General features: G+C 66.2%; 189 protein-coding genes, 3 tRNA genes, 5 pseudogenes and 1 riboswitch. Of the genes and pseudogenes, 57 read left to right on the top strand and 140 right to left on the bottom strand.

What is annotated here, in order from left to right; all coding sequences use genetic code 11:
* The 3 genes and pseudogenes from F572_RS14770 to F572_RS0106800 form a co-directional block, all read right to left on the bottom strand.
* Nucleotides 1-256: pseudogene (locus F572_RS14770) on the bottom strand (flagellin); the annotation flags it as partial.
* A 99-nt stretch (nucleotides 257-355) separates the two neighbouring features.
* Nucleotides 356-2296 carry a 6-hydroxymethylpterin diphosphokinase MptE-like protein gene (locus tag F572_RS0106795; protein WP_231291057.1) on the bottom strand — a complete coding sequence of 647 codons (1941 nt, stop codon included), beginning with the start codon at nucleotides 2294-2296 and terminating at the stop codon, nucleotides 356-358.
* Nucleotides 2297-2448: 152 nt separating this feature from the next.
* Nucleotides 2449-3075, bottom strand: a complete 627-nt coding sequence (locus tag F572_RS0106800) for a YIP1 family protein (RefSeq protein ID WP_026142857.1) — start codon at nucleotides 3073-3075, stop codon at nucleotides 2449-2451.
* 114 nt (nucleotides 3076-3189) lie between these two features.
* On the opposite strand from F572_RS0106800, the gene F572_RS0106805 reads away from it, so the two are divergent.
* Nucleotides 3190-3399 carry a hypothetical protein gene (locus F572_RS0106805; protein WP_017940346.1) on the top strand — a complete coding sequence of 70 codons (210 nt, stop codon included), beginning with the start codon at nucleotides 3190-3192 and terminating at the stop codon, nucleotides 3397-3399.
* A gap of 3 nt (nucleotides 3400-3402) precedes the next feature.
* Here F572_RS0106805 and cobS read toward each other — a convergent pair whose 3' ends face one another.
* From cobS to bluB, 8 genes are all read right to left on the bottom strand, one after another.
* Nucleotides 3403-4176, bottom strand: a complete 774-nt coding sequence (cobS, locus tag F572_RS0106810) for an adenosylcobinamide-GDP ribazoletransferase (RefSeq protein WP_017940347.1) — start codon at nucleotides 4174-4176, stop codon at nucleotides 3403-3405.
* 349 nt (nucleotides 4177-4525) lie between these two features.
* Nucleotides 4526-5089 (bottom strand): histidine phosphatase family protein, encoded by a 564-nt coding sequence (locus F572_RS0106815; protein WP_017941834.1) that lies wholly within the window; start codon nucleotides 5087-5089, stop codon nucleotides 4526-4528.
* The gene (gene cobT, locus F572_RS0106820) at nucleotides 5086-6147 is read right to left on the bottom strand and encodes a nicotinate-nucleotide--dimethylbenzimidazole phosphoribosyltransferase (RefSeq protein ID WP_017941833.1); all 1062 of its coding nucleotides are present in this window, start codon (nucleotides 6145-6147) and stop codon (nucleotides 5086-5088) included. Before cobT ends, F572_RS0106815 begins: the two co-directional genes overlap by 4 nt.
* A 127-nt stretch (nucleotides 6148-6274) precedes the next feature.
* The gene (gene cobU, locus F572_RS0106825) at nucleotides 6275-6796 is read right to left on the bottom strand and encodes a bifunctional adenosylcobinamide kinase/adenosylcobinamide-phosphate guanylyltransferase (RefSeq protein ID WP_017941832.1); all 522 of its coding nucleotides are present in this window, start codon (nucleotides 6794-6796) and stop codon (nucleotides 6275-6277) included.
* Nucleotides 6793-8280 carry a cobyric acid synthase gene (locus F572_RS0106830; protein ID WP_026143005.1) on the bottom strand — a complete coding sequence of 496 codons (1488 nt, stop codon included), beginning with the start codon at nucleotides 8278-8280 and terminating at the stop codon, nucleotides 6793-6795. The genes cobU and F572_RS0106830 overlap by 4 nt, the downstream gene beginning before the upstream one ends.
* Complete coding sequence (gene cobD, locus F572_RS0106835) at nucleotides 8277-9257, bottom strand: threonine-phosphate decarboxylase CobD (RefSeq protein ID WP_017941830.1); 981 nt, start codon at nucleotides 9255-9257, stop codon at nucleotides 8277-8279. Before cobD ends, F572_RS0106830 begins: the two co-directional genes overlap by 4 nt.
* 40 nt (nucleotides 9258-9297) lie before the next feature.
* On the bottom strand, nucleotides 9298-10200 hold the full coding sequence (gene cbiB / locus F572_RS0106840; protein ID WP_017941829.1) for an adenosylcobinamide-phosphate synthase CbiB: 903 nt from the start codon (nucleotides 10198-10200) through the stop codon (nucleotides 9298-9300).
* The gene (bluB, locus tag F572_RS0106845) at nucleotides 10197-10949 is read right to left on the bottom strand and encodes a 5,6-dimethylbenzimidazole synthase (protein ID WP_017941828.1); all 753 of its coding nucleotides are present in this window, start codon (nucleotides 10947-10949) and stop codon (nucleotides 10197-10199) included. Before bluB ends, cbiB begins: the two co-directional genes overlap by 4 nt.
* A 92-nt stretch (nucleotides 10950-11041) precedes the next feature.
* Nucleotides 11042-11250: riboswitch (cobalamin riboswitch) on the bottom strand.
* Between the two features lie 147 nt (nucleotides 11251-11397).
* Between bluB and F572_RS0106850 the strand changes: the two genes are divergently transcribed.
* The 5 genes from F572_RS0106850 to F572_RS0106870 all read left to right on the top strand — a co-directional run bounded on the left by F572_RS0106850 (nucleotide 11398) and on the right by F572_RS0106870 (nucleotide 15449).
* Nucleotides 11398-12300 (top strand): helical backbone metal receptor, encoded by a 903-nt coding sequence (locus F572_RS0106850; protein WP_017941827.1) that lies wholly within the window; start codon nucleotides 11398-11400, stop codon nucleotides 12298-12300.
* A gap of 6 nt (nucleotides 12301-12306) precedes the next feature.
* The gene (locus F572_RS0106855; protein WP_017941826.1) at nucleotides 12307-13278 is read left to right on the top strand and encodes an iron ABC transporter permease; all 972 of its coding nucleotides are present in this window, start codon (nucleotides 12307-12309) and stop codon (nucleotides 13276-13278) included.
* Nucleotides 13278-14144 (top strand): ABC transporter ATP-binding protein, encoded by an 867-nt coding sequence (locus F572_RS0106860; RefSeq protein ID WP_017941825.1) that lies wholly within the window; start codon nucleotides 13278-13280, stop codon nucleotides 14142-14144. The genes F572_RS0106855 and F572_RS0106860 overlap by 1 nt, the downstream gene beginning before the upstream one ends.
* A gap of 5 nt (nucleotides 14145-14149) precedes the next feature.
* Nucleotides 14150-14515 (top strand): hypothetical protein, encoded by a 366-nt coding sequence (locus tag F572_RS0106865; protein WP_017941824.1) that lies wholly within the window; start codon nucleotides 14150-14152, stop codon nucleotides 14513-14515.
* A gap of 85 nt (nucleotides 14516-14600) precedes the next feature.
* Nucleotides 14601-15449, top strand: a complete 849-nt coding sequence (locus F572_RS0106870) for a pirin family protein (protein WP_017941823.1) — start codon at nucleotides 14601-14603, stop codon at nucleotides 15447-15449.
* Nucleotides 15450-15774: 325 nt separating this feature from the next.
* On the opposite strand, the gene glpK is transcribed toward F572_RS0106870, so the two are convergent.
* From glpK to rnhB, 17 genes are all read right to left on the bottom strand, one after another.
* On the bottom strand, nucleotides 15775-17295 hold the full coding sequence (gene glpK / locus F572_RS0106875; protein ID WP_017941822.1) for a glycerol kinase GlpK: 1521 nt from the start codon (nucleotides 17293-17295) through the stop codon (nucleotides 15775-15777).
* A 22-nt stretch (nucleotides 17296-17317) separates the two neighbouring features.
* Nucleotides 17318-17713, bottom strand: a complete 396-nt coding sequence (locus F572_RS0106880) for a VOC family protein (protein WP_017941821.1) — start codon at nucleotides 17711-17713, stop codon at nucleotides 17318-17320.
* Complete coding sequence (ispF, locus tag F572_RS0106885) at nucleotides 17710-18210, bottom strand: 2-C-methyl-D-erythritol 2,4-cyclodiphosphate synthase (protein ID WP_017941820.1); 501 nt, start codon at nucleotides 18208-18210, stop codon at nucleotides 17710-17712. The genes F572_RS0106880 and ispF overlap by 4 nt, the downstream gene beginning before the upstream one ends.
* Entirely contained in the window at nucleotides 18207-18953 is a 747-nt protein-coding gene (gene ispD / locus F572_RS0106890; RefSeq protein WP_017941819.1) for a 2-C-methyl-D-erythritol 4-phosphate cytidylyltransferase, read from the bottom strand. The genes ispF and ispD overlap by 4 nt, the downstream gene beginning before the upstream one ends.
* Nucleotides 18946-19353 (bottom strand): cell division protein FtsB, encoded by a 408-nt coding sequence (gene ftsB, locus F572_RS0106895; protein WP_017941818.1) that lies wholly within the window; start codon nucleotides 19351-19353, stop codon nucleotides 18946-18948. Before ftsB ends, ispD begins: the two co-directional genes overlap by 8 nt.
* Before the next feature lie 190 nt (nucleotides 19354-19543).
* Complete coding sequence (gene eno, locus F572_RS0106900) at nucleotides 19544-20821, bottom strand: phosphopyruvate hydratase (protein ID WP_017941817.1); 1278 nt, start codon at nucleotides 20819-20821, stop codon at nucleotides 19544-19546.
* A 68-nt stretch (nucleotides 20822-20889) separates the two neighbouring features.
* Nucleotides 20890-21732, bottom strand: a complete 843-nt coding sequence (gene kdsA, locus F572_RS0106905) for a 3-deoxy-8-phosphooctulonate synthase (RefSeq protein ID WP_018158425.1) — start codon at nucleotides 21730-21732, stop codon at nucleotides 20890-20892.
* Between the two features lie 63 nt (nucleotides 21733-21795).
* A complete protein-coding gene (locus F572_RS0106910) occupies nucleotides 21796-23463 on the bottom strand; it encodes a CTP synthase (protein WP_017941815.1) in 1668 nt (555 codons plus the stop codon).
* Nucleotides 23464-23568: 105 nt separating this feature from the next.
* Complete coding sequence (locus tag F572_RS0106915) at nucleotides 23569-25245, bottom strand: PP2C family protein-serine/threonine phosphatase (RefSeq protein WP_026143003.1); 1677 nt, start codon at nucleotides 25243-25245, stop codon at nucleotides 23569-23571.
* On the bottom strand, nucleotides 25245-26051 hold the full coding sequence (locus tag F572_RS0106920; RefSeq protein WP_017941813.1) for a GGDEF domain-containing protein: 807 nt from the start codon (nucleotides 26049-26051) through the stop codon (nucleotides 25245-25247). The genes F572_RS0106915 and F572_RS0106920 overlap by 1 nt, the downstream gene beginning before the upstream one ends.
* Before the next feature lie 59 nt (nucleotides 26052-26110).
* Nucleotides 26111-26503: a DUF1987 domain-containing protein gene (locus tag F572_RS0106925; protein WP_017941812.1), complete on the bottom strand. Its 393-nt coding sequence runs from the start codon at nucleotides 26501-26503 to the stop codon at nucleotides 26111-26113.
* Nucleotides 26503-27093 (bottom strand): SiaB family protein kinase, encoded by a 591-nt coding sequence (locus F572_RS0106930; protein WP_017941811.1) that lies wholly within the window; start codon nucleotides 27091-27093, stop codon nucleotides 26503-26505. The genes F572_RS0106925 and F572_RS0106930 overlap by 1 nt, the downstream gene beginning before the upstream one ends.
* The gene (locus F572_RS0106935; RefSeq protein WP_231291109.1) at nucleotides 27086-27817 is read right to left on the bottom strand and encodes an ABC transporter substrate-binding protein; all 732 of its coding nucleotides are present in this window, start codon (nucleotides 27815-27817) and stop codon (nucleotides 27086-27088) included. Before F572_RS0106935 ends, F572_RS0106930 begins: the two co-directional genes overlap by 8 nt.
* 93 nt (nucleotides 27818-27910) lie before the next feature.
* Entirely contained in the window at nucleotides 27911-29116 is a 1206-nt protein-coding gene (tilS, locus tag F572_RS0106940; protein ID WP_026143001.1) for a tRNA lysidine(34) synthetase TilS, read from the bottom strand.
* Between the two features lie 76 nt (nucleotides 29117-29192).
* A complete protein-coding gene (locus tag F572_RS0106945) occupies nucleotides 29193-30158 on the bottom strand; it encodes an acetyl-CoA carboxylase carboxyltransferase subunit alpha (protein ID WP_017941808.1) in 966 nt (321 codons plus the stop codon).
* 94 nt (nucleotides 30159-30252) lie between these two features.
* Nucleotides 30253-33726, bottom strand: coding sequence for a DNA polymerase III subunit alpha (gene dnaE / locus F572_RS0106950; RefSeq protein WP_017941807.1), 3474 nt, complete (start codon nucleotides 33724-33726; stop codon nucleotides 30253-30255).
* Nucleotides 33723-34325 carry a ribonuclease HII gene (gene rnhB / locus F572_RS0106955; protein ID WP_017941806.1) on the bottom strand — a complete coding sequence of 201 codons (603 nt, stop codon included), beginning with the start codon at nucleotides 34323-34325 and terminating at the stop codon, nucleotides 33723-33725. The genes dnaE and rnhB overlap by 4 nt, the downstream gene beginning before the upstream one ends.
* Nucleotides 34326-34444: 119 nt before the next feature.
* On the opposite strand from rnhB, the gene F572_RS0106960 reads away from it, so the two are divergent.
* The 3 genes from F572_RS0106960 to lpxB are packed head-to-tail and all read left to right on the top strand — an operon-like array spanning nucleotide 34445 to nucleotide 37753.
* Nucleotides 34445-35446 (top strand): Gfo/Idh/MocA family protein, encoded by a 1002-nt coding sequence (locus tag F572_RS0106960; RefSeq protein ID WP_017941805.1) that lies wholly within the window; start codon nucleotides 34445-34447, stop codon nucleotides 35444-35446.
* Entirely contained in the window at nucleotides 35443-36540 is a 1098-nt protein-coding gene (locus tag F572_RS0106965) for a DegT/DnrJ/EryC1/StrS aminotransferase family protein (RefSeq protein ID WP_017941804.1), read from the top strand. The genes F572_RS0106960 and F572_RS0106965 overlap by 4 nt, the downstream gene beginning before the upstream one ends.
* 40 nt (nucleotides 36541-36580) lie before the next feature.
* Nucleotides 36581-37753: a lipid-A-disaccharide synthase gene (gene lpxB, locus F572_RS0106970; RefSeq protein WP_017941803.1), complete on the top strand. Its 1173-nt coding sequence runs from the start codon at nucleotides 36581-36583 to the stop codon at nucleotides 37751-37753.
* A gap of 456 nt (nucleotides 37754-38209) precedes the next feature.
* On the opposite strand, the gene lpxA is transcribed toward lpxB, so the two are convergent.
* From lpxA to rpsB, 13 genes are all read right to left on the bottom strand, one after another.
* Nucleotides 38210-38992 carry an acyl-ACP--UDP-N-acetylglucosamine O-acyltransferase gene (gene lpxA, locus F572_RS0106975; RefSeq protein ID WP_017941802.1) on the bottom strand — a complete coding sequence of 261 codons (783 nt, stop codon included), beginning with the start codon at nucleotides 38990-38992 and terminating at the stop codon, nucleotides 38210-38212.
* Nucleotides 38989-39483: a 3-hydroxyacyl-ACP dehydratase FabZ gene (gene fabZ / locus F572_RS0106980; protein WP_017941801.1), complete on the bottom strand. Its 495-nt coding sequence runs from the start codon at nucleotides 39481-39483 to the stop codon at nucleotides 38989-38991. Before fabZ ends, lpxA begins: the two co-directional genes overlap by 4 nt.
* A 403-nt stretch (nucleotides 39484-39886) precedes the next feature.
* The gene (gene lpxD, locus F572_RS0106985) at nucleotides 39887-40900 is read right to left on the bottom strand and encodes a UDP-3-O-(3-hydroxymyristoyl)glucosamine N-acyltransferase (protein WP_017941800.1); all 1014 of its coding nucleotides are present in this window, start codon (nucleotides 40898-40900) and stop codon (nucleotides 39887-39889) included.
* Entirely contained in the window at nucleotides 40878-41393 is a 516-nt protein-coding gene (locus F572_RS0106990) for an OmpH family outer membrane protein (RefSeq protein ID WP_026142999.1), read from the bottom strand. The genes lpxD and F572_RS0106990 overlap by 23 nt, the downstream gene beginning before the upstream one ends.
* A 41-nt stretch (nucleotides 41394-41434) precedes the next feature.
* Nucleotides 41435-43768 carry an outer membrane protein assembly factor BamA gene (gene bamA / locus F572_RS0106995; protein WP_369772146.1) on the bottom strand — a complete coding sequence of 778 codons (2334 nt, stop codon included), beginning with the start codon at nucleotides 43766-43768 and terminating at the stop codon, nucleotides 41435-41437.
* A 72-nt stretch (nucleotides 43769-43840) separates the two neighbouring features.
* Entirely contained in the window at nucleotides 43841-45202 is a 1362-nt protein-coding gene (gene rseP / locus F572_RS0107000; protein ID WP_017941797.1) for an RIP metalloprotease RseP, read from the bottom strand.
* Nucleotides 45199-46401: a 1-deoxy-D-xylulose-5-phosphate reductoisomerase gene (gene ispC, locus F572_RS0107005; protein WP_017941796.1), complete on the bottom strand. Its 1203-nt coding sequence runs from the start codon at nucleotides 46399-46401 to the stop codon at nucleotides 45199-45201. Before ispC ends, rseP begins: the two co-directional genes overlap by 4 nt.
* A 21-nt stretch (nucleotides 46402-46422) precedes the next feature.
* A complete protein-coding gene (locus F572_RS0107010; RefSeq protein WP_017941795.1) occupies nucleotides 46423-47259 on the bottom strand; it encodes a phosphatidate cytidylyltransferase in 837 nt (278 codons plus the stop codon).
* A complete protein-coding gene (gene uppS / locus F572_RS0107015) occupies nucleotides 47252-48004 on the bottom strand; it encodes a polyprenyl diphosphate synthase (protein WP_017941794.1) in 753 nt (250 codons plus the stop codon). The genes F572_RS0107010 and uppS overlap by 8 nt, the downstream gene beginning before the upstream one ends.
* A gap of 12 nt (nucleotides 48005-48016) precedes the next feature.
* Nucleotides 48017-48574, bottom strand: coding sequence for a ribosome recycling factor (gene frr, locus F572_RS0107020; RefSeq protein WP_017941793.1), 558 nt, complete (start codon nucleotides 48572-48574; stop codon nucleotides 48017-48019).
* Nucleotides 48567-49304, bottom strand: a complete 738-nt coding sequence (pyrH, locus tag F572_RS0107025) for a UMP kinase (protein ID WP_017941792.1) — start codon at nucleotides 49302-49304, stop codon at nucleotides 48567-48569. The genes frr and pyrH overlap by 8 nt, the downstream gene beginning before the upstream one ends.
* 102 nt (nucleotides 49305-49406) lie before the next feature.
* Nucleotides 49407-50276, bottom strand: coding sequence for a translation elongation factor Ts (gene tsf / locus F572_RS0107030; protein ID WP_018158426.1), 870 nt, complete (start codon nucleotides 50274-50276; stop codon nucleotides 49407-49409).
* Between the two features lie 60 nt (nucleotides 50277-50336).
* Complete coding sequence (gene rpsB / locus F572_RS0107035; RefSeq protein WP_017941790.1) at nucleotides 50337-51116, bottom strand: 30S ribosomal protein S2; 780 nt, start codon at nucleotides 51114-51116, stop codon at nucleotides 50337-50339.
* 245 nt (nucleotides 51117-51361) lie between these two features.
* Between rpsB and map the strand changes: the two genes are divergently transcribed.
* Both map and glnD read left to right on the top strand, forming a co-directional pair.
* A complete protein-coding gene (map, locus tag F572_RS0107040) occupies nucleotides 51362-52147 on the top strand; it encodes a type I methionyl aminopeptidase (RefSeq protein ID WP_017941789.1) in 786 nt (261 codons plus the stop codon).
* 59 nt (nucleotides 52148-52206) lie between these two features.
* A complete protein-coding gene (gene glnD, locus F572_RS0107045) occupies nucleotides 52207-54882 on the top strand; it encodes a [protein-PII] uridylyltransferase (RefSeq protein WP_017941788.1) in 2676 nt (891 codons plus the stop codon).
* A 44-nt stretch (nucleotides 54883-54926) separates the two neighbouring features.
* Here the strand turns inward: glnD and F572_RS0107050 are convergent, their stop codons facing one another.
* Both F572_RS0107050 and F572_RS0107055 read right to left on the bottom strand, forming a co-directional pair.
* The gene (locus F572_RS0107050) at nucleotides 54927-55682 is read right to left on the bottom strand and encodes an OmpA family protein (RefSeq protein ID WP_017941787.1); all 756 of its coding nucleotides are present in this window, start codon (nucleotides 55680-55682) and stop codon (nucleotides 54927-54929) included.
* Nucleotides 55682-56737 carry a hypothetical protein gene (locus tag F572_RS0107055; protein ID WP_017941786.1) on the bottom strand — a complete coding sequence of 352 codons (1056 nt, stop codon included), beginning with the start codon at nucleotides 56735-56737 and terminating at the stop codon, nucleotides 55682-55684. Before F572_RS0107055 ends, F572_RS0107050 begins: the two co-directional genes overlap by 1 nt.
* A 289-nt stretch (nucleotides 56738-57026) precedes the next feature.
* On the opposite strand from F572_RS0107055, the gene F572_RS0107060 reads away from it, so the two are divergent.
* The 8 genes from F572_RS0107060 to hpnC all read left to right on the top strand — a co-directional run bounded on the left by F572_RS0107060 (nucleotide 57027) and on the right by hpnC (nucleotide 66269).
* Nucleotides 57027-57950, top strand: a complete 924-nt coding sequence (locus F572_RS0107060; RefSeq protein WP_017941785.1) for a phosphate/phosphite/phosphonate ABC transporter substrate-binding protein — start codon at nucleotides 57027-57029, stop codon at nucleotides 57948-57950.
* A 198-nt stretch (nucleotides 57951-58148) separates the two neighbouring features.
* Nucleotides 58149-60941: an EAL domain-containing protein gene (locus F572_RS0107065; RefSeq protein WP_017941784.1), complete on the top strand. Its 2793-nt coding sequence runs from the start codon at nucleotides 58149-58151 to the stop codon at nucleotides 60939-60941.
* A 107-nt stretch (nucleotides 60942-61048) separates the two neighbouring features.
* Entirely contained in the window at nucleotides 61049-61669 is a 621-nt protein-coding gene (wrbA, locus tag F572_RS0107070) for an NAD(P)H:quinone oxidoreductase (protein ID WP_017941783.1), read from the top strand.
* Nucleotides 61670-61799: 130 nt separating this feature from the next.
* Nucleotides 61800-62192: a DoxX family protein gene (locus F572_RS0107075; protein ID WP_017941782.1), complete on the top strand. Its 393-nt coding sequence runs from the start codon at nucleotides 61800-61802 to the stop codon at nucleotides 62190-62192.
* An 85-nt stretch (nucleotides 62193-62277) separates the two neighbouring features.
* Nucleotides 62278-63612 (top strand): TRZ/ATZ family hydrolase, encoded by a 1335-nt coding sequence (locus tag F572_RS0107080; RefSeq protein WP_017941781.1) that lies wholly within the window; start codon nucleotides 62278-62280, stop codon nucleotides 63610-63612.
* A gap of 284 nt (nucleotides 63613-63896) precedes the next feature.
* Complete coding sequence (ubiG, locus tag F572_RS0107085) at nucleotides 63897-64661, top strand: bifunctional 2-polyprenyl-6-hydroxyphenol methylase/3-demethylubiquinol 3-O-methyltransferase UbiG (protein ID WP_017941780.1); 765 nt, start codon at nucleotides 63897-63899, stop codon at nucleotides 64659-64661.
* A complete protein-coding gene (gph, locus tag F572_RS0107090; RefSeq protein WP_017941779.1) occupies nucleotides 64658-65347 on the top strand; it encodes a phosphoglycolate phosphatase in 690 nt (229 codons plus the stop codon). The genes ubiG and gph overlap by 4 nt, the downstream gene beginning before the upstream one ends.
* Nucleotides 65348-65399: 52 nt before the next feature.
* Complete coding sequence (hpnC, locus tag F572_RS0107095) at nucleotides 65400-66269, top strand: squalene synthase HpnC (protein ID WP_026142997.1); 870 nt, start codon at nucleotides 65400-65402, stop codon at nucleotides 66267-66269.
* Here hpnC and hemN read toward each other — a convergent pair.
* Nucleotides 66266-67654 carry an oxygen-independent coproporphyrinogen III oxidase gene (gene hemN, locus F572_RS0107100; RefSeq protein WP_017941777.1) on the bottom strand — a complete coding sequence of 463 codons (1389 nt, stop codon included), beginning with the start codon at nucleotides 67652-67654 and terminating at the stop codon, nucleotides 66266-66268. The genes hpnC and hemN overlap by 4 nt on opposite strands.
* A 178-nt stretch (nucleotides 67655-67832) precedes the next feature.
* Between hemN and hpnD the strand changes: the two genes are divergently transcribed.
* From hpnD to F572_RS0107115, 3 genes are read left to right on the top strand one after another with little or no spacing between them, the layout of a single operon-like run.
* Nucleotides 67833-68693 carry a presqualene diphosphate synthase HpnD gene (gene hpnD, locus F572_RS0107105; protein ID WP_017941776.1) on the top strand — a complete coding sequence of 287 codons (861 nt, stop codon included), beginning with the start codon at nucleotides 67833-67835 and terminating at the stop codon, nucleotides 68691-68693.
* 4 nt (nucleotides 68694-68697) lie between these two features.
* Nucleotides 68698-70044, top strand: coding sequence for a hydroxysqualene dehydroxylase HpnE (gene hpnE / locus F572_RS0107110; RefSeq protein ID WP_017941775.1), 1347 nt, complete (start codon nucleotides 68698-68700; stop codon nucleotides 70042-70044).
* Nucleotides 70041-70832, top strand: coding sequence for an SDR family NAD(P)-dependent oxidoreductase (locus F572_RS0107115; RefSeq protein ID WP_017941774.1), 792 nt, complete (start codon nucleotides 70041-70043; stop codon nucleotides 70830-70832). Before hpnE ends, F572_RS0107115 begins: the two co-directional genes overlap by 4 nt.
* A 6-nt stretch (nucleotides 70833-70838) precedes the next feature.
* Here the strand turns inward: F572_RS0107115 and F572_RS0107120 are convergent, their stop codons facing one another.
* The 3 genes from F572_RS0107120 to F572_RS0107130 form a co-directional block, all read right to left on the bottom strand.
* The gene (locus F572_RS0107120) at nucleotides 70839-73118 is read right to left on the bottom strand and encodes a YgiQ family radical SAM protein (protein WP_017941773.1); all 2280 of its coding nucleotides are present in this window, start codon (nucleotides 73116-73118) and stop codon (nucleotides 70839-70841) included.
* A 139-nt stretch (nucleotides 73119-73257) separates the two neighbouring features.
* Nucleotides 73258-73656 (bottom strand): globin, encoded by a 399-nt coding sequence (locus F572_RS0107125; protein ID WP_017941772.1) that lies wholly within the window; start codon nucleotides 73654-73656, stop codon nucleotides 73258-73260.
* A gap of 116 nt (nucleotides 73657-73772) precedes the next feature.
* Nucleotides 73773-75335, bottom strand: coding sequence for a glutamate synthase-related protein (locus F572_RS0107130; RefSeq protein ID WP_017941771.1), 1563 nt, complete (start codon nucleotides 75333-75335; stop codon nucleotides 73773-73775).
* Between the two features lie 119 nt (nucleotides 75336-75454).
* Here F572_RS0107130 and pdxH point away from each other — a divergent pair, with 119 nt between their 5' ends.
* Nucleotides 75455-76099: a pyridoxamine 5'-phosphate oxidase gene (gene pdxH, locus F572_RS0107135; RefSeq protein ID WP_017941770.1), complete on the top strand. Its 645-nt coding sequence runs from the start codon at nucleotides 75455-75457 to the stop codon at nucleotides 76097-76099.
* Nucleotides 76100-76179: 80 nt separating this feature from the next.
* Nucleotides 76180-76269, top strand: a tRNA-Ser gene (locus F572_RS0107140).
* A 403-nt stretch (nucleotides 76270-76672) separates the two neighbouring features.
* On the opposite strand, the gene F572_RS0107145 is transcribed toward F572_RS0107140, so the two are convergent.
* Nucleotides 76673-76747, bottom strand: a tRNA-Val gene (locus F572_RS0107145).
* A gap of 191 nt (nucleotides 76748-76938) precedes the next feature.
* Between F572_RS0107145 and F572_RS0107150 the strand changes: the two genes are divergently transcribed.
* The 6 genes from F572_RS0107150 to F572_RS0107175 all read left to right on the top strand — a co-directional run bounded on the left by F572_RS0107150 (nucleotide 76939) and on the right by F572_RS0107175 (nucleotide 82266).
* Nucleotides 76939-77028 (top strand) — tRNA-Ser (locus F572_RS0107150).
* A gap of 294 nt (nucleotides 77029-77322) precedes the next feature.
* Nucleotides 77323-79395, top strand: coding sequence for a SulP family inorganic anion transporter (locus F572_RS0107155; RefSeq protein WP_017941769.1), 2073 nt, complete (start codon nucleotides 77323-77325; stop codon nucleotides 79393-79395).
* A 122-nt stretch (nucleotides 79396-79517) separates the two neighbouring features.
* Nucleotides 79518-80207 (top strand): Bax inhibitor-1/YccA family protein, encoded by a 690-nt coding sequence (locus F572_RS0107160; protein ID WP_017941768.1) that lies wholly within the window; start codon nucleotides 79518-79520, stop codon nucleotides 80205-80207.
* Between the two features lie 97 nt (nucleotides 80208-80304).
* A complete protein-coding gene (locus F572_RS0107165) occupies nucleotides 80305-81276 on the top strand; it encodes a D-2-hydroxyacid dehydrogenase (protein ID WP_017941767.1) in 972 nt (323 codons plus the stop codon).
* A 5-nt stretch (nucleotides 81277-81281) separates the two neighbouring features.
* Nucleotides 81282-81500: a SlyX family protein gene (locus F572_RS0107170; protein ID WP_017941766.1), complete on the top strand. Its 219-nt coding sequence runs from the start codon at nucleotides 81282-81284 to the stop codon at nucleotides 81498-81500.
* A 4-nt stretch (nucleotides 81501-81504) separates the two neighbouring features.
* Nucleotides 81505-82266, top strand: coding sequence for a class I SAM-dependent methyltransferase (locus tag F572_RS0107175; RefSeq protein WP_017941765.1), 762 nt, complete (start codon nucleotides 81505-81507; stop codon nucleotides 82264-82266).
* Nucleotides 82267-82272: 6 nt separating this feature from the next.
* Here the strand turns inward: F572_RS0107175 and F572_RS0107180 are convergent, their stop codons facing one another.
* A complete protein-coding gene (locus tag F572_RS0107180; protein ID WP_017941764.1) occupies nucleotides 82273-82833 on the bottom strand; it encodes a hypothetical protein in 561 nt (186 codons plus the stop codon).
* Between the two features lie 74 nt (nucleotides 82834-82907).
* On the opposite strand from F572_RS0107180, the gene F572_RS0107185 reads away from it, so the two are divergent.
* The 3 genes from F572_RS0107185 to cyaY are packed head-to-tail and all read left to right on the top strand — an operon-like array spanning nucleotide 82908 to nucleotide 84006.
* Entirely contained in the window at nucleotides 82908-83243 is a 336-nt protein-coding gene (locus F572_RS0107185) for a hypothetical protein (protein ID WP_017941763.1), read from the top strand.
* A complete protein-coding gene (locus F572_RS0107190; protein ID WP_017941762.1) occupies nucleotides 83243-83629 on the top strand; it encodes a DUF423 domain-containing protein in 387 nt (128 codons plus the stop codon). Before F572_RS0107185 ends, F572_RS0107190 begins: the two co-directional genes overlap by 1 nt.
* A gap of 53 nt (nucleotides 83630-83682) precedes the next feature.
* Complete coding sequence (gene cyaY / locus F572_RS0107195) at nucleotides 83683-84006, top strand: iron donor protein CyaY (RefSeq protein WP_017941761.1); 324 nt, start codon at nucleotides 83683-83685, stop codon at nucleotides 84004-84006.
* A 27-nt stretch (nucleotides 84007-84033) separates the two neighbouring features.
* Here the strand turns inward: cyaY and F572_RS0107200 are convergent, their stop codons facing one another.
* The 4 genes from F572_RS0107200 to crcB form a co-directional block, all read right to left on the bottom strand.
* On the bottom strand, nucleotides 84034-84456 hold the full coding sequence (locus F572_RS0107200; protein ID WP_017941760.1) for a hypothetical protein: 423 nt from the start codon (nucleotides 84454-84456) through the stop codon (nucleotides 84034-84036).
* A gap of 29 nt (nucleotides 84457-84485) precedes the next feature.
* A complete protein-coding gene (locus F572_RS0107205; RefSeq protein WP_026142996.1) occupies nucleotides 84486-85502 on the bottom strand; it encodes a thioredoxin fold domain-containing protein in 1017 nt (338 codons plus the stop codon).
* Between the two features lie 68 nt (nucleotides 85503-85570).
* A complete protein-coding gene (gene serS, locus F572_RS0107210) occupies nucleotides 85571-86857 on the bottom strand; it encodes a serine--tRNA ligase (RefSeq protein WP_017941758.1) in 1287 nt (428 codons plus the stop codon).
* 105 nt (nucleotides 86858-86962) lie between these two features.
* Nucleotides 86963-87373: a fluoride efflux transporter CrcB gene (gene crcB, locus F572_RS0107215; protein WP_026142995.1), complete on the bottom strand. Its 411-nt coding sequence runs from the start codon at nucleotides 87371-87373 to the stop codon at nucleotides 86963-86965.
* An 81-nt stretch (nucleotides 87374-87454) separates the two neighbouring features.
* Between crcB and F572_RS0107220 the strand changes: the two genes are divergently transcribed.
* From F572_RS0107220 to F572_RS0107230, 3 genes are all read left to right on the top strand, one after another.
* Nucleotides 87455-88951, top strand: coding sequence for an FAD-linked oxidase C-terminal domain-containing protein (locus F572_RS0107220; RefSeq protein ID WP_017941756.1), 1497 nt, complete (start codon nucleotides 87455-87457; stop codon nucleotides 88949-88951).
* 150 nt (nucleotides 88952-89101) lie between these two features.
* The gene (locus F572_RS0107225) at nucleotides 89102-90073 is read left to right on the top strand and encodes a sensor domain-containing diguanylate cyclase (protein WP_017941755.1); all 972 of its coding nucleotides are present in this window, start codon (nucleotides 89102-89104) and stop codon (nucleotides 90071-90073) included.
* A gap of 168 nt (nucleotides 90074-90241) precedes the next feature.
* Nucleotides 90242-91546, top strand: coding sequence for a citrate synthase (locus F572_RS0107230; RefSeq protein WP_017941754.1), 1305 nt, complete (start codon nucleotides 90242-90244; stop codon nucleotides 91544-91546).
* 25 nt (nucleotides 91547-91571) lie between these two features.
* Here F572_RS0107230 and tadA read toward each other — a convergent pair whose 3' ends face one another.
* The 6 genes from tadA to F572_RS0107260 are packed head-to-tail and all read right to left on the bottom strand — an operon-like array spanning nucleotide 91572 to nucleotide 96211.
* The gene (tadA, locus tag F572_RS0107235; protein ID WP_017941753.1) at nucleotides 91572-92075 is read right to left on the bottom strand and encodes a tRNA adenosine(34) deaminase TadA; all 504 of its coding nucleotides are present in this window, start codon (nucleotides 92073-92075) and stop codon (nucleotides 91572-91574) included.
* Complete coding sequence (locus F572_RS0107240) at nucleotides 92065-92574, bottom strand: glutathione peroxidase (protein WP_017941752.1); 510 nt, start codon at nucleotides 92572-92574, stop codon at nucleotides 92065-92067. Before F572_RS0107240 ends, tadA begins: the two co-directional genes overlap by 11 nt.
* A complete protein-coding gene (locus F572_RS0107245; protein ID WP_018158427.1) occupies nucleotides 92571-93242 on the bottom strand; it encodes a membrane integrity-associated transporter subunit PqiC in 672 nt (223 codons plus the stop codon). The genes F572_RS0107240 and F572_RS0107245 overlap by 4 nt, the downstream gene beginning before the upstream one ends.
* 3 nt (nucleotides 93243-93245) lie before the next feature.
* Complete coding sequence (locus tag F572_RS0107250; RefSeq protein ID WP_017941750.1) at nucleotides 93246-94259, bottom strand: MlaD family protein; 1014 nt, start codon at nucleotides 94257-94259, stop codon at nucleotides 93246-93248.
* On the bottom strand, nucleotides 94256-95056 hold the full coding sequence (locus F572_RS0107255) for an ABC transporter ATP-binding protein (protein WP_018158428.1): 801 nt from the start codon (nucleotides 95054-95056) through the stop codon (nucleotides 94256-94258). Before F572_RS0107255 ends, F572_RS0107250 begins: the two co-directional genes overlap by 4 nt.
* A gap of 3 nt (nucleotides 95057-95059) precedes the next feature.
* Nucleotides 95060-96211 (bottom strand): ABC transporter permease, encoded by a 1152-nt coding sequence (locus F572_RS0107260; RefSeq protein WP_017941748.1) that lies wholly within the window; start codon nucleotides 96209-96211, stop codon nucleotides 95060-95062.
* A gap of 122 nt (nucleotides 96212-96333) precedes the next feature.
* Between F572_RS0107260 and F572_RS0107265 the strand changes: the two genes are divergently transcribed.
* Genes F572_RS0107265 through F572_RS0107275 form a run of 3 tightly spaced genes read left to right on the top strand, consistent with a single transcriptional unit; the run spans nucleotide 96334 to nucleotide 100324 of the window.
* Nucleotides 96334-97272, top strand: coding sequence for a MoxR family ATPase (locus F572_RS0107265; protein WP_017941747.1), 939 nt, complete (start codon nucleotides 96334-96336; stop codon nucleotides 97270-97272).
* The gene (locus tag F572_RS0107270) at nucleotides 97254-98264 is read left to right on the top strand and encodes a DUF58 domain-containing protein (RefSeq protein ID WP_017941746.1); all 1011 of its coding nucleotides are present in this window, start codon (nucleotides 97254-97256) and stop codon (nucleotides 98262-98264) included. Before F572_RS0107265 ends, F572_RS0107270 begins: the two co-directional genes overlap by 19 nt.
* A gap of 50 nt (nucleotides 98265-98314) precedes the next feature.
* A complete protein-coding gene (locus F572_RS0107275) occupies nucleotides 98315-100324 on the top strand; it encodes a DUF3488 and transglutaminase-like domain-containing protein (RefSeq protein WP_026142994.1) in 2010 nt (669 codons plus the stop codon).
* A 110-nt stretch (nucleotides 100325-100434) separates the two neighbouring features.
* Here the strand turns inward: F572_RS0107275 and iscR are convergent, their stop codons facing one another.
* From iscR to leuC, 17 genes are all read right to left on the bottom strand, one after another.
* Nucleotides 100435-100914 carry a Fe-S cluster assembly transcriptional regulator IscR gene (iscR, locus tag F572_RS0107280; RefSeq protein ID WP_018145846.1) on the bottom strand — a complete coding sequence of 160 codons (480 nt, stop codon included), beginning with the start codon at nucleotides 100912-100914 and terminating at the stop codon, nucleotides 100435-100437.
* 739 nt (nucleotides 100915-101653) lie between these two features.
* Entirely contained in the window at nucleotides 101654-102229 is a 576-nt protein-coding gene (locus tag F572_RS0107285; RefSeq protein ID WP_026142856.1) for a L,D-transpeptidase, read from the bottom strand.
* Nucleotides 102230-102242: 13 nt separating this feature from the next.
* The gene (gene purF / locus F572_RS0107290; protein WP_017940337.1) at nucleotides 102243-103751 is read right to left on the bottom strand and encodes an amidophosphoribosyltransferase; all 1509 of its coding nucleotides are present in this window, start codon (nucleotides 103749-103751) and stop codon (nucleotides 102243-102245) included.
* Nucleotides 103752-104045: 294 nt separating this feature from the next.
* Nucleotides 104046-104597, bottom strand: a complete 552-nt coding sequence (locus F572_RS0107295) for a CvpA family protein (protein WP_017942108.1) — start codon at nucleotides 104595-104597, stop codon at nucleotides 104046-104048.
* 79 nt (nucleotides 104598-104676) lie between these two features.
* Complete coding sequence (locus tag F572_RS0107305; protein WP_017942109.1) at nucleotides 104677-105261, bottom strand: SPOR domain-containing protein; 585 nt, start codon at nucleotides 105259-105261, stop codon at nucleotides 104677-104679.
* 117 nt (nucleotides 105262-105378) lie between these two features.
* Entirely contained in the window at nucleotides 105379-106716 is a 1338-nt protein-coding gene (gene folC / locus F572_RS0107310; RefSeq protein ID WP_017942110.1) for a bifunctional tetrahydrofolate synthase/dihydrofolate synthase, read from the bottom strand.
* An 8-nt stretch (nucleotides 106717-106724) separates the two neighbouring features.
* The gene (gene accD, locus F572_RS0107315) at nucleotides 106725-107690 is read right to left on the bottom strand and encodes an acetyl-CoA carboxylase, carboxyltransferase subunit beta (protein ID WP_017942111.1); all 966 of its coding nucleotides are present in this window, start codon (nucleotides 107688-107690) and stop codon (nucleotides 106725-106727) included.
* Nucleotides 107691-107726: 36 nt separating this feature from the next.
* Nucleotides 107727-108560, bottom strand: a complete 834-nt coding sequence (trpA, locus tag F572_RS0107320) for a tryptophan synthase subunit alpha (RefSeq protein WP_017942112.1) — start codon at nucleotides 108558-108560, stop codon at nucleotides 107727-107729.
* Nucleotides 108557-109765 carry a tryptophan synthase subunit beta gene (trpB, locus tag F572_RS0107325; RefSeq protein ID WP_017942113.1) on the bottom strand — a complete coding sequence of 403 codons (1209 nt, stop codon included), beginning with the start codon at nucleotides 109763-109765 and terminating at the stop codon, nucleotides 108557-108559. Before trpB ends, trpA begins: the two co-directional genes overlap by 4 nt.
* On the bottom strand, nucleotides 109752-110393 hold the full coding sequence (locus tag F572_RS0107330; protein ID WP_017942114.1) for a phosphoribosylanthranilate isomerase: 642 nt from the start codon (nucleotides 110391-110393) through the stop codon (nucleotides 109752-109754). The genes trpB and F572_RS0107330 overlap by 14 nt, the downstream gene beginning before the upstream one ends.
* Nucleotides 110394-110462: 69 nt before the next feature.
* On the bottom strand, nucleotides 110463-111278 hold the full coding sequence (gene truA / locus F572_RS0107335) for a tRNA pseudouridine(38-40) synthase TruA (RefSeq protein ID WP_017942115.1): 816 nt from the start codon (nucleotides 111276-111278) through the stop codon (nucleotides 110463-110465).
* Nucleotides 111279-111312: 34 nt separating this feature from the next.
* Nucleotides 111313-111981 carry a hypothetical protein gene (locus tag F572_RS0107340; RefSeq protein WP_017942116.1) on the bottom strand — a complete coding sequence of 223 codons (669 nt, stop codon included), beginning with the start codon at nucleotides 111979-111981 and terminating at the stop codon, nucleotides 111313-111315.
* 481 nt (nucleotides 111982-112462) lie between these two features.
* The gene (locus tag F572_RS0107345) at nucleotides 112463-114982 is read right to left on the bottom strand and encodes a FimV/HubP family polar landmark protein (protein ID WP_026143035.1); all 2520 of its coding nucleotides are present in this window, start codon (nucleotides 114980-114982) and stop codon (nucleotides 112463-112465) included.
* A 108-nt stretch (nucleotides 114983-115090) separates the two neighbouring features.
* Nucleotides 115091-116116, bottom strand: coding sequence for an aspartate-semialdehyde dehydrogenase (locus F572_RS0107350; RefSeq protein ID WP_017942118.1), 1026 nt, complete (start codon nucleotides 116114-116116; stop codon nucleotides 115091-115093).
* Nucleotides 116117-116162: 46 nt separating this feature from the next.
* Nucleotides 116163-117236, bottom strand: coding sequence for a 3-isopropylmalate dehydrogenase (gene leuB / locus F572_RS0107355; RefSeq protein WP_196794004.1), 1074 nt, complete (start codon nucleotides 117234-117236; stop codon nucleotides 116163-116165).
* Nucleotides 117237-117352: 116 nt separating this feature from the next.
* Nucleotides 117353-117991, bottom strand: a complete 639-nt coding sequence (gene leuD, locus F572_RS0107360) for a 3-isopropylmalate dehydratase small subunit (RefSeq protein WP_017942120.1) — start codon at nucleotides 117989-117991, stop codon at nucleotides 117353-117355.
* A 3-nt stretch (nucleotides 117992-117994) separates the two neighbouring features.
* Nucleotides 117995-119407, bottom strand: coding sequence for a 3-isopropylmalate dehydratase large subunit (gene leuC, locus F572_RS0107365; protein WP_017942121.1), 1413 nt, complete (start codon nucleotides 119405-119407; stop codon nucleotides 117995-117997).
* A gap of 272 nt (nucleotides 119408-119679) precedes the next feature.
* On the opposite strand from leuC, the gene F572_RS0107370 reads away from it, so the two are divergent.
* Nucleotides 119680-120561 (top strand): LysR family transcriptional regulator, encoded by an 882-nt coding sequence (locus tag F572_RS0107370; RefSeq protein ID WP_017942122.1) that lies wholly within the window; start codon nucleotides 119680-119682, stop codon nucleotides 120559-120561.
* Nucleotides 120562-120600: 39 nt separating this feature from the next.
* On the opposite strand, the gene arsJ is transcribed toward F572_RS0107370, so the two are convergent.
* The 3 genes from arsJ to F572_RS0107385 all read right to left on the bottom strand — a co-directional run bounded on the left by arsJ (nucleotide 120601) and on the right by F572_RS0107385 (nucleotide 123647).
* On the bottom strand, nucleotides 120601-121836 hold the full coding sequence (arsJ, locus tag F572_RS0107375; protein WP_017942123.1) for an organoarsenical effux MFS transporter ArsJ: 1236 nt from the start codon (nucleotides 121834-121836) through the stop codon (nucleotides 120601-120603).
* A gap of 7 nt (nucleotides 121837-121843) precedes the next feature.
* A complete protein-coding gene (locus F572_RS0107380) occupies nucleotides 121844-122857 on the bottom strand; it encodes an ArsJ-associated glyceraldehyde-3-phosphate dehydrogenase (protein ID WP_017942124.1) in 1014 nt (337 codons plus the stop codon).
* Between the two features lie 271 nt (nucleotides 122858-123128).
* The gene (locus F572_RS0107385) at nucleotides 123129-123647 is read right to left on the bottom strand and encodes a TspO/MBR family protein (RefSeq protein WP_196794005.1); all 519 of its coding nucleotides are present in this window, start codon (nucleotides 123645-123647) and stop codon (nucleotides 123129-123131) included.
* A 135-nt stretch (nucleotides 123648-123782) separates the two neighbouring features.
* On the opposite strand from F572_RS0107385, the gene F572_RS0107390 reads away from it, so the two are divergent.
* The 3 genes from F572_RS0107390 to F572_RS0107400 are packed head-to-tail and all read left to right on the top strand — an operon-like array spanning nucleotide 123783 to nucleotide 129644.
* On the top strand, nucleotides 123783-125003 hold the full coding sequence (locus F572_RS0107390; protein WP_017942126.1) for an efflux RND transporter periplasmic adaptor subunit: 1221 nt from the start codon (nucleotides 123783-123785) through the stop codon (nucleotides 125001-125003).
* The gene (locus F572_RS0107395; protein WP_017942127.1) at nucleotides 125000-128074 is read left to right on the top strand and encodes an efflux RND transporter permease subunit; all 3075 of its coding nucleotides are present in this window, start codon (nucleotides 125000-125002) and stop codon (nucleotides 128072-128074) included. The genes F572_RS0107390 and F572_RS0107395 overlap by 4 nt, the downstream gene beginning before the upstream one ends.
* Entirely contained in the window at nucleotides 128067-129644 is a 1578-nt protein-coding gene (locus F572_RS0107400; RefSeq protein ID WP_017942128.1) for a TolC family protein, read from the top strand. Before F572_RS0107395 ends, F572_RS0107400 begins: the two co-directional genes overlap by 8 nt.
* Nucleotides 129645-129689: 45 nt before the next feature.
* On the opposite strand, the gene F572_RS0107405 is transcribed toward F572_RS0107400, so the two are convergent.
* The 4 genes from F572_RS0107405 to F572_RS0107415 are packed head-to-tail and all read right to left on the bottom strand — an operon-like array spanning nucleotide 129690 to nucleotide 131152.
* Nucleotides 129690-130268, bottom strand: coding sequence for a histidine phosphatase family protein (locus F572_RS0107405; RefSeq protein ID WP_017942129.1), 579 nt, complete (start codon nucleotides 130266-130268; stop codon nucleotides 129690-129692).
* Complete coding sequence (locus F572_RS15225; protein ID WP_081602024.1) at nucleotides 130265-130417, bottom strand: DUF2256 domain-containing protein; 153 nt, start codon at nucleotides 130415-130417, stop codon at nucleotides 130265-130267. Before F572_RS15225 ends, F572_RS0107405 begins: the two co-directional genes overlap by 4 nt.
* The gene (locus F572_RS0107410; RefSeq protein WP_038034184.1) at nucleotides 130417-130830 is read right to left on the bottom strand and encodes a thiol-disulfide oxidoreductase DCC family protein; all 414 of its coding nucleotides are present in this window, start codon (nucleotides 130828-130830) and stop codon (nucleotides 130417-130419) included. Before F572_RS0107410 ends, F572_RS15225 begins: the two co-directional genes overlap by 1 nt.
* Nucleotides 130823-131152 carry a hypothetical protein gene (locus tag F572_RS0107415; RefSeq protein WP_017942131.1) on the bottom strand — a complete coding sequence of 110 codons (330 nt, stop codon included), beginning with the start codon at nucleotides 131150-131152 and terminating at the stop codon, nucleotides 130823-130825. The genes F572_RS0107410 and F572_RS0107415 overlap by 8 nt, the downstream gene beginning before the upstream one ends.
* A gap of 238 nt (nucleotides 131153-131390) precedes the next feature.
* On the opposite strand from F572_RS0107415, the gene mtgA reads away from it, so the two are divergent.
* From mtgA to F572_RS0107445, 5 genes are all read left to right on the top strand, one after another.
* Nucleotides 131391-132113, top strand: coding sequence for a monofunctional biosynthetic peptidoglycan transglycosylase (gene mtgA / locus F572_RS0107425; RefSeq protein ID WP_017942132.1), 723 nt, complete (start codon nucleotides 131391-131393; stop codon nucleotides 132111-132113).
* Nucleotides 132114-132396: 283 nt separating this feature from the next.
* On the top strand, nucleotides 132397-134715 hold the full coding sequence (locus tag F572_RS0107430) for a mechanosensitive ion channel domain-containing protein (RefSeq protein WP_017942133.1): 2319 nt from the start codon (nucleotides 132397-132399) through the stop codon (nucleotides 134713-134715).
* 107 nt (nucleotides 134716-134822) lie between these two features.
* Nucleotides 134823-135509, top strand: a complete 687-nt coding sequence (locus tag F572_RS0107435) for a zinc metallopeptidase (protein WP_017942134.1) — start codon at nucleotides 134823-134825, stop codon at nucleotides 135507-135509.
* A gap of 26 nt (nucleotides 135510-135535) precedes the next feature.
* A complete protein-coding gene (locus tag F572_RS0107440) occupies nucleotides 135536-136186 on the top strand; it encodes a class I SAM-dependent methyltransferase (RefSeq protein ID WP_026143036.1) in 651 nt (216 codons plus the stop codon).
* Between the two features lie 598 nt (nucleotides 136187-136784).
* Nucleotides 136785-137372 carry a hypothetical protein gene (locus tag F572_RS0107445; protein ID WP_017942136.1) on the top strand — a complete coding sequence of 196 codons (588 nt, stop codon included), beginning with the start codon at nucleotides 136785-136787 and terminating at the stop codon, nucleotides 137370-137372.
* A gap of 107 nt (nucleotides 137373-137479) precedes the next feature.
* Here the strand turns inward: F572_RS0107445 and malQ are convergent, their stop codons facing one another.
* Genes malQ through glgC form a run of 3 tightly spaced genes read right to left on the bottom strand, consistent with a single transcriptional unit; the run spans nucleotide 137480 to nucleotide 141962 of the window.
* Nucleotides 137480-138955, bottom strand: coding sequence for a 4-alpha-glucanotransferase (gene malQ, locus F572_RS0107450; RefSeq protein WP_017942137.1), 1476 nt, complete (start codon nucleotides 138953-138955; stop codon nucleotides 137480-137482).
* A gap of 3 nt (nucleotides 138956-138958) precedes the next feature.
* On the bottom strand, nucleotides 138959-140707 hold the full coding sequence (locus F572_RS0107455) for a glycoside hydrolase family 57 protein (RefSeq protein ID WP_026143037.1): 1749 nt from the start codon (nucleotides 140705-140707) through the stop codon (nucleotides 138959-138961).
* Nucleotides 140697-141962 carry a glucose-1-phosphate adenylyltransferase gene (glgC, locus tag F572_RS0107460; RefSeq protein ID WP_018158429.1) on the bottom strand — a complete coding sequence of 422 codons (1266 nt, stop codon included), beginning with the start codon at nucleotides 141960-141962 and terminating at the stop codon, nucleotides 140697-140699. Before glgC ends, F572_RS0107455 begins: the two co-directional genes overlap by 11 nt.
* A 96-nt stretch (nucleotides 141963-142058) precedes the next feature.
* On the opposite strand from glgC, the gene glgB reads away from it, so the two are divergent.
* Nucleotides 142059-144272, top strand: a complete 2214-nt coding sequence (glgB, locus tag F572_RS0107465; protein ID WP_081602025.1) for a 1,4-alpha-glucan branching protein GlgB — start codon at nucleotides 142059-142061, stop codon at nucleotides 144270-144272.
* Nucleotides 144273-144384: 112 nt separating this feature from the next.
* Here the strand turns inward: glgB and F572_RS0107470 are convergent, their stop codons facing one another.
* From F572_RS0107470 to F572_RS0107490, 5 genes are all read right to left on the bottom strand, one after another.
* Nucleotides 144385-145512, bottom strand: a complete 1128-nt coding sequence (locus tag F572_RS0107470; RefSeq protein WP_017942141.1) for a PQQ-dependent sugar dehydrogenase — start codon at nucleotides 145510-145512, stop codon at nucleotides 144385-144387.
* A gap of 94 nt (nucleotides 145513-145606) precedes the next feature.
* Nucleotides 145607-147097: a lysine--tRNA ligase gene (gene lysS / locus F572_RS0107475; RefSeq protein ID WP_017942142.1), complete on the bottom strand. Its 1491-nt coding sequence runs from the start codon at nucleotides 147095-147097 to the stop codon at nucleotides 145607-145609.
* A gap of 24 nt (nucleotides 147098-147121) precedes the next feature.
* Nucleotides 147122-148220 (bottom strand): peptide chain release factor 2 gene (gene prfB / locus F572_RS0107480; RefSeq protein ID WP_155983898.1). Its coding sequence is split into 2 segments (ribosomal slippage): nucleotides 147122-148147 and nucleotides 148149-148220, totalling 1098 coding nucleotides; the frame shifts between segments, so codons are not numbered across the junction.
* A gap of 87 nt (nucleotides 148221-148307) precedes the next feature.
* Entirely contained in the window at nucleotides 148308-149084 is a 777-nt protein-coding gene (locus tag F572_RS0107485; protein WP_026143041.1) for a hypothetical protein, read from the bottom strand.
* A 167-nt stretch (nucleotides 149085-149251) separates the two neighbouring features.
* The gene (locus F572_RS0107490) at nucleotides 149252-149716 is read right to left on the bottom strand and encodes a phosphate-starvation-inducible protein PsiE (protein WP_017942145.1); all 465 of its coding nucleotides are present in this window, start codon (nucleotides 149714-149716) and stop codon (nucleotides 149252-149254) included.
* 190 nt (nucleotides 149717-149906) lie between these two features.
* Here F572_RS0107490 and F572_RS0107495 point away from each other — a divergent pair, with 190 nt between their 5' ends.
* A complete protein-coding gene (locus F572_RS0107495; protein WP_017942146.1) occupies nucleotides 149907-151385 on the top strand; it encodes a DUF255 domain-containing protein in 1479 nt (492 codons plus the stop codon).
* 78 nt (nucleotides 151386-151463) lie between these two features.
* Here F572_RS0107495 and F572_RS0107500 read toward each other — a convergent pair whose 3' ends face one another.
* Nucleotides 151464-152693: a methyl-accepting chemotaxis protein gene (locus F572_RS0107500; RefSeq protein WP_017942147.1), complete on the bottom strand. Its 1230-nt coding sequence runs from the start codon at nucleotides 152691-152693 to the stop codon at nucleotides 151464-151466.
* A gap of 335 nt (nucleotides 152694-153028) precedes the next feature.
* Nucleotides 153029-154342, bottom strand: a complete 1314-nt coding sequence (locus tag F572_RS0107505; protein ID WP_017942148.1) for a DEAD/DEAH box helicase — start codon at nucleotides 154340-154342, stop codon at nucleotides 153029-153031.
* A 312-nt stretch (nucleotides 154343-154654) separates the two neighbouring features.
* Between F572_RS0107505 and F572_RS0107510 the strand changes: the two genes are divergently transcribed.
* The 3 genes from F572_RS0107510 to F572_RS0107520 all read left to right on the top strand — a co-directional run bounded on the left by F572_RS0107510 (nucleotide 154655) and on the right by F572_RS0107520 (nucleotide 161306).
* Complete coding sequence (locus F572_RS0107510) at nucleotides 154655-156238, top strand: PAS domain-containing methyl-accepting chemotaxis protein (protein WP_017942149.1); 1584 nt, start codon at nucleotides 154655-154657, stop codon at nucleotides 156236-156238.
* A gap of 16 nt (nucleotides 156239-156254) precedes the next feature.
* Complete coding sequence (locus tag F572_RS0107515; protein WP_017942150.1) at nucleotides 156255-158780, top strand: EAL domain-containing protein; 2526 nt, start codon at nucleotides 156255-156257, stop codon at nucleotides 158778-158780.
* 117 nt (nucleotides 158781-158897) lie between these two features.
* Nucleotides 158898-161306 (top strand): EAL domain-containing protein, encoded by a 2409-nt coding sequence (locus F572_RS0107520; RefSeq protein ID WP_017942151.1) that lies wholly within the window; start codon nucleotides 158898-158900, stop codon nucleotides 161304-161306.
* A gap of 221 nt (nucleotides 161307-161527) precedes the next feature.
* Here the strand turns inward: F572_RS0107520 and F572_RS0107525 are convergent, their stop codons facing one another.
* The gene (locus F572_RS0107525) at nucleotides 161528-161899 is read right to left on the bottom strand and encodes a hypothetical protein (RefSeq protein WP_017942152.1); all 372 of its coding nucleotides are present in this window, start codon (nucleotides 161897-161899) and stop codon (nucleotides 161528-161530) included.
* 208 nt (nucleotides 161900-162107) lie between these two features.
* Between F572_RS0107525 and F572_RS0107530 the strand changes: the two genes are divergently transcribed.
* A complete protein-coding gene (locus F572_RS0107530; protein WP_017942153.1) occupies nucleotides 162108-162755 on the top strand; it encodes an ERCC4 domain-containing protein in 648 nt (215 codons plus the stop codon).
* A gap of 238 nt (nucleotides 162756-162993) precedes the next feature.
* On the opposite strand, the gene F572_RS0107535 is transcribed toward F572_RS0107530, so the two are convergent.
* From F572_RS0107535 to F572_RS0107565, 7 genes are all read right to left on the bottom strand, one after another.
* Nucleotides 162994-163395 (bottom strand): type II toxin-antitoxin system VapC family toxin, encoded by a 402-nt coding sequence (locus F572_RS0107535; RefSeq protein WP_017942154.1) that lies wholly within the window; start codon nucleotides 163393-163395, stop codon nucleotides 162994-162996.
* Nucleotides 163379-163645, bottom strand: a complete 267-nt coding sequence (locus F572_RS0107540; protein WP_017942155.1) for a type II toxin-antitoxin system Phd/YefM family antitoxin — start codon at nucleotides 163643-163645, stop codon at nucleotides 163379-163381. Before F572_RS0107540 ends, F572_RS0107535 begins: the two co-directional genes overlap by 17 nt.
* Before the next feature lie 199 nt (nucleotides 163646-163844).
* On the bottom strand, nucleotides 163845-165953 hold the full coding sequence (gene recD, locus F572_RS0107545) for an exodeoxyribonuclease V subunit alpha (protein ID WP_017942156.1): 2109 nt from the start codon (nucleotides 165951-165953) through the stop codon (nucleotides 163845-163847).
* Nucleotides 165950-169642, bottom strand: a complete 3693-nt coding sequence (gene recB / locus F572_RS0107550) for an exodeoxyribonuclease V subunit beta (protein WP_017942157.1) — start codon at nucleotides 169640-169642, stop codon at nucleotides 165950-165952. Before recB ends, recD begins: the two co-directional genes overlap by 4 nt.
* Entirely contained in the window at nucleotides 169639-173130 is a 3492-nt protein-coding gene (gene recC, locus F572_RS0107555) for an exodeoxyribonuclease V subunit gamma (RefSeq protein ID WP_026143043.1), read from the bottom strand. Before recC ends, recB begins: the two co-directional genes overlap by 4 nt.
* A gap of 193 nt (nucleotides 173131-173323) precedes the next feature.
* The gene (locus F572_RS0107560) at nucleotides 173324-176626 is read right to left on the bottom strand and encodes an EAL domain-containing protein (RefSeq protein ID WP_017942159.1); all 3303 of its coding nucleotides are present in this window, start codon (nucleotides 176624-176626) and stop codon (nucleotides 173324-173326) included.
* 311 nt (nucleotides 176627-176937) lie between these two features.
* Nucleotides 176938-177435 (bottom strand): DUF302 domain-containing protein, encoded by a 498-nt coding sequence (locus F572_RS0107565; RefSeq protein ID WP_026143045.1) that lies wholly within the window; start codon nucleotides 177433-177435, stop codon nucleotides 176938-176940.
* A 210-nt stretch (nucleotides 177436-177645) separates the two neighbouring features.
* Between F572_RS0107565 and F572_RS0107570 the strand changes: the two genes are divergently transcribed.
* Together F572_RS0107570 and F572_RS0107575 are read left to right on the top strand one after the other, a co-directional pair.
* Nucleotides 177646-177870, top strand: a complete 225-nt coding sequence (locus F572_RS0107570; RefSeq protein WP_017942161.1) for a hypothetical protein — start codon at nucleotides 177646-177648, stop codon at nucleotides 177868-177870.
* A gap of 50 nt (nucleotides 177871-177920) precedes the next feature.
* Complete coding sequence (locus F572_RS0107575; protein WP_017942162.1) at nucleotides 177921-178127, top strand: hypothetical protein; 207 nt, start codon at nucleotides 177921-177923, stop codon at nucleotides 178125-178127.
* A gap of 664 nt (nucleotides 178128-178791) precedes the next feature.
* On the opposite strand, the gene F572_RS0107580 is transcribed toward F572_RS0107575, so the two are convergent.
* The 35 genes and pseudogenes from F572_RS0107580 to F572_RS0107730 all read right to left on the bottom strand — a co-directional run bounded on the left by F572_RS0107580 (nucleotide 178792) and on the right by F572_RS0107730 (nucleotide 210800).
* Nucleotides 178792-179217: a restriction endonuclease gene (locus tag F572_RS0107580; RefSeq protein WP_017942163.1), complete on the bottom strand. Its 426-nt coding sequence runs from the start codon at nucleotides 179215-179217 to the stop codon at nucleotides 178792-178794.
* A gap of 360 nt (nucleotides 179218-179577) precedes the next feature.
* Nucleotides 179578-180105 (bottom strand): sugar transferase, encoded by a 528-nt coding sequence (locus F572_RS0107585; RefSeq protein WP_231291116.1) that lies wholly within the window; start codon nucleotides 180103-180105, stop codon nucleotides 179578-179580.
* Nucleotides 180106-180506: 401 nt separating this feature from the next.
* Nucleotides 180507-180914 carry a type II toxin-antitoxin system VapC family toxin gene (locus tag F572_RS0107595; RefSeq protein WP_017942165.1) on the bottom strand — a complete coding sequence of 136 codons (408 nt, stop codon included), beginning with the start codon at nucleotides 180912-180914 and terminating at the stop codon, nucleotides 180507-180509.
* A 3-nt stretch (nucleotides 180915-180917) separates the two neighbouring features.
* Entirely contained in the window at nucleotides 180918-181154 is a 237-nt protein-coding gene (locus tag F572_RS0107600; protein ID WP_026143046.1) for an antitoxin, read from the bottom strand.
* Nucleotides 181155-181280: 126 nt separating this feature from the next.
* Nucleotides 181281-181394, bottom strand: a pseudogene (locus F572_RS15920) (NAD-dependent dehydratase); the annotation flags it as partial.
* 103 nt (nucleotides 181395-181497) lie between these two features.
* Nucleotides 181498-182907: an ATP-binding protein gene (locus F572_RS0107605; protein WP_017942167.1), complete on the bottom strand. Its 1410-nt coding sequence runs from the start codon at nucleotides 182905-182907 to the stop codon at nucleotides 181498-181500.
* 295 nt (nucleotides 182908-183202) lie between these two features.
* On the bottom strand, nucleotides 183203-184153 hold the full coding sequence (locus F572_RS0107610; protein WP_081602033.1) for an SDR family oxidoreductase: 951 nt from the start codon (nucleotides 184151-184153) through the stop codon (nucleotides 183203-183205).
* 180 nt (nucleotides 184154-184333) lie between these two features.
* Entirely contained in the window at nucleotides 184334-185503 is a 1170-nt protein-coding gene (locus tag F572_RS0107615) for a glycosyltransferase family 4 protein (protein ID WP_017942169.1), read from the bottom strand.
* Nucleotides 185504-185925: 422 nt separating this feature from the next.
* Nucleotides 185926-186102 (bottom strand): hypothetical protein, encoded by a 177-nt coding sequence (locus tag F572_RS15790; protein ID WP_017942170.1) that lies wholly within the window; start codon nucleotides 186100-186102, stop codon nucleotides 185926-185928.
* A gap of 3 nt (nucleotides 186103-186105) precedes the next feature.
* On the bottom strand, nucleotides 186106-186324 hold the full coding sequence (locus F572_RS0107625) for a hypothetical protein (RefSeq protein ID WP_017942171.1): 219 nt from the start codon (nucleotides 186322-186324) through the stop codon (nucleotides 186106-186108).
* A gap of 71 nt (nucleotides 186325-186395) precedes the next feature.
* Entirely contained in the window at nucleotides 186396-187337 is a 942-nt protein-coding gene (locus tag F572_RS0107630) for an IS110 family transposase (RefSeq protein WP_017942172.1), read from the bottom strand.
* A gap of 280 nt (nucleotides 187338-187617) precedes the next feature.
* Nucleotides 187618-188898, bottom strand: a pseudogene (locus F572_RS0107640) (nucleotide sugar dehydrogenase).
* Nucleotides 188899-188902: 4 nt separating this feature from the next.
* The gene (locus F572_RS0107645; RefSeq protein ID WP_017942175.1) at nucleotides 188903-189997 is read right to left on the bottom strand and encodes a glycosyltransferase family 4 protein; all 1095 of its coding nucleotides are present in this window, start codon (nucleotides 189995-189997) and stop codon (nucleotides 188903-188905) included.
* Complete coding sequence (locus F572_RS15245) at nucleotides 189994-190929, bottom strand: glycosyltransferase family 2 protein (RefSeq protein WP_026143047.1); 936 nt, start codon at nucleotides 190927-190929, stop codon at nucleotides 189994-189996. Before F572_RS15245 ends, F572_RS0107645 begins: the two co-directional genes overlap by 4 nt.
* Nucleotides 190930-190971: 42 nt before the next feature.
* Nucleotides 190972-192060, bottom strand: a complete 1089-nt coding sequence (locus tag F572_RS0107655) for an EpsG family protein (protein ID WP_231291114.1) — start codon at nucleotides 192058-192060, stop codon at nucleotides 190972-190974.
* Between the two features lie 24 nt (nucleotides 192061-192084).
* Nucleotides 192085-192990 carry a glycosyltransferase family 2 protein gene (locus F572_RS16010; RefSeq protein WP_081602028.1) on the bottom strand — a complete coding sequence of 302 codons (906 nt, stop codon included), beginning with the start codon at nucleotides 192988-192990 and terminating at the stop codon, nucleotides 192085-192087.
* A gap of 66 nt (nucleotides 192991-193056) precedes the next feature.
* Nucleotides 193057-193941 carry a glucose-1-phosphate thymidylyltransferase RfbA gene (gene rfbA / locus F572_RS0107665; protein ID WP_017942179.1) on the bottom strand — a complete coding sequence of 295 codons (885 nt, stop codon included), beginning with the start codon at nucleotides 193939-193941 and terminating at the stop codon, nucleotides 193057-193059.
* Nucleotides 193942-193955: 14 nt separating this feature from the next.
* Nucleotides 193956-194498, bottom strand: coding sequence for a dTDP-4-dehydrorhamnose 3,5-epimerase (gene rfbC / locus F572_RS0107670; RefSeq protein WP_017942180.1), 543 nt, complete (start codon nucleotides 194496-194498; stop codon nucleotides 193956-193958).
* Nucleotides 194499-194500: 2 nt separating this feature from the next.
* Nucleotides 194501-195412 (bottom strand): dTDP-4-dehydrorhamnose reductase, encoded by a 912-nt coding sequence (rfbD, locus tag F572_RS0107675; RefSeq protein ID WP_017942181.1) that lies wholly within the window; start codon nucleotides 195410-195412, stop codon nucleotides 194501-194503.
* Nucleotides 195409-196494: a dTDP-glucose 4,6-dehydratase gene (gene rfbB, locus F572_RS0107680; RefSeq protein ID WP_081602029.1), complete on the bottom strand. Its 1086-nt coding sequence runs from the start codon at nucleotides 196492-196494 to the stop codon at nucleotides 195409-195411. The genes rfbD (F572_RS0107675) and rfbB (F572_RS0107680) overlap by 4 nt, the downstream gene beginning before the upstream one ends.
* A 369-nt stretch (nucleotides 196495-196863) precedes the next feature.
* Nucleotides 196864-197322: pseudogene (locus F572_RS0107685) on the bottom strand (transposase); the annotation flags it as partial.
* Between the two features lie 112 nt (nucleotides 197323-197434).
* The gene (locus F572_RS0107690) at nucleotides 197435-197896 is read right to left on the bottom strand and encodes an RES family NAD+ phosphorylase (protein ID WP_231291118.1); all 462 of its coding nucleotides are present in this window, start codon (nucleotides 197894-197896) and stop codon (nucleotides 197435-197437) included.
* A 5-nt stretch (nucleotides 197897-197901) separates the two neighbouring features.
* Nucleotides 197902-198432 carry an antitoxin Xre-like helix-turn-helix domain-containing protein gene (locus F572_RS15255; protein WP_017942185.1) on the bottom strand — a complete coding sequence of 177 codons (531 nt, stop codon included), beginning with the start codon at nucleotides 198430-198432 and terminating at the stop codon, nucleotides 197902-197904.
* A 56-nt stretch (nucleotides 198433-198488) separates the two neighbouring features.
* A pseudogene (locus F572_RS15930) lies at nucleotides 198489-198604 on the bottom strand (transposase); the annotation flags it as partial.
* Between the two features lie 126 nt (nucleotides 198605-198730).
* Nucleotides 198731-199726 (bottom strand): glycosyltransferase family 2 protein, encoded by a 996-nt coding sequence (locus F572_RS0107700; protein ID WP_231291115.1) that lies wholly within the window; start codon nucleotides 199724-199726, stop codon nucleotides 198731-198733.
* Nucleotides 199723-200274, bottom strand: a complete 552-nt coding sequence (rfbC, locus tag F572_RS0107705) for a dTDP-4-dehydrorhamnose 3,5-epimerase (protein ID WP_017942187.1) — start codon at nucleotides 200272-200274, stop codon at nucleotides 199723-199725. Before rfbC (F572_RS0107705) ends, F572_RS0107700 begins: the two co-directional genes overlap by 4 nt.
* A 13-nt stretch (nucleotides 200275-200287) precedes the next feature.
* A complete protein-coding gene (gene rfbA, locus F572_RS0107710; RefSeq protein WP_017942188.1) occupies nucleotides 200288-201169 on the bottom strand; it encodes a glucose-1-phosphate thymidylyltransferase RfbA in 882 nt (293 codons plus the stop codon).
* Entirely contained in the window at nucleotides 201169-202089 is a 921-nt protein-coding gene (gene rfbD, locus F572_RS0107715) for a dTDP-4-dehydrorhamnose reductase (RefSeq protein WP_017942189.1), read from the bottom strand. The genes rfbA (F572_RS0107710) and rfbD (F572_RS0107715) overlap by 1 nt, the downstream gene beginning before the upstream one ends.
* On the bottom strand, nucleotides 202089-203159 hold the full coding sequence (gene rfbB, locus F572_RS0107720; protein ID WP_017942190.1) for a dTDP-glucose 4,6-dehydratase: 1071 nt from the start codon (nucleotides 203157-203159) through the stop codon (nucleotides 202089-202091). The genes rfbD (F572_RS0107715) and rfbB (F572_RS0107720) overlap by 1 nt, the downstream gene beginning before the upstream one ends.
* Before the next feature lie 30 nt (nucleotides 203160-203189).
* Nucleotides 203190-203807, bottom strand: a complete 618-nt coding sequence (locus F572_RS15670; protein ID WP_155983900.1) for a glycosyltransferase family 29 protein — start codon at nucleotides 203805-203807, stop codon at nucleotides 203190-203192.
* A 114-nt stretch (nucleotides 203808-203921) separates the two neighbouring features.
* Nucleotides 203922-204809, bottom strand: a complete 888-nt coding sequence (locus F572_RS15260; protein ID WP_081602030.1) for a class I SAM-dependent methyltransferase — start codon at nucleotides 204807-204809, stop codon at nucleotides 203922-203924.
* A complete protein-coding gene (locus F572_RS15265) occupies nucleotides 204809-205921 on the bottom strand; it encodes a polysaccharide pyruvyl transferase family protein (protein ID WP_081602031.1) in 1113 nt (370 codons plus the stop codon). The genes F572_RS15260 and F572_RS15265 overlap by 1 nt, the downstream gene beginning before the upstream one ends.
* 9 nt (nucleotides 205922-205930) lie before the next feature.
* Nucleotides 205931-208186, bottom strand: coding sequence for an N-acetylneuraminate synthase family protein (locus F572_RS0107725; RefSeq protein WP_026143051.1), 2256 nt, complete (start codon nucleotides 208184-208186; stop codon nucleotides 205931-205933).
* On the bottom strand, nucleotides 208183-208854 hold the full coding sequence (locus F572_RS15270) for a cytidylyltransferase domain-containing protein (protein ID WP_081602032.1): 672 nt from the start codon (nucleotides 208852-208854) through the stop codon (nucleotides 208183-208185). Before F572_RS15270 ends, F572_RS0107725 begins: the two co-directional genes overlap by 4 nt.
* Nucleotides 208855-209003: 149 nt before the next feature.
* The gene (locus tag F572_RS0107730) at nucleotides 209004-210800 is read right to left on the bottom strand and encodes an ATP-binding cassette domain-containing protein (protein ID WP_026143052.1); all 1797 of its coding nucleotides are present in this window, start codon (nucleotides 210798-210800) and stop codon (nucleotides 209004-209006) included.
* An 819-nt stretch (nucleotides 210801-211619) separates the two neighbouring features.
* On the opposite strand from F572_RS0107730, the gene F572_RS0107735 reads away from it, so the two are divergent.
* On the top strand, nucleotides 211620-212291 hold the full coding sequence (locus F572_RS0107735; RefSeq protein WP_017942193.1) for a bifunctional 2-polyprenyl-6-hydroxyphenol methylase/3-demethylubiquinol 3-O-methyltransferase UbiG: 672 nt from the start codon (nucleotides 211620-211622) through the stop codon (nucleotides 212289-212291).
* Nucleotides 212292-212320: 29 nt separating this feature from the next.
* Here the strand turns inward: F572_RS0107735 and F572_RS0107740 are convergent, their stop codons facing one another.
* The 4 genes from F572_RS0107740 to F572_RS0107755 form a co-directional block, all read right to left on the bottom strand.
* Nucleotides 212321-213301: a glycosyltransferase family 2 protein gene (locus F572_RS0107740; protein ID WP_017942194.1), complete on the bottom strand. Its 981-nt coding sequence runs from the start codon at nucleotides 213299-213301 to the stop codon at nucleotides 212321-212323.
* A 16-nt stretch (nucleotides 213302-213317) separates the two neighbouring features.
* Nucleotides 213318-214127, bottom strand: a complete 810-nt coding sequence (locus tag F572_RS0107745) for a sulfotransferase family 2 domain-containing protein (protein ID WP_038034198.1) — start codon at nucleotides 214125-214127, stop codon at nucleotides 213318-213320.
* 448 nt (nucleotides 214128-214575) lie between these two features.
* The gene (locus tag F572_RS0107750; RefSeq protein WP_017942196.1) at nucleotides 214576-214926 is read right to left on the bottom strand and encodes a MarR family EPS-associated transcriptional regulator; all 351 of its coding nucleotides are present in this window, start codon (nucleotides 214924-214926) and stop codon (nucleotides 214576-214578) included.
* Between the two features lie 424 nt (nucleotides 214927-215350).
* Nucleotides 215351-215672: transposase (locus tag F572_RS0107755; protein ID WP_017942197.1), on the bottom strand; the 322-nt coding region annotated here is incomplete at its 5' end.

Genomic DNA, 215672 nt, shown 5'->3' on the forward strand with positions numbered 1-215672 from the left:
CGATCGTCCCCAGCGCACCCTCCGCCGTCTGCGAGAACGAGATGCCGTCGTTGGCATTGCGCACCGCCTGGTTCAGACCGCGAATCTGCGTGGTAAAGCGCTCGGAAATCGCCAGACCCGCGGCGTCATCCTTCGCACTGTTGATCCGCAAACCCGTCGACAGCCGCTCCAGCGACGTCTGCAGGGCACCCTGGGAGTTGTTCAGATTGCGCTGGGCATTCAGCGACAAAATGTTCGTGTTAATTACCTGGGACATGATCGTTCTCCTGATCGATACTGACGTCGCCCTTCGGGCAGCTCTGTCGGCGGTTGTTGTCCGCTCTCAGGGCCAGTAACGGCAGTCCCCGCGCTTCCTTTAGCCTTCCCTGTGATTTTTTTCCATCGACTCGCCCGCGGTCGCACCCGTCAGCCTCGCATCAGCTTCGGAATCACAGCGCTCGCGCATGTACCGCTCCGCGACCTCCGGCCATTCCAGCGATGCCACAAGATCCAGCAACCGCGAACGTCCCTCCCGGTACAGGTCGGCCTGCGCCGCGGCCGGCGCGCGCAGCATCAGTTGATACCAGCGCAACAAGACGTGCCCCATGAGACTGGCAAACACCTCGATGCGACGGTCTTCCGGATCCCTCCGCGCAACGGGACCTGAGACCTCCCACCAGTACCGGTCCAAGGCCCCCACGAAACGGGTCCAGTCGAGCGTGTCGGGAAGTTCCTGTAACGGCTCGCACAACCGAACGAGCAATTCGCGCGGGCAGGTGGCGAACGGCTGAGGGGGCACATCGCTACCGAACGCTGCATAGATCTCAGCCAAGCGTTCGGCCACCCCGGTCACGGGTGGAGGCTCGATTTTTTCCGGATAGTCGGGTATTGCCCCCTCGATCAGGGCCCCGTGCGAGAGATTCCGTACCGGGATGTCGCAGCCGACAATTGCCCGTTCTGCCGATTGTCGTGCGTTGTTCAGATACGGCGTGCTCACCCAAGTGCGCTCGGATGCCGGATGGTTGGTCTTCACCACAGGTGCCCCAGTATCTTCACCAGAAGCTCGGAAGTGGTGGTGAGTTCCCGAAGCATGGCTGCGGTCCTCCTGCGGAAAGGCCAGGTCCAGCCCCACGAGATAAATTTCCGCCGCACGGAAACGCAGTGCCGCTGCAAGCGCCAGGTTCCCGGAGGTCGGGCCAGTGTGCTGCCACGAACAAGGGAACGATGCGACATTCGGTGTCGCCGAATCGGCGAAAAGAAGCGGCTTGTTGAAGCGAATGAGTAGATCCGGCGCTGCGTTGATTGAGGCAATTAATGGGACATCAGGATCCAGAGCCATTCGTTCAAGCGAGGCGTCCGAATATTCATAGTCCAGGCCACATTGAAAGTCTGGACGAATACCCGCAGCGCGCAATGCCGAAACCGCAGATACCGCGCAAATGATCACCATCCGGTCGCGGTACCGCTTAAGCCATTCGATTGCATCATCCAGCGATGGCCCTGCTCCGATCACCGCCACCGGCACCTCGCCAAGGCCCTGGCGGTCATCGCTCCAGATCGCCCGCCCACCCAGCAGATTCCGCACGGCAGAATCCATGCCACGTAACTGACGGTCCATTGGCAAATAGGTATTTTTCCTGAAGTGCAGGCGCGCACGATCGGCGAACGACGGGAACTCCGGAGCGTCATAACCCCGCAGCATGCGCACCCATACCTGGCTGGACACCGGGAAGGCCCCCGAAACGGTCCCCAACACGCGGTCCGTATCGGCCTCGCCCACGAACAGGTACAAGTGCCCCATACGTTCGCGCAATGCGGCGTAGTCGAGGAACAGGCAGGACAGCGCGAATCGTTCGGGATCGGGCTCCAGCAGGACAAAATCCTGCACCCGCGCGCGCGTCAAATAGTATTCGATGTGCAGGCCGGTGTTCAGCCCTAGAAAGAATACGAGTGGGGAGAACACCCGAGCCTTGTCCGCCGCCGGCAACGCAAAGCGGGTCTGAGAGCCCCCCTCCGGCATGTCGGGAACCAGGCCCTCCAACTGGTCCGTCCACTCCTGCACCATCCTCTGATGCCGGGTCTCGATGGTGCCGGATAAGCGGGTGCCGATAAGTTGGTATTCCCACCAGCCCCCATGGTTAACCTCACCCAACTGGCTAGCGAACTCCACCAGCTTCCCCGGCGGATGCAGTAGCGTACCCGCCCTCTTGTCAGTCACCGCCACTAGCGCCGCGTCCGACTCCACCTGAAAGCGACCGATCCCCACACGGGACACATATTGGGCCAGTTCTGGAAACTTCTTTTCCAGAAATGCCACATTCCGCCGGTGCTGCCGCTTGAGGATCTGCGCCCGCTTGTGCGGTTTGGCCGCCCTTAATTCCCTGACGATCCTAGGCTCCACTCCCATAAAACATGCCCCGCTTTTTCGTGGTCGACGATTGTACTGCACCACACATGAAGGGCATCGTCTCAGATCAGCCAGGTGGTGCCGATGCGGGTCTCGGGGGCGGCGCCGGGGATCAGGTCCATCAGGAACCAGCCGAAGATGAGGGTGATGAATGCGCCGCAGAAGACGGTGGCGACGAACAGACCGATGCGGTTGCCGCGGCGCAGGCCGATGATCTCGCGCAGGGACCAGTAGAGCAGCCAGAGGGAATACAGGATCAGCAGCAACGCGATACCGTTGCCCCAGGGCCAGGGGAACGCCGCGGCCACCTTGCCGACCCAGGCGGGCAGCAGACCGACCGAGACGGCGAGCATCGCCCGGTCCGGGTGCGAGTAGCCCTGGAACAAGTCGGTCAGGTAATGCGCGGACCAGGCCATCCCCAAGACCCCGATGCTCATCGCCAGCGCGCTGTAGACGCCAAAGCCCCACGCCCCGGGCATTGCCTCGGGTGGCAGCCCGGTCGGCATGATCTGGTACAGCCACTGACTGGCGATCACGCTGACCAGCAGCACTGGCAGCGCAAGGCCCAGGAACGTCTGCCACCAAAGTGGCGCCGGGTCGATCGCCTGCGCATCGCGCACGACCGCCAGCGGGTTCACGAGCGCGCGCAGCGTCATGCGGGCCGGATTCAGTCTCACGGGAACGGTCATCACCAGAGTATGTGGCAATTACGTGACCGTTCGATGACAGGTTTTGCTAACTTCCGACATGCACCATCTGGTTCTGGACCGGGAGACGCATCATTGGCTCGCTTGACGATCCGTTTGCCTGACGAAAAGTACGAACGTCTGAAGGTTCTGGCGCGCGAACGCGGGACCAGCGTGAATCGCTTTGTGGACGAGATGGCCACGCTGATGATTGCCGAACACGACGCGGAAACCCGTTTCCGGGCTCGTGCCTTGCGCGGACAGGATCGGGAGCAGGAAGGTCTGGCACTGCTGGACAAGGCGATGGGAGGGCCCTCGCCGGATTAAGTTCTAATGGAGCCCGAGCGTCAGTACGAGGATGACCAGCACGGAGGTTTCCACCAGCTCCAGCGTGGCTCCGACGGTGTCGCCGGTGAAGCCGCCGAGCCAGCCCTTCAGGAGGTGGGTCGCACCCCACAGCAACAGGGCGACGGCGACAAGGGCCAATATTACGCCCCAGAGACCGGAGACCAGCCCCAGTATCAGGCTCAGCAGGGCCGTGGCACCCACCACGCCGACCGCGGCCCTGCGCGGAAGGTGTTGCGCCATCTCGGCCCCCAGCCCGACCGGATTTACGTAGGGCGTGGTCAGAAACAGTACCGGAGGCACCACCCGCCCCAGCACGATCGCGAGCAGCAGGGCGATCCACGCGCCGGACTCCAGCACAACCACCAGCGCCGTGCCCTTCAGCAACAGCACCAGGATCAGGGCCGCAACCGCCATGGGACCGCAGGCGGGATCCTTCATGATCCCGCGCGCCCGCTCCGGATGGCGCTGACCGCCAACCCAGGCGTCCACTGTATCCGCCAGTCCGTCCAGGTGCAGTGCGCCGGTGAGCGCCACCCAGAACGTCAGCACCAATGCCGCGATAAGGAGCGTCGGCGCACCGGGAACGGCGGACAGCGCGATTCCGACAATCACCACGATCAGCCCCAGGATGAGCCCGACCAGCGGATAGGTCAGCACGGAACGCCCCAGATCCTCGGGGCGCGGCTCCAGCGCGGGGGTCGGCAAGCGTGTGAGGAACTGGATGGCCAGCCAGAGCGGCGTCATCACGGGGTTCATACGCCCCCTCCGCCATCCCGACCTGTAGGAGGCCAGCCCTCTGGCCGATGGGGCGCTGGCATATTCCCGATCGGCCAGAAGCGGGCCAATACCGAGTTCATACGGCCCCCTCCGTCACCCCTACCTGTAGGAGGCCAGCCCTCTGGCCGATGGGGCGCTGGCATATTCCCGATCGGCCAAGGGGCTGGCCTCCTACAGACATCCTGCCCGATGACGCGGGCAGGGAAGCCTCTGCCAGAGGCAGGCGCGGGCAGGGGCTTCGCGTGCAAGCACGCTCCTACAGGACCTCGCGCAAGCGCCCCGTTGCGGGTTGTCGCGGGGTCCCGGTGCAGCGCGGAATGGGAAATCATCAGTAAGCCTGCCATGGCTCGACAATATGCAGGGACGCGAGCGGGACGTCGATGCTCAGGAGGTTTTCCAGGGGCCAGCCCTCGTGCAGGGCGCGGATCAGGCGGATGACACCGCCGTGGGCGATTACGAGTACCCGCTCCCCTTCGTTGGGCGCCAGGTCATTCCAGCCGGCGACGACACGCTCGCGAAACGCTTGAAGCGACTCGCCATTGGGCGGCGCGTGGTTCAGCGGATCCTCCCAGAAACGCCCCAGGGCGTCGGCATGCGTCTCCATCAGCGCCGCCGCCGTGCGGCCTTCCCAGTCGCCGAAGTCGAGTTCCGCCAGGCGTTCGTCCACGGCGAGTGGCACAGCCGCCTCCTCGGCGAACGCCTCGGCAGGCCCCAGGCAGCGCATCAACGGCGAGCAGACGACGCGATCCCAGTCAGCGTCACGCGCGAGTGTGTCGCGCATCGCGCCCCGGCCGGCTTCAGTCAGCGGGACATCGCTGCCGCGACCACAAAACCCCTGGCCGGTGGTCTCGCCGTGGCGCAGCAGGCCGATCCGTGCAGAATCCGTGCTCAACCGGCCTCTCCACTGACGCCCGCCTCGCCGAAGGTGGCCATCCCCGAATGCAGCGCGCAGGCCAGGCGCAGCAATGGCACGGCTGTGGCCGCCCCGCTCCCCTCGCCCAGGCGCATGGCGAGATCGAGCAGCGGCTCGGCCTCGAGCGCCGCCAGCAGGCGCCGGTGCCCCGGCTCCGCCGAGCTGTGGGCATAGAAAAACCAGTCCGCCGTACCCGGGCACAGGCGCTCCGCCACCAGCGCCGCCGAGGTGCTGATAAAACCGTCCACCAGCACCGGCAGGCCGATCTGTGCCGCCGCGATATAGGCCCCGGCGAGCCCCGCGATCTCGAAGCCGCCCAGGCAGCGCAGGCTGCCCAGTGCTTCGCCGCGCACAGCGGCGTGGGTTCGCAGCGCCTGATCGATCACCTCGGCCTTGTGGCGCACGCCATTCGCATCCAGCCCCGTACCGGGGCCGGCCAGATCGGCCGGCGGCAGGTCCAGCAATGAACAGGCAAGTGCGGCGGCCGCCGTGGTATTGCCGATGCCCATCTCGCCGCCGATGAACAGTTGCGCCCCGCCCCTTCGGGCGCGCTCGGCGCACTGACGGCCGGCATTCAGCGCGCGTTCCAGCTGCGCTGGCGTCATCGCCGGCTCACGGGCCAGGTTGGCGGTGCCGGGGCCCAGGTTGAGCTGCTGCACGCCGCTGACGGCCGGTGGCTGAGCCACGGTACCCAGGTTGATCACCTCGATGGACGCGCCCAGGTGCCGTGCCAGCACCGAGATCGCCGCGCCGCCGTTCGCAAAGTTCGCGACCATCTGCGCCGTGACCGCCTGCGGGAAGCGCGAGATGCCTTCCGCCACGACGCCGTGGTCACCAGCAAACACCGCGATGTGCACTTGCTCCAGTGTCGGCTTGTCCACACCCTGCATGGCGGCCAGGCGCTCGGCGATCGCCTCCAGCTGGCCCAGTGAGCCGGGCGGCTTGGTTAGCTCGGCCTGACGCTCGGCCGCGCCCTGCCGGGCCGCCGCATCCAGCGGCGCCGGCGGCACCTGCAGCCAGTCACAGTCTTCGGTCACATGTTCTCCCTATTCGATCAGTGTTCGCGGGCAAGCCCGCTCCCACAAGGCTGCCGCACATGCATTTGTGGGAGCGGGCTTGCCCGCGAACCCTCGTCACCCTGGCCGCAGCAAAGCCCACCCTGGATCACAGAAGGTCACCCTTGAGCACATGCGGGAGGCCAGCAACGGTAAGCACGACGCGGTCCATCATCGGGGCCAGGCGCTGGTGCAGCCAGCCGGCCTCGTCGGCGAAGCGACGCGACAGCGCGTCCATCGGCGTGATGCCCATGCCGGTCTCGTTGGAGACGAACACGAGCGTGCCCGGCAGACGCGGAATCGTGGCGATCAGGGCCTCGCGCTCGCGTTCGATACGGGATTCGTCCTCGGTGCACAGGAGCTGGGTCAGCCACAGCGTCAGACAGTCCAGCAGCAGGCACTGATCGGGGGCCGCGGCCCGCTCCAGGGCGCGCGCCAGGCCCGTGTCCACCTCGACCAGACCCCAGTCTGCAGGGCGATCGGCACGGTGGCGCTCGATCCGGCGCGCCATCTCGGCGTCATCCGCCCGCGCGGTGGCGACGTAGGTCACCGGCAGGCCCGACTCGGTGGCCAGCCGTTCGGCCAGCCGGCTCTTGCCGGAACGCACGCCGCCCAGAACCAGGGTCTTCATGCCACCGGCTCCGTGGATTCGGTTTTCAGTAACGCCAGCACGCACCGCATATCCACATGCGCCTCCAGCGTATCGGCCAGGCGTTCCAGGCCGCGTTCACGCGCGCTCGCCAGGTCTTCCCCGCTCTCCAGCCCGGTCCGCATGCCCGCCCATTGCAGCAGGGCCTCGGCGGCCTCCGACACGTCGAACACGCCGTGGACGTAGGTTCCCGCTACCGCGTTATCCGTGCTGCGGGCACCATCCGGGCCGCGTTCCAGCTGCAGCAGCGGACGCTCCAGGCCACTTCCGGTCGTCACGCCGGCATGGATCTCGTAGCCCTCCACCCGAGCCGCCTGCCCCAGCACGCGATCGCCGCCAACCCGCTCCAGGTGCTTCTCGGGTGCGAGCCGGGTCTCGATATCCAGCCAGCCCAGCCCCGGCGTTGAGCCCGGCTGTCCCTCGACGCCATCGGGGTCGTGCACCGTGCGGCCCAGCATCTGGAAGCCGCCGCAGATGCCCAGCACCTTGCCGCCGTAGCGCACATGCCGTTGCAGCGCGTCTTCCCAACCCTGATCCCGCAGCCAGGCCAGATCGTCGCGCACAGCCTTCGAGCCCGGCAGGATGACGAGATCGGCCGGCTGCAGCGACTCGCCGGGACCGACGAAACGAAGATCCACCGCCGGATGCAGGCGCAGCGGGTCGAAATCCGTGTGGTTGGAGATGCGCGGCAATGCCGGCACGACCACCTTCAGCGCGTCCGCCGCCTTCTCCGGCATCGCCTCGCGCGGCAGGGCGTCCTCGGCATCCAGATAAAGCCCGTGCAGGTACGGGATCACGCCGAGCACCGGCTTGCCGGTCTCCTGCTCCAGCCAGTCGAGCCCGGGTTGCAGGAGCCCGACGTCCCCGCGAAAGCGGTTGATCACGAAGCCCCGCACCCGCGCACGCTCCGTCTCGCTCAATAGCGCCAGCGTGCCGACCAGATGCGCGAACACCCCGCCCCGGTCGATGTCCGCGACCAGGATTACCGGGCAGTCCACCGCCTCGGCAAAGCCCATGTTGGCAATGTCGCCAGCACGCAGATTGATCTCCGCCGGCGATCCCGCGCCCTCCACCAGCACATGGTCATACTGCGCGGTCAAGCGCCCATGCGACGCCAGTACCGCCTCGCGCGCCACCGGCTTGTAGTCATGATAGGCCCGCGCATCCAGCTCCGCCGCGGGACGGCCATGAATAATCACCTGCGCGCCCTGGTCCGAGCTGGGTTTGAGCAGCACGGGGTTCATATCGGTGTGCGGTTCCAGACCACAGGCCGCGGCCTGCAGGGCCTGGGCGCGCCCGATCTCGCCACCGTCGGCGGTGACCGCGCTGTTCAGCGCCATGTTCTGGGGCTTGAACGGCACCACCGACAGGCCACGGCGGTGCAGCACGCGCGCAAGCCCCGCGACCAGCACGCTCTTGCCGGCATCCGAGGTCGTCCCCTGCACCATCAGCGTCGTGCCCGTCATGGCCGGCGCAACCCCGCTCCCAGCCGCCGCCACTCGCCCGGGTCACCCGGCAGGCCAAAGCGCAGGCTCCCGGGCGCGTCGAATCGGCGCACCAGGATGCCCTGCTGGCCCAAGTGGTCCTGCCAGCCTGCGGGATCGTCGACCCGGCACCACTGGAACAATGCGGTGCCGCCGGAGGGTTCCAGGTCATGCGCCCGCAACAATTCCGCCAGTTGCTGCCCACGCGCCTGGAGCATGCGCCGCGTCTCGGCCTGCCAGGCCCGGTCCGCCAGGGCCCGGGCGGCGACCCAGCGCGACGGCCCGGCAAGGCTCCACGGCCCCAGGCGGTCGGCCAGCCGGGTGCGCAATGCCTCGCCGGCCAGGACAAAACCGACCCGCGCCCCGGCCAGCCCGAAGAACTTGCCCAGCGAACGCAGCACCACCAGCCCCTCGCGCGGCGCATCCGGGGCCAGGCTGCCCTCGGGGGTAACGTCCATGAAGGCCTCGTCCACGATCAGCCATCCACCACGCGTCGCCAGGTCGGCATGCCAGGCCCGCAGATCCGCGCCGTCAAACCGCTGACCGGTCGGGTTGTTGGGGTTGACCAGCACCAGCACATCCAGCCGCGGGACGGCGTCGGCCACAGCATCGCCCGACAGCGGGATCACCTCGTGTCCGGCCGCGCGCCACGCCCGGGCATGCTCGTTGTAGCTGGGCTCGAGGATGCCGACGCGCGCCCGCCCCTCGCGCAACGCGGGCAGCAGCTGGATCGCGGCCTGGGATCCCGCAACCGGCAGCAACGCGGTCGTCCCGTAATAGTCAGCCGCCGCGGCCTCGAGGCCGTCCTCCGATTCCGGCAGGCGCGCCCAGGCGGCCTGCGGGATCTCGCCCGCGGGATAGCCATACGGGTTGATGCCGGTGGAGAGATCCAGCCACTCCGCTTCGGCGATTCCGTAGCGCGCCGCCGCCTGGCGGATACCGCCCCCGTGCACCTGCATCAGGGCCTGCGAATCCGGCGCCTGGATCGACGACTGAGTGTCAGAACAGGACAACGATGCTCACTCCCGTCACGATGAATGCCATCCAGATGGCCAGCGCACGATCCACCAGCGTGACCGCCTGGTGGATACCCGCGGCGTCGGGTAGCCGTCCCAACCCCAGGCGCGGGCGCCACTCGCGCTGCCCGCCATACGGCGCCGGCCCACCCAGGACCATGCCCAGCGCACCGGCCCCCGCGGCCATCACCGGCCCGGCATTCGGGCTCTTCCAGCCCGCGGCCTGCTCGCGCCAGCACTGCAATGCGTCCCGCCCGCGCCCGGCGAGGGCATAGGCCAGGGCCGTCAGACGCGCCGGGATCAGGTTCATGGCGTCATCCAGCCGCGCGGCGGCCCAGCCAAAGGCGCGAAACCGGTCATTACGATAGCCCCACATCGCATCCAGCGTGTTCACCAGACGATAGGCGACGACGCCCGGCGCGCCGGCCACCAGAAACCAGAAAATCGTGGCGAACAGTGCGTCGTTTCCGTTCTCCAGCACCGACTCGATCGTCGCGCCACTCACCCCGCGCGCGTCCAGGGCCGCCGTGTCGCGACTGACCAGCATCCCCACCCCGGCGCGGGCGGCGTCCAGATCATCCGTCTCCAGGGCCCGGGCCACGACCTCGGCGTGCTCGTCCAGGCTGCGCCAGCCAATCGCCAGCGTCAGGATCGCCAGCGAAAGCAGCCAGCCCCACGCCAGCGACGTCCCCAGCGCCGCGAGCGCCACCCACGGCACCACCAGCGCCGCCAGCAGCAGCGCTCCACGCAGGCGACTGGGCGCATGCCAGCGGGACTCGGCCCAGACGGCCAGCCGGCCGAAACCGGCCAGCGGATGGAACCGCCGCGGGTCGCCGAACAGCCGGTCCAGGATCAGGGCCCCGAGCAGGATCAGGAAGGCACTCATGCCTTCCCGGATCCGGCAGGCTCGTCCGGTGCGGATCCCGCCTCGGCTGCATCCTCGGCCGCCGCCGGCTCGCAGGGCGCCCCCCAGCGGTCCTGGAACACCAGGTCGGCCAGCGGCCGCCGGCGGTCCCAGCCGGCCGTCTCCAGCATCGGCCGGTCATAGAAACGTTCCACGTGCCCCAGGCACAGCACCGCGATCGGATAGCCGCCCTCGGGCATCTCCAGCTGCCGCGCCAACCAGTCCGGATCGAACAGCGAGACCCACCCCATGCCCAGGCCCTCGGCGCGGGCGGCCAGCCACAGGTTCTGGATCGCGCAGGCCGCCGAGCAAAGGTCCATCTCCGGGAGCGTACGGCGGCCCAGCACATAGCGCTCGCGCCCGTCGGTGAGGGCGACAACCAGCAACTCGCCCGCCTCGCGGATCCCCTCCAGCTTCAGGCGGTGGACCTCGGCCGCGCGCTCGCCGCAGGCCTCGGCGGTACGCGCCTGCTCCTCTGCGGCATGCGCATGCAGGGCCTCGCGCAGGGCCGGATCGGTCACCCGCAGGAAGCGCCAGGGCTGCATGTAGCCCACGCTGGGCGCGCGATGCGCCGCCTCCAGCAGCCGCCACAACGTATCACCATCGACCGGATCCGAGCGGAAGTGACGCATATCGCGGCGCTCGCCGATCACGCGGTAAACCGCCTCGCGTTCCGCCGAGGCGAACGCGTTCGGATTCTGTACTGCCTGGCTGGAATCTGGCGCCGTCATGAGTTTCCGTCGAGGCGACGGTACGGCGAAACGGAAGGAACAGACTTCGAGAACAAGTCCATACCCCCGACCGTTGCCCGCCGCACGGTCGCAGAGATCTGTTTGCATCAGGCCGGTCTCCGGGCTTGCGAGCGTCGGGCGAACCCGATCCGGCAGACGCCTTCCCATGCCTCATGCAGGCGCACAGTGGCCAATCTACGGTGTACTTCTTCGCTCGCTTACCGTTGCGGGGGCAGCGCCGGATTTGCACCGGCTTCCCGTTTCACCCGCAAACGCGGGCACCTGTTCAGTGCCTGCGCATGATACGCGTTCGCCACTCGCCGGACCAATTTGGGCACCAAACCATCTCGCTCATGCTGCTATGATGATGCGCTTTCGCAGGCTTCGGGCTATGCGGACGCCATTGCAGGTTTGACCTAACGTTTCAGCAACAACCATCGGATTCTTAATGATCGTTTCTCGCCCCACCCGGCACCTTGTTCTCCTGGTCGCGATGTTCCTTTTCACCGCCGCCGCACAGGCCGAACCCGTCACGGTGACCGACGATGGCGGCCGCGAGGTCCAGCTCGACCAGCCGGCCGAGCGCATCGTCAGCCTCGCCCCGCACATCACCGAGGTGCTGTTCGCCGTCGGGGCCGGCCACAAGCTGGTGGGCGCGACCCAGCACAGCGATTTCCCGCCCGAGGCGCAGGCACTGCCCCGCGTAGGCGGCTATAGCCGCATCGACATGGAGCGGGTGGTGCAACTGGATCCGGATCTCGTCATCGCCTGGCGCAGCGGGAACTCCCAATCCCAGATCGAACACCTGCGCGAACTCGGGTTCAGCGTCTACGTGTCGGAGCCGCGCAGCTTCGACGGCGTCGCCTCCAGCATGCGCCGCATGGCGCGACTGGCCGGTACCGAGGCGCGGGGCGATCAAGCCGTTCGGGCGTTCGAGGAAACGATCGAGACCCTGCGTCAGGACTACGCCGACCGCGAACCGGTGCGCCTGTTCTATCAGGTCTGGGAGCAACCCCTGATGACGGTGAACGACGACCACCTGATCAGCGAGGCGATCCGCCTGTGCGGGGGCGTGAACGTGTTCGGTCACCTGGACCGCCTGGTGCCACGCATGGATCGCGAGGCGGTGATCGAGGCCGACCCGGAGGTCATCATCGGCGGCGGCATGGGCGAGGATCGCCCGGACTGGGTCATCGCCTGGGGGCAGTGGGAGCACATGACGGCGGTCCAGCGCGACAACCTGTTCTTCATCCCGCCGTCCCTGCTCCAGCGTCATACCCCGCGCATCGCCGAGGGCACGCGGTTGATGTGCGAGGAACTGGAACGCGCCCGCCTGCGCCGGGCGGACTGACCCTCCGTGACCCGCTCCTTCCTACTCGCCGCGGCGGTTCTGCTGCCGGCCTCGCTGCTGGCCATCCTGATCGCGCTGGCCTTCGGCAGTGTCGCCATCGCGCCGGGTGACCTGCTGGCCGTCGTGCTCGGCGAGGGGAGCCGCCTGCACGACACCCTGGTGCTGGAACTGCGCCTGCCGCGCGCCCTGGCCGCCTTCGCGGCCGGCGGGCTGCTCGGTCTGGCCGGCGCCCTGATGCAGGTCCTGCTGCGCAATCCGCTGGCCGATCCCTATGTGCTGGGGCTGTCGGGTGGTGCGTCGGTGGGCGCCCTGCTGGCGATGCTCGCGGGCCTGTCGATGTTCTCGATCTCGCTGGCCGCGTTTGCCGGAGCGCTGCTGTCCACCGTGATCGTGTTCGGCCTGGCGCACGGCACCGGAAGCTGGACCCCCACCCGCCTGCTCCTGACCGGCGTGGTGGTGGCCGCCGGCTGGGGCGCCATGATCAGCTTCCTGCTCGCCGTGAGCCCGACCGCGGAGCTGCCGGGGATGCTCTACTGGCTGATGGGCGATGTCTCCCACGCCCGCAACCCCTACCCCGCCTGGATCCTGTTGATTGTCGTCGTGCTCCTCGCCCTGCCGCTGGGACGGACCCTCAACGTCCTCGCGCGCGGCCCGATGCAGGCCGCCGCGCTCGGCGTGGCGGTGCGTCCGGTCGAGTGGAGCATCTACGTCGCCGCGGCGCTGATCACCGCCACGGCGGTCATGCAGGTCGGCGCGGTCGGCTTTGTCGGACTGATCGTGCCGCACATGCTGCGCCTGATCTTCGGCAACGACCAGCGCGTGATCCTGCCGGCCTCCGCACTGGGCGGCGGTATCCTGCTCACCCTGGCCGACACCCTGGCACGCACCATCATTGCGCCGGAGCAGTTGCCGGTGGGCGTGATCACCGCGATGCTGGGGGTCCCCGTGTTCCTGTTCCTGCTGTACCGGAGCCGCTGATGCCGCACACGCCTCCTTCCGCAGCCGCGGCCAGTCAGCCCCACGACGCCCCGGGCCTGGGCGCGCGCAGCGTGCACCAGAAGCCGGGCCCCGACACGCTGCTGGCCACGCATGACCTGGTGATCGACATTCCGGGCCGACCGCCCGGCTCGCCGCTGGAGTTGACCGTGGACCCCGGGCAGTGCTGGGGCATTCTCGGCCCCAACGGCGCCGGCAAGAGCACCCTGCTGCAGACCCTCGCCGGCCTGCGCGCCGCGCGCGCGGGAACCATCAAGGTCAAGGGGCAGCGCATTGCCACCCTGCCCCGGGCGGAGCTGGCGCGCCGGCTGGGTCTCGTCTTCCAGACGCACCACGACGGCTTTCCCGCGACGGTGCTGGAGACCGCCCTGATCGGGCGTCATCCCTACCTTCGCCCATGGGACATCGAAACCTCCGAGGATTACGCCCGCGCCCGGGCCGCGCTCGCGGAGATGGATCTCTCCGACCTCGAGGGCCGTATGGTGGACACGCTGTCCGGCGGCGAACGTCAGCGCCTGGCCATCGCGACCGTCCTGACCCAGGATCCCAGCCTGCTCCTGCTGGACGAACCCACCAGCCAGCTGGACCTGCACCATCAGGTCGCCGTGCTCAACCGCGTACAGTCCATCGTCGCGCAGGAGAACCGCGCGGCCGTCCTGGTACTGCACGACGTGAACCTGGCGGCGCGCTATTGCGATCATCTCCTGCTGCTGTTCCCCGACGGACAGGCGTGCTGGGGTCCGACGGCCACCATGCTGGTCCCCAGTGCCCTGGAACGCCTGTACAACCAGCGGCTCAGTGTGGGCGAGGTCGACGGCCTCCCCGTTTTCCTGCCGCGCAACGAGTAAGCCCCATGGAATTCTTCCGCAACCTCCCCGCGACCCTGGATACCGAAGCGCTACAGCGGCAACTGAGCGTCCCCGCCCTGCCCGATCACAGTGGTGCCATCGACACGCTGATCCAGGACGAAGGCCCCGATGCCGGCGTTGTCTACTGCCTCTGGGGCGAATTCCGCGTCCATCGCGAGATCATCAACGGCGGCGTACGCTTTTCCCTGCCGGAATGCCCCAACGGCCTCGCCTGGACGCTGACCACCGGCCATCCGCCCGAACCCCGGGCCGTCGTCCTGCACCTGACCATCAATCGCCAGGAACACGACCCCGATTTCGTCGAGAGCCTGGAGATGTTCGCCGATTCCTGGGCACTTTCGGCCACCTGACAGAACGCTCCATGACGGGAAACGATGCAATTTTCTTTTCGTTTCATGGTCGGTATGGTGCACATCTGTTGCGAAGGAGAACGCCATGAACCCGACACCGCCGGACAGCGTGAAGACCTCTCATCCCACCCAGGACGGGGCCGGGGTGAAGATTCGGCGCATCCATGATTTTCATGGCGGACTGGACCCCTTCCTGATGCTGGACGAACTCAAGGCCAGCGCACGCGAGGACTACATCGGCGGCTTCCCCTCCCACCCGCATCGCGGCTTCGAGACCCTGACCTATCTGGTGCACGGCGGCCTGACCCACGAGGACTCCATGGGTAACCAGGGCCGGGTCGAAGCCGGCGAGGCCCAGTGGATGAGCGCCGGGCGCGGCGTCATTCACTCCGAAATGCCCCTGCTGGACGCCGACGGCCTGCACGGCTTCCAGCTGTGGGTGAACCTGCCCGCCCGGCGCAAGATGGACCCGCCGCGCTACCGCGACGTGCATGCCGACGCAATGCGCCATCTGCCGGAAGACGACGACCCGCTGCGCTTCAAGGCCATTGCCGGCTCCTGGCAGACCAGCGCGGGCGATACCGAAGGTCCGCTGCCGCAGATCGGCGAAGGCGCCGCGATGGCCGACCTGACCCTGCCCGCCGGCTATCGCCTGTCGCTCGCCGTGCAGCTGGAGGACCGGGTGCTGGCCTACGTGTTCGACGGCGAACTCATCGGCCTGCAGACCGGACAGCTGGGCGTATGGAGCGGGCAGACCCAGATCCACCTGATCGCGCAGCAGGACGCGCGCGTTCTGCTATTCAAGGGGCGCCCGCTGGGCGAACCGATCGCCCACTACGGCCCCTTCGTGATGAATACCTCCGACGAGATCGAACAGGCCATCAGCGACTACCAGTCCGGCCAGCTCGCCGCCGAACCCGCCAGCATGGACTGAGGCCCGGGGCCGAACCGGATCTGGCAGGGGCTTCGCCGCCGAGGCGGCTCCCACAGGGGGCAACAGGTAGAGCGATGCCTTCGACAGGCAGCGCGGCCCAGGTCACTGTGGGAGCAGGCTTGCCCGCGGAGCCCCTGCCCGCATCGGCCAAGCCACCCGCACGTTAGGGAAACACTGATTAATGCACACGCTCGCATTGGCATCCCAGGTTTTCCAAGCGGCCTGAACGCCCTGAACCTCGTCGCGAATCGGGTCCGTCCATGTAGGAGCCGCCTCGGCGGCGAAGCCCCTGCCCGCGCCGGAGCACCCATACGGTCCCACCCCGCTACAACGCCGGATTCCCCTCGTCCTCGCGTGCCCAGCCCATGGTGCGCTTCACCGCCTTCTTCCAGCCGCGGTAGTACCCTTCCCGGGTGGCCGCATCCATCTCCGGTTGGAACACCCGGTCCAGGCCCGTTTTATGCGCCAGCTCGTCGCGGCTCCAGAACCCAACCGCCAGCCCCGCCAGCCAGGCGGCCCCCAGCGCGGTCGATTCGGTGACCGCCGGGCGCTCGACCCGCACGCCGAGCATGTCCGCCTGGAACTGCATCATCACGTTGTTCGCCACCGCCCCGCCATCGACCCGCAGGGCCTTAAGCGCAATGCCGGAATCCTGCGCCATGGCATCGATGACATCCCGTGTCTGGTAGGCCAGCGAATCCAGGGTCGCGCGGGTGATGTGCTCCTTGCGCGTGCCCCGGGTGAGCCCGAAGATCGCCCCGCGCGCATACATGTCCCAGTACGGCGCCCCCAGTCCGGCGAACGCGGGCACCACGTACACACCCTCGGCATCCTCCACCTTGCTGGCGTAGTACTCCGAGTCTTCCGCCGAATCGATCAGATGGAGCTCGTCGCGCAGCCACTGGATCGCCGCGCCGGCAATGAAGATCGAGCCCTCCAGCGCGTACTCGACCTGTCCGTCCAGCGACCAGGCGATGGTGGTCAGCAGCCCGGAGTGGCTCTCCACCGGCACGGTGCCCGTGTTCATCAGAAGGAAGCAACCGGTCCCGTAGGTGTTCTTGGCCATGCCGGGCTCGAAACAGGCCTGGCCGAACAGGGCGGCGTGTTGATCCCCCGCCACCCCGGCGATCGGGATCTCCGCGCCGCCGAACATCTCGGCGCCGGTAACGCCCAGTACGCCACTGGAATCGTGGACCTCGGGCAGCATTGAACGCGGGATCCCGAAACATTCCAGCAGCTCGGCATCCCACTCCAGCGAGTGGATATTGAACAACTGCGTGCGCGCGGCATTGGTCACGTCGGTGACATGGCGCTCGCCCCGGGTCAGATTCCAGATCAACCAGCTGTCCACAGTGCCAAAGGCGAGCTCGCCCCGCTCCGCCCGTTCCCGCGCGCCGTTCACGTGGTCGAGCAGCCAGCGCAGCTTGCTGGCCGAGAAGTAGGCGTCCACGACCAGCCCCGTTCGCTCGCGGAGCACCGCCTCGTGGCCCTGTGCCTTCAGTTCGTCGCAGAACGCGGCGGTGCGCCGGTCCTGCCAGACGATGGCATTGGCAATCGGCTCGCCCGTCGCCCGGTCCCACACCACCGTGGTCTCGCGCTGGTTGGTGATCCCGATCCCCGCGAGCCGGGAGGGCTTGATCCCGCGGGTCTCGAGGACCTCCCGCGCCACGCCGATCTGGGTGCCCCAGATCTCCATGGCGTCGTGCTCCACCCAGCCCGGCTGCGGGTAGATTTGGCGAAAGTCCTTCTGCGCGGTCCCCACGATCGCACCGGCCCCGTCGAACAGGATCGCCCGACAACTCGTGGTGCCCTGGTCCAGGGCCAGGATGTAGCGTTGGTCGGACATGGCGGGACTCCCTTGTCTGCGTTCAGGCACCGTCCTCGATCAGCTCGATGGCGTTGCCGTCCGGGTCGCGCACGAACGCCGCCGGGCGACCGGATCGGCTGCGTTCCACCGGGAACCCGGCCGCCTCCAGCCGTGCGGCCAGCCCCTCCAGGCCGCGTACCCGCAACGCCAGGTGGCGGTCCTGACCACAGCGAACCGCACGCTCGGTCGGGTCGGGGTTGGGCACCAGCAGCAGGTGCAGGGCCTGGCCACCGCCCAGGTCATACCATAGACCGGGAAAACCGAGCTCGGGCCGCTCCAGCGGTTTGAGTCCCAGGTGCCCGCCGTAGAACGCGCTGGAGGCGTCCAGGTCGCCGATCACCAGACTGGCGTGATGCAGGCCGAGAATGGCCGGCGTCGTATCGCTCCCGCCCGTCATACCCGCATCATCCCCGAAGCGGGTTCCAGCAACACGATGGCCTGCGCGGCCACGCCCTCCTTGCGGCCGGTGAAGCCCAGGTGTTCCGTGGTCGTGGCCTTCACGTTCACGGCACCGGCGTCCAGCCCCGTATCCGCAGCGATATGATCCCGCATTCCGCCGACATGGGGCGCGAGCTTCGGCGCCTGAGCGATCACCGTCGAGTCAATATTGACCGGACGCCAGCCGGCTTCGAGCACGCGCTGGAGCGTCTCCCGCAGCAGGACGCGACTGTCCGCACCACAAAACGCCGGATCGGTATCGGGAAAGTGCTGGCCGATGTCTCCCAGTGCGGCCGCGCCCAGCAGGGCATCACAAATCGCGTGGATCAGCACATCGCCGTCCGAATGCGCCACAAATCCACGATCAAACGGGATGTGTACACCGCCGAGGACGAGATGATCGCCCTCCCCGAAGGCGTGGACATCGAACCCCTGACCCACGCGAAACCCGCTCATGCGCTGAACCGGCCTTCCAGCCGTCCCTGCTGCATCAGATAGAGGCGTGCCAGCTCCAGATCCTCGGCACGGGTGATCTTGATGTTCATCGCGGAGCCCTCGATCAGCCGCGGGGCCTGCCCCAGAAACTCGATGGCACTGGCCTCGTCCGTCACGGGATGGCCTGCATCGCGGGCACAGGCATTGGCCTCGCGGAGCATGCCCAGCCGGAACATCTGGGGGGTCAGCGCGCGCCAGACACGTTCCCGGTCCAGCGTCCGCTCGACGTGTCCGGCGCCATCGCTCCACTTGATGGTGTCGCTACTGGGGCTGGCCAGCAGACCACCGACCGGATCGTCACGCAGTTCGCGCAACAAGCGGTCCACATCCTCGAGCGGCAGGCAGGGACGGGCCGCGTCATGCACCAGAACCCAGTCGTCAGAGTGCGCCCGTTCCGCCAGGAATTCGAGTCCATTCTGGACCGAATCCACCCGTTCCGCACCACCGGCGGCGCGGAACAGCCGGCCACCGGCCAGCGGCAGATCCAGGGCATCCGGATCGATATCCGGCCCCAGCACGAGCACCACGCCGCGAATCCGGGGATGTTCCAGGAAAATCGAAAGGGTATGCGAAAGGATCGTCCGCGACCCCAGCGTCAGGTATTGCTTGGGACGGTCGGAACCCATGCGGCGACCGATCCCGGCCGCGGGGATCAGCGCCCAGAAGGCCGGGTCACGCCCGGATGTACTACCGATATCAGCCATCAAAGGGGTCCTCCGGCGGCAGGGTGTCGGTGGCGGGCCCGGCATCGTCGGGTACCCGCGAATCCGGCCCGGGTTCGGTCTCCCCCGCCGATCCGGGTAGCGGCTCGACCTCCAGCGTCGCGGGTTCGTCCTCGCCCACCACGAAGAAAAAGATCTCGTCCTCGCGAATCATCCCCAGATCGCGCCGGGCGCGTTCCTCGACCGCCTCGGTCCCCCCACGCAGGTCGCGAACCTCGGCCTCCAGGGCCTGGTTGCGCTGCTCCAGCTCGGCATTCGCCGCCTGCTGGCGCTCCACCTGTTCGCGCAGGTCGCGCACGTCGCGCCAGCTGCCCTCGCCCAGCCACAGGGGCCATTGCAGGGCCAGCAGCACAAGCGCCAGACCGATCAGCAGGCCGCGCATCACCCGCTCTCCTTCGAAATGAACCGAAAAAGCCCCCGCCCGCGCACCGCGACAGACGCGGGTACGACGAGACAAGGGCTTTTTGGAGTGACCGGCATGCGCGGCATTCTACGAGCCCCGGACATCCCGGGACAGGAACCGCGCCGCAGGCTGCGGACTGCGTGTTCGACACGCCCGGCCCGGGACCGCCTCAGCGCCCGAAGGTGAACGCCGACATGCCCGGATAGGTCGCCCGCGTACCCAGGTGCTCCTCGATCCGGATGAGCTGGTTGTACTTGGCCACGCGGTCGGACCGCGACAGCGAGCCCGTCTTGATCTGACCCGCTCGGGTGGCCACCGCCAGATCCGCGATGGTCACGTCTTCGGTCTCGCCGGAGCGATGCGAGATGACCGCTGTGTAGTTGGCCTTGCGGGCCATCTCGATGGCTTCCAGCGTCTCGGTGACCGTCCCGATCTGGTTGAGCTTGATCAGGATTGAATTCGCAACACCCTTGTCGATGCCTTCCTGCAGGATGCGGGTATTGGTGACGAACAGGTCATCGCCGACCAGCTGCACCCGCTTGCCCAGGCGCTCGGTCAGCGTCTTCCAGCCGTCCCAGTCGTCCTCGGCCATCCCGTCCTCGATGGTCAGGATCGGATACTGGTCGACCCAGTGGGCGAGATAGTCGGAGAACTCGTCCGCCGAGAAGGCCTTGCCCTCGGAATCCAGGTGATAACGCCCGTCGCGATAGAACTCGGAACTGGCGCAGTCGAGGCCGATCCAGATGTCCTCGCCCGCCTTGAAGCCGGCGTTGTGAATGGCCTCCACGATCACCTCGATCGCCGCGGAGTTGGACGGCAGGTCCGGGGCAAAACCGCCCTCGTCGCCCACGGCGGTCGCCAGCCCGCGCTTGGAGAGGACCTTCTTCAACGCGTGAAAGACCTCGGCGCCATAGCGCACGGCCTCGCGCACGGAATCGGCCCCGACCGGCAGGATCATGAATTCCTGCATGTCCACGCTGTTGTCCGCGTGGGCGCCGCCATTGATGATGTTCATCATCGGCACCGGGAGGAGCGTGGCATCGTCGCCACCCAGGGTCTCGAACAGCGGCTGCTCGCGATCCGCCGCCAGGGCGTGCGAGGTGGCCATGGAGACGGCCAGCAGGGCGTTGGCCCCCAGGCGCGACTTGTTCTCGGTCCCGTCCAGCTCGAGCATGCGGCGGTCGACCGCGGTCTGGTCCAGCTCCATGCCGCGCAGCGCGTCGCGGATCTCGCCGTTCACATGGCTCACCGCCTTCAGTACGCCCTTGCCGCCGTAGCGCTTCTCGTCGTCGCGCAGTTCCAGGGCTTCGCGCGCACCCGTGGAGGCACCGGACGGCACCGCTGCGCGCCCCATGGCACCGGAATCCAGGACAACATCGGCCTCGACCGTCGGGTTGCCCCGGGAGTCGATGATCTCGCGGGCGTGAATCTCCGCAATCTGGGACATGCTCTCTCCTTGAAAAAATACCCGCCCGGGCGGGACCGCCCGGGACGCTTTATCGAATTCCTGGGTCGTCAGCCGAGCCCGTATTCGGCCTCGGCGAACGGCTGCGCCTTGGTCGCGGCGTCCAGCGCCTGCAACGTCTTCAGCAGCTCGGCCATCTTCGGCAGTGGCCACGCGTTGGGGCCGTCGGACAGGGCCTTCTCCGGGTCCGGGTGCGTCTCCATGAACAGACCCGAGATCCCGGCGGCCACCGCGGCCCGGGCGAGCACCGGCACGAACTCGCGTTGCCCACCCGAGCATGCCCCCTGCCCGCCCGGCTGCTGCACCGAGTGGGTCGCGTCGAACACCACGGGACAGCCGGTCTGACGCATCTGGGCCAGCCCGCGCATGTCGGAGATCAGGGTGTTGTAGCCGAACGAGACCCCGCGCTCGCAGACCATGATCTGGTCGTTGCCGACCTCGCGTGCCTTGTCGACCACGTTGCCCATGTCCCAGGGCGCGAGGAACTGGCCCTTCTTGATGTTCACCGGGCGACCCTGGCGCGACACGTTCTGGATGAAGTTGGTCTGGCGGCAGAGAAAGGCCGGGGTCTGCAGCACATCCACCACGCTGGCGACCTCGTCCAGCGCCGTATCCTCGTGCACGTCGGTCAGTACCGGCACGCCGATCTCCGACTTCACCTTGTCGAGGATGCGCAGGCCCTCGGCCATGCCCAGGCCCCGGAAGCTCCGGGTCGACGAGCGGTTGGCCTTGTCGAACGAGGATTTGTAGATGAACGGGATCCCCAGATCGTCGGCCATCTTTTTCAGCGCCCCGGCCGTCTCCAGGGCCATCGCCTCGGATTCGATGACGCAGGGGCCTGCTATCAGAAAAAAGGGCCGGTCGAGGCCGACTTCAAAACCGCAAAGCTGCATTGTCTGTCCTGTTGGCAACCAAGCCCCTCCGGGCTCGGCCGCAAAGCATCGAGTATCGGCGCCCTATTCCGTCAGCGCCGTGGTGGTTTCCGGTTCGCGTGCGTCCTGGTAATCCCGGGCCGCACGCACGAACCCGGTGAACAACGGATGGCCGTCGCGCGGGGTCGAGGTGAATTCGGGATGGAACTGGACCCCGACAAACCAGGGATGTTCAGCCAGTTCCACGGCCTCCACCAGCTCCCCGGACTCCGAGACCCCGGAGATTCGCAGCCCGGCGCCCTCCAGCCGTTCGCGATAGGCATTGTTGAATTCGAACCGGTGGCGATGCCGCTCTTCCACCTTCTCGCGGCCATAGGCCTCGGCAATCCGCGAGCCCGGTGTCAGGCGCGCGCTCTGGGCGCCCAGGCGCATGGTGCCGCCGAGGTCGCTGTCGGCGTCGCGGCGCTCGATACGGCCTTCCTGATCCTGCCACTCGGTGATCAGAGCGATCACGGGGTGCGGCGTGTCGGGGGCGAACTCCGTGCTGTGCGCCCCTTCCAGGCCTGCGACATCCCGCGCGAACTCGATCACGGCCACCTGCATGCCCAAGCAGATCCCCAGATAGGGCACGTCGTGCTCGCGGGCGTAACGCACCGCGGCAATCTTGCCTTCCACGCCGCGTTCACCGAAGCCTCCGGGAACCAGGATGGCATCCAGCCCCTCGAGCTCGCGGGCGGCGTCGTTCTCGGCCCCCTCCAGCTTCTCGGAATCGAGATACCGGATGCGGACTCGGGTGCCGACCTGCACACCCGCGTGGGTCAGGGCCTCGTTCACGGACTTGTAGGACTCGGTCAGGTCGACGTATTTTCCGATCATGCCGACCGTGATCTCGGACTCGGGGAATTCCATGGCATTGACCACGTGCTTCCAGTCCGAGAGGTCGGCCTGCGGGGCCTCGATATGCAGCTTGCGAAGCACGATCTCGTCGAGCTTTTGCGAATGCAGCCACAGCGGGATCTTGTAGATGTTGTCCACATCGACCGCGGAGATGACCGCCTTCTCCTCGACGTTGGTGAACAGCGCGATCTTGCGGCGCTCGCTGTCCGGCACCGCCTGGGTCGAACGGCACAGCAGGATGTCCGGCTGGATCCCGATGGAACGCAGTTCCTTGACCGAGTGCTGGGTCGGCTTGGTCTTGATCTCGCCGGCCGCGTCGATATACGGGACCAGGGTCAGGTGCATGAACAGGGCGTTCTCGTGCCCCAGTTCCACCCCCATCTGACGGATCGCCTCGAGGAACGGCAGGGATTCGATGTCCCCGACGGTGCCGCCGATCTCGATCAGCGCAATGTCGGCATCCCCGGCACCCTCGTGGATGGAGCGCTTGATCTCGTCGGTAATGTGCGGGATGACCTGCACCGTCCCGCCCAGGTAATCGCCCCGGCGCTCCTTGCGGATCACGTTCTCGTAGATCTGGCCGGTGGTGAAGTTGTTGCGCCGGGAGGTCTGGATGCGCACGAAGCGCTCGTAGTGCCCCAGATCGAGGTCGGTCTCGGCGCCGTCGGCGGTGACGAAGACTTCGCCGTGCTGGAACGGGCTCATGGTGCCCGGATCGACGTTGATGTAGGGATCCAGCTTGAGCAGCGTGACCTTGAGGCCGCGGGCCTCCAGGATCGCCCCCAGCGAGGCGGATGCAATACCTTTGCCCAGAGACGAGACCACGCCTCCGGTGATGAAAACAAAACGCGTCATGCGGGAAACCTGGCTGGGAGCTGACAAGCGCCCCACCCCGGCTCGCTACGGCAATTCGGGATGGGCCGAAAACGCCTGAGAGAGTACCAGAGCGCCCGCCCCCGCTCAATCCGAGGGTGGGGGCAACTCCCCGTTTTGCGCGGCTGACGAAAGGGGCCGAAAGGCCACCAGCGTCATGTCGTCGCGGCGCGGTTCACCGTCGCGGTAATCCTCCAGGACCCGCACGACCGCGTCGATCTTGGCCGACAGGTCGCGCCCGCTCTTCTCGGTCAGGACCCGGCGCAGGCGTCGCCGCCCGAACAGGCGGGGTGGTTCGCCCCCCACGTGGTCGTGCGCACCATCGGTGATCAGGAAGAACTCGGTACCCGGCTCCACCGGCACCTCGTGATCCACCGGCTGGGCGGGTTCCAGGCTGCGGTAGCCGAGGCCCCCGCGCACGCCGCGAATCTCCTCCACCGTGCCATCACGGTCGATCATCAGCGGCAGGCCCACGCCGGCGAACGCCAGCATCCGGTCTTCCGGACGATAGACGCAGACCGCCGCCTCCAGGCCGTCATCGGAATCCGAATCGTGGCCGTCCTGGCGCAGGCGCGACCGGACCAGCCGGTCCATCTCGCGCAGGATGGCCGAGGGCTCCAGCAGGCGATGCTCGTGGAGGATGCGGTCCAGGGCGGAGGCGACTACCAGGGTAATGAACGCCCCCGGTACACCGTGCCCGGTGCAATCCGCCACCACCAGGATGCTGTGGCCGTCGATGGCCTCGACCCAGAAATAGTCACCCCCGACCAGGTGCAGCGGTTCCCAGTAAATCTGCACCTCGTCCATATGGCCGTCCAGGGCGTGCTTGTCCGGCAGCATCGCGGTCTGGATCCGTCGCGCGTAGCGGATGCTCTCCACCACCAGGCGATTGCTGCGCTCCAGCTCGCGATTGGCCTCGTCGACCTGGGCCAGGGCCCGTTCGGTCTCGGCCTTCTCGTCTTCGAGCTGGCGCGTGCGCTCCTCGACCCGGCGTTCCAGGTCGGCGTTCAGGGCCTTGAGCTCGCCCCGGGCGCCATCGCGCGCGTCCAGGCCCGCCTGGAACGCGCGCAGGAGACGGTCCAGGGAACGCCCCAGTGCCCCCAGCTCGTCGTTCTCGTGATGCCCCAGGCGCGGCATGGGCCACTGGGCGGGCTGGTCGGGGTCGGTATCCGCCACCGCCCGGGAGATCTTCAGCATGGGCCGCAGCATCAGCAGGTAGAACAGCACCACCACCACCAACGATACGATCACCGCCTGGGTGACGCTGGTGACGACGCCAGTCTGCAGGCGATTCACGAATGTGGCACCCAGAACACCGGGGTCCAGCTCGATCCGGAGATGCCCCACACCCTGGACGTTGCCGCGCGTATCGGGATGGCGCAGCTCGCGCGCGTGCTCGCGCAGATCGCCGAACAGCCATCGCGACCATTCCGCGGACTGTCCCCCCATCGCCCGCTCGTCCTCGGCCAGGGTGTTGCCGAAATCGTCCAGAATTTCCACGCGGCGGATCTCGTCGAAGACCAGCAACCCCTGGACCAGCGAATCGGCCTGGGCCGCACTCAGCTGAAAGGCGGCCTCGGCGGCCGGCGGCTCGACCAGGCGTTGCAGCCGATCGATCTGGGATTGCGTCTCCGCCCGGAAGGCATTCCAGTCCGATGCGATGACGTAGGCACTACTGAGAAGACTAAGGGCGAGCGCGGCGAGAAGCGTGGCGACGGCCAGCTTGGCAACGAGGCTCCGATTGCGCCGCTGGATCTCCGGCATCATCCGTGATCGCCGTGCGTTTGCACGATGACACGGTTGCGCCCTTCGTTCTTGGCGCGATACAGCAGATCATCCGCCAGCGCGACCAATTCCCCGGCATCGGGCCAGGGGTTCGTGGTCACCACCAGACCAATCGATACCGCCAGCGAGAGCGGCTCGTCCTTCCAGTGGAGCGAGGCGTTCTCCACAGCGGTCCGGATGCGCTCGGCGAGATCCACGGCCGCCTCGCGGTCAAGATCGGCTGCGACCACGAGGAATTCCTCGCCGCCCATGCGTCCGGCGTACTGCTCCGCACCGAGCTCCCCGCGCAGGATCTCGGCGAAGTTCTCCAGGGCAAAGTCCCCGGCGGCATGGCCATGGGTATCGTTGAGCGTCTTGAAGTCGTCGAGGTCAAGCATCATGACCGCAAGCGAGTGCGATTCGTCGCCGACACTGTCGGCCATCCCCTCCACGCAGTCGATCACGCGCCGGCGCGAGAACAACCCGGTCAGGGCATCCTCCAGCGCCAGGCGCTCCAGCTCGGCGGTCAGGCGTTCGCGCTCGCGCACTTCTTCCGAGAGGGCATTGTTAAGCTGGGCAAGATGTTCGGCCTGCTCGCGCAACTGGTGATTGGCCGACTGGAGGTCCGCCTGCATGCGGTCACTCATGCGCATCATGCGGCGTTGCGCGCGATAACTTTCGGAATAGGCTTTGGCCAGAACCTTCACGCCGTCCGCCACGGCATCCAGCGCCTCGAGCATCTGCTCGGAACGCTGCATGATCGCCTTTTCCTGCTCGAACAGGGAAAAGTCCGCGAGCCCGTCCATCTCCTGCCCGTCACGGGGCCGGTTCGAGGGGTCCATCGGGTCGTCGCGAGAAGGAGCGGTCATGACAGCGGACACATGCGGTAGTCGGCGTGTTCGAAATCCTCGGAAAAATCCTCGCCGAACTCCTCCATGGTTTCGTCATCCTCGTGGTAGCACCAGTTGATCCGGACCGTCAGCCCGGCCGCCGCCCCATCTTCCAGGATCTGGAACATGTTCATCAGGGCTTTCGCGGTGGACGAATTGAAATAGATCATTTCGACCGTGAATTCCACCTCGTCGCTGGCCCGATCCTCGATCGCCTGCCGCAATCCCTGGGTCAGCGGCCCATAGAAGTTCGCCGCATCCTCCGGATAGGACTCCCCGGAAAGGCGGTACGTGCCGGCCCCGAAATCAAACTGCACCGCGGGGGTTCGGTCGGTTGCCTCGTGTTCAATGGTCTCGACAACTGCCATCAGATGTAGGCCTTCAGGACAAAATAGGATTGCGCATCGGAAATGTGTTGAAAGTCGAACTGGATCGGCTCACTGGCGCGGCGGGCGATCTCGATCAGGCCGATGCTGCCCCCTTTGCTGCCCTCGTCCGGCGGCTCACGCAGCTTTTCCTTGTAGAAGCGGCGCAGTTCGTCGCTGTCCATCCCGGCCAGTTCGCGCAGGCGAGCGGCCAGAGTATCGGCATCCTGACGCCCGATGACGTTGCCGCAGATCACGAAGAAACGGCCGTTCTCCGACCCGACCGTGATCATCCCGGAGCTCAACTCGACGGGCGGCTCGGCATCATGCTCGATGCGCTCGGCGGAGTAGCGAATGATGTTCTGCACCTGTTCCACGAACACCGAGAAGACCCGGTTGACGGTCTTGGTGTCCGTGGATTCGAGCCGGATCTTCTGCCGCAACGCGTCGCCAAGGGCCTTCAGGATGCCCTCGGAGATGTAGCCGGTGAACGAAAAGATGATGCCGCGCCGCGTCATGTTGCGCTGAAAATCCAGCACCTCTTCGGCGATCAGGGTGGACGAATCCGCCCGGGCCTCGGCTGCCTCAGTCATTCCGCTCTCCATTGCTGTTGAGGACAGCGTCGACGATCGCGGCATAGCGCCCGTCGGCGCGCATGGCGTCCAGCTCCTCCTGCATGCGGTCCAGCGGCGCCCGCTCGGTTTCCGGATGGCAGGCCAGCGACATCACCGTATCGTTGAACGCGAAAAGGGATTCCAGTGCCCCGACCCCTTCCTGGCGTGCATACCAGGGAGCCAGATGTTCGCCACTGACCCAGACATCGATGCGGTTGGCGGCGAGCTTCCGGGCATTCAGCCGGTCGTTCGGCGCGGTATCGACCGGGATTCCCTGGCGCTCGACATGCAGCGCCACGGCGTCGTCGCGATAACCCCCCACGCGGTAGCGCTCCAGATCCCGCAGGGAGGAAGCATTCACCTCGGCGCCCTCCAGTACGAACGCATGCCACTGGTTCTCCACCAGGGGTCCGACCCAGGTAAACAGATCTTCGCGTTCCGGAGTCCGGGTCGTGGAAAACACGCAGGTGCCGGGTTCGGACTGGGCCTCGGCATAGGCGCGGCTCCAGGGCAGAAGGCGGATCTCCGCGTCGACCCCGGCCACCTCCAGCAGCACATCCATGACCCGGACGGAGATCCCGTCCAGGTCCCCGGCTTCGGTCTCGAAATTGAATGGCGGGTAGCTTTCGGTGGTGAGCGTCAGGGAGTTCGCGCTCAGGGGCGCCGCCAGCAGCATCCCGGCCGCCAGCAATGCTGTGCCCATACGTCGTCCGCACTGTGCCGCGAGACCTGTCACGTGCCGCTCACCCAAAACCCATGGAGACGGCCAAAGAATTGTCCGATTCGGACCACGCCGTCAACTCCGGGCGTTAGCCGAATCGGGCCACAGCACGGCCATGACGGTGCCATCCGGGTGGCACAACAGCGGGATCCGCTGGCGCTCCCAGGGCGCGATCCCGCGCTCCTGCATCAGTTTTTTGAGTGGCCGGCGCCCGGCCGGTGTCGAGACCCGTTCGCCCCCGCGGCGATAGCTAACGGTCAGGGAGGCGCCCGGGTCGATGCCCAGATCCGCCAGCATGTCGCGGGTCAGGCGCCGTCCGTCCGCCAGGACAAGTTCCGGCTGGTCAGCCGGCCAGTCCTGGTCCAGTGGCGGTGTACCGCTCTCCTCCTCCTGTCCCGCAGGCCCGGCGAGCAGCCGGTCGCGATAGCACCGCATCCAGCCTTCATTCCACTCCACCAGCGGCGCGGTCCCGGGGCGATCCGCCATCACCTGGCGCAGGAACTCCCCGAGACGCTCGTGCCCGGGCGGACGGAGCCCCTGCTCCCGCAACCAGTACCGCACCAGGCCGCGACCCGTCGCCGGATCCAGCGACCGCAGCGTCTCGCGATTCAGGGACCCCGATGCGGGATCATGTGCCTGCTGCATCAACCCGGCGAAATACGCCCGCAACTGCCCGGCCGCCTCGTGCTGCCAGCCGGCGGCGCGTGAAAGCCCGGTCACGTTTCCAAAGCGTTCGCGCAATAACGGGAGAACGGAATGCCGGAGGAAATTGCGATCAAAGCGAATATCGCGATTGCTCGGATCCTCGTACCAGTCGAGTTTCTCCCGCTCCGCGTACTCGCGCAGCGCCGCCCGCGGCAGGGCCAGAAACGGTCGCCCCAGCCAGGTGGCCCCCTCGCGCCGTAGCGGCCGCACGGCCTGCAGGCCCTCCGGGCCGCTCCCGCGCAGGGCGGCCAGCAGAAAGGTCTCGGCCTGATCATCCGCATGCTGAGCGGCGAGGATGATGTCTTCCCCCTCCAGTCCCTCGCGCAGCGCCCCATAGCGGGCCTCGCGCGCCGCGGCTTCGAGCCCGGACGACCGAGGATCAAGCGGCTCCAGAGTGGTAAGCCGAAATGGGCAATTCAGCGCACGGGCTACCGCACGGCAATGCTCGGCCTGCCGCTCGGAGTCCGGGCGCAGACGGTGGTTTACATGCAGGGCCTCGAGCCCGGGGATACCCAGTTGCACGGCCGCGTGCAGCAGAACCGTGGAATCGAGCCCGCCACTGAAGGCAATGCGCACCCGGCGGTAGCCGGAATGGATCTGGAGGAAATCCCGCAGCGCCACGACCACGGGATCGGACGCCGTGGCGCCCGGATCAGGAAGCGGCTTCCTGGAAGGCACCGTAGTCCATCAGGCGACGGTAGCGCCGCTCGAGGCGCTTGCCGGGGTCCAGACCCTCGAGCCCGTCCAGGGTCTCCAGCAGCGCAGTGCGCAGGCGCGTGGACATCGCGTCCGGGTCACGATGGGCCCCGCCCAGCGGCTCCGGCACAATGCGGTCCACCAACCCCAGGTCCTTCAGGCGCTCCGAGGTAATCCCCAGTGCCTCGGCGGCCTCCGAGGCCTTCTCGGCACTCTTCCAGAGAATGGAGGCACAGCCTTCGGGGGAGATAACCGAGTAGGTCGAGTACTGCAGCATCAGGGTGGCATCGCCGACCCCGATGGCCAGCGCACCGCCCGAGCCCCCCTCGCCGATCACCGTGGCGATGACCGGCGTATCCAGACGCGCCATCACCCGCAGGTTACGGGCAATGGCCTCGCTCTGCCCGCGCTCTTCGGCGCCGACGCCCGGGTAGGCTCCCGGGGTATCGATGAAGGTCAGGACCGGCATGCGAAAGCGTTCGGCCATCTCCATCAGGCGCAGCGCCTTGCGATAGCCTTCCGGGCGCGGCATGCCGAAGTTGCGGTAGACCTTGTCCCGCGTCTGGCGCCCCTTCTGATGCCCGATCAGCATCACCGGCCGGCCGTCGAGACGCGCCACGCCCCCGACGATCGCCGGGTCGTCGCCATAGGCACGATCGCCATGCAGCTCCTCGAACTCGTCGAACAGGTCCGGGATGTAGTCGAGCGTGTACGGACGCCGCGGGTGCCGCGACATCTGTGCAACCTGCCAGGGCGTCAGCTTGGCGAAGATGCTCTCGGTCAATGAACGGCACTTGTCTTCCAGGCGCTGGATCTCTTCCTGGATGTTGACCTCGGCGTCGTCACCGACATAGCGCAGATCGCGGATCTTCGCTTCCAGTTCGGCGATGGGCTGTTCGAAGTCGAGAAAGTCCGGATTCATGCAGGGTCCCGAGGGCTTGGTTGTGGATGCCGGCGAAAGACGCGAATTGTAACCAATCGCGGCGCGCGCCGCTCCCGTGCCGATGCGCAGCGGTCTATCGACCGTACAGCACCTGGGCCTCGCATTCCGGCCCCAGCGACTGCTGGATGCCGCGCAGCAGCTGTTCGTCCGGCCGGATCGTCCAGCCCTCCGGCAGGCTGATATCGGCCTCCAGCCCATCACGGCGATAGCACATGTGCACGCGGCAGGACCCTTCGCGATGGGCCTCCATCAGGCCCCGCAGATGGGCCACCTGTTCCGGCACCACCCCCTCCAGGCAAAGATGCAGCGCGCGTGCCCACTGCGCCCGCGCCTCGTCCAGGCTGTACACGGCCCGGGCGCGCATGCGGATACCCCCGGCGTAGTCATCCAGCGTCACGCTGCCCTCCGCCACCAGCAGGGCATCCGGCTCCAGGCGATCCTTGTACTGGGTGAAGTCATCGTTGAACAGCACCACCTCGGCCCGCCCGCTGCGGTCGTCCAGGGTGACAATCCCCATGCGCCCGCTCTGCGTGTTGCGCACCCGCACGCCCACAATCAGGCCGGCAATCCGCACCGTCTCCTGCTTGCCGCGCCACTTCTGTCCCTGCGTTTCGTCCGGCCGATCCTCCAGCTTCGCCTCCAGCGCCTGCAGCGTGGTGCCCGTCAGGCGCAGCAGCTCGGCGCGGTAGCGCTCCACCGGGTGGCCGGTCAGGTAGAGGCCCAGCGTGTCCTTTTCGCCACGCAGGCGCTCGTCGTCCTCCATCTCGTCGAGGGTCGCGCTTTCCGGGATCACCGCGGCGGCCGGATCGCCGAACAGGTCCACCACCCCCAGGCTGGCGTTACGCTCGGTCTGCTCGGCCGCCGCCACCGCCATGGGGATGTCGTTCAGCAGCGTCGCTCGATTCGCGCCCAGCCCGTCCATAGCGCCGGCGCGCACCAGCGTCTCCAGCACGCGCTTGTTGAGCTTGCCGAGATCCACGCGCTGGCAAAGATCCACCAGCCCGTGGAAGTCGCCGCCCTCCCCGCGCGCCTTCAGCAGCGTGTCGATCGCGGACTCGCCCACACCCTTGATTGCCCCCAGGCCGTAGACGACGGTCTGGGCATCGCGACAGGTGAAGCGGTAATCGGACTGGTTGACCTCCGGCGGCAGGACCTCGAGGCCCATGTTGCGGCATTCCTCGATCAGCCCGACGACCTTGTCGGTGTTGTCCATATCGGCCGACAGCACCGCCGCCATGAACGGCGCCGGGTAATGCGCCTTGAGCCACGCCGTCTGGTAGGCGACCAGGGCATAGGCGGCGGAGTGCGACTTGTTGAAGCCATACCCCGCGAACTTCTCCATCAGGTCAAAGATGTAGGTGGCGGTCCCCTCCTCGACCCCGCGTCCCAGCGCGCCTTCCATGAAGATCTGGCGCTGCTTGGCCATCTCCTCCGGCTTCTTCTTGCCCATCGCTCGGCGCAGCAGGTCGGCGCCGCCCAGGGTGTAGTTGGCCAGCACCTGGGCGATCTGCATCACCTGCTCCTGGTACAGGATGACGCCGTAGGTCGGCTGCAGGATGGGTTCCAGGTCCGGGTGCGGGTACTCGACCTGGGCACGCCCGTGCTTGCGGTCGATGAAGTCGTCCACCATGCCCGACTGCAGCGGCCCCGGCCGGTAGAGCGCCACCAGCGCGATGATCTCCTCGAAGCTGTCGGGCTGCAGACGCTTGATCAGATCCTTCATCCCGCCGGATTCCAGCTGGAACACCGCGGTGGTCTGGTAGTCCTTCAGGAGGCGGAAGGTGTCCGGGTCATCCAGCGGGATCGCATCCAGATCCACCTGCACCGAGGCATCCATCTTGCGGACGTTATTCACCGCCCAGTCGATGATGGTCAGCGTGCGCAGGCCCAGGAAGTCGAACTTCACCAGGCCGACCGCCTCGACGTCGTCCTTGTCGAAGTGGGTTACCAGCGACCCGCCATCGTCTTCGCAGTACAGCGGCGAGAAATCGGTCAGCGCGGATGGCGCGATCACCACCCCGCCCGCATGCTTGCCGGCGTTCCGGGTCAGGCCCTCGAGCTTCTGCGCGAGGTCGATGATCGCGCGGACCTCCTCATCCTCGTCATACAGCGCCTTCAGGTCCTCGCTGTCGGTCAGCGCCTTCTGCAGCGTCATGCCCAGCTCGAACGGAATCAGCTTGGCAATGCGGTCGACAAAACCGTAGCCATGCCCCAGCACGCGCCCGACATCGCGCACAACCGCCTTGGCCGCCATGGTCCCGTGAGTGATGATCTGCGAGACCTTGTCGCGCCCGTAGCGCTCGGCGACGTAGTCGATCACGTCGTCGCGTTTCTCCATGCAGAAGTCGACATCGAAGTCGGGCATGGAGACGCGTTCAGGATTCAGAAATCGCTCGAACAAAAGTTCGTAACGCAATGGATCGAGATCGGTAATTCCAAGCGCATAGGCGACCAGGGACCCCGCGCCGGAGCCACGCCCCGGCCCCACCGGGATCCCGTTGTCCTTGGCCCACTGGATGAAGTCCGCCACGATCAGGAAGTACCCGGGGAAGCCCATCTGGCAGATCACGTCCAGCTCGCGCTGCAGTCGGGCCTCGTAGTCCTCCTTCGGGGCAAAGCAGAAACGTTCCAGGCGCGCTACCAGCCCCTTCGCGGAGGTCTCCCGCAGGTGGTCCTCCACCGTATAGCCCTCGGGCACCGGGAAGTCCGGCAGCACCGATTCGCCCAGGGTCAGACTCACCGAGCAGCGCCGGGCGATCGCCACGCTGTTGGCCAGGGCCTCGGGGATATCGGCGAACCGTTCCGCCATCTCCTCGGGTGAACGCAGGTACTGGGCCTCCGAGTATCGACGCGGGCGCCGCGGATCATCGAGGGTCACGCCATCGTGAATACACACCCGGGCTTCGTGCGCCTCGAAGTCCTCTGGGCGCAGGAAGCGGACATCATTGGTCGCCACCACCGGCAGGTCGAAGGCCTCGGCTGCGGCCAGGGCCTGCTCGATCCAGGCCTCCTCGCCTGGCCGATCGCTGCGCACCAGCTCCAGGTAAAAACGCCCCGGGAAGCGCCGCATCCACGGTTCCAGGTCCTCGGCCAGAAGGGCCCGCGCCGTCCCCGAACCGTTCACGAACAGCCCGTCAATGGCCCCCGACAGCGCGATCAGGCCCTCGGCCGCCGCGTCCAGCCAGGCGCAATCCACCCGCGGGATGCCCTTCTCCTGGCCTTCCTGCCAAGCCCGGGAGATCAGCCGGGTCAGGTTGCGGTAGCCCGGGTCGTTCTGTGCCAGCAGGGTCATACGCGCCAGGCTGCCGTCGGCGCGCGCATCGCGCACCAGCACGTCCGCCCCGATGATCGGCTGCACGCCCTGCCCGATCGCGGCGCGGTAGAACTTCACCAGCCCAAACAGGTTGCAGTGGTCGGTGACCGCCACCGCCGGCATGCCGGCCTCGGCCACGGCGTTCACCAATGGCTTCAGACGCACCAGGCCGTCAATCAGGGAATACTCCGAATGCACCCGCAGGTGCACGAAGCCGGGATTGCCCTCGCTCATGCCCCGGCCCCCTGCTCATGCGCGGCCAGGGAGCGCGCGACCGGGCCGAAACTGCGCCGGTGCTGCGGACACGGGCCGAGCCGTTCCAGCGCCGCCCGATGGGCCGCCGTGGGATAGCCGGCGTGCCGGTCGAAGCCGTAATCGGGGTATTCGTCGTGCAGTTCCCGCAGCCATCCATCGCGGGCCACCTTGGCGATAATCGAGGCCGCGCTGATCGCCGGCACCGAACCGTCCCCGCCCACGATGGCCTCGGCCGTCCAGGGACCCTCGGGGGTAAAGCGGCCGTCCACCAAGAGATGCGCCGGCGCGATGGTCAGGCCCGCGACCGCGCGCTGCATGGCCAGCAGAGTCGCATGGTGGATGTTCAGGGCATCAATCTCGGACGCCTCGGCCCGCCCCAGTGACCACGCCAGGGCCTCCGCGCGGATCTGCGCGTCCAGCGCCTCCCGGCGTTTCGCCCCGAGCTTCTTGGAATCGGTCAGCCCGGGGCAGGCGTAGCCCTCCGGCAGGATTACGGCTGCGGCGACCACCGGCCCGGCCAGCGGCCCGCGCCCCACCTCGTCCACGCCGGCGACATGGCGCTGCGCTGCCTCTGTCATGGAGTCTCCACCACGGTGAACTGCGGGAAATCGCCCGGCCGCAACCATGCGCCGCGCCGGGGATCCGTTACAATAGCGCCGAAAATCCTAGCACACCCCCTCCGGATCCGAGCCTACCCATGTCCCAATCCCCGTTACGCTGCGCCGCCATCGGCGTGGGCCACCTTGGCAAATGGCATGCCGCCAAATACGCCGCCCTGCCGGACACCGAGCTGGTCGCCGTCGTCGATGCCGATTCCGAAACCGCCAGCCGCATCGCCGCCGAACATGGCTGCCGGGCGGAGATCGATCATCGCGCCCTGATCGGGCAGGTCGATGCGGTCTCCATCGCCGCCCCCACCACCCTGCACTACGACATCGCCCGGGACTTTCTCGAGGCCGGCTGCCACGTGCTGGTGGAGAAGCCGATCACCGCGACCCTGGACCAGGCCGAGACCCTCAACCAGATCGCCGAGCAACAAGGCGTTGTCCTGCAGGTCGGGCACCTGGAACGCTTTAACGCGGCGCTGCGCCGGCTCACCGAGAGCCCGCTGCACCCGCGATTCATCGAGTCCCACCGCCTGGCGCCCTACAAGCCGCGCGCCACCGATGTCTCGGTGGTACTGGACCTGATGATCCATGACATCGACATCATCCTGTCGCTGGTGGATGCCCCACTGACCGAGATCCGCGCCTCCGGGGCCCGCGTGCTGACCGGCGACATCGACATCGCCAATGCCCGCCTGGAATTCGCGAACGGCTGCGTGGCCAATGTCACCTCCAGCCGGATCAGCACCAAGTCCGAGCGGCGCATGCGCATCTTCCAGTCGCATGCCTACGCCTCCGTTGACTTCCAGAACCGCATCCTGTCGCTGAACCACATCGGCGAACCCGATCCGGAGACCGGCGCCCCGGCCATCCACCGCGAAGAGAGCGTGTTCGACGAGGCCGACGCCCTGCTGGCCGAGATCCAGGCCTTCGTCGCCGCTGTGCGCGGTCAGGGCCCGGTGGTGGTCAGCGGCCGCGACGGCCAGCGTGCCCTGGAGACGGCCAGCCGCATTACCGACCTGGTCTACGAAAACCTCAACATCATGAGCCGGGCCGACGGCCCGCACAGCCACCTCGAAGGAGTCAAGCCGTGATCCCGATGGTCGACCTGCAGCGCCAGTACCAGAGCCTGCGCCCCGAAATCGATGCTGCCCTTCAGGACGTGCTGGCCGGCGCCCGCTTCATCCTGGGCCCCAACGTGCAGACCCTGGAACAGGAACTGGCCGACTACCTCGGCGTCGAGCACGCGATCACCTGTGCGTCCGGCACCGACGCCCTGCATCTGGCCCTCGCGGCAGCCGGGATCGGCCCGGGTGACGAGGTCATCACCACCCCGTTCACGTTCATCGCCACCGCCGAGGCGATCCGTTATGTCGGGGCGGACCCGATCTTCGTGGACATCGACCCGCGCACCTTCAACATCGACCCGGACCAGGTCGAGGCGGCCATCACCGAACGTACCCGCGCCATCCTGCCGGTCCACCTGTTCGGCCAGCCGGCCGACATGCCGCGCCTCCAGTCCATCGCGGAAAAGCACAAGGTCATGATCGTGGAGGACTGCGCGCAATCCTTCGGCGCAACAGTAGACGGTGTGCAGACCGGGGCAGGCAATGCCTTTGGCTGCTTCTCGTTCTTCCCCAGCAAAAACCTCGGGGCCTTCGGCGACGGCGGTCTGGTGACCACCAGCTGCCCGTCCTCCGCCGAGGCCCTGCGCCGTCTGCGCAACCACGGCTCCAGCGAGCGCTACTACCACGACGAGATCGGCTACAACAGCCGGCTGGACGAGATGCAGGCCGCGATCCTGCGGGTGAAGCTGCCGCACATCGATACCTATAACGCCGAGCGCCGTCGGGTGGCGGCCCGCTACCGCGATGGCCTTGCCGGTCTGCCGGTGGAGGTGCCGTTCGAGGACGGCATCGGGACCCACGTGTACCACCAGTACACGCTGCTGACCGATCACCGTGACGCGATCATGGAGGCCCTCAAGGCCGCTGAGGTGGCCTGCGCGATCTACTACCCGGTACCCCTGCATCAGCAAAAGGCCTTCGCCGATCTCCCGAACCGGCCGGAATCGCTGCCCGTCACCGAAGACGTCGCCGCGCGCTGCCTGTCGCTGCCGGTCTTCCCCGAACTCGAGGACGCGACCATCGACATGATCTGCGGGAAGATCCGCGAAGCCCTCGCATGACGCCACCCCGCCACGCGCCTACGGGAGCCCGGCACCGACAATGACGCAGCATGTGGTGATCTGCGCCGGCGAAAGCTCCGGGGACGCCCTTGGGGCCGGGCTGGTCCACGAGCTCTCCGCGCTGGAACCCGGACTACGCTACTCGGGCATGGGCGGGTTCCAGATGCGCGCCGCCGGCGTCGACACGTTGATCGATGTGTCCGAACTGGCCGTGGTGGGCCTGGTCGATGTGCTGGTCAACTATCCACGCCTGCGCGGGCTCTACCGACGCATGACCCGGCATCTGGAGACCGCGCGTCCGGACCTGCTGGTGCTGGTCGACTACGTGGAGTTCAACCTGCGTCTGGCGGCCCACGCCCGACGTCTGGGCATTCGGGTACTGTTCTATGTCAGTCCGCAGCTATGGGCCTGGCGCGCGGGACGCATCAAGCGGATCCGCAAGTCGGTGGACGCGATGGCGGTCCTGTTCCCGTTCGAGACCGAGGTCTACGAGACCGCTGGCGTCCCGGTGCGGTACGTGGGTAACCCGCTGGTCGACCGGGTTCAACCGCCACAAGCACCGATTCGGGAAACGCTGGACCTGCCGCCCGACACGCGCCTGATCGGCCTCTTGCCCGGAAGCCGCAGTGGCGAGCTGAGACGCCACTGGCCCATGCTCGTGGATACCGCCCGGCGCCTCCATGCAACCCATCCGGACCTGCGGTTCGCGGTGTCGCTGGCTCCCGGCGTGACCGCCGACCGCCTGGCCGAACTCGCTGCCTGCGACGACCTGCCAGTGCAGTTTGTGGGGGGTGACGCGGAGACCCATTCCCTGATGGCCGGTGCCGACCTGCTGCTGATCGCCTCCGGCACGGCGACCCTGGAGGCCGGCCTGCTGCAGGCGCCCATGCTGGTCTTCTACCGCATGGGTGCGCTGAGCCATGCCGTCTTCTCCCGACTGGTCCGGCTCGAGAACATCGCCCTGGTCAACATCGTCGGCGGGGAGCGCCTCGTGCCCGAGTACCTGCAGCACGACGCCACCCCCGAGTGCCTGGCACGGGATGCCGCCGAGCTGCTGGATCGCCCGGAGGCACGGGAGGCGGTGCGGGAACGCCTGGCACGCGTGCGGGAACGCCTGGGCGATGGCGGGGCGGATCGGCGCGTCGCCGAGATGGCCCAGGAACTCCTCCACCACGGCCACCTGCTGACCACCAACCGCCATAAAACCACTTAACTGAGCGCATCGCTGTCTTGATTGCACCACAGCGGACACGGAGTGCACGGAGAAGGTCAAAGTCAAGAGCGGTTCACAGGAAGGTGGGAAGAGACGAAGAAATTCAGATTTATATGCTTCAAGGGAACGGGTCATTTAGGTGAGCGGTTGGTGCAATCGAAATCTGGATTCGCCATCACCCGTGTGAAATCGAGGGAACCAACAACGCCGAAAACTCCGTCATCGCGAGTCGCGAAGCGACGCGGCGATCTGCCAGAACGCCCCCGATTCCCCGGAGATTGCCACGCTACGCTCGCAATGACGATCCCTCAAAGGCTTCCAGACGCACCCGAGCCAGCCAGGGCCCCACCCCAAAACCCCTTCCTACCTTCCGATCTTCCTGTGAACCGCCCTTGACCTTCTCCGTGCACTCCGTGCCCTCTGTGGTTGAATGACAGAGGAAATCGGGGCACCACGTCAGTGGGGACGGCCGCCGCGCAGGATGCCGCGACGACTGCCGCGCACGAAGCCGATCAGGTTGCGCACCTCGGGGACCTCGGTCTCCTCGAACATCGTGTCCAGGTGGCTCTCGCGGCCGGCACGCCCGCGCATGCCCTGGATAAACACCCGATGGAGCGCCTGGATCGCATCGTTGGAGAACCCGTTGCGCTTGAGGCCCACCTTGTTGATGCCGATCAGCCGCGCATAGTTGCCGCTCGCCAGACAGTACGGTGGGAGGTCGCGGTTGAGCGCAGCGCCCATGCTGGTGAAGGCGTAGGTCCCCACCCGACAGAACTGGTGCACAAGGGTAAAGCCACCCAGGGTCGCGTGATCCTGGATCTCCACGTGCCCGGCCAGCGATGTCGCGTTGGAAAAGATAATGCTGTTGCCGATGGTGCAGTCGTGCGCGATGTGGACGTACGCCATGATCAGGTTGTCATGGCCGATTACCGTCTCGCCCAGCCCTTTTTCGGTCCCCCGGTGCAGGGTGACCGACTCGCGAATCACGTTGCGGTCGCCAATGACCAGCCGGGTGGGCTCGCCACGATAGCTGGTATCCTGAGGCTCCTCCCCGAGGGAGGAGAACTGGAAGATCCGGTTGTCGCGGCCGATCTCGGTCGGCCCCTTGATTACCACATGCGACCCGACCCGCGTCCCGGCACCAATCTTTACATTGGCACCGATTACCGAGAACGGCCCGATCTCCACCGAGCTGTCGATCTCGGCGCTGGGATGGACATCGGCGCGGGGATCAATCACGCGGGGATTTCCTGGCCGGAACACATCAGCTGCGCGGTCGCGCAGACGTCGTCGCCCACCTTCGCCACCGCATCGAACCGCCAGATGCCGCGCACCGTGCGTTTCAGATCGACCCGCAGATGCAGCTGGTCCCCCGGGACCACCTGGCGCCGGAAGCGGGCCTCGTCGATCCCGACAAACAGATAGAGCTGCTGCTTGTCCTGGTTCTCGTTGCGAGCCTCTTCGGTCTTGAACGCCAGAAGGCCCGTGGCCTGTGCCAGGGCCTCCAGGATCAACACCCCCGGCATGACCGGCTTGATCGGGAAATGCCCCTGAAAATACGGCTCGTTGATGCTGACGTTCTTGATGCCGGTCAGGTAGCTGCCCGCCTCCCACTCCAGCACCCGGTCCACCATGAGGAACGGGTAGCGGTGCGGCAGGTACCGCATGATTTCCTGGACGTTAAAGTCATCCACGCCGGTGTCCTTTTTCTGATTCTTGAGATGCCGCATACGGACCGCTGCGCGGACGTTCAATACGACGTTTGATCGGTCCCCTGCCCAATCGACCGGGACCGGAACGTCCCGGGAACCGGTCGCCCCGAGGGAAACACTGATTCATGTACACACTCGCGCTCGAGTCGCTTTTGCGTGCGAACCAGGCGCGGTGACTGCCGTGCAGTCATTCTGCACAAGGGAACCGCAACGCTGTGCGTACGCCCGTTTTTGATAACAACGGGCGGCCGAGCCACTGCATTCAATGGCTTGTGGGGTTGGCGCCCCAGATTCCCCGATCCTGCGTTGCGGGCCGAATCAATCAAAAACGGGCCGGTAGAACCACTACCGGCTGCGCACCGCGCCTTGTCTCGTAAAACCTGGGGCACCAACGCGAGTGTGTACATGAATCAGTGTTTCCCTAGCGCGCCAGGCGTCGCAACCGGGCCAGCATGCGGTTCCAGAGCCGCGCCTCCTGATGCGGGACCCCTGATGCGTAGTGACCGGCGCGCTCGATGGAGCGCGTGACCAAGGTCATCGCGTGGATCGTCACGTGATCCGCAATGGACAGGTGCCCGAGGATCCCGGCACCACCCCCGATCGCACAATGCGCCCCGATCCGGGCACTGCCCGCGATGCCCACACAACCGGCAATGGCGGTATGGTCGCCAATCTCGACGTTATGGGCAACATGGACGAGGTTGTCGATCTTCACCCCGTTGCCAATCCGCGTCGCCTGCAGCGCCGCGCGGTCAATGGTGGAGTTGGCCCCGATCTCCACGTCGGAACCGATCACCACCCGGCCGAGCTGTTCGATCTTCTCCCAGCCCTGCGCACCGGCGGGGGCGAACCCGAAACCATCGGCCCCGATCACGCAGCCAGAGTGCAGGATGCATCGCTCCCCCACTTCGACCCCGGCCAGCAGGGTCACCCGCGGATGCAGGAAGGTACCAGACCCCAGCTTCACCCCCTCGGCCACCACGCAGTGGGCCTCAACCACGACCCCGGACCCCACCGAAGCTCCGGCGCCTATCACCGCACCCGGGCCCACGAAGGCATCGTCCGCCACCGAGGCCCCGGCATCCACCACGGCACCGGGATGAACACCCGCCGCGCGCGCACGACGCTGCGCACCGAGACACCGGCTCGCACGGGCATAGCCCAGGTATACGTCCTCGAGATGGATCAGGCTGCGGCTCGGGGCGGGCTCCACCCCCGCCACCTCGGGAACCAGAATCACACCGGCAGCACTCGCCTGCAATGCGTCGCCATGGCGCTGGATATCGGTGACAAAACTCAGGTCGTCAGGGCCCGCCGTGGCCAGCGGCCCGAGACCGGTGATCCGCCGTTCGCCGTCCCCGGCAAGCCGGCCCCCGAGCAGATCGGCCAGTTCGCGGGCGGTGTACGCCGCGTCAGTCGCGCTGCATTGCGGCAAGGATGTCGTCCGTGATGTCGATCCGGTCGCTGGCATAGAGCACATTGCGTTCGGTCAGGATCAGGTCAATGTCGCGTTCTCGGGCGAGATCGACGATGGCATCGTTGATCCGCCGCTGGAGCTTCGCCAACTCCTCGTTGCGGCGCACGTTCAGATCCTCGCTGAAGCTCTCCTGGGCGCGCCGAAACTCGCGCGAGCGCTGCGAAAACTCGCGCTCCAGGTCGGCACGCTCCGACGGATTCATCAGGTCCCCGTCACGCTCCAGCCGGTCCCGCAGGCGCTGCAGCTCCTCGCGTTCCGCCACGAGTTCCGAGTCACGCGGGGAAAATTCGCGCTCCAGTTCGCGCATCGCCTCCTCGGCCTGCGGCGAATCCTCGAGGATCCGGTTCATGGTGACGAAGGCCACGTTCTGCGCGCCCGCCGCCGCCGGCAGCGCCAGCCACCCGCTGACGACCATCATCACGATCACCCACCAGGCTAGCCCGGATCTCATACCGCCTCCCGATGCACCGGCATCGCTTGCATCGACCATCCTCAGAAACTGGCCCCCAGCAGGAACTGGAAGCGCTGCAGATCATCACCCGGCTGATCGTTGAACGGCTCGGCCACACTGAAGCTCAACGGCCCCACCGGGGAGAACCAGGTGACCGCGACCCCGGCAGACGCGCGCAACTCGCTACTATCGAAATCCGACACCTGATCGAACACGTTCCCGGCATCCACGAAGGTACTCATGCGCACGGCGTCGTTGTCGGCGGCAAACGGCATCGGGAAGAACAGCTCCGCGGACAGCGTGGTCCGGAAGCGACCACCGTAGGGGTCGTCGTTCGAATCACGCGTCGCGGTCTGGCCATCCCGCAGCGGGCGCAGGTCGCCCAGCCGGTTGTCCTCGTACCCGCGCACGGAGCGAATGCCGCCGGCGAACAGCCGTTCGTAGAACGGCACCTCGTCGCCCCCGTAGCCATCCGCATAGGCAAGCCCGGCCGACAGACTGAAGGAATAGCGATCGGACAGCCGGAAGATCTCCTGGCCCGAGTACGTCAGCTTGTAGAATTCGCGGTCACTGCCCGGAATCGCCACTTCCAGTCCGACCCGGTGCCGCCGACCTTCCGAGGCGAAGGTCGTGCTGTCCCGCGTGTCATGGACGTAGCTGGTCTCGAGCTTGTAGAGATTGGCCGTGTCACCGAATTCGTCCAGCTCGTCGATGATCTCGTCCGGCGTCCCGATGCGCGTCTCCGACGCCTCGACCGTCTCGATTTCGATGTTCTCGAAACCGGGCCGGACCTGGATGCGGTCGAACTCCGACAGCGGGATGCCGTAGGTCACGTCGAAGCCAAAGCGGTTCGACGAGTACCGCGAGATGTTCGCCTCCTCGGCATCGATCTTGCGGTAGAACACGGAGAATCCGCGGCTCGCCCCGGATGGCGTGAAGTGCGGATTGGTCACGCTCATCCGGAACAGCTGGTTGACCTTGCTGGTACTGACCTCGGTCGAGAAGCGGTTGCCGGTCCCCAGGAAGTTGTCCTGGGTCAGGCTGGCGGTCAGCAGCAGGCCCTGGTTCTGCGAGAAACCGGCCCCCAGCGACAGGGCGCCAGACTGCTGCTCCGTCACCGTGATGTTCAGGTCCACCTCGTCATCCGTGCCGGCGACCCGCTCGGTCTCCACATTCACGCTCTGCACGAACGGGAGCCGCTGGATCCGCACCCGTGACCGCTCGATCAGGGCTCCGTTGTACCAGGCACTCTCCATCTGGCGAAGTTCGCGGCGGTAGACCCGCTCTTCGGTGTTCTGGTTGCCGGTGATGCGGATGTTGCGCACGTACACGCGTGGACCCGGATCGACAAAGAACGTGATCGACACCTCGCGATTGTCCTCGTCCACGTCCGGGACCGGATTCACGTTGGCGAATGCGTATCCTTCCTGGGTCAGGCGCTCGCTGATGCGCTCGGCGGATTCGGTCACCTGGCTGCGCGAGAATGGCGCATCGATGTCCACCTCAATCAGTTCTTCCAGCTCCTCGCGCGGGATCACGAACTCCCCGGCCAGATCGACCCCGGTCACGGTGTAGCGGTCGCCTTCATCCACGTTGATCGTGATGAACAGATCCTTGCGATCCGGGGTCAGGGTGACCTGGGTGGAGTCGATGTCGAACTCGAGGAAACCCTGATCGAGATAATGCGAGCGCAGCTGTTCCAGATCCCCGGAGAGCTTTTCGCGGGAGTAGTTGTCACGACGACTGAAGAAGGCCCACCAGCGCGGCACGCCGGACTCGAAGCCCCGGGTGAGTTCGCGCGTGCTATAGCTCTCGTTGCCGACCACATTGACCTGGCGAATCTTCGCCACCGGCCCTTCCGCAATGTCGATCTCCACGTCCACGCGATTGCGCGGCAGGTCGACGATCTCGACGTCGATCTGCACGTTATACCGGCCGCGGGCGAAATACTGCTGGCGCAGTTCGCTCTCGATCCGGTCCAGCATGGTGCGGTTGAACACACGCCCGGAACGAAGCCCCGCGGAGTTGAGCGCTTCGCGCAGGCCCTCGTCCGGGATATCGCGGTTGCCGGAGAAATTGATCTCGTTGATGGCGGGGCGCTCCGAGACGATCACCACCAGCACGTCACCACGACGTGCAATCTCCACATCGTCGAAGAACCCGGTCTGGAACAGCTCGCGGATCAGCTCCGGGCTGCGGCTATCCTCGAAGGTATCGCCCACCTGAACGGGCAGATAGCTGAGGGCTGTCCCGGCGGTGATCCGCTCCAGGCCCTCGATCTCGATATCCTCGATCTCGTAGGCCTGGCCCCAGGCCGTCCCCGCCAGGCTCAGCAAACCGACCAGGGCCATTCCTCTCAAGCTGTTTCGCGCCATGCTCTCCGCCAAAAAAAGGCCGTTCGGCAGGCCAGTCGAAGGCACCCGGATAACACTCCGGAACGCCCGCGCCTACCCGAACAGTCGTGTCAGGTCATTGTACAGGGCCAGTGTCATCAGACCCGCAATCGCCAGCAGGCCCACCTGCTGGCCGATGATCTGGGTGCGTTCCGACACCGGGCTGCCCTTCACCGCCTCCGCGGCGTAATACAGCAGATGTCCACCGTCCAGCATCGGGATCGGCAGCAGGTTGATGATCCCGAGCGACACGCTCACCAGCCCGAGAAACCCCAGGAACGCCGAGATCCCGATCAGTGCCGAGACCCCCGCGAACTCGGCTATGGTAACCGGTCCGCTGATATTTTTAACCGACGCATCGCCAGTGATCATGCGCCACAGGATCCCGAGGGTCAGTACCGACACGTCCCACGTGCGCTGCACGCCCGAGACGAACGCCGAGACCGGGCCCTGGCGCACCAGCACCGCCATGTCCCGGGCCGCCGCCTGATCCGTGTCCACCCCCGCGCCGATCCGGCCAATTGTTCCACCGTCGTGCTCCACGGCTTCCGGCGTCATGCGCAACTCGAGGGTTCGTCCATCGCGCTCCACGGTCACCCGGAGATCCGCCTCCGGGTGGTCGCGCACCACCTCGACCCAGCGATTCCAGTCAGCCACCGGCTCGCCGTCCACGGCCAGCACGCGATCTCCCGGCTCCAGCCCGGCGGCCGCTGCGGGGCTCCCGGCCTCCACGGCACCAATGCGCGGCTCAAGCAGGGGCCGGTAGGGCTGCAGCCCCAGCTTGTCGAGGAACTGTCCCTCGCCCAGCAACTCCTGGCGGTCGCGCAGGTCGACCTCTCGCTCGACTTCGCGACCATCGACATCCCGGACCAGCAGCGTAACGGCCTCGCCTCGCACCGCATGATCCAGCAGCCTCAGGTTGGCCTGTTCCCAATCCACCACCGCACGATCACCGACCCGCAGGATCTCCTGTCCCCGCTCGAGTCCGGCCTCGGCGGCCGGCGAACCGGATGCGACCTCGCCGAGGATCGGCTTGATGCCGCCCACACCGACCATGAACATCACGGCGTACACCACAATGGCCAGCAGAAAGTTCGCCGCAGGGCCCGCCGAGACCACGAAGGTGCGCGCCCCGAGGCTTTTCTGGTTGAAAGCACGGGACACCTCTCCATCCGCCACCGGCCCCTCGCGCTCGTCCAGCATCTTCACGTAGCCGCCGAGCGGCAGCGCGGCGATCACGAACTCGGTCCGGTCTCGCCCGAAATAGCGCTTGTACAGCGGACGCCCGAAACCCACCGAGAACCGCAGCACCTTCACGCCCATCAGACGCGCGGCGAGGTAGTGTCCGTACTCGTGCACGGTCACCAGCACACCAATGGCCACCGCAAAGGCCAGCAGGCTCGTCAGGAAGGTCATGATAGGACCGGCCGCGCGTTCGCGACCTGTTCCCCCGCGATCGCGCGTGCCCGGTGGTCGGCACCCAGAACCCGCTCCAGCGAATCGGCCGGCTCGACGTCCATCGCATCCAGAGTGGCCGCGATCACCGCCGGGATTTCGCTGAAGGCCAGGCGCTCGTCGAGAAATGCCTCCACCGCGACTTCATTGGCCGCGTTCAGCACGGCCGTGGCCGTCCCGCCCAATTCCAGTGCCCGGTAGGCAAGCCCCAGGGCCGGGAAACGTGCGGCCTCGGGTTCGGCAAACTCCAGCTTGCCCATGGTCAGCAAATCTAGCGGTTCCACGCCCGACTCCATACGTTCGGGCCAGGCCAGCGCATGGGCAATGGGCGTACGCATGTCCGGGTTGCCCAGCTGGGCCAGCACGGAGCCATCGTCGTAGGCGACCATCGAGTGCACGATGCTCTGCGGGTGCAGCACCACCTGGATCGCCGATGGCGGCACCGCAAACAGCCAGCAGGCCTCGATGACCTCCAGGCCCTTGTTCATCATGGTGGCCGAGTCCACCGAGATCTTGCGGCCCATGTCCCAGTTGGGATGGGCGCAGGCCTCGTCCGGGGTGATCCCGGCGAAGCTGTCGAGCGGCCGGTCCCGGAACGGCCCACCCGACGCCGTCAGCCAGATCCGGCGTGCCCCGTGCGGGGTCACCGACTCCGCACAGACATAGCCATTCGGCAGGCACTGAAAGATGGCGTTGTGTTCGGAGTCGATCGGCAGCAGGCAAGCGCCGGAACGGCGCACGGCATCCATGAGCAAGGCCCCGGACATCACGAGGGCCTCCTTGTTGGCCAGCAGGACCCGCTTGCCGGCCTCGGCCGCCGCCAGTGTCGGCAGCAGCCCCGCCGCCCCGACAATCGCCGCCATCACCGCATCGACCCCGGGCGCCCGCGCCACCTCGGCCAGGGCTTCCGACCCCGACCGGACCTCGGTGCGCGCGCCGGCAGCGGCCAGCGAAGTCCGCAGCGCCTCGGCCGCCTCGGGATCCACCATCACCGCGACCTCGGGTCGGTGGGCAAGGCACTGCTCGCGCATCCGTTCCACGTTGCGGTGAGCCGTCAGCGCAAACACCCGGAACCGCTCGGGCTGCCGCCCCACCACGTCGAGCGTGCTCACGCCGATGCTGCCGGTCGATCCGAGAATGGTGATGTGCGTCGTGTTCATGGGCCTCTGCCTGCGTTCGCGCTACGCCGTCGCCGACGGCATCGGGACCAGCGCCAGCCAGAGCAGGCCGGCGAGAAACACCGGGGCCGCCGCGACCATGCTGTCGAACCGGTCCAGAATACCCCCGTGACCCGGCAGCAAGGAACCACTGTCCTTGGCTCCCGCCTCGCGCTTCAGGATACTCTCGAACAGGTCGCCCACCACCGAGACCAGACCGATCAGGACCGACAGCAGCAGGAAGACCAGCGCGTCCATCGGCTCGAGCCCCCAGATCCCCGCCACCACGATCGCGAAGGCCAGCACGGTCACCAGGCCCCCGAACAATCCCTCACGGGTCTTCCCCGGGCTGATATGGGGCGCAAGCGGATGGCGGCCGAAGGCCTTGCCGGCAAAATACGCGCCGGTATCCGCGAGTCCGACCAGCACCACCAGATACACGACCAGCAGTGGTGCCAGGGCATGCAGCCATACCAGTCCCATGCCGGCCGGCACCAGGGACACGATCGCGGCCACCGCAAAGAGCGGCCCTCGCCGATTCTGCCCCGCCACTTCATGTTCACGGTAGAACGGCAGGACCAGCAACACGACCAGCCACCACAGAAGCGCGAGCCCGAGAATCAGGTAGTGCAGCCCGGCGACCGGCGTCAGGCCCAGCGCCAGGACCGGCGCAATCACGGCCAGGACCAGTCCGCCCCGAGCCGCCGCCCCGTCAAGGCCGGAAAGCCCGGCCCATTCCCAGGTGGCCAGGCCGAGAATCAGCGCAATCAGCAACAGAACCGCCCAGTTCGGACCCCAGGCCACCAGCGCCAGCGCGGGGAGACCCAGGATCGAGGCAGTCAGGATGCGCTGCCTAAGCACTGGGCACCTCGCCCGGCTCCACCGGCGCCGAGCCGGAGAGGACCCGGCCAAACCGCCGCTGCCGGCGCGCATACCAGGACAAGCCCTCTTGCAGCTCAGCCGCGCTCACATCGGGCCAGAAGGTATCGATGAACAGCAGTTCGGCGTAGGCCGCCTGCCACAGGAGGAAATTGCTGATCCGGCTTTCGCCTCCGGTGCGGACCAGCAGATCGACATCGGGGAGCCCGGCCGTACTGAGATGGCCGGCAAATGACGCCTCCGGGTCCGAATCATCCCCGCCGGCCGCTACCCAGCGCCGCGCGGCCTGCAGGATGTCCCAGCGCCCGCCATAACCCAGCGCCACCACGAGGCGCATGTGTTCGTTCCTCGCGGAGGCCTGCTCGGCCTCGACCATGCGCGTCTGGAGATCCGGCGGGAAGCTTGCGCGATCACCAATGAAGCGTAGCGCGATTCCGCGCTCGACAAGTTCCGGGAGTTCCGCCTCGATGGCGGACACGAAGAGATCGAACAGGGCTTCGACTTCGTCACGCGGCCGGGCCCAGTTCTCGCTGCTGAAGGCGAACAGCGTCAGGGTGTCCACACCCTGTTCGGCAAAGAACCGAACGGCATTGCGCGTGGCCTCCAGCCCGGCGCGATGGCCCTCCGAGCGACTCAGGCCACGGGCCTCGGCCCAGCGCCCGTTGCCATCCATGATGATGGCGACGTGCGCGGGCAATGCCTCCGTGGATGTACTGGAAACCGGCATCGCGCGCGCCGGTCAGACTTCCATCAGCTCGGCTTCCTTGTCCGCGAGCATCGCATCGACCTTGGCGATGTGGTCGTCGGTCAGCTTCTGGATCTGTTCCTGCGCCTTGTGCTCGTCGTCCTCGGACATCTCCTTGTCCTTGACCAGCTGCTTGAAGGCATTGTTGGCGTCACGCCGGATGTTGCGCACGGCCACGCGTGCGTGCTCGGCCTCGGCCCGGACCACCTTGACCAGATCGCGGCGGCGCTCCTCGGTCAGTGCCGGCAGCGGAACCCGGATCACGGTCCCCATGCTGGCCGGGTTGAGTCCCAGATCGGAGGTCATGATGGCCTTTTCGATCTTGCCCACCATGTCCTTCTCGTAGGGCACCACGGCCAGCGTGCGCGCATCCTCCGCCGTGATATTCGCGACCTGGTTGATCGGCACTTCCATGCCGTAGTACTCCACGTGCACGTGTTCCAGCAGCGTCGGGTGGGCACGCCCGGTGCGGATCTTCGACAGCTCGTTGCGCAGCGCTTCCAGGCTCTTGTCCATGCGCTCGCGCGCATCCTTGATGGTGGCGTCACTCATTGCGGGATCCCTCGACCAGGGTACCAACCGCCTCGCCCATCACGAGCCGTTGCAGGTCGCCCCTGGCAAACATGTTCATTACACGAATCGGCAGGCCATTGTCGCGGCACATCACCAGGGCCGTGGTATCCATCACGCCCAGGCGCTGTTCCAGCGCATCGTCGAACGTCAGCCGCTCGTAGCGCCGGGCATCCTTGGTGGTCACCGGGTCGGCATCGTAGACGCCGTCCACCTTGGTGGCCTTGATCATGATATCCGCATTGATCTCGATCGCCCGCAGACTCGCCGCGGAATCGGTAGTGAAAAACGGATTGCCGGTACCGGCCGCGAACACCACGATCCGGCCTTTCTCCAGATGCCGCACCGCACGCCGCCGGATGTAGTCCTCGCACACCTGATTGATGCGGATCGCCGACATCACACGCGAAAAGCGTCCGGCCCGCTCGATCGCGTCCTGAAGCGCCAGGGCATTGATGACGGTCGCCAGCATGCCCATGTGGTCGCCGGTCACCCGGTCCATGCCGCCCTGTGCCAGCCCCGCACCACGGAAGATGTTGCCGCCACCGATCACGATGCCGACCTCGACTCCCATGCGGGAAAGCTCCGAGACCTCTTCGGCCACCTGCGCCAGGACATCCGGGTCAACCCCGTAGGATTGCTGGCCCATCAGGGCCTCCCCGCTCAACTTCAGAAGGATGCGCCGGTACGCGGGCTGGCTGTCCTGACTCATGGGGTTCCTTGTCTCGGGCTCGGTTATTCTCGCTCGCCAGACTTTTCTGGCCCTTTTATCCGGAAGCGGCCGCATCAAGCGGCCGCCCGGGGTCCTGCTGCCTCAGGCGCCGCGCGCCTGGGCCATTACCTCTTCAGCAAAGTTCTCGGTCTTCTTCTCGATCCCTTCGCCGACTTCGTAGCGGATAAAGCCGGACACGGAGGCACCCTTGCTTCCCAGCAGCTGGCCTACGGTCTGGTCCGGATCCTTGACGAACGGCTGGCCGACCAGCGTGATCTCGCCCAGATACTTGCGGATCCGCCCTTCGATCATCTTCTCGATGATGTTCTCGGGCTTGCCGGACTCTTCCGCCTGCGCCTTGAAGATCGCGCGCTCCTTGTCGAGCATCTCGGTCGGGACCTGGCTCTCGTCCACGCACACCGGGTGGCTGGCGGCGATATGCATCGCGATATCCTTGGCCAGCTGCTCGTCGCCCCCGTTCAGGCCGACCAGCACGCCGATGCGGGCACCGTGCTGGTAGAAACCCAGCGCGCCTTCCGCGGACATGCGCTCGAAACGACGCACCTGGACGTTCTCGCCGACCTTGGCGATCAGCTGGGTGCGCTGCTCTTCCAGGGTCTGGCCGTCGACCGTCTCGGCCATCAAGCCTTCCACCGAATCGGCGGAGGTATTCAGCGCCACGCTCGCGCAGGTGCTGGTGAAGGCACGGAAGTTGTCGTCGTTGCCGACGAAGTCCGTCTCGCAGTTGATCTCGACGATCACGGCGCGCGAACCCTCGCTGGCGATCTCGACGCGGCCCTCGGCGGCAACCCGGTCGGCCTTCTTGTCGGCCTTGGCCATGCCCGACTTGCGCATGGCCTCCACGGCCGCTTCCAAGTCACCCCCGGTCTCGGTCAGGGCCTTCTTGCATTCCATCATGCCGGCGCCGGTGCGCTCGCGCAGTTCTTTCACTTGTGCAGCAGTAATCTGCATCGTTGGTGCTCCTGAATCATGCTTGGTCCGGCCGTCCACTCGGACGGCCGGACCCAGTTATCAAGCGGGGTTGGCGGGCGACGCGGCGTCGGAACCGTCGGTGGAGGCCGCAGCGGCCGGCTCGACGAATTCTTCCTCGCTCACCCCTCCGGTGCTCACGGCGCCCTTGGCCTCGATAATGGTGTCGGCAATCGCGGCCACATACAGCTGGATCGCGCGCATCGCGTCATCGTTGCCCGGGATCACGTAGTCCACGCCTTCCGGGGAATGGTTCGAGTCGACCACGGCCACGACCGGGATGCCGCGCTTCTTCGCCTCGGCCACGGCAATCTTCTCGTAGCCGACATCGATCACGAACATCGCGTCGGGCATGCGGTTCATGTCCTTGATACCGCCCAGGCTGCGGTCCAGCTTGTCCTTCTCGCGGCGACGGCTCAGGGCCTCGCGCTTGTTCAGGACCTGGAAGCTGCCGTCGGCATCCATCGTCTCGAGGTCCTTCAGGCGCTTGATCGACTGCTTGACCGTGTTGAAGTTGGTCAGCATGCCACCCAGCCAGCGATGGCTGACGTGCGGCATCCCGCAGCGCCGCGCTTCTTCCGCGACCACGTCGCGGGCCGAGCGCTTGGTGCCGACGAACAGGATCTGGCCACCGTCGGCCGCGATCTTGCCGAGGAAGTTCAACGCATCGTTGAACATCGGCAGGGATTTCTCGAGGTTGATGATATGAATCTTGTTGCGTTCCCCGAAGATGTACGGGGCCATCTTGGGATGCCAGTAACGCGTCTGGTGGCCGAAGTGCACACCGGCCTCCAGCATCTGTCGCATAGTCACGAGGGACATGAGTTTTCTCCTGTAACGGGTTGAGCCTCCACGCATCCCGATCTGAAACCCGAACCGAATCTTCTTCGCGAGCGGGCACCCGACAGACCGTGCCGATACGTGTGTGGATTAAGGTTTCGAATGCCGGCCCGGCAAAGGGCGGCTTCCGGCCCCGCCGAATTGCCAGCAAGGCGCGCGCTTTATAGCATAGGACGCTTACCCGAACCAAACGCCGAGCCCCTCCGGGCGCCGCGGCGGGAGCCCTCATGTCCGTATCCATCAAGACCCCCGAAGAGATCGAACACATGCGCGTCGCCGGCCGTCTGGCCGCCGAAGTCCTCGAGATGATCGAGCCCCACGTGCAGGCCGGCGTGACGACCGGGGAACTGGACCGGATCTGCCACGACTACATCGTGAACACCCAGGATGCGATCCCGGCTCCGCTCAACTATCGCGGCTTTCCGAAGTCGATCTGCACCTCGGTCAACCACCAGGTCTGTCATGGCATTCCCGGTGACCGGAAGCTGAAGAACGGCGACATCCTCAACATCGACATCACCGTCATCAAGAACGGCTTCCACGGCGATACCAGCCGCATGTTCGTGATCGGCAAGGCCGGCATCCAGGCCCAGCGGGTGATCGACGTGGCCCGAACCAGCATGTACCTCGGCATCCAGCAGGTCCGGCCCGGGGCCACGCTCGGCGACGTCGGCCACGCCATCCAGGAATACGCCGAGGCACAGCGCTGCTCGGTGGTGCGTGAGTTCTGCGGTCACGGCATCGGCCGCGGCTTTCACGAGGACCCGCAGGTCCTGCATTACGGCAAGCCCGGCACCGGCATGACGCTGGAGGAAGGCATGTGCTTCACCATCGAACCGATGATCAATGCGGGACGCCGGCATACGCGCATCCTGGCCGATGGCTGGACCGCCGTGACCAAGGATCACAGCCCCTCGGCCCAGTGGGAGCACACCCTCCTGGTCACCGCGGACGGCTACGAGATCCTGACCCTGCGCAAGGACGAAACGCCACCCCAGGAGATCGCGGCCTGATCGAAGGGCTTCGTACCTGTTCCCCCGCCGATTCGAACCGCCCATTCCACGGAGCTCCAATGAATCCAGCGGGCAGCACACCCGGCGAACTCGATACGCCGGCCTTCACCCCGGACTGGGGCGAGGACTACCAGCGGTTAAGCCGCAACCCGGGGAATATCGCCCTGTTCCGGGATCGCCGCCGCGCCATCCTGGACCAGCAATACCAGGGCTTTCGCGACGGGATGCCCATCGCCGAACTGATCCACGGCCATGCCCGGCGCATCGACGAGCTGCTCAAGCTGATCTGGGCGCAAAAGGGCCTGGCCGACGATGACCAGCTCTGCCTGATCGCAGTCGGCGGCTACGGCCGCGGCGAACTGCACCCGGCCTCCGACATCGACATCCAGATCATCCTCGAGGGCGAGCATGACCGCGCCCGCTTTGAGCACATCAGCGACTTCGTCACCTTCCTCTGGGACATCGGCATCGAGGTCGGTCACAGCGTGCGCAGCATCGAGGACTGCACCCGCGAGGCACGCGACGACATCACCGTCGCCACCAACCTGATCGAGTCCCGCTACCTGGCCGGCCACCTGGGTCTTTTCAACGACTTCCGCGGCGCCATCGAACCCGACCGCATCTGGGACTCGCGCAGCTTCTACGCGGCGAAACTGGCCGAGCAGCAGGCCCGCCACCGCCGCTTCGGCGAGACCGCCTACCGCCTGGAGCCGAACGTCAAGGAAGGCCCCGGTGGCCTGCGCGACATCCAGATGATCGGCTGGGTCACCAAGCGACATTACGGGGCCGAACGCATCGAGGAGCTGGTCTCGCTGGGTTTCCTGCGCGAAGGCGAGTTCCGCGAGATGATGGAGGGACAGAACTTCCTCTGGCGGGTGCGCTTTGCCCTGCACATGCTGGCCGGCCGCCGCGAGGACCGCCTGCTGTTCGATCTGCAGCGCCAACTCGCCAACACCTTCGGCTTTGTCGACCAGAACCACAACCGGGCGGTCGAGCAGTTCATGCAGCGCTACTTCCGCACCATCAACGACCTCGAGCGACTGAACGAGCTGCTGCTGCAGCACTTCAACGAGGCCATCCTCGACGATCCCGAAGACCTGCAGGACCCGGTCCGCATCCATCAGCGCTTTCAGGTCCGCGGCGGCTACCTGGAGGCTGCCCACGACCAGGTCTTCATGATCTACCCCCCGGCGCTGCTGGAGGTCTTCCGCCTGCTGCAGGAGCACCCCGAGATCCAGGGCATACGGGCCTCGACCATCCGCCTGATCCGGGCACATCGCCACCTGATCGACGGTCATTTCCGGCGCAACCCGGTCTGCCGCGAGCTGTTCATGGACATCCTGCGGGCCCCGCGCGGCATCACCAGCCAGCTGCGGCGCATGAATCGCTACGGCGTGCTCGGCAACTACCTGCCGGCCTTCGGCCGCATCATCGGCCGCATGCAGTACGACCTGTTCCACGCCTACACCGTGGACGAACACACCCTCAACGTGGTGCGCAACGCCCGCCGTCTGGCGCTGCCGGAATTCGCCCACGAGCAACCCCTGGCCCACCGGATCTACACCGAACTGGAACGCCCCGAACGCCTGGTGCTGGCCGCGCTGTTCCACGACATCGCCAAGGGCCGCGGCGGGGATCACTCGGAGCTGGGGGCGCAGGACGCCCTGCACTTCTGCCAGCAGCACGGCCTGTCGGATACCGACGCCGGGCTGGTCGCCTGGCTGGTTCGCTCGCACTTGCTGATGTCCCTGACCGCGCAGCGCAAGGACATCTCCGACCCCGATGTTGTCCTCGCCTTCGCCCGCGAGGTCGCCACCCGCGAGCGGCTCGATTTTCTCTACCTGCTCACCATCGCCGATATCCGGGGCACCAACCCGGAGCTCTGGAACAGCTGGAAGGACTCCCTGCTTCAGACCCTCTACCACGCCACCCGCAACGTCCTGGATCGCGGTCTGGACACCCCGCCGGACATGGACGAGCAGATCCGCAAGACCCGCGCGGAGGCACTCGAGCGCCTGCAGCAGCAGGGATTCGAGCCGGACCAGGCGCGCCAGCTGTGGGACGAACTCGACGACGAATACTTCCTGCGTCACTCCGCCGACGAGATCGCGTGGCACGCGCGGGCCCTGCTCCCACTGGAGCCGGAGGCCCTCCCGCTGATCATGGTCCGCCCCAAGACTTCACGCGGGAGCACGGAGATCTTCGTCTACGCCGACGACCACCCGCACATCTTCGCCCGCATCACCAGCGCCCTGACCCAGCTCGGGCTGGACATCGTCGACGCCCGCATCATCACGACCAAGGGCGGCCGCACGCTGGATACCTTCCTCGTCCTCGAGAGTGGTGGCGGACAGACCGTGGATGCCGGCTATCGTGCCGACGAGATCCGCCAGAACCTGGAACGCGCCCTGGGGCACGAAGGCGGCATCCCCAACCCCGCCTCCCGGCAATTGCCGCGGCGGCTCAAGCACTTCGACGTGGACACGCGCATCGAATTCGAACCGACCGCCAGCGGCCATGCCACCCGGATGCGGCTGCGGGCCCTGGACCGACCGGGGCTGCTGTCCACGATCGGCCACATCCTTGCGGAACAGGGCATCGACGTCAGCACGGCCCGGATCGCCACCGCTGGCGAACAAGTGGAAGACAGCTTCCTGCTGAGCCGCCCGGGGCGCAGGCCCCTTGAGAGCGACGACCAGACCCGGCTGCGCCAGGCGCTACTCGAAGCGATCTGAGCCCGGCCCGGTCGCGAGGCCGGGGTGCGGATTGCACCCCTGGATCAGCGTCCGCGCGCCTCCAGTGGCAAGGGTTCGGGCTCCACGGGCACCTCGCCCAGAAGTCGCGTCTCGAAGTCCGTCAGCACACTGAATTCCACCCGCCGCGAAGCCCGGCGGTCCTCCTCACCCCGCTCGTCCAGCACGCGCCGCGAGGAGGACAGCCCCACCGCCGCCACCCGCGACCGAAACCAGTCCGCCTCCTGCAGGGCATCCAGCTGATAGGCGTATTCCAGGACCGCGCGCGTGCGCCGCTGGCTGAGGTCCATGTTGCCGAAATAGGCCTCCAGGGCATCATCGCTTCCCGCCCATTCGCTGGAGGTATGTCCCTCGATCCGGACCTCGCGGATCACCTCGGCAAAGGGCCGCAACTGCTCGGCATAGCGCGGCATAAAGTCCGCAAGGATCGTCTCGAAGCGCGGCCGGATTGTCGCCGAACTGCGCTCGAACAGGACCTCCGGCTCGCGGAAGCGCAGGGTCAGGCTGTCGCGATCCAGTTCCGCGTTCCAGCGCGGCAGATCCTCGCGAAACTCCTCCTCCAGCACCGAATAGATCGCGGCGCGCAGCGCGGCCGCCTCGTTGCGGACCTCGGTGTGGGCCGCGCTCTCGCGCTCCACCTGCACCATGTGCAGCAGGGCCAGGAACAGGAAGATCATCATCAGCGCGGCCATGAGGTCCGCCACCGCCAGCCAGTGCGAGCCCTGATCGGCCTCGCTCCCGCCACCCGGCCCTCGGCGGCGACGCGCGAGCCAGGCCAGCATCAGCTACGCCCGCCCGCGGATACGGCCGGAGCGGCGCGCTCGGCACCCCAGCGACCCTCGGCCGCATGGCCCGCCTGCACGGCGTTCTCGATACTCTCGAGCATCGCCTCCAGGCGGGCGTCCATCGCCGGGAAGGCCTCGGTGGCGCGGTCGCGCAGCGCCGCGATACTGCCCAGCAGCGCCTCCAGCTCCACCGTCTCCCGGCGCAGGCTCGACAGCGTCGATTCCTGGTCCTCCACGTGCCGGGTGATCTGCAGGGCCAGGCCGGTCATCCGCTCCAGGGTCTGCTCGGTTTGCTCCACCCCGGCCCGCGCCTGGTCGAACGCGCGGTGCAGGCCGTCCATCTGCTGACGGTACTGCTCCTGCCATTCCACCAGCCGGGCCACCGAGTCATCCAGACGCCGGAAGTTCTCGCCGAACTGCTCGCCCAGGCGGCTGTTGAAGTCGTGGATCACCCGCTCCAGGGCCTCGACCAGGTGTCCGCTGCTCATCTCCGTGATGCGCTCGGCCATGCCGTCCAGGGTCCGGGTCAGTTCGCGGTGCTGCTGCTCCAAGCGGGCGTCCAGGCGCTGATCCAGCGCGCGCACCGCCTCGCCCACGGCGAGCGTGGCGTCGCGCTGCTGCGCCGCCAGTTCTGCGTCATGGGATGGCCCGCTCGCGGCGCCTGTGGGCGAGGGTTCGCTGGCTGATACCGGCGCCGGCGCGATCACCTGTACGATCCGCAGCACGGCGGCCAGCAGGATGCCCACGATACTGGTCACGAAGGCCAGCTTGAGGCCCTCCAGCAGTGCAGGGATGCTGGCCTCGACGCGGCCGGCATCGAAGTCCAGCAGGCCAATGGCAACCCCTAGAAAGGTCCCGAGGATCCCGAGGGTCGTCAGCAAGGTGGGCGCAGCCCCCTGAAAGGCCACCGCACGGCGCAGGACGGTGGCCGCCAGGCCCGCCAGGAACAGCCCGAACAGCAACAGCACGAACATACCAATAACCGTCAACGGACTGAGCCCCTGGAGCGTGGCCAGCAGGGCCTCGGCAATCCTGTCAAATATTCCGGTCATGTCTTCTCCTGCCGCACCGTGGGCGCTCTCGTGAATCGCTGCCCCTTTGCGAAGCAAGAAAGAAGCCAATCCAGAAGGGTCCGGGCATGCGCGGCGCTAGGTGGCGATCGACCAGTTTTTGACAGTTGCGGATTGGAGCCACCTCAACCAGGGCGCATGAGCGTCATTTTTCTGGCTATTCACGCTAACCACACGCCGCTTCTGGTGAAGCCCTGACAGTCCAGCTAGAAAAGAAGGCTAGCCTGCGCGTCAGCGCGTATCCGGCTTCTGCAAACGGAGGTACACCGACATGTCCAGGGCGCCACCGGGTCAACCACCGCTTCGGGCATCCCGCATCGCGCGGGCCATTGCCTGCTCCCTAGCTGTGACCCTTCTAACGCAGGTGCCCGCACATGGGTCCGAAGCACGTCTGCTCGGCATACAGCCATTTCTCAGCCCTCCAGCGCTCTTCGAGCGCTACGCGCCGCTACGCGACTGGCTGGCCGCACACATCGGTGAGCCGGTCCGAATCGAGTCAGCACGCACCCGCGACGCCTTCCATCGCAGGCTTGCGGCCGAGCGCTACGACCTCGTCATCACCTCTCCACACGTGGTGCCCTTCCTGACAGAGGAGACAGGCTATCGCCCCGTGGCGGCCACACGCGACCGGCTGGCGATCGTGGTGGGCGTCAGGCCAGAAGCCCCGTTCACCCGTATGGAGGACCTGGCGGATGCGAGAATCGCGGCGCCCTTCGAGGAAAGCCTTGCTGCCGCTTTTCTGGACCACACGCTCTCGAATGTCGCATGGCCGTACGGATCCGCACCACCAACCATTCGGCACCACCATCACCACACTGGCGCTACAAGCACGTTTATTCGCGGGGAAGCGGAAGCCTTGGTCCTCGTCACGGACGGGGATCTGATCACCCAGCCGCGTCTCGACGAAACGACGCAGATGCTCATGTCGCTCGGCGAGGGCACCCTGATTCGCGTGATTTCCCGCTCACCAAGCTTTCCGGGGATGACGCTCCTCGTCAACGAGGAGGTGCTGGTCAACTCACCGGGATTGAGAGAGCAGTTAACGCGCCTGCAGGAGACGCCTCAGGGACGGGAGGTACTCCAGAAAATCCGCCACCGGGGCTTTGTCGCGATCGAGGAGGGCGACTATCGACCTTTCCGCCCGGATACCTTCGGCTGGGAACTCCCTTCCATGGGAGACGCAATGAATGACTGACCGGAGGATGTCTTGCGTTACCGCAATGGGCATCCTCAGGACAGTCCCGCTAGAATAACCGTGTTTGCATCATTTCCCGCTTAACCACCTACACTGGCGCGCATGCGACCCGGATCTCCCCCATGAATTTTGCCGACCCGGCCAAAAGCGTCCGTTCCTGTTCGCCGGCCGTCCCACTGCAGGGGTAAACGGTTCCGCATGCGGCTGAATTTCGCCTGGCAGATCATTATCGGCACCGTCGCGATCCAGGTCGCGATGGTGGCGGTGCTGATGTTCAGTGGCCTCTCCCAGGTCCAGCAGAACCAGTCCCAGATGCTCGAGCGCTTCGCCGAGCAGCAGGGTCGTCTGCTGTCCAGTGCCCTGACCCCGGGGCTTGCCTATGCCGACCCGACCATGCTGCAGGACCTCCTGGAGCTGGTCGCGGACGACTCCCACGTCCTCTATGCCGTGGTGCTCGACGCCCAGGATCGGACGATGGCCTCGGTGGGCATTTCGCCGGCGGCGATCACCGAACGCGCCAGAGGCATCCGCACCACGCCCGGCCAGATCGAAATCCTCCGCGAGATCGAGCTCGCCGGACAGCCCCTGGGTACCCTGGCAGTGGGGTATTCCACCGACGCGATCGACGCGCTCTCCGCCAACCTGCTGGAGCGCAACGTCCTTCTCGCCCTTGCGGTCCTGCTGCTGTCGACGGTCGCCGCGATCGTCTTCAGCCTGGTCATTACCCGCCGCCTGCGCCTGCTGAACCAGGGCGGCAAGGCCCTGCAGGGGGGGCGCCTGGACCACCGTATCCCGGTGCGTTCGAACGATGAATTCGGAGATCTGGCGCATACCTTCAATGACGTCGCCACCCACCTGGGTTCCACTCAGGCTACCCTGGAGCAGCAGAACCAGCAGCTCAACCGCTCAGTCGCGCGCCTGGAATCCATGCTGGGCGGCGCCAACGCCATTCTGTGGGAGGCCGACCCGGCAAGCCATGAATGGGAGTTTGTAGCCGGCGACACCCGCCGCCTGCTCGGCTTCCCCGCCCGCAACCTCGGCCGCGGCGAGCTACGGGCCCGGCACATCCACCCGAGCGACCTGCCACGAGTCCAGGCAGCCGCCCGTGAGAGCCGCGAACAGCCGCGCACGGTGGACTACCGCTTTGCCCATCGCGACGGACAGTGGATCTGGCTGCGCGACATCCTTTCCTGGGCGACAGACGCCGACGGTCGCGAGAATTTGCGCGGGCTCACGCTGGACATTACCGCTCATCGCCGGACCACCGATGCCCTCGCCGAAAGCGAGAATCGCTATCGAGACGTGGTCGACCACATCTCCGAGGTAATCTTCCGGACCGACGCGGATGGGCGCTGGACCCTGCTGAACCCGGCCTGGGAACACCTCACCGGCTTCACCGTGGAAGAGAGCCTGGGCCGGGCAATGTGCGATTTCGTCGCCCCCGAAGACCACGACGACGCGCGCAGCTTCTGCGCCACGCTGCTGGACGGTGGCTCACATGCCCAGTCGGAGGAGATCCGCCTGCGCACCCGCGACGGGGCCATCCGCTGGGTCAGCGTCTACGCCAGTGCCCGCTTCGACGACCAAGGGCAGATCATGGCGACGTTCGGAACCATGACGGACATCTCCGACCGCAAACAGGCTGAAGACGAGATCCGCCGACTCGCCTTCTTCGATGGCCTGACGCACCTGCCAAACAGGACGCTGCTTCACGACCGGCTCGGTCAGACGCTCGGCAACACCGAGCGCTCCCATCTGCACGGCGCGCTGCTGTTCATCGATCTCGACAACTTCAAGGACATCAACGACACCCTCGGGCACGCAGTCGGCGACGACCTGTTGCGGCAGGTCGCCGAGCGCATGCAGGACTCGGTGCGCGAGGCGGACACCCTGGCCCGACTGGGTGGTGACGAGTTCGTCGTCATCCTCAACGATCTCCATCCGGACCCGGCACGCGCGGCGACGCAGGCCGAGGCCGTGGGGCGCAAGCTCATCGACCTGCTGCGCGATCCCTTCGAACTCGCCGGCCAGAAGCGCCATGTCACGCCGAGTATCGGGGCAACCCTGTTCAGCGGCCGCAGCCTCGGTGTGGAAGAGATCCTGAAGCAGGCGGACCTCGCGATGTATCGCGCCAAGAACGCCGGCCGCAACACCGTGCGCTTCTACGACCCCGACCTGCACCGCGCCGTCGAGGCCCGCTTCGAACTGGAAAGCGAGCTGCGCCACGCCCTCGACAACAACGACTTCAACGTGCACTACCAGCCGCAGGTGGACGCCTCCGGCCGCGTCATCGGCGCAGAGCTCCTGCTGCGCTGGATGCACGCCACCCGCGGGGCGGTTTCGCCCGGCGAATTCATCCCGGTCGCCGAACAGACCGGGCTGATCGTCCCGATCGGGCGCAAGGTGCTGCGCGCGGCCTGCCAGCAGCTCGCCACCTGGCAGCACCAACCGGCGTTCCGCAACCTGACGCTAGCGGTTAACGTCAGTGCCCGACAGTTCCGTCACCGCCACTTCGTGCGCGATCTGGCCAGAATTCTCGAGGAGACGGGCGCTCCAGGGGAGCGCCTGAAGCTGGAACTGACCGAGAGCATGCTGCTGGATAACGTGGAAACGGTGATCGCCCACATCGAGGAGCTGCGCACCCTGGGGATCGAGTTCTCCCTGGACGATTTCGGGACCGGATACTCTTCGCTGGCCTACCTCAAACGCCTGCCGCTGGCGCAACTCAAAATCGACCAGTCCTTCGTGCGTGATGTCCTGGACGATCCGAACGATGCCGCGATCGCCCAGATGGTGGTCAACCTGGCGCACACACTGGATCTGGAAGTCATTGCCGAGGGTGTGGAAAACGACCAGCAGCGCGCCTTCCTCTTCGGCCTCGGCTGCCGCCACTTCCAGGGCTACCTCTACGGCCACCCCGACACCCTGGCGGAAATGGAGGCGCGGGTACTTCACCAGACCGGCAACGATCAGCCCGCGGCCCGGCACTAACCTTTCGTATTAATCGAATCATGTAGGGTGTTTTTCGGGATTTTCATTCGTATAAATCGGATCTAGGCTAGCGGGTATTCAAATCTGACAAACGAGGCACGTCGACCATGAATACCAAGATCCTGATCCTGTACTACTCCACCTGGGGCCACATCGAGCAGATGGCGGAGGCCGTGGCCCGGGGGGCCCGCGAAGTCCCGGATACCGAGGTCACGATCAAGCGCGTCCCGGAACTGATGCCGGACGAGGTAGCCCGCAACGCCGGCGCCAAGCTTGACCAGGCCGCACCCATCGCGAAGCCGGAGGAACTGGCGGACTACGACGCCATCATCATCGGCACCCCGACCCGCTTCGGCCGCATGGCCGCCCAGATGGCCAACTTCCTCGACCAGACCGGCGCCCTGTGGTTCGGCGACAAGCTGGTCGGCAAGGTCGGCAGCGTGTTCGGCTCCACCGCCTCGCAGCACGGTGGTCAGGAGACCACGCTGATCTCCACCATCGTCAACCTGCTGCACTTCGGCATGACCGTGGTTGGACTGCCCTACACCGAAAAGCGCATGCTCGACGTCAGCGAGGTCTCCGGCGGCACGCCCTACGGTGCGACCACGCTGGCCGCCGGCGACGGCTCGCGCCAGCCGAGCGAGAACGAACTCGGCATGGCCGCCTCGCAGGGTCGCCACGTGGCCGAAGTCGCACGAGCCCAGCGCCTGGGACGCCAGGCGGGCTGAACCGAGCGATCCACTGGCAGGTGAGTGTCCTTTACCTCGCCCGCCAGTGGCCCACGCCAAACCCGGCACGGGGTCGTTTCCCCCGTCACCACGCGGGGCCGACCCGCTTCACTACAAGGAGAGTATCGACATGGACCACACCCTCGACGACAGCGGCAAGCTCGTCCTGCGCCTGGCGCTCGGCATCATGATCCTGCTGCACGGCATCGCCAAGATCACCGGCGGTATCAGCGGCATCGAAGGCATGCTCGCGAACGCCGGGCTCCCGACCCTCCTCGCCTACGGTGTCTACATCGGCGAGATCCTCGCTCCGATCCTCATCATCATCGGTTTGTACTCGCGCATTGGCGCGGTGATCATTGCCATCAACATGGTCTTCGCCATCTTCCTGGCACATGCCAATGAGGTCTTCCAGCTCACCGGCCATGGCGGCTGGGCCCTCGAGCTGCAGGGCATGTTCCTGTTCGCGGCCATCGCCCTCGCCCTGACCGGCCCCGGCCGTTTCGCGATCAACCGCCTGTAATTCCGGGCACCACCCGGGGCGGCGCAATGCCGCCCCTTTCAGGTACCATGCGCGACCTCCACCCCCCCCGCGCAGACCGTCCGCCATGAGCCATGCCCAGACGCTGATCCTCGCAGCCCCCCAGATCCTTCCCGTGGTCCCCCGCAACACCCTACTGCAAGACCATGCACTGGTGATCCGGGACGGCATCATCCAGGCGATCGAGCCCCGGGAAACCGCCCGTGCCAACCACCCCGACGCCGAATACCGCGAGCACCCCGGGCAGGTCCTGATCCCCGGCCTGATCAACGCCCATACGCACTCCGGCATGAGCCTGTTACGCGGTATCGGCAGCGACCACACGCTGATGGACTGGCTGAAGCGCTACATCTGGCCCGCCGAAGGCAAGCTGCTGTCGCCGGAGTTCGTGCGCGCCGGCACCCGGCTCTCCGTCGCGGAGATGCTGCGCGGCGGCACCACCTGCTTCAGCGACATGTACCTGTTCGTGGAGGATGCCGCGCGGGTGGTTGACGAGACCGGCATCCGAGCCTCGCTGGGGCTGACTGTATTCGATTTCCCCACCCCCTGGGCGAGCACCGCAGACGAATACTTCCAGCGCGGGGCCGATGTCGTGGCGGCCTGGGGCGAGCATGACCGGATCACCTTCAATGTGGCTCCGCACGCGCCCTACACCGTTGGCGACGCGAGCCTGGAACGCGTCGCCGAACGGGCCCGCGAGCTGAACGCGCCCATCCACATGCACGTCCACGAGACGGCCAGCGAGGTCGCCGACGCCCTGCGCGATCAGGGCGAACGGCCCCTGGCGCGCCTCGCCCGTCTGGGCATGCTGGATCAGCCCTTCATCGCGGTGCACATGACCCAGGTCGATGACGACGACCTCGGCCTGCTGCACGGGCGCCCGGTGTCCATTGCCCACTGCCCGGAGTCCAACCTGAAGCTGGCATCGGGATTCTGCCCGGTCACGCGCCTCCAGGAGGCCGGTATCAACGTCGCCCTGGGCACCGACGGGACCGCCTCCAACAACGACCTCGACATGATCGGCGAGATGCGCACCGCCGCCCTGCTCGCGAAGGGCGTCAGCGGCGATGCCGCAGCCCTGCCTGCTGCCTCGGCTCTGGAGATGGCGACCCTGGGAAGCGCCCGGGCCCTGGGCCTGGATGGCCGCATCGGGTCACTGGAGCCCGGCAAGCAGGCGGACGTGGTCGCCGTGGACCTGCAGGCCCTGGAGCTGCTGCCGGCACACGACCCTAGCGCCCAGATTGTGTACGCCGCCACGCGCGAGGCGGTGCGCGACGTCTACGTGGCCGGACGACCGTTGCTCCGCGACCGCGAACTGCTTACGCTGGACCCGCAGGATCTCCGCGCCGAGGCCGATTACTGGCGCCTCCGGGTGCTGGAAACCCAGCAGCCCACTGCCTGAGGGAAACACTGATCAATGTACACGCTCGCGTTGGTACCCCAGGTTTTCCAAGACAAGGCGCGGTGCGCAGCCGATAGTTGTTCTACCGGCAAGGGCCGCAACGCAGGATCGGGGAACCTGGGGTGCCAACCCCGAGGGGCTCGGCCGCTTTTGCGCGCGCACGGCGTTGCGGCTCCCTTGTGCAGAATGACTGCACGGCAGTCACCGCGCCTTGTTCGCACGCAACAGCGACTCGAGCGCGAACGTGTACATTAATCAGTGTTTCCCTGAGCGAGACAGACGCCATGAGCCCCGAATCCCACTCCCAGACTTCTTCGCACGCAAACGTCGATAGCGCCGAGATCCACAAGTTCACGCACCGGGCGCACGAGTGGTGGGATCGCAGCGGCCCCTTCGCCACCCTGCACGCGATCAATCCGCTGCGCCTGGAGTGGATCGACGGCCAGGCGGAACTGGCCGGCAAGACGGTGCTGGACGTCGGCTGCGGCGCCGGGATCCTCTCCGAGGCGATGGCTGTACGCGGCGCGCAGGTGACGGCCCTGGACGCCGGCGCCGAACACCTCGAGGTCGCCCGCGAGCATGCCACGGAGGCCGGCCTGAAGATCCACTACCTGCACACCACCGCCGAGGCGCACGCCGAACATCACGCCGGCGACTACGACGTGGTCACCTGCCTGGAGATGCTGGAACACGTGCCCGACCCGGACGCGGTCATCGATGCGCTCGTGAAGCTCGTGCGCCCGGGCGGCTGGCTGTTCCTGTCCACCATCAACCGCACACCGCGCGCCTTTGCCGAGGCGATTGTGGGGGCGGAGTACCTCCTGCACATGCTGCCGACCGGCACCCATGAATACGGCCGCTTCATCCGGCCCTCGGAACTGGGCGCCGCGCTGCGCCGGCACGGCTTCGAAGTGACCGCGATGACCGGCCTGACCTATTCGCCGCTCAGCGGGCGCTACCGCCTGGTCCCCCGCACCGACGTGAACTACCTGATGGCCGCCCGCCGGGGCGAGGCCGACGCCGACGCCGACGCCGACGCCGACGCATGAGACACGAACTCGGATCGGTCCTGTTCGACCTGGACGGGACCCTGCTGGATACCGCCCCGGACATGCATGCGGCACTGGCCACCCTGATGGCCGAGCACGACCGCGCCCCGCTCCCGTTCCACGCCGTGCGCAACCATGTCTCCCACGGCTCGCAGGCCCTGGTGGCACTCGCGTTCCCCGATGCCGACCCCCACTTCACGGAGCATCTGAAGAAACGCTACCTGGAGATCTACGCCCGCGATCTGTGCCAGACCACCGCTCTGTTCCCCGGCCTCGCCGAACTGCTGGATGCCTGCGAGGCCCGTGGCTGGTCCTTCGGGGTCGTGACCAACAAGCCGGGCTGGCTCACCGATCCGCTGCTCGACGCTCTGGGGCTCCATTCACGCATGGCGGCGGTGGTCAGCGGCGACACCCTGCCCCAGCGCAAGCCCGACCCCGAACCCATGTGGCTGGCGGCGCGGCAGACCGGCCTGCCCCCGGGACACCACTGCTACTGGGGCGATGCCGAGCGTGACATCGCCGCCGGCCGCGCCGCCGGCATGCCGACGCTGATCGCCAACTGGGGCTACATCGACGCGGACCAGCAGCCGGATCAGTGGGGTGCCGACGCCGCCCTGGAGCAGCCGGATGATTTCTGGGCCTGGTACAACGGCGCCCCCGCCCCGGAGCGCAGCCTTGCCGGGTAACCATGCCTGCCGCGCCGCGTACGCCTCCGCGACCGGGGGCCGCTGAATGGCGATGGAGCCCCGAATCCGTGCGGCCTATCGCCACTGCCGCCAGCGTGCCACGGCGCATTACGAGAACTTCCCGGTGGCGTCCTGGCTGCTCCCCGCGCGCCTGCGCGGACCGGTCGCGGCGATCTACTGCTTTGCCCGCGACGCCGACGACCTGGCCGACGAGGACCCGCGCCCGGTCGCCGAACGGCGCCAGGCCCTGCTGGCGATGCAGGAACGCGTACAGATCCTCGAAGACCCGACCGCCGAACACGATCCCGAATGGATCGCCCTGGCCGACGCCCGCGCCCGCTTCAACCTCCCGGCGGCACCGTTCTCCGACCTGATCGACGCCTTCCTGCAGGACCTCGAACAAACCCGTTACGCCACCTTCGGCGAGGTGATCGACTACTGCCGGCGTTCGGCCAACCCCGTCGGCCGGCTCATGCTGCACCTCAACGGCAACCCGACCGAGGAAATGCTGGGCCATTCCGACGCCATCTGCTCCGCCCTGCAGCTGATCAACTTCTACCAGGACCTGCAACAGGACCTGGAGGAGAACAACCGCATCTACCTGCCACAGGAAGAGATGGACCAGTATGGTGTCACCGAGGCCATGCTCGCGGCCGGCAAGACCACCTTCCAGCTACGCAACCTGATGCAGTTCCAGTACGCCCGTGCCGACCGTCTGCTGCGGGCCGGCGCGCCCCTGGGCGGCATGCTGCGCGGGCGCATGGGGTTGGAGATCCGGGCGATCATCAACGGCGGCGCGCGCATCCTCTGGCGCCTGCGCCAGCAGGATGACGTCTTCTCCCGCCCGCGCCTGCGCACCCGCGACGCCTGGATCATCCTGAGCCACAGCCTGCGCCCGCGCCGGCGCGCACGGGCGCGCTAAACCACCCTGCTGTAGCGCCGCTGGCCTTCGGTGGCCAGATAGGCGTCGAAAGCCATGGCCACATTGCGCAGAAGCAGGCGGCCGCGGGGCAACACGTCCAGCCGGCCCTCCTCCATACGCACCAGGCCGTCTGCCTGCATGCCCTGGAGCCGTTGCAGCGCGTCCTCGAACACCTCGCCGAAGACGATCCCGTGGCGCGCCTCGATCGCGGCAAAGTCGATCCGGGAGTGGCACATCAGTTCGCTGATCACGTCCCGCCGCAAGCGGTCGTCGGCACTCAGTTTCAGGCCGCGAAAGACCGGGAGCCGCCCGGCATCGAGCCGCGCATAGTAGGCGTCCAGCTCCCGCAGATTCTGGCTGTAGGTCGCGCCGACCTTTCCGATAGCCGTCGGCCCCAGCGCCACCAGGTCGTACTCGGCCCGCGTGGAGTAGCCCTGGAAATTCCTCTGCAGCGTCCCGGCCCGCTGAGCCTCGGCCAACTCGTCGTCCGGCAGGGCAAAGTGATCCATCCCGATGTAGACGTAGCCCGCATCGGTCAGCCGGTCGATGGTCGTCTCCAGGATCGCGAGCTTTTCCGCCGCATCGGGCAGGTCGGTCTCGCGGATCTGGCGCTGGGTCTTGAACATCTGTGGCAGATGCGCGTAGTTGTAGATCGCGAGGCGCTCCGGCCGCAGCTCGAGGGCGCGTTCCAGGGTGCGGGTGTAGGTCTCCACCGTCTGCAGCGGCAGGCCGTAGATCAGGTCGAAGTTGGTGGACTCGAAGCCATGGTCGCGCGCCTGTTCAACGGCCCGCGCCGTGACCTCGAAGGGCTGGATGCGGTTGACCGCCCGCTGCACGTCCGGATCGAAGTCCTGCACCCCGAGGCTGATGCGGTTGAACCCCAGCTCGCCCAGCAGCGGGATGGTCCCGGGCCGCACCGCTCGCGGGTCGATCTCGATGGAGAATTCGCGCGCGTCACTACCGTCGAGCCGGAAGTGCCGCCCCAGCACGGCCATGACCCGCCGCAGGTCCTCGTCCCCGAGATAGGTCGGTGTACCCCCGCCGAAGTGCAACTGCCCCACGGGCCGGTCCGCATCGAACAGCTCGCCCTGCAGCTCGGCCTCGCGCTCCAGATACTCGAGATAGCGCTGCGCACGCTGGTAGTTGCCGGTGATCACCTTGTTGCAGGCGCAATAGAAGCAGACCGTGTCGCAGAACGGCACATGCACGTACAGCGACAGCGGACGCGCCGGGTCCGCCCCGTTGGCGGCCTGTGCCGCCTCGGCATACGCCCGGTCGTCAAAGCCCTCGTGAAACTGGGGGGCCGTGGGGTACGAGGTATAGCGCGGCCCGCTCACGTCATAGCGACGCAGGATCTCCGGATCGAATACCAGGCGCTGTTCCATCGGGTCCCCCTCGAGCGTTTTCCGCCCGTTTACGGCTTCGGATGGCCACAGGCTACGACCCCGCCCCGGCACCGGGCTTGATGCAGGTCAACAATCCGCCTTCGGGGGCGATCTCCCGCCCCCTGCGCCGCCTGTGCTAGCCTTCCCACCCTGTTCGAAACCCGCCACGCGAGAGCGCATGTCCCCCGACGAGTATTGCGAGGAGAAGGCCGCACAGAGCGGCTCCAGCTTCTACTACGCGTTCCGCTTCCTGGAACCCGACCGCCGCCGCGCGATCACCGCGCTGTACGCCTTCTGCCGCGAGGTCGACGACATTGTCGACGAGGTCAGCGAGGAGAGCATTGCCCGCACCAAGCTCGACTGGTGGCGCCAGGAAATCGAGCGCCTGTTCGAGGCCGAACCCCGCCACCCGATCACCCAGGCGCTGCAGCCCCACATCGCCGCCTTCGATCTGGGCCGCGAATATTTCGACGAGATCATCGACGGCATGCAGATGGATCTCGACTACGACAGCTACCCGGATTTCACCACCCTGTCGCTGTACTGCTATCGCGCCGCCAGCGTCGTCGGCATCCTGTCCGCCCACATCTTCGGCTATAACGATCGCCGCACGCTGAAGTATGCCCACGACCTCGGCATGGCGCTGCAGTTGACCAACATCCTGCGCGACGTCCACGAGGACGCCATGCGCGGTCGCGTGTACATCCCAATGGCCGAACTGCACAAGCACGGCGTGAAGCCCGAGGAATTCCAGGTGAACATCACCACCGACCGCCATCGCGCCCTGTTCGCGGAACAGGCGGAACGTGCCCGGCAGTACTACGATCGCGCCGAGGAACATCTCCCCGATGCCGACCGCTACGCGCAGCGCCCCGGACTGATCATGGCGGCGATCTACCGCACCCTGCTCGACGAGATCGAGGACGATGGCTTTCGCGTACTCGAGCACCGGGTGCGCCTGACCCCGATCCGCAAGCTCTGGATCGCCTGGCGCACGGCGCGACGGCTGAAGCGCGAGCATCGCCGCCGCGCGGCCTGACGCCATGGCCTCCAGCGCGCCCGCGAGCCCTGTCGCCGTGGTCGGCGCGGGCTGGGCCGGCCTGACCGCCGCCCTCGCCCTCGCGCGGGCCGGAAAGCCCGTGCACCTGATCGAGGCCGGCAGGACCCCCGGCGGCCGCGCCCGCAGCCTGGAGCTGGACCAAACGGCGCTGGACAACGGCCAGCACATCCTGGTGGGGGCCTGCCAGCAAACCCTGGAGCAGATCCGCGCGGTCGGCATCGATCCCGAATCAGCCTTTCACGCCGTCCCGTTCGGCCTGCGGATGTTCCATCCCGACGGCCAGACGCACGCACCGGCGTTCGTTCTCGAACCGCGCTCGCCCCGGCTGCCGGCCCTGGCCTCGGCCCTTTATCGGTCCCACCCCGGGCACTCGCCCGCCATTCGCCTGCGTGCCCTGATCGGCGCGGCGGCAATGCTCCATCGGCCCCTGCGACACGACCTGCCGGTGCTCGACTGGCTGCGACAGCGGCACCAGCCCGAGGCCCTCGTCCAGCGCCTGTGGGATCCCCTGTGCCTGGCCGTGATGAACACCCCGACCCGCCTCGCCTCCGCCCGGATCTTCCAGAACGTGCTCCGACGGGCCCTGAATCACGGGCCGGAGGCGGCCCGGCTCCTGATCCCCGCCCGGCCCCTGGGCGAGCTTTTCCCCGACGCCGCCAGCCGCGAGCTGCGGGCCCGAGGTGCGCGCGTGGACCTTGGCCGCCGGATCACGACCCTCGAGCGCGACGCGACACGCCCGGATGCCCCCTATCGGCTGCACGACCGTCAGGGCGGCACCAGCACGGCCCGTGCGCTGATCCTGGCCACCCCGCCCAGCGCGACCGCCAGCCTGTTGCCATCGGAAGCCGCGTGGGACGTCACACACCAAGGCCTCAAGGCGATGGGCGCGCGCAGCATTTGCACCGTCTACCTGCGTTACCCGCATCCGGTAACGGACCGCCCCCCCCTCCAGGGCCTGCTGGGCCAGCATGGCCAGTGGCTGATTCCCCGGCATGTCGCGGGTGCCCCACACTGGCTGGCGATCGTGATCTCGGCCGCCGACGACCTCGAACCGTTGACGGCGGACGCTCGATGGCGCACCGTCGCCCGCTCGCTGGCGCGGACCTTTCCCGAGCTGGGGGCACCCGAAACCGGCCACACCGTCTGCGAACGACGTGCGACAGTGGACGCTCGGGTGGACCTGGATCAACACCGGCCGCCGCCACGCACGCCATGGCCCGACTGCTATCTGGCGGGGGATTACCTGACCCACACACTGCCGTCCACGCTCGAAGCGGCCGTACAATCTGGACTAGAATCGGCGCACCTGTTCCTGGAGGACCATCCTTGACCGACCTCGATATCCCCCGCCTCCTCGCCCACCGTCCCGAGCCGGGCGCCTTTGACCAGCGCGTGATCCTCGTCACCGGGGCCGCCGACGGCATCGGCCGCGCGGTCGCGGAGGCCTGTGCCGCGGCCGGTGCCACGGTCGTCCTGCTGGACAAGGACCTGAAGGGCCTGGAGGCGGTCTACGACCGGATCGAGCAGGCCGGTCATCCACAGCCCGCGATCTATCCGCTGAACCTCGAGGGCGCCACGGTCAAGGACTACGGCGACCTGGCGGAAAACATCCGCGACTCGCTCGGCCGCCTCGACGGGCTGGTGCTGAACGCGGGCTGGGCCGGCGCGCTGATGCCGATGAAGAACTACGACCCGGAGCTGTGGTTCAAGGTCATCAACAGCAATCTGCACGGCCCGTTCTTCCTGACCCAGGCCGTATTGCCGCTGCTGGAGGCCAGCCCCACCGGCAGCCTCGTGGTCTCCACCCAGAACGCGCGCAAGGCCTTCTGGGGTGCGTTCGGAATGGCCAAGGCCGCACAGGACGGCCTGATCGACATCCTGTCGCACGAGCACCGCAACGAGCCGCGCTTCATCCACGTCAATGGCGTGGACACCGGTCCCGTGCGTACCCGCTTCCGTGCCGGCCACTACCCGGGGGAGAACGCGGAGTTGCTACCCGAACCCGAGGCGGTGGTGGGCCCGTACCTGTACTTCCTCGACCCCGGCGACCGCACGACCACCGGCCTGAACATCAGCCTGGAAGGCCACGTCCCGGCCCCGAAGCCAACCGACTCCTGAGGGCCCTCAGCCGCGCACGCGCGGCGGTTTTCCGGCCGTACGGCCCTTCTTGCGCGGCTTGCCACCCTTCGGTGCCCCGGCGCGAGCCGCGCCCTTGCCGCCGGGCACGGGCTTGCCACCCGGACGGGCTGCCGCCTCCACACCGTTGTGCTGGGTCTGGAAGGTCTGCCCGCGCTTCTTCAATGCCTTCCCGCCGCGGGTCATCCGCCCCCCCGTGGATGGACGCGCCGCGCCCTGGCCCGTCCCGGCCGGCTGCCAGGTCGGCACCAGGTGGTGTTTCCCGTTGCCGATCAGATCGGCGCGACCCATGCGCTGCAGGGCATCGCGCAACAGCGGCCAGTTGTTCGGATCGTGGTAGCGCAGGAACGCCTTGTGCAGGCGCCGTGCGCGAACCCCGCGGGCCACGGGAACCCGTTCATTGGCCTTGCGCCGGATGCCACGCAACGGATCGCGCCCGGAATGCCACATGGCCGTGGCCAGCGCCATGGGACTCGGCAGGAAGGCCTGGACCTGATCGGCGCGGAAGTCGTTTCGCTTGAGCCACAACGCCAACTGCAGCATGTCCTGGTCGGTGGTACCGGGGTGCGCGGCGATGAAATACGGGATCAGGTACTGCTCCTTCCCGGCCGCCTTCGAATACTTCTCGAACATGGCCTTGAACCGGTCATAGGTGCCCATACCCGGCTTCATCATCCGGGATAACGGGCCCGTTTCTGTGTGTTCCGGCGCGATCTTCAGGTAACCCCCAACGTGATGGGTCACCAGTTCCTTCACGTACTCCGGGGACTCGATCGCGAGGTCGTAGCGCAGCCCCGAGGCAATCAGGATCTTCTTGATCCCCGGCAAGGCCCGCGCCTTGCGGTAGAGCCGGATCAGGGGCGCATGGTCGGTATCCAGGTTGCTGCAGATGCCCGGGTACACGCAGGACAGCCGGCGACAGCTCTGCTCGATCTTCGGATCCTTGCAGGCCAGGCGGTACATGTTGGCGGTCGGCCCGCCCAGATCCGAGATCACCCCGGTAAAGCCGTCCACCTTGTCGCGAATCTCCTCGATCTCGCGCAGCACGCTGTCCTCGGAGCGGCTCTGGATGATCCGGCCCTCGTGCTCGGTGATCGAACAGAACGTACAGCCGCCGAAACAGCCGCGCATGATGTTCACCGAGAAGCGGATCATCTCCCAGGCCGGGATGCGCGCATCGCCATAGGACGGATGCGGGGCTCGCGCATAGGGCAGGTCGAACACCGCGTCCATCTCGGGCGTCGACAGCGGGATCGGCGGCGGGTTGAGCCAAACCTCCTTGTCACCATGGCGTTGCACGATCGCCCGCGCGTTGCCCGGATTGGTCTCCAGGTGGAGCACCCGCGAGGCATGGGCGTACAGCACCGCGTCACCCTTCACCTGCTCGAAGGCAGGGATCCGGATCACCGTTTGCTCGCGCGGCGTACCGCGCGGGATCTGCCGTTGAAAGCGCACGACCTTCGCGCCCGGCTCGTCCTCCGCCCCGGCATCGGCACAGGTCTCGGGCGAGACCATCGCGTAGGGGTCCGGGTTGGCGTCCACCGGCCCGGGGGTGTCGACCTCGCTGGAATCCAGCTCGACATACCCGCCGGGCACCGCATCGCGCAGAAAGGCCGTGCCGCGGAGATCCGTGATCTCGCGCGGGTGCTCGCCCGCGGCCACGCGATGCGCCAGCTCCACGAGTGCCCGCTCGGCGTTGCCGAACAGCAGTATATCGGCGCGCGAATCCAGCAACACGGAGCGCCGGACCTTGTCCTGCCAGTAGTCGTAGTGGGCAATGCGACGCAGGCTGGCCTCGATCCCGCCGGCCACGACCGGCACATCCTTGTACGCCTCGCGGGCGCGCTGGGCGTAAACGATGACCGCGCGGTCGGGACGCCTGCCGTGCACATCCCCCGGCGTATAGGCGTCGTTGGAACGGATCTTCCGCTCGGCCGTGTAGTGGTTGACCATCGAATCCATGTTCCCGGCGGTCACGCCGAAGAACAGGTTGGGCCGCCCCAATGCGCGGAACGGCTCGGCCGACGTCCAGTCCGGCTGCGCGAGAATGCCCACCCGGAACCCCTGCGCCTCCAGCAGCCGCCCGATGATCGCCATGCCGAAGCTCGGGTGATCGACATAGGCATCGCCGGTGACCAGCACGATGTCACAGCTGTCCCAGCCCAGCTCGTCCATCTCGTCGCGCGTGGTCGGCAGAAACGGGGCCGTGCCGAAGCGCTTGGCCCAGTAGGGCTTGCGGGCAAACAGGGTCTCGGGGGCTGCGGACATCACCAGGCTTCTTCCGGCGGGCGCCGGCGACGGGAAATGCGCGCATTACACGCCCGGGGCGCCCCGAGATCAACAGGGCACGCCCGCGGGCGGGGCTTCATGGGGGCGGGACCGGCCGCTCAGCCGGTCCTCGGCTTGATCAGTAGCGTTCGATGAACAGGTCGATCGCCGGGCTCAATGCGCCGCGCCAGCGCTGGGCCAGGGATTCGTCCCAGCGAGGATCCACCTCGCGGGCAGTCTCCACCATGCAATTGAGCCACACCCCGTACAGGTCCGGCTCGACCGGCACCCGGCCATGACGGCTGTGCACCTCGGCCATCTTTTCCATGGTCGGTGCCACAAAACCCTCGCCCTCGGCATAGCTGATCGCAGTGGAGATCGCCTGGCCGAGCGCCCGCTTCTGCTGGGACCAATTGGTGGTCCCAAAGGCCTTCGCCACTCGCTCGTCGGCCGCGAGAAAGCGCTCGTAGAAACGATCCACGAAGTTGCCGGCCCGCCGGCAACGCCCGTAGCTCTGGTGCACGTCGGAGTAGCTCATCCAATCCCCCAATCCGGAAAAAGCGCGAGTCTAACCGACTCGCTCCGAGAAGGACTGATCCAGATCAAGCCGCAGGAATCAGCAGCGTCACGATCATTCTGCTCGCGCAACGTGGGTTAGTTCCCCTCCAGCACACCCCCATACTGGATCCCGGCCAGGCGCGCCAGCTCGTGATCGAAGGTGGTCAGATCGTTGGGTCCGAAGTCTTCGAGGCTCGCATGGCCACAGGCGCGCGCCAGCACCTTCATCAGCTCCGCGGACCCGTCCAGGAAACGTGCGAGCCGCTCGCCCCCCTCTTCTGGATCGAGGCGGCTGCGCAGCTTCGGATCCTGGGTCGCGACGCCACTGGGACACTGGTTGGTATGGCATATCCGGGCCCCCACGCAGCCCACCGCCTGGATCGCCGAGTTGGCCAGGGCAATCCCGTCGGCGCCTAGCGCCAAGGCCTTCACGAAATCCGCGGGCGTACGCAAGCCACCGGTCACCAGCAGCGTCACCCGCCCCGAGGCCCCGTTGGCATCCAGGAAGCGCCGGGCCCGCGCCAGGGCCGGGATCGTCGGCACGCTGATGTGATCGCGCAAAAGCGCCGGCGCGGCCCCTGTACCGCCGCCGCGTCCGTCGAGGATCAGATAGTCGGCCCCGGCCTCCAGGGCGAAGGCCAGATCCGCCTCGATATGGTTGGCCGAGAGCTTGAACCCCACCGGCACCCCCCCGGTCTTCTCGCGTACAGCATCCGCGAACCGCCGGAAATCGGCCGGAGTCTGCAGGTCGGCGTGAGCCGCCGGCGAATGGGCATCCTGGCCGGCCTCGATCCCGCGTACCCGGGCAATCTCGTGGCTGACCTTGCTGCCCGGCAGGACACCACCCACGCCGGTCTTGGCCGCCTGCCCGGCCTTGAAGTGAAACGCCTGGACCTTTTCCAGGACATCTTCCGAATAGCCAAAACCGGCGGGGCCCAGCTCGAACAGATAGTGCGAGTTCTCCGCCTGCTCGGCGTCCAGCATGCCGCCCTCGCCCGAGCAGATACCAGTGCCAGCGCGCTCCGCGCCGCGCGCCAGGGCAATCTTGGCCTCGCGCGAGAGAGCGCCGAAGCTCATGTCCGACACCAGCAGGGGGATCTGCAGCTCAAGCGGGCGTCGTGCTTCGGGCCCGATCACCAGTGATGTACCCACATCGGCATCTTCGTCCAGTGGGCGCGCGGCCAGTTGCGCCGCCAGTAGCTGCAATCCATCCCAGCTCGGCAGGCGATCTCGCGGGACCCCCATGGCCACCGTGGTCCCGTGACGACCTACACCCTCCAGCCCGTCACGAGCCAGCGCATGGATCCACTCCACATGCGGCTCCACATCGCTGTTGCGCGGGGTTGGTGCCTGGTCATCGTCACTCGCCTGACCGGAATCCGCCTCCGCCTGACTGGCCGGGCCACCCACGGCATCCGCATCGAACTGCGCGTGCGTACCGTCGCAGTAGGGCAGATTGCCGGACTGCTTGCACTGACACAGGTAGGCCTCGCCATCCTCCTCCGCGGTAAACACCAGCGGCTCGATCCCCGTGCCCTGATGCGACCCGTCGCAAAACGGCTGATCCTGCGAGCGTCCGCAGCGACAGAAGGCGTACTCCTCGCCCTTTTTCAGCTCCACGCCCCGGGGTTCCACTGCGGCGATGATCGGTTCAGCCATGGGATGCTCCTTGCGTTCGTTGTCTCTGTCCCCAACTGTGACAGCGAAAGTCCTGCAAATTTCCGAAACCGTCACTCCGCCGTATGATGACGGCGTGTCGCTCAACCACGGGGAACCGCATGACCACCGCCGACCACCGCCACACCCGCCGCGACTACGCCCGCGCAGAACTGCGTCGCAGCGATCTACGGGACAATCCGCTCGGCCTCCTCAACGACTGGCTGGAAGCGGCCCGCGAGGCCGGCAACCCGGACCCCACCGCGATGATCCTGGCCACCGCCGACGCCGACGGCCAGCCCTCCGCCCGCACCGTTTTGCTCAAGCACGTCGATGCCGGAGGTCTCGCGTGGTATACCGATTCGCGCAGCCGGAAGGGGCAGGATCTCAACGAAAACCCGCGCGCGGCCCTCCTGTTCTACTGGCCCGAGACGGAACGCCAGATTCGCGTCGAGGGTCCGGTCTCCGCGCTGCCGGGCGAACTTGCGGATGAATACTTTCACCAGCGCCCCCGAGGCAGCCAGCTGGCCGCCGCCGCCTCCACCCAGAGCCACCCGGTCGTGGACCGCGGCGAACTGGAACAACGCGTGCGCGAGCTGGAAGGACAGTACCCCGACGGCGACATCCCGCGCGACCCCGCCTGGATCGGCTACCGCCTGCAGCCGGAGCTGTTCGAGTTCTGGCAGGGCCGCCCCAATCGGCTGCACGACCGCTTTCAGTACCGGCGCGTCGGGAAGGACTGGGAGGTCACCCGCCTGATGCCGTAGGGCGCCGCTACCGCTTGGCCAACCGAATCTGCTAGGATTCGCTCCGCCGTGGCGGCTCGACCCCGCCCGGCGTCAAAAACGGAGAGGTGCCGGAGCGGTCGAACGGGGCGGTCTCGAAAACCGTTGTACGCGCGAGCGTACCGAGGGTTCGAATCCCTCCCTCTCCGCCAGATTCAAGAAAGGGGCCCAAGTGGCCCCTTTTGCATGTCTGGCCCCCAGAGGCACCGGGATTCGAACCCGAGGGATTAGAGAAGATGGTTCGACCGGTGGCGCGCAGCGACACCGGAACGCCGCAGCGCAGCGAAGGCGGCCCGGAGGGCGGCGACCCCGTCGCCGTAATCCCTCCCTCTCCGCCAGATTCAAGAAAGGGTCCCGAGGGCCCATTTTTCATTCCCAGCCCCGGAAGTGGGCCGCACGTTTACCCCGGAGTACCAAGCCCCATTTTCCCGGGCGCGAATCAACGCATACACCAACCACCCGTATCGTCGCGCCGAAATGCACCGGGCTACAGGCTCGTACCGGCACAAAAAAAGCGGCCCGGTTGCCCGTGGCCGCTTTTCCTCGATCCGAAACTGGTGGGCGGTACTAGGTTCGAACTAGTGACCCCTGCCGTGTGAAGGCAGTGCTCTACCGCTGAGCTAACCGCCCGGAGCGCGCACTAGATTAGGGTTCGGTCGGGCGAACGTCAAGCACTGCGTCCCGGTTTCCTTCACCACACACGACGCAATCCAGGATCTGGACTACAAGGCCGAATCCATCCCTCCCTCTCGTGGCCGCCAGGCCACGCAGCACCACCCCGGTTGCCAGTCCGTCCCCCTTGCCAGACAATGCTCGACCTCGGAGAGGTGGCAGAGCGGTTGATTGCACCGGTCTTGAAAACCGGCAGGGGTGAAAGCCCCTCGAGGGTTCGAATCCCTCCCTCTCCGCCATTCCCCAAGCCCGCAAGGCGTCATTTCCCCTCCCCCACTTAATCGACCCACCACCAAGCCATTCATAGTCCATCTGATATGCGTCATATAGAACAGGTTAGATAGAAGAAAATATACTGACCCTCTATAATCGGCCGCACTTTCCCGACTGCGCCCGCGCTCTCCCCCGGGCCCAGCCCCGGCTGCCAGTACTGTGACGACGGCCCTGGCACGCCCCGGCCCGGACGACCTCCGGCGCTGAAAAACCGGTGCGGCCGTCGTCGAGTCTCACGAACTGGCCAAGCGAGCGACCTGATGAATTCGATCCTGCTGCGAGTGTTTCCCTTTCTTAGCTGGCGCCCGACCAAGCAAACCCTCAACGCGGATCTCATCGCCGGCATCTCGGTCGCCCTGGTCCTGATTCCCCAGTCGATGGCCTATGCGCAGCTGGCCGGGCTGCCACCGGTCTACGGGCTGTATGCCTCCTTGCTGCCCGTGATGGTGGCGGCACTCTGGGGCTCTTCGAATCAACTCGCGACGGGTCCGGTGGCGGTGGTCTCGCTGTTGACCGCCTCGGCACTGATACCTCTCGCCGCCGAGGGCTCTTCCGAGTTCGTGATGCTGGCGATCGCCCTGGCGTTCATTGTGGGCCTGGTTCAGTTGATGCTGGGCCTGTTCAAGCTGGGGGCACTGGTCAGCTTCATTTCCCACCCGGTCATCGTCGGTTTCACCAACGCGGCGGCGATCATCATTGCACTCTCGCAGTTGAACAAGATCCTCGGCGTCCCGATCGACACCAGCGGTCACTTCATGCTGGGGCTGTGGGGCGTCATCCTCGAGCTGGGCAGCATTCACTGGCCAACGCTCGCTTTCGGTGTGGGTGCCATCGTCCTGATGGTGCTGATGAAACGTTTTACCCCGAAGATTCCCGGCGTTCTCGTCGCCGTGGTCGTGGCGATCCTTGTGAGCTGGGCGATCGGCTACGAACAGAAGGCCGAAACCTCTATCGAGCAGATTGCCCCGGCCGAGGTGCTGACCCTTGCGCAGAACATCGAACGCGAGGGCGCGCGACTGGCCGAACTCGACGATCAGATCCGCAAGCTGGAAGCCCAGCTACAGAGCCAGGAGGGTGCCGAGGCCGTTCGCTTGCGCCACGAAGCCGACCAGTTGCGCCTGCAACGCGACGAACTCCGCCCCGAACTGGCCGGCATGCGCGACGAAATCCGCGACATCTCGCTGCGCCGTGTGCCCGGTGCGGATGGTGAGCCGGCCCGCTTTATCGCCGACGACCATCTGACCGACGCCGAGCGCGAGCGCGCCGACCGGGCGGCCTGGCGGATCGAACGAGTCGGCGCCGATACGGTGCACCTGAATGGTGGCGGCGCGGTAGTCGGCAACGTCCCCCAGGGGCTCCCCGCCTTCTCGATCCCGGAAATCACCTTCGGCACGTTCACCACACTCCTGACCACGGCCTTCGTCATTGCCCTGGTCGGGTTCACCGAAGCCATCGCCATCGCCAAGGCCATGGCCGCCCGGACCGGGCAGCGGCTGGATCCCAGCAAGGAACTGATGGGCCAGGGGCTGGCGAACCTCGCCGGGGGCTTCACCCAAGGCTATCCGGTCAGTGGGTCGTTTTCGCGATCGGCGGTCAACCTGAACTCAGGGGCCAAGACCGGGCTGTCCTCGGTATTCACCGCCGTGATCATCGGTCTGGCCCTCCTCTTCCTGACGCCGCTGATCTACCACCTGCCCCAGGCGGTCCTTGCGGCCATCATCATGATGGCGGTGGCCGGGCTGGTGAACTTCAAGGCGATCAAGCATGCCTGGGTGGCCAACAAGCATGACGGCGTCGCCGCTGTTGTAACCTTCGTGGCCACCCTCGCCATGGCGCCCAACCTGGATTACGGGATCCTGACCGGTGCCGGCCTGGCCATCGTGCTCTACCTGTACCGCACCATGCAGCCGCGTGTGTCGGAACTGGCCCGCTACGAGGACGGCACCCTGCGCGAGGCCCAGCGCTACGGCCTGGAGACCAACGAGAAGGTCGGCATGATGCGCTTCGACGGCTCGCTCTACTTCGCCAACGTGCCGTATTTCGAAGACGCGGTCCTGGACCTTGTGGCACGGCATCCGCAGGCGAAATATCTGATCGTCGTCGGCAAGGGCATCAACGAAATCGACGCCTCCGGGGAAGAAGTCATCCATCAGCTGGTCCATCGCCTCAAGGCACGCGGCATCACCCTGGTTTTCGCAGGGGTGAAGGCCCAGATCATGGAGGTCATGCAGCGCACCGGACTCGACGACATCATCGGCAAGGACAACATCTTCAAGTCCACCGACCACGCCGTGAAGACGATCTCGGAAAAGGTCGGCGAACCCATCAAGTGAGGGGCGCTGCCACGCGCGGCTCCATGGCCGGAAGGATCTCCCTGAACGGCCATGGAAACACTGCAACCGGGCGCGCTTGTCGCTACACTGTGGATGCTTTGAACCTATTGAGGAGTTGACCCGTGTCCCGAGACCAGATCGTCCGCTCGAGTCGTAATCCGTCCAGCACTGGCTCCATCAGCGAGACCATCTCCACCAACAAGGTGATCCGGCAGACCTACATGCTGCTGTCGCTCACCCTGGCATTCAGCGCGGTTACCGCGTTCATCGCCATGGCGGTCAATGCGCCGCCGGTGCACTGGATCATCATGCTGGGCGTGCTGATCGGCGGCCCGTTCGCCATCCACGCCGCCCGCAACTCGGCGCTGGGCATCGTGCTGACCTTCGCCTTCACCGGCGTCCTGGGCTTCTTCCTCGGCCCCATCCTCAGCATGTATCTGGGCCTGCCCAACGGGCCGCAGATCGTCGGTAACGCCTTTGCCGCCACGGCCATCGCGTTCGTCACGCTTTCCGGCTACGCCCTCGCCACCAAGAAGGACTTCAGCTTCCTGGGCGGCTTCCTGGTCGTCGGCCTGATCGTGGCCCTGCTGGCCATCGTCGCCAACCTGTTCCTGGCGATCCCGGCGCTGTCGCTCGCGATCTCCGCCGCGGTCGTGCTCCTGCTGTCGGCGGCCATCCTGTTTGACACCAGCCGGATGATTCACGACCCCGAGGCCAACTACATCGTGATGACCGTCTCGCTGTACGCCAACCTCTACGTGATGTTCCTGCACCTGCTGAACCTGTTCCACGCCTTCATGGGTGACAACTAAGGGTCCGGCGCAACCCGCAAGAACACGTTCAAGGGCCCCGCCGCGCGGGGCCCTTTTCGTTGGGCATCGTTTGCACAGACACCCGGGGAATTCGGCCATGACCCAGCTCCAGCGCGGCGTCTTTCTCGACCTGAACACAGTCGACCGGGACGACCTTGACCTCACCGAACTCCGCGCCAGCCTGCCCGACTGGACCTTCCACGACCGCACGCGTCGCGACCAGCGCGCCGAACGGATCGCGGACGCCGAGGTCGTGATCACGAACAAGGTCGAGCTGGATGCCGATCTGCTGGCCGCCGCGCCCCGCCTGCGACTGATCTGCGCCGCCGCGACCGGCTTCAACAACATCGACGTGGCCGCCGCCCGGCGCCACGGCATCGTCGTCAGCAACGCGCGCGACTACGCCACCGACTCCGTGGTGCAGCATGTCTTTGCCCTGCTCCTGACACTGGTCACCCGCCTGGATGCCTACCGCGCCGACATCCGCGCCGGTCGCTGGAGTGCTTCTGACCAGTTCTGCCTCCTCGACCATCCCATCGGCACCGTGGCCGGGATGCGTCTCGGGATTATCGGCTGGGGCGTGCTCGGCCGGGCCACCGCCCGGGTCGCCGAGGCCTTCGGCATGGAGGTCCTGGTCGCCGAGAGCCAGGCTCCCGCTCGCGAGGCGAACGACGATCGGGTACCGCTGGAACGTCTGCTCGGCCAGTGCGAGGTCATCAGCCTGCACTGCCCCCTCACATCCGCGACCCGGCACCTGATCGACGACGCCGCACTCCAGCGCATGCGCCCGGGCAGCCTGCTGCTGAACACCGCCCGCGGTGGGCTGGTCGAGCCCGAGGCGCTGGCCCGCCATCTGCGCAGCGGCCATCTCGGCGGCGCTGGTATCGACGTCCTGGAGCCGGAGCCCCCGCCGCCGGATCACCCCCTGCTGGCCGACGACCTCCCGAACCTCGTCCTCACACCCCACACGGCCTGGGCCGCCCGTAGCGCCCGGCAACGCGTGATTGACGAGGTCACGGCCAATATCCGCGGCTTCGCAAGCGGTTCGCCGCGCAACGTGGTGGAATGACGCGCATGGACACCGAAGCCCTGCAACAGCGAATCGAGGATCTGGAGATCCGCCTGGCCCATCAGGAATACACCCAGGAGGAACAGGCCCGCGTGCAACTGGAACTGCAGCAGGCCAATACCGAGCTGCGCCAGCAGGTGCAGTGGCTGCGCGATCGTCTGCGCGATCTCGAGGAGCGCGGCGACGCCCCCGAGGGCGCGGAGCCCCCTCCGCCGCACTACTGAACCCATGCCGCTCGAGGTACGTGCCGCACCCGGTCACGAGACGGAAGCCGAGCGATTGCGCGAGGCACTGGCCGGCTATCACCACGAAGGCGAGGCCGAACTGGTGCTGGAGGCTGGAGACCACGGCCTCCAGCTGATTCGTGCCGACCTCCAGCCGCCACTGCGGCTGCACCTCGACTTTGCTGCCGGCCGCCAGGGCTATCGCCTTGCCCATGCCGGCCATCAGCGCGAAGGACTGATCCGGGCATTCGGCAAGCTGCCGCGCGACGGACACGTACTGGATGCCTCCGCCGGCCTCGGCCGAGATTCCCTGCTGCTGGCCGCACACGGCTTTCGCGTGACCGCCTGGGAACGCCATCCGGTGGTCTACCACCTGCTGGACGACGCGCTGGCGCGCGCGGCCCACAGCCCGGAACTCGCGGCCATCATCCGCCGTATCGCCCTCCTCGAGGGACCGGCCACCCCGGCGGATGTCACCCCGCCCGCGATGGCGGCCGTATTCGATCCGATGTTCCCCGAACGCACCAAGCGCGCGGCGGTGAAAAAGGACATGCAGCTGATCCAGGCGCTGATGCCCGACGCGGCCGACCCGGATGCCGAACAGACCCTGGCCCGCTTGCGTGGTCACGTGGAGCGTCGCGTCATCGTGAAACGCCCGCTGCATGCCCCGGCACTCGGCCCGGACACGCCCCAGGCGAGCGTGAAGGGCAAGAGCGTTCGCTTCGACCTCTACCCCGCGACCGGAACGGACCGAAAGGCGGGCTAGCGCACGTCAGGGATCGCCGACGATCAACCGGTCCTCACCCACCAGACGGTAATCCGGGATCGGCAGATTGCGCCGGGCGGACTGCCCGGCATAGACCCGTCCAGCCCCGTCGTAACGCCCGCCGCGGCAGCGGTCGACCAATCCGCCGCTCCAGCCTTCGGCATCATCCGGGTGTACCAGATCCAGTTCGCAACCCAGATCCGTACTCTCGCCGATGACCACCAGCCATTCCGGCCGGAAACTGCGCAGCGGCAACTCCAGCCCGTCCGGTTGCTGGCCCCGGCGCGCGGCCGGATCCACCAGCTCGTCATCGTCCGCCAGGGCGGCCTGCCAGGCGGCATCACGATGAACCACCAGCACATGCCGGTTCCCATGGATGAACCGCCCCGCCTCGCCCGGGGCGATTTCCGCAAGATCCACCCGAAGCGTCTCGCCGCGGGTATCCACTGATCCGGAAAACGCGTACCGCAGCATCACCCCCACCAGCAGCAAGGCGGCTCCCAGCACCATCAGCTTTATGAGCGCGCGAATCCGCACCCGCGCCAGTGAATCGTTCCCGACTTGCACCCGTGATCTCCGTTTCCCTCGCCAACCGGCGAAAACGCTTTGCCTGAGCCCAACTCACCCCTACACTAGGCGGCATGAGAGGACCCAACCGTTCCAACCGCACCTATGTCGGCCTGTACAACGACATGTACGCCGGCATGACCCCCATCGGCAATTTCATCCGCGATGCCTGGGTATTCGGCATCCTCCCGGAGACCGAAACCTGTGATGGCTGGGATGTCTCGCGCATCCAGATGCTGCACGACCAGGTCAACGCCGAATGGGACAAATACGACCTGCGCATCGGCAACCTGCCGCCGGAACTGCGCGAACGCCACGAACGCATCCACCAGGAAGCGATCGAACGCGCCCGCGAACACGGCTGGGTCCCCGGGCAGGACATCGACAGCGAGATGGGCGACGACGCCTGATGATCGGTGGCGAACCCCTGATTCGTCCCCTGATCGTCATCGCCGCCCTGCTGGGCGGAATCGCGGTCGTCCTCGGTGCCTTCGGGGCCCACGCCCTCCAGGAACGCCTCTCGGAGCACGCGCTGGCAACCTGGCACACGGGGGTCCAGTATCACTTTGTCCACGCCCTGGCCCTGTTGCTGGTGGCCGCGCTGTGGGCGCACCTGGCCAACGGCTGGGCCGCGGCCAGTGCCGTCGCGTTCGTCATCGGCATCCTGCTGTTCTCGGGCAGCCTGTATGCCCTCGCACTCGGCGCTCCCCGCATCCTCGGGGCCATCGCCCCGCTGGGCGGGACGGCCTTTATCCTCGGCTGGGCGGGGTTGGCCATTGCCGCCTGGCGCGGCTGACCTATAATCGCGCCCTGCCAGACCCCAACCTTCACGACCGGATCGAGCGCCCCATGAGCCAGACCTCCTTCGCCGTATTCGCCGAGAAAACCCTCGACGACATCCAGACCCGCCTGAGCGACCAGAGCGCACTGGACGACCTGGACATCGACCTGATCGACGGGGTGATGACGATCGAATTCGACGACGGCGCGCAAGTGATCCTGAACCGCCAGGAGGCCGCCCAGCAGATCTGGCTGTCCTCGCCCGAGGGGCCGGCGCACTTCGGTTACTCCGAGGACGAAGGCGCCTGGATCGATGACCGCAATGGCGAAGACCTGCACGCGACCCTGGTGCGCGTGATCGAACAGAAACTGGGCGTTCCGGTCGAGCTCTGAGCCCGCACCCGCTGGATCAGTGTTTCCCTAATCCGCTTTTCCCGACCCTTTTTTCGGTTCGTCCTGGCCCGCCGCCGCGCGCTCGTCCGCGGTCGGCGGCTCGTCTTCAAGGGCGCGCAGATGCGCCTCGACTTCCGCCAGCACGGGGTGGGGTTTGTCCTGCTCCAGTGCCACGTCGATCGCCCTTAACGCCTCCACCGCCTGCGGATCCCCGCGCAATGGCATGCGCGCGACGCCCAGCGCCAGCATGCGGAACTGGCGAAACACCAGGTAGCTGACGGTCGCCACCACCAGCGCGCCCCACATGTTGTCCTGGAACCACAGCCACACGGCTGCTCCGTAACCCCCGAAGGTCAGTACGAAGATCCCCAGCGCGACGCGATGGGATCGGGCGACGATGCCTTCCAGCACCTCGCGGTTGCGGATTACGAAGTCACGTTCGAAATGCAAGGGAACAGTTCCTTGGGTCGTGTGCGGGCTCAGGGACGCGGCGGTTGCTGGGCACGCCAGCGCTCGAAGGTCGGGTAGTCCTCGTAGCCCCGAGTCAGCACGTAGTCCATCACGTTGCGCAGTCGGTTCAGGTGCACGACGGAGTCGATGCGGATGATCTCCTCGCCCTGCTCATCGAAGAAGATCAGGGTCGGCGCCCAGTGTACATCCAGTCGCGCCGCCCATTCCTTCGGATTCGTGCGTTCACCAGCGGGCGTCAGTACCGGGGTATCGGCATCGTCGGCATCCAGCTGCACGGCGTCAATCAGCGCGATGCGTTCCAGCACCTCGTCCTGCTGCAGGGGCTCGGAATGCAGGATATCGCAGGCGTGACAGGCCTCGCGCTCGAAGAACACCACCAGCGGACGATCGGCCGGGATCCGGCTGCGGTCCAGCGCATATGGTGGATTGACAAAGAAGTCGCGTTCGTTGATGTCGTCCAGATCGAATTTCGGCGGCGGGTTTGCGCGTTCCAGATAGGTGCGGAAGCTCATATCGCGGTCGTGACGGTCGATCACGTACTCCAGCAACGCCCGGAAACGGTACGGAGGGTAGTAGCCGCGCATCTGGTGAATCCGCTCGCCATCCTCGTCGTAAAAGGCGATCGAGGGCGTGAAGTTGAGCCGCTGTTCGGCCGCGTAGCGCCGCTCCATCCAGGTCTCGCCGTCCAGATCGGTGACCTCGCGCGTCCCCAGCGCATCGATGGCGACGACATTGAAATGCGACGCCAGATAGTCGCGGATATCGTCCTGCGCGAAATTCTTGTCGAACAGCGCCTCGCAGTAGGGACAGTCATCCATGCCGAAGTAGACGGCCAGTCCCATCTTGCCCTCGGCCACCGCGTCTTCCAGGTCCTCGCGCAGGTCCAGGAAACTCAGTTCGAACCAGTCCGGTGTATGCAGCCCGATGTGCCGTGGTGTGTCATCGAAGCGCAAATCCTCCTCGAACGAATCCGACCACGCCGGGGTCGGCAACAGCACCAGGGCGAGACAGGCGAGCCATGCCATGGCGGCCCAGCGAAAGCGGTTGGGATAACGGGTATCGTTCACTTGGCGCGCCAAATCGAAAGGGCCTGCTACTCGGACGGCGGCTCCAGCACCGAGGTTCCCCCGAGATACGGACGCAGCCGCTCCGGGATGCGGATCGAGCCGTCCGCCTGCTGGTGGTTCTCCAGCAGGGCCACCAGGGCCCGGCCCACCGCAACGCCGGAACCATTGATGGTATGCACCAGTTCCGGACGCTCACCCGCCTTCGGGCGGTAGCGCGCCTGCATCCGACGGGCCTGGAAGGCCCCGAAATTCGAGCACGACGAGATCTCACGGTAGGCTTCCTGCGCCGGCAACCAGACCTCGAGGTCGTAGGTGCGCGCCGCGGCGAAGCCCATGTCACCAGCGCTCAGGAGCATGACGCGATAGGGCAGTTCCAGTGCCTGCAGGACGGCCTCGGCGTGCCCCAGCAGGCTCTCGAGCGCCGCATCCGACTCTTCCGGCCGCACGATCTGCACCAGCTCCACCTTCTCGAACTGGTGCTGCCGGATCAGGCCGCGCACGTCACGACCGTAGCTGCCCGCCTCGGAGCGGAAACACGGGGTATGGGCCACCATCCGCAACGGCAGCTCGTCGGCCTCCAGGATCTGCTCTCGCACCAGGTTGGTCAGCGTGACCTCGGCCGTGGGGATCAGCCGGTAGCGCTGATCACAGTCCACCGAGAACAGATCCTCGTCGAATTTCGGCAACTGGCCGGTGCCCTCCAGAGACTCAGGATTCGCCAGGTAGGGCACGTAGGTCTCCTGATAGCCATGCGACCCGGTGTGCAGATCCAGCATGAACTGGGTCAGGGCCCGGTGCAGACGCGCCATCTGCCCGCGCATGACCACGAAACGCGAACCGGCCACCCGCACCGCCGCCTCGAAATCCAGCCAGCCGCCCGGCAGGCCGAGGTCCACATGATCGCGGGGCGCAAAGCCGAACTGTGGGATCGCTCCCTCGCGCCGGACTTCCACGTTGGTCGTCTCGTCGAGGCCATCCGGCACATCCGCCTGCGGGAGGTTGGGCATCCACATCAGTAGCGTGTCCAGTTCCTCCTGAACCTCATGCAGATCGGTTTCGCACTGCTTGAGTTCGTCGCCCAGCCGGCCGACCTCCGCCTTCAACGGTTCGATGTCCTCGCCCCGGGCCTTGGCCTGCCCGATGCTCTTGGAGCGGGTGTTGCGTTCCGCCTGCAGCTCCTGGGTACGCACCTGCAACGCCTTTCGCCGGGCCTCGAGCGACTCGAAACGTTCGCGGTCCAGGGTGTAGCCACGACGCGCGAGTGCGGTGGCGGTCGCATCCAGATCCTGGCGCAGGCTGCGGATATCAAGCATGACGGGTTTCCAATCAGGGGTTGCTGAAACGACCGGGAAGTCTACGGTTGCCGCTGCATGACGTCCACGATGGGCGGGCGCCAGCGCGACCTCGTTCGCCACATCTCACGAAGCCAGGGGCCCGACGCCGAACACCCAGCGTGCCCCGTACAGCCCGGCCGCCGCGGCCAGGACGCAGGTCAGCAGGCTGGCGAACATGTAGCCCAGGGCACGCCCCCAGGCGCCGGTATCCATCATGTGGACCACCTCCAGCGAGAAGGTAGAGAACGTCGTGAAGCCCCCCAGAACCCCGACCACCAGCAACAGCCGCCACGCGGGATGCAGTTCCATCCGTTCCACCAGGAGCACGGCGAGTACGCCGATCAGGAACGAGCCAAGGATGTTGATGCCGAGGGTCCCCCACGGGAAGGCGCGACCAAACTGCGCCACCATCCACTCCTGCATGCCCAGCCGGAGCGCGGAGCCCAGCGCCCCGCCAACCGCCACGGCCAGGTAGGAACCCATTCCAATGCCCATCATCCGGCCCCGCTCGCAAAAAGGGCCTACAGTTTATGCGATCACGTCGCGTGTACCCAGCAGACCCCTACCATCGAACCCATGAGCGCGAACGCTTCCATCGCCCCAACCGAGACCGCCACGCAGGCACTCGCCGCGGTCATCGAGGCCCTGACAGCCGAGCTGCCGCCCAATGCCCTGGTCATCGAGGCGGCGGAACGCCGGGCCTACGAGTGCGACGGGCTATCTGCCTACCGGCAGGTCCCGGGTGCCGTGGCACTCCCACGGACCCGGGACGAACTCCTGACCTGCCTGCGCATCTGCCGCGAACACGGCGTGCCAATCATCCCGCGCGGCGCAGGCACCGGGCTGTCCGGCGGTGCCCTGCCCAGCGAGACGGGCCTGCTACTGTCCATGGCCCGCTTCAATCGCATCCTCGAGATCGACCCGGACAACCGCTGCGCGGTGGTCCAGCCCGGCGTGCGCAACCTCGCCATCTCCGAGGCCGCCGCTCCCCAGGGGCTGTACTACGCACCCGACCCTTCGTCACAGATCGCCTGCTCCATCGGGGGCAACGTGGCCGAGAATGCCGGCGGCGTGCATTGCCTGAAATACGGCCTCACGGTGCACAACGTGATCGGGCTGGAGCTCGTCACCCTGGACGGCGAGACCATCCGGCTCGGTGGCAAGACGCTGGATACCGCGGGCCTGGATCTACTCGCCTTCATGATCGGTTCGGAGGGCATGCTGGGCATCGTGACCGAGGTCACCGTGCGGCTGCTGCCGCGCCCCGAGCGGACCCAGGTCCTGCTGGCCAGCTTTGACGACGTTGAATCCGCCGGCCGCGCGGTGGCCGGAATCATCGCCGCCGGCCTGATCCCCGCCGGGCTCGAGATGATGGACAACGCGGCCATCCGTGCCGCCGAGGACTTCGTCCACGCCGGCTATCCGGTCGACGCGGCCGCCATCCTGTTGTGCGAACTCGACGGGACCAATGCCGAGGTCTCCGAGGACATCATGGTGGTGCGCCAGAAGCTGCTGGATCTGGGGGCGACCGAGGTACGCACCGCCCGCGATGATGCCGAACGCGCACGCTTCTGGGCCGGCCGCAAGGCGGCCTTCCCCGCCGCCGGCCGCATCTCGCCGGACTACTACTGCATGGACGGCACCATCCCCCGCCACCAGCTCGGGACCGTGCTGGAACGCATCAATGCCCTGTCCCGCGAGCACGGCCTGGGGGTCTGCAACGTCTTCCACGCCGGCGACGGCAACCTGCACCCGCTGATCCTGTACGACGCCAACCAGCCCGGACAGCTGGAGACCGCCGAGGCCTTCGGCCAGCAGATCCTCGAGCTGTGCGTGGAAGTCGGTGGCACCGTTACCGGGGAGCACGGCGTCGGCGTGGAGAAGCTGGACGGCATGTGCGTGCAGTTCGCCGCGCCGGAACTCGAACAGTTTCATAACCTGCGCCGGGCCTTCGACCCGCTGGGCCTGCTGAATCCCGGCAAGGCCGTTCCCACCCTGAGCCGGTGCGCCGAATTCGGGCGCCAGCACGTGCACGGCGGGCAGTTGCCCCACCCCGATCTGCCTCGCCTGTAGCATGGCGGACCCGACCGAACCGAACGCGCGTCCCGCCCGCCCGGAGCCACCCTTGCGACCGCGCTGGCAGACGAGTTCTCCGGCGCCGTCGACGCCACCCAGCCCACTCAAGCGGGCGCCTGCACCCGCCGCTTCTCGACCGAACGTCCCATGGCCCGAACCTTCGACACAACCGATACCAACCCCTCCCCGTTCAACCTGGGCGTCGATCACACCCTGAAGCTGCTGCACCGGATCGCGCCGCTGGACGTCTGGATGCTCACCCGCATCGAGGACAACGAGCAGATCGTGGTGCGCGCCGATGACCATGGCTACGGCATCGAGGCGGGCACCGCCTTTGACTGGGGCAATTCCTTCTGTATCCGCATGCTCGCGGAACGCGGGCCGCGCATCGCCCCGGACGTACAGCAAATCCCCGCCTACCGGGAAGCACTCGCCGCCCAGACGGATCCGCCCGCCATCGGCAGCTACATCGGGTTCCCGGTCCACGAACGCGAGTACGGCATGTATGGCGTACTCTGTGCGATGCACCCCGAGCCCGTAGTCGCGGACATCGAATCCCATACCGAGGCGATCGAATCCGCGGTGCAGGTGATCGAGGCCCTCCTCCGTCAGCGCCGCCAGATCGACGAACTCGAACGCGAGCGCGAAGCCCTGAAACTCGAGGCCTACAACGACGCCCTGACCGGTGCCCGCAACCGGCGTGGCTGGCAGATCGCCCTCCACGCCGAGGAGCAACGCTGCCTCGATCACAGCCTCCCGGCGGGCATCATCGCCCTGGACCTGGACCACCTGAAGGCGATCAACGATCAGGAGGGGCATGACGCCGGCGACCGGTTGATTGCGGCCGCCGGGGCCGCCCTGCGGGACGCAACCCGCGAGATCGACACCGTCGCCCGCCTGGGGGGCGACGAATTCGCTGTCCTGCTGCCGGAAACGCCGGCCGACAACCTGCCGGAAATCGCCAGCCGGCTGCGCACGGCCCTGGAGACCGCCGGGGTGGCCGCCTCCATCGGCTTCGCCTGCCGCACCGTCAGCGGCTCCCTGGAGCAGGCGCAGACCAACGCCGATGCGGCCATGTATGCCGACAAGCGCCAGCGCCGCGATTCGCCCACCTCCTGAACACGCCAATCTCACGCGAATCCAGCATACCGCCCTTCCTTTGAAGGCTCGTCGCGAAGGAACCCGACGACTTCCCGGTTCGGCCCGATTCCCGCTGCCGGAGGGCCGCCTTTGGTTTACCATTGCGATATCCGCATCCGGACGACCCCTTTCCCACGAGGCCGTTTCATGAGCAAAACCGTCACGCTGACCGACAACACCACCGGCAAGAGCATCGAGCTGCCGATCCAGGAGGGCTCGCACGGCCCCAACTGCCTGGATGTCCGCACCCTGTACAAGGAACTCGGCTACTTCACCTACGACCCGGGGTTCATGTCCACGGCCAGCTGTCGCTCGGACGTCACCTTCATCGACGGGGACGAAGGCACGCTGCTCTATCGCGGCTACCCGATCGAGCAACTCGCGTCGGAGAGCACCTATCTCGAGGTCTGCTACCTGCTGCTGAACGGCGAGCTGCCCTCCTCCGACGACCTTCACGACTTCTCGCGCATCATCAAGGAGCACTCGATGCTGCACGAGGCGGTACGCCGCTTCTTCGACGGCTTCCGCCACGACGCGCACCCGATGGCGATCATGGTCGGCGTGGTGGGCGCGCTGTCGGCCTTCTATCACGACAACGTGGACGTGCATAACCCGGAGCACCGGCGTATCGCCGCGCACCGGCTCATTTCCAAGATGCCGACCATCGCCGCCTGGTCGTACAAGTACGCCCATGGCCAGCCGTTCATGTACCCGGACAACAACCTGTCCTACACCGCGAACTTCCTGTCCATGATGTTCGGCGTCCCCAGCGAGCCCTACCAGCCGAACCCGGTCTTCGTGCGCGCGCTGGACCTGATCCTGATCCTGCACGCCGACCACGAACAAAACGCCTCGACCTCCACCGTGCGCCTGTCCGGCTCCTCCGAGGCCAACCCATTCGCCGCGATCTCCGCCGGCATCGCCTCGCTGTGGGGGCCGCTGCACGGCGGCGCCAACGAGAAGGTCATCCGCATGCTCGAGGAGATCGTGAACTCCGACAAGAGCGTCGAGGACTTCGTCGCGCGCGCCAAGGACAAGAACGACTCCTTCCGCCTGATGGGCTTCGGCCACCGGGTGTACAAGAACTACGACCCGCGCGCGAAGATCATCCGCAAGATGTGCCACGAACTGCTGGCGGAAATGGGCGACATGGGCGCCGACAACCAGCCCCTGTTCGACGTGGCCATGGAGCTGGAACGCATCGCGATGGAGGACGACTACTTCATCGAGCGCAAGCTCTACCCCAACGTCGACTTCTACTCTGGCATCATCCTGCGCGCGATGGGCATCCCGCTGAACATGTTCACGGTGATCTTTGCCCTGGCCCGCACGGTGGGCTGGATCTCGCACTGGAACGAGATGATGCAGGATCCGGAATCCCGCATCGGACGCCCGCGCCAGCTCTACACCGGCTACCCCGCTCGCGAGTACGTCGCCATCGAGGAACGCTAGGGAGACGCTGAATCGGGACTGTTCGTTACCGCCGGGCGCGGAAAAACCGGCGTAACTGATCCCCGGCCGCGTCCGCGAGGACCCCACCCGTCACCTCGATGCGGTGATTGTGTGCCGGGTGGTCAATAAGGTTCACAGCGCTCCCGGCCGCCCCGGTCCGCGGATCGCTCGCGCCGAAGACCAGGCGGGCCACCCGGGCGTGGATCATGGCCCCGGCGCACATGCTGCAAGGCTCCAGGGTGACGTACAGCGTCGTGCCCGGCAGGCGGTAGTTCTGCAGGCGCTGCCCCGCCGCGCGCAGCGCGCGGACCTCGGCGTGGGCGGTTGGATCATGCGCCTCGATGGGGGCGTTGTGGCACGCCGCGAGGCAGGACCCATCCGCCGCGACAATAAGCGCGCCAACCGGAACCTCGCCCGCTTCCGCCGCTCGCTCGGCCTCCTCCAGGGCCCGCCCCATCCAGAATTCGTCGGCCCCCGGCTGCTCCGGGCGGGGCCCGTCGACCCCGGCGAGCGCCTCGCTACTGTCCACGGTCGCTACGCGGATCGGGCTCGGCCAGGGCCGCCTCTATGGCAACGGCCAGGTCGCCCGGCTTTTTCTGCGGGGCGAAGCGGTCAATCACCCGGCCGTCGCGGCCGACCAGGAACTTGGTGAAGTTCCACTTGATCCCCTGCGTGCCCAGGGCACCCGGCGCCTGCACCTTCAGGTGCCGGTAAAGCGGATGCGCAGCATCGCCATTCACCTCGACCTTCGCGAACACCGGGAACGAGGCCCCGAACTTCACGCCGCAGGCCCGAATCTGGTCCGCATCCCCCGGTTCCTGCCCGCCGAACTGGTTGCAGGGAAAACCCAGCACGCGGAATCCCCGGTCGCCGTAGCGCTCGTGCAGGGCCTGCAGGCCCTCGTACTGGGGCGTAAATCCGCATTCGCTCGCGACATTCACGATGAGCAGGACGTCACCCAGCCAGTCCGACAACGGCTGTTCGCCGCCACTGGGCAAAGGGGCTGAAAACTCGAAGACATCGGTCATTCGCGGGTCTCCTCTTGCGCCGTGCGCAGCAGCTCGTGTTCCAGCTCCGCCAGCACGTCGGCGGTCGCCTGCGACAGCGCGGCGACCAGGCGCGCGGCCGAACGCCGGTCGATGGTGTGCTGCGCCTCCATGTGAGCCAGACGCGAACGCTCCGCCGTGCGCAACTGGGTGCGCAGTCCGACGCGTCCCAACCCCCGAACGGGAACATCGGCATCCGCCTGCGCCCGCGTGTCCGGATTCGCACCGTCCAGATCCCCGTAGAGGGCCGTCACCAGCAGGTGAAGCTGCACCGCCGGCCGCCCCTCGGCCCAGACCGCATCCGCGTTATCCACCAGTTCGATGGCCGCGCCCTCCCGGGTCCAGCGCTCGCGCAGGAGCTGCTCGATCTGCTCGGCCGGCGTCAGAAACCATTCGTTGTAGTAGTCGGATTCGTAGCGATGGTCGCCCAGGCGGTAGACCAGACCCTTGCCGGAGTAGGCGGGCGCCACTCTGACCGAGCCCAGTTCGACCGCCAGGGGTTCGTCCGCCTTGGCCTGCAGCGGGGCCGGTTCGGCGGGCAGTTCCAGCAGGAACCACGACCGATCCACGGCCTCGCGTTCGGGAATCAGCGTGCATCCGCCCAGCAACCAGGCCGACAGCAGCACCGCGGGTAAGGTCCATCGGGTCATCGTCTACTCCTCGTCCATTGAACTGCGCGGTGGCGGTGCACCGAACAGCGCCCCCCCCGGGTTGCGGCGGACATCGTCCGACAGACTGCGCAATCCACTGATCGCGGCCTGCAATTCGTCGAGGGTCTCCAGCAACTTGCCCTCGCTCACGTCCATCCCGCGATTCAGGCGCTCGACCATCGAATCCATCCGGTCAACCAGACGCCCGACATCGGCTGCCTCGGCCGTCTCGCGCAACTCGCGCAGAGCAGCACGGGTCTCGCTGGGCAGTGCCTGGGTATCCGGGTGTTCGACCAGACGTTCCACCGACTCCATCACCCGGTTCGCCGTACGCGTCGTGGTCTTCAGCTCCTCGATCATCTCGTCCGCCTGATCGGCCAGACGACCGGCATCGAGTTCGCCGATGGTCGTCTCCACGGTGACCAGCAGGTTCGTCAGGTTGTCCACCACACCCTCGATATCCAGCTCGTCGATGCGTCGCATGAAACGCTCCGCATACTCCAGGAACTGCATCGCGGTACTCGGCGACGACGGGATGTAGATCGCCTCCGGCTCCCAGTCATGCGCCAGCGGCGGGTGCACCTCCGGGTCCGCAAAGTCGGCCTCGAGGTAGTTCATGCCGGTGATGCCCTGGGCCGCCATGCGGACCCGCAACCCGGCGTCAATCAGCGTCTGGAAGACATCGACCCGGAACTCGCCCTCCTGCGCGCTGGCGGCGAAGCGGTCCGGATACAGCCGAGCCCGCACCATCACGTAGCGCTTGCGATCGCGCGGGACCACATCCGCCTCGTAGACCACGGAGGTGAATGTCAGGTTGGTCACCTCGCCGATCGTGACCCCCCGGAACTTGACCGGTGCCCCGATCTCCAGGCCCTGGACCGAGGAGTCCATGTAGGTCTCGATCTGGATCGACGGGCGCAGCAGATTGCCGGCGGTCAGGATCAGCAAGGCCGCCACCAGCGCGGCGATCCCCCCGAGGATGAACAAACCCAGCCGGAAATGATGTCGGGCACTCATGCGGGCCTCTCCTCGTCGGAATCCGTCCGCCGCAGGAAGCGCTGCACCCACGGGTGATTCGATGTGTCACGCAGGGTGGCCGGGTCGCCCTCGGCCGCAATCCCCTGACTCTCCTTGTCGAGCATAATCACCCGGTCGGCAATCGCAAAAATGCTGGCCAGTTCGTGACTGACGATCACGATGGTCATGTCCAGGGTTCGGGCCAGACGCTGGATCAGCCGATCCAGGTCGGCCGAGGTGATCGGGTCAAGCCCGGCCGAGGGTTCGTCCAGAAACAGGACCTCCGGATCCAGCACCATAGCCCGCGCAATCGCCGCGCGCTTCTGCATGCCGCCGCTGATCTCCGACGGCATGAAGTCGGCAAAGGCGCCCAGCCCCACCAGCTGCAGGCGGGCCCGCGCGATCGCGTCCATCGCCTCGCGCGGCAGGTCCGTATGCACCTCCAGCGGCAGGCGCACGTTCTCCAGCAGGGTCATGGAACCGAACAACGCGCCCATCTGGTACATCACCCCGACCCGCCTCAGGATCGCCTCGCGCCGCGCATCGTCGGCCTCGGCGATATCCGCGCCCGCCACCCAGATGTGACCGGCCAGTGGCTGGTAGAGCCCGATCATGTGCTTGAGCAGGGTACTCTTGCCACTGCCGGACCCGCCGAGGATCACGAAGATCTCGCCCCGGCGCACGTCGAAGTTCAGATCACGCATCAGGACGAAATCATCGAAGCCCATGGTCAGGCCCCGCACCCGGATCACCGCGTCGCCATCATCATCCGCCCTCGACATACCCGAGTCGGTCATGGGTCAGACCCCCAGATGGTAGAACAGCACAGCAAACACGCCGTCCAGCACCACGATCAGGATAATGGACGTCACCACCGCGCTGGTGGTCGACAGCCCCACCGCGGCGGCCCCGCTGCCGGTCTGCAGCCCGCGCAGGCAACCCACCCCGGCCACCACCAGCCCGAACACCACGGCCTTGGCCAGCCCGGAAAACAGATCGGACATGCTTAGCGCGGACGTCACCTGGCTGAAGTAGGCCACCCAGGGGATACCGAAGCCCTGCATCACCATCGCGCCGCCGACCAGCCCGATCATGTTGGCGTACAGCGCCAGTAATGGCGCAACCAGCAAACCGGCCAGCACCTTCGGCAGGACGAGGAAGTGCATCGGGTCCAGCCCCATGGTCTTCAGGGCGTTGACCTCCTCGTTCACCTTCATCGTCCCGATCTCGGCCGCGAAGGCCGCGCCCGAGCGCCCCGCCAGCAGAATCGCCATCATCAGCGGCCCCAATTCCCGGAACAGCGACACCGCCACCAGGTTGGCGACAAAGATCTCGCCGCCGAACTGGCGCATGGCAATCGCCGACTGGAAGGCCAGGATCACACCCAGAAGAAAGGCAATCAGCGAGACGATCGGCAATGCCTGGAAGCCCGCAGCCTCCGCCACACGCAGCGTATCGCCCCAGCGCACCTGACGCGGGTGGCGCAGCGAACTGCCGATCGCCCGGGTCAGGGCGCCCACGAAACTGAATTGGGAATGGGCGGCTTGCCCTACCCGGTCGACACCATCCAGCAGGGCGGGCCACCAGCCCCCGCCCCGTGCACCGCGCGCCGGCTCGACCGCATCCAGTTCGCGGTAGGGCGCCAGCTGTTCCCGCACCATCCGCCCCATGCCCTCGAACCGGACCTCGGCACCGCCGCTCGCCAGGTCCTGTTCCAGCGCATGCAGCAGGGCCGCCCCCGCGCCGTCGCAGTACACGACCCCTTCCAGGTCCACGTCGACAGAACCCGCCTGCGCCTGACGGGCCAGCTCGCGCGCACGACGACGCAATGGGCCCCAGTGCCGCTCCACCGCCTGCACGTCCAGCCGGCCCGTCAGGCACAGGCGGGGCCCGGGCTCGGCTGTGGCATCATATTCGAACGGGTGTTCCGCACCGGCGGCCGTGGAATCCATCGCGTGACTCGCGGAGAACGTGCGGCCATGGTAGCCGCAACCCGGCCCCGGGAACCATTCGTGGACCAGGAACTCTTCAAGGCAGCCCCTGCCCGTCCGTCACAACCAACCACGAGGCTCGTATGCCATCGGCCCAGGACGCCCTGCAAAGCATTGAACGCACGCTCAACGAAGTGCTCCTCGGCAAGCCGGGGCCCGTCCGACTGGCGCTGGCCTGTCTGCTGGCCAACGGGCATCTGCTGATCGAGGACCAGCCCGGCGTCGGCAAGACGACCCTGGCCCACGCCCTCGCCCGAGCGATGAACCTCGACTATCAGCGGGTTCAGTTCACCAGCGACCTGCTGCCCGGCGACGTACTGGGCGTCTCCATCTTCGAGCAGGGCACCGGCCAGTTCCGCTTTCATCCGGGCCCGATCTTCACCCAGGTCCTGCTGGCGGACGAGATCAACCGCGCGCCGCCGAAGACCCAAAGCGCGCTGCTGGAGGCCATGGAAGAACGCCAGGCCAGCGTGGAGGGGGCCACCCGCGTGCTGCCGGTGCCCTTTTTCGTGATTGCCACCCAGAATCCCGAGGAGCAGGTCGGCACGCACCCGCTGCCGGAATCCCAGCTTGATCGTTTCCTGATGCGCATCCAGCTCGGCTACCCGGATGCCGGTGCCGAGCGGGCCCTGCTCGAGCGCAGCGGGCCGGCCCCGGCCGCCGCGCCCGTGACGGAGAGCCACCCCACTCCCCCCAGCCTGGCCGCGCCACACCAGCTGCGCGAGTGGCAGGAACGGGTGGCCGAGGTCCATGCGGACGCCGCGGTCCTGGACTACCTGCAGGGCCTGCTGAGCGCCAGCCGCGATCGTGCCCGTTTCGCCCACGGGCTGTCGCCGCGCGCCGGGCTCGGGCTACTGCGCGCCGCACGGGCCCACGCCTTCCTGGATGGCCGCGACTACACCACCCCGGACGACATCGCCCGCGTACTGCCATCGGTCGCCGGCCACCGCCTGCGGGCACGCGAACCGGAGGCCCCCGAACGCACGGTTGCGCGCCTGATGGAATGCGTCCCGACTCCGTGACCCAGGCTGGCCCATCCCGCAGCCGCAGCGCCCGCCTGCGCGACGATGCGATCCGCTGGATCACCCGGCGCCATAGCGACGATGGCGAACAGGCGCGAATGGGTCGCGACCGCATCTACATCCTCCCCACGCGCGCCGGCTACACCCTGCTCGGCATCATCCTGGTGATGCTCCTGGGGTCGATCAACTACTCCAACAACATGGCGTTCCTGCTGACCTTCCTGCTGGTGGGCATCGGTCACAACGCCATGTGGTACACCCACCGCAATCTGCTGGGCCTGCAGGTCTCCACACTGCCGGTCCCGCCGGTCTTCGCCGGCCAGCCCATCGTGCTACCCGTGCGTCTGACCGAGACCGCCGGGCGCGCCCGCGAGGCCCTGACCCTGCGCATCGGGCATCGCGCAACCGCACCCTTTGCTGTCCCGGACCGCGGCACCCAGACCGCCCGGCTGGAACTGGCCGGCCTGGCACGCGGGGTCTACCGCCTGCCCCGTCAGCGCCTCGACACCCGCTACCCGCTGGGCATTCTCGAGGCCTGGAGCTGGCTGACCCTGAACCCGGAGATCGTGGTCTATCCGGCCCCAGTGGACCCGGGGCAGACCACGGGCGGGTCGGGCGAAGAGGACGCACCCTCGCGTGACCGGCGCGAAGGCGAAGCCCCGGATCAGATCCGCCCCTACCGACCGGGCGACCCACCAGGGCGGATCGTCTGGAAGGCCTTCGCTCGCAGCGGCAAGCTGCATGTTCGCGAAGCCAGCAGCGGTCAGGGCGATCGCCTGTGGCTGGAATGGGAAGCCATGCCCGCCTCCGATACCGAGACCCGCCTGTCCATGCTCTGCCACCAGGTCCTCGCGGCCCATGCCGAGGGCCGCGCCTTCGGCCTGCGCCTGCCCGACCAGACCCTGGACCCCGCCCAGGGCCCGGCGCACCGCGACCATTGCCTGCAGGCCCTCGCGCGGTTTCGCACCGACGTGATCGAGCTCGTCTCGTGAGTACCGCCGCCCCAACGACGCAAACGACGCAACAGACGGATCTGCGCGGACTGGACCTGGCCCTGATCGCCCTGCCGGTCGCCGCCCTGCCACACGTCTGGCACCAGCCGCCCTGGATCACCGCGCTGGTGGTACTCGCCATCGCGACCCGGGCGTGGCTGCTGGCCACCGGGCGCGCCGCGCCCTCGCTCGCCGTGATGAGCGTGCTGGCCGTGATCGCCGGTGGACTGACCTTTGCCCAGTTCGGCACCGTCTTCGGCCAGGAGGCCGGGACGGCCCTGCTGCTGGTGATGATCGCCTTCAAGCTCCTGGAGACCCGAAACCGCCGGGATATCGTGATCGCGCTGTTCCTGGGTTATTTCGTCGTCGTCACCACCTACTTCTTTGACCAGTCCATCCTGATCGCCGCCTATTCCCTGGTGGCCACTGCCCTGCTGACCGCCGCGCTGATCCAGGTCCACGCCGGGCGCTTCATTCCCCGACCTCAGCTGGCGCGCCAGGCCGGAGCGATGCTGCTGCATGCCCTGCCCTTCATGCTGATCCTGTTCTTCGTCTTCCCGCGTATCGAGGGTCCGCTGTGGGGGGATCCGCAACGCGAGCAAAGCGCCCGCACCGGCTTGTCCGGCGAGCTCAACCCCGGCGACATTGCCAATCTGCTGCAGGATGAATCCACCGCCCTTCGGGTCGAATTCGACGACGAGGTACCGGCCTTGCGGGCGCAGTACTGGCGTGCCCTGGTGATGACGGACTTCGACGGGCGCCGCTGGTCCGCGGACGCGGATCGCAGGGTGATTCAGCCGCCCACGACGGGCAACGACGGCCGACGGATACGCTACACCGCGACGCTGGAGCCCACACGGGCGCGTTATCTTCCGGTGCTGGACTACCCCAGCACCCTGCCGGCGGATGCCGAACTGCGCGCAAACCACCAGGTCCTGCGCGATCGCCGCATCACCAGCCGGATTCAGTACAGCGCCGAGGCGGACCTCGTCACCCCGCCCGGGGCCGGCGAGGCCGCACTGGATCCGCAGGAACGCGGCCGTGCCCTGCACCTGCCGCCTTCATCCGCGCCCCGTGCCCGGGCCGAGGTCGCCCTCTGGCGTGCCACCCACGGCGATGACGATCGCGCCATCATTCAGGAGGCCCTGCGCCGCTTTGGCGCCGAACCCTATCGCTATACGCTTCAACCCCCGCGCCTCGAGGACGACACCACGGACCAGTTCCTGTTCGAGACCCAGGCCGGCTACTGCGAGCACTACGCCTCCGCGTTCGCCGTACTGATGCGGGCGGCCGGAATCCCGACCCGCGTGGTTACCGGCTACCAGGGCGGCGCCTGGCAGACCCGGGGCGAATACCTGCGCCTGCGCAACGCCGACGCGCACGCCTGGAACGAGGTCTGGCTGGATGGCGAGGGCTGGATCCGGGTGGATCCGACGGCCGCCATTGCCCCCGAGCGCATCGAACAGGGCCTGCCCGGTCTGGCCAGCGACACGGGCGAGCCCATCCCCGGATTTCTCCGTCGCGGCGAGGGGCTCTCCTGGTTGCAACGGGCCCGTTTTGGACTGGAGGACTGGGGAGATTTTGTGCGCTTTCGCTGGGAAAGCTGGGTGCTGGCCTTCGATCCCGAGCGCCAGCGGGAGCTCTTCGCCCGCCTGGGTCTGGATCCGCGGGACTGGCGCTCGATCCTGATTGCACTGGGCGTCGGGTTCGGCAGCCTGGCGCTGATCGTCGTGAGCTGGATCTGGCTGCGCCGCCCACGCCAGCGGCGCTCACCCGCCGATCGCCTGCTGCAAAGACTGTCGCGGCGAATCGCGCGACACGATCGCCGCCTGGCCCGGGCGCCACATGAACCGGTGGACGCATGGGCCCGGCGCGTCGGCCAGGCGCGACCGGACCTGGCGGAACCGCTGACGGCCTTCGCCGGCGTCTACAACCGCCAGCGCTTCGCGCCGCTGACTCCGGAGCAACGAGCGGATGAGCTTGGCCGTCTGCGCACGCTCCTGCAGCAGGTCCCCCGCGGCAAGCCGCCCGCCGCGCAACCGGGCCCCGCGCGGGCGTAACCCCAAATACACCCAACCCCCAAACAACTCGGGGCCGGCCGGTCCTGTTGAACCGGTCGGCCCCGTTTGCTGTTCACGACCCTGTTCGCCGGGTCGTGCCGCGTGACGCCTCAGGCGGCGTCGTTGCGGAAGATGAAGTGGTGCCGGGCACCGCGGCGTTCGTCCTGACGCCGCGCAACCTTCTGCACTTCCGGACGGTTGGCGAACTGCGCCAGGGTAATCCCGTCGAGGAAATCATACAGCTGCTGGCTGAGGTCGTCCCACAGCTCGTGCGTCAGGCAGCGATCACCGTCCTGGCAGTCCTTGTGGCCCTTGCAGCGGGTCACATCGACCGACTCGTCCACCGCCGTAATGATGTTCGCGATGCTGATCTGATCCGCGCGCTTGGCCAGGCGATAACCACCACCCGGACCCCGCACGCCTTCCACCAGGTCGGCCTTGCGAAGCTTGGCAAACAGCTGTTCCAGATAGGACAGCGAAATGCCCTGGCACTGCGAGATGTCGGCAAGCGTCACGGGCCCGATCCGGTCGTGAATCGCCAGATCCATCATGGCCGTCACTGCATAGCGGCCCTTGGTTGAGAGTTTCATGATTTGTGCCTCCGAATAACCTTGAGTATGTGTCCTGCTCGACATCCGTTCGCAGGCTTGCATCCATTCTTAATTCCTGACCAGTTACGTCAAGAATAATTCCCGTCTTACCTGACAGCAATAGTCGGGAATAATTCCCTTATTCTAGCAGGCGATTGAACAAAGATCACGGAATGCTAACGTAGGTATTGAGAGGCCCCGGGGTTACAGGAGTTCCACGCGACTGCGATCCGTACCATCCCGGCTCGCAAACACAGGCTATGACAGACCCGTCCGGGGGATCAGACTGCCGGGGAGATCCAGGATCTTCAGGAGAGGTCGGAAGCGGCTACTTACGCGGCAGGCGGCAACGCCGGGCCAGAGTCAGCGCCATCATCCTCGAAGGCGCCCGGCCAAACGGTGACGGCCGAGGTCAATGCACCACCGCGCCGGAGAGAACCAGGGAGACGCTGATTTAATCGCGCGTCCGCGCTCGAGTCGCTTTTGCGTGCGAACAAGGCGCGGTGACTGCCGTGCAGTCATTCTGCACAAGGGAACTGCAACGCCGTTCCCACGCCCGTTTTTGATGACAACGGGCGGCCGAGCCCCTGCGCTCAATAGCTTGTGGGGTTGGTGCCCCCTGTTCCCCGATCCTGCGTTGCGCCGCTTTCGGGTAGAACCACTACCCGCTGCACGACGCGCCTTGTCTCGGAAAACAGGGGGGGTACCAACGCGGACGTGCGATTAAATCAGCGTCTCCCTAGCCGAAAGCCGGCACCGTCGGGCCGTCCAGAATCATGACCGGCGTCCCGACGGGGAGGCGCGGGAACAACTCGATCACATCGTCGTTGCGCATGCGCACGCAGCCCTCCGAGGCCGGCTCGCCAATGCGCCCCTCTTCGTCGGTGCCGTGGATGTAGATATATCGGCGCAGCGAATCGACGTTGCCACCCTGGTTGATGCCTGGTTCCAGGCCTTCCAGCCAGAGGATGCGCGAGGTGATGTTGTCGCGCGGGCTGCGCGCACCGGGTTCGGTCAGGATTTCCGCAATCTGCCCCGTGTTCCCCCGCGCCCGGAAGATCGTTCCGCGCGGCGCACCCTCACCGAAGCGCTCGGCGATACGGTGGAGGCCCAGCGGCGTGGTGTAGGTGCCTTCCTCGAAGCCCACTCCGCGGGCCGAGGTGGACACATCAAAGATGTCCGTGACCCGGCCCCCTTCCCAGACATAGAGCCGCTGCTGATCCACCCGGACCACGACTACCGGCACGTCACCGGCATTCGTGGCCCGTTCCCGGGCATCCCGGACCACCGGTTCAATCCATTCGAGACTGGGCACGAGCACCTCGCGTCTACTTCTTGTTGGCCAGGTCCAGCACCTCGCCGGCCACCGGCGTGTTCACCAGCCCGTCGCCGCGCAGGGCAGCCAGGTGTTCCAGGTAGTCCGGCGGCAGCCCGGTTACGTACTCCCCGGTGAAGACCGAGCAGTCGAACGTCTGGATGTTCCTGTTACCCCGGCGCACGGCCTTTTGCAGGTCATCGAGGTCCTGATAGATCAGGCGGTCCGCGGCGATCGCCTCGCACACCTCATCCTCGTCACGACCATGGGCAATGAGTTCCTCGGCGGCGGGCATGTCGATCCCGTACACGTTGGGAAACCGCACCGGCGGCGCGGCCGAGGCAAAGTAAACCTTCTTGGCACCCGCCTCGCGCGCCATCATGACGATCTCGCGCGATGTGGTTCCGCGCACGATGGAGTCGTCGACCAGCATCACGTTCTTGCCGCGAAACTCCAGCGAGATCGCGTTCAGCTTCTGGCGCACGGATTTCCGCCGCTTGGTCTGGCCCGGCATGATGAAGGTGCGACCGATATAACGGTTCTTGATGAACCCCTCGCGGTACTTGATGTTCAGTTCGTGGGCCATTTCCAGCGCGACCGTACGGCCGGTATCCGGGATCGGCACGATCACGTCGATGTCGTGGTCCGGCCAGATCCGGCGGATCTTCTCGCCCAGCGCGGTCCCCATACGCATGCGTGCACGGTGGACGAACACGTTGTCGATCACCGAGTCGGGGCGGGCGAAGTACACATGCTCGAAGATGCAGGGATTCAGGTGCGTCTCGGCCGCGCACACGCGCGTGCTGACCTCGCCCTCGGGCGTGATGAACACCGCCTCGCCCGGTGCCAGATCGCGCTCCAGGTCAAACCCCTGGGACTCCAGCGCGGCGCTCTCGGAGGCGACCATCCATTCGCGCCCGCCCTCCTCGGCCTCGCGCGAGCCGTAGACGACAGGGCGGATGCCATGGGGATCGCGAAACGCCAGCAGGCCGCGACCGGCAATCATCGCGACCACGGCATAGGCACCTTCCGCCCGTTGATGCACGCGTTCCACCGCGTCGAACACCGAATCCGGAGTCAGCCCGTTGTCGAGGAAGCGCAGCAGCTCCTGGGCGAAGACATTCAGCAGGATCTCGGAGTCCGAGTCGGTGTTGATGTGCCGACGATCCGTGGCGAACAGCGCCTGCTTCAACTCGCGAGCATTGGTCAGGTTGCCGTTGTGCCCCAGCGTGATCCCGAACGGCGAGTTCACGTAGAACGGCTGCGCCTCGGCCGAGCTGGACGAGCCCGCCGTCGGGTAGCGCACATGACCAATCCCCATGTTGCCGGTCAGGCTCTGCATGTGCTGGTTGTTGAACACGTCGCGTACCAGCCCGTTGTCCTTGCGCAGATGCAGCCGGCCGTCATCGTCACAGGTCACGATACCCGCGGCATCCTGCCCGCGGTGCTGCAGCACCAGCAGGGCATCATAAAGGGGCTGGTTCACCGGGCTGCGCCCGACGATTCCGACAACTCCACACATAGGATTCGAGGCTCCAGGTCTACGGCGAGGGAAACACTGAGTAATGGACACGCCCGCGCTCGAGTCGCTTTTGCGTGCGAACAAGGCGCGGTGACTGCCGTGCAGTCATTCTGCACAAGGGAACCGCAACGCCGTGCGCGCGCAAAAGCGGCCGAGCCCCTGCTTTCAATCGTTTGCGGGGTTGGTACCCCAGGTTCCCCGATCCTGCGTTCCGGCCCTTGCCGGTAGACCCACTACCGGCTGCGCACCGCGCCTTGTCTCGGAAAACCTGGGGTGCCAACGCGAGTGTGTCCATTACTCAGTGTTTCCCTGCTCGCCGTCGGGGATCACTTCTTCGACAGGTTCGTCACTGGCCAGCAGATCGTGGATCTGCTCCTGCCAGCCCTCCGGCAACTGGGCAATCAGCCAGTCCACCAGGCGTTCAAACTGGGGAATCAGGCGGCTGTTTTCCCACCACGCCTCGTCCGGCATCAGCGTCAGCGAGGCGAGGAAGATCAGGACCGCGACCAGCAGCACGCCGCGCAGCAAGCCGAAGATCACGCCCAGCGAGCGGTCGGTACCGGTCAGCCCGGTTCCCTTCACCAGGCGGTTGGCCAATACTCCGAGGATGCCGCCCACAATCAGGACGCCAATAAAGATCAGGGCGAAGCCAATGCCCAGGCGCAGGGTGGCATCCGAAACCGCCTGGGGGATTTGTTCCGCCACCTCGGCCGCATAGCGGATACCCAGCCACACGCCCACGATCCACGTGGCGAGCGAGAATGACTCGCGCACGAAGCCGCGGAACAGGCTGATCAGCCCGGATACGACGATCAGGGCGATGATGACGAGGTCGATCCAGTTCACGGGGCCGGCGTCGCGTGCTGAAAGGGCGCGTAGTTTACCGCAGCCATCCGTTCCACGCAGGTCCGCATCATCCCGGCCATCAGGGGTGCGCCACCACGATGCCGGACAGTTCCAGCTCGTCCTGCAGGCGTTCGCCCAGCTTCACCGCCTCCTCGCGCTGGGCCAGGGGGCCCACCTTCACCCGGTAGATCGGGCGGCCATCGGCGGTGGAATCGTCGATAAACGCCGGCCAGCCGGCATCGCGCAGCCGGGCGGATTGATCGCGCGCGTTGTCCTCGTCGCGGAAGCTCCCGACCTGGATCGCCCAGCCCGCCTGCACCGGCTCGTCCCGTTCGACCGCGCGCACCGGGGGCTCCGTACGCTCCGGCTCCGCGCCGGCCGCCGCGACGCCCTCGCCATTCTCCAGGCTGCGAAGTTCGGCCACCGGTGCATCGCGTTCCGGCGCCGGGGCCGCCGGGCCCGCATCCCGGCGCGGGCTCGGACGCTCCGAGGGCAGCGCGATATCGGGTTCGGCAAAGGTCGGCGCGGGCGGCACCGGATCATCGATGCCGCTCATGTACTCGTAACCGGCCCCGTCGAACAGCCAGGGCAGGAAGATCACCGCCAGCACGATCAGGATGACCGCGCCCACCAGGCGGAAGCGAATGGGGTTGTCGCTGGTCATGCGGTCATCCGAAGGCGGCAGCTGGGTTCGACACGGTTTCGGGCACGATCACCTGCCCGTGACAGTACGCCCGCGCACGAGCTGGCCGCAAGCCATCCCGGGAAACCCATGCGCCAGTCACACGCCATGCACCACCTCGCCGACTTGTGAGTCCGCCACGGCCCGCCCGGACAGGGCCGCGCGGGCCAGCTCCGGGACCTGTTCCAGCACGGCCGCCACGGTGTAGAACGAGCCGAACACCAGCACCCGGCCGTCAGGACCGGCACGCCGCGTCGCGTCCTCGATAGCTGCGGCCACATCCGGCACACGCACCACCGACCGTTTCCCCGCCGCCTCCAGCTCGTCGGCCAGCGACCCGGCCGGCAATGCCCTGGGAAGTTCCAGCGGCACCGGCACCCAGGCATCGACCCGCCCCTCCAGACGGGGCCACATCGCCGCGCGTTCCTTGTCCGCCATCACGGCGACCAGGGCCACCACCGGACCGCCCACCGGATGGGCCTCCAGCCAGCGCGCCAGCTCCCCCACCGCGTGCACGTTGTGGGCCACGTCCAGCAGCCATTGCGGCGCGCCCTCCACCACCTGCAGCCGCCCCGGTGCGGAGACCCCCAGGGCCTGGCTGACGACGGTATCGGTCAGGCCCTCGCTGAAACCCAGGCACTCGACCACCGCCAGCGCCGTAGCCGTATTCAGCAAGGACGCCCCGTCGATGCCGGCTCCAGCCCCTTCGACCGTCCAGTCCCGCATCCGGCCCTGCCAGCCCCAACGCAGGGTCGCCCCATGCCGCGTCAGGGTGAAGTCCTGGCCACTGCGCAGGGCCTGCGCCCCGAGTCGAGCCGCATGCTCCAGCACGCTCGAGGGCGGCTCGGCCTCCCCCAGCACCACGGGGCGATCGGCCCGCATCACGCCGGCCTTCTCGCGCCCGATCGCCTCGCGGCTGTCGCCCAGCCAGGTCTGATGATCCAGATCCACCGCGGTGATCGCTGCGACGTCGGCATCCCAGATGTTCACGGCATCCAGGCGCCCGCCCAGACCGACCTCCAGCACCTGAACCGCGACACTCTCCTCGCGGAACAACCAGGCCGCCGCCAGGGCACCGAACTCGAAATAGGTCAGGGAATCTTCGCCGCGGGCCTGGTCGATGGCCTCGAAGGCCCGGCACAGGGCGTCATCGGCGACGGGTTCGCCGTCGATACGAATACGCTCGTTGTAGCGCAGCAGATGCGGGGAGGTGAACAGGCCGACCTTCAGACCCTGCGCCTGCAACAGGGCGGCGGTGCGTGTCGCCACCGTACCCTTGCCGTTGGTCCCGGCCACAACCACCGTCCGTGGCACATGCGCATCGCGCAACCCGAGGCGGTCGGCGACCAGTGCGATGCGCTCGAGGGTGAGGTCCATGCCCACGGGGTGCAACCGCTCCTGGAAGGAGAGCCACTCCGCCAGGGTCGAGAAACGCATCGGCCGTCTCAGGAGGAGCGCGGCGGGGCGACGCGTTCGACGTCGGCGCCATTCTCGGGGCTGATCACCTCGACGGATCCCTGGCCCTCGGCAGGCGCCTCGGCCACGTCCGAGCCCGGTGCCGGGGCGTGGGTCAGCATGCCCAGCACCGACGCCAGGCGGCTGCGCATGTCACGGCGGTCCACGATCATGTCGATCGCGCCATGCTCCAGCAGGAATTCCGAGCGCTGGAAGCCCTCTGGCAGGGTCTCGCGCACGGTCTGCTGGATGACGCGCGGCCCCGCGAAGCCGATGAGTGCATTCGGCTCGGCCACATTGAGATCCCCCAGCATGGCCAGACTCGCGGAGACACCCCCCATTGTCGGATCGGTCATCACCGAGATGAACGGGATACGCTCCTCCTGCATGCGCGCCAGAACGGCGCTGGTCTTGGCCATCTGCAACAGCGAGAACAGGGCCTCCTGCATGCGCGCACCGCCGGAGGCGCTGAAGCACACCAGCGGAATGCCCTGCTCCAGCGAACGGTTCGCACCGCGCACGAAGCGCTCGCCCACCGCCGAGCCCATGGAGCCGCCCATGAAGCGAAAATCGAACGCGGAGGCCACCAGCGGGCGGCCCAGCAACTGCCCCTGCATCACCACCAGCGCGTCACGCTCGCCGGTGGCCTTCTGGGCGGCGGCCAGGCGGTCCTTGTACTTCTTGGAGTCCCGGAACTTCAGGACATCGGAGGACTCGATACCGGCCGCGATCTCCTCGCGGCCCTCGGCGTCCAGAAAGGTCTCCAGGCGCCGCCGAGCGCTCATCCGGCGGTGATGACTGCACTTCGGGCAGACGTCCAGGTTGCGCTCCACCTCGGGGCGGTACAGCGTCGCGTCACAGCCCTCGCAGCGCACCCACAGGCCCTCGGGCACGCCGCGCTTGGTCGCGTTGTCGGTGCGGATGCGCGAAGGCATCAACTTTTCGAACCAGCTCATGCCGTCTCCCCGTAATCCGAATCGGCGCCGCGCATTCTACACCGTGGCCGCCGCGCCCGGGGAACGCGCTGCGTCCATGGCCGTGCGCATCTCCCGCACCACGGCCGCCGCGGCGCGGGCAAACGCCTCGCCATCCCCGTCGTGTTCTTCGGCCAGGCGTACGATGGCACTGCCGACCACTACCGCATCGGCCACCCGCGCCACCTGCGCCGCGGTCTCGGCATCGCGAATGCCAAAGCCCACACCCAGCGGCAGTCCGGTATGGCAGCGCAGTCCCTCCAGGCGTTCGGCCAGGGCCGAGACATCCAGGCTCTGCGAGCCGGTCACCCCCTTCAGGGACACGTAGTACACGAAGCCGCGCGCCGCCCGAGCCACGTGGTCGATGCGCGTCTCCGAAGTGGTCGGCGCGATCAGGAAGATGGGATCGATGCCGGACTGCTCCAGCAGGCCGACCACGTCCTCGCTCTCCTCCGGCGGCAGATCGACCGTCAGCAGCCCGTCCAGCCCCGCCGCCTTCGCGGTCTCGGCAAAGGTTTCGTAGCCCATTCGCTCCACCGGGTTCAGGTACCCCATCAGCACGACCGGTGTGGTGGTGTCCTGCTTGCGGAACTCGGCCACCATCGCCAGCACGTCGCGCAGGCCGGTCCCGAAGCGCAGGGCGCGTTCGCAGGCCTTCTGGATCACCGGACCGTCGGCCATCGGATCAGAGAACGGCACGCCGAGCTCGATCAGGTCGGCCCCGGCTTCCACCAGCGCGTGCATCAGGGGCACGGTGGCACCCGGCTCCGGGTCACCCGCCGTGACATACGGGATCAACGCGGCACGATTCTGTTCGCGCAGTTCGGCGAAGCGCTGCTCGATCCGGCTCATAGCGTAATCCCCTCGCGTTCGGCCACGGTGTTCAGGTCCTTGTCGCCGCGCCCGGACAGATTGATGATGATGCTCTGGTCCGGTCGCATCTGCGGGGCCAGATCCAGCACATGGGCAATCGCGTGGCTGGTCTCCAGCGCGGGGATGATGCCCTCGGTGCGAGTCATTCGGTGGAACCCGGCCAGCGCCTGGTCATCGGTCACCGACACGTAGTTCACCCGCCCGATATCCTTCAACCACGCATGCTCCGGCCCCACCCCCGGGTAGTCGAGCCCGGCCGAGACCGAGTGCGTGCCGATGATCTGCCCGTTCTCGTCTTCCATCAGGTAGGTGCGATTGCCGTGCAGCACGCCCGGCTGGCCGGCGCACAACGGCGCGGAATGCCGGCCGGTCTCGACGCCATCCCCGCCGGCCTCGACCCCGATCATCTCCACCGACTCGTCACCCAGGAACGGATGGAACAGCCCGATCGCGTTGGACCCTCCCCCGACACAGGCCACCAGCGTATCCGGCAGCTTGCCGGTCATCGCCAGATGCTGCTCGCGGGCCTCGCGGCCGATCACCGACTGGAAGTCACGCACCATCGCCGGATACGGGTGCGGCCCGGCCACCGTGCCGATGATGTAGAACGTATCGTCGACATTGGTGACCCAGTCGCGCATCGCCTCGTTCAGGGCATCCTTCAGCGTCCGTGTTCCGGACTTCACGCCCACCACCTCGGCGCCCAGCAGGCGCATGCGGTAGACATTCTGCGACTGCCGCCGGGTGTCCTCCTCGCCCATGTAGATCACGCACTCAAGGCCCAGGCGCGCGGCCACGGTCGCCGTCGCCACGCCGTGCTGGCCGGCGCCCGTCTCGGCGATGATCCGGGTCTTGCCCAGCTTCTTCGCCAGCAGCGCCTGGCCGATGGTGTTGTTCACCTTGTGCGCGCCGGTGTGGTTCAGATCCTCGCGCTTGAGGTAGATCTGCGCCCCACCCAGCTCCTGCGACAGGCGCTCGGCGTGGTAGAGCGGGTTCGGACGGCCCACGAACTGCTTCAGGTCATGATCCAGTTCCGCCAGGAAGTCCGGGTCACCGATGTACTGCTCGTACACCTGCTGCAGCTCGTCCAGCGCACCCATCAGCGTCTCGGACACGAATCGCCCGCCATACGGCCCGAAATGCCCGCGGGCATCCGGGAATGCCGCCCAGTCAATCTTGTTCATCAGTCTCCACCTCGCATTGGCGCACGGCCTGCACAAAGGCCTGCATGCGCCGTGCATCCTTGACCCCGGGCGCGGATTCCACCCCGGAACTCACATCGACCCCGTACGGGCGCAGGTGTTCCAGCGCCTCGCGCACCGAGTCGGTATCCAGCCCCCCGGCCAGCAACCAGGGTCGCTCCAGGGCGTCGGGCACCTGCTGCCAGTCGAAGCGATGTCCCGACCCGCCGCTGCGCCCGCCCCCGTGACTGTCCAGCAGGAAGCCCTGGGCGTCGGCGTGCGCGTCCATCACCGGGCGCGGATCCTGCCCTTCGCCCATCGCGATGGCCTTCAGATAGGGCCGGCCAAAGCGCGTACAAAACGGCGCCGTCTCGTGCCCGTGGAACTGCAGGCAGTCCAGCCCCACGCTCTGCAGCACCTGCTCGACGCGGGCCGGCTCGGGGTCCACGAACAACCCCACCGTGGTCACGAACGGCGGCAGCGCCGCCGCGATTGCCGCCGCCGCGGCCGGTTCCACCGCGCGGCGGCTGGGGGGGTGAAACACCAGCCCGATGGCATCCGCCCCGGCCGCCGCCGCGGCACGCGCCTGCTCCGGCGTGGTGATTCCGCAAATTTTTACCCGATAGCGCATCTGACGACGGCCCAATTCACCAGGCGACAAAGCCTACCAGAACCGGGCCATCCTCCCCTTTTCCCGCAATCAACCCGTTCCATTCCCGGGCACCCCGTCGAAGACCGGTCCGGATGCGATCGGCAAGGCGAACTCGGGCGGGTAATCCACATGCACGAAGTACAACCCGCCAGCCGGGGCCGTGATGCCGGAGGCACGACGATCGCGCGCCGCCAGAACCTCCAGGGGCCAGTCCGCCTCCGCTCGGCCATCCCCGACGGCCAGCAGCACCCCGGCGATATTGCGCACCATGTGGTGCAGGAAGGCATTCGCGTGGATATCCAGGACGACGTAGGGTCCGCGCCGCCAGACCGACAGGGAATGCACACGCCGCACCGGCGACTTGGCCTGGCACGCCGCCGCCCGCAGACTGCTGAAGTCGTGCTCGCCAACAAAGGCCTGGGCCGCACGATGCATGCGCTCGGCGTCCAGCGGTCGCCGCCACCAGGACACCCGCCCGGCCTCCAGCGCCGGGCGCACCCCGCGATTCGCGATCACATACCGATAGCGCCTGCCGAAAGCCGAAAACCGGGCATGAAAGGTATCGGCTACCGGCTGCGCCCAGGTCACCGCGATCCCGTCCGGGAGGCGGCTGTTGCTCCCCAGGATCCAGGCATGCGGCTCGCGCGGCGCCGGGGTATCAAAGTGCACCACCTGGGCCGTGGCATGTACTCCCGCATCCGTACGCCCTGCGCAGTTCAGCTCAACGGGGTGGTTTGCCACGAACCCCAGGGCCGCCTCCAGGTGGGCCTGCACGCTGGGGCCATCCTTCTGCCGCTGCCAGCCGAGCAGTCCGCGTCCGTCGTATTCCACGCCCAGTGCCCAGCGCCGGGGCGCCTCGACCACAGACTGCGTGCGTTCTCGATCGCTACTCAAGCGGTCACATCCCCACAATCATCAACCAGACGAAGATGACGCCTGCCCAGAGCCAGGCCAGACCACCCCACGGCGTGGGTTTATCCCCGGACGCATCGACGACTCCGGCCGTCTCCCAGCGCGTCTCCACAGCGCCCTCCAGTGCCCGATCCAGTCGTACGACCAGCCACTCCCGAACCTCGTGCAGCCGCGCCCGGCGCGATCCCCGCAAACCCGCACGGCGCTGCTCGACCGCCGCTCGCTCGTCTTCGAACAACGCCAGTGCCAGAAACAGCCGGGACGCGAAGCGCTCGCCCCAACCCCCAAGCATCTGGCGAGGCCCGCCCAGCAGCGCCCCCAGGGCGGCCACCAAAGCCAGGCGCGAGAAGCGCCCCGTCAGCCAGACCACCAGGACCACCACCAGCATCAGCGCGGCAATCCGCCAGCCCGCCTCCTGCAGCCCGAGGGCCCAACCTCCGGACTCGGAGGGCCACAGCCCGTAGAACACCGCAAGCGACAGGTAAAACCATTTAAGCCGGAGGGCGAGCCGCCCCACACGCCGCCAGTCCACACCATCCCCAACCGCCAGTCCACCGATCAGGCCGGCCACCAGGGCCACCACCAGAGGATCCGCGGACACCAGCGCCGCAGAGGCACCCAGCACCCCCAGCACCCCCGTGCCGGCGGCGACCACGCCCGGTGAGCCGGGCCGCGGGATTCCTGAACTCTCCGGTGTGCTTACCACTTGGCGTTCGCTCGAATCCTCGCAATTAAAAGGCCCCGCCCGGGAGGTACTTCCGGGCGGGGCCGCACACTGCAGGCCGAATCGGGAGCCCCTAGGGAAACACTGATCAATGTACACGTTCGCGTTGGCACCCCAGGTTTTCCGAGACAAGGCGCGCCGCGCAGCGGGTAGTGGTTCTACCCGCAAGTGGCGCAACGCGGGATCGGGGAACCTGGGGTGCCAACCCCACAAGCGATTGAATGCAGGGGCTCGGCCGCCCGTTGTTGACAGAAACGGGCGTGGGAACGGCGTTGCGGTTCCCTTGTGCAGAATGACTGCACGGCAGTCACCGCGCCTTGTTCGCACGCAAAAGCGACTCGAGCGCGAACATGTACATTGATCAGTGTTTCCCTAGAGAACCGCCGAACTGGCGGCTCCCAGGTGCCGGCAATCAGGAACCCTGGATCTGGTTCCGGATCGCCTCGGCTTCCTGCTTCTGCTCGTCCGTTCCCGAAGCGAGCACCTCGTCGATGAGTTCCTGCGCGCCTTCGGCATCCCCCATGTCGGCATAGGCCTGCGCCAGGCTCAGGCGGGTCACGTTCTCGTCATCACCCGCCCCTGTTTCGCCTTCACCGGCGTCACCGGTTTCCGGGGTCCCCAGCGGTTCATCCGGGGTCTGGAGCTCCTCGTCCATCGCAAGCCCGGTGTCGTGACCCTCGCCACCATCACCGCCACTCGCGGGCGCATCCAGATCGGGCAGTTCACTCTCGTCGAGATCGAAGGACAGATTATTCAGGTCGTCATCGACCCCGCCTTCATCCGCCCCCGACTCCGCGGCGCTCGCCAGATCCTCCTCGAGGTTCTCGTCGAGATCGAACGCCAGGCCCTGGTCATCACTGCCCTGCGTCTCGCCGGTCTCCGCGGAAGGTGCCGCCTCGTCCACGTCCGGAAGGTCCATTCCGGAGAAATCGATTTCGTTACTGTCCGAGTCGGCCTCAGGGACTGCGCCGCCGCTGCTGGTAGCCGGCTCGTCCAGCGCCTCGCTCATGGCCCCCGCTGCCGCGCCCGATCCGGCCCCAAGTCCGGACTCGAGCTCGGAAAGACGATCGCGGATATCGTCGTCGTCCGGCCCCAGTCGATCACGCAGGGCGCTGGCCGCTTCGCGCGCGCTCGCCTCGTCCTCGAGGGCCACGTGCGCCTCCACCAGCTTGAGACGATACTGCTTGTTGTCCGGCTGGTCCTGCAGTGCCGCATTCAGCGTCTCGACCGCCTGGTCATTCATTCCGTAGGCCAGGCAGACATCCACTTCGGCCAGTACGTCATCCATCCCGGCGGCCCCTTCGCGGGTGCTGGAGACGACGACTTCCCCGACCTCTTCTTCCGGCTCGGCTGGCGGATGCGCGGATTCCTCCTGCGCGGTCTCCGTCTGCTCGTCCGCGCCCCCCGCGGTTGCGCTACCCAGGATGGTCCCGGCTGCGGCGCCCGTCGCCGTCGCAGCGGCCGTGGATCCCGGATTACTGTCACGGCCGGCGACCTCGCGGGCCTCGTAGCCGGCCGACGCGACATCCTGTGCCTGAACCTTGCTGTTATCCGCGCGCGGCTGCAGCCCGGCACTGCGCTCGTCCACCACCACGTCGCGGCGCCCGCCGCGAGCAAACGCGAGCAGCACCAGCAGGAGCAGAATGACCAGCGCAATCGCCATCATCAGCAACAGCGGATCGTTCATGATGCGTTCGTGCAGTGGCGCATTGCGCTCCGCATCGGCTCGGTCCAGACGGGTGCGCAGCTGCTCACGCTCGGCGCGCAACTGGCTCAATTGCTGCTCGAGCTCGGCCATGTTCTCGCTGGAGATCTCCGCCAGACGTCCACGCTCGCCGAGTTCCTCGCGCAGCTCGGAGAGCTCCTCGCGCATCCCCTCCATTTCGGCGCGCTGGGACAGCAAGGCCTCCTCCAGCAGTTCCTCGGAACCGCCCTGCGCCGCAGCTGCCTCGGCATCTTCCGGCAGCAGGTCGGCCACGATCTCCAGCCGGTCTTCAGCCGCGGCTTCCTCGCCCACAGCTTCCTCCGCCGCAGCGGCTTCGTCCTCGCTCGCAGCCGACTCGGCTTCGGCGACCGCTGCTTCGCCCTCATCGGTCGCGGCGGCGGTGTCTTCCTCAGCAGCTGCTTCCGCTGGCTCCGCGACATCCTCGGCCTGGCCGACGGTCTCGTCCTCGATTGCAGCGACATCGTCAGCGGCCGGTGACGGAGCGGGCTCTTCGCGTGCGACACGCGTGGATTCCTGCCAGGACCGAGTCTGTTCGGCGACCTCTGCTCGCGCCTCGGCGGCGCTGCGGGCCTCCAGCTGAGAACGTGACGGCGTTCGCAGTTCCGCATCCGCACGCAGCGAATTGATGTTGTTTCCGATAAAGGCCTGCGGGTTGGCGTCCAGGAACGCGAGCATGGCCTGTTCGTCGCTGTACCCCGAAAACCCGCTGCGGCGCACGACGGCAGAGAGCGTGTCGCCACGGCGCACCTGGATGGTGTCACCTGCGCGGGGCGTACGCGGCGCCACGCCGGGCGCCTGGGTTAGCGCCGGTGCCGAACTCCCGGCCGGCATGGTGCCGGGCGGATCCAGCAGCAACGAGACCTCGCGCATGGCGCGGCCGCCATCCCAGCGGGCCTCCAGCAGTATCCCGACGTAGGGTTCGCGCACCGGCCGCCGGGTGGTCAGGATCACGCGATCCCCATCGACCTGGATATTCAGGTCGCCGGGAACACCGCCCCGATTCAGGCCGGCACGACGGTACGCGTCCTCGGGCGCCTGGCGAATGCGCAGGGAATCCGCGACAGCCGCAGCCCCTCGCAAGGGAATCTCGGCCCGCAAGGGCTGATTCAGGAAGGATTGAAGGTTGACTTCACCGAAGCCCACGGAGTTCGAGGACGCCGGGGCTACCAGCAGCAAGAACAAAAACCCAACCAATAACTTGCGCACGAATTCCCCCTGAAAGTGCCGCGTGGCCTCAATGCCCCGGCCGGCACGGCCGACGACCCCCTGGCCACGGATGTGCCGGGCAGACACCCGGCGTTTTCCCGGATTAAATCACAGGTAATCGCGGATCAAAACCTCCGCGATCTGGATCGTGTTCAGGGCGGCCCCCTTGCGCACGTTGTCCGACACCACCCACAGGTCGAGCCCGCGGGGGTGCGAAATGTCCTCGCGGATACGACCGACGAACACCGCATCCTTGCCGGAACCTTCGGTGACAGCGGTCGGATAGCCACCGTCCTCGTGCTTGTCCAGCACCGTGATCCCCGGCGCGGCGGCCAGGATCTCGCGTGCCTTTTCGGCACTGATCTTCTCGCGGGTCTCGATATGCAGCGCCTCGGAGTGACCATAGAACACCGGGATGCGCACCGCGGTCGGGTTCACCAGGATGGACTCGTCGCCCATGATCTTGCGGGTCTCCCAGACCATCTTCATCTCTTCCTTGGTGTACCCGTTGTCCTGGAAGACATCGATGTGCGGCAGCGCGTTGAAGGCGATCTGCTTGGGGTACACGTTGCACTCGACCGGACGGCCGTTCAGCAGCGCCGCGGTCTGGTGCGCCAGTTCCTCGATCGCCTCCTTCCCGGTACCGGAGACGGCCTGATAGGTCGCCACGTTGATGCGTTCGATACCCACCGCGTCATGCAGCGGCTTCAGCGCCACCAGCATCTGGATGGTCGAGCAGTTCGGGTTCGCGATGATCCCGTGCCGGGTGTAGTCACCCACGGCATCCGGATTCACCTCGGGGATCACCAGGGGGATCTCCGGGTCGTAGCGAAACTGCGAGGTGTTGTCGATGACGACGCAGCCGGCCGCGGCGGCCTTGGGCGCGTACTCGGCGGATACCGAGGCGCCCGGGGAAAACAGCCCGATCTGCACGGTGGAGAAGTCGAACGTCGCCAGGTCCTCGACCTCCAGCTCGCGCCGGCCGAAGGCGACCGTCTTGCCCACCGACCGCGAACTGGCCAGCGCATGCACACGCCCGATCGGGAGGTCGCGCTCGGCCAGGATGGACAGCAGGGTCTCGCCGACGGCGCCGGTTGCACCGACCACGGCCACGTCAAACTTGCGGTCACTCATCGTTAATTCCCGGTTGAACTTTAAACGTTAACTTCATGTATTCAATCTATTCGTCCAGCGCGGCGACCAGGGCATCACCCATGCCCTGCGTGCCCACCAGGGTCATGCCGTCGCCGAAGATATCCGGCGTGCGCAGCCCCTGATCCAGCACCCGGCCCACCGCGGCCTCGATACGCTCGGCGAGGTCGTTGCGATTCAGGCTGTGCCGCAGCAGCATCGCGACCGACAGCACCGTCGCCATCGGGTTGGCCTTGCCCTGTCCGGCAATGTCGGGCGCCGAGCCGTGGATCGGCTCGTACAGGCCCACGCCCTCGCTGTTCAGCGAGGCGGACGGCAACATCCCGATGGAGCCAGTCAGCATAGCGGCGGCATCCGACAGGATGTCGCCGAACATGTTGCCGGTCACCATCACGTCGAATTGCTTGGGGTCGCGCACCAGCTGCATGGCCGCGTTGTCCACATACATGTGAGACAGCTCGACCTCGGGGAATTCCTTGCCGACGCGCTCCACCACCTCGCGCCACAGCTCGGAGACCTCCAGCACATTCGCCTTGTCCACGGAACACACGCGCTTGTTCCGGCGCATTGCAGCCTCGAAACCCGCGCGGGCGATGCGTTCGATCTCGGATTCGCTGTAGACCAGCGTATTGAACCCGACCCGCTCGCCATTGCGCTCCTCGATCCCGCGCGGCTGGCCAAAGTAGATCCCGCCGGTGAGCTCGCGCACGATCAGGATGTCCAGCCCGCTGACCACCTCGGGCTTGAGCGTGGAGGCCGAGGCCAGCTGCGGATACAGGATCGCCGGGCGCAGATTCGCGAACAGTCCGAGATCGGAACGGATACCCAGCAGCCCGCGCTCGGGGCGCAGGTCGCGCTCCAGCGATTCGTACTGCGGGCCACCCACCGCGCCCAGGAGGATCGCATCCGCGCGGCGCGCCGCCTCGCGGGTCGCCTCCGGATAGGGGTGCCCGGCCGCGTCATGCGCCGCGCCCCCGATCAGCCCCTGCTCGATCTCCAGATCCAGACCGCCGATCTCGCCCACGCGCTCCAGCACCTTTAGTGCCTCGGCCACGATCTCGGGCCCGATCCCGTCCCCGGGCAATACCAGAATTCGGCTCACAAACCTCTCCTGACTACATGATTATTCTTTAAATATCTTCCGCCCACCCTGTAGGAGCCGAGCCCTCTCGGCGATCAGGCGCCACGCCAGCCCCTATCGGCCAGAGGGCTGGCCTCCTACAGCGCCATCCACGGCCATTCGCGGCGCTGGCGCTCCTCGAAGGCGCGGATATCGTCCGCGAACTGCAGCGTCAGGGCGATGTCATCCAGCCCGTTCAGCAGGCGATGGCGGCGATCCTCGTCCAACGTAAAGCCGAATACGGTACCGTCCGGCGCGGTCACGGTCATCTCTTCCAGGTTCACCTCGACCTGGGCACCGGGGTTCGCCTCCACCTGTTCGAACAGGTTCTGCACCTCGTCCTCGGCCAGCACCACCGGCAGCAGGCCGTTCTTGCAGCTGTTGGAGAAGAAGATGTCGGCGAACGAAGGTGCGATCACCGCGCGGAAGCCGAAGTCCGTCAGCGCCCAGACCGCATGCTCGCGGGAGGAGCCACAGCCGAAGTTCTTGCGCGCCAGCAGGATGGTCGCCTGGTCGAACGGCGCCTGATTGAGCACAAAGTCCGGGTTCGGCCGGCGCTGCGACCCGTCCATGCCCGGCTCGCCCGGGTCCAGGTAGCGCCAGTCGTCAAAGGCATTCGGGCCGAAGCCCGTGCGCTTGACCGACTTCAGGTACTGCTTCGGGATAATCGCGTCGGTATCCACATTGGAGCGGTCCAGCGGCGCGACAATGCCCTTGTGTACGGTAAAGGCCTGCATCGCTTACGCCTCCTTCAACGCGGACGGTTCTATGAAGTGCCCGGCCACCGCGGCCGCGGCGGCCAGCGACGGGCTGACCAGATGCGTACGTCCGCCCTGCCCCTGGCGGCCCTCGAAGTTGCGGTTCGAGGTGGAGGCGCAGCGCTCGCCCGGCTCCAGGCGGTCGGCGTTCATCGCCAGGCACATCGAACAGCCCGGCTCGCGCCACTCGAAACCGGCATCCAGGAAGATGCGGTCCAGCCCCTCCTGCTCCGCCTGCTGCTTCACCAGCCCGGAGCCTGGCACCACCATCGCCAGCTTGATGTTGTCGGCCTTCTTGCGGCCCTTTACCACCTCGGCGGCGGCGCGCAGGTCCTCGATCCGCGAGTTGGTGCAAGAACCAATAAACACCTTGTCCGGACGAATCTCCGTCATCGGGGTATTCGCCTTCAGGTCCATATACTCCAGCGCCCGCTGCATGCCCTCGGCGCGCACCGGATCAGATTCGGCCGCCGGGTCCGGCACCCGCCCGTCGATCGGCGCGACCATCTCCGGCGAGGTGCCCCAGCTAACCTGCGGAGCGATCTCGGCGGCATCCATTTCCACCACCGCATCGAACTCGGCATCCGGATCGGAGACCAGCGTGCGCCAGTGTTCGGCCGCCCGCTCGAACATCTCGCCGGTCGGCGCCTGCGGCTTGTTGCGCACGTATTCGATGGTCTTCTCGTCCACCGCGACCATGCCCGCGCGGGCACCGGCCTCGATGGACATGTTGCACACGCTCATGCGGCCCTCGATCGACAGGCTGCGGATCGCCGAGCCGGCAAACTCGATGGCATAGCCGGTACCCCCGGCGGTGCCGATGCGGCCGATGATCGCCAGCACCACGTCCTTGGCGGTTACACCGGGGCGCAGCTCGCCCTCCACGCGGATCTGCATCGCCTTGGTCTTCTTCTGCCACAGGCACTGCGTGGCCAGCACATGCTCCACCTCGGAGGTACCGATACCGAAGGCCAGCGCCCCCAGCGCGCCATGCGTGGAGGTATGCGAGTCGCCGCAGACCACCGTCATGCCCGGCAGGGTCGCGCCCTGTTCCGGACCGATCACGTGCACGATGCCCTGGCGCACGTCGGCCATCGGGAAGAACTTCAAACCCAGGCTCGTGACATTACTCTCCAGCGTCTCCACCTGGGTGCGCGAGACCGGATCGGCAATTCCCTTGTCGCGATCGGCAGTCGGCACATTATGATCCGGCACCGCCAGCACGGAATCCCCGCGCCACGGCTTGCGCCCGGCCAGCCGCAGCCCCTCGAAGGCCTGCGGACTGGTCACCTCGTGCACCAGGTGGCGGTCGATGTAGAGCAGCGTCGAGCCATCCGGCTCCTCGCGCACCACATGCGCCTCCCACAACTTGTCGTACAGTGTCTTGCCTGCCATTACCTGCTCCCGCGGCCGCGCCGCGATGTTCCTGCCATGTTTTCGATGCGCTTGGCCCACTCACCGACCTGTAGGAGGCCAGCCCTCTGGCCGATTCGGCGTCGGGGCCCATCGGCCAGAGGGCAGGCCTCCTGCGGGCACCGCATTGCCAGTCTGCGGCCGCCCTCCTATTCTTTCAAATCCGATTTATTATCTTTACCATTCCATCTGGTTATGGATTGACGATCCGGCACCGCATCAGTCAGCCGGTCATTATCCCACGGAGGCGGCAGATGCGCCCGGAACAGCTCAGCATCGAGTCCCTGCAGGCCTTCGTGGCCGTGGTCGATACCGGCGCCTTCTCCGCCGCGGCCGAGCGGCTGTACCTGACCCAGCCGGCGATCAGCAAGCGAATCCAGTCGCTGGAGGCGACGCTGCAACGCCCGCTATTCGAGCGTCAGGGGCGTCGCGTGCGGCCCACCGAGGTCGCCGAACGCCTGCTACCCGAGGCCCGCGAGATCCTGGCCCGCCTGCACGCCATCGAGCAGCAGGTGGCGGACCTCGACCACGTCGTGCGCGGCCGCATCCGCCTGGCCACCTCCCACCACATCGCCCTGCACCGCCTGCCCGGCCCTCTGGCCCGCCTGCGGACGCGGTACCCCGAGCTGGAGCTGGAACTGGCATTCATGGATTCCGAGGCCGGCATCGAGGCCGTCATGCACGGCGATGCCGACCTGGCACTGGCCACGCTGCCGGATGAACTGCCGCAGGATGCCGAGGCGCATACCGTCTGGACCGACGACCTCGTCCCGATGGTCGCCCGCAATCGCGCCAACGACCACCCTCTGGACACGCTACAGCGCCTGCACAACTGGCCGGCCATCCTGCCGCCGGTGGACTCCACCACCCGCCGCCAGATCGACCAGGCCCTGGCCGCGCAGGGCCTGCACCCCACGGCCGCCCAGGAAAGCCCCTACCTCGAAGTCATCCGCATGATGATCGCGGCCGGCCTGGGCATCGGCTTTCTCCCCCGCACCATGGCCACCGATGACCTCGCCGTGCTCGACTGGCCCGGCGCGCCCATTACCCGCCACCTCGGCTGGGTCCGCCACGCCGAGCGCTACCGCTCGCGCACACTGGAGGCCGTCATCGAGGAATTGCAGCGTCCCCGGTGACCGGAAGATGCTGACCCTTCCGATTCGGCATCCGCACTCTCAGGCGCGGGCGGCCTCACGGGGGAGCAGGGAGGAGATCATCCAGGTGGCGAAGATGAACAGGGTGGAGGCGATCAGCGCGCCCTCCAGGCCCCAAACCATGAAGATGGCACCGGAGGCGACGGTGCCGACCAGGCGCCCGCCGGCGTTGGCCATGTAGTAAAAGCCGACCTTCATGGCGACGCGGTCGGCCTCGGCGTAGTCGAGGATCAGGAAGGAGTGGACGGCGGAGTTGATCGCGAACACCACGCCGAACACGCCCAGCCCGACCATCAGCACCCAGGCCGGGTCCAGGCCCACCTCCAGACCGATTACGATGGCGATCGGCAGCAGCATCAGGATGAAGGCCCACAGCCGCGCGGTGAGGCCGGTCGGGTGCACCCCACCCTTGCCCAGCAGGCGCGGCACCGAGGCCTGCACGATGCCGTAGCCGATCACCCACAGCGCGAGGAACGCGCCGACCTGCATGTGGTTCCAGTCCAGCGTGGCGCTAAGGAACACCGGCAGCGCGACCACGAACCACACATCACGCGCGCCGAACAGGAAGAAGCGTGCGGCCGACAGCACATTGATCGCGGCGGAATTGGAGAACATCTGGGTGAACTTCGGCTTGCCACCGACCTTCCCCAGGCCGCGCGGCAGGCCGACCACCGAGAACAGCATCACCACGGCCAGCATCCCGGCGAGGATCACCAGCGCCATCTGAAAGCCCACGCTGTAGAGCAGCGCCCCGCCAACGAAGAAACCGACCCCCTTTAGCGCGTTCTTGGAGCCGGTGAGCACTGCAACCCAGCGAAACAGCCGCCCCTCCCCGTCGCCGGCCACCAGCTTCACCCCGGACTTGGCACTCATCTTGTTCAGATCCTTGGCGATGCCCGATAGCGCCTGCGCGAACATCACGTAGGCCACGCCCAGCCAGGCCTCGGGCACCGTGAGCATCAGCAGGGCCGCCACCTGCAGCAGCGTCCCGCCAATCATAGTGGTGTTCACCCCCAGCCGCGCGGCCAGCCAGCCGCCGGTCAGGTTGGTGATCACCCCGAACAGCTCGTAGAACAGGAACAGAAAGGCAATCTCCAGCGGGCTGTAGCCCAGCTGGTGGAAGAACAGCACGACCAGCATGCGGATCGCGCCGTCGGTGACGGTGAACGCCCAGTAGTTCGCGGTAATCCGCGCGTAGACACCCAGCCCCAGGGCGGGCGGCCCGCCCGGGTTTGGCTGGTCGGCCGCTCCGCTCACGACGGCCTCAAACCCCCAGCTTGGCGACGCGGGCGACCAGCTCGACCAGTCGGTTCGCGTAGCCCCATTCGTTGTCGTACCAGGCCAGCACCTTCACCTGGGTGCCGTCCACGACCATGGTCGACTGTGCATCCACGATGGACGAACGCGGGTCGGTGCGGAAATCGCTGGAGACCAGCGGCCGGTCTTCATAGCCGAGGATGCCCTTGAGATCACCGTTCGCGGCCTCGCGCAGCAGGCCGTTGACCTCCTCCGCCGTGGTCTCGCCCGCGACCTCGAAGGTGAAATCGGTCAGCGAGGCATTCATCAGCGGCACGCGCACCGCGTGGCCGTTCAGCCTGCCGTTCAGCTCGGGGAAGATGTCACCGATCGCCTTGGCCGAGCCAGTCGTGGTCGGGATCAGGTTCAGCCCGGCCGCACGGGCCCGGCGCAGGTTGTCGCGCGGCAGGTCCACCGGCGACTGGGTGGCGGTCATGTCGTGCACGGTCAGAATCGTGCCGTGGCGGATCGACAGCGCCGGGTGCAGCACCTTCACCAATGGCGCCAGGCAGTTGGTGGTGCAGGAGGCGGCCGTCACCACCGGGTGCTTCGCCGGCTCGTAGGCCTCCTCGTTCACGCCCATCACGACGTTCAGCGCCCGTGCGTCCTTCACCGGCGCCGCGACCACCACGCGCTTCGCGCCCCGGGTGAAATGCGGCTCCAGCGTATCCATGGTGCGAAAGGCACCGGTGGAATCGATCACGATGTCCACCCCCGACTCGTCCCAGGGCACCTGCCCCGGCTCGGCATGGCTCGTGTGGCGCAGCTCGCGCCCGCCGATGCGGATCTGCTCGGCCTCGGCCTCGGGCTCGCGGCCCCAGCGCCCGTGCACCGAGTCGAACTCCAGCAAGTGCCCGGTGACAGTCCCGTCCGCCGCGCCCTCGTTCAGGTGCACGATCTCGATGTCGTCCCGATCCCAGGCCGCACGCAGCGCCAGCCGACCGATCCGCCCCATCCCGTTGATCCCTACGCGCACCGCCATGGCCCCCTCCCGCGAAAAATCGCGTCAGCATACCCCGCCCCAATGACAAACGCATGACGCCCGACCACGGGCAACGGCACCACCACCAGCGCACGAATGCACAAAGACGGTCAAGAGCGATTCACAGGAAGAAGGGAAGAACGGAAGATTTTTTGTTGATTGGACCGGGCGAGGCGCAAGGCTGTTGCCGCACCCGTGTTTCCCATCCAGCACTTCTTCCAGTCTTCCAACCTTCCTGTGAATCGCTTTTGAACTCGTTCGTGATGGCTCGTCAGGTATTGAGCCAGACGATGCCGGCGTTGAGGTAGATGGCGAAGGCAACCCACAGCAGGTACGGCACCAGCAGGGCGCCGGCGATGTGGTCGATGCGCCAGAAGGCCACCAGGGTCGCCAGGATCAGCGGCCACAGGATCAGGATCTCGGCGAGCGCCAGATCCGGGCGTTGCAGGCCGAAGAACAGCACCGACCAGCCGAGATTCAAGGCGAGTTGAGCCAGGAACAAGCCCAGCGCAATCGGCGCACCGGTCAGGCCAACCCGCCGCCACACATGCCAGGCCGCCAGCCCCATCAGGCCGAACAGCACGCTCCACACCGGGCCAAACACCGCATCCGGTGGATTCAACGGCGGCCGGGCGAGGGTTGGATACCAGTCGCTCACTGACAGACTGGTCGCCCAGCCGCCCAGACCGGCCACGGCAAAGACCAGGACCATCCACGCCAGCAGGCCGAGCATGTCCCCACCGAAGGAGCGTCGTCGCGGGCGCGCTGCCCTGACCGTATCGCGTGTCATCACAGAATTCTCCTCGAAATTCCCGGTCCCATGGCAGGATGCCCCGAACAGTGGCCGAATTCCGAACCGGATTCATTCAGGATTCAGTGAACCACGCCACACTCCCGCTGACCATCCCGAAAAAAGCGAGCTGCGATGCCCCGCCCCGCCACTCTGATCACCGTGGTTCTGTTCCTCCTGGCCGCCGGCCTGCTGGGCTGGATGCTGCTCGGCCCGGAGGACGACATCGCCCCTTCCGGCCGCCCCGGCGGCGGCGAGACGCGACCGGTGGCCGTGGCGGTGGCCGCCATCGAGAACCGTGATCTGATCGAGCGCCGACGCTTCACCGGGAGCATCGAGGGCGCCGACCGCATCGAGATCACCCCCCGCGTGGGTGGCCGAGTCGCCGAGGTCTTCGTCAGCCTGGGCGACCGCGTGGAACCGGGCGATCCCCTGCTCCGCCTGGATACCGAAGAGTTCGAGCAGGACGTCGCCCAGGCGGCGGCAGAACTGGCGGTCGCCGACGCCAGTCTGGCCGAGGCCCTGGCCAGCCGCGATGCCGCCCGACGCGATCTGCAACGCACCCGGGAGCTGCGCGACCAGGGCATTGCCTCGCGCTCCGAACTGGAGGCCGCGCAGACCGAACTGGCTCTGGCGCAGACCCGGGTGACCCTCGCCGAATCGCAGATCCGCCAGCGACGCTCCGCCCTGCGGACCCGCGAGATCCAGCTCGGCTACACCCGCATCGAGGCGGACGCCTCCAGCGGCACGCGCTGGGTGGCGGAACGCCATGTCGATCCCGGCACGGTCATCAGCGCCAACGAGCCGGCCCTGGCGCTGGTCCGGCTGCAGCCGGTCCGCGCGATCCTTGCCGTGACGGAGTCCGACTACGGCCGGCTTTCTCCCGGTCAGGACGCCGAGGTGCGCACCGGCGCCTACCCCGAAACCACGTTCGCCGGGACCATCGCCCGAATTGCACCCGAGTTCCGGCCCGGCTCGCGTCAGGCACGCCTCGAGGTGGAAGTGCCCAACGAGGACGCCCGCCTGCGCCCCGGTATGTTCGTCGAGGCCGCGATCACCCTGGGTCGACGCGACGGCGCACGCGCCATCCCGCGCGACGCGATCATCCAGCGCGAGGCTGGCCCCACCGTGTTCAGTGTGGACCCCAGCGGCGAGCGCCCGCGGGCCCGCCGCCACCAGGCCGTCACCGGCGTCCGTGACGGGGACTGGGTCGAGTTGCTGGAGCCCGATCTGCCACCGGGCACCGAGGTCGTGATCCTTGGCCAGCACCTGCTCGCGGACGGCACCCCGCTGCGGCTGAGCGAACCGGACCGCATCGCGGGCCATGGTGACGCGCCCGAGGCGCAGACGCCGTGAATCCCGCCCGCCTGACCGTCCACCGCCCCGTGCTGACCAGCATGGTGGCGCTGATCGTGGTGATCCTGGGCCTGACTGCCCTGACCCGCCTGCCGGTGGACCTGCTGCCCGACATCACCTACCCCGTGGTCACGGTGATGACCTCCTACCCCAATGCCGGGGCCGAGGAGGTCGAGCAACTGGTCACCCGCCCCGTGGAGCAGGCCGCGGCCGCCATCACCGGCGCACAGGAGATCCGTTCCACCTCCGCCGAAGGCAACAGCAACGTCCGCATCAACTTCGCCTGGGGTACGGACATTCGCCAGGCGGTGGACGACCTGCGGGACCGCCTGGCACGCATCGAGGACCGCCTGCCCGACGACGCCGATCGCCCGCTGGTGCGCCAGTTTGACACCCAGGATTCACCGATCATGCGGCTCGGCATCGGGACGAGCCTCGACCCGATTCATCTGCGCACCCTGATCGACAACCGCATTGCCCCGCGCCTGGAGCGCATACCGGGGGTGGCGGCGGTGGATGTCTGGGGCGGACTGGAACGCGAGATCCGGGTCGAGGTGGATCCAGCGCGCCTGCAGGCCATCGACCTCGGACTGGACGACGTGCGCAACCGCATCCGCGACGCCAACGTCATCACCCCCGGCGGTCCCATCCTGGATGGGCGCCGCGAATACCGCCTGCGTACGCCGGCCGAATTCCGCACGGTGGAAGAAGTCCGCGACACCGTGGTGCAACGCAGCGACGAGGGCGTCACCCGCCTGTACCAGGTGGCCGACGTGCGCGATACGCATCAGCGCATCACGCGCCGTTTTCGGGTCAATGGCGAGGAAGGCGTTCAGGCATCGCTGCGCAAGCTGGCCGACGCCAACACCGTCGAGGTCTCCGAGGCCGTGCACGCGGAACTCGCGCGCCTGAATCGCGACTTCCCGCAGATCGACATCCGCGCCGTCACCGACGAGGCCGGCTTTATCCGCAATTCCATCACCAATGTCGGCCAGTCCATCCTTTACGGCAGCGCGCTGGCGGTACTGGTGCTGCTCGTGTTCCTGCGCAACATCCGCTACACCCTGGTGGCCGCGACGGCCATCCCGCTAGCCGTGATCTCGACTTTCGGCCTGGTGTACTTCGGCGGGCATTCACTCAACCTGATGACCATGGGCGGGATCGCGCTGGGCGTGGGGCTGATGGTGGACAACGCCATCGTCGTGATCGAGAGCATCGCCCGCCGGCGCGAAGAACATGCCGAGCAGACCGCCGCCGAGGCCGCGATCAGCGGCACCGGGCGCGTCGCCCCCGCCATCGTCGCCAGCACCCTGACCACGGTCGCGATCTTCCTGCCGCTGTTCTTCGCCGAGGAACTCGCCGGCCAGCTGTTCAAGCCGCTGGCGGCGGTGGTCGCCTTTGCCCTGGCCGGCTCGCTGATCGTCGCCCTGACGCTGGTCCCGATGCTGATGGCCCGCGCGCCCATGCCGAAGCGGGACACGAGTGCCCTCGCACGCATGGAGCAACGCTACCAGGGGCTGCTGCGGCGCACCCTGACGCAGCCGTGGATGGTCATCGGCGTCAGCCTGCTGCTGATGATGATCGCCCTGACCGGTCTGCGCGGCGTGGGTACCGAGTTTCTGCCCGCCACGGACGAGGGCGAGATCCGGGTGCATGTCACCATGGAACCCGGCACGCCCCTGAACGAGTTGTACACCACCATGGCCGGCCTCGAGGCGATCATCCACGACGAGGTCCCGGAACTGGAAAACCTGGTCTCCAGTTCCGGCGCCTCGGCATTCCGCGCCTCCTCGCCCGCCTCGGGCAACATGCGCGTGATGGTCGGCTCGCGCGACAGCCGCAGCCGATCGTCCGACGACATCGCCGCGGCGCTGCGCGACACGCTGGGCAGCCCGCCGGGGGTCGAGATCCGCGTGCGGGCCTCCAGCGGGATCTTCTTCCGCGGCTTCGGGCGCGGCGCGGACGAGGAAAGCCTGTCCATCGAGGTGCGCGGGTTCGAGCTGGATACCATGAAAGCGGTGGTCGAGCGTTTCGAGGCGGCGCTGGGCGACATCCCCGGCGTCACCGACACCCGCGTCGGCTCCGACGGCGGCCAGCCCGAGTTCGCCACCCGCATCCACCGCGACCGCGCCGCCGATCTGGGGGTGGACGTACGCACCATCGCCCAGACCCTGGAGACGGCCCTGGGCGGCTCCAGCGCCGGGCAGTTGCGCGCGGGCGGCGACGAGACCCGCATCTGGGTGCAGCTGCGCGACGCCGACCAGAGCTCCCTGGACGACCTGCTGAACCTGACGGTACGCAGCGAAGACGGCGAGCGCGTCGCCCTGCGCAGCCTGGTCTCCTTCGATCCCGCAATGGGTCCGGACAGCATCCAGCGCCGCGAGCAGGCGCGCATCAGCACGCTGTTCGTCCACATCGGCGACCGTTCGCTGGGCGAAGTCGCCGCCGACGTGCGCGCGGCCCTGGCCGACATCCCGCTGCCGGAGGAGATCGACTTCTCCATCACCGGCGACATCGAGGAGCAGGAGGCCGCGTTCTCGGAGCTCCTGCTGGGCACCCTGCTCGCGACGTTACTGGTCTACATGGTCATGGCCAGCCTGTACGAGTCCCTGCGCGACCCGCTGATCGTGATGTTCTCCATCCCGCTGGCGATCATTGGTGTAACCGGCGCACTGCTGGTCACCAACACCACCCTCAACGTGCAGTCGCTGATCGGCATCCTGCTGCTGGTCGGCATCGTGGTGAACAACGCCATCCTGCTGGTGGACCGCATGGCGCGACGCCACCGCGACGACGGCATGGAGCTGCAGGCCGCCATCGTCGCCGCCGCCGGCGAGCGTCTGCGCCCGATCCTGATGACCACGCTCACCACCATCCTCGCGCTGTCGCCGCTGGCGATCGGCATGGGCGACGGGGGCGAGGCCCAGGCCCCGATGGCACGGGTCGTGATCGGCGGGCTGCTGTCGTCTACCCTGATCACCCTGGTGCTGATCCCGACGCTCTACCTGCTGTTCCACCGCCGGGGCGAACACCCGCAACCCGTCTACCGAGGCGCCACCGAACATGCCTAGAACGGCCCTGCCCTTCCTGGTCGCGCTCGCGCTGGCCCTCCCGGCCCACGCCTCTGAAGCGCCGGATGCCTCCGACGGGCTGCGCCTGTCACTGCCCCCGGATGCACTGACGGACGCCCGGCCGTTCGAACGCGAAGCGGTGGCGGAGGAGACCCTGTCTTTGGAAGAGGCCGTCGCCCGCGCGCTGGAGAACAATCGCGGCCTGCGCGCCGAACGCCTGCAAACCGCGATCCAGGGCACCTTTGAGGCGCAGGAACGCGCGGTGTTCGACCCCGAGCTGTTCGCCGAGCTGGAAATCAGCCGCGACCAGAGCGTGCGCCAGCTGGAACAGATCGGCGAAACCGACGAAGTCACCACCACCCGTCGCTTTGGCGAGGCCGGCCTGAGCCAGTCGCTCCCGACCGGCACGGATCTCACCGTCTCGGTGCGCAGCTCGCGCAGTTCCAGCTCGCGCGTGGAGACGCCCCAGTTCACCACCCGGGCGGGGCTGACGCTGACCCAGGCCCTGCTCCGGGGCGGTCGTATCGAATCCAACCTGGTGCGCCTGCGCCAGGCCGGCCTCGACGTGGAGGCCTCGGAGTACGAGGTCCGCGGCTTCGTCGAACAGCTGATCACCGACGTCGAGGGTCGCTACTGGGATCTGGTGCTGGCCGACGAACGAATCGCCATCTTCGAGGAGGCCCTGGCCGTGGCCCGCGAGCAGCTCGACCAGACCGAGCGACGCATCGCCGCTGGCGACCGCCCCGAGACCGAGGCCGTGTCGGCCCGTGCCGAGGTGGCGCTGCGGCGCCAGGGCCTGATCGATGCCCGCGCCGAACGGGCCCGTGCGCAGGACAGTCTCGCCCGGCTCCTGCAGGGCGGCAACGGCGGGCTCTGGGATACCCGGCTGGAGGCCAGCTCGGAACCCGGGCTGGAACGCTACGCACTGGAACCGCTGGACACCTACGTCGCTCTGGCCCGCGACCACCGCGCCGACATCAACGAGACCCGCCTGCGGGTCCAGCGCAACCAGCTGGAGGTTGTGCGCACCCGCAACGGCCTGCTGCCGCGCCTGGATTTTTTCGTAACCCTCGGCCAGTCGGGCTACGCCGACAGCTTCAGCCGCACCTGGCGCGACCGCCAGGGCGATGGCTACGACCTGGCGGCCGGGTTGCGCTTCGAGATGCCGATCGGCAATCGCGCCGCCGAGGCCGAGCACACCCGGGCCCGGCTGACCCGCCAGCAGATCCAGGAGACGCTGGCCAACCTGGAACAGCTGGCGATCGAGGACGTGCGCGGCACCTGGTTCGACGCCGCCCGGGTCCGCGAACAGATCCAGGCGCAGGAAGAGACCATCGAGTTGCAGGAAGAACTCCTGCGGGTGGAACAGACGCGCTTCCGCGTCGGCGCCGGCACCGCCCTGGCCGTGGCCCAGGCCCAGCGCGACCTGCTGGAGAGCCGCCTGAACCTGACCGAGACGGTCGTGCGCTTCCGTCAGCTCACCACCGAACTGCTGAACGCCAGCGGCACCCTGCTGCTGCACCGCGGCATCGACGCCCCGGGCGCCGAGCGGGTGGAAATCCGCCTGTAACCCAATAGAGAGGCGCAGCCGACGAGCCCCGACCGGGACGCCCGGCTAATTCTCCACCAGCCGGGCGTTGCCCTGCGCGTCGATCTCGACGACCAGCATCGCCCCCGCACCAATGCTGCGGCCACTCAGCTCCATGATGTTCGCCCGGTGCGTCACGTAAACCGCGGGCCCTTGTGCCTGCCGGTATTCCTCCGCCAGGTGTTCGCGCCACGCCCGCATGCGCCGCTCCCGATGCGGGGCATTGGTGCGGAACACCGAGCCCAGCGCCTCCAGGACCTCCGGTTCGCCATAGCCCAGCAGCTTGGCGGTATCCCGGTTCCGGCACCAGGGCCCCGCAAACACGCGTATCGAATCCAGCCCGGCGGCGCGCAGGCGGTCGCCGGTCTCGCGGGCCTGTGCGCGGCCCTCGTTGGAGAGATTGCGCTGGGTGGCGCAGTCCGTGACGTCGAAGCCCGCCGGGTCGCCAATCCCGGGCGCGATGGCATGACGCATCAGCAGGATGCGGTGCGGCTCCTGCAACTGCTCGGCAATAGCACGTTCCGCCGCGAGATCATCCGCCATCACCGGCGCCGCGAGCGCCAGCACCACCACGACCCAGAACCCCGGGAATACAGAGCGCTTCATGACGCCGATTTCCTCGTACGGCGACGCCGGCAGGCGTCGGAACAGTAGCGCACCTCATCCCAGCAGCGGGCCCACTTTCGTCTCCAGGAGAATGGCCGACCGCACACCGCGCAGATCTTCTCGGGCGGGTGCGGCTTGGCGTGCGCCATCAGCGATCCGGGTGACAGACCCCGTCGTCGCAGCGCGAGCGCCAGCGATAGCGGGCGATCACGTTGTAGACGCGATCCATCAGCCACACGACCGGCGGCAGGCGATGCAGCACGGCACCCATCCAGCGATAGTAGGGCAGATGCCGCCAGACCAATACGAAGGCCCACGCCCCGCTGCGAATACGGCCCTCGGGGCTGACGGCATGCATGCGCTGCATCGCCTGGTCCCACGTGATCCCCCAGTCGGCCAGCGGGGTCGCATCGGCGTGGACGTCGCGCCAGTCGATCGCCCCGGCGGCGTCCAGCCGCCGGTAATGGCCGATCTCGCGGCGGCACAGGGGACAGCCGCCGTCGAAGAACACGATCGGCCGGCCCGGAGCCTCCGAGCGCGGGTCCCGTAAAGGCTCAGGCATGTCCCACCGGCCCGGTCTGCTGGTGCCGAGCCTCGCCCAGCGAGCGGAGGGCACGCTCGACCACATCCCGCGCGAGTCCCTGGGTCATCTCGGGATCGGCCGGGATCATCTCGGTGCGTACCGCCAGGGCCATTGCAAGCGCCTGCAGCACGTCACCATTGCAGGTATCCCCGAGCACACCGATCTCGCTATCCAGCGTATCGGTCAGGCGATCCAGCAACTGCTGCACCCGCACGGCAGAGCCGGTCTCGGGGTGCAGGCGAAACTCGAAGGACACGGCCTCGCCACTGGGTGTGACATAGCGATAGGGCAATACGTCCATGGCTCTCTCCTTCGCGAACGGTCGGGTTGTCGGGGCGGATTTCGGGGCGGTCGGGCATCCCCTTCGCCATTGGGCCACGAAACCGGAAAACAGTTCGACCAGCAACGGGCCGGCAGACCGGATCGCATCGCGAAACCCGCCCCGCTCGGCACGCGCAGGCGTTATCCTTGCGCCTCATGGAGACCCGCGACCGCAACATCGACTCCGCCGGCGCGCCCCGCGAGGCAGGGGGCCGGTAATGGGGGCGCGCCGCAAACGCCGCCCGTTGCGCCGCCTGCTCTACTGGACGGCCGGGCTGGCTGCGTTTCTTCTGGCGCTGGGGGTCGGGGCCATGCTCGCGCTGGTGGTGTTGTTCGCCCGCGTCGACCCGCCCTACGGCATGGCCATGGTGGTGGCCACCGACTGGCAGACCGCCTCGAACCGGCGCCCGGACTGGCAGCGGCTGGATGATCTGCCCCGCCACCTGATGCTCGCGGTCATCGCCGCCGAGGATCAGCATTTCCCGAACCACCGAGGATTCGACTGGGGATCGGTACGCCAGGCCGTCAGCGATCACGTGCGCGGCGGACGCCTGCGCGGGGCCAGCACCATCAGCCAGCAGACCGCGAAGAACCTGTTCCTGTGGCATGGCCGTTCGTGGGTCCGCAAGTCGCTGGAGGCAGGCTTCACGCTGGGTATGGAGTCCCTGTGGCCGAAGCGGCGAATCTTCGAGATCTACCTCAACCTGGCCGAATGGGGCCCCGGCATCTACGGCATCGAGAATGCCGCGCAACACTATTTCGGCGTGCCGGCGACGGAACTGACCCGGCATCAGTCCGCACGCCTGGCCGCCATCCTGCCCAGCCCGGGCCGCATGAACCCCGTCCAGCCCGGACCCCAGCTGGATCGGCGCATCGCCTGGGTCGAGCAGCAGATGGCCCAGCTCGGCATCGCCTGGCTGGACCCAATGCTGCTGGAGTAAGCTTCGTGCCCGACCAACGCCGAGGTCGGTCACGAAGATCGCCACGCGCCTCTGGCGCTCGCGATGACGGTGCTTTTCCACGTCATGGCGAGGCCCCGCCAGGGGCCGTGGCCATCTCCGGACGCACCCGCCCACGGTCGCCTGGCCCGAATTGTGGCGGGGAACTTCCAGCCCTTAGACTGCTCGCACTGACTGCACGGGCGAACCGCCGCTCAATGGGTCCATCGGCATGGACGCAATTATGGGCGGCTCCCATGGATGCCCCCGAACATTGAGGTTTGCCGTGACCCACCAGCGCTCGCCGTTTCGCTTCTTCTCCCGCCTGCTCGTCCTCGCAGCCCTGCTATTCTCCCTGCCGCTGGGGGCCGTCTCCGCTCAGGACGCCAGCGCGGCCGGGGCGGAATCCGGCAACGACCTGCGGCAGACGCTGATCGACGCGCTGGAAAACGAGGAGGCCCGCGAACGCCTGCTGGAAGCCTTGCGCGCCGACAGCGGCTCCAGCGAGAGCGACACGGCCGAAGATGCCGTCCCGGTAGACACAGGCGAAAGCGAATCCGTCGCCCGCCAGATCGCCCAGCTGACCCAGTCGCTGGCCGAGGGCACGGTGGCCGAAGTCCGGGCTCTGAACGACATTGCCACGGACATCGCCGAGCGCGTCCGCGCGATCGAACCGACCGTGTTCGGCATGGCCGTGCTCGATCTCGCCATCATCATCGTGTTCACCGTGGCGGTGTTCCTGATCCTGCGACGGCTGGGCGCCCCGATGTTCACGGCGCTCGACCGCTGGGCACTGAATGCCGCCGAGCACATGCGCCTGATGCGCGCGCTGCCGGCGGTCACCCTGGCCGCCATCATCGATTTCCTGATCGTCATCCTTGCCTGGCTGGCCGGCTATGCCCTGGCGCTGTTCGTGCTGGGCGAATCGGGCGAAATGAACACCCGCCACTCGCTGTTCCTCAACGCCTTCCTGCTGATCGAGGTCACCAAGGCGGCGCTGCGCCTGATCTTCGCCACCCGCTACCACGGCCTGCGCCTGCTGCCGATGGCCGGGGACGAGGCGGCCTACTGGAATGCCTGGCTGGCCCGCATCGTGGGCTATATCGGGTACGGCCTGTTGCTGCTGGTGCCAATTGCCAACAACCAGATCTCGTCCGAGGCGGGCCGCTCGCTGGGACTGCTCGTGATGCTGACGGCCTTCCTCTACGCCGCCGTGATCATCCTGCAGAACCGCACCCGGGTACATGACCGCCTGATGGCCCTCGCCAACCGGGCGGAATTCGCCTTCACCCGCATCGTGACCTCGCTGCTCGCGAAGTCCTGGCACTGGATCGCCCTGCTCTACTTCCTGGCCCTGGCCGTGGTCAGCATCACCCGCCCGGAAGACGCCCTGCCCTTCATGGCCAAGGCCACCGGACAGACCCTGCTCGCCGCGTTCGTCGGCATCTTCGTGGCCAACCTGCTGACCCAGCTGATTGGCCGCCAGATCCGCGTGCCGGAGGAGACCCGGGAGAAATTCCCGTCGCTGGAACTGCGGCTGAACTCGTACATCCCGAAGGCGTTGCGGGTAATGCGCCTGGTGATCCTGCTGATCGTGCTGGCGGTGGTCGCAGATGCCTGGGGTGCCTTCAGCCTGACCACCTGGCTGGCCTCCGATACCGGCATGGCGTTGCTGGGAACCGCGATCTCGGTGGCCTTGATCGTGCTGGGTGTGCTGGCCATCTGGCTGGTGTTCGCCAGCTGGATCGAGCACCGCATGAACCCCAACACCGGGGACGGCGGCCCGACCGCGCGCGAGGCCACACTGCTGACCATCTTCCGCAACGCGGTGGCCATCGTGCTGATCGTGATGACCACCATGATCGTGCTGGCCGAGATCGGCGTGAACATCGGCCCGCTGCTGGCCGGCGCCGGTGTGCTCGGGCTGGCGATCGGATTCGGTGCCCAGAAGCTGGTCCAGGACGTGATCACCGGGGTCTTCATCCAGCTGGAGAACGCGATCAACGTCGGCGACGTGGTCACCGTCGCCGGTACCACCGGCGTGGTCGAACGCCTGACCATCCGCTCGCTCGGCATCCGCGACCTGTCCGGGACCTACCACCTGATCCCGTTCTCCTCGGTGGATGCGGTCGCCAACTACATGCGCGAGTTCGCCTACCACGTGGGCGAATACGGGGTGGCCTACCGCGAAGACATCGACGAGGTCATCGTGCGTCTGCGCGAGGCCTTCGAGGAGCTGAAGGAAGACCCGGACCAGGGTCCGAACATCCTCGACGAGATGGAGGTCCACGGGGTCACCGCACTGGCCGACAGCTCGGTCAACGTGCGGGTCCGGATCAAGACCCTGCCGGGCACCCAGTTCGGTCTGGGGCGCGCCTTCAACCGTCTGGTCAAGCGTCACTTCGACGCCGCCGGCATCGAGATCCCGTTCCCGCACCAGACCATCTACTTCGGTCAGGAGAAGGACGGGTCGGCCCCTGCGGCGAACCTGCGCATGATCCAGGCCGCCCCGGAGGGTGGCACGGACGACCAGGACTATTCGAACGACCGGCGCGCGCGCCCGAACCCGAAGCACAAGGGCGACTACGACGAGACCGACGACTGATGCGCACGGTTGCCGCGGAGGCCGATCCTGGCCTCCCGGCAACCGGCATCCTGTCCTGAGCCGTCTTACCCTTTCCGACAGGGAGGGATTTGGGTCAATATAGGTCCATGCGACTGTTGATCCTGCTCGCGCCTCTGTTGCTGCTCCTCGCCTGGGCACCGGGCCTCTGGGTGCGCCACGTCATGAAGAAATACCACCAGCCGGCGGACCGCTACGACGGCACGGGCGCGGAACTGGCCCGCGACCTGCTGGACCGTCACGGGCTGCACAAGGTCAGGGTGGAGACCACCACCAAAGGCGATCACTACGATCCGGACGCCCGCACCGTGCGCCTGTCGGAGGAAAACCACGACGGACACTCGCTCACGGCGGTCACCGTGGCCGCCCACGAAGTGGGCCACGCCATCCAGCATGCGGAGGGTTACGCCCCGCTGCGCATGCGCAGCTACCTGGTCTGCGTCGCGGGATACGGACAGCAGATCGGCGCCTGGCTGCTGGTCGCCATCCCCTTTATCACGATCCTCGCCCGTCACCCGGCGCCCGCGATCCTGTTCCTGCTGGCCGGGGTGCTGTCCATGGGACTCGCCGCACTGGTCCATTTCATCACCCTGCCCACCGAACTGGATGCCAGCTTCCGGCGTGCCATGCCGATGCTCCGCGACGGCAAGTATCTGCACCCGCCCGACTACCCGCATGCCGAACGCATCCTGAAGGCCGCTGCCTATACCTACCTGTCACAATCGTTGATGAGCCTGCTGAACATCGCCTCGTGGTTCCGGTACCTGCGTCGATGAGGTCGTCCGCACCGGACACCTGCATGCTGTGCAAACATCCCACCCGACCGTTTCACCACCGCGGCGTCGGCGACCCCTCGCCCGGCGACTACCGCCGCTGTCCTAACTGCCACCTGGTGAGTCTCGAACCCTCTGACTGGCCCGACCGCGAGGCGGAACGTGCGTATTACCGCACCCACGAAAACCGCCCCGACGATCCGGGCTACCAGGCCCATTTACAGCGGGTGATACAGCCACTGCTCGAGGCTCTGCCGCCGCCCGCTCGCGGCCTCGACTGGGGCTGCGGACCACAACCGGTCCTCGCAACCCTGCTGCGGCATCAGGGCTACCGGATGGACACCTGGGACCCGGCCTTTGCGCCCGACCGGCCCGACCCACCCGGCCCCGGCTGGGATTTCGTCACCTGCACCGAAGTCATGGAACACATACACCGTCCCCGGGAGGCGCTGCAGACCATGCTCGACCACCTGCGCCCCGGCGGCATCCTGGCCGTGATGACCGAATGGCCTCCCGAGGCGGCCCGCTTTCGCCGCTGGCATTACCGCCGCGATCCCACCCATGTCGCCTTCTACGGGCCCGAGACCCTGCACTGGATCGCGGACCAGCTGGATTGCGCACTGAAGCTGCCGTCGCGTGACATCGCCCTGTTCACCCGTACCCGGGATTGTGCGCAATGATCGACCGCCCGCGCGGGGCTTGTCCGGACGACTTCGGGTACACCCATCCGCGCTAGCAAGCGAGCCATGCCGGCTCCGGAGCCAACCAGCCAACCAGCCAACCAGCCAACGGAGATGCTGCCGCTGGGCGTGGTCATCCGCGAAGCGGACTACGGCCGATGGTGAGGCCTCTCGCCGCGGCCACTGGCATGCGGCCACAAGCGACCCGGCCAATCGGATCGCCGCCCCCGGACTGGAACGGGCGTCACACCGATGCGGTTACCCCATCACGCCCGGGGAACAACGCCGCCTCATGCCGTTCTTTGACTGGTACCGTAACCCTTCAGCGTGGCTTCCCGAACAGCGGAGAGTCCTCCCGGAAGGCCGTACGCCCCCAACGTCCATATGGGCATCTCAGACGGCTCACCGGCGACAAGGCGCGCCCACGTGGCCGGGCGCGACAGCGCATTGGCCTTGATGTGATGCGTTTCCGGGGCGTTGCGGCTCGGCACCCGGGGCACCTGGCGCATGCTGCCGCCGGCATCACCGGGCCACGCTTGTTAAGCTGGGGTTAAGTGCGATTGTCTACGCTATACCTGTACTTATGAGGAGAAGTTTTATGAAGATTCGTTCGCAGTCCCTCGCCGGACTGATCGCCGCCGCCGCGCTCGCCCTGGCCAGCCCGCTCGTCATGGCCCAGGGGATGGGCCAGCAAGGCCAGGGTGGTATGGGCATGCAAGGCGGCCAGGGCGGTAACCCGCAGATGGAGATGCAGCAGCTCCAGCAGACCCTCGCCGAGACCCAGCAGCAAGCCATTCAGAACAACCCGCAGCTGGAGCAGAAAGGCGAAGAACTGGAAAACCTGGTGCTGGACAAGATGGAGTCCGCCGGCTACCAGCCGCGCCGCGATCTGGAAACCCTCGAATCCGCCGAGGAACGCCTGCGCGATCCGGACCTGAGCGCCGAAGAGCGCCAGCAGGTTATCCAGTCCGAGGACGTGCAGCAGGCGCAGATGAACCTGCAGGAGGCCCAGCAGGCGGTCGCGCAGGATCAGGAGATCCGCGAGGCCCAGGAATCCCTGCGTGACGACCTGATGGCCGCCATGCGCCAGGAGAACGCCGATATCGACAACGTGATCGAGCGCATGCAGAGCCTGCAACAGCAGATGCAGCAGCAACAGGGTGGGCAGGGCGGCATGATGCGCTGATCGCGCAGCCCTCCCCTTCCGCCCGACGAAACGCCCGGCTCCCGCGAGGGGGCCGGGCTTTTTTGTGTTCGACCCGGGCGCCCGCAGGACCCCAACGGGGGCTGCCGTCAATCGAGGCGTCCGGTCTCCTGCGCCAGTGCGCGCAATGCGTCCGTCTGCCCCTCGGGCAGCTCGCTCCATTCGAAGCGCCAGCTCCAGTTGCGCTCGTCCACCGTACCGGGGATGTTCATGCGCGCATCCGACCCCAGCTGCAGGGCATCCTGCATGGGCAGGATCGCCAGCTGCGCCGGCGAACGGAACGCCGCGCGGATCAGCGGCCAGGGCATCTCTCCGGCCGGGCCCTCGTCCAGCGTCGCGATTACATGCTGCTGCATCTCCAGGTCCAGGCAACGGAACCAGCCCAGGGTAGTGTCATTGTCATGGGTGCCGGTGTACACGGCACTCAGTTCGTCGTGATTGGCCGGCAGGTAGGGGTTGTCCGGCCCGCCCTCGAAGGCGAACTGCAGGATGCGCATGCCGGGCAGGTCGAAGCGCAGACGCAAGGCCGTCACCTCCGGGGTGATCACGCCCAGGTCCTCTGCCAGCAACGGCAGTACGCCCAGACGGTCCTGCAGCTGTTCAAAGAAGTCGGCACCCGGCCCCGCCACCCAGTGGCCCTGCGTGGCATCCGGCTCGCTTGCCGGCACGGCCCAGCTGGCCTCGAAACCGCGGAAGTGGTCGATCCGCACCGCATCCACCGTCTCCAGCGTCCAGCGCATGCGCTCGACCCACCAGTCGTACCCCCGTTCGGCCAGACGGTCCCAGCGGTAATGGGGATTGCCCCAGCGCTGGCCGGTCTCGGAGAAGTAATCCGGCGGCACGCCGGCCACCGTCAGGGGGTGCCCCGTCGCATCCAGATCGAACAGGTCGCGGTGGGCCCAGACCTCCGCGGAGTCGTGGGCCACGAAGATGGGCATGTCGCCGAGGATCAGGATATCCCGTGCGCGCGCATGCTCGCGCACGTCCTGCCACTGGTCGAACAGCACGAACTGGGCGAAACACACGGCCTCCAGTGCCTCCCCCGACTCGGTTTCCACGGCCGCCAGGGCCTCCGGATCACGGTCGCGCAACCCCGCCGGCCATTCCCACCAGGGACGGTCGCCCTGGCGTGCGCGAATGACCACGAAGCGCGCGAAATCCTCCAGCCACACCGGCCCCTGAGCGTCGCGAAACGCCTGATAGGCCTGAGCCCAGCCGTCGGCCATCTGCTCCAGCCGTTCCCGCGCCTCGTGCAGCAGGGTCTCGACGGGCGAATCCGGCCCATCCAGGCCCGCGCGTTCGCCAAGACGTTGCGGATCGATCAGACGGACATCCCCCGCGAAGGCGGAGATACTCGCATACGGGGAGCCGTCCTCCTGGGGCGGATGCAGCGGGAGAATCTGCCACAGGCTGAACCCGGCGTCCCGTGCCCAGTCGAGGAAGCGGAAGGCCTCCTGCCCCAGCGTGCCCACCGGGCCCGGACCCGGCAGCGAGACCGGATGCAGCAACACGCCGGCCCGGCGCCGCTGCATCAGGGGGTTACAGTGCTCCTCACCCGCCTCCATCGACTACTGTCCCTTCCGCATGGTCCCACCCGCAGCCGGATCACCACCACCGACCGAAAGTACCTCGCCCAGGGACTCCGGCACTTCCAGGTCGGCCAGCTGGTACAGGCGTGCGAGGTGGCGGCGGTAGAGTTGTTCGAAGTCACTCACTGAGCCGGCCGGGTTGTATTCCCCGAACCACCAGCACCAGTCGGACCCCTCGCAGACCGCCAGCTGCTTGCGCAACTCCGGCGTATCCAGGGCCGGATGCCGTGCGATGGCCTGATCCACGGCCGTCCAGGCCTCGATCAGGCGATCCCAGCCCAGGTTCTTGTCCGGATCGCCGATCCAGGTGGAGAAGGTCCCGTACACCCAGGAACCGGCCACCATGCCCGGCAGTTCACCACGTTCCGTCCGCGGGCCGGTACGCTGGCAGACGTCGGAGAAGGTGCACAGGTTCAGCCGCGGGTTTTCCGCCAGCCGCTCGTACAGCGCCCGCAGGAAGTAAAATCCGTTATCCGGGTAGTACTCCCAGGCATTCTCGCCATCCAGGATGACCGGCACCACGCCACCCTCGGGAGAAGCCTCGGCAATATTTTCCAGGTGTTGCACGAAATCCCCGACGGCATCGTCGGCATGCCAGTCGGCGTAGCGAAACCCGATGGCATCGGACAAGCCGTCATCGCGAAAGAACAGCTCGGTCCTTGCACCTTCCAGGCAATAGGGCCGGTGCAGCCAGCCCTCCTGTTCCGCCGAGCCGGTATGCGACTCGGCCGTCTGCCCCGCCGCGGCCAGGCTGTTGCCCAGCACGGTCTGGCCGCTGGCCGTCCAGCAGATCCCGTAGTCATCCAGCAGGCGCACCGTGGCTTCGCTGAGACTGCCCTCCGACGGCCAGCAGCCGCGTGGACGGAAGCCGAAGTACTGCTCGAACACCTCCAGACCGCGTTCGATGTGCCAGCGCACACGCGCCTCGCCCTCCGGATATGCCGGCGCATTCGGCAACTCGACATCCGGCATCGCCTCGCGTGCCGAGTTCAGGTCCAGAAGCAACGGCATGATCGGGTGCGCATAGGGTGTAAAGGAGAGTTCCACACGCCCCTGCTCCGCCAGTTCACGATAGCGCGGCAGGATCGCCTTCACCTCGTCGCGGATCAGCTTCAGCAGACGACCGCGAACATCGCGGTTGAAACCCGTCTCGGCCTTCAGCCAGCCCTGTACCTCCGGATAGGCGCGGCGCACCGTCTCCCCTAGCCAGGCCAGGTGGTAGCAGGTGGCCAGGTCCTGGAAATAGCGGGTGTCCAGGTGCGCCAGCAGCACCGGGTCCTCCAGCGCCTGGCGCGCCAGCGCCGCCAGGCGCTCGAACAGCGGGAAGGGCTCGATCATCCGCGGGGCATGCGCGCGCAGGCAGACGCGCAGGATCTCGCGACGCTGCACGGGATCCACCGGGACAATGTCCATCTGCAGCAGGTCGAGTACCGGATCACCAAAGCTCGAGCGACTGCCGATGCCGGCATCCAGCCGTTCACCATAGTCCGCGATCTGCTCCAGCAGGATCGGCGCGAAATTCACCACCGCCCGGGCCTGGGGACAGGCCTCCAGGTGGGCCGCCATGTCGGTGTAGTCCTTCAGCGCATGCAGATAGGTCCACGGCAGCACGTACTCGCGCGCGCCCGAGTCGTAGTACTGCGGCTGATGCATGTGCCAGCACAGCACCACGTCGAGCTGTGGTGCCTGCGTAGCGAGGGCCGTCCTTGCGTCGGATTCAGCGGACATGGTGGGTCGCCTGTCCAAGCATCTCCGGCGTCACCACCCGCACCCCGCCCGGGGAGACGAAGTAGTCGCGGGCATCGGCCTCGTCGTCCACCCCGATCTCCGTCCCGTCCGGCACCCTGCAGCCCTTGTCGATCACCGCGTTGCGGATTACGCAGTTCTCGCCAACGGTCACGCTTGGCAGGATCACCGAGTCCTCGACCGTGGCACAGGCATTGACCTGCACATTCGAGAACAGCAGCGAGTGACGCACGGTACTGCCGGAGATGATGCAGCCGCCGGAAACCATGGAGTCGATCGCCATGCCGCGGCGGTCCTCGTCATCGAACACGAACCCGGCCGGCGGCAGCTGCTCCTGGTAGGTCCAGATCGGCCATTCCGAGTCGTACAGATTCAGTTCAGGGGTCACGCCGATCAGCTCCAGGTTCGCCTGCCAGTAGGAGTCGATCGTCCCCACGTCGCGCCAGTAGCCCTGGCGCACGCCCTGCTCGTCGCGGAACGGATAGGCCATCACCTGGTAGCGCTCGATGATGCCGGGAATGATGTCCTTGCCGAAGTCGTGGCTGGAAAAGGTGTCGTCCGCATCCTTGATCAGCTGCTCGAACAGGAATTCGGTGTTGATCACGTAGATCCCCATGGAAGCCAGCGAGTGGGTCTTGCTGCCGGGGATGAGCGCCGGGTCCTCCGGCTTCTCGGCAAACGAGGTGATGCGGCTGGCGGCATCCACGCCCATGACGCCGAAGGCCTTGGCGCGCTCCTGCTCCACCTCCAGGCAGCCCACCGTCATGTCGGCCCCGCTCTCCACGTGGAAGGCGATCATCTGGCCGTAGTCCATCTTGTAGATGTGGTCGCCGGCCAGGATCAGCACATAGCGTGGGTTGTGCTGCCGGATGATGTCGATGTTCTGATAGACCGCATCGGCCGTCCCGGCGTACCAGGAGGTCTCGATGCGCTGCTGCGCCGGCAGCAGCTCGATGAACTCGCCAAACTCCCCGCGCAGGAAGCTCCAGCCACGCTGCATGTGCTGGATCAGCGAATGTGCCTTGTACTGGGTGACCACCGCCACCTGGCGAATCCCGGAGTTGATGCAGTTGGACAGGGGGAAGTCGATGATGCGGAACTTCCCGCCGAAGGGCACGGCCGGCTTGGCCCGCCACAGTGTCAATTGTTTCAGTCGCGAACCACGTCCGCCGGCCAGAATCAGGGCGAGGGTCTCCCGGGTCAGGCGGCTAACGTAACGTTGCGGTTGTGGAGTCATGCATCCATCCTTGCCAAAAAGAGTGATACCCACGTGTTCGGCCAATCCAACCCGAACCCTGCTGTTCCACCTCCGAAACGCGAGCTTGATCCGAGTATGGCAACAGCCCCCGACAAATGCACCCGCTCCGTCGCCGATTCATTGGGACGTCTGGCCGAGGCGCGACACCATGATCCCCATAGCGTCCTCGGCCGCCATGCGCTGGATCAACAAACCATCTGCTACCGAGCCTGGCTGCCGCACGCGGACGCGGCGTCCATCACACTTTGTGACGGTCGCCCCGCTTCACTGGAACCCGCCGCCGGGTACCCGGGGCTGTTCCTGTGGCAAGGCCCGTCGGACGACCTCCCCGCGCACCCGCAGCTGGAGTGGCACGCCGAGGGTGGCACGACAACATTGCAGCAGGTCGATCCCTGGGCCTTCGCGCCGGACATCCCCGAATTCGACCGCCACCTGTTCGCCGAAGGCCGCCACTGGCATGCCCACCGCATGCTGGGTGCCCATCCGCTCACCCGCGACGGCATCCACGGCGTGCGCTTTGCCGTCTGGGCGCCCAACGCCGAGCGCGTCTCGGTGGTCGGTGACTTCAACCGCTGGGATGGCCGCTGCCACCCGATGACCGTCCACCCCGGCAGCGGCATATGGGAGCTCTTTATCCCGGACCTGGCCACGGAGACGCTGTACAAGTTCGAGATCCGCAACCGCGACCAGGGCAGTCTGCACCTGAAGGCCGATCCCTACGCCCGCGCCTACCAGCTCCGCCCCGAGACCGCCTCGCGGATCCAGCCCCCCAGCCGCTACGCCTGGGACGACGACCACTGGATGCGCAATCGCGATCCCGAGGCCTGGAAGCACCGGCCCATGAGCATCTACGAGGTGCACCTGGGCTCCTGGCAGCGCAGCCCGGAGGGCGAATGGCCCAACTACCGCGACCTGGCCGAGCGTCTGGTGCCCTACGCGCGCGACCTGGGCTTCACCCACCTCGAGTTGCTGCCGATCACCGAGCACCCGTTCGACGGCTCCTGGGGCTACCAGAGCACGGGGTTTTTCGCCCCCACCTCTCGCTTCGGCAACGCGGACGACTTTCGCTACTTCGTCGACCAGGCCCACCAGGCCGGACTGGGCGTGATCCTCGACTGGGTCCCGGGCCACTTCCCGCGCGACGAGTTCGCGCTGGCCCGCTTCGACGGCACCGCGCTGTACGAGCACGCCGACCCGCGCATCGGCGAGCACCGCGGCTGGGGCACGCTGATCTTCAACTACTCGCGCCCCGAGGTCCGCAACTTCCTGCTCTCCAGCGCCCTATGCTGGGTCGAGGACTTCCACCTCGACGGCCTGCGCGTGGATGCCGTCGCCTCCATGCTCTATCGCGACTACGACCGCGAAGGCGAGGACTGGCTGCCCAACATCCACGGCGGCAACGAAAACCTGGAGGCCATCGACTTCCTGCGCCACCTGAACGAGACGGTCCAGACCAGTCATCCGGGCGTCGCCATGATCGCCGAGGAATCCACCGCCTGGCCGGGGGTCAGCCGCCCGCCTTCCATGGGCGGGCTGGGCTTCACCATGAAGTGGAACATGGGCTGGATGCACGACACCCTGACCTATTTCGGGATGGACCCGATCTACCGCACCCACCACCATGGCCAGCTCACCTTCGGCCAACTCTACGCCTACAGCGAGAATTTCGTCCTGCCGTTCTCGCATGACGAGGTGGTACACGGAAAGCGCAGTCTGCGCGGCCGCATGCCCGGCAACGAGTGGGAACAGCACGCCAACCTGCGCCTGCTCTACAGCTGGCAGTGGCTCTACCCCGGCAAGAAGCTGCTGTTCATGGGCCAGGAATTCGGCCAGGGTCCGGAATGGTCGGAGGATCGCGAACTGGACTGGTACGTGCTGCAGTACCCGCTGCACCAGGGCCTGCAGAACCTGGTGCGCGACCTCAACCGGGTGTACCGTGAAGACCCGGCCCTGCACGCCCGCGAATTCGAGCCGGACGGCTTCGACTGGCTGGACTGCGACGACGCCGAGCACTCCACCCTCAGCTTCGTGCGCCGCGACCACCAGGGCCGCCAGGTCGTAGTGGTGCTGAACCTGACGCCGGTGGAGCGCCCGGCCTACCCCGTACCCGCGCCCCACGCCGGGCGCTGGCGGGTCACCCTGAACAGCGACGCCGAGGTCTACGGTGGGGGCTCGCGCGGCCCGGCGGAGGCCTATGCCGAGCCGGTGGAACGCCACGGGCACCCCGCGACGCTCTACCTGCATCTGCCGCCACTGGCGGCCCTGTTACTGGAGCCAGCCGGCGACTGACGTCGGGGCGCCTCGGGCCGAAGCCGCTAAGACCGGCTCCTGTTTGCAGGCCCGTGCGGGCCCGGAACTCGCGGCACCAATGCCGGCCATGGGCTCGGGATCGGGATCGGGCTCATTCCAGGCGATAAAGCCCGCCATCCGAATGGTCCGTCAGCACATAGATGTGCCCCTCCGGTCCCTCGCGGACATCACGAATGCGCCCGATCTTGCCGTGCAGCAGCTCTTCCATGTGCACGACTTCGTCGTCCTCGATCACGATGCGCAGGATCCGTTCGGCACGCAGGCCACCCGCCAGCAGATTGCCTTGCCAGGACTCGAAGCGATCCGCGGTCACCATCGCCAGCCCGGACGGCGCCAGCGTCGGCAGGAACTCGTAGACCGGGTCGATCATGTCCGCGTCGTGACGCGCCTCGCCAAAGGGTTCCTCGGACCGGTAGTCGCGCCCCCGCGACACCACCGGCCAGCCGTAGTTGCCCCCGGCTTCCATGCGATTAAGTTCATCCCCGCCCCGGGGCCCATGGTCCGTCAGCCAGATCGTGCCGTCCGCCGGATCCACCACCAGACCCTGCGAATTGCGCAGGCCATAGGCAAAGATGTGTGGCTGGGCATCATCGCGGTCGACAAACGGGTTGTCCGCCGGGGCCTCGCCATCCTCGGTCAGGCGCAGCAGGGACCCGGTATGTGCAGAAAGGTCCTGGGACGGGTCTTCCTGCCGACGATCGCCGATCGTCATCAACAGGGTGCCATCGGCCTGCCAGGCCAGCCGCGAACCGAAGTGGCCCGGATTGCTGCCGCCCCGGTCCTGACGGAACAGCTCCTCCACCTCGTGCAGGGCCCCGTCCTCCAGACGCCCGCGCCCCAGCGCGGTGTAGGACTGGTCGGAATCCCCGGTGACATAGGTGAAATACACCCGGTGGTTCGCCGCGAAGTCCGGGTGCAGCACGACATCCAGCAAGCCGCCCTGGCCGCGCGCCACGACCTCCGGCACACCCTCGACCGAGCTCACCTCGCCATCGCGCACCTGTTTCAGCGCACCCGTCCGTTCGGTCACCAGATAGCCGCCGTCCGGCAGGAAGGCTACCGACCAGGGATGCTCCAGACCACCGGCTACCCGCACGAGATCGAATTGTTCGTACTCGCTCGAGATGCCTTCCTCGACCACTTCGCCGGCCAGGGCCGAGCCCACCAGCGCCAGCCCCGCGACCAGCGCACCGGTGCGGATGGCGTAGCCTCGTGTCATTGCCTCTCGCATGCCGTACCTCCCGTTATCTGCCATTGCAGAAATGGGACACGACGACCGGGGGATTGTTCACGCGACGGCGTGGTGTGCCGAATCAGGCCTCCGGGCGCAGGTGCGGGAACAGCAGCACGTCACGGATCGACGGGCTGTTCGTCAGCAGCATCACCAGGCGGTCGATGCCGATGCCCTCGCCGGCCGTGGGCGGCAGGCCATATTCCAGGGCGCGGATGTAGTCGGCGTCGTAGTGCATCGCCTCGTCGTCGCCCGCGTCCTTCTCCGCGACCTGGGCCTGGAAACGCTCGGCCTGGTCCTCGGGGTCGTTGAGCTCGGAGAAGCCGTTGGCGATCTCGCGCCCACCGACGAACAACTCGAAGCGATCGGTCACGAACGGGTCGTCGTCGTTGCGCCGCGCCAGCGGCGAGACCTCGGTCGGATAGGCGGTGATGAAGGTCGGGTGGCGCAGCTTGTTCTCGGCGGTGTATTCGAAGATCTCGGTCCACAGCTTGCCGAGCCCAAAGCTCGCCTTGATCGGGATCTCCAGACGCTCGCAGTGGGCGCGCACCTTGTCGATGTCCGCGAGGTCCTCGCTGCTGATCTCCGAATTGTGCTCGAGGATCGCCTCGCGAACCGTCATGCGGGTGAACGGCTGGCCGAAATCGTAGGTCTCGCCCTGGTACTCGATGGTGGTCGTGCCCAGCACGTCCTCGCACAGCCCGCGCAGCAACGTCTCGGTGCGGTCCATCAGCGCATGGTAGTCCACGAACGCCTCGTAGAACTCCAGCATGGTGAACTCGGGGTTGTGCCGGGTGGACAGCCCCTCGTTGCGGAAATTGCGGTTGATCTCGAAGACCTTCTCGAAGCCGCCGACGACCAGACGCTTCAGGTACAGCTCCGGCGCGATGCGCAGGTACAGCGGCATGTCCAGCGCATTGTGGTGCGTGGCGAACGGCCGCGCGGTCGCGCCGCCCGGGATCACCTGCATCATCGGGGTCTCCACCTCGATGAAGTCCTCGCGCTCGAAGTATTCGCGGATGTAGCGCACGATCCGGGTGCGGGTGCGGAACAGCTCGCGGCTGTCCGGGCTGGTGATCAGGTCCACGTAGCGCTGGCGATAGCGCTGTTCCTGATCGGTCAGGCCATGGAACTTCTCCGGCAGCGGGCGCAGGCTCTTGGTCAGCAGGCGCAGCTCATCCAGCTTGACCGTCAGCTCGCCGGTCTTGGTCTTGAACAGCGTACCCTGCCCGCCAACGATGTCCCCCAGATCCCACTGCTTGAACGCCGGGTAGACGCCCTCCGGCAACCGGTCGCGCTCGGCGAACAGCTGGATATCGCCCGACTGGTCGCGCAGGCGAATAAAGCTCGCCTTGCCCATCACGCGCTTGCCGACCATGCGCCCGGCCACAACCACGCGGATCCCCTGCGCCTCCAGGTCCTCGCCCTCGGTTTCGTCATGTGCCGCATGCAACTCCGCGGCCAGCGCGTCGCGGCGGAAGTCGTTGGGGAAGGCCGGGCCGGCCGCACGCAGCTCGTTCAGCTTGGCGCGGCGCTGGGCGATCAGCTTGTTCTCGTCAGTGGTTTCGGTCATCGCGAATTCCGCCAATAGGGATACTTACAAGCCGCTCTTCAGGCTGGCTTCGATGAAGGGGTCGAGATCGCCGTCGAGTACGGCCTGGGTATTGCCCACCTCGACGCCGGTGCGCAGATCCTTGATCCGCGACTGGTCCAGCACATAGGAGCGGATCTGGCTGCCCCAGCCGATGTCGGACTTGGTGTCCTCCACCGCCTGTTTCTCGGCGTTGCGCTCCTGCAGCTCGCGCTCGTAGAGCTTGGCGCGCAGCTGATTCATCGCCATCTCGCGGTTCTTGTGCTGCGAGCGGCCGGCCTGACAGGCAGTGACCACCCCGGTCGGGACGTGCGTGATGCGCACCGCCGAGTCAGTGGTGTTCACGTGCTGGCCACCCGCGCCGGAGGAGCGGTAGGTATCCACCCGGAGATCCGCGGGATTGATCTCGATCTCGAAGTTCTCGTCGATCTCTGGAGAGGCGAACACCGACGCGAACGAGGTATGCCGCCGGTTGCCGGAATCGAACGGCGACTTGCGCACCAGCCGGTGCACGCCGGTCTCGGTGCGCAGCCAGCCGAAGGCGTACTCGCCCTGGATGTGCACCGTCGCGCTCTTGATCCCGGCGGTCTCGCCCTCGGAGAGCTCGATCACCTCGGCCTTGAAGCCCTTGTGCTCGGCCCAGCGCAGGTACATGCGCAGCAGGATGTTGGCCCAGTCCTGGGCCTCGGTGCCCCCGGAACCGGCCTGGATATCGAGGTAGGCGTTGGCCTCGTCCATATCGCCGGAGAACATGCGGCGAAACTCCAGGCCCTCGATACGCGCGGTCAGCGCCTCGACATCGGCCTCGACCGATGCCGCCGTTTCCTCGTCATCGTCCGCCTCGGCCATCTCCAGCAGATCCCGGCTCTCGTCCAGCTGGGTCCCGATCTCGCGGACATTAACGACCACACCCTCGAGCTGGGCGCGCTCCTTGTTCAGGGCCTGGGCCTGCTCCGGGTCGTTCCAGATATCCGGGTTCTGCTCCAGCTCGCGCTGGACTTCCTCTAGCCGTTCTTCCTTGGCAGGGTAGTCAAAGATACCCCCTAAGGGCATCCAGACGGCCCTTCAGGTCATCGATTCGGGAATACAGCGCGTTCAGTTCCATGGCAGTTTCCGTCGGGTGCCGCGAAGCGCGCGGCACGTTCCATCACGTGGCGAGAAAAGCCGCGCAGTATAACACCCGCACACCGATTCAGGGCCGCCGTGGCCGTCGCCAGAAGGCCAGCGCGTGGCGACGTTCGAGCCGCAGCACAGGGTCGTCGCACTGCGGGTCCACGAACTCGAGGGCTCGCAGACGACCGCGAAGGAGGTCGCGCACCCGGGGCGCGGCCACGTCGTCGGCGACCGATTCCAGCAGCTCCAGGCGTCGCTCGGGTGACGGCGGCGCCCCGAGGGCGTCGACCACCGCCACCGTGTCGCCCGCCTCCGCCGGCGTGCAGGCTGGGTCCGGACACCAGTCGATGCCGGCGCCCTGTGCCAGCCAGCGGCCGATCGCCCCGGCCCCGCATACCCGGCTCACATCGGTGGGGCCACCGGCATACCCCGGCGTCCACAACCAGAGCCCGTGCACCGCACCGCACCCCTGGCGCTCGCGCTCCAGATTGACCGGATGCTGGAACCAGGCCATCTGCAAGCCGGTCGCCAGGACCTGCAGGCGCCGCGCCACATCGCCCTCCAGCGAGTGGGCGACCATGGACCGCCCGAGCCCTACCGACGGCGGCGGGCCCGAGGCCTCCCCCTCCGCGTCCATGCGCAGCGCCCACAGGCCGTCGTCGCCCAGGCTCAGGCTTGCGCCGGCCGCTTCCAGTTCCGGCTGCGCGGCCGCCCACAGGGCCTGGCGATCGGCGTCCGCCACCGGTTCTACAGGCGAGGCCACCAGGTCCTTCATCCCCGGCGTCAGCTGTATCGGCTGCGCCAGCCAGGTCCGCAAGCCCGTTCCCCGCGGCCGATAGCCCAGCCTTTCGGCCAATGCCGCCTCCCAGCCGCAAGCCCCCGCCAGCGCCTCCGCCGGCCTGGCGCGACCGAGCCAGCGGGCCAGACGCCGCACTGCGGGCGATCCATCACCCGCGGTCGCCCCCGGCGATGCCCACAGGCCCGGGAGCAGCACGATCACCCGCTGGTCCGCTCCGCCCCCGGTCATTGATCGGACCCGTAGCGTCCCCTCGGCGCATCCTGTTCCTTCGCGGGATCCTTCTCGATGCCCGGGGTGATCCGGCCCTCGTCATCGTAGGGGAAGCGGATATGGCCATAGCGCAGGATCAGCACGGCCCCGGCGAGGATCAGGACCCCCGCCGTCACCGCGATCAGCTCCCAGACCGACATGTCCTTCATGTCGATGATCACGTAACGCGCCAGCGCGACGATCGCGATGTAGATGGGCAGGCGCACCGGCAGGCGCCCGGATCGCAGATAGATCCCGACCATCGCCAGCACCTCGAGAAAGATGAACAGCAACAGCAGGTCGGCAAGCCCGACCCACATTGCCGAGATCATGCTGGCGATCTCCTGCAGGATCGCGATCACGGTGGCCACCGCGATGACGACCAGCACGGCCACCTCGACGTGATGCAGGGCGCGGCGTCCGGCGCGTTCGACGTTCATGCACTTCCCCTGATGCGCGAAAACTCGCGCCATCGTATCACCCGCATCCGTGCAGGAACGCGGCCTGTGCCCGGTGGTCTATAACCACAGGCACCTTTACCATCGGGCCGCTGCCATGACCCACCGATTCGTCCCTCCCATTCCGCTGTCCTCGCCTCGCCACCGCCGGTCCGGCGTTCCTGCCCTCCTTATGGGGTTGGCCCTGCTCCTGCTGCTGTCACCCGTGACCGCGGCAGACTATCCGACCGACTCGAGCATCGACTGGCAGGACTGGGACAGCGGGCTGTTCGCAGAATCCGAGGCCCGCGAGCGTCCGATCTTCCTCTACTTCCATGGCCAGTGGTGCACATGGTGCCGCGACTTCCAGGACGAGTCGCTGGAGAACCCCTCGGTGGTGGATGCCATCGACGAACACTACATCCCGGTGCTGGTCGATCTGGACGAACGCGCGGACCTGTTCCGACGCTACGGCGGGCGCGGCCTGCCCTTCGTGGTCATCGTGAATCACGAGGACGAGATGCTGACCCGGTTCACCGGGCACGTGACCGCCCGCGACCTCGAGAGCATCCTCCAGGCGCAGCGTGACATGTTCTCGGTCACCGGCCGCGAGATCACGCCGGACGATGCGGCGATTGCCGATCTCGACGCCTTCATGGAGATGCTGGACGAGGTCTATGACAACCGCGCCGACCGCCTGAGCGGCAGCGCCACCTTCGGCACCCTCAGCAAGCGCCCGCAGCCCTGGACCTACCGCTTCCTTCTTGGTGCCGATGCCTGGGATGACCGCATGCCGGGCCTGCTCGACCAGATCGCGGAGGACCTCTACGACGAGGTCGAGGGCGGTTTCTTCTTCTTCCACGATCCGGACCAGCGCGACCCCGTCCTGGCCCTGGAGACCTCGAAGCGCCTGGACCAGAACGCCGCCTTCCTGTGGCTGTTCTCCGAGGCCCATGATCACCTCGGCGACGAACACTACGCGGAGATCGCGCGCGGCATCCGCGACTACCTGCGCGACCACCTGTGGGACGCCCGCCAGCTGCGCTTCGGCAACAGCCAGTACGCCGACCGCGACTACTATCAGCTGGACCCGGAAACCCGTACCCAGACCGCCCCGCCGAGGGTCGACCGCAATACCTATGCGGACACATCCGGCCAGGCCATTGCGGCGCTCGCCAACATGGCCCGGGTGCTGGACGACCGCGACACGCTCGACTGGGCGCGCGAGGCGCTGGACGCGCTGGATCGCTATCTGCTTACCCGCAACGGCTACCTCCACGGCATTACCGCCACCGGGCGGCCGGCGATGCAAGGCTACCTGCCCTCGCAGATCTGGCCGGAGATTGCCCGCCAGGAACTGGCCCGCGCTGCCGAGGCACTGGGCGGGGAACGCCCGGACCTGCCCGATCCGATCGCCGCCCTGGATCGTCTGGAACCGTTCTTCGACGAGGATCTGGGTGCCCACGCCGAACGCATCGGGACGGACCTGGAGCCCTGGTCCGAGACCCGCACCCAGGCCGCCCTGGCCTGGTGGCTCTACCGCCTGCCGGAGGATGCCGTCGAGGCCTCCCATATCGACCGCGACACGGTGCGCGAACGCCTGCGCATCGAGCCGGGCGCGGATCCTGACGACGTCGCCCTCGGATTCGACGCCCTGCGCCGGGGCTTCTGAACCCCGACTTCAGGTCTCCGCGAGCCCCCCGCGCCCAAGCCCGCGGGAGACGCACCGGCAACACCGGCGGCAACGCGCTCAGCCCTGCTGACGGAAGCCCTCGACCTCGCCCTGTAGCTGCTGCGCCAGGGCCTCCAGGGCCTCCACCGCCTGCTGCATCTCGTTCGCCCCATCGGCATTGCGCACGGCGATGTCGTTGATGTGGTGGATGTTGCGGTTGATCTCTTCCGCCACCTGGCTTTGCTCCTCGGTCGCGCTGGCCACCTGGCGGGTCATGTCGTCGATGGCGGTCACCGAGTCGTGGATGTACTCCAGGGTCTCGCCGGCCTCGCCAGCCTTTTCCACCGAGGTCTCGGCATGCTGCTGGCTCACCTCCATCGCCTGCACCGCACGGGTCGCCCCGCCCTGGAGGCGCTGGATGATCTCGCGGATCTCGCCGGTCGAGTCATTCGTGCGTTGCGCCAGATGACGTACCTCGTCGGCCACCACCGCGAATCCCCGCCCGGCCTCGCCGGCTCGCGCCGCCTCGATCGCCGCGTTCAGGGCCAGCAGGTTGGTCTTCTCGGCGATCTCCTCGATCACCTGCAGGATGGTGCCGATGTTGTCGCTGTCGCCCTTCAGCTCGCCGATCACGTTGCTCGCCTGGCGGATCTCCCCGGCCAGGGTATTGATCGCGCCCTGCGTGGCCTGTACCACGGTGCGTCCGCCTTCCGCCGCCCGGGTCGCCTGACCGGCGCTCTCCGCGGTGCTCTGGGTGTTGTTGGCCACCTCCTGCACGGTCGCGGACATCTGGTTCATCGCCGTAACCACCTGCTCCACGTCGCCACGCTGCTCGTGGGTGGCCCGCGTCATTTCGTTGCTGCGCCCTTCCAGCTGGCGCGCCGAGGCCGCGATGCCGTCGGCCGCATCCGCGACCTGCCGGATCAACCCGGACAGCCGGCCCATCACCGTGTTAAAGGCCTCCCCGGTGCGCCCGATCTCGTCGTCCGTGGTGACCTCCACTCGGTGCCCGAGATCGGCGCGCCCCTCGCCAATCGCCTCCAGACCCTCGGCCAGGCGCTCCAGGGGCCGCGTCAGCACGTTCGCGTAGAACCAGCCGATGCCCAGCGCCACCACGAACGCGATCACCCACAGCGCCCACAGCAGCCACCACAGCTGCGTCACCAGGGCCTCGTCGACCCCGGCGGCAAGATCGCCCTTCATGGTGTGGAACGTCACCCCGCCCATGATCGAAAGCGGCACCGTGCTCACCACGATCACCAGGATAATCAGCTTCAGTCGCAGCCCACCCAACGGTCCAATCTTCATCGACGCCCTCCTTTCCGTCCCTTAACGACCAGCCGGCCCCGCCCTTGAGTCGGCACAGTATCCACCACCCAACGATCCCCATCGTGATCAAGGTCAAGGGCGATTAACAGGAAGATGGGAAGACAAGAAGATTTTTCGGGTGGGCGCCGAGGATCGGCTGGCACCTGGGCTTACAGGATCGTCCTGTACTCCTCGGCGCCCCAATTAAACCAGCCTTCCCATCTTCCTGTTAGAGCTTTTCGCCCTTGAGCCAAAGTCCCAGCGCAGAGGCACAAAAAACCCGCGGCCCCGGAAATCGGGGCCGCGGGTTCGCGGTACTACGCTGGCGAGTCGGACTAGCGACCGCGCGCCGCGCGATTGCCGCTGGCGGACGGGCGGCCGTTACCCCCGCGACCACCGCCGCCGGGCTTGCCACCGCGCCCGTTGCGCGGGGCACCATTGCGGGCACCGCCGCCCGGCTTGCCACCGCGGCGGTTGGCGTTACCGTCATTGGCGGCCGGCTTCGGCGCGGCGAAGCCCTCGGTCTCGATGCGGTCGATCGGGCGCTGGATCAGGCGCTCGATGCCCTTCAGCAGCTTGATCTCCTCGCCGTCCACCAGCGACAGCGCGGCACCGGCGGAACCGGCACGCCCGGTGCGGCCGATGCGGTGCACATAGTCCTCCGGCACGTTCGGCAGCTCGAAGTTGACCACCTGCGGCAGCTGGTCGATATCCAGTCCGCGCGCGGCGATATCCGTGGCCACCAGCACCGGCACCTGGCCGGACTTGAACTGCTTCAGCGCCTTGGTGCGCGCCGCCTGGCTCTTGTTACCGTGGATCGCCTCCGAGCGCACGCCGTCTTTCGACAGCTTCTCGGCCAGGCGGTTGGCGCCATGCTTGGTGCGGGTGAATACCAGCACCTGTTCCCAGTTATTGGTTCGGATCAGGTGGCTCAACAGCTCGCGCTTCTGGCTGGTTTCGACCAGATGCACGCTCTGCTGCACGCTCTCGGCGGCCGTGTTACGCGGGGCGATGTCGATCTCCGCCGGGCGGGTCAGCAAGCCGTTGGCCAGCTTGCGGATCTCGTCGGAGAAAGTCGCCGAGAACATCAGGTTCTGGCGGTTCTTCGGCATCATCGCGATCAACTTCTTGATGTCACGAATGAAGCCCATGTCCAGCATGCGATCGGCCTCGTCGAGGACCAGGATCTCCACGCCGGACAGGTCGATGGTCTTCTGGTTGGCGTGATCCAGCAGACGCCCCGGGGTCGCCACCACGATGTCCATGCGGTCGCGCAGGGCCTTGATCTGCGGGTTCATGTTCACGCCGCCAAAGATCGTCATCGAGCGCATCTTGAGGTTGCGCCCGTAGGTCTTCACGGAGTCGTGCACCTGCGCGGCCAGTTCCCGAGTCGGGGTCAGCACCAGGCAGCGCGGGCGGCCCGCACCGGGCTTGGGCGCATCGCTGGTGGACAGGCGCTGCAGGATCGGCAGGGTAAAGCCGGCGGTCTTGCCGGTGCCGGTCTGGGCGGCGGCCAGCAGGTCGCCCCCCTTCAGGACTTCGGGGATCGCCCGGGCCTGGATCGGGGTCGGGTGCTGGTACCCGGAGGCTTCCAGCGCGCGCAAAAGGGTATCGGCCAACCCGAGGTCGGCAAAGGTCGTATCAGTCATGGAATGCTCCAACGCTACCCGCCACTCGTTCAACAAGAGCACCCATCGGGGGAAACGAAATCAGGGGGATCACTGTGAACCGGAATGGCTCTGGATCAGATGAACGGACGCTGACGGGCGGGGCGTTCGATGCGCGCACTATACGCCTTTCGTCAATGAAAAGACACCGCTTCCATAATCCCCTAGATATATATTTGTTTTGTGAGGGAATATCGGCTAGCTTCCTATCCATAAAAGAAACCGATGCCTACGCAGCACCGGTCAGGCCGACGCGACGCCAACAACAACAGATCGGCCAGCAGGGGAACCACAATGAAACGCAATCTGCCCATCACCGGGATCGAGGTGGACTACCCGGAGAGTGCCAACATCCTCTCCACCACCAACCTCAAGGGAGCCATTAGCTACGTCAATCCGGAGTTCATCGACATCAGCGGCTTCGAGGAAGAAGAGCTGCTGGGCAAGAACCACAACGTGGTCCGCCACCCGGACATGCCCCCTGCCGCATTCCAGGACCTCTGGCAGACCATTCAGGGCGGGCGATCCTGGATGGGCATGGTGAAGAACCGCTGCAAGAACGGCGACCACTACTGGGTCAGTGCCTATGTGACCCCGGTGACCGAGGACGGTCAAACGGTGGAATACCAGTCCGTGCGGACCAAGCCGCGGCGCGACCTGGTAGAGAAGGCCGAATCCGTCTACGCCGCCCTGCGCGAGGGGCGGATGCCCCTGGCGCTGCGTCTGCCACGCATTGGCATCAAGACCAAGGCGGTCGCATCGGTGGCCGGCGGCGTGCTGGCCGGCCTGATTGCAAGCATCGCGTTGACCAGCATCACCCTGGGGACCGCACTGGTCTTCACTCTGACCGCCCTGCTGGTCGGGGGCCTGCTCCTCTGGACCAGCCTGACGCCGCTATGCCGCGCCGTGGCCCACGCCCGCCGCATCGCCAGCAACCCGGTCAGCCAGTACATCTACACCGGTCGCACCGACGAGGCCGGCGAGCTCCTGTTCGCCCTGGAGATGCTGGAGGCAGAGGGCGGCGCGGTCGTCGGGCGCATGGGGAATGCGGCCGAACGCCTTACCCGGACAGCCGACGCCCTGGTGACCGCGGTCGGTGACAGCCGGCAAGCCTGCAACCATCAACAGACCGAGACCGAACAGGTGGCGAGTGCCACCCAGCAGATGGTGAACAGCGTGCAGGAAGTCGCGCGCAGCGCCCAGGGTGCCGCCGATGCAGCGGATCGGACCGACCGCGAAGCCGGTGCCGGAAGCGCCGTGGTGGGCGAGAGCACTCAGGCGATCGAGAACCTGGGCAAGCGGATCCGCGATGGCTCCGGTGTAATGGCCGAACTGGACCAGCACAGCCAGGACATCACCAGCGTACTCGACGTCATCCGCGGCATCGCCGAGCAGACCAACCTGCTCGCCCTCAACGCGGCGATCGAGGCCGCGCGCGCCGGCGAACAGGGCCGTGGCTTCGCCGTAGTGGCGGACGAGGTGCGCACACTGGCCAGTCGGACTCAGGACTCCACCGCCGAAATCCAGCAGATGATCGAGCGTCTTCAGGATCGCGCACGGGCGGCAGTGTCCACCATGGAGCAAAGCCGGGCTCAGGCCGAAACCAGCGTCGAACAGGCGCAACAGGCCGCGGCGGCACTGGACAATATCACCACGGGCGTCGGGCAGATCCGCGACATGAGCACCCGGATCGCGGCCGCCGTGGAACAACAGGGGACCGCCGGCGAAGAGATCCGCCGCGGGGTCGACTCCATCCGCAACGCCGCCGACACGACAGCGAACCGCGCCGACCAAAGCGAGGCCGCTGCCCGTGAGGTCGCACAGCTCGCCACAGGATTGCAGGGCCTCGCCCGGCAATTCTGGGCAAGACATCGCTGAAAGGAAAAGCATCCGGATGACTTCCCGATCCGATCGGTACCTGCGCCAGCATATGGGCCTCGCCTCCGGCGTACTGCTGGCCCTGTTGCTGTTCCCACTGGTGATCTGGTTACTCGGCCTGGACCTGCCCCGGATCCTGCCCCGTGAGCACCTGACGGCGTTCCATACGGCGGCGGAGCTGTTCGCGGTGGTCGTCGCGGTACTGGTGTTTGCGGTCGGCTACCACGTCATCGACCGGCGTCGGGTCGCCGCTTCGGTCCTGCTCGCCTGCGCCTTCCTGGCGGTCGCGCTGCTCGATTTCCTGCACCTGATGACCTATCCGGCGATGCCGGACTTCATCACCCCCAACTCGACGCAGCAGACCCTGTTCTTCTGGCTGGCCGCGCGCCTCGTCGGTGCGGCCGCGTTGCTGGCCTACGTGGCCCTGCCGATGGTCGCCCACAGCGACGGGCCGCCTCGCCATATCTACCTGATCGGGAGCCTGTTGCTGGTCGCCCTGCTCGCATGGATCGGTCTGTGGCATGCCGGGATCATCCCGCCCCTGTTCGACCCGATCAGCGGCCTCACAACCTTCAAGCTGGGGCTCGAGGCACTGGTGATCGCCCTGCATCTGGTTACGCTGGCCCTGCTGGTCCTGCGCCGCGAACTCCTGCAACGTCCCGGCATGCCACTGGTGGCCGCGGCGCTGGTCATCAGCATGGGGAGCGGGATGTTCTTCATGTTCTACGAAGACCTGACCGACACCCCCTTCGTACTGGGCCACCTGTACAAGCTCGCGGCCTACCTGCTGATCTACCAGGGGCTGTTCCTGGAAAGCGTGCGCTCGCCGCTGGAGCGCCTGCACCTGGCCCACCGCGATATCGAGAACCGCGAACGACGCTACCAGCAACTGGTAGAGACGGCCCCCGACGGTGTACTGGTCACCGACATGGACGGGCGCATCGTGATGGCCAACCGCAACATCGAGCGCCTGTTCGGCTATCCCCGCCAGCAGCTGATCGGCCAAGCGGTGGAACTCCTCGTCCCGGAGCGCCTGCGCGAACGCCACCGGGGCCATCGCCAGGCTCACAGCCACAGCATCAACCGGCGCACCATGGGCCAGGTGCCGCACCTGCGCGGACGCCGCATCGACGGCACCGAGTTCCCGCTGGATATCAGCCTGAACGCATTCGATGACACCGACGGACGCCGGATCACCGCCTTCATCCGCGACATCACCGACCGCCAGCGTCGCGAAGCGCGCATCCAGCACCAGGCCACCCACGACAGCCTGACGGAACTGCCCAACCGCTGGCTGCTGCACGATCGCCTGACCCAGGGCATCTCCCAGGCCGAACATCACGACCATCCGATCGCGGTGATGCTCCTCGACCTCGACAATTTCAAGATGGTAAACGACACCTTCGGCCACCACGAGGGCGACCAGCTCCTCAAGGCCGTGGCCGCGCGCCTGCAGGGTGCCCTCGACCACGAAGCCACCATCGGGCGCTTCGGGGGCGACGAATTCATGATCCTGCTGACCAACGTCGAGGACGAACAGGCCATTGGCACGATCGCCCAGCGCATCCTCGGGATCTTCCATACACCGTTCCAGACCGAGCACGCGCGCAACCTGGCCGCCACCGGCAGCCTCGGCATTGCCCTGTTTCCGCGCGACGCCCGCGACGAGCACAACCTGGTGCGCTACGCCGACATGGCGATGTACGAGGCCAAGCATTCCGGGCGCAACACCTATGCCTTCTTTTCACAGCACCTGGACGCCCAGGTCCACGAGGAGCAGCGCGTGCAACAGCGCCTGCAGCAGGCGCTGGAAAATGGCGATCTCGATCTGCACTACCAGCCGCTGCTGGAGGTCGCCTCCAATCGCATCATCGGCGTCGAGGCGCTTGCGCGCTGGACAGATGCCGAACTCGGAGCGGTACCTCCCGCACGCTTCATCGCCAGCGCCGAGGCCAATGGCCTGATCCTGTCCCTCGGCGACTGGGTCATCCGCGAGGCCTGCGAACAGCTCGCCCAATGGGACCGAGCGGGACTGAACCTGCGCCTTGCCATCAACATCTCGGCCATGCAATTTCGCCAGCACGACCTCGTGGAACGCCTGGGCGCAGCCCTCGAGGCCACCGGCGCCCCGGCCCAGCGCCTCGAGATCGAGGTCACCGAGACCGTGGCCATGTCCGACGTTGCGTTGACCCGCGACCAACTGCGCGGTCTGAAGGCCCTGGGCATCCGCGTAGCCCTGGACGACTTCGGCACCGGCTACTCTTCGCTCGCCTACCTGAAATCACTCCCCATCGACAAGCTCAAGATCGACCGCTCTTTCATCGCCGACATCGGCCAGGACCCGGAATCCGGGATGATCCTGCGCTCCATCGTGCACCTCGGCCACAGCCTGGGCCTGACCCTGGTCGCCGAAGGGGTGGAAACCCCGGAACAACGGGCGTTCCTGCACGATATCGGCTGCGACCTGTACCAGGGCTGGCTGCATTCCCCGGCCATGGAGGGCCGCGACCTCCAGAGCCACCTGCGACGCGAAACGGTGTGATGACCCTCCCGGAATCACAACCATGTGACCAGTCCGGGAGTAAGTTCGATGCAGATTGCGTCTAGGTTCGAATCAGGCGGCAAAAGATCGCCAGGACCATTGTCAGGGGGAGACAACATGGCCCACCGGGAATCACCCGACGCCACGGCATCCGATTCGACCCTCCATCGGCACGATTACCGTTCCGCTATCGCCATCACCGCGGGCTTCGCGGTGGTGTTGCTGCTCATGGCGTTGATGATCATGATCGGGCTCGATCGCATCAGCCAGGTGCATGACCGGCTCGATGTCATCGTCCACGAACACAACGTCAAGACGGAATTGCTCAATAACATGCGCACCGCCGCACGCGAGCGGTCCGTGACCCTGCTGCGCCTGTCGATCACCGACGACCCCTTCGACATCGACGAGGGAATCATGGAGTTCCGGGGCCACGCCTCGGACTTCATGGTCAACCGCAACGAACTCGAGGCAATGCCGCTGTCCGAGCGCGAGCAGGAGCTGCTGGCGGAATCCCGCGAGCTGACCATGCGCGCCGTCGAGGTCCAGGAGCGCGTGCTCGACAAGATCCTCGATGGCGACATGGAAAACGCCTCGACCTGGTTGCTGGAACAGGCGATCCCGAGGCAGAACGAGGTGCTGGACAACCACGCCTCGCTGCTCGAGCTGCAACAGGAGGCAGCGGAGGCCGCGGCGCGGGACACCGCGGAGCAATACGAGAAAGCGGTCCAGTTCATGTCCTTGCTCGGCGGCGCCGCCGTGCTGATCGGGATCCTCGTGGCCCTCGGCGTCCTGCGTCGCAGCCGCGACATCGAGACCGAACTGTTCCGCGAGAAGGAGCGAGCCCAGGTAACCCTGCACGCCATCGGCGACGCGGTCATCACCGTCGACACGGACGGGCGCATCGACTACCTCAACCCGGTGGCCGAACACCTGACCGGCTGGAGCGATGCCGAGGCCCGCGACGAACAACTGGACCGGGTGTTCCGCACCATCCGCGAAGATGACGGCACGCCGCTCCCGCACCCCCTGGTGGAGGCCGTCCCCGACGGCACTGCCTGCAGCCTGGACCAGGGCGCGATCCTGGTCGCCCGCGACGGCCGCGAGTACGGGATCGAGGAGGTTTCCGCACCTATCCGGGATCGCTCGGGCGCCGTCATCGGGGCGGTTCTTGTCTTCCGCGATGTCTCCCGCGCGCGCGAGATGGCCCGGGACCTGTCCTGGGCCGCCACCCACGACTGCCTGACCTCGCTGGCCAACCGCATGGAGTTCGAGCGTCGCCTGCGCCAACTGGTCACCAGCGCCCATCAGGACGGCCGCGAGCACGCCCTGCTGTACATGGACCTTGACCAGTTCAAGCTGGTGAACGACACCTGCGGCCACGGCGCCGGCGACGATCTGCTGTGCCAGCTGACATCCCAGATGCAGGCCCAGTTGCGCGAGAGCGACATCCTGGCCCGTCTTGGCGGCGACGAGTTCGGCGTCCTGCTGGAAAGCTGCCCGCTGGAGCGCGCGGAGCAGATCGCGGAGGACCTGCGCCGGGCCATCGAGCAGTTCCGCTTCGACTGGGAAGGCCGCCTGTTCCGGGTCGGCATCAGCATCGGGGTCGTCCCGATCCGCGGCGAACACGGCCACGCGGCCCAGTTCATGAGCGAGGCCGACGCCGCCTGCTACCTGGCCAAGGAGCGCGGGCGCAACCGCATCCACGTCTCGCGCCCCGACGACGCGGCCCTTTGCCACCACCAGGGCGAGATGAACTGCCTGCAGCGCATCAACCACGCCCTGCAGAACAACCACTTCTGGCTGTACGGCCAGCATATCGAGCCGCTCTCCGGCGGTGGCCCACGGCATACCGAAGTGCTGCTGCGCATGATCGACGAAGACGGCGCCATCACGCCGCCCAGTACGTTTATTCCGGCCGCGGAACGCTACGGCCTGATGGCCGCCATTGACCGCTGGGTCATCGATCGGGTCCTGAAGATCGCGTCCCAGTCACCCGAAGATGAAGGCCAGTTCGCCATCAACCTGTCCGGGCAGTCGCTGTGCGAGCGCGGCTTGCTGGACTACATCGTGGAACGCATCGAGACCAGCGGCGTAACGCCGCACCGCCTGTGCTTCGAGATCACCGAGACCGCCGCCATCGCCAACCTCAACCAGGCCAGCCGCTTTGTGAACACCCTGCGTGCCAGGGGCTGCTGCTTCTCGCTCGACGACTTCGGCACCGGCATGGCGTCATTCGGCTATCTCAAGACCTTGCGCGTGGACTACCTGAAGATTGACGGCAGCTTCGTGCGCGACATGAACGATGACCCGATCAGCCACGCCATGGTCGAGAGCATCCACCACATCGGCCATGTCATGGGCATCAAGACCGTCGCCGAATGCGTCTCTCACGAAGGCCTGCTATCGCCCCTGCGGGCCATCGGCATCGACTACGCCCAGGGCTTCGGGCTGCACCTCCCCGAACCCCTGGAACCTTGCCCGATTCAACGCGAAGGCCGCACCACCGACACCCGCTACGCCTGATCGTTTGGGGTTCGCAAACCGTCTCGCATCCAACCCTCGCATCTCCCGGCGCTGGCCCAGCCGATGCTCGGGCGCAGCCATCGGCCTGCGAGCCCCGATACCACCGCCCCGGCCGCAGTGGCGGGAAGAACCGGTTGCTTTCCGTTCCATCCAGCCCATACCCGTCACAAAGAAAAAGGCCGCCCGAAGGCGGCCTTTGCTGCGGCTGTTACCGGGCCGGGTCAGTACCCGGTGGCGCCGTGCACGTCCGGCGGGGCCTCGCGCGTCAGCATCGCCCAGGTCAGGTGCGCCATCACCTCCGGCGCCACCACCGTATGGCGATTACCGCTGTTCTGCATGCCCTCGCGCAGCGCCTGACGCACTCGCGGCTGGCCGGTCAGGTCGAAGATCACGTCCACGGCTTCTCCCCGCGCCACGATCTCTTCAACCGACTCCAGCGGGATCCCCTTTTCCTCGGCCAGCTGCCGCCCGGCGGTATCACCCGTCTCCGAGGCCGCGCAGACCGTCATCCCGGGCAGGCCCGTCTCGAACAGCATCTCCAGGAAGCGGCCGCCCACCCGGCCAAGCCCCACCACTGCAATCTGAATCGACATAAACGCTCCATCCTCTTGTATTTTTAGTCTCCAGACACGCCCGCGGTTGCCATCCAGCGGACATGCACCCCTGACTGTAGGCGATCTGGAACGCCCGCGCACCCTGCCTCCACGATGCAGGCCGCCCCGCCCCGCATCCGGCCATTTGGAGCGGCCAGCACCACGGACTAGAGTGCCCCGAGTTCGCCAATCAACCGGAGCCCCGCCCATGGAAAACGTTCACCTGCCGATCCGCGTCGACCGCCGCGAACAGGGCAAGATCATTCAGCGCATCGAACGCCTGGAAGGGGTGGAACTGGAATTCACCGATCTCGATGTCGGCGACTACCTGCTGCCCAATGGCGTCGTGGTCGAGCGCAAGTCCGCCACCGACATGGTGCTCAGCGTGGTCGACAAGACCCTGTGGGAAAACGCCGCCAAGCTCAAGGCCAACCACCAGCAGGTGGTCTACATCGTCGAAGGGGACCTGTACGAGCCGCGCTTCCATCAGCAGGCCCTGGACATCCACCGCGCCCTCGCCCACCTGACCATCGCCCTCGGCATCAGCGTGCTCCCCAGCCCGGATGCCGACAACAGCGGCATGCTCATCTACCTGCTGGGCCTGAACGCCCAGGTCGAGCCGGATCCGGCCGACCGCCCGACCAAACCGGACACCCGGCGCAAGGCCGCCGAGTTCATCGTCAGCGGCCTGCCCGGCGTCGAGGCCGACCAGGCCCGCGACCTGCTGCGCGACATCGGCAGCGTGCGCGACATCATCAACGCCGACGCCGCCACCCTCGCCCGGACCGACGGCCTCGACCCGGAACGCGCCGAACGCATCGAATCCGTCGTCACCTACGGCAGCCGCAACACCTGAACCCCCTCCCGAGCCCCCAGCCGAGCAGGCGCCCCCTGTAGGAGCCTGCTCGCAGGCGAAGCCCCTGCCCGCGCCCGCCGCCAGCAAGGCCGCCACAGGAAGACACGAAGGCCGGAAGAAAGCGGATGGGCTCGCCCTCGTGCGGGTGGCCCTACAGGCGCCGGAGCGCCGCGCTCGCCACGCCCGCCCACCGCGCCTGGTTCGCTTCGCAAAGGTGACCCGAGCGCGGGCGCATCCATTAGTCAGTCTTTCTCTGGACCAATTGAATGGGACCCGGGTAACGACCCACCTGGGCGTCGCTGGTCAGAAGCGTGTACCCCTCCGTTTCTGCCTGGGCGACCCGAATGCGGTCGAATGGATCCTTGTGAATATCGGGCAAATGGGTGACCGCCAGGGTGTGCTGACCCGTGATCGCCAGCTCCTCGTACCCGTGCTCCAGCAGCTCGCGACGAAGGACATGGGGCTCGACAACGAAATCGCTGCGTCCCAGCCCGTGCTTGATCACGATTTCCCACAAGCTCGCTGCACTGAACGCAATCGCGTTACCCGGGTCCTGGATCAGATCGCGAGCGCGGGCGGGCAGTTTTGGGGAATCGGCCGCTGCCCAGAGCAGCAGGTGGGTATCAAGAAGCAGGTGCATTCGGCTTGTCACTCTGAAACAGCGCTGCGATCGCCTCTTCGCCCATCCGATCCAGATCGTCCGGAATCTCGAGCTGCCCTTTGAGGAAACCGATCCGGTCAGAAGCGGATTCCGCCGACGCCTCAATACGCGACAAACGCGCAATGGGCTTGCCCGCCCGGGCGATCACGACCGGCTCGCCCCGACTGACCTTCTCCAGTAGCCGGGAGAAGTGCGTCTTTGCTTCATGGATGTTGACCGTCTCGCTCATAACGCCCCACCAGGGTTAGTCCGATTGTTCAGACTAATCCATCAGGAGCGCACTCGCCCTTCCTTGCCTCGCAAACCCGAGGGCACGACCGAAGGTACGGCGAATCGCCCAGCACCGTAGGATGCGATGAGCCCAGCGAATCGCATCATGAGGCGGTCGGTGTCCCGTGAACGGTGCGTTTCGCGAAGCTCAACACACCCTACGGGAAGTCACGCAGCCACCGGCGCAAGCCACCGCTGCGGCGGATCTGGCGCTGGCTGGCGGCGGCCAGGGTGCCCGCGCGCGGCTCCAGCAGGCTGAACCAGCGGCTGGCGCGGGTAATGGCGGTGTAAGCCAACTCGCGGGTCAGGATCGGGCTGTCCGCCTCCGGCAGCACCAGAGCCACGTGCTCGAACTCCGAACCCTGCGCCTTGTGCACGGTCAGGGCGAACGCGGTCTCGACCGCCTCCAGGCGATTGGGCAGCACCCAGCGCACCCGATCCTCCCCGGCGAGGAAAGCGACCCGCAGCACCGGCGGCTCCCCGTCCTCGTGAATATCCGTACCCACCTCGGGCTCGCCGCGCGCCAGCCAGGCCGGGACGGCCAGGGCGATGCCAATATCGCCGTTGATCAGCCCCAGTGCGTAGTCATTACGAGTAACGATCACCGGCCGCCCCTCGAACCACGACCCATGCCCCTCCAACCCGCCGCTACCGCCGGCATCCGCCTCCAGCAACCCGCGCGCCTGCAGCGCCGCGGCGATGCGGCGGTTCAGCGTCTCCAGCCCCCAGGGCCCACGGCGCACCGCGCACAGGAGCTGGAAGCGCCCGTGGGCCGCCAGCACGTCCCGCGCCCAGTCCTCCCAGGCCGCGCGCGGCGCCGCCGGGGCCGGCCGGGCCGCGCGCAGACCCTGCAGATACCCGGAATAGCCAACCGCCTCGCCCTCCGGCGTGTCCGTGCGCCCGTCCACCGCGAGTTTCACCAAGGCCGGGTCCTCGGGACCGGCAAGCACGCTCTGCAGGACGGCATCGTCCCCGCCCGCTCCGCTCGACGCCTCGCCCGCGTTCACGGCGGCCGCCAGTCGCCCGATCCCGCTGTCGGCGCCGAAGCGGTGGCTCTGGCGCAGCATCACGATGTGCTGGTCCAGCGCCTGGCCATTGGCATCCTGCATGGCCTGCGGCACGGTCATCCCGGTCACGGCCTCCAGCCACTCCCCGGTCCCGGGGGTGTAATGCCCGCCCGCAGCGCGATGGCACAGCTCGCCCAGCACCGCGCCGGCCTCCACCGACGCCAGCTGGTCGCGGTCCCCCAGCAGGATCAGGCGCGCCGTGCGCGGCACGGCCTCGACCAGGCTGGCCATCAGCTCCAGGTCGATCATCGAGGCCTCGTCCACCACCAGCACGTCCACCGCCAGGGGATTCCGCACCCCGTGGCGAAAGTGCCGGGTGTCCGGCCGCGCCCCCAGCAGGCGGTGTACCGTCACCACCTCCGCCGGCAGATTTCGCCGCAGCGCATCGCCGTCCGGAAGCGTTTCCAGCCCCAGGCGGTCCAGCGCCCCGCTGACCGAGGCATTCAGGCGCGCCGCCGCCTTGCCGGTGGGCGCGGCCAGACGGATCCGCAGCGGGTCTTCCGGCCCCTGCAGGCCCTGCAGCAGCGCGAGCAGCCGCAGCACCGTGGTCGTCTTGCCGGTACCCGGCCCGCCGGTAATCACGCTGAAACCGGAACCGGCGGCCAGGGCACAGGCCAGGCGCTGCCAGTCCGGGTCGGCGGTCGCATCGGCCGGCACGCCGAACAGGCGATCCAGCCAGCCGCGCGCCGCGTCCACCTCCAGCGCATCCTGCCAGGCGTCGCGGTCCTCAAGCCGCGCGCGGATCGCCTGTCCGATGCGGCGCTCGGCCTCCCAGTAACGGCGCAGATAGACCTGCCCTCCGGTGAACACCAGCGGCGTCGTACCCGCCTCGCCCGGTCCGGCCAGGACACTTCCGTCCAGGGCCTGCGCCACCTGCTCGGCGGACACCCCCTGCAGGACCACCGAAGGCCGCGGCGGTGGCTGCGAACCCGGCGGCCCCTCCGGCGGGAGCGCCAGCGTGGCATCGGGCGTCTCCAGCAACGCCCCCAGCTCCAGGCACACATGGCCGCGCCCGACCTGGTGGCTGGCCAGCGCCACCAGTAGCAGGGCCAGCGGCGATGCCTCCGGGGCCTGCTCGTGCAGGAAGCGCACCAGGGCCCGGTCCACGCCGCGCAGCCAGCCGGCCGACTCCCACTCGCCCAGAAGGCCCATCAAGGCCTCCACTGACGCCAGGGCCCCGGTATGCGTACCCGCGCTCATGCCACGTCCTCCCGGTCGACGCCCAGCTTCATCCAGCGATCCAGCTGTTCGATCAACGCGCGCGGCGGGCAGTGATGGAAGACCCCGTGGCCGGGCGCATCCACGCCGCGCAGGAACAGGTACACCCCGCCCCCCATGTGCCGGTCGTAGTCATAGCCCGGCAGCCGCGCGCCCAGTTGGCGATGCAGCGCCAGGGTGTAGAGCACCAGTTGCAGGTCATAGCGGTGTTCCAGTACCGCCGCGCGCAGGCGTTCCGGGCTATAGGCCTGCGCCGAAGTCCCCAGCCAGTTGGACTTGTAGTCCGCCACGTAATAACGCCCGTCCTGCTCGAAGACCAGGTCCACGAAGCCCTTCAGCATCCCGTTCAGCGTCACGTCCCCGACCGGCGGGCGCGGCTGCCCCGGCAGGATCTGCGCCCGTACCGCCTGGTCCAGATCCGCCGCCTTCAGCTGCTGCGCCGGATACAGGAACTCCAGCTCCGGCTGATAGGTGGTCAGCCCGCCCAGGGTGAACGCCCCGCCGTCCTCCAGCGGGAATCCGGCCGTCAGCAACTGCTGCATCCAGTCCGCGACGACCGCCGACCACTCGCCCCAGCCCCGGCGCTCGCAGCGAGTCGCCACCTCCTGCGTCAGGCGTTCCGGGTGCGTCACCTGCGCGGCGAGTCCCTGCTCCGCCGCCCACTCCAGCAGGCCGTGAAGGAAGGTGCCGGGCCCGGGCCCGCGCGGGAAGGCGTGCAGCCCGCTAGCCGCGCGTGGCTCGGGCTCGGGGAGGTCCATCGGCTCGCGGCTCGCATCCGCGACGCCCTCACGCAGCACGTCCTCGCGCGCCGAGTCGGGGGCGACCGGCGCCACGCCCTCGTCGTGCGCGGCAATCGCGCTGTAGCTGGCGACCCACCAGCGCTCGAAGCGCCGCACCGGCGGCACCCGTGCCGGGCCGGTGGCCGGGGCATCGGTGCCCATCCGCGCAACCGCGTCACGAACCTCCGGCAAAGGGCCCACATGGATCGCCGGCTCGTCGCCGGCCGCCGTGCGCAGCGCCGCCTCCAGCCCGCCATCCTCCACGCCCGCGGGGCCGGCCAGCAGATACCCCGCCGCGGTCTGGTCGAAGTGGTTCCTCTTGCTCCTTCCCGAGACGATCGGCGCAATCCCCAGCCAGCAGGCATGCCGCGCCCGCGTCATGCCCACATACAGCAGGCGCAGGTCTTCGGCCAGGCGCTCGCGCTCGGCCCGGTCATACACCTCGTTGTCCATATGGAACACCCAGCGCGCCCCGCCCTGCGGCGGATGGTCGCGCCAGGGCACGTCCTTCTTCGCGTCCGTGGGCCGGAAGTTGCAGGCAAACGGCAGGAACACCAGCGGATACTCCAGCCCCTTGGACTTGTGCAGGGTCACGACCTTGACCAGGTCCTCGTCGCTCTCCAGCCGCAGGATCTGCTCCTCGCCAGTCTCGCCCTCGCCGTCCCGGTGCTCCGTCAGGTGCCGGATCAGGGCCTGCTCGCCGTCCAGTTCCGCCGCCGCCTGCTGCAGCAACTCGCTCAAGTGCAGCAGGTTGGTCAGCGCGCGCTCGCCCTCCGCCGTGGCGCGCAGGCGTCGGGGCACCTCGAAGTCGTGCAGCAGCCGCCGCAGCATCGGCAGCACTCCGCGCGTCTGCCACAGGCGCCGGTAGTCGCGGAACTGCTCGACCCGCGCCTCCCAGGCCAGCTCGTCCACCGTCAGCCGGTGCAGCTCGGCCAGCGACTGCCCCAGCGTCGCGGTCGCCAGCGCCGCACGCAGCAGGCGCTCGCTGGTCGGCTCGGCGCAGGCGCGCAGCCAGCGCAGCAGGTCCCCCGCCTCGTCGGTCGCATACACCGACTCGCGATCCGACAGGTACACGCTGCGCACGCCGCGCCGGCGCAGCTCGGCGCGGATCGCATCGGCCTCCGCGCGCCCGCGCACCAGCACCGCCATGTCGCGCGGCCGTACCCCGGTCAGTTCCGCCCCCTTGCGGAAGCCACAGCTTCCGGCCGAACCACCGTTCAGCAATTCCACCATGTGGCTGGTGCAGGCCTGCGCCATGCGCTCGCGATAGGCGCCCTTGGGCACCGGCTCGCCGGGATCAAAGCACCACAGCGTGACCGCCGGCACCGCCTGGCCATCCTGTTCGAAGGCCTCCTCGCGCCCGTTGGCGGTGACCGGCACGAACGGCAGCGGATTGTCCGCGCCCGCGCGGAACAGGAATGCCCCGTCCGCCCAGCCCTCGGCATGCTCGAACAGGCGGTTCACACCATCCACCAGCGCCTCGGTGGAACGGAAGTTGCGCTCCAGGGTGTAGTGGCGCCCGGCGGTGGCCGTGCGCGCCGCGAGGTAGGTATGGATGTCCGCGCCGCGAAAGCCGTAGATCGACTGCTTGGGGTCACCGATCAGCAGCACGCCGAGGTCGCGCGGGTTCTCGTCGATGCGATAGACGCGCTGGAAGATGCGGTACTGCACCGGGTCGGTGTCCTGGAATTCGTCTACCAGCGCCACCGGGAACTGGGCACGCAGGGTCGCGGCCAGGTGATCGCCACCGGGGCCGTCCAGGGCGTCGCGCAGCCGGGTCAGAAGGTCCTGGAACCCCATCTGCGCGCGCTGGCGCTGGGCCTGGCGAAAGCGCACATCCACCTGCTGCGCCGCCGCCTGCAGCAGGCGCTCGCGGTCGTCCACGCAGACCTCGGCGTGATCGTCGAGCGCCGCGAAGGCCGGATGCAGATCTTCGGGCAGTGCCTGGCCGTCCTTCAGCCGGTCCTGCATCCCGGCCGCGCTGAAGCGCACCAGCGGCGAGTCCCCGGAGATCCCTGATGGGCGCAGGGCGCCCGGCTCCTCGGCCCATTCGTGCATCGAGGCCAGCAGCTTCTCCGGGTTGCTGTACTTGCCGGCGTGGAGCACCGTCCCGCGCAAGCCCGCGAACTGCTCGCTGATCGCGTCGAAGTCCCCGCGCCAGGGCCGCTTCATCGCCTCCAGCCGCGCCAGCTTGTCACCCAGCGCGGCCGCCAGCCCCTCCGGCGTCTCCAGCTCCGCGTCCGCCGCATCCGCAGGCAGATGCCCGACCAGCGGCCGGATCTTCTGAAGCAGGGTTTCGGGGTCGGAGCCGAAGGCGTTGCGCAGCAAACCGAGCTGCGCCGGCGGCTGCGGGTAGACGAAGCGGCGCCAGTAATCGCGCGCCGCCTCGGCCAGCAGCTCCTGCTGGTCGCTCGCCAGATCCTGGGTGAACAGGCTCCCGCTGTCGAAGGCGTGTTCGCGCAGCATGCGGTAGCACCAGCCGTGGATGGTGGAGACCGCGGCCTCGTCCATCCACTCCGCCGCCAGCTCCAGCCGGCGCGCCGCACCCGGGCGTTCCGCCTCGGCGTATTCGCCGCGCAACTGCTTGTGGATGTCCTGCACACCCGGCACCGCATCCGGATCGTCCGCGCGGAAGACCCGCGCCGCGACCGCCAGCGCATCGCGGATACGCTCGCGCAGTTCCTGGGTCGCGGCCTCGGTGAAGGTCATCACCAGGATCTGCGGCGGCGTCAGGGCGTCGGTGCCCTCGGGCAGCCCGCCGTGTCCGAGCACCAGGCGCAGGTACAGCGCGGCAATGGTGTAGGTCTTACCGGTACCGGCGCTCGCCTCGATCAGGCGACTGCCATGCAGGGGCAACCCCAGCAGGTCCAGCTTTTGGGCGGTGGCACTCATTCGGAAGACTCCGCCTGGTTCACCACGAAAAACACCGGCCGGTAGACACGGTCACGCCAGAAGCCGAAGTCCGGATCGTCCAGCAACGTCTCCGGGTCCGGCCAGGCGCGGGCCAGCGCCGGGCTGCGCGACCACTCGCCGGGCGCGTAGTCGTTCCCGCGCAGTGTCTTGACCGCCTCGTCATACGGGTCCTTCGATGCCTCCTCCGCCTCCAGCCAGGCAAAGGCGGCGCCGCAGGCCAGCGGCAGCGGGCGCTCCTGCCCGGCCGCCCAGGCCTCCAGCAGCGTGCCCAGCAGCTCCTCCGCCAGGCCCGGCTCCAGTCCGGGGAGGGTCAGGCGCGTGTCCAGCGCGACCAGCTCGGAGCCCACACCACCCTCGCCGGCGTTGGCCAGCAGATGCATCACCCAGGGTGCCATCAGCTTGTCGTAGCGCCACTTCCTGCCATTGGCAATGCGGCTCGCGGTGTAGTCCAGGCAGATGCGCGCCTGCCCGTCGCTGCGCAGTGCGGACGGCACGGCCTCCAGGCCCCAGTGCGCGTGCTCCAGGCGTAGCGGACGCCCCGCCTTCAGCCGGTCGGGGTACAACGCGAGGCGCTCGCCGATCCGCTCCAGCAGCCGCGCGGCCTCGTCCACCATCGCACCGCGTTCCAGCTCGCCTGCCGCCCCCAGCGGCAGCCGGCCCGCGCGCTGCAGGCGCGCCGACTCGGCCTCCAGGATCTCCGGCCAGGCCGCCGCGTCGTCGGTCGTCTCCAGCGCGGCCGCGACCAGCTGCTGGCGCACCTGCCACTGCTCCAGCCCGGCCAGGCCGAACGGCTCCAGGTCGTCGCCGGCGGCTTCCTCCTCGTCGAAGAACACCCCCAGGCGATAGCGGAAGAACGCCTCCACCGGGAAGCGCAGAAAGCGCGTCAGGGCCTCCGGCGCCACCGCGCGCGGCTCGCGCTCGGCATCCAGCAGCGGCACCGGCTCGGGTGCGCCTGCGGCATCCGCCGCCGGGACCGGGTCCGGGTCGTGCACGGCCTCCCATTCCCGGGCGTAGGTGTAATGCCGATCGTCGCCCCCCGCCGGGAAGTTCACCGGCGAGAACGGCTGCAGCGGATGCCAGGTTGTGAGGTGGTCCACCAGGGCCGGACCGGCCTCCGGCCCGTCGAAACCGGTCAGGCCCCACCCGGCGGCCAGATGGTCGCGCAGCTGGCCGACCAGCACCGACGGCGGGCGCGGCTCGTTGTCGCGCACATGCCGCCCCACCCAGCTCACATGCAGCTGCCGCCGGGCCGAGAGCAGCGCCTCCAGGAACAGGTAGCGGTCATCCTCGCGGCGCGAGCGATCGCCCGGGCGGTAGTCCTGCGCCATCAGGTCGAAATCCACCGGGGTCGGGCTGCGCGGATAGTCGCCGTCGTTCATCCCCAGCAGGCAGACCACCTGGAACGGGATCGCCCGCATCGGCATCAGGGTGCAGAAATTCACCTGCCCGGCCAGGAAGCGCTGACCCACCCCGGAATCGTCCTGGCTGGCCAGCCACTGTTCGCGCACCACCGCCAGCGGCAGCGCCTCTTCCAGCCCGGCCGCCGCGCAATCCTCCCGCCACTGGTCCAGGGCCTCGCCCAGCTGCTCCAGGGTGAACAATTCCGCGTCGGTCTCGGCGGCGAAGAACTTGTCCAGCAGCCCGCCCAGGTGCGTGGCCCAGTCCTCCGGCGCGCGCGTTTGGCGCAGCCAGCCCCAGGCCTCCTCCAGCGCCGTAATCAGGGCCTCCAGCGGCCCCAGCAGCGCGGCGCTCAGCCCGCCAATCTCGTCATACGGCTCCAGCCCCTGCCAGGGACCCTGGTCGCCCAGCGCATACCCCAGCAGCATCCGTCGTAGGCCGAAGCGCCAGGTGTTCTGCTCCAGCCCCTCCGGCAGGCCCAGTCCGGCCCGCTGCGCGGCATCGAGCCCCCAGCGCACGCCCGACCCTTCGGCCCAGTGATGCAGCTGGCCCAGGTCCTCCTCCGCGATCCCGAAGCGCCGGCGCACCGCCGGCACGTCCAGCAGATCCAGCAGCTCGCTGACGCCCATCCGGCTCTCCGGCAGCGACAGCAACTGCTCCAGCGCGATCAGTACCGGGTCACGCCCACGCGGCCCCTGGTCCGACAGCGTGTACGGGATAAAGCGCGGATCGTCGGTCTCGGGCTGGCCGAACACCGCCTCGATGTGTGGGGCGTACTGGTCGATGTCCGGCACCATCACGATCACGTCGCGCGGGCGCAGCGCGGGGTCGCGCTCGAAGTGGTCCAGCAGGCGGTCGTGCAGTAGCTCCACCTCGCGCAGCGGGCTGTGTGCGACATGGAACTGGATGGAACGATCCGCCGCCGGGACCGCGGGCCAGGTCTCCCGGGTCTCGGCGAGTGGGCGCAGCTCGCGGATGTCCTCCTGCAACTGGTGCAGCAGGCAGTCCTCCGGTCCGCGCATCCCGTGCGGCTCGAAGACATCCACCCGTTCCCAGTCCAGCGTGCACAACACCCGGCCGTAGTGTTCCGGGTCGTCGTGTTCGTCCAGCAGCCCGATATAGTCGCGGCCCTGCTTGCCCCAGGCCGCCAGCAGCGGGTGGGCATGATTGTGCAGCTCGGCCTCGTCCAGGGCCTCCGGCATGCCCGCCTTGCGTGCCTGGCGCCGGCGCGTGGCACGCAGCAGGTCCTTGTCGGCCACGATGTCGGCCCAGTAGTAGGCGCAGGGGTTGTGCACGCAGACCAGCACCTGGCAAAAGCGCGCCAGCCCCTCCAGCGCCTCCAGGATCTGCCCGGGCAGCGAGGAAATCCCGAACACGATGATCCGCCGGGGCAAGCCCGGGGGCCGGCGCTCCAGCGTGCGCACCATCTCCATGTAGCGCGCGTGTACCGCGGAACGGCTCACGCCTTCCTGCGCGACGCCGATATCCGCCTGCAGCAGGCGCCACAGTTCGGCCTGCCAACGCTGCCCGGGGGCCAGTTCGTGTTCCTGGCCGCGGGCATCGCGCAGTAAATCGCGCCCGGCCGCCCAGTCGGTCAGCCAGTCCGCACGATACACCTGGTACTGGTCGAACAGGTCCGCCAGGCGCTCGGCCAGCTGGAAGCGCTTGCGCAGGTCCCCGCCCTGCCCGGGGTCGTCGTCCTGCAGGAACTGGCGCAGCGGTACGAAGGCGTCCTGCGCCAGGCATTCCGGCAGCAGACGCATCAGGCGCCAGGTCAGCGGGCGCTTGGCATAGGGGGATTCCAGCGGCACGGCCTCGGGCCCGAGGACCGCGCGATACGCCGACCAGACAAAGCGCGACGGCAGCTGCATATCCAGCGCGGCCGCGATCCCGCAGCCCGGCGGATCGGCGTCCGGCGGCGCGGCCAGGGCATGCCGCAGCCACTGCGCCATGCCGTTGCTCTGCACCAGAATGGTCTCGTTCTCCAGCGGACCGAGCGGCGCGCGGCGCATCCACTCCACCGCCAGCGTGCGCAGCGACTCCAGGTGATTGCCATGCAGCACCACCATCCCTGGCTGCAACTCGCGCGACTCCACCAACCCGGCTCCTTGATCCGTTCAACGGCTGCCCCACACGCCCTGCCGGCCCGCGTGGTCAGATGCGCCTACCCTACCATCCCCGGGCGACCATCCCCGTCGCGTCGTTCACCACTGCGCTGGACTACCCGACCGGCCCCACGAGGCGCCAAGGGGACCCCACCAGTCAGGCGCGAGGGGCCGCCAGCAAGGTCTCGAACTCGGCCGCCGGCACGGGACGGCTGGCGTAGTACCCCTGGTAGTGGTCGCAACCCAGCTCGCGCAGCACCGCGAGCTGTTCGGCCGTCTCCACGCCCTCTGCCAGCACAGTCAACCCGAGACCGTGGCCGAGCCCGACGATGGAACGGGCGATGGAGCGGTCATCCGAGCTGTCCGCTGCCTCCTCTTCGGCCAGGCCGTCGACAAAGCTCTTGTCGATCTTGAGCGTGTCCACCGGGAAGCGCTTGAGCTGCGCCATGGAGGAATAGCCGGTGCCGAAGTCGTCGATCGCGAAATGCACGCCGCGCTCGCGCAGGCGCTGCAGGATGCGCCGGGCGCGGCTCGGGTCCGCCATCAGGGCGGACTCGGTGATCTCCAGCTCCAGTTGATCCGCCGGAAACTCGAAGTCCTCCAGTAGCTGCCCCACCTGCTGATCGATGGGCACACGCTGGAACTGCAAGGCCGAGACATTCACCGCCAGCCGCAGCGGCGGATACCCGGCCGTGCGCCACTGGTACCCCTGCTCGATCACCCGGCGCAGTACCCAGCCGCCCAGCTCCACGATCAGCCCGGTCTGTTCCGCCAGCGGAATGAAGCGCCCCGGCGAGATCGGCCCCAGCTCGGGATCGGTCCAGCGCAGCAGGGCCTCGGCACCGAGGAGCCGTCCGTCCGCGACGTTGTACTGAGGCTGGTAGTGAACCTCCAGCGCATCCTGGTCGATGGCCCGGCGCAGGCGCGCGGACAGGTCGATGCGCTCGCGCGCGGCCCGGGTGAACTCGTCGGAGTAGTAGCGGTAGCTGCCACGCCCGTCCATCTTGGCCTGCGACAGCGCGGTACTGGCCTGCTGCAGGAGCATGTCGGCGTCCGTCGCGTGATCGGGGAACACCGCGATGCCGACCGTCGCGGTAATCTCCATCTCCATCCCGTTGCCGAGATCGCAGGGGTAGCTCACCTCGCGAATGATGTTCTCCGCCACCAGCGCGGCGTCGTCCACATGCCCCAGGTTCTCCACCAGCACGGCGAACTCGTCGCTGGCCAGGCGCGCCACCGTATCGGTCCCGCGCCGGCCCACCTGCAACCGCTCGGCCACCAGTTTCAGCAAGCGGTCACCGGCGGCATGCCCCTGGCTGTCGTTGATGTCCTTGAAGCGGTCGATATCCACGAACAGCAGCGCCAGATGCCCCTGGCGCCGACGCATCAGCGAGATCCCGTGCGTCAGGCGCGCGCGCAGCAACCGGCGGTTGGGCAGCTCGGTCAGCGGGTCGTGGTGCGCGAGGAAATCGAGCTCCGCCTCGGAGGCCTTGATCCGCGAGATATCCGCGAACACCGAGACGTAGTGCGTCAACCGGCCCTGGTCGTCGTGCACCGCCGTGATGCTCTGCAGTTCCGGAAAGATCTCGCCGTTCTTGCGCCGATTCCAGATCTCGCCCTGCCAGTGACCGTTCACCTGCAGTTCGCGGAACATGTTGGCGTAGAACGCCTGATCGTGACGCCCGGACTGGAACATCTTCGGCGTGCGCCCCACCACCTCGTCCTGGGTGTACCCCATCAGCTGGGTGAAGGCGCGATTCACCGACAGGATATGGGCCGTGGCATCGGTGATCACCACGCCCTCGCGGGTGTTCTCGAACACCACCGACGCCAGGCGCTGACGCTCCTCCTGTTCGCGGCGTTCGGTGATGTCCTCGACCGTCGCGACGACGCGGTCCAGCGCACCCTCGGGCGTGCGGCTGCACTTGACGTCGATATCCGCGACCATCACCCGGCCATCGCGCCGCAGCAGGCGTTTCACGACACTGTAGCCGCTGCGTTCGCCGCGCCGCATCTCGGCGTCCAGTTCCGCCTCGCAGCCTCGATCCTCGGGGGTCGCCAGCCGGTTCCAGTCCATGGCCGCCAGTTCGTCCGGGGCATAGCCCAGCATGTCCGCCAGGCAGGTATTCACGCGCTCCCAGCCCTCGCCGCGCGGCCCGGAGAGCGCCATGCCGACGAACGGCATATCGAAGAAGATCCCCAGCATCCGGTCCTGGTCGGCGTGCGCCTGCACCAGCGCAAGGTTTCGTCGTAGCCATTGCTGGCGCCACAACAACGCGCCGGCCGCCAGCACCACCAGCCAGATCAGCAAGGTCGCCCCCGCCGCCCAAACAGCCTGCTGGCGAGGCACAAGCTGCAGGGCGTCCAGATCCCGCTTGAGCACCAGATCCCAGCCGGCCGGGGAAAGCCGCTGCACCCCGGCCAGAAAACGGCTCTCCGGATCCTCGAAGTGTTCGATCACCACGGCGTCGCGCGGGTGATCCAGCACCCGTTCGCGCAGCCGCGGAAAGGCCGCCGGCGCCGGAATCATCACCCCACCTGCCTCGCTGATGCGGGCGATTGCGGCGCGCTGGTCCCCTTCCCGCACCACGATATGCGCCTGCGCATCCAGCCCGTTGCGGCTTTCGGTCAGCGTCAGCAGCGGATGCAGGCTCTCGACGGTGGAAGACAGCAGCACCAGCCCGACCACCGGGTCGTGGGGGCGGGCGCGGTCGCGTACCGGAACCGCCCAGCTGATCTGCGGCCGCCGATCGGGATCCGCATGCAGGATCGGCTCACTGGCCTTTCCACTGCGGCGTACCTCCCGCAGTACGGCATCCATCCGGGCCTCGTCCAGGGCGCTGCGGCCCAACTCGACCACGGGCTGGCGATCGACATCCAGCAGGGCCACGCTGTCGTAGTCGTACGCCCTGCGCATCAACTCCAGCCGGTCGCGCACCTGCTCCAGCGCCAGGCTGGAGCGCCGTTCCAGCGCCGTCACCGCAAACAGATTGAATCCGCGCGCCTCGGCCAGCACCACCGCATCCCCGGTTCGCTCCGCCAGCCAGTGGTCGATCACCCCGCCCTTCAGAAACGCAGCGCGCTGCAAGTCCTCGCGCGCCTGCGTCTCGGCGGCCGTCCCCTGCCAGTGCCAGGCACCCAGGCCGACACCCGCCGTCGAGGCCACCACCGCCACCGCCAGCACCAGCCACGGCCAGTAGCCGAAGCGGCCCAGTTCCTCCCGCGCCCCCGCCGCCTGGTCGTCACGGCTCCACGCCGGCAGCCAGCGCATGGCGGCATACAACAGCACACCGGACACCAGCACAAAGCCAATCCCCTTGCCCAGGTTCACGCGCGTCAGCGCCGCCTCGACATCCATGCCCCCCCACCAGGCAAGGGCCACGTCGGACAGCGCAATCCACAAAACCCCCAGCACCACGTAAGCACCGGCAATCCACCCGGCAGCAAAACGCCGTGTCATCGGCCGCCCGGAGTTCATCGACGCCCCGCAGCCGACCACGCCCCGGACGCAAAAAGGCGCCGCGCTCCGTCTCCGGATTGCGCGGCGCCCCCGCGGGACCAATCGATTTGAAGTACGTCGTTCGTATTCAACGCCAACGGCATCCACACTTGAGGGAATCTCCCCCTCTCCATTCATTCGGGCCCCGTTTCCGGGCGCCCATCATCCATCGGCGAACCAACAGGACCCGCCGAAGCGGGCCCTGGACGACGGCCACATCCAGCCGTTTGGACGGATCTTTTGTGACCGGATTCGCACTGTACCGGATCGCGTTACTCGGCGACGGTCCGTTCGATGATCGCCTCGATCTCTTCCGAGGATTTTTCCATCACCTCGGCCACGCCTTCCGGCATCATCGGGAGGAAGCCCGGCACGTTCATGCGCGAGATAAAAACCTGCCCCTGGCTATCCTGATAGATGCTCACCCGGCAGGGCATGAAGGCCGACACCGGCCGAAACGCATCCTCTTCCAGGATCTGCGCGCTGTAGCGCCCGCTGCACACATCCAGGATCACCACCGGATCAATCGTGAAGCCGCGCTCCGACAGCGTCCCGGCCATGTTGTTGCGGTTCAGGATGCTCCAGCCGGCCTCGGACGCCTCGCGCTCGAACGCGGCGAGTGTCGCCGGGAACGAATGCGGGCTCGGCGTGACCTTCACCATGTCCGGTTGCTGGCCCCCATGACTGCCCGCCTGCAGCGCACCGGCAAAGGCCATCGTCACCAGCATCGCCAGAAGCGCGAGGAACCGCGCAGCATGGCGAGTGGTCATCATAGTAGATTGCATCAAGGCTTCTCCTTTCCCGAAAAGCGGGAATCGTCGTGAGGGCGCGCCCCTTCGTTACGTTGGGGGCGTACCTGCACGGAAGAGGTTAACGGTTCTTCGGCCCCGGCCTCTTGATGCAGGTCAACCAGACACGAATCAGACCCGTTCCAAACGGGTGCAACCCGACGTCACCAACGTCGCAACAAGGAGATCGACATGGAAGCCACACTGAAAGGCGGAACGGTCACCCTGAAGATCGACAAGAAGGCCGCCAAGGACATCGCCGAAAACATCACCGAGCTCGGCGGCGAAATCAGCAACGGTGCGCGGGCGCTCGGCTCCGTGCTCCAGGAAGGCGTCTACGAACTGGAGAACGAATTCCGCCAGCCGCCGCACGCCTTCGACGAGCACGCCCCCAAGCAGCCCTCCATCGAGGACTGACGCGCACGCCACGCCCCCAACAAGCCACACCCGAACACAAGGAGCACGACATGCACCTGGAAAAAGCGGAAAACGGCGAACTCGTTATCACCATGCCCCGGGCGGAAGCCGCCGACGTCCTGGCCACGCTCAAGAAGCGCGCCGACGACCTCGACGACTGCGAGGACCTCACCGAGGCCCTGGAAAACGCCGGCATCCAGCTACCCGAACAACCGGACCACATCCGCCACGAATACATGCCCCCGGCGGACCACTAGCCCTCGCAGCCGCCCCACACCCCCGTGGGGCGCGCAAGGTCCGGGGCCACCCGGCGGCGCAGAAGCCCAGCCCCCTGGGCGATCGGGTCTAACCAACGCCCCAATCGCCGAGAGGCTCGGCTCCTACAGGCCCGGGGCCACCAGGCGCTGTAGGAGCCCAGCCCCCTGGGCGATCCGGGCCTAACCAACGCCCCAATCGACCGACGGCTCGGTCCTACGCATCCCGAAACCACAGCCCCCTGTAGGAGCGTGCTTGCACGCGAAGCCCCCGCCAAAGCCGGTCACGGAACACCCTTTCGCAGCCCCCACCGGCTCACAAGCAAGAAGCCCAAATAAACCCATGCCCCAAACAGAGAAAGAGCCACCCCAGCATCCGTGCCCGGGCGGCTCTTTCAGGGGCATCCCTGTCCCCGCGACAAAAACTAGCACATAAAGTAGAGGCTTCCACCCCATACGCGGAAAAAACGCCCAGCGGTCGTCTTTGGGCCCTCAACGGTAGCTCTCATTCCCGCCAAACACCCCGAACTCGCGATCCCTCGACACTCGCACATCCGGACGCAGGCTTCCACAAGGCGACAGCCCTTCGCCCTCGCGCCACAGCTCCATCCGCCAGAAAACACCCGTCACCGATTCAATCGAAGAATCCCCGCAGATCTTCGACCCCTTACCCCTGCAACAGCGCCTGCGTATCCGGATCCAGCGCCGCCCAATGCTGGCGCAACCGCTCGGCCAGGTCCACCAGCTCCAGCAACATCACCGGCACCGAAAGCTCCGCCGCCCGATCCCGTGCCTCGCCCGAAAACCCGCCGGGACTCACGTACATCCCCCGGTCCCCGGGGCGCCGGCCAGCCGCAAAGGCCTCCAGCTCGGCCAGATCCGTCTCCGAATCCACATCGCGTGCCAAACCCACCACCAACCGCGGTGCATCGTCACCACCACTCGCCGGCGCCGCCACCCGCTCCAGCCATGGACGGGCATCACCCTCCGAGGCCTCGATCACGACATACCCCATGCCGCGCAACATCCCCTGCACCAGCTGCATCCGCTCCGGCGTACCCAGTTGCTCCAGCTGCTCCGCCCAGTCGTCCATCACAATCTCCCTCGTTCCCCCCGAAACGCTAAGCGAATCGAGCGCCGGACACCAGACCTCGCCACGATCCCCCACTCCCGCATAACCCACCCCGTATCGCAGGACCCGGCTTGCCGGCGAAGCCCCCGCCAAATCCCGACAACCACCCGCCCTGCCAACACAACGGCACGACCGCCGCCCTCCCTCCATCATCGCAAGGAGCAAAGCGACGCAGCGACCACCACGAATCACCCCAAGGCTCACCACATCAGCCCGAAACCAACACCTCACCCCCTTATCCCGGATAACCGCGACGCGGTTTCCGGGATGACGACGCGTGGGAAATGCCTGTCAGGTGGTGCAGAAAACCCGCAACTAGTATTACGGCCGAACCCGGTCCCCCGATCCGCGCCCCAGCACCGTCAGCACCAGATACCGGAAGTACGCCCGGACCGTCAGCGCATCGAGCATCTGACGGTCCACCTCGGCCAGCTCGCGCGGCGTGGACATATCGATCCCGCGGATCTGTGCCAGCCCGGTAATCCCCGGCCGCGCATCCAGCACACCGCGCTCCGCCCTCTCCTGCAACAGCTCTTCCTGGTTAAACAACCCCGGCCGCGGCCCCACCAGGCTCATCTCGCCCTTCAGCACATTCCACAACTGCGGCAGCTCATCCAACTTCGTCTTGCGCAAAAAGCGCCCCAGCCGCGTCACGGAGGAGACCTCGGCCAGATGCGTCGCCACCGACGCCGTATCCGGCCGCATCGTGCGAAATTTCACCAGCACAAACGGCCGCTGATACCGCCCCACCCGCTCCTGCCGAAACAGCGGCGACCGCGACTCCATCCAGCCCAGCACCCACAACACCAGCAACACCGGCGCTGCCACCACCAGCCCCACCAGCGCCAGCACCACATCCAGAACCCGAATCAAGAAGCCTCCCCTCTATACCAACCCGCCCAACCTGTAGGAGCCCAGCCCCTGGGCGACAAGGGCTCAACCAACGCCCCATCGCCGAGAGGGCTCGGCTCCTACACGGCCCGGAGTCACTGTAGATGCATCGTCCCGTGCCCCGTAGGAGCCGCCTCGGCGGCGAAGCCCCCGCCAAAGCCCAAAAACCACCACCCCTATCCACCTCGACGGACGGGGCCAGACCCTCTGCGGTCACCGCGAGGAGCAAAGCAACGCCGCGATCTCCACAGGCGACGCGAACGCCACCCCAACCACCTCGGCCGCAAAAACCTGCATGCGCCCATTCTGGTCACCGACATCACACTGCCACGTCCCAGCCCGGCGATACCTACACGCGGTCAATGCGCCGCCACCCAATTCTCCACCTGCAGCCCGGATACACGCTCGAATTCACGCCCGTTATTCGTTATCAGCACGGCCCCGATGGCCCGCGCATGCGCTGCGATCAAGAGGTCGTTTGCACCAATCGGAGTACCCAAACGTTCCAGCTCCGCACGGATGTCGCCGTAATGTTCGGCCGCTTCTTCGGGCCAGTCGCACACCCTCGCAAAAGCCAGAAAGCGCTCCAGTGCGGCCTCGCTACGTTCTCTCTGATTCGACCGGCGAACCCCATACCGCAATTCCGCCAGAACGACAGCAGAAAGGCCCACCTCCCCAACTGGGACACCGCGCAGCCGCGCGTGCACCTCCGGCGGTCGGCGTTTCATGATGTCGATACAGATGTTCGTATCCAGCATGTAACGCATAGATCACAACGCCTCGCGATCCTGCGCCACGCGATCCTCGATCGAATCGGGAAAGTCGTCGGGAAGCGTTTCACCGGGCTCCTTGAAATAATCATCCCAGGACCTCGGCTTGGCGCGCAGAATCAATGCATCCCCACGCTTTTCAATCACCACTTCATCCGCATCGAACGCAAACCCCTTCGGCAGGCGAACGGCCTGACTGCGTCCATTCCGGAACAAACTCGCCGTACGCCGCTTCATGGCTCAGCCCCACGTCTATTGAATATGCCATAAGCATATCCCCAATAGAAAGGCGATCCAACCCCCAACCCTCGTAGGAGCGGCCTTGGCCGCGAAGCCCCCGCCAAAGCCAGAACACCACCAACGCTACCGCCGCAACGGCCCCACCGCCCGCCGCAACCCCTCATCCACACTCACCGGCGGCTCCCACCCCAGCGTCTCCCGCGTATGCGAAATATTCACCTGCAACGAACCCAACATGTAGGCCACTACAACCCGATCCGCCGCTTTGTGCAGCGGCATCCCCACAGAAACCCGCGGCGTGCACGAATCCCCAGGAGTCACCAGCCCACCTTCGACAGGATCACAATCCATCACAGAGCTCGCCAAGGCGCTGCGGAACCGCCCCCTGGCGCCGGATCTCCGCGGCCTCCTCTTGGGTTATCCGGGGCGCGATCGCCACGTACTCGACATTCCAACCCTGATAGGCCTTGTGGGCGCTCAGAAATCGGTCCGCCGCAGCCACCAGCGCCGGAATGGACCTGGCCAGCTTCTCGCCCTGCCGTTTGCAGGAGCCGAACCGAATCGCGTTCTGATCCTCCGACACCGCCACCAAATCAATCTCCACATCCGAGCGATCCCAGTACCCCCGAATCCGTTCGGACAACGCAAAGTCGCCCAGACCCAGGCGACTGCGCTCCTCATAAAGCTGCGCCACCAGATCCTCCAGGGCATAGCCTTCCACCTCGCGCAAACGTTCGTCGGCACGGGACACGAGCATGTCCAGCGGGCGAAAGGCCGAGGCCGAAACCGGCTTTTGCAGCGCAGACAGCCACGCGCGCAGGAAATTGTCGCGAATGTAATAGCGCCCGCTGCGCGCCTTCGGTCGCGCAAAGATCGGCAACCGCCGTTCGATCATCCGATATCGCTCGCTGAGGATCTTCAGATGTCCGCCCACCTGACGCGCCTCTCCCGGGCCGGAGACCTCCGCCAGATGCGACTCGATCGCCGCATTGTTGCAGCCAGGATGCGATGCCAGAAACTGCAGCACCATGTCGTAGCGCCCGCGCAGTTCACGCAGGAACCAGTTATGCGCTTCATTGCGCAGCGGCGACGAACTGGAGAAGAACAGCTTGCGCAGCACCGTCTCGCGATCCGCATCCAGCACACCCTGCTCGTAGGCATCCCGGTAGAACTTCGGCACCCCCTCGAACAGGTTCCAGAGGAAGAGCAGGCGTTCGGGGTCCTCGTCCGCATGTGCGCGCAGAATTTCCAGCACCGAGCCGATATCCAGATGCCCCAGCTCAAGCGTATCCGTAGCCCGGTTGAACAGCGGCGCCTGCCGATCATCCAGCAGCGCCGTCATCTCCGCATGCAGCGACCCCAGCACAATCAATCCGCCAGGAACCTGCCCCGCCCGGGCGCTCAGCCGGTCCACCTCTGCCTGCAGGAGCGAGCAGAAATCGAACAGCGGCTTGCGATGGAAGTACTGGAACTCATCCAGCGCCACCACATATCCCGACTCCGCCAGACTCGCGATCAAGCGGGCCAGCTCGCCCAGGCTATGGACACGCTCCTCCAGCCCGAACGTCTCCAGGTAGCCATTGCAAGCCGCCACCACCCCCGCCGGGTCCGAATCCGGAATCTGGATGTACAGCGTCTTCGAGACACCCGCCGCCTGCAGCGCCTGCTGAATCAGCGTCGTCTTGCCAATCCGGCGCCGCCCCGAAATCTGCAGAAAAAACCAGCGCCTCCGGGACAGAATCTCCTGCAACTGCGCCAGCTCCGTCTGCCGACCGTAAAACGCCCACTCCCGGGATCCCGCCACCCACACACCTTAAGGTAAAAGTTATTACCTTAACCTACTCCGATCCTTTCGCCTCATCAACACAGTCACTTACGCGCCACCCCACCGCACAGCCTGGTCCACCAGCAGGAGGCCAGCCCCCTGGCCAATTGGATGTTGGACAGGCCCCATCGCCGAGAGGCTGGCCACCAACGCCGACGCCACCCCCCGTAGGAGCCGCCTCGGCGGCGAAGCCCCCGCCAAAGCCAGAACACCACCAACGCTACCGCCGCAACGACACCACCGCCCGCCGCAACCCCTCATCCAGCGAAACCGGCGGCACCCACCCCAACACCTCGCGCGCCTTCGAAGCATCCACCTGCAACGACCCCAACAACCGCCGCGCCATCTCCCGCTTGCCCAGCGCCGTCGCCCCGGCCCGCAACATCCAAACCGACACCGGCACCAACCGCGCCGGCCGCTCCAGCGCATCCCCCACCTTGCGCAACAAACCGGCCGTGGACACATCCTCCCCATCCGCCACCAGGAAGGTCTCCCCCGCCGCCGCCGGATGGTCCAGACACGTCACTATCAGATCCACCAGGTTATCCAGCGCCACCAGACTGCGCCGATTCTGCGTCACCGCCCCCAGAGGCAACGGCACACCCTTGTTCACCCAGCGCAGCAGGCTGCCGAAATTCGCCCCCACACCCGGCCCGTACACCAACGGCGGCCGGATGATCACCACCTCCAGCCCCGTCTCCGCACTGAGCGCCCGAAGCCCATCCTCCGCCTCTCGCTTGGACACCCCGTATGGGTCCTCCGGCGCCGGCGCATCCGCCTCGCGGAACGGCTGCCCCGTCGGTGTCTCCTCGCCATTGACCTTCACCGAGCTGACAAACACAAACCGACGCACACCGGCCTCCGCCGCCTGCCGCGCCAGCCGCAGCGTCCCTTCCACATTCACCCGCCGGAATGCCTCCAGCGGATCCGCCTCCGGCTCATCCATCACATGCACCCGCGCCGCCGCATGTACCACGGCCTCCACACCCTGCAGCGCGCCCCTCCAGTCCGCTTCCGGGCCAAGCGTTGGGCTAACCGCCAGCTCAGCACCATCCGGCACGGCGACACTACGACGACAGGCCGCGACCGGAACCCGCCCCTCACTCGCCAGCTGTGCCACCACGGAGCCACCCACGAACCCCGTCGCTCCAGTAACCAGAACCCGATCCAACGCCACTCAACACCCCGTCATTGCGAGGGCCCAAAGGGCCCGTGGCAATCGCCCGCCTCAGCCCCGCCAACACTTGTTATCGCCACCAGAATCATCCAAGGTGATTAGCGGAGGCTTTGTTGGCGGAAACGCTGGCATTGCCTTTTTCATTTTCCGTCCCGTCCGTCGTACTTGGCAGGGTCAGGTACCCATGTCGGCCCGCCCCGACCTCAACAAACGCCTGTAAATCTCCAGGTGGGCATCCACCACCTTCTCGATCGCGAACTCCCGCTCCGCCAGCGCCCGCCCGGCGCGCCCCATGGCCTGCCGCCTTTCCGGATTTTCCACAAGCGCCTCCAGCGCATCGGCCAGCGCCTGCACATCGCGCACCGGCACCAGCACCCCGGTCTCGCCGTCCTCGATGGCATCGCGGCAGCCGGGATGGTTCGTGGTCACGATCGGCCGCCCACACGCCGCCGCCTCGATCAGCGTCTTCGGCAATCCCTCGCCATAATACGAAGGCAAGGTCACCACATGCGCCTGCGCATAAAGCTCCGGCACATCCGGGCGGTGCCCCAGCACCTCAACCACGCCTTCGGCCGCCCAGGTTCCCACCTGCTCTGGGGTAATGGAGTAAGGGTTGCCAGGGTCCGGGTCACCGATCAGCCAGAACCGCGCCGCCACGCCGCGTTCGCGCAGCAACCGCGCCGCCGCCACGAACTCCTCCACACCCTTCTGCTTCAACAAGCGCGCCGCAAACGCCACGATCGGAACGCCCGGCGCCTCCTCCGGACAGGGCATCACCGCAAGGTCCACGCCGGAGCCCTGGATCATCACTGCCTTCTCGTCCCGCAGCCCTCCGGAGCGGATCAACGCGGCCTGATCATCGGTGTTCTGCAGGATCACCGCCTGGTTCGGGTGCCCAAGCGCCAGGCGGTACATCGCCTGCACAGCACGCCGCATCATCCCGGCACGCTGACCATCGGATGTAAACACCGTACCCAATCCGGAAATCGCAGACACTACCCCCGGCACCCGCGCCAGCCGCGCCAGCATGCCGCCATACAGCACCGGCTTGATCGTCACCAGATGCACCAGGTCCGGCCGCAGCCGCCGGAACAGCCGATACAACGCCCACAGCGAACGCACCTCGGTGAATGGATTGGCACCGCGTCGCGACATCGGTACCGGCACGGCCTTCAGGCCCTGCTCACCAAGCTCCGCCGGCGGCTCGCCCGGCGCCGCCACGTACACATCAAACCCGGCGTCCCGGGCACCCAGGGCAACGGCCAGGCGATGCGACACAAAAAAGCCGAAGTCGTTGACCACGAACAACAGTTTCACCCGCACTCCCTCGCCTTCCCGTGTCATTGTGCCTCTCACGGAACATTCCTCAGGCACCCGCTCATTCGGACGCGCACCCTAAACTACAATCGCCCTGGATGGCACAACCCGGAGAGTTCCATACACCGGAACATCGTCTTCTGCTGCGACGGCACCGCCAACCGGAGGGGCAAAATCAGCGTGGTCGACCTGTTGGGCCTCACGGTTCCAGTCGTCGCGAAGGGCACAGCGACGAAACGATACACCACTGTCACCAGCAGCTACCCGCCTACGAACCCGACGGGGCACGTTCTCTCCGCTCGCATTCGGGCGCGAGAAGGTAATCGGCACGACCCCGCGCAAGCTGTTCGGCCACGGCCTCAGCGCCGGCATCGACAACGGCTACCGCTTCCTGGTGCAGTACTATCGCCCCGGCGACCGCATGTGTCTGTTCGCCGGAGAAGTATGAGTCAGCCGGAAGATTGTCCGGATGGTTTCTGATGCCGGAGCTCCAGCGCGCCGACGAAGCTCGGCGTGGGCAGCGTGAGAGGCCCGGCCAGGCTGCGGGAGGTAATGTTGGTGACCATTTCGCGGATCGCACCGTAGACCAGGGCCGCCCCGTACTCGTATTCGTTCCCCGTCAGCAAGCCTTACGCATCCTTGCGGAACGCCATCATCGCCCGCTTGTTGGCGCACGCCTCATCCGCCTCGGCAACCTCCGACCCGCACACATCGCACACGGCGTAACGCAACGGAATCGTCCCTTCCACACCGGCATGCTCCACCTGCTGAGTCGACTCCCGAGGCTCAAGCCGACCCTCACCACAGGCCGGACAAACGCGCTCTTTGCTTGCGGTGGTTTGGCTCATGTCAGATTCCCTCCGCCCGTCATTCGCGGGCGAGCCCGCTCCCACAAAACCCCGGCACCCCGTAGGAGATTCTATGTCTCTCCACAAGGGATCTTAGGTTGGTAATCGGTCTGATTTTTCATCAGGGCGAAGGCGACGCGGGCCAGCTTTCGAGCCAAGGCGTTCAGGGCCTGGGTCGTCGCCAGGCCACGGTCCAGGCAGCGCTGGTAGTAGTCGCTCCAGGCGGCTTTCGACTTGGCCTGCATCGCGGCCAGATAGAGCAGCCGTCGCAACTCTGGATCGCCCTGTTTGGTGAGTTTGCGCTGCCCCCGTTTCGTGCCGGAGTCGCGTATGCGGACATCCAGCCCCAGGAAGGCAACGAACGCATCACCGCTGCGGAAGGCCCCCCGCTGGAACGCCATGGTCAGGCCTGCCGCGGTGAGCGGACCGACGCCCTCGATCTGCTGGCAGCGCCGGGCGTGATCCGACCAGCCGGCGCGACCGACCGTCTCGCGCAGCACACGCTGGAGGACGGCATCCAGCCGGCCGATCTCCCGGAGCAGATCCTTCAGGTTGGACTGCAGTTCGGGTACGCCTCGCAGGCTCTGCTCCAGCATGACCCGTGCCCGCACCAGCGTGGCACGCCGGCGCAACAGCTTTTGCAGGGTCCGGTAACCCTCGGGCGGCGGTGTCCAGGGGCGCAGTTCGTCCTGCTCGCGTTGCAGATAACGCACCAGCAGCCGGGCATCCCCGGCATCGGTCTTGGCCCGGCCACCGATGCTCTCGCGGTAGCGATTGAGGCGATAGCCATTGACCAGATACACCCGGTGGCCCTGATGATGAGCCTCCAGCGCCAGGGCCAGGTGATAGTCGTTGGTGGCTTCCAGGGCGAAGTCGGCCGGACCCTCCAGGCTACGGACCCAGCGACGGATCGCCGGGAGCTCGTTGGGACACGGATGTGCGGTTTCACCGTCAATACTGATCCACAACTCGGCCTTGCCGACATCGACCCCGATCCGATGCGTTGCCATCATCACACCTCCCGGGCTAGCTTGGAGTGGTCTGTCGGGGCCTCACCGAACGCTGGCTTGCCATCTATCGTCGGTCCCGAGCCGATCGATTCCTTATCGGCGTTTAAGGTGAGGGGTGGGACGAACTCTCCTACCGTCTGTGCCACAGGCCAGATGCGGGCCTCGTCCCTCCACCCCGACAGACCCTTTCTAGGCCTGCCACGGGTAAACATACAAGCGGGCTTGCCCGCGAATGCGGCGGCGGGTTGGGCCCACACCCCGCCGTTCGCGGCCAAGGCCGCTCCTACAAGCGGAGATCGGCCGCCTCGGCCGGCAGGGCCGACTTCACGTCGAACACCACGGCATTCTCGCGGCCCAGGCGGCGTACGCCTTCGCCGCCCAGCGCCACGAACTCCCGGTGCGGCACGGCCAGCACCACTGCATCATACGCGCCGGCCTCCGGTTTTCCTTCCAGCAGGTCCACGGCGTACTCCTCACGCGCTTAGGCGGTATCCACCCACGGGTCCCACACGTCCACCTGCGCGTTGTAGCTCTGCAGGTCCTCGATGATGTCCACCACCCGGGTGTTGCGAACATCCGGGCAGTTCTCCTTGAACGCCAGCCCCATCACCAGGATGCGCGAGCCCACCACCGGGAAGCCCTTGCGGATCATCGCCTTCACCAGGCGGTCGGCAATATGCCCGCCCATGCCGTCGTTCACCCGCCGCCCGGCCAGGATCATCTCCGGATGGTGGCCCACTGCCTGGGCCTTGTGCGTCAGGTAGTACGGGTCCACCCCGATGCAGTGCCCGCCCACCAGCCCGGGCCGGAACGGCAGGAAGTTCCACTTGGTGCCCGCCGCCGCCAGCACCGCCTCGGTATCCAGCTCCAGCCGCTCGAACAGCAGCGACAGCTCGTTCACCAGCGCAATGTTCACGTCCCGCTGGGTGTTCTCGATCACCTTGGCCGCCTCCGCCACACGGATGCTCGGCGCCCGATGCGTGCCCGCACGGATGATGCGCGCGTACAGCTCATCCACAAACCGCGCCACTTCCGGCGTGGAACCCGAGGTCACCTTCACGATGTCCGGAATGCGATGCGCCTTGTCCCCCGGGTTCACCCGCTCCGGGCTGTAGCCCAGAAAGAACCCCTCGTTCACCGTCAGGCCGGATTCCGCCGCCAGCACCGGCGCGCAGTCCTCCTCCGTGGCCCCCGGATACACCGTGGACTCAAAGATCACCACGTCGCCATCCTTCAGCGCCCGCCCCACGGTGCGGCTGGCCGCCAGCAGCGGCCCCAGGTCCGGCCGCCGGTGCGCATCAATCGGCGTGGGCACCGTCACGATGAACACATTGCAGCCCGCCAGCGCCGCCGGGTCCGCCGTCATCTCCAGCTGCGCGGCCGCCGCCAGCTCCTCCGGCTCCACCTCCCGCGTGCGATCATGCCCCCGGTTCAGCTCCGCCACCCGCTGCGCGTCGATATCGAACCCCAGCGTGGGCAACACGCGCCCGAACTCCGCCGCCAGCGGCAGGCCCACGTAGCCCAGGCCGATGACCCCAATGCGTACGTCTTCTCGTTGCTGCATCAATTTAGCCCTGCCCCTTGCGATCAATCCTGTTTTCGGGCTTCTCTGCTGCCTCGCGCATGACATCGATCACCCGAGGCGCCTGAGCCGCTCTGCTGTACCATGTCTCCACCTTCCGACGTCCATGCGCACCCATGGCCGCACGTTGCTCGCCATTCCCGGCCAGCTCCTTGAGAGTTTCCATCCAGTCATCCGTAGCCGACGCCAGAAAGCCGTTGCGCCCGTCTTCTACGATCTCCCTGTTCACACCAACGGGCGAAGCCACCACCGGCAGGCCGCATGCCATGTATTGGATCAGCTTGTAACCGCACTTGCCGCGCTCCCATGGCGAGTCTTCGAGCGGCATGATGCCGATATCGAATTGTTGGATCGAGGAGACCTCGGTTTCCTCGGACCAGGGCCAGGCCTCTACCGGGGTGCCGACAAAGTTGGCCGCACGCGCACCCACTGCCACGAAGCGTACGCCTAGATCGCGGTGCAGCCTTTCGAAGACAGGCACCAACGGTTGCAGGTAGCGACTAGTCTTGGGCGTACCGATCCACCCAACCACCAGCGGGCCCTCCGCGCGTTTGGCGGCCGCCTGATACCGGTCGGTATCCACTACCGTCGGGATGATCTCGATACGCTGAGCGCCCGCGGCGCGCGCCCGGTCCGCGAGGTACTCATTGCCGGCAATAACCAGCGCGGAATGGCGCATTACCGCATCGATCTTCCGGCCAAGCAGCCCCCGAACCACTGCCCGTCTGTGCAGATCGTACCGATGAAACAGGGCGTCGTCGTAGTCAACCACATAGGGCACGTTCAGTTGCGCCAAGACCCGCTCGAACCATGCCGGCAGAAAAGGAAACAACTCTTTCTCGATAATCAGTACATCGAACTTGCGAGCCCGTAGCAGGGCATACAGCCGCCTCAGATAGCCCCTCACCGTCTCCCTGAAACGCCCGCGCCCGGCGTACAGCGCTTGCAGATAGGCGTTCGAGAAGAGCGGGCTGATCTCTACCGTCCATCCACGTTCCTGGAAATCTCCGAGGTATTGCAGATACCGCACACGGGAGCTGGCGCCCAGGTCCCCATAGCGTGAAAGCAACAACACCCTCATGGAGCGAACCGTCCTTCGCCCCGAATAATCCGACCCATTCCACGCCACAACATCCGATAGGCCGACCACGTATGGCGGACCCCGGCCAAGTCGCGCCGCGCTAGACACCAGGCCGTGCGCGTTAGCGGTTCGGCCACCCCGGTGATGCCGATCAGAACCCACGCCTGCCAACGCGGGAAATGCTTGAACCCGTACAACAGGCGGCTACGCAACGAGTAGAACAGGCGATGCGCCTTTACCTGACGGGAAGTCCCGCCGCCGGCATGAAACGCCTGCGCGTCGGCAAGAAACACGCTTTGCCAACCAGCTTGGTGAGCACGATATGAAAGGTCCACCTCTTCGAAGTACACAAAAAACCGTTCGTCAAATCCCCCGAGCCCGTCAAACAGATCGCGCCGCATCAGGAAAAACGCGCCCATCACCTGATCGACCGGCCGCGTATCTCCATGATCCCACTCGGCCATTTTTATTCCAGCCGCCCGAAACCCTGGTAACTTCTCCACGCCCAACGCCCCCGACAGCAGTCGAGTAAAAGTCGGGAATCTCGAACAGCTACAAGACACCCCGTCCGCTTCATCCCTTAACTGTATCCCGCAAATCCCCACATCGGAATTCTCGGGCCGCTCCATAAACGCCAAAGGAACCGACAGCGATTCCCTACCTACCCGTGTATCCGGATTCAAAAACAGTATATACGGCGACCCACCCTCTCGAGCACCCAGGTTACACGCAGCACCAAACCCAAGATTAGCACCAGCACGAATCACCTCTACGCCCGCCATGCCCGCGACCTTGTCCGCCGAACCATCCGTCGAGCCATTATCAACCACAACCACTCGACCTACGAGCCCCGCCGCGTTCGCCATAACGGTCTCAACCGCCTCGACTAACTGCCCGCCTCCGTTCCAGTTCACCACCACGACGTCAAGCACAACACCCTCTCCCCCGGCCGCTCAAAATACACACGCACAGCCCTACCCAATTAAATATTCAAATTCTCTCAAGCCACCGCGAACCACGACAAAATAGATATAATTTATCGACACAACCAACAACCATACAGACGGCATCAGCCGAACAACAAGCGCCCCCGTCGTGGATGTATAGGAAGAACTCATGACAATGACGAGCACAAACGGCAAGAACGCCGTCACAATATACAAAACGCGATACGAATAGGCCGAAAACGCAAGAGCCGAATAAGCGATAATCAGCAAAGCCACCATTACCAAAACCGACCCACCCCTCAACCCAACCCTCCCCTTTACATAAAGCAATGCGGCCGCTGACATCGACAGAACGAAAATAATACTCAACCTCCCGACGACGTTAAGCTCGGAAAACGACCCCCGTGTAGCCGACATATAATGGTTCACTTTCCCCTCGGCACCTAGCAGCCGCCCGGCGCCCAACACGGCCGGCTCCAGTGTATTTACTAGACTAACACCCAAAGCCAAGAGTGCCACAGAGGCAGCCGAACCCACGATCGCACCATCAAAAAAAACACGCGACCTTGCAAGAGCGGACACGCCGACCAAATAGATCACAAAAAACAACACATAGGACAAATGGAAGAATGGCGACAACGCAGCGAATACCAGTGACGACTTGAAACGACCACGCAAAAGCAACGCAAGCGACACAACCGCGAGAGTCATGGCAAAACCCTGCCTGAGCCCATTTGTATACAAATCAAACAGGGTAAAAGAATAAGTCAATGACACCAGGAACAAGGCGCCAAGCAGATATCCCACAACCTTCGATAGGTTATACGACGCCCACGCAAGAAGTAAAAGCTTCAAAATAGTCTCTAACGAAAAATAGACTTCGTAGCTCGCACTAATACTTCGCAAAAACGCCAACCACACGACATAACCGGGTTCCCAGCGGTGGAACTGGGCGAGCTCAAAGGCCGCCGCGTAGACCGCCGAATCCGTTCCTGAGGCAGAATCGCGAAATCCATAGATAACAGAAAAGGAGGAAACGACACCAAAACAGATGACGAGGAACACACCGCGCGAGAGTCCCCGTCCTGACATGGAAAGGACGGCAAGGGCGGCCAATGGAAATAACGTTAGAGTATACATTCAGCGGCTGAAGCTAGTCTTCACGAGGGAGTACGTCTGACGCCCCGGAAGCAGTGACAACAAGGCCTTTACCAGAACGCGAACACTGAAAGGGTGCTTCAACCATGCGGCGAGAAGCATCCGGCGACCGCGAAGATCGCCAACCAGCATCCTAGCGTCGCCTAGCCGGTGGAGCCAGGCCGCCTTTAACGCTCGATCCTTATCTATGGCGCCCCGGTTTTTTTCGTACAGTATCTGTAACGCCGTAGCGTGTGCCTTTTGGTCATGACTGATACTCCCATCAGTCACATGGGACACAATAAGAGGATCCTTGAGGTATTCTAAGGTCGTTACCGCAGTCAGCCGCAGGCCCAAATCCCAATCTTGGTAGCGGGGCATTTGCGCATCGAATCCACCCGCTTCGTCGAGACAGGACCGTCTGACGACGACCGTGGGCGTGTCTACAACGTTCCGCCAAAGAAGCTTTTCATAGAGACTTTTCTTATTTTCCAACCCGCTCCAGAGTGGCATTTGCCGACACCCGGAATCCCAAGTCTGTATAAAGGCCGAAAACACTCCGCCCACATGGGGTGATGCTTTCAACCTACCCACAGCGGATTCAAGTTTAGTACAGCACCACTCGTCGTCACTATCCTGAAATGCAATGTACTCACCTCTAGCCATTCGAATCCCGCAATTGCGGGCCTCAGCGCCACCCACATTCGAGACCAATCGCTCATAATGCAGTCGAGCATCAGAAAACGCTTTGACGACGCTCTCGGTGTGGTCAGTAGAGGCGTCATCGACCACGATCACTTCAATGTCCGAGAAGGTTTGACAGAGAACGGATGTGATGCTTCGAGCGAGCGTAGACGCCCTATTGTATGTGGGAATTATTACACTGACTGTGGGCTTTATTGGGTGCATTTTAGTAGGGGTTCAATGATTTGTGGCTTGATTTTTTCCGCGAGGCAAGAAGCACTTCATGGAGGTTCAGAAAAGCTGGTCATCCAACATTCGCAAGAGATACTGGCCGTACCCGTTTTTCGCCAATGGCGCAGCAAGGGCCCGGACGGCATCTGCGTCGATAAAGCCGACGCGATAGGCGGTCTCTTCGGGCGAACAGACTTTCAACCCCTGGCGTTTCTCGATGGTCTCGATGAAGGTGGCGGCCTCGATCAGCGATTCGTGGGTACCGGTATCCAGCCAGGCCATGCCGCGGCCCATGACCTCCACGTTAAGTTCAGCCCGCTCGAGGTAGGCGCGGTTCACGTCGGTGATCTCGAGTTCGCCGCGCTTGGAGGGGCGGACCTCCCTCGCAATGTCCGTGACCTGCGCATCGTAGAAGTACAAACCGGTCACCGCGTAGCGGGAGCGTGGCTCGGCCGGCTTTTCCTCCAGGCTGGTGGCGCGCCCGTTCTCGTCGAAGCCGACGACGCCGTAGCGTTCGGGGTCGGTTACCGGGTAGGCGAACACCGTGGCGCCGTGCTGGCGCTGGGCCGCCGATGTGACGAGCGCACGCAGGTCGTGGCCATGGAAGATGTTGTCGCCGAGAATCAGGGCGCTCGGGTGCCCATCGAGGAAGCGTTCGCCGATGATGAAGGCCTCGGCGAGGCCGTTGGGCTGCCCCTGAACCGCATACTGCAAGTCGAGCCCCCACTGGCTGCCGTCGCCCAGCAGTTTCTGGAACAACGGGACATCATCGGGCGTCGAGATCAGGAGGATCTCCCGAATACCCGCCATCATGAGGGTGCACAGCGGGTAGTAGATCATCGGCTTGTCGAACACCGGGAGCAACTGCTTCGATATCGCCTGCGTCACCGGATACAGCCGGGTTCCGCTGCCGCCGGCCAGGATAATGCCCTTGCGTTGTTTCATTGGCAGCTCCCCCGTCATGCGAAACATTCGGCCTGTGCCAGCGGCAGGCCCTGCTGGTCCTTGGCGGAGACAAGCGGCTCGTGCTCCAGCGGCCATGCAATGCCAAGGTCCGGGTCGTCCCAGCGGATGCTGCGCTCGTGCTCCGGGGCGTAGTAGTCGGTGCACTTGTACTGGAACTCGGCCGTATCGCTGGTCACACAGAACCCGTGGGCAAAGCCCGGTGGCACCCAGAGCATGCGTTTGTTTTCGGCCGTAAGGTATTCACCCACCCAACGGCCAAACGTGGGCGAGCTCTTGCGGATGTCCACGGCCACGTCGAAGACCGCACCGTGCGTGACCCGCACCAGCTTTCCCTGCGGCTGGCGGATCTGGTAGTGCAAGCCCCGCAGCGTGCCCTGTACCGACCGGCTGTGATTGTCCTGGACGAAGTCGTAGTCGATTCCGGCTTCGGCGAACTTGCGCCGCTGCCACGTCTCCATGAAGAAGCCACGCTCGTCGCCGAACACGGCGGGCTCGATGAGCAGGACTTCGGGGATGGCGGTCGGGGTCACGTGCATCTTCAAGCGGCTCCTTCGCAGGCGAGTATCTCGGCAAGGGCATGGTCCACGCCCTGTTGCCAGGCGGGCATGCGCAGGCCGAATGCCGCCTCCAGGCGCGTGCAGTCCAGCCGGGAGTTGCCGGGCCGGCGGGCCTTCACGGGGAAGGCATCGGTCGTAACTGGCGCAATGGCCTGTTCGGCTACTTTGACCGGCCATCCGGCCCGGCGGGCGCGCTCGATCACCCGGCAGGCATAGCCGTGCCACGTGGTCTCGCCCGACGCGGCCAGATGATACAGGCCTTCAAGCTCGGGGTGTTGCATGGCCAGAGGCAGTGCCTGCGCGGTCACATCGGCGATGAGCGGAGCCCCCGTTGGCGCCCCATGCTGGTCGTTGATGACCTGCAAGGCATCCCGTTCAGCGGCCAGGCGCAGCATGGTGCGGATAAAATTCTTGCCCCGGGAGGCATAGACCCAACTGGTGCGGAAGATCAGGTGCCGGCAGCCGCTCTCCTGAATGGCCCGTTCCCCATCGCGTTTGGTCCGGCCATAGACGTTGAGGGGCGCCGTCTGGTCATCCTCGCGCCAGGGGCGCGTGCCCGTTCCATCGAAGACGTAATCCGTCGAGTAGTGCACCAGCCAGGCGCCAATGGCGCTCGCTTCACGGGCCAGGACGGCCGCTGCGGTGGCGTTCACCGCCTCGGCCAGTTCAGGCTCGTCTTCGGCTTGATCCACTGCGGTATAGGCCGCCGCGTTGACGATCACCTGTGGTGCGACCTGCCGGACGGTGCTTGCGAGCGCCGCGGGCCGCGTTAGGTCGCCACACAGGCCCTCTTGTTCACGACGCGTTATGGCGATCACCGTGCCAAGCGGAGCAAGGGCACGTTGCAGCTCCCAGCCAACCTGACCGTTGCTACCCAGAACGAGGATGTTCATACAGCGCGCCCCCTGCGGGCGTAATTGGCGTCGATCCATTCGCGGTAGGCACCGGAGCGCACGCGTTCGACCCATCCCGGGTTGTCGAGATACCACTGCACGGTCTTCCTCAGACCTGTTTCGAAGCTCTCCGTCGGCTGCCAGCCCAGCTCATTCGCGAGGCGGGTGTCGTCGATGGCGTAGCGATGGTCGTGGCCCGGCCGGTCTGAAACGAACTCGATCAATCGCGTGTAGGCCCCCTGCTCGTCGGGCACCAGCTCGTCGAGCGTCGCGCAAAGGGCATGTACAACCTCAAGGTTCGTCCGCTCGCATCGCCCCCCAATGTTGTAGGTGCGCCCGACGGTGCCATGGGCCAGCACATGGCGCAGCGCCCGCGCATGATCCTCCACATAGAGCCAGTCACGGATATTGTCCCCGCGCCCGTAGACCGGCAGCGGCCTGCCGTCCAGGGCATTGAGGACCATCAGAGGGACCAGCTTTTCGGGAAACTGGCAAGGTCCGTAGTTGTTGGAGCAGTTCGTGATCACGACCGGAAGCCCGTAGGTGCGATGCCATGCACGCACCAGATGGTCGCTGGCCGCCTTGCTCGCCGAGTAGGGAGAACTCGGGGCATACGGCGTGTCTTCCGTAAAGGCGGGATCCTCCGGCCCGAGATCCCCGTACACCTCGTCCGTGGATACATGATGGAAGCGGAAGCGTTCTTTCGCTTCACCCTCAAGCTCCGACCAGTAGCCTCGAGCCGCTTCCAGCAGGTTGTGCGTTCCGGTCACGTTGGTCTCCACGAACGCCGCCGGCCCTTCGATGGACCGATCCACGTGAGATTCCGCCGCCAGGTGCATCACCGCGTCCGGGCGGTGCTCCCGAAATACCCGCTCCAGCGCTGCGCGGTCCGTGATATCCACGTGCTCGAACACATGTCGCGGGTTCTCACGCGCATCCGCCAGGGACTCCGGGTTCCCCGCATAGGTCAACGCATCCACGTTGATAACGGTCGCATCCGTCTCGCCAATGTACTGGCGCACAACCGCAGAGCCGATGAACCCGGCTCCCCCGGTAACAAGTACTCGCTCTGGTTGACTCAATTAAACACCCTTTTACAAAACATCAACTTTTACTAAATACTAAATACTAAATACTAAATAAAGATAAACCAACTAGGAGGATAAACAATGAAATACCCGAACAACCTAACGATGAACTATGATCGGTTCGTTGAGGACATCCGCAATGATCATTCTTACCTGACCGAAACCGAGATTGCTCGCGCCATAGATTCAGGCTTCAAGATCACGCTTCTCGTCTATCACCACAACCGAAATCACCCCGACATCATGAAAACTATCACCACATGGGACGATTACGTTCTTTGGCGTGATCAAGTACGTCTGACCCGATGAAACGGATATCACACTGCGAAAACGGAAAACGGGGAAAGATTTACTTCCCAACCTCCGGCGTGATAGCGGACGGCCAGGCCGGCGCTCGATGCGGCAACCGATAATCTGCTCGACCTCGTCCACGAGGCGCGGGTTACCGGTGAGCTGGCCGCGCTGTAGCGCCTCAGGCATCAGCTTCAGCTCCGGCTCCGGCTCCGGAACGCCCTGCTGCACGAAGCGGGCGTATCGTGCTTGCCGCCTGGCTTCGTTGTCGGCCAGGTCCAGATAGGCCGGGTCCGGGTTGATCCAGCAGTCCTCCCCGCCCGTGCGCTGGCGATAGCCGGACCAGGGGTAGTCTTCGACGGCCGGCCCCAGCAACAGGTGCACATGGTTGGTCAGCAGGCAGTACGCATACACTCGAATGTCCAGCGCACTGCTCAGCTCGCGCAGGTCCTCCAGGTACCGCTCGTAATCCTCGGCCCCGGTAAACACCACCTGCCGATTGTGCCCACGCTGCACCACATGGTGCGGCATATGCGGCAACACCCCTCGCGCCATCCTTGGCCTACCGTTCCTCCTGCATCACCGCCGCATCCTTGCGACGGAAAATCAATCTATCCCCGTTTCGGTCAGACCTCGATCAGCGTTATGTCTGGGGCTTCAGGCGGGTGTCGAAGGAGAACGCTTGCGGCCCGGCGATCGACAGGTCTTCGAAGGCAGGGTGTGCCGGGTTCAGGAGCAGGTTGTGCTCGCTGGGAATCACCGCCGAGGGGACCCACAGGCCGACACTCTGCTGGCTCTCGACCCATTGGCGACCGACTTCTTGCAGCGCGGGATAATCCAACCCCTCCCGCGCGATGGGGCCGAGGTCGCCCGGGTCGACCGCGAGCAGCTCGATAGAGTCTGGGATCTCGATGTCGAAATACACAAACACCTCACCGAAGTCCTCGGCCTCCATGTGGACCAGGACCTCCAGGGTCGCGAGGGATAACGACTGCGCGGTGTAGACGACCGGGACACCGGCCGGGTTCCAGCGTCCGCCCCTGCGGGCGGCGCCCTGGCCACTGAAGGCCGTGTCGGCGCGCTCGCCACGCAGGAGCCGGAACACCCGGGTCAACTAAAGACCCCGTGGTCGATCCGGTGCAGGACGGTCTCGACCAATTCGGTTCCGGCCTCGGTATCGAGCAGGTTGATCGGGACCTCCTCGAGCACGCGGTTGTAGGTGTTCATCCAACGTTTCGCCTTGCCGTGGTCCTCGAAGATGGTCTCGGCCAAGGCCGCAATACGCGCGACCCGATACGCGCGGTCGGAGGCTTCGGGATCCAGGCGCTCGTTCTTGCTCAAGCGGCGCTTGTAGGTGGTTTCAGAAACCCCCGCCAGGTGTACAAGCGTCACGCGCGGGATGCCATACGACTGCCCAATCTGCTCCAGGCTGCGCGCAGGCAGTCCGAGCCGCACCGTTTCGATGATGTGCGCGTAAGGTCCGTCCTTGCCTTGAATGGGGCGGGCTTTGGTCTCGATCCCGATCATCTTGGCGACAAGTCCGTACACCGTGACGCGCTTGCGCGCCTGCTGGGTGTCGAAACGAAACGTGCGCGCCTGATCCGGGCGATTCGGGGTGGCGTTTTCGGTCGTCGTGGTCATGGGGCGCCCTCCAGTGGGCCATTTGGCCTATCATTGTAGACCATATGACCTCACCGGTCCTCCAGGTACCGCTCGTAATCCCCATCCCCGGCAAACACGACCTGCCGATTGCCCCCCGCTGCAACACATGATGCGGCCTATGCGGCAGCACCACTCGCGCCATCCTTGGCATACCTCTCCTCCTGCATCACCGCCGCATCCTTGCGACAGAAAATAAATCTGTCCCCGTTTGCCGCGGAAAATAAATCTGTCCCCGTTTTCCGCGCTTCACGCACACAGATCTCGCCCGCTTTTGAGATCACCGGAACAGCAGGTCCCGGATGGCGCTCTTTGCACCCGCGAACTCGCTGTAGGAGCCCTTGCGCCAAAGACGCAAAACGCCCGGCAGACGCGTCCAGCGAGCTTTGTCGCGTAGCGCCAGGCGACCGTCCAACGCCGAGAGGCGCTTCTCGAGTTGGCGTAGATAGGCACTGAAGTCGTCGGAAAGAGGCGATCCCGACCGGTCACGCGCCTCACGCACGCCTGCAAGGAACGCTCTCAGCTGACCAGCAGAAGCAGCGGACTGCTCCTGCAGCTCCCCCCCCTGGATCAAACGGGACACGGACTGCTTGAGCACCATCCCCCGCGTAACTTTGCTGGTCCTGTTTGCGATGAACTGCGATTCATTCTCGTCGTGCCGGCGATACCATTGCAGGACATCCGCGAACACACGCTTGCGTCCGACCCCCTCGGCCATCCTGACAATCCAGCCATCGTGACCCTTGTACCCTGCGGGGATCGGCAGGCACAGGTCGAGCAGTTCCCGTCGCACTGCGGCGCAGCATCCCATCACGAAGCTCGAATCGCTCAAACCGGCGGAGGCGATCTGTCCACGCTTGGTCAGCCCGGTGTCGTTCAGCTCGCCATCGGTCAGCGCGGCGTCGTTCATCACCACCAGTGCCTCGGGGTCTTCGAGGGCGTAGCGCTCCATGCGCTCCAGCTTCTCGGGAAACCAGACATCGTCCTGGTCGCTGAGAAACACCAGATCGCCGACCGCCTTCATCAGCGCCTTGTTAAAATTGCCCGTGTAGCCGAGGTTTTCCTCGTTGCGCTCCCAGCGCACTTCGAAGGGGGCCGCGGCAGCGAAGGCCTCGACAATGGCCAATGTATTGTCTGTCGAGCAGTCGTCGGTGATCACCAACTCATCCGGCAACCGCGTCTGCGCCAGGAAGCTATCAAGCTGCTCCGGGAGATACGCAGCGCCGTTGTAGGTCGCCATGGCGATGGATAGCTTCAGCGGCTCTTCCCGCTTCATTCGTAGACCTCTGCAGCCGCAAACCAGAGACCGGCGCGATCCTTGTCCGAGAGCAGCGGCTCCGAGCCATCCGAGAGCAACGGCCACTCGATCCCCAGATCCGGATCATCCCACCGGATGCAGCGCTCATGCTCCGGCGCATAGAAATCGGTGCACTTGTACTGGAACTCCGCCACCTCGCTGGTCACATAGAACCCGTGGGCAAAGCGGGCCGGCACCCAGAGCTGGCGCTTGTTCTCGGCGCTCAGTTCGACACCCACCCACTGGCCGCAGGTCGGCGACGAGCGGCGTATATCCACGGCCACATCGAACACCGCCCCATGAGTCACCCGCACCAGCTTCCCCTGCGGCTGCTCGATCTGGTAGTGCAGGCCCCGCAGGGTGCCGCGTACCGAGCGACTGTGGTTGTCCTGCACGAACTCCTGGTCCAACCCGGCCGCCTCGAACTTGCGCCGTTCCCAGGTCTCCATGAAGAAGCCGCGTTCGTCGCCGTACACGGTCGGCTCCACGATCACCACATCCGGGATGCGCGTCTCGATGAACTTCATCTCACACCACCCATCAGAAAATCCTCTCCTCCAGAAGGCCCTGCAGGTATTGCCCGTACTGCGTCTTCGCCAGGGGTTCGGCGAGCCGCTGCAACTGCTCCGCGTCCACAAAGCCCATCCGGTAGGCCGTCTCCTCCGGCGAGGCGACCTTCAGCCCCTGGCGCTTCTCGATGGTCTGGATGAAGGTTGCCGCCTCGATCAGCGACTCGTGAGTGCCGGTGTCGAGCCACGCCATGCCACGGCCCATAACTTCAACCTTGAGCTCCCCCCGCCCCAGGTAGGCGCGGTTCACATCGGTGATCTCCAGCTCGCCACGGGCCGAAGGGCGCACCTCACGCGCGATATCGGCCACCTGAGCATCGTAGAAATAGAGCCCGGTCACGGCGTAGCGAGAGCGGGGCTGCTCCGGCTTCTCTTCCAGACTGGTAGCTCGGCCGTCGGGGTCAAATCCCACCACCCCATAGCGCTCCGGGTCGGTGACCGGATAGGCGAACACCGTGGCCCCCGAGTCCCGCGCCGCCGCCGACTGCACCAGACCGCCCAGGTCGTGGCCATGGAAGATATTGTCGCCCAGGATCAGGGCGCTGGGGTGGCCCGCAAGAAACGACTCACCGATGATGAAGGCCTCCGCCAGCCCGTTGGGCTCTTCCTGTACGGCGTACTCCAGCGTGATGCCCCACTGGCTCCCGTCACCCAGGAGCTTGCGGAACAGCGGCAGATCGTCCGGCGTGGAGATGAGCAGGATCTCGCGAATTCCCGCCATCATCAGCGTGCAGAGCGGGTAATAGACCATCGGCTTGTCGAAGACCGGGAGCAGCTGTTTGGAGACGGCGTGGGTGACCGGATAGAGACGTGTACCGCTGCCGCCCGCCAGGATGATCCCCTTGCGTTGCATCAACTCGTCCTCCCAAGGCTCTCACACCGGAGTATCTCGTCCAGCGCCCGGTCCACCCCGACCCGCCAGTCGGGCATCCGGAGTCCGAAAGTCCCTTGCAGCCGGGTCGTATCGAGGCGGGAATTGTGCGGCCGCCGCGCCGGCGTCGGGAAAGCCTCCGTCGTGACGGGCTCGATGGCCTCGTCCGCGACGCGGACCGGCCAGCCGGCCTCCCGGGCCGTGGCGATCACGCGCCGTGCATAGGCGTACCAGGTCGTTTCGCCCGCAGCGGCCAAGTGGTACAGACCACCCTCCTTGCCTTCATTGATGCACCGCATCAGCGCGACGGCCGAAATATCAGCGATCAACTCCGCGCCGGTGGGCCCCCCGAACTGGTCGTCGATGACCCGCAGGGCGTCGCGCTCGCTGGCCAGGCGCAGCATGGTCCGAATGAAATTACGCCCCCGGGCGGCATAGACCCAACTGGTACGGAAGATGAGGTGCCGACAACCACTCTGCCGGATGGCCTCCTCCCCCTCCCACTTGGTACGCCCGTATACATTGATGGGCGCGGCGGAGTCGGCCTCCGTCCAGGGGCGTTGACCAGTGCCATCGAAGACGTAATCGGTCGAGTAGTGGACCAACCAGGCGCCAAGGGCGCGCGCTTCGGCCGCGAGGATCGCCGGCGCCGTGGCATTGATGGCCTCGGCACGCTCGGGGTCGGACTCGGCCTGGTCCACCGCCGTGTAAGCGGCGGCGTTGACGATGACATCGGGCGCCCGTCGACGGACGGTCGCGGCCAGTGCCTCCGGCTGGCCCAGGTCGCCACACAGGCCCTCGCCACCGTGGCGATTCAGGGCCGTGACCTCTCCCAACGGAGCCAGGGCACGCTGCAACTCCCAGCCGACCTGCCCCGTGCTGCCCAGCAGCAGGATCCGCATCAGGCGCCCCCCCGCTGGTCGTAGTTCGTCTTGATCCAGTCGCGGTAGGCTCCGGAGCGGACCCGCTCCACCCATTCCGGGTTGTCCAGATACCACTGGACCGTCTTGCGCATGCCCGATTCGAAGGTTTCTTGCGGCTCCCAACCGAGTTCGGTGGCGATCCGGGTGTTGTCGATGGCGTAGCGACGATCATGGCCGGGGCGATCGGACACGAAGCTGATCAGTCGCGCGTATGAGCCCTGTGGATCCGGGACCAGTTCATCCAGGATGGCGCAGACGGTCTCGACCACCTCCAGATTGGTTCGTTCGCAGCGCCCGCCGATGTTGTAAGTGCGGCCATTCGCGCCATTCTCAAGCACGCGGCGCAGAGCTCGGGCATGGTCTTCCACGTAGAGCCAGTCACGGACATTGTCGCCTCGGCCATAAACAGGCAGCGGTTGGCCGTCCAGGGCGTTGAGCAACACCAGCGGGATGAGCTTTTCGGGGAACTGGTACGGGCCATAGTTGTTGGAGCAATTGGTGATCACCACCGGCAGCCCGTAGGTCCTGTGCCAGGCGCGCACGAGATGATCACTGGCCGCCTTGCTGGCCGAGTAGGGGGAACTCGGTGCGTAGGCCGTCTCTTCAGTGAAGGGCGGATCATCCGGCCCCAGATCGCCATAGACCTCATCGGTCGAAACGTGATGGAACCGGAAACGGCTCTTGCTTTCTTCCGGAAGGCCCGACCAGTAGCGGCGTGCGGCTTCCAGCAGGTGATGCGTGCCGGTGATATTCGTCTCAACAAAGGCTGCGGGCCCCTGAATCGAACGATCAACATGCGACTCGGCCGCCAGGTGCATTACGGCATCGGGTTGGTGCTCACTAAAGACGCGCTCCAGCGCGGCCGCATCGGCGATGTCGACGTGCTCGAAGCGATGGCGCGGCTCATCGCGAGCGCTGCCAAGCGAATCGAGGTTGCCGGCGTAGGTCAGGGCATCGACATTGATGACAGTCGCATCGGTGTCCGTAATCAGTTGGCGAATCAGGGCCGAGCCGATGAAGCCTGCACCGCCAGTGACAAACATCTTCATGCCCAAAAGTTTCTCAACACACACTCTTTCTTAAACGATCTTGACAACCCCGTCCCTCTCCATTAGCTCAAGAAGCGCTACTTCGTATACCGGATCGCAATGCTTACTCAAAATGTAATCACGATTATACACACGCTGACCATCCGAATCGGAATAATGGATCGCAGACCAAGCCGACACCTCATCTCGCGAGAATCCAAACACCGTAATTGAACGCGGCATCCCGAATGCTACCAACGCCCCCAAACACACAATCCCCGACTTCGGCGGTTTCTCCGGAATAACAGGCAACTTTCCGGAACCACACTTGTCCATTACTCGCTTAAACGTCCACCGGGGGAACTCCTCCGGAAACAAAATCCCTTCCTTACCCACGCTACTTAGAAACTCTTTGTTCTTTCTGGTAGTGATTACCACCCCCTTAAAACCAACCCGCCTAACGTATTCAACATGCTTATCAACCAACGTACAACCAACAAACCTGACGTCCGTCCTTGCCCCGAGAAACTCTTCCCTACCGATATTATCTAACAAATTAACCCGGATAACGACATCATGCTGGTCAATCCAGTATCCATTTCGATTCGAAAACACACCCGGCGCACTACCCACGACTGCTACACTCTTACCTTCTACCATCTCTCTCATTCTTCGCGAGAAACGCCGCAAACGAATAGGATACAAAATACGCCGTCCGAGGTATTTAACTATACGCCATCGCTTATCAACCCAAGATGCGCAACACTTAGCCATCGAAATCACCTAAGCCCACGAAGCCGTCGGACGACAAAGCGCAATCAAAGTATCAGTCCTATCAATCGCAGCGAGAGAACCTCCGTACGCGGTTTCCAATTCCCTATTAGAAAGGAAGCGCCAAACGTCATGCCCAGCCGGCTCAGATCTCGCAAGCCAATGCAAGTGATTTGACAGGGGATAACGTTGAAACGCAGATACCTCGAGATCCTCAAACCCGGCCGTACGCAACATCAATCTCAAACTCATACGCGTATGAAGCACTAGGTGCTCACTCCAAAACGTAAACGACTTGAACGCTTCGCAGTCGAAAAGCGTAATCAGCGCATCGCGAGCATGAGGCACCTCGACCAGCAGCACGCCTCCTGGCTTTAGCACACTTTTGAGGTCGCGTAGCGCGCGAAAAGGGTCTGTAAGATGCTCCAACACGTGAAACATCGTTACTACATCTAACGACCCTGGCTCGATCTCCCGAACATCCTGAACAACCCGATGCCCTTTATCCCTCACGATCGCCGCCCGTTCGCGACTCGGCTCGAGCCCGATCGCCGACGATGCCTGACCACCAATCTCATCCAACATACCGCCCAAACCGCAGCCAAAGTCCAACCAGCACTTGTTCCGAATATATCCGCCAAACTCTTGGGCCCGTCGCACGTTATCATCGAGCCTTGGCGTCCATACGCGTTCTCCCCTAACAGCATATGCCTCATGTTCGCGCCTTTCTTCGTAGTATGACTCAGACACATGATCCGACCTGGACAGCAAGATGACTTCGGAAACTGGATCCCGAAGCACTTGTATGTCATCGCGATCACGAACACGCGGATGAAATAACTCAAGGCTCTCTCTATCGATAGCGCCAATATCGGCTAGTGTCTGCACCAGAACATTCATCACAACCGTCCCAATATGGATTCATAGAAATGAACCGTCTGTTTCTTCTTCCGCGCGATCTCTCTTGAAACCACAGGATCCTGCTCTCGGCTTATCGCCTTGTTCACGTCCGCAGAAAATCCAGGCCGTAACGGAAACGCAGAACTGCTTTTAACAGAGCGATGGAGACAAAGAACCCTGTCCAGCGCTGCCAGCCCGATCACTTTTTTCCCCATTGCCATGCTGCAAACATTCGCATGCAAACGACTCCCGATCACCGCTCGGCTGCGCTCGTACACCGAGAAGATTTGTTCGGCACCGATCTCCCCTTGAACACAAGGCGCCACTGAGATGTGGCTGCGAATAAGAAAATCATCAATCCGCGTAAACAGCTCCGTAATCGCTGAAAGATCGGCGTAAATATGTGGCACCAAAACGATATCCAACCCAAGATTGTAGATGATGTGAGTGACGACAGATGCCAGTTCCTCGTAGTACTGTCGGCAATCGACTCGATCGCCAAATGAGCTACGTAGCCGGATTTGGTCCGCTGTTACATTAATCGCGACGTAATCTTTCTCGAGGTGCAACCCGCGATGCCCCACCGGTCTATAAAAAAAACCACTATCTAACACCTCATGTAGCTCATCCGCATAATGCTCCCCGATATGCCTCTTTACGGATTCCAAAGAGCCGTCATTCCGAAGGGCCACAGCAATCTTTGAATTACAAATCAAGGCGTCTAAAAACCGGGATACTTTCCTGACATTACCCATCGGAACGTTCTTGTGCGGAAAACATCCCATACTTGTAACCAGTGTCGGTACCCGAATCTTGTCGACAAGACTTGGATCAATATCGAGAGTTGTCCCGGTTAAGCTATTCGGCACCCAATAGTCCAGAAATCCTCCGCCGCCGTACACCACAAGATCATAGGTATTCGCTGTCGCGATGAAATCCTCATCAAATTCACGCCGCTGCCCATGGCGATAATTTCTGTAGAACTGCCTAATCTCAACCTGATCGACCGAGTAGGCATCAAGGAGTTCCCCCAAAACTCTGTAGAATCCAGCGTGGCTCGCATTATCTCCAACATTACCAATGAACGACGCAACGTGAAGGACCTTAACCATATTCCGCCCCTAGATACCGACCTTCTCAAGAAAGTCAAGCGCGGCCCAGAACCCTTCACCTCGATTCTTATGCCCCTGCCATACCTCGGGAATAAACTGTACGTTCGGCGCAAGATCCTCTAACTTCTCCTTCAACGCGTAAAAATTAACATCCCCTTCTCCCATCTGTACTCCCTCTCCATCGACGCCCTTCGCATCCACAACATGCAAATGTACGGTGTGCGGGAGAACCTTGTCGAGAAATTCTTCAAAATTCCAATTATAATAATTACACGCCATCATCGAGTGAGATACGTCCAGACAAACCCGATACCCAGTACGTCGACAGAACTGATCAATCTCATCGGGGTCCACAAAAAGGTTATGGTGGCTCTGGCCGCCAAAGTGCCACGGGAAAGGAGGCATAGTCTGGAGCGCGAGTTCTACTGACGAGAGGTCTAGCTCCGCCAATGCCGCTTCGACGCGTTCATACATGGCCCCCCGTTGGTCTTTTGGCACGAACCCAAGAGGATTCCACCCACCAGCGTTAACCACGAGCGCCGGCCTCTCGGTCCGCGGGAAAAAATGCTTGAGTCTAACGGCGATGCGAACAACCCGCTCCAGTTCTTCAATGGAGCGCTTACGATGGGCTTCCTCTTCACTCGCCAAATCCATGATGTGGTCCCCGGAGAATAACTCGGGGCTGTGAACCGCAAATCCGATATTTTGAGGCTCCCGTATCAAGCTTTCTAATTCCGCCTCCATATCGTGATAGCTCAGGTGGAACTCCACGAAATCGACCGCAGTATCTCGTGTGAGCTCATAAAAGTCGTGATAACGCACCGGAATGCCGTAAGGCCGCTTAAAACGGTAGTGCGATCTCCTTGCTACCGCGGGATGAATGTCCGTCTCGAAGAAAAAGTCTCCTGCAACAAAATCTCGCTCAGCGGTCTTACCAACCAATTCTTCCAGTCGATTCGGCTGCAAACCCTGCCCAGGACTCTTGACGTCTATCATGGTGCGCTGGATAACCTCCCCGCGCGCTAGATCTTGGTTAATCACTAGGCTCTTGGCTAAATTTTCTCGGTTGATCAGCTCCCCTTGCGTGATCTCACGTTTTCCGGACCCACCCATACATTTTTCTACGATGCGGATCTCACGGACCATCTCGGCGAACTCTTCCGGCAAAAGACTCACCTTATGATCATTCCCCTCCATTCCCCGGTCGATCGAGAAATGCTTCTCAATAATGCGCGCACCAAGCGCCACCGCAGCAACTGGCACCGTAATTCCCCGCTCATGACCGGAGTATCCGACCAGCCCCCCACTTAACTCTCTCAACCGGGGCAAGTACCTTAAATTAACGTCCTTGTACGGAGTTGGGTAGGTTGAGTTGCAATGAAGAAGGGCGAATTGTCCACCGAGCCTACGCAGCAGCGAAACTGCGCCATTGATCTCACTTTCGTTGCTCATTCCAGTCGAACAAATAAGCGGCTTTCCCGTGGCGACGAGAGCCTCCAAAAGCTCGTTGTTGGTAAGGTCGGCCGAAGCGACTTTGTATCCTTCCATACCATAACGCTCTAGCACTTCAAGGCTTGCAAGGTCCCAAGGAGTGCAAAGAGGCAAAACCCCCTGTTTCGTGCAATATTCGAAAAGCTCACAGAGCTCATCGTTATCTAGCTGGAAACGATTCAGAAGGTCGAGCGTATACTGAGACCCTAGATCGTATCCCACATCCCCATTTTTACCCTCATTTGAATAGAGAGTAGAAAGATCACGCATCTGAAACTTTACACAGTCCGCTCCTGCCTCTACCGCCAGATCAACCAACTTTCGGCCTAGTTCGATGTCCCCGTTATGATTGTTTCCAATCTCCGCAATAATCATCGTTGGACTATCGTCACTGACCACGCGACCGCCCAGTTCGAAGCCTTCTGCTTCCCTTCGTGCAAGAGCCACGAAACGACCACTATCATCGACGAGGGGTATAACGTCCCTCTTCGCCCTTTGATCGAATTTGGCAGTGATCTGCAACGGACCATCGTCGATCGAGGCAGCGACGAAAGATCTATTCATTACCGAATCGACAGGTTCGTTTAGATCGAAACCCGCAGTGTTCGTAATCCATCGCCGCACATCGCCGTCACTTAGGGACCCTGCTAAGACACCATTTTCTTCAACAACGAAGACGATCCGTGAATTGTTTTCATTGATCTTCCGCAACGCGTCAAAAATAGTGTCGCCGCAAAAGACCATGTGATTCTTGATGGTCTTTTCTACCCTCATGCCTGATTCCCATTCCCGTGCGTTTCAATGAGTAACTGTTCCGCGCGTGCCCAATCCTCGGGTTCGTCGATTTCCAAGCCAGTCTCTTCTGCCATCTCGTATATCCCGATCCGCCCACCCAAGCGACAGCGGGTTTGCTCCAAGATGCTTCTCCGTGTCAGGTAAAACGCTCCATTTTCCATCAATGTGCCATTGAAGTCTTGGCGTCTTGGTCGGGCGAGCGGGTCGTAATTCAGTGGAGTACCGTCATCATTCCAGTAAAAGCGTTTTGTCCTTACAGCTGTAAGCATAGAATCGTATCTTTTACGATCAAACAACGTCAGTGCACTATCAATATCGTTCGACCGCAAAAGGGGCGACGTCGCCTGTATAGTGACTAAAGTATCGAACGAGACTCTTTCCATGGTGTCCAGCATGACCGATTCCGTGCTAGCCTCATCGGTTGCCAACGCAGAGGGCCGGCAAAGTACTTCAACGCCTGAATCCAAACTATCGACGACGTCGGCGATCTCCGGGCTATCCGTAGATACGTAGACGGCATGGATCGATGCGGCGGATCTCGCTGCCTCGATTACCCAGGCGCACAAGGGCTTGCCTGCGAGGTACTTAATATTTTTCCTCGGAATGGTTTTTGACCCACCTCGCAAGGGAATTAGCGCGACATTCACAGAATCATCCTCTTGTCTTTGGACTTATGGCGGATCGGTTCGCTGCGGGCAGTGCGGGGCAGCTAGCGGCTTTTTCCACCGATGGTGAGACTCTCGAGCCGCCAGTGGATGGATAGCTGTCGACTCCTGAGTTAGATCTCGATGTTTGCTCATGCTCGCGCCAAGGCCCGAAAAGGCTTATTGGTCTTGATGAGTTCGTCGAAGGTCCCCTGCCCCTTCAGTTCGCCCTTATCTAACAGGTAGATAGTGTCGCAACGCTGCACAGTAGTGAGACGGTGGGCGATGAGGACGATGGTCTTCCGATGGCCAAGATTGTGAACAGCCTCCATCACCGCCTCCTCGGTGAGGTTATCCAAGGCACTGGTGGCCTCGTCCAGGACCAACAAGTCCGGGTCGTGGTAGAGGGCGCGAGCAATGCCGATGCGTTGGCGCTGGCCGCCGGAGAGGCGCACGCCGCGTTCGCCGACGCGGGTGGCGTAGCGCTTGGGCATGTCACTCATCACGAACTCGTGCAGGTTGGCGATGCGGGCGGCGCGCTCCACCGCCTCCTGGTCGATCTGCTCCGGCAGCAGACCGAAGGCGATGTTGGCGGCGACGGTATCGTCGGCCAGGTAGATGTGCTGCGGCACGTAGCCGATGGTTCGCTGCCAGGCGCGTACGTTCTCGGCGGTGATGGGTGTGCCGTCCACCTTCAGCTCACCGGCTCCGGGGCCGAGCAGGCCGAGGATGATGTCCACTGTGGTGGTCTTGCCGCTGCCGGTGGCCCCCACCAGCCCGACGGTGGTGCGCGCCGGGATGGTGAGGGTGAGGTCGCGCAGCGCTGGGCGCTCGGCGCCGGGGTACGTGTAGTGCAGGTGGTCGAGCTCGATGGCGTTGCTCACGCCCAGCGGTGCCGGGCGCTGGCGGCTGAGGCTGCCCTGGCTGTCCGGCCCGAGGCTCATCAGGTCGCCGTGCAGGGTATCAAGGGCGGCGCCAGCGAAGCGCAGCTTCGACAGGTTGGCGTAGACCTGCTGCAACGCCGGCATCAGCCGGTAGCCGGCGAAGGCGTAGAGGGCGATGATCGGCATAGCCTGCTGGAAGCTGCCGCGTGCCGCCATAAGGTAGAGCACCACGGCGAGGATGCCGCCGAAGGCGATGATCTCCAGGGCAAACCGCGGCAGTTGCGAGGCAAGTTCGGACCCTGCCTGGCGGTGGGCGAAGCGCCGGGCTGGGTCGTCGAAGCGGTGGACCATCGCGCCCTCCAGGGCAGCGACCTTGACGTCCTTGATGCCGCCGAACGCCTCCTGCACCGCCTCGAACCGCTCGCGGTTGGCCACCACCCGATCCTTGCCGATGCGGTCGAGGTAGCCGCGCAGGCCAAGGTAGATGAGGGCGTAGGCGCCGCCGAGGCCGGCCAGGGCCGCCAGTGCCAGCCACGGGTCCACGGCGATGAGCAGAACCACCAATGCCACCACCACGGCGCCGTGGGCGATGAGCTGCAACACCGGGACAATCGCTTGATTAATGACCTGCCCCACCTCGGAGAGGATCGACTTGCCCAGGTCAGCACTATGCCGGTTAAGGAACCAGTCGTAGGGCTGGCGCAGGTAACCAGCCACCAGCCGCTTTCCAATCGTGTATTCACGCATCTTGGAGTAGCGAACTAATGCATAAGTGGTCAGAGCCTTGAAGCTGATCGAGAGGACCAGCGCGCCGAAGACCACCCAGCCGAGGAAGAAGAGGAAGGTGCGCGGCTCTTCGAAGCCCAGGATGGTGTAGACGGCGTTGAGATGGGCGTTGGTCTCCACCACTTCCGGGTCGGCCAGGGCGCTCATGAACGGCATGATCGAGGCGACGCCGACCACCTCCAGCAGGGCCATCACCGTCACCATCGCCAGCAGGACGTAACCGCGACGTCTTTCCTGACGAGAGAGGAGATCGTGAATCTTTCTCAGATTGGCAATCATGGGCTTGGGGCGCGAGCCGAGGCTCTTGGAGGGTTGCGAAAGGTCATGCGTGCTCTACTACGTCGGAAAAGAAATCGTGGCTGACTGCTGCGGAGGCCGGACTCCTGCAGCAGCAGACCCTGGATCCTCACCTGGGAACTTTGTTGGGGCTTTGGAGACACAGTCTGGCAAGGGGTGCCGAACGGGTCGTACGTATCCCTTCTTTGCCACTCAACACCGGGGCGGGGCATACACCGTTCATTCCGTGAACGATGTGCGGCAAGCTCATCATGAAGAGGACTGGGCGTCAATGCCAGTGGCGTGATGGTCCACGACGCTCCAAGCCCGCGCCGGTGGCGAGAACGCATTCCGTCAGGCATGGCCACTCCACCGCCACAGTCGAGTTAACCCTGAACTCGTTGGCTGTACCGAACCGCACCGAATGTGCCGAGAGCGCTTGGGGGTTCAACGCGTCGCGGACACGTGGACGCCCCCACGACAATGGCCGGCCGGAGACGATCCATGGCTATGGTACACCTCGATGCGGCTAGGCCAAGGGCAGCCCCATGGTCGACGCGCACGGGAGAGGCCGAGTCTCGAGCGGATCCACTGGTTCCAACCGCGCGCCTGTTAGAAACCAACGGCCATTGCCCACCCGGCATGGCGGAAACGCGGTACCATCAATCGCTTCAACGGTCCACTCGAGCGGCGCGCCCCAAACCAACGAGTGTATGGGCAACCACGAGCGGTTCAGCTTCGCCCTGACGGACCACACTGGCACCCATCCCAAGCCCCTGAACCGACATGATTCGACCGCTATTCACCCGCACTCGAAGCCTGATGGCAAAGGCCTCGCTGCGCCTCACCCTCCGGCTTTGCAACCGGTCACAGATACAAAACGCGGTGTTCGAAAAATGGGACATCCCGGAGGCGACCCGCGCGCATGGTGCCTTCCGCCACGACAAGTCCTGCTCCAACCTGCACATGCGGGGCCTTACCAAAGAAAGCGGGACGATCCGCGGAACGATCGTCCATGCCGTTCAGGGCATAAAAACGCCCATCCGCCGTACTCTGCTACCCGGCGAATACAATCAAGACAAGGCGCATTACGCCCACCTGACCGACACGCAGGAGGGCGACATCATAACCGCGGGCATCCACCCGGATATGGACTATCACTGGAACTACAACGACGTCCCGCCTGCGATGGGCACCTTCGATCTCATCATCTCGCAGGCCATGCTCGAGCACCTGATCGACCCATACAAGCACGTCACCGACCTGTCGGCCCAGCTGAATCCAGGCGGGCACCTCATACTGCATACCCACCCGCCAGGCTTCCCCTACCACCGCCACCCGGTGGACTGCATCCGTTTCTACCCCGACTGGTTCGAGGAAACCGCCAATGCATTGGGCCTCAACGTCGCCCAGCGCTACATCGGCGACCTGCGGATCTGCTACATGCTTCGAAAACCCCCACAGCACGACAAGGACGCCGCGCGACTCCCCTGAGTGGGTGTTCGCGACTGTGCTCCAGCCACTTACCTCAATAGCAGATCGCTCGCCGCACTCTTCCACCCGTTGAACGACTTATAGCCGCCAGAGCACCAGATCGAAATGACGCCGGGAATCCTGTATCGGCGTGGGATACACCGTAGTCGCACGCGGTCCTCGAGCCTGCGGCCGACCCGTTCCCAGCGGCCTTCCAGTTCCTCGAGCTCTAGCACGGCAATAGCCGAATCCTTGCGGAGAGCCCGAGCGACGCCCTCCCGCAGCATCTGCAAGTAACGCAACTGGAGCCGTGCCTTGGCGAGCCACGCGGCTCGACTTGACCAGCGCTGCATAAAAGACATCCTCTGGAATCCCATTCGAGTCAAGGGCATTAGCGCGCTGGTTGGTCCATCAGAGACGTTGTTCCCATGCCGCCTGTAATACTGCAGGACGGCGCGTGACACGTGCTTCCGGCCAAGGCCATCCGCGATTCTCACAAACCAGACATCATGAGATTTAAAATTGGCAGGTATGGGCATCGCCAGATCGAGGAACTCGCGACGAATTGCACAGCAACACCCCATCGCATGATCTTCCAACGGAAGACCGGCGTTGGCGATTTGTACGATCCTCGTCAGGCCGGTTCCCTCGAGATTGTGATCCACCAACGCCGCATCGCACATCAACAGCCAGGCGTCCTTCTCGGTTTTAGCGGTGGCCTCCATCGCCTCCAGCTTGTTCGAGAACCAGACGTCATCCTGGTCGCTCAGGAACACGAGATCACCCGTAGTCGCGGCGAGGGCCCGATTGAAATTCGCGACAAACCCCTGGCGTCCCCGACCCTGGATCACCTTCACTTCAAACGGCGCCGAGTCCTGGAATCGCCGGACAATCTCCATGGTTCCATCCGTGGAGGCATCATCCGAGATGACGACCTCGTCCGGCAGGCGCGTCTGATCCAGAAAGCTCTGTAGCTGCTCCTTTATGTAGCGCTCACCGTTAAAGGAGGCCAGGGCGATCGAGACCTTCATTGAACCCGCTTGCCCCTTACATTCGCGCCACTCGGGCATACAGCTCGAGATCATCGGCGTAGTAGCTAGAGACGAAGTCCCGCACATACTCCGAATTGAACAGACTGCGTACGCACTGGTCGCGATGCACATACACCCAGCGATCCATGCGCTTGCTGGCTGAGGCCGGAAGCACCCGCCTCAGCCGACCCATTAAAGGTCCCACAACGCGATGGGCCCGCCTGAGTGCCTCGTTGCGATACATCAGTGCCGCATTCGCGTGTTGCTGGGAGGCGGTACACTCCGCCACCTTCGACCCCGCAGAGCCAATGTATGCGTTCATCTCCTCCCTGAGCTGCGCAATCCGTTCCACTGGATACACCGCACCCACCAGCGCCTCGCCATCCAGCACGATGTAGTCACATTGCCGCTGGAAGTGGATATAGCCCAGTGGTAGACAACCCGCAGATGAAGGCTGCCGCGACAGGTAGTCAATGCTTTCCTCCAGCGACTTTCTCAACTCGGCGCGGCTGAGTTTCGCCAAAAGAGCGCCCTCGCCCCACCGAATCCGCTCGGACACCGAAGAAGCGAAACGACCATACGGATCACGCACCAGCGCGAAAGACCGGTAGTCCAAGACCGACTCAAAGGCCTCCGGAAAGTGAGCCCGCAGCACGGCAAGCGGGAGATGAGCATAATCCAGCATACCCAGATCCGAATGCGACCGGCGCCAGGGCGGGCCGGCGTCCTGCCACTGATTCAACGACTCCAACGCTCGTCGGACCGCTGTACCGGCGCATTTCGGTATGTGAAGAAAAACAATCCGGAAGTCGTGATTGATGATCATGGCGGTTTCTGAGGCGTCCGAAAGGAGCGGATCTGTCTTGCTGGAATACACCCGCCGGGCAGGCTACCCGTTCCCGTCCAGATCAGCATGCCGGGAAAAATACACCCCCACACCCCGTAAATCACCCCACCTCGGTCATCCCGGAAACTGCGGAGCGATTATCCATGAACTCGTGCGCCTGGGCGCTTGTTACCGCTGGAGATCCCGGCTCTTCGCTTCGCTGCGGCCGGGATAACGGTGGGGGCGCGCAACGGCCGGGACGACCATTTACCTGCGGTGGCTCCGAACCTGTAGGAGCCGAGCCTCTCGGCGATTGGGACGTTGGTTAGGCCCTGATCGCCCAGGGGGCTGGGCTCCTACGCCGCCTGGCGGCCCTAAACATGTAGAAGCCGAGCCCTCTCGGCGATTGGCGCGTTGGTCAGGCCCCATCGCCCAGAGGGCTGGACCCCTACGGGGTTGGTGGTTCGTCCGCTGGTTCGGTGCTCTGGAGCTCGGCGCGGAGTTGTTCGATTTCGGTCATCAGGGCTTCGTGCTCGGCGCGTTTTCGCTGCAGCAGGCCGTACGCCAGGCGGGCCTTTTCCTGCAGGCCGCTTGGCGTGAGCTTGTACAGGTAGGCCGAGCGGTTATCCGAGCGGCGGAAGTTCTGCGCCTTGACCCAGCCGCGGTCGAGCACGGCCCTGAGCGCGTAGTGCGTCTTGCCCACTGACAGGCCCAGCGCCCGCGCGAGCTGGCGCTGGCTCATGTCCGGTTCGCGCTCCAACAGGCGGAGCACTTCCAGATGAAGGTCTTCTTCAATCAATAGGTTATCGATCCGGTGGGCGGCGTTTGGGCACGCTACCGCCGGGACGGTGCACCCGGATTTCTTGCGGGTCCGCCCTGGGGGGTCGCTTCTTACTGTGCGTTCACGGGGTGAACGAATGGCGAAAGTAGAGCATATCGACCGGCCGCATGGCAATGCGATGGGCGGGCCGGGAAGGGAAACGGGGTCGACTCGTTTATGCCGATCGCATAGGGGCAGCCCCACTGCTGGAGATCCCGGCTCTTCGCTTCGCTACGGCCGGGATGACGGGGTGGAAGGAGGCTGCGGCCGGGATGACCGTCGACTTACCGTGGCTCCGAACCTGTAGGAGCCGAGCCCTCTCGGCGATTGGGGCGTTGGATAGGTCCGATCGCCCAGGGGGCTGGGCTCCTACATCGCTTGCGGCGAACATCAAGGGTCCTGATTAGCAACGAGAGTCAGCTAGTCGCAGAATCCGCTCGGGCACGGGCCGGCAGTGCACGGCGGCGACCAGCAGTCGCGCCGGCAACGTCGCCAGATCAAAGCGTCGGTTGAAGCGGTAGGCGAATGCCGCGAGGTAACGGGCCGCGTACTTGGCGAACGCAAATGCATGGTAGCTCCCGCTGAGGCTGGTCTTGAGGTTGCCGAGCACGGTGTTGATCCATTGGAATTCGGGAAGATCCTGGGGTTTGCGCCCGGCCACGACCGTCGGCTGGTGCCGGCAGTCGGCCCTTGCGACGGCGCGGAAGCACGCCAGGCCATCGGAG

It is taken from the genome of Thioalkalivibrio sp. ALE14 (genome assembly GCF_000376845.1).
GTDB lineage: Bacteria > Pseudomonadota > Gammaproteobacteria > Ectothiorhodospirales > Ectothiorhodospiraceae > Thioalkalivibrio.

What these genes read in the sequence shown, in the direction of transcription:
- trpA (WP_017942112.1), bottom strand. Translation starts at nt 108,560, where the DNA reads ATGAGCCGGATCGAGCAGCGCTTCGCCGAACTGCGCGAACAGAATCGT.
- glgC (WP_018158429.1), bottom strand. Translation starts at nt 141,962, where the DNA reads ATGACTCCACAACCGCAACGTTACGTTAGCCGCCTGACCCGGGAGACC.
- F572_RS0107595 (WP_017942165.1), bottom strand. Translation starts at nt 180,914, where the DNA reads ATGCGTTACATGCTGGATACGAACATCTGTATCGACATCATGAAACGC.
- F572_RS0107530 (WP_017942153.1), top strand. Translation starts at nt 162,108, where the DNA reads ATGGAAAACGTTCACCTGCCGATCCGCGTCGACCGCCGCGAACAGGGC.
- F572_RS0107625 (WP_017942171.1), bottom strand. Translation starts at nt 186,324, where the DNA reads ATGAGCCAAACCACCGCAAGCAAAGAGCGCGTTTGTCCGGCCTGTGGT.
- F572_RS0107455 (WP_026143037.1), bottom strand. Translation starts at nt 140,707, where the DNA reads ATGTCCGCTGAATCCGACGCAAGGACGGCCCTCGCTACGCAGGCACCA.
- F572_RS0107415 (WP_017942131.1), bottom strand. Translation starts at nt 131,152, where the DNA reads ATGGACGTATTGCCCTATCGCTATGTCACACCCAGTGGCGAGGCCGTG.
- hpnC (WP_026142997.1), top strand. Translation starts at nt 65,400, where the DNA reads ATGGAGCCCCGAATCCGTGCGGCCTATCGCCACTGCCGCCAGCGTGCC.
- F572_RS0107120 (WP_017941773.1), bottom strand. Translation starts at nt 73,118, where the DNA reads ATGTCCGCAGCCCCCGAGACCCTGTTTGCCCGCAAGCCCTACTGGGCC.
- F572_RS0107520 (WP_017942151.1), top strand. Translation starts at nt 158,898, where the DNA reads ATGGCCCACCGGGAATCACCCGACGCCACGGCATCCGATTCGACCCTC.
- F572_RS0107570 (WP_017942161.1), top strand. Translation starts at nt 177,646, where the DNA reads ATGGAAGCCACACTGAAAGGCGGAACGGTCACCCTGAAGATCGACAAG.
- F572_RS15255 (WP_017942185.1), bottom strand. Translation starts at nt 198,432, where the DNA reads ATGACCACGACGACCGAAAACGCCACCCCGAATCGCCCGGATCAGGCG.
- F572_RS0106925 (WP_017941812.1), bottom strand. Translation starts at nt 26,503, where the DNA reads ATGGCAGTTGTCGAGACCATTGAACACGAGGCAACCGACCGAACCCCC.
- F572_RS0106800 (WP_026142857.1), bottom strand. Translation starts at nt 3,075, where the DNA reads ATGACCGTTCCCGTGAGACTGAATCCGGCCCGCATGACGCTGCGCGCG.
- rfbA (WP_017942179.1), bottom strand. Translation starts at nt 193,941, where the DNA reads ATGAAACAACGCAAGGGCATTATCCTGGCCGGCGGCAGCGGAACCCGG.
- F572_RS0107175 (WP_017941765.1), top strand. Translation starts at nt 81,505, where the DNA reads ATGCCGCTCGAGGTACGTGCCGCACCCGGTCACGAGACGGAAGCCGAG.
- F572_RS0106850 (WP_017941827.1), top strand. Translation starts at nt 11,398, where the DNA reads ATGATCGTTTCTCGCCCCACCCGGCACCTTGTTCTCCTGGTCGCGATG.
- F572_RS0107260 (WP_017941748.1), bottom strand. Translation starts at nt 96,211, where the DNA reads ATGGATTCCACGGCCGCCGGTGCGGAACACCCGTTCGAATATGATGCC.
- F572_RS0106830 (WP_026143005.1), bottom strand. Translation starts at nt 8,280, where the DNA reads ATGACGGGCACGACGCTGATGGTGCAGGGGACGACCTCGGATGCCGGC.
- purF (WP_017940337.1), bottom strand. Translation starts at nt 103,751, where the DNA reads ATGTGTGGAGTTGTCGGAATCGTCGGGCGCAGCCCGGTGAACCAGCCC.
- ubiG (WP_017941780.1), top strand. Translation starts at nt 63,897, where the DNA reads ATGAGCCCCGAATCCCACTCCCAGACTTCTTCGCACGCAAACGTCGAT.
- F572_RS0107630 (WP_017942172.1), bottom strand. Translation starts at nt 187,337, where the DNA reads ATGATGGCAACGCATCGGATCGGGGTCGATGTCGGCAAGGCCGAGTTG.
- recB (WP_017942157.1), bottom strand. Translation starts at nt 169,642, where the DNA reads ATGAGTGCCACCGCCCAAAAGCTGGACCTGCTGGGGTTGCCCCTGCAT.
- accD (WP_017942111.1), bottom strand. Translation starts at nt 107,690, where the DNA reads ATGAGCTGGTTCGAAAAGTTGATGCCTTCGCGCATCCGCACCGACAAC.
- F572_RS15265 (WP_081602031.1), bottom strand. Translation starts at nt 205,921, where the DNA reads ATGGTTAAGGTCCTTCACGTTGCGTCGTTCATTGGTAATGTTGGAGAT.
- leuD (WP_017942120.1), bottom strand. Translation starts at nt 117,991, where the DNA reads ATGCAGGCCTTTACCGTACACAAGGGCATTGTCGCGCCGCTGGACCGC.
- folC (WP_017942110.1), bottom strand. Translation starts at nt 106,716, where the DNA reads ATGCGTTTCTCGACCCTGGCGGAGTGGCTCTCCTTCCAGGAGCGGTTG.
- cbiB (WP_017941829.1), bottom strand. Translation starts at nt 10,200, where the DNA reads ATGAGTGCCTTCCTGATCCTGCTCGGGGCCCTGATCCTGGACCGGCTG.
- rfbB (WP_017942190.1), bottom strand. Translation starts at nt 203,159, where the DNA reads ATGAAGATGTTTGTCACTGGCGGTGCAGGCTTCATCGGCTCGGCCCTG.
- F572_RS0107185 (WP_017941763.1), top strand. Translation starts at nt 82,908, where the DNA reads ATGAGAGGACCCAACCGTTCCAACCGCACCTATGTCGGCCTGTACAAC.
- F572_RS0107700 (WP_231291115.1), bottom strand. Translation starts at nt 199,726, where the DNA reads ATGAAGCGGGAAGAGCCGCTGAAGCTATCCATCGCCATGGCGACCTAC.
- cobS (WP_017940347.1), bottom strand. Translation starts at nt 4,176, where the DNA reads ATGAACCCCGTGATGACGCCGCTCTGGCTGGCCATCCAGTTCCTCACA.
- F572_RS0106920 (WP_017941813.1), bottom strand. Translation starts at nt 26,051, where the DNA reads ATGGACGGGCTCGCGGACTTTTCCCTGTTCGAGCAGGAAAAGGCGATC.
- iscR (WP_018145846.1), bottom strand. Translation starts at nt 100,914, where the DNA reads ATGAAACTCTCAACCAAGGGCCGCTATGCAGTGACGGCCATGATGGAT.
- F572_RS0107305 (WP_017942109.1), bottom strand. Translation starts at nt 105,261, where the DNA reads ATGACCAGCGACAACCCCATTCGCTTCCGCCTGGTGGGCGCGGTCATC.
- F572_RS0107255 (WP_018158428.1), bottom strand. Translation starts at nt 95,056, where the DNA reads ATGACCGACTCGGGTATGTCGAGGGCGGATGATGATGGCGACGCGGTG.
- hpnE (WP_017941775.1), top strand. Translation starts at nt 68,698, where the DNA reads ATGGCCTCCAGCGCGCCCGCGAGCCCTGTCGCCGTGGTCGGCGCGGGC.
- F572_RS0107080 (WP_017941781.1), top strand. Translation starts at nt 62,278, where the DNA reads ATGAGCCATGCCCAGACGCTGATCCTCGCAGCCCCCCAGATCCTTCCC.
- F572_RS0107220 (WP_017941756.1), top strand. Translation starts at nt 87,455, where the DNA reads ATGAGCGCGAACGCTTCCATCGCCCCAACCGAGACCGCCACGCAGGCA.
- glpK (WP_017941822.1), bottom strand. Translation starts at nt 17,295, where the DNA reads ATGTCCGACCAACGCTACATCCTGGCCCTGGACCAGGGCACCACGAGT.
- F572_RS0107225 (WP_017941755.1), top strand. Translation starts at nt 89,102, where the DNA reads ATGGCCCGAACCTTCGACACAACCGATACCAACCCCTCCCCGTTCAAC.
- lpxB (WP_017941803.1), top strand. Translation starts at nt 36,581, where the DNA reads ATGACGCAGCATGTGGTGATCTGCGCCGGCGAAAGCTCCGGGGACGCC.
- F572_RS0107270 (WP_017941746.1), top strand. Translation starts at nt 97,254, where the DNA reads ATGCGTCCCGACTCCGTGACCCAGGCTGGCCCATCCCGCAGCCGCAGC.
- F572_RS0107170 (WP_017941766.1), top strand. Translation starts at nt 81,282, where the DNA reads ATGGACACCGAAGCCCTGCAACAGCGAATCGAGGATCTGGAGATCCGC.
- leuC (WP_017942121.1), bottom strand. Translation starts at nt 119,407, where the DNA reads ATGGCAGGCAAGACACTGTACGACAAGTTGTGGGAGGCGCATGTGGTG.
- tsf (WP_018158426.1), bottom strand. Translation starts at nt 50,276, where the DNA reads ATGCAGATTACTGCTGCACAAGTGAAAGAACTGCGCGAGCGCACCGGC.
- F572_RS0107385 (WP_196794005.1), bottom strand. Translation starts at nt 123,647, where the DNA reads ATGACACGCGATACGGTCAGGGCAGCGCGCCCGCGACGACGCTCCTTC.
- F572_RS0106935 (WP_231291109.1), bottom strand. Translation starts at nt 27,817, where the DNA reads ATGGGCACAGCATTGCTGGCGGCCGGGATGCTGCTGGCGGCGCCCCTG.
- F572_RS0107350 (WP_017942118.1), bottom strand. Translation starts at nt 116,116, where the DNA reads ATGAGTGACCGCAAGTTTGACGTGGCCGTGGTCGGTGCAACCGGCGCC.
- lysS (WP_017942142.1), bottom strand. Translation starts at nt 147,097, where the DNA reads ATGACCGAAACCACTGACGAGAACAAGCTGATCGCCCAGCGCCGCGCC.
- F572_RS0107575 (WP_017942162.1), top strand. Translation starts at nt 177,921, where the DNA reads ATGCACCTGGAAAAAGCGGAAAACGGCGAACTCGTTATCACCATGCCC.
- F572_RS0107265 (WP_017941747.1), top strand. Translation starts at nt 96,334, where the DNA reads ATGCCATCGGCCCAGGACGCCCTGCAAAGCATTGAACGCACGCTCAAC.
- F572_RS0107205 (WP_026142996.1), bottom strand. Translation starts at nt 85,502, where the DNA reads ATGGCATGGCTCGCCTGTCTCGCCCTGGTGCTGTTGCCGACCCCGGCG.
- recD (WP_017942156.1), bottom strand. Translation starts at nt 165,953, where the DNA reads ATGAGCGCGGGTACGCATACCGGGGCCCTGGCGTCAGTGGAGGCCTTG.
- trpB (WP_017942113.1), bottom strand. Translation starts at nt 109,765, where the DNA reads ATGAACAAGATTGACTGGGCGGCATTCCCGGATGCCCGCGGGCATTTC.
- F572_RS0107125 (WP_017941772.1), bottom strand. Translation starts at nt 73,656, where the DNA reads ATGAGCTACTCCGACGTGCACCAGAGCTACGGGCGTTGCCGGCGGGCC.
- pyrH (WP_017941792.1), bottom strand. Translation starts at nt 49,304, where the DNA reads ATGAGTCAGGACAGCCAGCCCGCGTACCGGCGCATCCTTCTGAAGTTG.
- F572_RS0107405 (WP_017942129.1), bottom strand. Translation starts at nt 130,268, where the DNA reads ATGAAGCGCTCTGTATTCCCGGGGTTCTGGGTCGTGGTGGTGCTGGCG.
- F572_RS0107435 (WP_017942134.1), top strand. Translation starts at nt 134,823, where the DNA reads ATGCGACTGTTGATCCTGCTCGCGCCTCTGTTGCTGCTCCTCGCCTGG.
- F572_RS0107370 (WP_017942122.1), top strand. Translation starts at nt 119,680, where the DNA reads ATGCGCCCGGAACAGCTCAGCATCGAGTCCCTGCAGGCCTTCGTGGCC.
- F572_RS0107155 (WP_017941769.1), top strand. Translation starts at nt 77,323, where the DNA reads ATGAATTCGATCCTGCTGCGAGTGTTTCCCTTTCTTAGCTGGCGCCCG.
- hemN (WP_017941777.1), bottom strand. Translation starts at nt 67,654, where the DNA reads ATGGAACAGCGCCTGGTATTCGATCCGGAGATCCTGCGTCGCTATGAC.
- ftsB (WP_017941818.1), bottom strand. Translation starts at nt 19,353, where the DNA reads ATGCGCGGCCTGCTGATCGGTCTGGCGCTTGTGCTGCTGGCCCTGCAA.
- F572_RS0107495 (WP_017942146.1), top strand. Translation starts at nt 149,907, where the DNA reads ATGGGGTTGGCCCTGCTCCTGCTGCTGTCACCCGTGACCGCGGCAGAC.
- F572_RS0107065 (WP_017941784.1), top strand. Translation starts at nt 58,149, where the DNA reads ATGCGGCTGAATTTCGCCTGGCAGATCATTATCGGCACCGTCGCGATC.
- glgB (WP_081602025.1), top strand. Translation starts at nt 142,059, where the DNA reads ATGGCAACAGCCCCCGACAAATGCACCCGCTCCGTCGCCGATTCATTG.
- F572_RS0107560 (WP_017942159.1), bottom strand. Translation starts at nt 176,626, where the DNA reads ATGACACGGCGTTTTGCTGCCGGGTGGATTGCCGGTGCTTACGTGGTG.
- cobD (WP_017941830.1), bottom strand. Translation starts at nt 9,257, where the DNA reads ATGCAGGTGCACGGGGGCGGTATCCGCCAGGCGGCGGCGCGCTACGGA.
- F572_RS0107580 (WP_017942163.1), bottom strand. Translation starts at nt 179,217, where the DNA reads ATGGACGACTGGGCGGAGCAGCTGGAGCAACTGGGTACGCCGGAGCGG.
- dnaE (WP_017941807.1), bottom strand. Translation starts at nt 33,726, where the DNA reads ATGAGCGAGGGCAATCCCGGCTTCGTGCACCTGCGGGTGCATTCGGAG.
- F572_RS0107240 (WP_017941752.1), bottom strand. Translation starts at nt 92,574, where the DNA reads ATGACCGATGTCTTCGAGTTTTCAGCCCCTTTGCCCAGTGGCGGCGAA.
- F572_RS0107445 (WP_017942136.1), top strand. Translation starts at nt 136,785, where the DNA reads ATGAAGATTCGTTCGCAGTCCCTCGCCGGACTGATCGCCGCCGCCGCG.
- F572_RS0107075 (WP_017941782.1), top strand. Translation starts at nt 61,800, where the DNA reads ATGGACCACACCCTCGACGACAGCGGCAAGCTCGTCCTGCGCCTGGCG.
- F572_RS0107730 (WP_026143052.1), bottom strand. Translation starts at nt 210,800, where the DNA reads ATGATTGCCAATCTGAGAAAGATTCACGATCTCCTCTCTCGTCAGGAA.
- rseP (WP_017941797.1), bottom strand. Translation starts at nt 45,202, where the DNA reads ATGACCTTCCTGACGAGCCTGCTGGCCTTTGCGGTGGCCATTGGTGTG.
- F572_RS0107390 (WP_017942126.1), top strand. Translation starts at nt 123,783, where the DNA reads ATGCCCCGCCCCGCCACTCTGATCACCGTGGTTCTGTTCCTCCTGGCC.
- F572_RS0106945 (WP_017941808.1), bottom strand. Translation starts at nt 30,158, where the DNA reads ATGAATCCGGACTTTCTCGACTTCGAACAGCCCATCGCCGAACTGGAA.
- F572_RS0107645 (WP_017942175.1), bottom strand. Translation starts at nt 189,997, where the DNA reads ATGAGGGTGTTGTTGCTTTCACGCTATGGGGACCTGGGCGCCAGCTCC.
- cyaY (WP_017941761.1), top strand. Translation starts at nt 83,683, where the DNA reads ATGAGCCAGACCTCCTTCGCCGTATTCGCCGAGAAAACCCTCGACGAC.
- F572_RS0107525 (WP_017942152.1), bottom strand. Translation starts at nt 161,899, where the DNA reads ATGTCGATTCAGATTGCAGTGGTGGGGCTTGGCCGGGTGGGCGGCCGC.
- F572_RS0107740 (WP_017942194.1), bottom strand. Translation starts at nt 213,301, where the DNA reads ATGAAGGTCTCGATCGCCCTGGCCTCCTTTAACGGTGAGCGCTACATA.
- F572_RS0107245 (WP_018158427.1), bottom strand. Translation starts at nt 93,242, where the DNA reads ATGACCCGATGGACCTTACCCGCGGTGCTGCTGTCGGCCTGGTTGCTG.
- F572_RS0107165 (WP_017941767.1), top strand. Translation starts at nt 80,305, where the DNA reads ATGACCCAGCTCCAGCGCGGCGTCTTTCTCGACCTGAACACAGTCGAC.
- F572_RS0107130 (WP_017941771.1), bottom strand. Translation starts at nt 75,335, where the DNA reads ATGGCTGAACCGATCATCGCCGCAGTGGAACCCCGGGGCGTGGAGCTG.
- F572_RS0107410 (WP_038034184.1), bottom strand. Translation starts at nt 130,830, where the DNA reads ATGCCTGAGCCTTTACGGGACCCGCGCTCGGAGGCTCCGGGCCGGCCG.
- pdxH (WP_017941770.1), top strand. Translation starts at nt 75,455, where the DNA reads ATGACCACCGCCGACCACCGCCACACCCGCCGCGACTACGCCCGCGCA.
- crcB (WP_026142995.1), bottom strand. Translation starts at nt 87,373, where the DNA reads ATGGGCATTGGAATGGGTTCCTACCTGGCCGTGGCGGTTGGCGGGGCG.
- rfbC (WP_017942180.1), bottom strand. Translation starts at nt 194,498, where the DNA reads ATGCACGTGACCCCGACCGCCATCCCCGAAGTCCTGCTCATCGAGCCC.
- F572_RS0106915 (WP_026143003.1), bottom strand. Translation starts at nt 25,245, where the DNA reads ATGCCGGAGATCCAGCGGCGCAATCGGAGCCTCGTTGCCAAGCTGGCC.
- mtgA (WP_017942132.1), top strand. Translation starts at nt 131,391, where the DNA reads ATGGGGGCGCGCCGCAAACGCCGCCCGTTGCGCCGCCTGCTCTACTGG.
- rfbD (WP_017942181.1), bottom strand. Translation starts at nt 195,412, where the DNA reads ATGAACATCCTCGTTCTGGGTAGCAACGGTCAGGTTGGCTGGGAGCTG.
- F572_RS0106910 (WP_017941815.1), bottom strand. Translation starts at nt 23,463, where the DNA reads ATGACGCGTTTTGTTTTCATCACCGGAGGCGTGGTCTCGTCTCTGGGC.
- F572_RS0107540 (WP_017942155.1), bottom strand. Translation starts at nt 163,645, where the DNA reads ATGAGCGAGACGGTCAACATCCATGAAGCAAAGACGCACTTCTCCCGG.
- F572_RS0107050 (WP_017941787.1), bottom strand. Translation starts at nt 55,682, where the DNA reads ATGCTGGCCTGGCTCGCGCGTCGCCGCCGAGGGCCGGGTGGCGGGAGC.
- F572_RS0106930 (WP_017941811.1), bottom strand. Translation starts at nt 27,093, where the DNA reads ATGACTGAGGCAGCCGAGGCCCGGGCGGATTCGTCCACCCTGATCGCC.
- bamA (WP_369772146.1), bottom strand. Translation starts at nt 43,768, where the DNA reads ATGGCGCGAAACAGCTTGAGAGGAATGGCCCTGGTCGGTTTGCTGAGC.
- F572_RS0107535 (WP_017942154.1), bottom strand. Translation starts at nt 163,395, where the DNA reads ATGCACCTGCTTCTTGATACCCACCTGCTGCTCTGGGCAGCGGCCGAT.
- rpsB (WP_017941790.1), bottom strand. Translation starts at nt 51,116, where the DNA reads ATGTCCCTCGTGACTATGCGACAGATGCTGGAGGCCGGTGTGCACTTC.
- F572_RS0107615 (WP_017942169.1), bottom strand. Translation starts at nt 185,503, where the DNA reads ATGACACGGGAAGGCGAGGGAGTGCGGGTGAAACTGTTGTTCGTGGTC.
- F572_RS0107230 (WP_017941754.1), top strand. Translation starts at nt 90,242, where the DNA reads ATGAGCAAAACCGTCACGCTGACCGACAACACCACCGGCAAGAGCATC.
- F572_RS0106990 (WP_026142999.1), bottom strand. Translation starts at nt 41,393, where the DNA reads ATGAGATCCGGGCTAGCCTGGTGGGTGATCGTGATGATGGTCGTCAGC.
- F572_RS15225 (WP_081602024.1), bottom strand. Translation starts at nt 130,417, where the DNA reads ATGGCGCACGCCAAGCCGCACCCGCCCGAGAAGATCTGCGCGGTGTGC.
- F572_RS0107500 (WP_017942147.1), bottom strand. Translation starts at nt 152,693, where the DNA reads ATGAAGATTGGACCGTTGGGTGGGCTGCGACTGAAGCTGATTATCCTG.
- rnhB (WP_017941806.1), bottom strand. Translation starts at nt 34,325, where the DNA reads ATGACAGAGGCAGCGCAGCGCCATGTCGCCGGCGTGGACGAGGTGGGG.
- ispC (WP_017941796.1), bottom strand. Translation starts at nt 46,401, where the DNA reads ATGAACACGACGCACATCACCATTCTCGGATCGACCGGCAGCATCGGC.
- gph (WP_017941779.1), top strand. Translation starts at nt 64,658, where the DNA reads ATGAGACACGAACTCGGATCGGTCCTGTTCGACCTGGACGGGACCCTG.
- glnD (WP_017941788.1), top strand. Translation starts at nt 52,207, where the DNA reads ATGAATCCAGCGGGCAGCACACCCGGCGAACTCGATACGCCGGCCTTC.
- bluB (WP_017941828.1), bottom strand. Translation starts at nt 10,949, where the DNA reads ATGACGGCGCCAGATTCCAGCCAGGCAGTACAGAATCCGAACGCGTTC.
- F572_RS0107055 (WP_017941786.1), bottom strand. Translation starts at nt 56,737, where the DNA reads ATGACCGGAATATTTGACAGGATTGCCGAGGCCCTGCTGGCCACGCTC.
- F572_RS0107400 (WP_017942128.1), top strand. Translation starts at nt 128,067, where the DNA reads ATGCCTAGAACGGCCCTGCCCTTCCTGGTCGCGCTCGCGCTGGCCCTC.
- fabZ (WP_017941801.1), bottom strand. Translation starts at nt 39,483, where the DNA reads ATGCGGCATCTCAAGAATCAGAAAAAGGACACCGGCGTGGATGACTTT.
- serS (WP_017941758.1), bottom strand. Translation starts at nt 86,857, where the DNA reads ATGCTTGATATCCGCAGCCTGCGCCAGGATCTGGATGCGACCGCCACC.
- F572_RS16010 (WP_081602028.1), bottom strand. Translation starts at nt 192,990, where the DNA reads ATGCACCCAATAAAGCCCACAGTCAGTGTAATAATTCCCACATACAAT.
- F572_RS15260 (WP_081602030.1), bottom strand. Translation starts at nt 204,809, where the DNA reads ATGAATGTTCTGGTGCAGACACTAGCCGATATTGGCGCTATCGATAGA.
- rfbA (WP_017942188.1), bottom strand. Translation starts at nt 201,169, where the DNA reads ATGCAACGCAAGGGGATCATCCTGGCGGGCGGCAGCGGTACACGTCTC.
- F572_RS0107330 (WP_017942114.1), bottom strand. Translation starts at nt 110,393, where the DNA reads ATGCGCTATCGGGTAAAAATTTGCGGAATCACCACGCCGGAGCAGGCG.
- F572_RS0107380 (WP_017942124.1), bottom strand. Translation starts at nt 122,857, where the DNA reads ATGGCGGTGCGCGTAGGGATCAACGGGATGGGGCGGATCGGTCGGCTG.
- F572_RS0107725 (WP_026143051.1), bottom strand. Translation starts at nt 208,186, where the DNA reads ATGAGGGTAGAAAAGACCATCAAGAATCACATGGTCTTTTGCGGCGAC.
- F572_RS0106860 (WP_017941825.1), top strand. Translation starts at nt 13,278, where the DNA reads ATGCCGCACACGCCTCCTTCCGCAGCCGCGGCCAGTCAGCCCCACGAC.
- F572_RS0107515 (WP_017942150.1), top strand. Translation starts at nt 156,255, where the DNA reads ATGACTTCCCGATCCGATCGGTACCTGCGCCAGCATATGGGCCTCGCC.
- F572_RS0106870 (WP_017941823.1), top strand. Translation starts at nt 14,601, where the DNA reads ATGAACCCGACACCGCCGGACAGCGTGAAGACCTCTCATCCCACCCAG.
- F572_RS0107190 (WP_017941762.1), top strand. Translation starts at nt 83,243, where the DNA reads ATGATCGGTGGCGAACCCCTGATTCGTCCCCTGATCGTCATCGCCGCC.
- map (WP_017941789.1), top strand. Translation starts at nt 51,362, where the DNA reads ATGTCCGTATCCATCAAGACCCCCGAAGAGATCGAACACATGCGCGTC.
- rfbD (WP_017942189.1), bottom strand. Translation starts at nt 202,089, where the DNA reads ATGCGGATCCTGCTGCTGGGCAGCACGGGGCAGGTCGGCTGGGAGTTG.
- rfbC (WP_017942187.1), bottom strand. Translation starts at nt 200,274, where the DNA reads ATGAAGTTCATCGAGACGCGCATCCCGGATGTGGTGATCGTGGAGCCG.
- ispF (WP_017941820.1), bottom strand. Translation starts at nt 18,210, where the DNA reads ATGAGCGGGTTTCGCGTGGGTCAGGGGTTCGATGTCCACGCCTTCGGG.
- ispD (WP_017941819.1), bottom strand. Translation starts at nt 18,953, where the DNA reads ATGGCTGATATCGGTAGTACATCCGGGCGTGACCCGGCCTTCTGGGCG.
- eno (WP_017941817.1), bottom strand. Translation starts at nt 20,821, where the DNA reads ATGTCCCAGATTGCGGAGATTCACGCCCGCGAGATCATCGACTCCCGG.
- recC (WP_026143043.1), bottom strand. Translation starts at nt 173,130, where the DNA reads ATGGTGGTGCTGCATGGCAATCACCTGGAGTCGCTGCGCACGCTGGCG.
- F572_RS0107745 (WP_038034198.1), bottom strand. Translation starts at nt 214,127, where the DNA reads ATGATCATCAATCACGACTTCCGGATTGTTTTTCTTCACATACCGAAA.
- F572_RS0107510 (WP_017942149.1), top strand. Translation starts at nt 154,655, where the DNA reads ATGAAACGCAATCTGCCCATCACCGGGATCGAGGTGGACTACCCGGAG.
- F572_RS0107250 (WP_017941750.1), bottom strand. Translation starts at nt 94,259, where the DNA reads ATGAGTGCCCGACATCATTTCCGGCTGGGTTTGTTCATCCTCGGGGGG.
- F572_RS0106865 (WP_017941824.1), top strand. Translation starts at nt 14,150, where the DNA reads ATGGAATTCTTCCGCAACCTCCCCGCGACCCTGGATACCGAAGCGCTA.
- F572_RS0107470 (WP_017942141.1), bottom strand. Translation starts at nt 145,512, where the DNA reads ATGACACGAGGCTACGCCATCCGCACCGGTGCGCTGGTCGCGGGGCTG.
- F572_RS0106960 (WP_017941805.1), top strand. Translation starts at nt 34,445, where the DNA reads ATGTCCCAATCCCCGTTACGCTGCGCCGCCATCGGCGTGGGCCACCTT.
- uppS (WP_017941794.1), bottom strand. Translation starts at nt 48,004, where the DNA reads ATGCCGGTTTCCAGTACATCCACGGAGGCATTGCCCGCGCACGTCGCC.
- F572_RS0107490 (WP_017942145.1), bottom strand. Translation starts at nt 149,716, where the DNA reads ATGAACGTCGAACGCGCCGGACGCCGCGCCCTGCATCACGTCGAGGTG.
- malQ (WP_017942137.1), bottom strand. Translation starts at nt 138,955, where the DNA reads ATGGAGGCGGGTGAGGAGCACTGTAACCCCCTGATGCAGCGGCGCCGG.
- F572_RS0107060 (WP_017941785.1), top strand. Translation starts at nt 57,027, where the DNA reads ATGTCCAGGGCGCCACCGGGTCAACCACCGCTTCGGGCATCCCGCATC.
- F572_RS15670 (WP_155983900.1), bottom strand. Translation starts at nt 203,807, where the DNA reads ATGAGAGAGATGGTAGAAGGTAAGAGTGTAGCAGTCGTGGGTAGTGCG.
- F572_RS0107565 (WP_026143045.1), bottom strand. Translation starts at nt 177,435, where the DNA reads ATGACCACTCGCCATGCTGCGCGGTTCCTCGCGCTTCTGGCGATGCTG.
- frr (WP_017941793.1), bottom strand. Translation starts at nt 48,574, where the DNA reads ATGAGTGACGCCACCATCAAGGATGCGCGCGAGCGCATGGACAAGAGC.
- F572_RS0107505 (WP_017942148.1), bottom strand. Translation starts at nt 154,342, where the DNA reads ATGACTGATACGACCTTTGCCGACCTCGGGTTGGCCGATACCCTTTTG.
- hpnD (WP_017941776.1), top strand. Translation starts at nt 67,833, where the DNA reads ATGTCCCCCGACGAGTATTGCGAGGAGAAGGCCGCACAGAGCGGCTCC.
- F572_RS0107735 (WP_017942193.1), top strand. Translation starts at nt 211,620, where the DNA reads ATGGCAAAGGCCTCGCTGCGCCTCACCCTCCGGCTTTGCAACCGGTCA.
- F572_RS0107600 (WP_026143046.1), bottom strand. Translation starts at nt 181,154, where the DNA reads ATGAAGCGGCGTACGGCGAGTTTGTTCCGGAATGGACGCAGTCAGGCC.
- kdsA (WP_018158425.1), bottom strand. Translation starts at nt 21,732, where the DNA reads ATGCAGCTTTGCGGTTTTGAAGTCGGCCTCGACCGGCCCTTTTTTCTG.
- cobU (WP_017941832.1), bottom strand. Translation starts at nt 6,796, where the DNA reads ATGAAGACCCTGGTTCTGGGCGGCGTGCGTTCCGGCAAGAGCCGGCTG.
- F572_RS0106880 (WP_017941821.1), bottom strand. Translation starts at nt 17,713, where the DNA reads ATGACGGGCGGGAGCGATACGACGCCGGCCATTCTCGGCCTGCATCAC.
- wrbA (WP_017941783.1), top strand. Translation starts at nt 61,049, where the DNA reads ATGAATACCAAGATCCTGATCCTGTACTACTCCACCTGGGGCCACATC.